Origin of the sequence: Deinococcus multiflagellatus, from assembly GCF_020166415.1 — a bacterium.
Taxonomy (GTDB): Bacteria; Deinococcota; Deinococci; order Deinococcales; family Deinococcaceae; genus Deinococcus; species Deinococcus multiflagellatus.
The window spans coordinates 224,357-418,524 of sequence record NZ_JAIQXV010000003.1 but is presented as its reverse complement, the minus strand read 5'-3'; the positions used below and the strand labels follow the sequence as shown (position 1 = coordinate 418,524).

Annotated in this window: 173 protein-coding genes and 3 pseudogenes (1 of these 176 cut by a window edge); 86 read left to right on the top strand and 90 right to left on the bottom strand. The window is 69.2% G+C overall.

What is annotated here, in order from left to right; genetic code table 11:
- The first annotated feature begins 97 nt into the window (after positions 1 to 97).
- The 5 genes from K7W41_RS07055 (at position 98) to K7W41_RS07035 (ending at position 5,030) form a co-directional block, all read left to right on the top strand.
- A complete protein-coding gene (locus K7W41_RS07055; RefSeq protein ID WP_224606166.1) occupies positions 98 to 967 on the top strand; it encodes an alpha/beta hydrolase family protein in 870 nt (289 codons plus the stop codon).
- A gap of 365 nt (positions 968 to 1,332) precedes the next feature.
- Entirely contained in the window at positions 1,333 to 2,145 is an 813-nt protein-coding gene (locus K7W41_RS07050) for a serine/threonine-protein kinase (RefSeq protein WP_224606163.1), read from the top strand.
- Positions 2,136 to 3,038, top strand: a complete 903-nt coding sequence (gene holA, locus K7W41_RS07045; RefSeq protein WP_224606159.1) for a DNA polymerase III subunit delta — start codon at positions 2,136 to 2,138, stop codon at positions 3,036 to 3,038. Before K7W41_RS07050 ends, holA begins: the two co-directional genes overlap by 10 nt.
- Positions 3,039 to 3,383: 345 nt before the next feature.
- Positions 3,384 to 3,617: a hypothetical protein gene (locus tag K7W41_RS07040; protein WP_224606157.1), complete on the top strand. Its 234-nt coding sequence runs from the start codon at positions 3,384 to 3,386 to the stop codon at positions 3,615 to 3,617.
- An 87-nt stretch (positions 3,618 to 3,704) separates the two neighbouring features.
- Positions 3,705 to 5,030, top strand: a complete 1,326-nt coding sequence (locus K7W41_RS07035) for a hypothetical protein (protein WP_224606154.1) — start codon at positions 3,705 to 3,707, stop codon at positions 5,028 to 5,030.
- Between the two features lie 47 nt (positions 5,031 to 5,077).
- Here the strand turns inward: K7W41_RS07035 and K7W41_RS07030 are convergent, their stop codons facing one another.
- The 6 genes from K7W41_RS07030 to aroE all read right to left on the bottom strand — a co-directional run bounded on the left by K7W41_RS07030 (position 5,078) and on the right by aroE (position 15,026).
- Positions 5,078 to 5,563 carry a hypothetical protein gene (locus tag K7W41_RS07030; protein WP_224606151.1) on the bottom strand — a complete coding sequence of 162 codons (486 nt, stop codon included), beginning with the start codon at positions 5,561 to 5,563 and terminating at the stop codon, positions 5,078 to 5,080.
- A 256-nt stretch (positions 5,564 to 5,819) separates the two neighbouring features.
- The gene (locus tag K7W41_RS07025; protein WP_224606149.1) at positions 5,820 to 8,786 is read right to left on the bottom strand and encodes a tetratricopeptide repeat protein; all 2,967 of its coding nucleotides are present in this window, start codon (positions 8,784 to 8,786) and stop codon (positions 5,820 to 5,822) included.
- A 371-nt stretch (positions 8,787 to 9,157) separates the two neighbouring features.
- On the bottom strand, positions 9,158 to 9,580 hold the full coding sequence (locus K7W41_RS07020; protein WP_224606147.1) for an OsmC family protein: 423 nt from the start codon (positions 9,578 to 9,580) through the stop codon (positions 9,158 to 9,160).
- Between the two features lie 3 nt (positions 9,581 to 9,583).
- A complete protein-coding gene (locus tag K7W41_RS07015; RefSeq protein ID WP_224606145.1) occupies positions 9,584 to 10,873 on the bottom strand; it encodes a hybrid sensor histidine kinase/response regulator in 1,290 nt (429 codons plus the stop codon).
- Positions 10,870 to 14,169 carry a CHASE domain-containing protein gene (locus K7W41_RS07010; RefSeq protein ID WP_224606143.1) on the bottom strand — a complete coding sequence of 1,100 codons (3,300 nt, stop codon included), beginning with the start codon at positions 14,167 to 14,169 and terminating at the stop codon, positions 10,870 to 10,872. Before K7W41_RS07010 ends, K7W41_RS07015 begins: the two co-directional genes overlap by 4 nt.
- Positions 14,166 to 15,026, bottom strand: coding sequence for a shikimate dehydrogenase (aroE, locus tag K7W41_RS07005; RefSeq protein ID WP_224606142.1), 861 nt, complete (start codon positions 15,024 to 15,026; stop codon positions 14,166 to 14,168). The genes K7W41_RS07010 and aroE overlap by 4 nt, the downstream gene beginning before the upstream one ends.
- Before the next feature lie 228 nt (positions 15,027 to 15,254).
- Here aroE and K7W41_RS07000 point away from each other — a divergent pair.
- The 7 genes and pseudogenes from K7W41_RS07000 to K7W41_RS06970 all read left to right on the top strand — a co-directional run.
- Positions 15,255 to 15,932, top strand: a pseudogene (locus K7W41_RS07000) (PhoH family protein); the annotation flags it as partial.
- Positions 15,921 to 16,748 (top strand): annotated as a pseudogene (locus tag K7W41_RS06995) (LAGLIDADG family homing endonuclease); the annotation flags it as partial. The pseudogenes K7W41_RS07000 and K7W41_RS06995, both read left to right, overlap by 12 nt.
- 279 nt (positions 16,749 to 17,027) lie before the next feature.
- Positions 17,028 to 17,384 (top strand): annotated as a pseudogene (locus K7W41_RS06990) (PhoH family protein); the annotation flags it as partial.
- A 215-nt stretch (positions 17,385 to 17,599) separates the two neighbouring features.
- A complete protein-coding gene (ybeY, locus tag K7W41_RS06985; RefSeq protein ID WP_221089886.1) occupies positions 17,600 to 18,067 on the top strand; it encodes an rRNA maturation RNase YbeY in 468 nt (155 codons plus the stop codon).
- Complete coding sequence (locus K7W41_RS06980; protein ID WP_224606140.1) at positions 18,060 to 18,485, top strand: diacylglycerol kinase; 426 nt, start codon at positions 18,060 to 18,062, stop codon at positions 18,483 to 18,485. The genes ybeY and K7W41_RS06980 overlap by 8 nt, the downstream gene beginning before the upstream one ends.
- 92 nt (positions 18,486 to 18,577) lie before the next feature.
- Complete coding sequence (locus K7W41_RS06975; protein WP_224606139.1) at positions 18,578 to 19,129, top strand: GNAT family N-acetyltransferase; 552 nt, start codon at positions 18,578 to 18,580, stop codon at positions 19,127 to 19,129.
- Positions 19,130 to 19,131: 2 nt separating this feature from the next.
- Positions 19,132 to 19,755: a hypothetical protein gene (locus tag K7W41_RS06970; RefSeq protein WP_224606136.1), complete on the top strand. Its 624-nt coding sequence runs from the start codon at positions 19,132 to 19,134 to the stop codon at positions 19,753 to 19,755.
- Positions 19,756 to 20,054: 299 nt separating this feature from the next.
- On the opposite strand, the gene K7W41_RS06965 is transcribed toward K7W41_RS06970, so the two are convergent.
- The 4 genes from K7W41_RS06965 to argJ form a co-directional block, all read right to left on the bottom strand.
- Positions 20,055 to 20,807, bottom strand: a complete 753-nt coding sequence (locus K7W41_RS06965; protein WP_224606133.1) for a tryptophan-rich sensory protein — start codon at positions 20,805 to 20,807, stop codon at positions 20,055 to 20,057.
- Positions 20,808 to 20,945: 138 nt separating this feature from the next.
- Positions 20,946 to 21,329 carry a hypothetical protein gene (locus K7W41_RS06960; protein ID WP_224606131.1) on the bottom strand — a complete coding sequence of 128 codons (384 nt, stop codon included), beginning with the start codon at positions 21,327 to 21,329 and terminating at the stop codon, positions 20,946 to 20,948.
- The gene (locus K7W41_RS06955) at positions 21,326 to 23,128 is read right to left on the bottom strand and encodes a hypothetical protein (protein WP_224606130.1); all 1,803 of its coding nucleotides are present in this window, start codon (positions 23,126 to 23,128) and stop codon (positions 21,326 to 21,328) included. The genes K7W41_RS06960 and K7W41_RS06955 overlap by 4 nt, the downstream gene beginning before the upstream one ends.
- 281 nt (positions 23,129 to 23,409) lie before the next feature.
- A complete protein-coding gene (argJ, locus tag K7W41_RS06950; RefSeq protein WP_224606128.1) occupies positions 23,410 to 24,564 on the bottom strand; it encodes a bifunctional glutamate N-acetyltransferase/amino-acid acetyltransferase ArgJ in 1,155 nt (384 codons plus the stop codon).
- A gap of 58 nt (positions 24,565 to 24,622) precedes the next feature.
- Here argJ and K7W41_RS06945 point away from each other — a divergent pair, with 58 nt between their 5' ends.
- The 3 genes from K7W41_RS06945 (at position 24,623) to K7W41_RS06935 (ending at position 27,813) form a co-directional block, all read left to right on the top strand.
- Complete coding sequence (locus tag K7W41_RS06945) at positions 24,623 to 26,203, top strand: GMC family oxidoreductase (RefSeq protein ID WP_224606126.1); 1,581 nt, start codon at positions 24,623 to 24,625, stop codon at positions 26,201 to 26,203.
- A 135-nt stretch (positions 26,204 to 26,338) separates the two neighbouring features.
- Positions 26,339 to 26,863, top strand: a complete 525-nt coding sequence (locus K7W41_RS06940; protein WP_224606124.1) for a hypothetical protein — start codon at positions 26,339 to 26,341, stop codon at positions 26,861 to 26,863.
- 209 nt (positions 26,864 to 27,072) lie between these two features.
- Positions 27,073 to 27,813, top strand: coding sequence for a class I SAM-dependent methyltransferase (locus K7W41_RS06935; protein WP_224606123.1), 741 nt, complete (start codon positions 27,073 to 27,075; stop codon positions 27,811 to 27,813).
- Here the strand turns inward: K7W41_RS06935 and K7W41_RS06930 are convergent.
- From K7W41_RS06930 to rsmA, 4 genes are all read right to left on the bottom strand, one after another.
- Positions 27,794 to 28,363, bottom strand: coding sequence for a hypothetical protein (locus tag K7W41_RS06930; RefSeq protein ID WP_224606121.1), 570 nt, complete (start codon positions 28,361 to 28,363; stop codon positions 27,794 to 27,796). The genes K7W41_RS06935 and K7W41_RS06930 overlap by 20 nt on opposite strands.
- A 54-nt stretch (positions 28,364 to 28,417) precedes the next feature.
- Complete coding sequence (locus K7W41_RS06925; RefSeq protein WP_224606208.1) at positions 28,418 to 29,965, bottom strand: gamma-glutamyltransferase family protein; 1,548 nt, start codon at positions 29,963 to 29,965, stop codon at positions 28,418 to 28,420.
- Positions 29,966 to 30,309: 344 nt separating this feature from the next.
- Entirely contained in the window at positions 30,310 to 31,305 is a 996-nt protein-coding gene (locus K7W41_RS06920; RefSeq protein WP_224606119.1) for a carbohydrate kinase family protein, read from the bottom strand.
- Positions 31,306 to 31,375: 70 nt separating this feature from the next.
- Positions 31,376 to 32,236 (bottom strand): 16S rRNA (adenine(1518)-N(6)/adenine(1519)-N(6))-dimethyltransferase RsmA, encoded by an 861-nt coding sequence (gene rsmA / locus K7W41_RS06915; RefSeq protein ID WP_224606118.1) that lies wholly within the window; start codon positions 32,234 to 32,236, stop codon positions 31,376 to 31,378.
- Between the two features lie 154 nt (positions 32,237 to 32,390).
- Between rsmA and K7W41_RS06910 the strand changes: the two genes are divergently transcribed.
- The 9 genes from K7W41_RS06910 to K7W41_RS06870 all read left to right on the top strand — a co-directional run bounded on the left by K7W41_RS06910 (position 32,391) and on the right by K7W41_RS06870 (position 41,958).
- On the top strand, positions 32,391 to 33,197 hold the full coding sequence (locus K7W41_RS06910) for a tetratricopeptide repeat protein (protein WP_224606114.1): 807 nt from the start codon (positions 32,391 to 32,393) through the stop codon (positions 33,195 to 33,197).
- A 1-nt stretch (position 33,198) separates the two neighbouring features.
- Positions 33,199 to 34,695, top strand: coding sequence for an NAD(P)H-hydrate dehydratase (locus K7W41_RS06905; RefSeq protein WP_224606111.1), 1,497 nt, complete (start codon positions 33,199 to 33,201; stop codon positions 34,693 to 34,695).
- 59 nt (positions 34,696 to 34,754) lie between these two features.
- On the top strand, positions 34,755 to 35,471 hold the full coding sequence (locus tag K7W41_RS06900; protein ID WP_224606107.1) for a DUF4388 domain-containing protein: 717 nt from the start codon (positions 34,755 to 34,757) through the stop codon (positions 35,469 to 35,471).
- 244 nt (positions 35,472 to 35,715) lie between these two features.
- Positions 35,716 to 37,389: a glycerol-3-phosphate acyltransferase gene (locus tag K7W41_RS06895; RefSeq protein ID WP_224606103.1), complete on the top strand. Its 1,674-nt coding sequence runs from the start codon at positions 35,716 to 35,718 to the stop codon at positions 37,387 to 37,389.
- 161 nt (positions 37,390 to 37,550) lie between these two features.
- Entirely contained in the window at positions 37,551 to 39,005 is a 1,455-nt protein-coding gene (locus K7W41_RS06890; protein ID WP_224606100.1) for a phospholipase D-like domain-containing protein, read from the top strand.
- 149 nt (positions 39,006 to 39,154) lie between these two features.
- Complete coding sequence (ispH, locus tag K7W41_RS06885) at positions 39,155 to 40,150, top strand: 4-hydroxy-3-methylbut-2-enyl diphosphate reductase (protein ID WP_224606098.1); 996 nt, start codon at positions 39,155 to 39,157, stop codon at positions 40,148 to 40,150.
- A 1-nt stretch (position 40,151) separates the two neighbouring features.
- Positions 40,152 to 40,460: a DUF1294 domain-containing protein gene (locus K7W41_RS23475; RefSeq protein WP_318010899.1), complete on the top strand. Its 309-nt coding sequence runs from the start codon at positions 40,152 to 40,154 to the stop codon at positions 40,458 to 40,460.
- 74 nt (positions 40,461 to 40,534) lie between these two features.
- Entirely contained in the window at positions 40,535 to 41,338 is an 804-nt protein-coding gene (locus K7W41_RS06875; RefSeq protein WP_224606096.1) for a [LysW]-aminoadipate kinase, read from the top strand.
- Between the two features lie 338 nt (positions 41,339 to 41,676).
- Complete coding sequence (locus K7W41_RS06870) at positions 41,677 to 41,958, top strand: hypothetical protein (protein WP_221089866.1); 282 nt, start codon at positions 41,677 to 41,679, stop codon at positions 41,956 to 41,958.
- Between the two features lie 52 nt (positions 41,959 to 42,010).
- Here K7W41_RS06870 and K7W41_RS06865 read toward each other — a convergent pair whose 3' ends face one another.
- Entirely contained in the window at positions 42,011 to 43,330 is a 1,320-nt protein-coding gene (locus K7W41_RS06865; RefSeq protein WP_224606095.1) for a S1C family serine protease, read from the bottom strand.
- A 112-nt stretch (positions 43,331 to 43,442) separates the two neighbouring features.
- On the opposite strand from K7W41_RS06865, the gene K7W41_RS06860 reads away from it, so the two are divergent.
- Positions 43,443 to 43,694 (top strand): hypothetical protein, encoded by a 252-nt coding sequence (locus tag K7W41_RS06860; RefSeq protein WP_224606093.1) that lies wholly within the window; start codon positions 43,443 to 43,445, stop codon positions 43,692 to 43,694.
- 455 nt (positions 43,695 to 44,149) lie between these two features.
- Here the strand turns inward: K7W41_RS06860 and K7W41_RS06855 are convergent, their stop codons facing one another.
- Positions 44,150 to 44,530, bottom strand: coding sequence for a S1 RNA-binding domain-containing protein (locus K7W41_RS06855; RefSeq protein ID WP_221089863.1), 381 nt, complete (start codon positions 44,528 to 44,530; stop codon positions 44,150 to 44,152).
- Between the two features lie 104 nt (positions 44,531 to 44,634).
- On the opposite strand from K7W41_RS06855, the gene K7W41_RS06850 reads away from it, so the two are divergent.
- A complete protein-coding gene (locus K7W41_RS06850; RefSeq protein WP_224606091.1) occupies positions 44,635 to 45,243 on the top strand; it encodes a septum site-determining protein MinC in 609 nt (202 codons plus the stop codon).
- Between the two features lie 60 nt (positions 45,244 to 45,303).
- Here the strand turns inward: K7W41_RS06850 and K7W41_RS06845 are convergent, their stop codons facing one another.
- Positions 45,304 to 46,707, bottom strand: a complete 1,404-nt coding sequence (locus K7W41_RS06845; protein WP_224606206.1) for an amidase family protein — start codon at positions 46,705 to 46,707, stop codon at positions 45,304 to 45,306.
- Between the two features lie 84 nt (positions 46,708 to 46,791).
- On the opposite strand from K7W41_RS06845, the gene K7W41_RS06840 reads away from it, so the two are divergent.
- The 3 genes from K7W41_RS06840 to K7W41_RS06830 all read left to right on the top strand — a co-directional run bounded on the left by K7W41_RS06840 (position 46,792) and on the right by K7W41_RS06830 (position 50,445).
- A complete protein-coding gene (locus K7W41_RS06840) occupies positions 46,792 to 47,628 on the top strand; it encodes a prephenate dehydratase (protein WP_221089861.1) in 837 nt (278 codons plus the stop codon).
- A 499-nt stretch (positions 47,629 to 48,127) separates the two neighbouring features.
- Positions 48,128 to 48,970, top strand: coding sequence for an SDR family NAD(P)-dependent oxidoreductase (locus tag K7W41_RS06835; RefSeq protein WP_224606089.1), 843 nt, complete (start codon positions 48,128 to 48,130; stop codon positions 48,968 to 48,970).
- The gene (locus tag K7W41_RS06830; RefSeq protein WP_224606087.1) at positions 48,967 to 50,445 is read left to right on the top strand and encodes a class I adenylate-forming enzyme family protein; all 1,479 of its coding nucleotides are present in this window, start codon (positions 48,967 to 48,969) and stop codon (positions 50,443 to 50,445) included. The genes K7W41_RS06835 and K7W41_RS06830 overlap by 4 nt, the downstream gene beginning before the upstream one ends.
- Positions 50,446 to 50,455: 10 nt before the next feature.
- On the opposite strand, the gene K7W41_RS06825 is transcribed toward K7W41_RS06830, so the two are convergent.
- Complete coding sequence (locus K7W41_RS06825; protein WP_224606085.1) at positions 50,456 to 50,701, bottom strand: hypothetical protein; 246 nt, start codon at positions 50,699 to 50,701, stop codon at positions 50,456 to 50,458.
- Between the two features lie 141 nt (positions 50,702 to 50,842).
- Here K7W41_RS06825 and K7W41_RS06820 point away from each other — a divergent pair, with 141 nt between their 5' ends.
- The 4 genes from K7W41_RS06820 to K7W41_RS06805 all read left to right on the top strand — a co-directional run bounded on the left by K7W41_RS06820 (position 50,843) and on the right by K7W41_RS06805 (position 58,793).
- Positions 50,843 to 53,545, top strand: a complete 2,703-nt coding sequence (locus K7W41_RS06820) for an ATP-binding protein (RefSeq protein WP_224606083.1) — start codon at positions 50,843 to 50,845, stop codon at positions 53,543 to 53,545.
- Positions 53,546 to 53,772: 227 nt separating this feature from the next.
- On the top strand, positions 53,773 to 53,973 hold the full coding sequence (locus K7W41_RS06815) for a hypothetical protein (protein WP_224606080.1): 201 nt from the start codon (positions 53,773 to 53,775) through the stop codon (positions 53,971 to 53,973).
- A 309-nt stretch (positions 53,974 to 54,282) separates the two neighbouring features.
- Positions 54,283 to 58,020, top strand: coding sequence for a methionine synthase (gene metH / locus K7W41_RS06810; RefSeq protein ID WP_224606077.1), 3,738 nt, complete (start codon positions 54,283 to 54,285; stop codon positions 58,018 to 58,020).
- Positions 58,017 to 58,793: a methylenetetrahydrofolate reductase gene (locus tag K7W41_RS06805; protein ID WP_224606075.1), complete on the top strand. Its 777-nt coding sequence runs from the start codon at positions 58,017 to 58,019 to the stop codon at positions 58,791 to 58,793. Before metH ends, K7W41_RS06805 begins: the two co-directional genes overlap by 4 nt.
- An 87-nt stretch (positions 58,794 to 58,880) precedes the next feature.
- Here the strand turns inward: K7W41_RS06805 and K7W41_RS06800 are convergent, their stop codons facing one another.
- The 8 genes from K7W41_RS06800 to K7W41_RS06765 form a co-directional block, all read right to left on the bottom strand.
- Positions 58,881 to 60,179, bottom strand: a complete 1,299-nt coding sequence (locus K7W41_RS06800) for a DUF4139 domain-containing protein (RefSeq protein ID WP_224606073.1) — start codon at positions 60,177 to 60,179, stop codon at positions 58,881 to 58,883.
- A 299-nt stretch (positions 60,180 to 60,478) separates the two neighbouring features.
- Complete coding sequence (locus tag K7W41_RS06795) at positions 60,479 to 61,504, bottom strand: oligopeptide/dipeptide ABC transporter ATP-binding protein (protein ID WP_318010898.1); 1,026 nt, start codon at positions 61,502 to 61,504, stop codon at positions 60,479 to 60,481.
- A complete protein-coding gene (locus K7W41_RS06790) occupies positions 61,501 to 62,529 on the bottom strand; it encodes an ABC transporter ATP-binding protein (RefSeq protein ID WP_224606071.1) in 1,029 nt (342 codons plus the stop codon). The genes K7W41_RS06795 and K7W41_RS06790 overlap by 4 nt, the downstream gene beginning before the upstream one ends.
- Before the next feature lie 110 nt (positions 62,530 to 62,639).
- Positions 62,640 to 63,776 (bottom strand): ABC transporter permease, encoded by a 1,137-nt coding sequence (locus tag K7W41_RS06785; protein ID WP_224606070.1) that lies wholly within the window; start codon positions 63,774 to 63,776, stop codon positions 62,640 to 62,642.
- Positions 63,777 to 63,781: 5 nt separating this feature from the next.
- A complete protein-coding gene (locus K7W41_RS06780; RefSeq protein ID WP_224606068.1) occupies positions 63,782 to 64,765 on the bottom strand; it encodes an ABC transporter permease in 984 nt (327 codons plus the stop codon).
- A gap of 85 nt (positions 64,766 to 64,850) precedes the next feature.
- Positions 64,851 to 66,632: an ABC transporter substrate-binding protein gene (locus tag K7W41_RS06775; protein ID WP_224606066.1), complete on the bottom strand. Its 1,782-nt coding sequence runs from the start codon at positions 66,630 to 66,632 to the stop codon at positions 64,851 to 64,853.
- Between the two features lie 404 nt (positions 66,633 to 67,036).
- Positions 67,037 to 67,261: a preprotein translocase subunit SecG gene (secG, locus tag K7W41_RS06770; protein ID WP_224606063.1), complete on the bottom strand. Its 225-nt coding sequence runs from the start codon at positions 67,259 to 67,261 to the stop codon at positions 67,037 to 67,039.
- 104 nt (positions 67,262 to 67,365) lie between these two features.
- Positions 67,366 to 67,878: a metal-binding protein gene (locus K7W41_RS06765; protein WP_224606060.1), complete on the bottom strand. Its 513-nt coding sequence runs from the start codon at positions 67,876 to 67,878 to the stop codon at positions 67,366 to 67,368.
- 123 nt (positions 67,879 to 68,001) lie between these two features.
- Here K7W41_RS06765 and K7W41_RS06760 point away from each other — a divergent pair, with 123 nt between their 5' ends.
- The gene (locus tag K7W41_RS06760) at positions 68,002 to 70,065 is read left to right on the top strand and encodes a S8 family serine peptidase (protein WP_224606057.1); all 2,064 of its coding nucleotides are present in this window, start codon (positions 68,002 to 68,004) and stop codon (positions 70,063 to 70,065) included.
- A 253-nt stretch (positions 70,066 to 70,318) separates the two neighbouring features.
- Here the strand turns inward: K7W41_RS06760 and K7W41_RS06755 are convergent, their stop codons facing one another.
- The gene (locus K7W41_RS06755) at positions 70,319 to 71,320 is read right to left on the bottom strand and encodes an MDR family oxidoreductase (protein ID WP_224606056.1); all 1,002 of its coding nucleotides are present in this window, start codon (positions 71,318 to 71,320) and stop codon (positions 70,319 to 70,321) included.
- A 321-nt stretch (positions 71,321 to 71,641) separates the two neighbouring features.
- Between K7W41_RS06755 and K7W41_RS06750 the strand changes: the two genes are divergently transcribed.
- Together K7W41_RS06750 and cdd are read left to right on the top strand one after the other, a co-directional pair.
- Positions 71,642 to 72,976: a hemolysin family protein gene (locus K7W41_RS06750; protein WP_224606055.1), complete on the top strand. Its 1,335-nt coding sequence runs from the start codon at positions 71,642 to 71,644 to the stop codon at positions 72,974 to 72,976.
- On the top strand, positions 72,969 to 73,412 hold the full coding sequence (cdd, locus tag K7W41_RS06745; protein WP_224606054.1) for a cytidine deaminase: 444 nt from the start codon (positions 72,969 to 72,971) through the stop codon (positions 73,410 to 73,412). The genes K7W41_RS06750 and cdd overlap by 8 nt, the downstream gene beginning before the upstream one ends.
- Positions 73,413 to 74,027: 615 nt before the next feature.
- Here cdd and K7W41_RS06740 read toward each other — a convergent pair.
- From K7W41_RS06740 to K7W41_RS06725, 4 genes are all read right to left on the bottom strand, one after another.
- Complete coding sequence (locus K7W41_RS06740; protein ID WP_224606052.1) at positions 74,028 to 75,092, bottom strand: right-handed parallel beta-helix repeat-containing protein; 1,065 nt, start codon at positions 75,090 to 75,092, stop codon at positions 74,028 to 74,030.
- 291 nt (positions 75,093 to 75,383) lie between these two features.
- Positions 75,384 to 76,712, bottom strand: a complete 1,329-nt coding sequence (gene aceA, locus K7W41_RS06735) for an isocitrate lyase (RefSeq protein ID WP_224606051.1) — start codon at positions 76,710 to 76,712, stop codon at positions 75,384 to 75,386.
- Positions 76,713 to 76,950: 238 nt separating this feature from the next.
- A complete protein-coding gene (locus K7W41_RS06730) occupies positions 76,951 to 77,568 on the bottom strand; it encodes an HAD family hydrolase (protein ID WP_224606048.1) in 618 nt (205 codons plus the stop codon).
- A gap of 223 nt (positions 77,569 to 77,791) precedes the next feature.
- Positions 77,792 to 78,460: a hypothetical protein gene (locus tag K7W41_RS06725; RefSeq protein WP_224606046.1), complete on the bottom strand. Its 669-nt coding sequence runs from the start codon at positions 78,458 to 78,460 to the stop codon at positions 77,792 to 77,794.
- A gap of 79 nt (positions 78,461 to 78,539) precedes the next feature.
- Between K7W41_RS06725 and K7W41_RS06720 the strand changes: the two genes are divergently transcribed.
- A complete protein-coding gene (locus tag K7W41_RS06720) occupies positions 78,540 to 79,544 on the top strand; it encodes a DHH family phosphoesterase (RefSeq protein WP_224606044.1) in 1,005 nt (334 codons plus the stop codon).
- Between the two features lie 155 nt (positions 79,545 to 79,699).
- Here the strand turns inward: K7W41_RS06720 and K7W41_RS06715 are convergent, their stop codons facing one another.
- From K7W41_RS06715 to K7W41_RS06695, 5 genes are all read right to left on the bottom strand, one after another.
- A complete protein-coding gene (locus K7W41_RS06715) occupies positions 79,700 to 80,257 on the bottom strand; it encodes a dihydrofolate reductase family protein (protein WP_224606042.1) in 558 nt (185 codons plus the stop codon).
- Between the two features lie 25 nt (positions 80,258 to 80,282).
- Positions 80,283 to 81,428, bottom strand: coding sequence for a serine hydrolase (locus K7W41_RS06710; protein ID WP_224606041.1), 1,146 nt, complete (start codon positions 81,426 to 81,428; stop codon positions 80,283 to 80,285).
- A gap of 10 nt (positions 81,429 to 81,438) precedes the next feature.
- On the bottom strand, positions 81,439 to 82,284 hold the full coding sequence (locus tag K7W41_RS06705; RefSeq protein ID WP_224606038.1) for a DegV family protein: 846 nt from the start codon (positions 82,282 to 82,284) through the stop codon (positions 81,439 to 81,441).
- Positions 82,285 to 82,376: 92 nt separating this feature from the next.
- The gene (locus tag K7W41_RS06700) at positions 82,377 to 85,472 is read right to left on the bottom strand and encodes a (Fe-S)-binding protein (protein ID WP_224606035.1); all 3,096 of its coding nucleotides are present in this window, start codon (positions 85,470 to 85,472) and stop codon (positions 82,377 to 82,379) included.
- 95 nt (positions 85,473 to 85,567) lie between these two features.
- Positions 85,568 to 86,188, bottom strand: a complete 621-nt coding sequence (locus tag K7W41_RS06695) for a helix-turn-helix domain-containing protein (protein ID WP_224606032.1) — start codon at positions 86,186 to 86,188, stop codon at positions 85,568 to 85,570.
- Positions 86,189 to 86,287: 99 nt separating this feature from the next.
- Here K7W41_RS06695 and K7W41_RS06690 point away from each other — a divergent pair, with 99 nt between their 5' ends.
- The 7 genes from K7W41_RS06690 (at position 86,288) to K7W41_RS06660 (ending at position 92,217) form a co-directional block, all read left to right on the top strand.
- Positions 86,288 to 86,425 carry a hypothetical protein gene (locus tag K7W41_RS06690; protein ID WP_224606029.1) on the top strand — a complete coding sequence of 46 codons (138 nt, stop codon included), beginning with the start codon at positions 86,288 to 86,290 and terminating at the stop codon, positions 86,423 to 86,425.
- A 182-nt stretch (positions 86,426 to 86,607) separates the two neighbouring features.
- Positions 86,608 to 87,141: a hypothetical protein gene (locus tag K7W41_RS06685; RefSeq protein WP_224606026.1), complete on the top strand. Its 534-nt coding sequence runs from the start codon at positions 86,608 to 86,610 to the stop codon at positions 87,139 to 87,141.
- A gap of 79 nt (positions 87,142 to 87,220) precedes the next feature.
- Positions 87,221 to 88,246: an ATP-binding protein gene (locus K7W41_RS06680; RefSeq protein ID WP_224606023.1), complete on the top strand. Its 1,026-nt coding sequence runs from the start codon at positions 87,221 to 87,223 to the stop codon at positions 88,244 to 88,246.
- Between the two features lie 91 nt (positions 88,247 to 88,337).
- Positions 88,338 to 89,468 (top strand): vWA domain-containing protein, encoded by a 1,131-nt coding sequence (locus K7W41_RS06675; RefSeq protein WP_224606021.1) that lies wholly within the window; start codon positions 88,338 to 88,340, stop codon positions 89,466 to 89,468.
- Positions 89,465 to 90,304 (top strand): NAD(+) diphosphatase, encoded by an 840-nt coding sequence (gene nudC / locus K7W41_RS06670; RefSeq protein WP_224606019.1) that lies wholly within the window; start codon positions 89,465 to 89,467, stop codon positions 90,302 to 90,304. The genes K7W41_RS06675 and nudC overlap by 4 nt, the downstream gene beginning before the upstream one ends.
- On the top strand, positions 90,301 to 91,704 hold the full coding sequence (locus tag K7W41_RS06665) for a hypothetical protein (protein ID WP_224606017.1): 1,404 nt from the start codon (positions 90,301 to 90,303) through the stop codon (positions 91,702 to 91,704). Before nudC ends, K7W41_RS06665 begins: the two co-directional genes overlap by 4 nt.
- Before the next feature lie 39 nt (positions 91,705 to 91,743).
- Positions 91,744 to 92,217, top strand: coding sequence for an NUDIX domain-containing protein (locus K7W41_RS06660; RefSeq protein ID WP_263489563.1), 474 nt, complete (start codon positions 91,744 to 91,746; stop codon positions 92,215 to 92,217).
- A 566-nt stretch (positions 92,218 to 92,783) separates the two neighbouring features.
- Here K7W41_RS06660 and K7W41_RS06655 read toward each other — a convergent pair.
- Positions 92,784 to 94,994: an ATP-dependent helicase gene (locus K7W41_RS06655; protein WP_224606015.1), complete on the bottom strand. Its 2,211-nt coding sequence runs from the start codon at positions 94,992 to 94,994 to the stop codon at positions 92,784 to 92,786.
- Positions 94,995 to 95,103: 109 nt separating this feature from the next.
- Between K7W41_RS06655 and K7W41_RS06650 the strand changes: the two genes are divergently transcribed.
- The 5 genes from K7W41_RS06650 to K7W41_RS06630 all read left to right on the top strand — a co-directional run bounded on the left by K7W41_RS06650 (position 95,104) and on the right by K7W41_RS06630 (position 101,042).
- Positions 95,104 to 96,018, top strand: a complete 915-nt coding sequence (locus tag K7W41_RS06650) for a cation diffusion facilitator family transporter (RefSeq protein ID WP_224606013.1) — start codon at positions 95,104 to 95,106, stop codon at positions 96,016 to 96,018.
- A gap of 190 nt (positions 96,019 to 96,208) precedes the next feature.
- Entirely contained in the window at positions 96,209 to 99,226 is a 3,018-nt protein-coding gene (gene fdhF, locus K7W41_RS06645; RefSeq protein ID WP_380058105.1) for a formate dehydrogenase subunit alpha, read from the top strand.
- Positions 99,227 to 99,286: 60 nt separating this feature from the next.
- Positions 99,287 to 99,790, top strand: a complete 504-nt coding sequence (locus K7W41_RS06640) for a DUF1641 domain-containing protein (RefSeq protein WP_224606010.1) — start codon at positions 99,287 to 99,289, stop codon at positions 99,788 to 99,790.
- Between the two features lie 62 nt (positions 99,791 to 99,852).
- Positions 99,853 to 100,578: a formate dehydrogenase accessory sulfurtransferase FdhD gene (locus K7W41_RS06635; RefSeq protein ID WP_318010897.1), complete on the top strand. Its 726-nt coding sequence runs from the start codon at positions 99,853 to 99,855 to the stop codon at positions 100,576 to 100,578.
- Positions 100,575 to 101,042, top strand: a complete 468-nt coding sequence (locus K7W41_RS06630; RefSeq protein WP_224606008.1) for a hypothetical protein — start codon at positions 100,575 to 100,577, stop codon at positions 101,040 to 101,042. The genes K7W41_RS06635 and K7W41_RS06630 overlap by 4 nt, the downstream gene beginning before the upstream one ends.
- Here the strand turns inward: K7W41_RS06630 and K7W41_RS06625 are convergent.
- A complete protein-coding gene (locus tag K7W41_RS06625) occupies positions 100,993 to 101,796 on the bottom strand; it encodes an alpha/beta hydrolase (RefSeq protein WP_224606005.1) in 804 nt (267 codons plus the stop codon). The two genes, K7W41_RS06630 and K7W41_RS06625, sit on opposite strands and share 50 nt — an antisense overlap.
- A 350-nt stretch (positions 101,797 to 102,146) precedes the next feature.
- Between K7W41_RS06625 and K7W41_RS06620 the strand changes: the two genes are divergently transcribed.
- Positions 102,147 to 102,542 carry a hypothetical protein gene (locus K7W41_RS06620; RefSeq protein WP_224606002.1) on the top strand — a complete coding sequence of 132 codons (396 nt, stop codon included), beginning with the start codon at positions 102,147 to 102,149 and terminating at the stop codon, positions 102,540 to 102,542.
- 332 nt (positions 102,543 to 102,874) lie between these two features.
- Positions 102,875 to 103,393, top strand: a complete 519-nt coding sequence (locus K7W41_RS06615) for a hypothetical protein (RefSeq protein WP_224606000.1) — start codon at positions 102,875 to 102,877, stop codon at positions 103,391 to 103,393.
- 78 nt (positions 103,394 to 103,471) lie between these two features.
- Here the strand turns inward: K7W41_RS06615 and K7W41_RS06610 are convergent, their stop codons facing one another.
- Both K7W41_RS06610 and K7W41_RS06605 read right to left on the bottom strand, forming a co-directional pair.
- Positions 103,472 to 104,932 (bottom strand): class-III pyridoxal-phosphate-dependent aminotransferase, encoded by a 1,461-nt coding sequence (locus tag K7W41_RS06610; protein ID WP_224605998.1) that lies wholly within the window; start codon positions 104,930 to 104,932, stop codon positions 103,472 to 103,474.
- A gap of 36 nt (positions 104,933 to 104,968) precedes the next feature.
- Entirely contained in the window at positions 104,969 to 105,256 is a 288-nt protein-coding gene (locus K7W41_RS06605; protein WP_224605995.1) for a rhodanese-like domain-containing protein, read from the bottom strand.
- A gap of 57 nt (positions 105,257 to 105,313) precedes the next feature.
- Here K7W41_RS06605 and K7W41_RS06600 point away from each other — a divergent pair, with 57 nt between their 5' ends.
- The 3 genes from K7W41_RS06600 to K7W41_RS06590 all read left to right on the top strand — a co-directional run bounded on the left by K7W41_RS06600 (position 105,314) and on the right by K7W41_RS06590 (position 107,863).
- Positions 105,314 to 105,628 (top strand): rhodanese-like domain-containing protein, encoded by a 315-nt coding sequence (locus K7W41_RS06600; protein WP_224605992.1) that lies wholly within the window; start codon positions 105,314 to 105,316, stop codon positions 105,626 to 105,628.
- A complete protein-coding gene (locus K7W41_RS06595) occupies positions 105,628 to 105,987 on the top strand; it encodes a metal-sulfur cluster assembly factor (RefSeq protein WP_224605989.1) in 360 nt (119 codons plus the stop codon). The genes K7W41_RS06600 and K7W41_RS06595 overlap by 1 nt, the downstream gene beginning before the upstream one ends.
- A gap of 301 nt (positions 105,988 to 106,288) precedes the next feature.
- Positions 106,289 to 107,863: an L-glutamate gamma-semialdehyde dehydrogenase gene (locus tag K7W41_RS06590; protein ID WP_224605986.1), complete on the top strand. Its 1,575-nt coding sequence runs from the start codon at positions 106,289 to 106,291 to the stop codon at positions 107,861 to 107,863.
- A 47-nt stretch (positions 107,864 to 107,910) separates the two neighbouring features.
- Here the strand turns inward: K7W41_RS06590 and K7W41_RS06585 are convergent, their stop codons facing one another.
- Positions 107,911 to 108,258: a DUF4180 domain-containing protein gene (locus K7W41_RS06585; protein ID WP_224605984.1), complete on the bottom strand. Its 348-nt coding sequence runs from the start codon at positions 108,256 to 108,258 to the stop codon at positions 107,911 to 107,913.
- A 78-nt stretch (positions 108,259 to 108,336) separates the two neighbouring features.
- Between K7W41_RS06585 and K7W41_RS06580 the strand changes: the two genes are divergently transcribed.
- The 4 genes from K7W41_RS06580 to K7W41_RS06565 are packed head-to-tail and all read left to right on the top strand — an operon-like array spanning position 108,337 to position 112,093.
- On the top strand, positions 108,337 to 108,837 hold the full coding sequence (locus K7W41_RS06580; RefSeq protein ID WP_224605982.1) for a DinB family protein: 501 nt from the start codon (positions 108,337 to 108,339) through the stop codon (positions 108,835 to 108,837).
- Entirely contained in the window at positions 108,804 to 109,706 is a 903-nt protein-coding gene (locus K7W41_RS06575) for a hypothetical protein (protein WP_224605980.1), read from the top strand. The genes K7W41_RS06580 and K7W41_RS06575 overlap by 34 nt, the downstream gene beginning before the upstream one ends.
- Entirely contained in the window at positions 109,699 to 110,754 is a 1,056-nt protein-coding gene (locus K7W41_RS06570; protein ID WP_224605978.1) for a hypothetical protein, read from the top strand. Before K7W41_RS06575 ends, K7W41_RS06570 begins: the two co-directional genes overlap by 8 nt.
- A gap of 34 nt (positions 110,755 to 110,788) precedes the next feature.
- Entirely contained in the window at positions 110,789 to 112,093 is a 1,305-nt protein-coding gene (locus K7W41_RS06565; RefSeq protein ID WP_224605976.1) for an aminotransferase family protein, read from the top strand.
- A gap of 359 nt (positions 112,094 to 112,452) precedes the next feature.
- Here the strand turns inward: K7W41_RS06565 and K7W41_RS06560 are convergent, their stop codons facing one another.
- A complete protein-coding gene (locus K7W41_RS06560) occupies positions 112,453 to 113,241 on the bottom strand; it encodes a WecB/TagA/CpsF family glycosyltransferase (RefSeq protein WP_224605973.1) in 789 nt (262 codons plus the stop codon).
- A 105-nt stretch (positions 113,242 to 113,346) separates the two neighbouring features.
- Here K7W41_RS06560 and K7W41_RS06555 point away from each other — a divergent pair, with 105 nt between their 5' ends.
- On the top strand, positions 113,347 to 114,021 hold the full coding sequence (locus K7W41_RS06555) for a Crp/Fnr family transcriptional regulator (RefSeq protein WP_224605970.1): 675 nt from the start codon (positions 113,347 to 113,349) through the stop codon (positions 114,019 to 114,021).
- A gap of 183 nt (positions 114,022 to 114,204) precedes the next feature.
- Positions 114,205 to 115,761, top strand: coding sequence for a bacillithiol biosynthesis cysteine-adding enzyme BshC (gene bshC, locus K7W41_RS06550; protein ID WP_224605968.1), 1,557 nt, complete (start codon positions 114,205 to 114,207; stop codon positions 115,759 to 115,761).
- Positions 115,762 to 115,993: 232 nt separating this feature from the next.
- Here bshC and K7W41_RS06545 read toward each other — a convergent pair whose 3' ends face one another.
- A complete protein-coding gene (locus tag K7W41_RS06545) occupies positions 115,994 to 116,275 on the bottom strand; it encodes a stage V sporulation protein S (RefSeq protein WP_224605965.1) in 282 nt (93 codons plus the stop codon).
- A 185-nt stretch (positions 116,276 to 116,460) separates the two neighbouring features.
- Between K7W41_RS06545 and K7W41_RS06540 the strand changes: the two genes are divergently transcribed.
- Entirely contained in the window at positions 116,461 to 118,158 is a 1,698-nt protein-coding gene (locus K7W41_RS06540) for a PhoX family protein (RefSeq protein WP_224605962.1), read from the top strand.
- Between the two features lie 2 nt (positions 118,159 to 118,160).
- Entirely contained in the window at positions 118,161 to 118,484 is a 324-nt protein-coding gene (locus K7W41_RS06535) for a hypothetical protein (protein WP_224605960.1), read from the top strand.
- 141 nt (positions 118,485 to 118,625) lie between these two features.
- On the opposite strand, the gene K7W41_RS06530 is transcribed toward K7W41_RS06535, so the two are convergent.
- The 4 genes from K7W41_RS06530 to K7W41_RS06515 all read right to left on the bottom strand — a co-directional run bounded on the left by K7W41_RS06530 (position 118,626) and on the right by K7W41_RS06515 (position 122,742).
- The gene (locus tag K7W41_RS06530; protein WP_224605957.1) at positions 118,626 to 119,639 is read right to left on the bottom strand and encodes a polyamine ABC transporter substrate-binding protein; all 1,014 of its coding nucleotides are present in this window, start codon (positions 119,637 to 119,639) and stop codon (positions 118,626 to 118,628) included.
- Positions 119,640 to 119,803: 164 nt separating this feature from the next.
- A complete protein-coding gene (locus tag K7W41_RS06525) occupies positions 119,804 to 120,610 on the bottom strand; it encodes an ABC transporter permease (protein ID WP_224605953.1) in 807 nt (268 codons plus the stop codon).
- Between the two features lie 97 nt (positions 120,611 to 120,707).
- Positions 120,708 to 121,532, bottom strand: a complete 825-nt coding sequence (locus K7W41_RS06520) for an ABC transporter permease (protein WP_224605949.1) — start codon at positions 121,530 to 121,532, stop codon at positions 120,708 to 120,710.
- Positions 121,533 to 121,647: 115 nt separating this feature from the next.
- On the bottom strand, positions 121,648 to 122,742 hold the full coding sequence (locus K7W41_RS06515; protein WP_224605946.1) for an ABC transporter ATP-binding protein: 1,095 nt from the start codon (positions 122,740 to 122,742) through the stop codon (positions 121,648 to 121,650).
- 223 nt (positions 122,743 to 122,965) lie between these two features.
- Between K7W41_RS06515 and K7W41_RS06510 the strand changes: the two genes are divergently transcribed.
- Together K7W41_RS06510 and K7W41_RS06505 are read left to right on the top strand one after the other, a co-directional pair.
- Positions 122,966 to 123,499: a hypothetical protein gene (locus tag K7W41_RS06510; protein WP_224605944.1), complete on the top strand. Its 534-nt coding sequence runs from the start codon at positions 122,966 to 122,968 to the stop codon at positions 123,497 to 123,499.
- Between the two features lie 96 nt (positions 123,500 to 123,595).
- On the top strand, positions 123,596 to 124,513 hold the full coding sequence (locus K7W41_RS06505) for a manganese catalase family protein (protein ID WP_224605941.1): 918 nt from the start codon (positions 123,596 to 123,598) through the stop codon (positions 124,511 to 124,513).
- 54 nt (positions 124,514 to 124,567) lie between these two features.
- Here K7W41_RS06505 and K7W41_RS06500 read toward each other — a convergent pair whose 3' ends face one another.
- Complete coding sequence (locus K7W41_RS06500; protein ID WP_224605939.1) at positions 124,568 to 125,221, bottom strand: pentapeptide repeat-containing protein; 654 nt, start codon at positions 125,219 to 125,221, stop codon at positions 124,568 to 124,570.
- Complete coding sequence (gene map, locus K7W41_RS06495) at positions 125,218 to 125,979, bottom strand: type I methionyl aminopeptidase (RefSeq protein ID WP_224605936.1); 762 nt, start codon at positions 125,977 to 125,979, stop codon at positions 125,218 to 125,220. Before map ends, K7W41_RS06500 begins: the two co-directional genes overlap by 4 nt.
- 102 nt (positions 125,980 to 126,081) lie before the next feature.
- Between map and K7W41_RS06490 the strand changes: the two genes are divergently transcribed.
- From K7W41_RS06490 to K7W41_RS06480, 3 genes are all read left to right on the top strand, one after another.
- Positions 126,082 to 126,942 (top strand): M55 family metallopeptidase, encoded by an 861-nt coding sequence (locus tag K7W41_RS06490; RefSeq protein ID WP_224605933.1) that lies wholly within the window; start codon positions 126,082 to 126,084, stop codon positions 126,940 to 126,942.
- A gap of 72 nt (positions 126,943 to 127,014) precedes the next feature.
- Positions 127,015 to 127,470, top strand: coding sequence for a hypothetical protein (locus K7W41_RS06485; protein WP_224605930.1), 456 nt, complete (start codon positions 127,015 to 127,017; stop codon positions 127,468 to 127,470).
- 83 nt (positions 127,471 to 127,553) lie between these two features.
- On the top strand, positions 127,554 to 127,988 hold the full coding sequence (locus tag K7W41_RS06480; protein ID WP_224605926.1) for a GNAT family N-acetyltransferase: 435 nt from the start codon (positions 127,554 to 127,556) through the stop codon (positions 127,986 to 127,988).
- 3 nt (positions 127,989 to 127,991) lie between these two features.
- Here the strand turns inward: K7W41_RS06480 and K7W41_RS06475 are convergent, their stop codons facing one another.
- The 4 genes from K7W41_RS06475 to K7W41_RS06460 are packed head-to-tail and all read right to left on the bottom strand — an operon-like array spanning position 127,992 to position 130,693.
- Positions 127,992 to 128,468 carry a hypothetical protein gene (locus tag K7W41_RS06475; RefSeq protein ID WP_224605924.1) on the bottom strand — a complete coding sequence of 159 codons (477 nt, stop codon included), beginning with the start codon at positions 128,466 to 128,468 and terminating at the stop codon, positions 127,992 to 127,994.
- Between the two features lie 3 nt (positions 128,469 to 128,471).
- On the bottom strand, positions 128,472 to 128,873 hold the full coding sequence (locus K7W41_RS06470; protein ID WP_224605921.1) for a DUF4259 domain-containing protein: 402 nt from the start codon (positions 128,871 to 128,873) through the stop codon (positions 128,472 to 128,474).
- The gene (gene ispG, locus K7W41_RS06465) at positions 128,870 to 130,090 is read right to left on the bottom strand and encodes a flavodoxin-dependent (E)-4-hydroxy-3-methylbut-2-enyl-diphosphate synthase (RefSeq protein WP_224605918.1); all 1,221 of its coding nucleotides are present in this window, start codon (positions 130,088 to 130,090) and stop codon (positions 128,870 to 128,872) included. The genes K7W41_RS06470 and ispG overlap by 4 nt, the downstream gene beginning before the upstream one ends.
- A gap of 9 nt (positions 130,091 to 130,099) precedes the next feature.
- Entirely contained in the window at positions 130,100 to 130,693 is a 594-nt protein-coding gene (locus K7W41_RS06460; RefSeq protein WP_224605915.1) for a TetR/AcrR family transcriptional regulator, read from the bottom strand.
- A gap of 105 nt (positions 130,694 to 130,798) precedes the next feature.
- On the opposite strand from K7W41_RS06460, the gene K7W41_RS06455 reads away from it, so the two are divergent.
- From K7W41_RS06455 to K7W41_RS06440, 4 genes are all read left to right on the top strand, one after another.
- Positions 130,799 to 131,551, top strand: a complete 753-nt coding sequence (locus tag K7W41_RS06455) for an MBL fold metallo-hydrolase (RefSeq protein WP_224605912.1) — start codon at positions 130,799 to 130,801, stop codon at positions 131,549 to 131,551.
- 45 nt (positions 131,552 to 131,596) lie between these two features.
- Complete coding sequence (locus tag K7W41_RS06450; RefSeq protein WP_224605910.1) at positions 131,597 to 132,109, top strand: ankyrin repeat domain-containing protein; 513 nt, start codon at positions 131,597 to 131,599, stop codon at positions 132,107 to 132,109.
- 173 nt (positions 132,110 to 132,282) lie between these two features.
- Positions 132,283 to 134,106, top strand: coding sequence for an alpha-amylase family glycosyl hydrolase (locus K7W41_RS06445; protein ID WP_224605909.1), 1,824 nt, complete (start codon positions 132,283 to 132,285; stop codon positions 134,104 to 134,106).
- 240 nt (positions 134,107 to 134,346) lie between these two features.
- The gene (locus K7W41_RS06440; protein ID WP_224605907.1) at positions 134,347 to 134,625 is read left to right on the top strand and encodes a barstar family protein; all 279 of its coding nucleotides are present in this window, start codon (positions 134,347 to 134,349) and stop codon (positions 134,623 to 134,625) included.
- Positions 134,626 to 134,854: 229 nt separating this feature from the next.
- On the opposite strand, the gene K7W41_RS06435 is transcribed toward K7W41_RS06440, so the two are convergent.
- From K7W41_RS06435 to K7W41_RS06415, 5 genes are all read right to left on the bottom strand, one after another.
- Positions 134,855 to 135,772, bottom strand: coding sequence for a glycoside hydrolase family 43 protein (locus K7W41_RS06435; protein ID WP_224605905.1), 918 nt, complete (start codon positions 135,770 to 135,772; stop codon positions 134,855 to 134,857).
- Positions 135,769 to 136,779, bottom strand: coding sequence for a glycoside hydrolase family 43 protein (locus K7W41_RS06430; protein WP_224605903.1), 1,011 nt, complete (start codon positions 136,777 to 136,779; stop codon positions 135,769 to 135,771). The genes K7W41_RS06435 and K7W41_RS06430 overlap by 4 nt, the downstream gene beginning before the upstream one ends.
- A gap of 51 nt (positions 136,780 to 136,830) precedes the next feature.
- Complete coding sequence (locus tag K7W41_RS06425; RefSeq protein ID WP_224605901.1) at positions 136,831 to 137,706, bottom strand: carbohydrate ABC transporter permease; 876 nt, start codon at positions 137,704 to 137,706, stop codon at positions 136,831 to 136,833.
- Entirely contained in the window at positions 137,703 to 138,644 is a 942-nt protein-coding gene (locus K7W41_RS06420; RefSeq protein WP_224605899.1) for a carbohydrate ABC transporter permease, read from the bottom strand. Before K7W41_RS06420 ends, K7W41_RS06425 begins: the two co-directional genes overlap by 4 nt.
- Before the next feature lie 249 nt (positions 138,645 to 138,893).
- Positions 138,894 to 140,189 carry an ABC transporter substrate-binding protein gene (locus K7W41_RS06415; RefSeq protein WP_224605897.1) on the bottom strand — a complete coding sequence of 432 codons (1,296 nt, stop codon included), beginning with the start codon at positions 140,187 to 140,189 and terminating at the stop codon, positions 138,894 to 138,896.
- A 400-nt stretch (positions 140,190 to 140,589) separates the two neighbouring features.
- Between K7W41_RS06415 and K7W41_RS06410 the strand changes: the two genes are divergently transcribed.
- The 4 genes from K7W41_RS06410 (at position 140,590) to K7W41_RS06395 (ending at position 146,127) form a co-directional block, all read left to right on the top strand.
- Positions 140,590 to 141,549 (top strand): ArsR/SmtB family transcription factor, encoded by a 960-nt coding sequence (locus K7W41_RS06410; protein ID WP_224605894.1) that lies wholly within the window; start codon positions 140,590 to 140,592, stop codon positions 141,547 to 141,549.
- A 903-nt stretch (positions 141,550 to 142,452) separates the two neighbouring features.
- Entirely contained in the window at positions 142,453 to 144,267 is a 1,815-nt protein-coding gene (locus tag K7W41_RS06405; RefSeq protein WP_224605891.1) for a glycoside hydrolase family 2 protein, read from the top strand.
- A 103-nt stretch (positions 144,268 to 144,370) separates the two neighbouring features.
- The gene (locus tag K7W41_RS06400; RefSeq protein ID WP_224605887.1) at positions 144,371 to 145,438 is read left to right on the top strand and encodes an aldose epimerase family protein; all 1,068 of its coding nucleotides are present in this window, start codon (positions 144,371 to 144,373) and stop codon (positions 145,436 to 145,438) included.
- Positions 145,439 to 145,743: 305 nt separating this feature from the next.
- Positions 145,744 to 146,127 carry an NADH-quinone oxidoreductase subunit 15 gene (locus K7W41_RS06395; RefSeq protein WP_224605885.1) on the top strand — a complete coding sequence of 128 codons (384 nt, stop codon included), beginning with the start codon at positions 145,744 to 145,746 and terminating at the stop codon, positions 146,125 to 146,127.
- 72 nt (positions 146,128 to 146,199) lie between these two features.
- Here the strand turns inward: K7W41_RS06395 and K7W41_RS06390 are convergent, their stop codons facing one another.
- The 5 genes from K7W41_RS06390 to ligA form a co-directional block, all read right to left on the bottom strand.
- Complete coding sequence (locus tag K7W41_RS06390; RefSeq protein ID WP_224605883.1) at positions 146,200 to 146,661, bottom strand: divergent PAP2 family protein; 462 nt, start codon at positions 146,659 to 146,661, stop codon at positions 146,200 to 146,202.
- Positions 146,645 to 147,553, bottom strand: a complete 909-nt coding sequence (gene folD, locus K7W41_RS06385; RefSeq protein WP_224605881.1) for a bifunctional methylenetetrahydrofolate dehydrogenase/methenyltetrahydrofolate cyclohydrolase FolD — start codon at positions 147,551 to 147,553, stop codon at positions 146,645 to 146,647. Before folD ends, K7W41_RS06390 begins: the two co-directional genes overlap by 17 nt.
- Positions 147,550 to 148,050 carry a transcription antitermination factor NusB gene (gene nusB / locus K7W41_RS06380; RefSeq protein WP_224605879.1) on the bottom strand — a complete coding sequence of 167 codons (501 nt, stop codon included), beginning with the start codon at positions 148,048 to 148,050 and terminating at the stop codon, positions 147,550 to 147,552. Before nusB ends, folD begins: the two co-directional genes overlap by 4 nt.
- The gene (locus K7W41_RS06375) at positions 148,047 to 148,397 is read right to left on the bottom strand and encodes an Asp23/Gls24 family envelope stress response protein (protein ID WP_221089771.1); all 351 of its coding nucleotides are present in this window, start codon (positions 148,395 to 148,397) and stop codon (positions 148,047 to 148,049) included. The genes nusB and K7W41_RS06375 overlap by 4 nt, the downstream gene beginning before the upstream one ends.
- Before the next feature lie 160 nt (positions 148,398 to 148,557).
- A complete protein-coding gene (gene ligA, locus K7W41_RS06370; RefSeq protein WP_224605877.1) occupies positions 148,558 to 150,603 on the bottom strand; it encodes an NAD-dependent DNA ligase LigA in 2,046 nt (681 codons plus the stop codon).
- 525 nt (positions 150,604 to 151,128) lie between these two features.
- On the opposite strand from ligA, the gene K7W41_RS06365 reads away from it, so the two are divergent.
- Positions 151,129 to 152,226 carry a BMP family lipoprotein gene (locus tag K7W41_RS06365; RefSeq protein ID WP_224605875.1) on the top strand — a complete coding sequence of 366 codons (1,098 nt, stop codon included), beginning with the start codon at positions 151,129 to 151,131 and terminating at the stop codon, positions 152,224 to 152,226.
- 429 nt (positions 152,227 to 152,655) lie between these two features.
- On the opposite strand, the gene K7W41_RS06360 is transcribed toward K7W41_RS06365, so the two are convergent.
- Both K7W41_RS06360 and K7W41_RS06355 read right to left on the bottom strand, forming a co-directional pair.
- The gene (locus tag K7W41_RS06360) at positions 152,656 to 153,723 is read right to left on the bottom strand and encodes a protease complex subunit PrcB family protein (RefSeq protein WP_224605873.1); all 1,068 of its coding nucleotides are present in this window, start codon (positions 153,721 to 153,723) and stop codon (positions 152,656 to 152,658) included.
- A gap of 75 nt (positions 153,724 to 153,798) precedes the next feature.
- Complete coding sequence (locus tag K7W41_RS06355; protein ID WP_224605870.1) at positions 153,799 to 155,469, bottom strand: DNA repair protein RecN; 1,671 nt, start codon at positions 155,467 to 155,469, stop codon at positions 153,799 to 153,801.
- Positions 155,470 to 155,828: 359 nt separating this feature from the next.
- On the opposite strand from K7W41_RS06355, the gene K7W41_RS06350 reads away from it, so the two are divergent.
- Positions 155,829 to 156,977, top strand: coding sequence for an alginate biosynthesis protein AlgP (locus K7W41_RS06350; protein WP_224605867.1), 1,149 nt, complete (start codon positions 155,829 to 155,831; stop codon positions 156,975 to 156,977).
- Between the two features lie 473 nt (positions 156,978 to 157,450).
- On the top strand, positions 157,451 to 159,034 hold the full coding sequence (pckA, locus tag K7W41_RS06345; RefSeq protein WP_224605864.1) for a phosphoenolpyruvate carboxykinase (ATP): 1,584 nt from the start codon (positions 157,451 to 157,453) through the stop codon (positions 159,032 to 159,034).
- Between the two features lie 325 nt (positions 159,035 to 159,359).
- Here pckA and K7W41_RS06340 read toward each other — a convergent pair whose 3' ends face one another.
- The 3 genes from K7W41_RS06340 to K7W41_RS06330 form a co-directional block, all read right to left on the bottom strand.
- Positions 159,360 to 160,751, bottom strand: coding sequence for a sugar ABC transporter permease (locus K7W41_RS06340; RefSeq protein ID WP_224605861.1), 1,392 nt, complete (start codon positions 160,749 to 160,751; stop codon positions 159,360 to 159,362).
- On the bottom strand, positions 160,748 to 162,154 hold the full coding sequence (locus tag K7W41_RS06335; protein ID WP_224605858.1) for an ABC transporter permease subunit: 1,407 nt from the start codon (positions 162,152 to 162,154) through the stop codon (positions 160,748 to 160,750). The genes K7W41_RS06340 and K7W41_RS06335 overlap by 4 nt, the downstream gene beginning before the upstream one ends.
- Before the next feature lie 217 nt (positions 162,155 to 162,371).
- Positions 162,372 to 163,553 carry a sugar ABC transporter substrate-binding protein gene (locus K7W41_RS06330; protein ID WP_224605856.1) on the bottom strand — a complete coding sequence of 394 codons (1,182 nt, stop codon included), beginning with the start codon at positions 163,551 to 163,553 and terminating at the stop codon, positions 162,372 to 162,374.
- Positions 163,554 to 163,976: 423 nt separating this feature from the next.
- Here K7W41_RS06330 and K7W41_RS06325 point away from each other — a divergent pair, with 423 nt between their 5' ends.
- Positions 163,977 to 165,251, top strand: a complete 1,275-nt coding sequence (locus tag K7W41_RS06325) for an RsmB/NOP family class I SAM-dependent RNA methyltransferase (protein WP_224605853.1) — start codon at positions 163,977 to 163,979, stop codon at positions 165,249 to 165,251.
- Positions 165,252 to 165,295: 44 nt separating this feature from the next.
- On the opposite strand, the gene K7W41_RS06320 is transcribed toward K7W41_RS06325, so the two are convergent.
- The 6 genes from K7W41_RS06320 to K7W41_RS06295 all read right to left on the bottom strand — a co-directional run bounded on the left by K7W41_RS06320 (position 165,296) and on the right by K7W41_RS06295 (position 171,786).
- Positions 165,296 to 166,138 (bottom strand): hypothetical protein, encoded by an 843-nt coding sequence (locus tag K7W41_RS06320; RefSeq protein ID WP_224605850.1) that lies wholly within the window; start codon positions 166,136 to 166,138, stop codon positions 165,296 to 165,298.
- A 62-nt stretch (positions 166,139 to 166,200) separates the two neighbouring features.
- A complete protein-coding gene (gene deoD, locus K7W41_RS06315) occupies positions 166,201 to 166,908 on the bottom strand; it encodes a purine-nucleoside phosphorylase (protein ID WP_224605847.1) in 708 nt (235 codons plus the stop codon).
- Positions 166,909 to 167,091: 183 nt separating this feature from the next.
- On the bottom strand, positions 167,092 to 168,273 hold the full coding sequence (locus tag K7W41_RS06310) for an alanyl-tRNA editing protein (RefSeq protein ID WP_224605844.1): 1,182 nt from the start codon (positions 168,271 to 168,273) through the stop codon (positions 167,092 to 167,094).
- A 36-nt stretch (positions 168,274 to 168,309) separates the two neighbouring features.
- The gene (locus tag K7W41_RS06305) at positions 168,310 to 168,777 is read right to left on the bottom strand and encodes an Rrf2 family transcriptional regulator (protein ID WP_221089755.1); all 468 of its coding nucleotides are present in this window, start codon (positions 168,775 to 168,777) and stop codon (positions 168,310 to 168,312) included.
- A gap of 10 nt (positions 168,778 to 168,787) precedes the next feature.
- On the bottom strand, positions 168,788 to 169,642 hold the full coding sequence (locus tag K7W41_RS06300) for a DUF1028 domain-containing protein (protein ID WP_224605841.1): 855 nt from the start codon (positions 169,640 to 169,642) through the stop codon (positions 168,788 to 168,790).
- On the bottom strand, positions 169,639 to 171,786 hold the full coding sequence (locus K7W41_RS06295) for a putative bifunctional diguanylate cyclase/phosphodiesterase (protein ID WP_224605840.1): 2,148 nt from the start codon (positions 171,784 to 171,786) through the stop codon (positions 169,639 to 169,641). The genes K7W41_RS06300 and K7W41_RS06295 overlap by 4 nt, the downstream gene beginning before the upstream one ends.
- Before the next feature lie 111 nt (positions 171,787 to 171,897).
- On the opposite strand from K7W41_RS06295, the gene pyrF reads away from it, so the two are divergent.
- Entirely contained in the window at positions 171,898 to 172,698 is an 801-nt protein-coding gene (gene pyrF / locus K7W41_RS06290) for an orotidine-5'-phosphate decarboxylase (RefSeq protein ID WP_224605837.1), read from the top strand.
- Positions 172,699 to 172,744: 46 nt separating this feature from the next.
- Here pyrF and K7W41_RS06285 read toward each other — a convergent pair whose 3' ends face one another.
- The 5 genes from K7W41_RS06285 to K7W41_RS23675 all read right to left on the bottom strand — a co-directional run bounded on the left by K7W41_RS06285 (position 172,745) and on the right by K7W41_RS23675 (position 177,256).
- A complete protein-coding gene (locus tag K7W41_RS06285; protein ID WP_224605835.1) occupies positions 172,745 to 173,875 on the bottom strand; it encodes an FAD-dependent monooxygenase in 1,131 nt (376 codons plus the stop codon).
- Complete coding sequence (locus tag K7W41_RS06280) at positions 173,872 to 174,516, bottom strand: TetR/AcrR family transcriptional regulator (protein ID WP_224605833.1); 645 nt, start codon at positions 174,514 to 174,516, stop codon at positions 173,872 to 173,874. Before K7W41_RS06280 ends, K7W41_RS06285 begins: the two co-directional genes overlap by 4 nt.
- A 36-nt stretch (positions 174,517 to 174,552) precedes the next feature.
- Positions 174,553 to 174,903: a DUF6463 family protein gene (locus K7W41_RS06275; RefSeq protein ID WP_224605831.1), complete on the bottom strand. Its 351-nt coding sequence runs from the start codon at positions 174,901 to 174,903 to the stop codon at positions 174,553 to 174,555.
- 390 nt (positions 174,904 to 175,293) lie between these two features.
- Positions 175,294 to 176,502 (bottom strand): cysteine desulfurase-like protein, encoded by a 1,209-nt coding sequence (locus K7W41_RS06270; RefSeq protein ID WP_224605829.1) that lies wholly within the window; start codon positions 176,500 to 176,502, stop codon positions 175,294 to 175,296.
- A 232-nt stretch (positions 176,503 to 176,734) separates the two neighbouring features.
- On the bottom strand, positions 176,735 to 177,256 hold the full coding sequence (locus tag K7W41_RS23675) for a YdeI/OmpD-associated family protein (protein WP_224605828.1): 522 nt from the start codon (positions 177,254 to 177,256) through the stop codon (positions 176,735 to 176,737).
- A 160-nt stretch (positions 177,257 to 177,416) separates the two neighbouring features.
- Here K7W41_RS23675 and K7W41_RS06260 point away from each other — a divergent pair, with 160 nt between their 5' ends.
- Genes K7W41_RS06260 through xth form a run of 5 tightly spaced genes read left to right on the top strand, consistent with a single transcriptional unit; the run spans position 177,417 to position 182,785 of the window.
- Positions 177,417 to 177,680 carry a hypothetical protein gene (locus K7W41_RS06260; protein ID WP_224605826.1) on the top strand — a complete coding sequence of 88 codons (264 nt, stop codon included), beginning with the start codon at positions 177,417 to 177,419 and terminating at the stop codon, positions 177,678 to 177,680.
- Between the two features lie 3 nt (positions 177,681 to 177,683).
- Complete coding sequence (locus tag K7W41_RS06255; protein ID WP_224605824.1) at positions 177,684 to 179,789, top strand: transglycosylase domain-containing protein; 2,106 nt, start codon at positions 177,684 to 177,686, stop codon at positions 179,787 to 179,789.
- Positions 179,790 to 179,811: 22 nt separating this feature from the next.
- On the top strand, positions 179,812 to 180,498 hold the full coding sequence (locus K7W41_RS06250; protein WP_224605822.1) for a VWA domain-containing protein: 687 nt from the start codon (positions 179,812 to 179,814) through the stop codon (positions 180,496 to 180,498).
- Positions 180,495 to 182,003 (top strand): hypothetical protein, encoded by a 1,509-nt coding sequence (locus K7W41_RS06245; protein ID WP_224605820.1) that lies wholly within the window; start codon positions 180,495 to 180,497, stop codon positions 182,001 to 182,003. The genes K7W41_RS06250 and K7W41_RS06245 overlap by 4 nt, the downstream gene beginning before the upstream one ends.
- Positions 182,000 to 182,785: an exodeoxyribonuclease III gene (gene xth / locus K7W41_RS06240; RefSeq protein WP_224605818.1), complete on the top strand. Its 786-nt coding sequence runs from the start codon at positions 182,000 to 182,002 to the stop codon at positions 182,783 to 182,785. The genes K7W41_RS06245 and xth overlap by 4 nt, the downstream gene beginning before the upstream one ends.
- A 21-nt stretch (positions 182,786 to 182,806) precedes the next feature.
- On the opposite strand, the gene K7W41_RS06235 is transcribed toward xth, so the two are convergent.
- From K7W41_RS06235 to K7W41_RS06185, 11 genes are all read right to left on the bottom strand, one after another.
- Positions 182,807 to 183,499 carry a DUF1345 domain-containing protein gene (locus K7W41_RS06235; protein ID WP_224605816.1) on the bottom strand — a complete coding sequence of 231 codons (693 nt, stop codon included), beginning with the start codon at positions 183,497 to 183,499 and terminating at the stop codon, positions 182,807 to 182,809.
- Positions 183,500 to 184,383: 884 nt separating this feature from the next.
- Complete coding sequence (locus K7W41_RS06230) at positions 184,384 to 185,724, bottom strand: MATE family efflux transporter (RefSeq protein ID WP_224605814.1); 1,341 nt, start codon at positions 185,722 to 185,724, stop codon at positions 184,384 to 184,386.
- A gap of 277 nt (positions 185,725 to 186,001) precedes the next feature.
- Positions 186,002 to 186,367 carry a hypothetical protein gene (locus tag K7W41_RS06225; RefSeq protein ID WP_224605811.1) on the bottom strand — a complete coding sequence of 122 codons (366 nt, stop codon included), beginning with the start codon at positions 186,365 to 186,367 and terminating at the stop codon, positions 186,002 to 186,004.
- Positions 186,368 to 186,545: 178 nt separating this feature from the next.
- Positions 186,546 to 187,979 (bottom strand): MocR-like pyridoxine biosynthesis transcription factor PdxR, encoded by a 1,434-nt coding sequence (pdxR, locus tag K7W41_RS06220; RefSeq protein ID WP_224605807.1) that lies wholly within the window; start codon positions 187,977 to 187,979, stop codon positions 186,546 to 186,548.
- A 203-nt stretch (positions 187,980 to 188,182) separates the two neighbouring features.
- Complete coding sequence (locus K7W41_RS06215) at positions 188,183 to 188,494, bottom strand: hypothetical protein (RefSeq protein WP_224605804.1); 312 nt, start codon at positions 188,492 to 188,494, stop codon at positions 188,183 to 188,185.
- 522 nt (positions 188,495 to 189,016) lie between these two features.
- Complete coding sequence (gene leuB, locus K7W41_RS06210; RefSeq protein ID WP_224605800.1) at positions 189,017 to 190,075, bottom strand: 3-isopropylmalate dehydrogenase; 1,059 nt, start codon at positions 190,073 to 190,075, stop codon at positions 189,017 to 189,019.
- A gap of 60 nt (positions 190,076 to 190,135) precedes the next feature.
- Positions 190,136 to 190,630 carry a 3-isopropylmalate dehydratase small subunit gene (locus K7W41_RS06205; protein WP_224605797.1) on the bottom strand — a complete coding sequence of 165 codons (495 nt, stop codon included), beginning with the start codon at positions 190,628 to 190,630 and terminating at the stop codon, positions 190,136 to 190,138.
- A 10-nt stretch (positions 190,631 to 190,640) separates the two neighbouring features.
- Complete coding sequence (locus K7W41_RS06200; protein WP_224605795.1) at positions 190,641 to 190,979, bottom strand: hypothetical protein; 339 nt, start codon at positions 190,977 to 190,979, stop codon at positions 190,641 to 190,643.
- 1 nt (position 190,980) lies between these two features.
- Positions 190,981 to 192,216, bottom strand: a complete 1,236-nt coding sequence (locus K7W41_RS06195; RefSeq protein WP_224605792.1) for a hypothetical protein — start codon at positions 192,214 to 192,216, stop codon at positions 190,981 to 190,983.
- 52 nt (positions 192,217 to 192,268) lie between these two features.
- Positions 192,269 to 192,598, bottom strand: a complete 330-nt coding sequence (locus K7W41_RS06190; RefSeq protein ID WP_224605790.1) for a hypothetical protein — start codon at positions 192,596 to 192,598, stop codon at positions 192,269 to 192,271.
- A 2-nt stretch (positions 192,599 to 192,600) separates the two neighbouring features.
- Positions 192,601 to 193,875 carry a homoaconitate hydratase family protein gene (locus K7W41_RS06185; RefSeq protein WP_224605787.1) on the bottom strand — a complete coding sequence of 425 codons (1,275 nt, stop codon included), beginning with the start codon at positions 193,873 to 193,875 and terminating at the stop codon, positions 192,601 to 192,603.
- Between the two features lie 201 nt (positions 193,876 to 194,076).
- Here K7W41_RS06185 and K7W41_RS06180 point away from each other — a divergent pair, with 201 nt between their 5' ends.
- On the top strand, positions 194,077 to 194,168 hold the start of the coding sequence (locus K7W41_RS06180) for a hypothetical protein (protein WP_224605784.1). 496 nt of this gene lie beyond the right edge of the window; only the first 92 of its 588 coding nucleotides appear in the window; its start codon is at positions 194,077 to 194,079; its stop codon lies off the right edge, out of view.

Below are 194,168 nucleotides of genomic sequence, written 5' to 3'. Positions count from 1 at the left end.
AGCCGCACACCCTGGCTGGTCGGGGCCGTCTCCGGGTGGTCCCGGTCTCCCGGGAGCCACCGCCTGCCGCCCGCTTCAGGCGCTACAGTGCAGCTCTGTGAAGCGCACTGCTGTCCTGCTGCCTGTGATCCTGGCCGGCCTGCTGCTGGGCGCCCTGGGGCCGGCCCGCGCCGCCAGCCTGCCGCATGGTGCGGGCATGCCCACGGCGCCTGCAGCGTCCGCCTGGATCACCCTGGGCCGCGCCGACGCGCCGTCACTGCTGCAGACCCCGCCCAGTTGCTCGCTGCGGCCCTGCGCGCTGGTGGTGGTGTCGCACCCGCGCGGGCAAACCGCCGAGCGCCTGCGCGACAGCCCGCAGATGACGGTGCTGACGGGCGCCCTGCTGCGCGCGGGCTTTGCTGTGCTGCTCAGCAGTGACGGCGGGCCCACCACCTGGGGCAGCCCGGCGGCGCTGGCCGAACTGGGCGCGGTGCACCACGCGGCCACACGCCTGTTCCCCTGGAACGGCCAGACCTTCGCCCTGGGCCTGAGCATGGGCGGCCTGATGGCCCTGCGCACGGCCCTGCCCGGTTCGCCGTACCCGGTGCGCGCCGTGGCCCTCATAGACGCCTGGGTGGACCTGGAGCAGGCCTACGGCACGGCCCTGAGCCGCCGCCAGGAGATTCAGGCGGCCTACGCCCTGGGCGGCCCACCCGGGCCGCGCCTGAATCCGCTGGCCGCCGCCGCTGTGGCCCCGCGTCAGGCGCTGTTTGCGGTGGCCAGCCCGGACGATCAGACGGTGCCGCAGGCCACCAATGCGGCCCGGCTGCTGGCGGTGTTTGGCCGCCCCGACAGCGTGCTGGTGCAGCTGGGCGGCGCGCATCTGGGCGCCAACCGCTTTACCCCGGAACTGGGCGCGCGCCTCGCCGCCTTTTTCGAGGCCCAGGGCCGCACCCCACTGCCGCCCACCGACCTGGGCCGCCGCTGAGGGCCGGTGGAGCATGAAGCGGAGAGGATGGCCTGGAACGTCATTGCCCCTGGGCTGGGCGAGCCGGCCCAGGACCAGCCAGACCAGGCCACAAGCCGCCCAAGCTGCTGTCTCTCCCGCCGCGCCTCACGCCTTCCCGCTGGGCCAACCAGCGCCGCTGTCGCCTTCCTCTCCCCTGCCGCCGCATGAGCCGCTGATGGCCTCCAGCACGGGTGCGCCCCGGGCGCGAGTGTGAAAGACTGGGCACCAGTGAACGTGTTCCGCTTTTCATCTGCGCCCCCAACCCGCTGGCAAGGCGCCGGTCTGCCAAGTTCTGCTCTTCCGCCTCTGCCGGCGGCTGCAGCGGCCGGGCCTGGGCCGCGCGCATGAGCGCCGACCTCTCGGCCGAATTGCAGGCCCGCGAAGCGCTGACCGAGCATGGCGGCGTGCGCGGCGAGCGGGCCCTGTGGCGCGGACAGACCGTGTTCGTCAAGACCCTGCTGAGTGACAGCCCCGACCTGCAGGCGCGCTTTTTGCATGAAGGGCAGGTGGCGAGCCGGGTGGCCTGCCCGCTGATCGTCTCGCCTCTACTGTGCACGGCCCGGCATCTGCTGTTTCCCTTCGTACCGGGCGGCACCCTGCGCGAGCGCCTGGACCTGGGCGGGCCGCTGGGCGCAGACGAGGCCACCCAGGTCACGGCCGGGGTGCTGATGGCCGCCGCGCACCTGCACGCGCGTGGGGTCACGCACCAGGACCTCAAGCCGGAAAACGTGCTGCTGGCGGGCGGCGAGCCCAGCGCCCAGAGCGTGCGCGTGATCGACTTCGGCATGAGCCACGCCCGGGACCTGCCGCTGGATATTCACAGCGGCACGCGCATGGGCACCCCGCACTTCATGGCCCCGGAACAGTTTCTGGGCCTGCGCGGCGAGCCCCGCAGCGACCTGTACTCGGCGGGCGTGCTGCTGTTCGACTGTCTGGCGGGCGCCCCCCCCTACGAGGACGCCCTGGGCTGGCTGGCCGGCATTCATGACCGCCGCGCGGCGCTGCCCGGCCCGGCGGCCTTGCATGGCCTGCTGCGCGCCGCCCTGGGCCGCGACCCGGACGACCGCCCAGCCAGCGCCCGGCAGATGCTGCGCGACCTGCAAGCGGCGCGCGCCGAACTGGGCCTGCCCCCCGTGCCGGAGGACCTGTGCCCCTGATCGTCTTTACCGGGCACCCCTTTCTGGCCGAGGAAACCCTGCAGGCCACCCTGCGCGCCCGGGGCCTGGATCCGCGCACCCTGCCCCGGCTGGGCGGCGACGACGTGACCCTGGACACGCTGGGGCCCCACCTGAGCCCCGGCCTCTTTGGCGACGGCGGCGTGATCGTGGACCTCAGCGGGGTCAAGCCGGACAAGGCGCTGCTCGAAGCCCTGGCCGGGGCGCCCGTCACGGTGGCGCTGCTGGACGAGGCCCCGCCCGCCACCCGCCAGAAGCTGTACAGCGCCCGGGGTGAGGTGGTGGCCTCGGCCGCGCCCACCAAGCCCGGCGACGTGACCGGGTGGGTGGTGGGCCGCGCCCGCGCCCAGAAACTGCCGCTGGACAAGGCCGCCAGCGCCTATCTGGCCGAGGTGTTTGGCCCGGACCTCGCCGGGATTGCGGGCGAGCTGAACAAGCTGGCCCTGCTGGACGGCCCCCTGACCCGCGAGGTCGTGGCGGGCGTGGTGGGCCGCGAGCCGCCCGGCGACAGCTTTGCCATGCTGGGGGCCGCCACCACCGGCCGCACCGGCGAGGCAGTCACGCAGCTGCGGCGCCTGCTGTCGGGCGGCGAGGACCCCTTCAAACTGCTGGGGGCGGTGGTGTGGCAATACAGCCTGGTGGCGCGCTGCGTGGCCCTGCAGCAGGAAGAGGGCCGGGTGACCGAACAGGCCGCCGCCCAGCGCCTGGGGGTCAAGCCCTACCCGGCCAAAAAGGCGCTGGAGGTGGCCCGCCGCCTGAACGAAGCGAAAATCCGCGTGCACCTGGAGCGCATTCTGGGCGCCGACCTCGCCATGAAGCGCGGCCAGGACCCCGCCACCGTGCTGGAACGTCTGATCGTGGGCCTAAGCCTGTAAGTCGGCAGCCAACCAGGGAAAGGTGCAGGGCGGCGCGGACAAAGACACGCGGCGGAATGCCCGGCATAGGGCTGGAGCAGTGCCAGAGGCAGGACCCCTCCCATTCTTGCCCAGCGGGTCCAGGGAAGGACGGCCAGTTGTCTGAAGAGGACGCAAGGGGCCAGCGCGCAGATCGCTGGCCCTTTCCTGCTGGTCTGTTCCTGCGGCGACGCCAGGAACACCCACAGCCTGTTCCTGGCTTGTTCCACCCCCCTGGCTAAGGTCGGTGCAGCTTCACCAGACCCCTGCGCCGGCCCACCTGCGCTCCAGAGCGGAGCAGCAGCGCGGCGCAGCCGGAGGATTCCCATGAAAAAAGTCGTTGTGCTCGCCGCTCTGCTGCTGTCCGGTTCCGCGTTCGCTTCCTACCAGTCCTGGGCGGGCGGCGCGCCCAAACGCACGGCGCTGCCCGTCACCGCCAGCGTGGTCGAGGCCGAACCCGAAGCGCCCGGTGTCATCACGCGCCCCGGGGGTCGCCACAGGGCCCCCAGCACCGAGGCCGGCGAGGGGGCGACCACTCAGGGCAACATCACCGCCATCTGAGCCGGGAATCGAGGGGGCGACGACCAGGAGAGTCGCCCCCTACCTCCTGCCCCCTTCCTTCTTCTCTTCAGGAGTGGTCCTTTGAACATGTGCCGTTTGTTGACTTTTGTGCTGCTGGGGGCGGGCGCCCTCGTGTCGTGCAGCCAGACCGCCCCGCTGCCGGCCATGCCGGAACTGGCGGCCAGCACCCGCCTTCAGGCCCAGGCCATCAGCAGCCGCGCCGAGATCGTGGAGCGCGCCAAGGCCTGGGTGGCCGCCCACGTGCCCTACAGCCAGACCTCGCTGTACCAGGGCTACCGCCAGGACTGCTCGGGCATGGTGAGCATGGCCTGGGGCCTGAGCACCGCCGGCACCTGGGGCGGGCCCAACACCGCCACGCTGCCGGCCTACGCCGACAAGATCGGCTATGACGACCTGCAGCCCGGCGACGCCGTGAACAACCCCCGCACGGGCAACGACGGCCATGTGGTGCTGTTCGTGGGCTGGCGCACCGCCGCCGACGCCACCAAGCCCAACGACCGCATGTTCGTGGCCTACGAGGAAAACGGTTCAGCAGGCAAGGCCATCCGCTCGGAGCGGACGCTGCGCAAGCTGGCAGGTGGCCGCTACACGATTGTGGAATACGGCGGCGAGTACGACCTGCTGCGCTCCAAAGCCGTGGCCGCGCCCCAGCCGCCGGCCCCGCTGCCCACCGTGACCCACAGCGGCAACGGCGACCTGACCGGCGGCGAGGGCCTGATGGCCACCAACGATTCGGTATATTCCCTGAACGGCCAGCACCGCCTGACCATGCAGGCCGACGGCAACCTCGTGGTGTACAGCCCCGGCGTGAGCCCGCGCGTGGTGCCCACCGGCACCTACGGCAAGCCGGTGCACCGACTGGTCATGCAGGGAGACGGCAATCTGGTAATTTACGGCACCGGGAACCAGGCCCTGTGGCACACCGGCACCCAGGGCCGCACGGGGGTGTGGCTGGCCATTGAGAACGACGGCAGCCTGCTGCTGCGCCAGGGGTCGCAGGTGCTGTGGAGTAACCGCCCGGCCGGGACACCGCCGCCCCCGCCTCCGCCACCCCCTGGCCGCCACGACGGCGACGACCTGCTGACGGGCGGCGAGGGCATGACCGCCACCGACGACTGCATCAGCTCGAGCGACGGCCGGTACCACCTGTGCTTTCAGGGGGACGGCAACCTCGTGCTGTACGGGCCGGCGGGCGCCCTGTGGACCACCAACACCGCCGGGCGCGGGCATCAGCTGCGGATGCAGAGCGACGGTAACGTGGTGATGGTCAACGCCAGCAACCAGAAGATCTGGGAAACGGGCACGGGCGGATACCCGGGCGCCGCCCTGGCCGTGCAGGTGGATGGCAATCTGGTCGTGTACCACAATGGCAACGTGATCTGGCAGCGGTAAGACAGCTGTGGGGCCGCTGCGGCTGATGCAGCGGCCCCCAGTCTCCTCTACTTCAGGCCAGAGAGCACGGTGTACAGGTTCGCCACCTGCTGCCCGGTGGCGACCAGCTGCGCCTCACCGTCCACCAGGGTGGCGCGGGCGGACAACAGGAAGGTGGTCAGCGCCGCCAAACCCTCGCGCCGGGCCGCTTCGCTCTCCGGGGCGTCCCAGGCACCCTCAGACAGGGTCTGGCGCAGGGTGGACAGCACCGATCCGGGCAGGCGGCTGAGCGTGCTGCGTGCGTTCATCGTGCCGCCATCGGGCACGATGATGACCCCGGAGTCGGGTTTGAAAGGCTGGGCGGAGTGCAGCTGGTCCAGGGCCGCGCGGTAGCTGAGCCCCTGACCGCACTGGGGTGGGCAGACGGTGATGGCACTGGCCTGCAGAGCCGGGGGCGCCGAGGCCTCAGGGCCCGGGGTCTGGGGGGCCTGATCGGCACAGGCAGAGAGGCTCAGGGCAAGGGCCAGCCACAGCGCGGGGTTCTTGATGGTCATGTTCACTCCTTTGGGGACTGCCGGGTTCGGCCGGGCTCGGGGTTACCTTGCCGCGCGGGCAGGGACAAGACAGGAACAAAGCCGCCCAGGCACACGGGCCTTCATACGGCTTCCGGATGATCCGTTCCAGCCCCTCCGCGTCGCTTCGGTGCTTCCACACCTCTCCGTCACCGTTTTTCCTCCTCTGCTGCGCAACTCTGCGAGTCCCTCTGGTCGGTTCATCAGTTCTTCCATAACTGATAAACCGGAATCCTTGTCACACCTGGGCCAGGGAAAATCCAGGCTCGTCACCCACCTCGTCGCGCAGGCGCTGGGCGTAGTGGGCGTAGGCTCGGGCGGCGGCCGCGTGTTCCCCCAGAGCCCGGTGCGCGCGCAGCAGACCGCGCTGGGCCCCCTCATGCAGCGGCTCCAGCGCGGCGGCGCGGCCGTAAGCCCACAGCGCCAGTTCCGGGTCGCTGGTCTGGGCCCACTCACCCAGCGCCAGGGCGGCGGCCAGGGTATCGCCGGCCACCTCGGCCCGCCGCGCCTGCACCCACTCGGCCTCCTGCTGGGGCAGGAAGGGCCCGCCGTAGGCCTCCAGGGCGCGGCGCAGATCGGCAGGGTCGCCGCTGCGCAGGGCCCAGCGCGCCAGCGTGCAGTCCAGCGCCACGGTCAAGCGCGCCGACAGCTGATACACCCCTTGTTCAAAGGGCAGGGGATTAAAGTCCACCGCCGGGTGGGCCGCCAGCGCGCAGCGCAGTTGCCGGGCCGCCACCCGGAAATGCTCGCCGTGGCGCCGCTCGGCCGAGCCGTCCCACAGGGCGTTCACCAGTTGCTCGCGGGTGCTGGGGCCATGCAGCGCCAGCCACACCAGAATCTCGCCGGAGCGCATGCGCGGCAGGCGCAACCGCTGGCCGCCCAGGCTGACCTGCAGGCGGCCCAGGGTCTGCACCTCCAGGGTCAGCGCGGGCTGTTCCGGGGGGCTGACCTGAGGCGCGGGGGCAGCCTCGCCCAACCAGCCGCGCGCCGCGCAGGCCTGCAGCAGGTGGGGAAGTTCGTCCACATCGGCGCGCAGCAGCCCCCCATGAGGTAACGCCTGGACGTGGCGGCGCAGCGGGGCCAATTGGGCGTCCGACAGGGTGCCAGCGCGCGCCGAGCGCTCCGCGAGGTAAGCCAGGGCCCGCTCCCGCACCCCCAGCGCCGCACGGGCCTGCGCCGCCGCCTCAAAGTGCGCCCCGGCGGCCTGGGTGTCCCCCTGCGCCCAGGCGAACAGGCCCTCGCACAGCGCCAGCTGCTGCGCCGATTCACTGGCCCCGTGTGCCGAGAGATGCCGCGCCCAGTCCAGGGCCTCCTCGGCGCGCGCGCGGTGACCGCTGCGCCGCGCCGCTTCGGCCAGCCCCGGCCACAGCAGGGGCGGCAGGGTGTCAAGTTTGAACGCGGCGCAGCCTTCCAGCGCCTCTTCGTACAGCGGCAGCGCCTCGGCAAAGCGGCCCAGGGCGCGGTAAAGGTCGGCCACCGTGCCCTGCAGCAGGGGCACGATCACGCCGCCGTCCTGCCGGGCCTGGGCCAGGGCCTCCAGCGCCAGTGCCAGTCCTTCTTCGGGTCGCCCCTGTGCCTGCAGCAGACAGGCCAGATCGTTCTGCAGGGGCAGGGCCCGGTGGGGCATTCCCAGGGCGGCGTACACTTCCAGGCCCCGGCGCAGGGTGCGTTCACTGTCCAGGGGCTGGCCCAGGGCCACGTAAGCAGTCTTCACCAAGGTCAGAGCCCCGCCCAGTTCCACGAGGTCATCCTCGGCTTCGGCCTGGGCCGCAGCCCCCTGGGCTTCGACCAACCCGGACTCAATCTGCCCGGTGCCCAGCAGCGCGCTGGCCCGCAGGCGGCGCAGGGACAGCGTGGACTCGCCGGGACCCGCCAGGGCCAGCCCTTCCTCGGCCAGGGCCAGCTGCTCGGCAAAGCGGCCCGCACGCCCCGCCAGCGTGGCCAGGGCAAACAGCAGCCGCCGGTCGCGGTGGCCTTCCGCCCGCAGGGCCCGCAGCAGGGCCTCGCCGCGTGCGGCCTCCCCTGTTTCCAGCAGGGCCTGCCCCCAGGCCCGCCGCAGCTGGGGCGACAGTCGCTCTTCGGGCAGCTGCTCGATCACCTGCCGCACCAGCCTGGCTTCCCAGCGCCGCTCGTAGCGCGCCACCAGCGCTTCGGCCAGGGCCAGCGCCCTGTCCAGGTCGTTGGCCTGCAGGTGGTGGCCTAGGGCGCGCAGAGGGTCCCCGTCGGCTTCGGCCTGCTGACCAGCGGCGCGGTGCAGCTGGGCGTGGCGTTCTGGGCGCTGGCGCAACTCCTGTTCCAACACCCGGCGCACCACCCCGTGAGGCCGCGCCGCCCCGCCCGGCAGCGGGGTCAGGGGCAGGCCCGCACGCCGGGCCTCGCGCAGCCAGCCCGGCGGCAGCGCGGCCCCCAGCTGCGCCAGCTGTTCCTCGCTCCAGACCTCGGCCACCGCGGCTTCGGGCAGGCGGGCGCGCAGCTCTGGCGGCAGGCGGCCGAGCACATCGCGCACCAGATCATCCGGGCTCAGCAGGGGCGCGGCGCCGCTGGCCACCAGCGCCAGCCCGGCGGGCCAGCCTTCCAGGGCGCGCGCCGCTTCCTCTGGGGCCTGCGCGGCCCGGCGACCGGCGAAATACTGCGCGGCTTCCTCGGGACTGAACGCCAGTTCTGCTGGCCCGATCACGCGCGCCGCGCCCGCTGCCAGCAGCCGGGGCAGGGCCACGGGCGGCGCCTCGCACCCACTCAGGAGCAGCCGGTGCCCCTCGCCCAGCGCCGCCACAAAGGCGTCCAGCCAGCGCCCGGCGTTGGCCTGCAGCACGTCTGTGCCGTCCAGAATCAGGTCGAGGTTGCCCTCGGCGCTGTCCAGGGCGCGGGCCAGCCCCTGCGCGCGGGCCGCGGCCGAGCGCTGGGACGGCCGGGCGGCGCGCCAGTGGGTCAGCGGCCCGCCCGGCAAAGCCTGTTCCAGGGCCCCGGCCACCGCCTCTTCCAGCGCGTCGGCCTCGGCTTCGTCGGCCTGCAGGGTCAGCCACGCTGCCGTGCGCGCGGTCTGCCGGGCATGCTGGGCCAGCAGGGTGGTTTTGCCGTACCCGCTGGGGGCCACCAGCGCCAGCAGTTGCACGTCCGGGTCCGCCAGTGCGCGCAGCAGGGCGGGGCGAGGCAACTCACCGCGCAGGGGGCGCGGCACAGCAGGATGGGCAGAAGCGTGCGGCATGGAGGCTTTCCCTGGTGAGGCGCACAGACACCGGCCACCGGGACCTCCAGTGTACTGTGCGGTCAGTCACAAAGTCGTACCGCGCCTGTCGCCGTGGGTGAGCCTGGTGCACAGGCAAGCCCTGGGCGAGCCCGCACAAGGTACAGCGGCGGCCAGGCTTGCCCAGGGGCCACGGCAGGGCACTGCCAATTGCTGGCGCTGGCCGGCCGCTCTCTTTCCCCACCACTTTTCGCTCATAGCGGTCCCCAGATGACCTGAAGGGCGAACCTTTCAAGTCATCTGGGGCGAGCGCAGCGAGTGACCGCCACAGACAGCGGTTGGCGTGGCGCTGAGGGGCGCTTTCCTTCCCTTGGCGGAACGGAGGACCGCTCTCAGGCGGGGGGGGCGGTCTCCTCCGTCTCCACGCGCGTTTCCACCACGATCTCGCTGTTCATGGAGGCGGCCACCGAGCAGTATTTCTCATGGCTGAGGTGCGCGGCGCGGTGCAGGGCCTCTTCTGTAATGCCGGGGCCGCTGGCGATGTGGCGCACGGTGATGTGCGTGTAGCGCTTCGGGGTGGTCTCGGCGCGCTCGCCTTCAACCTCAATGCGGTAGCGCGACAGCGGCGTGCGGCGCTTTTGCATGATCTCCACCACATCGTAGGCGGTGCAGGTGGCCAGGGCACCCAGCAGCGCCTCCATGGGCGAAACCCCCACCTTCACGGCGCTGTTGTCAATCAGGAGCTGGTGGCCGCTCTCGCTCACGCCCAGGTAGCGCTGCTCGCCCAGCCAGGTCACGTTCAGGGTCTTTTTCATGCCTTACGCTAGCGCGCTGCCGGGCCCCGCGTCCGCCAGGGTGTCCAGTTCGGGGTCCTGCAGCGCCGCGTCCTCCAGGCCGGTTTCCTCGTCCTCTTCGGGCAGGGGCAGGCGCACGCGGAAGGTGGCGCCGCCGCCCGGGGTGTCCACCACGTCAATGGTGCCGCCGTGCGCCGTGACCACCTGCTGCGCGATGGTCAGGCCCAGGCCGGCCGAGCCCGCCTCCTTGCCCCGGTAGAACTTGTCGAAGATCTTGGGCTTCACATGGTCCGGGACGCCGGGGCCCTGGTCCACCACCCGCACCTCGACTTCACCGGGGCGCGGCTCGATTTCCAGCCGCACCAGATCGGCGTTGCCCGTCACGCGGATGGCGTTGGTGACCAGATTGACGAACACCTGGGTCAGGCGCCCCGGATCGCCCACGATCTCAAAGGTGCTTTCGGGGGCGGCCACCCCGTAGTCGCGGCCCACCTGCCGCAGCAGCTGGCCCAGGTTCATGAAGTGCATCTCGATGCTCTGCACCAGTTCACCGCGCGACAGCTGCAGCAGGTCGTTGACCAGCCGGGTCATGTTTTCCGCGACACGCTGGGCGTCTTGCAGCACCTGCGAGCCGCCGGCCTCGCGCTCGGCGCGGCGCAGGTAGCCGTGCAGGGCGGTCAGGGGCGTGCGCAGTTCGTGGCTGGTTTCGGCCAGAAAGGTCTTTTGCAGGTTCAGCGCCTCTTCCAGCTGCCGGGCCTGAATTTCCAGGCGCTGGCTCTGGCGCTCGGCGGTGTTGCGCAGCCGCTCCACCTCGTCCAGGCGCGCCCTGAGGTTCTCGTTCAGCGCGCGGATCTCGCGCTCGGCGCGCTCGCGCTGCAACCGGGACTCCACCTCGGCCATAGCGCGGCGGATGCTGCTGGGCAGGCGCTCCAGGCGCTGCTTGAGGATGTAGTCGGTGACCCCCTCACGCAGCGTGTCCACAGCGGTTTCCTCGCCCATGGCGCCGGTCACGATGATAAAGGGCACGTTGGGCCAGCGGGCGTGCGCGGCGCGGTAGGCGCTCAGGCCGTCGTAGCTGGGCAGGGCAAAGTCACTGAGAATCAGGTGGGGAGGCTGGGCCTCCAGCGCGCCCAGAAAGCCGGCCTCGTCCTCCACGCGGGTGATCTGCACCGGCCAGGGCAATTCGCCCTCCACGTGCATGGTGACCAGTTCATGGTCAAGCTCGTTGTCTTCCAGATGCAAGATACACAGGACCCCGCTGGCGCCGGGCAGTTCGGTGCCGGGCAACCCGGGGCTGGGGGCGGCGTCCGTCATGCGCCCGCCCCCAGGGGCAGGGTGACGGTGAAGGTGGCCCCCTCGCCGGGCTGGGCGTCGGCGCTCACGGTGCCGCCGTGGCGCGTGACGATGCGGCGCACATTGGCCAGGCCAATGCCAATGCCCTCAAATTCTTCGGCGCGGTGCAGACGTTGGAACACGCCAAACAGTTTATCCACGTAGCGGGGATCGAAGCCCACGCCGTTGTCACGGACCGCAATGGTCACCTGGTCGCCCTGCGTCTGGGCCGAGACCCAGATGCGCGCCACGTCGCGGCCCCGGGTGTATTTCAGGGCGTTGGACAGCAGGTTGGTAAAGACCAGCTCCAGCAGCGCCTCGTCGCCGTGCACCACGGGCATCACGCCGGGCACGTCCAGGACCACCTCGCGGCCCTGGCGGTCAGGCTCCAGGGCCTTCCAGCTGCCCAGCACGAGGTCGCGCAGGTTCACCGGCACGCGGCGCAACTCCTGACGGCCCATGCGGGAGAAACTCAGCAGGTCGTCAATCAGCTGGCTCATGCGCCCGGCCGACTCGCGGATCACGCCCAGGTAGCGCCCGCCCTTGGGGCTCAGGCCCTCACCCACCTCCTTGGTGAGCAGGTCGGCAAAGCCCACGATGTGCCGCAGCGGCGTGCGCAGGTCGTGGCTGACCGAGTAACTGAAGGCTTCAAGTTCGCGGTTGGCCGCCTCCAGTTCCAGGGTGCGCTGGGCCACGCGCTCTTCAAGGGACTGGTTGAGCTGCTGCAGGTCCGCCTGCGCCGCAAGCACCCGTTCCTGCAGGCGGTCATTGCTGAGGGCCGAGCCAAAGCGCTGCGCGAGTTCCTGGGCCAGATCCGAGTCGCGGTTCGTGATGGGCTGGCGGTACAGCAGCCCCAGCACGCCTTCAAGCTGCCCGCCGCGCCCCATGAGGGGATAGAACAGCGCGCCCGTGGCGCCGGCCCGCAGCAGCGCCGGGTCGCGGTCGGTAAACAGCGGGTCTTCGGTGGCCAGCACCTGCTCGGTGGCCTGGGCCGCAAACGCCTCAAAGGCGGGCGACAGCCACATCGCCCCCGACGAGGACGCCGCCAGCAACCGGGTGGGGCGCACGGTCCACAGGGCGCCGCTGTCCACAAAGCGGCCCAGGCGCGTGAGGGCCGCGCGGTAGCGGTCGGTGGGCAGCTGCGCGCCTTCCTCGCTGCGGGCGGTGAGCTGCTCGGTCACGTCGGCCAGCAGCCGCGCGGCGTTCTCGGCATACACCGAGTCGTCCACATCGGTGCTGGTACCCACCCACTCGATCACGCGGCCCTCGGCGCCCCGCACCGGCAGGCCGCGCGTGACAAAGGTGCGGTAGGTGCCGCCCTCGCCGCGCAGGCGGTGTTCAGCTTCAAACGGCCGCGCGGCGCGCAGCGCGGTGGCCCAGCGCCGGGCGTAGTCCTCGCGGTCATCAGGGTGCAGCAACTGCACAAAGCCGGCGTCGGCCTGCGCCTCGCCCACGTAGGCGTTCCACTGGCGGTTGAAGTACAGCGCCTGCCCGGAAGGGTCGGCCAGCCACACGATCTGCGGCATGCCCTCAATCACGCCCCGGTAACGCTCCTCGTTGCGCTGCGCGAGGCGCTCGGCCTGCAGGCGGTCGTGGATGTCGGTGGCGGTGGTCACCCAGCCGGTCACCCGCCCGCCGTCATCCGAAATGGGCGCCACCTTCAGCACAAACCAGCGCTCACCGCCCGGCAGGCGCAGCCGGGCCTCGGTTTGCGCGCCCTGTTCGCTGGCCACCGCCCCGCGCCACATCTCGGTGTAGGGGGCGCGGTCCTCGGGGTGCAGGTGCTCGCCCAGGTCGCCCGCCCCCAGGGCACTGAGGTGCTGCTGGTTGACAAAACTCACCTCGCCGCTGGGTTCACTCACGCGCACGATATGCGGAATGGCGTTGAGCACGCTGCGCGAGCGCCGCTCCTCGGCCTGCAGGGCGCGCTCGGCCGCCACGCGGTCTGTCACGTCGCGGATCACTTCCAGCAGGCCCAGGCGCTCGCCGCCGGGGTCACGCACCTCAGAGCGCTGGGTTTCGCCGTAAAACTGCGTGCCGTCCCCCCGCACGTAGGGGGTGGTCAGCGCCTGAAAGGTGGCGCGGCTGTCCAGGCGCCGGTCGGCATGCAGCGCCGAGAGCCGCTGGCCCGCCAAGGTGTCGGCCGACACGCCGAACTGGGCACTGAGGGCCGGGTTCACCATGCGGATGCGGCCCTCGGTGTCGGTAAAGGCCGCCGCGTCCTGCATGGCATGAAAGATGGCCTCGAACTCGGCGCGGGCCTGCTCCTGGCGGACGCGGGCCTGGGCCAGCGAGACATTCAGGCCCTCGGCGCGGGCGCGGGCGTCCACCTGCGCCTTGACCAGCAGAAAGGAACACCCGGCAATGAGAAACCCCGTCAGCGCCACCAGGGCCGGAATAAAAGCCGCCAGATCGCGCCCGAACCCCGGCCCAGCCCCAAAGCGCATTTCCCAGTTCTGGCCCACCAGCGCCTGCGTGTTCCGGGCGCGGAAGCTCTGGCCGCGCAGGTCCGGGGGCGCGGCGCTCAGCGGCTGTCCGGCGAGGCGCACGTCCACCAGCAGGCGCCCGCCCTGCAGTGGGGTGAGGTCCTGCAAGAAGCGGTCTGCGCGCACCGCCACGTACAAAAACCCCTGCAAGTCGGCGCGCCGCTCGGGGTCGCGCCACACCGGCAGCATGATCAGAAAGCCGCGCAGCCGCCGGCCCTGCTCGTCGCGCTGCACGAGTTGCGCCACGGCCGTGGCCTGGGCGCGGCCCTGGGCCCGCGCGCCGTCAAAGCCCGCGCGGCGCACCGGCTCGCTGTACATGTCGTAGCCCAGCGCCGCGAGGTTCTGGGCATTCGACGGCCCGATCAGCGCAATCACCGCCCGGTTGGCCTGCGCCGTCTGGGCGGGGCGCACCCGGGCGTCGGGCGCCCCGGCCGCCTGCAACTGCGCCTGCAGCGCGCCGGTGGCCCCCACCGGCACCCACGCCGCGTAGCCCACCGCCTGCACCCCGGGGTAGCGCCCCGGCAGGTCCACACCCTGCACGTAGCGGGCGAACACCGCTTCGCTGACCGGCCGCCCACGGGCCTGCCAGTCGGCGCGGGTGGCTTCGAGCAGCCGCTCATAGACCAGCACGCGGTCACGCAGGGCCTGGGTGTAGACATCCGTTTCGCGCTCAAAGCGGCTGCGCTGCTGCTCGCGGGTAAACACCCACGTCACCAGCGCCATCACCATGGTCAGGATCAACACCAGCGCCATGACCATCACTGGGGCCGAGGCGCGGCGCAGGGCGTTCATGCCGGCACTCCGTCCGCGCCCAGGGCCTCCACAAAGACCGACACGGGCACCTCGGCCCCCGTCCACTGCGCAAAAGCCAGCCGCGCCTGGTGGGCCAGCATGCCCAGGCCGTTTTCGGCTTTCAGGCCCAGGGCGCGGGCGTCGCGCATCAGGCGGGTATCGCGGGGCTTGTACACCATGTCGTACACCAGGGCGTGAGCGGGCAGCCGGGCCAGAAAGGCGGCGTCCAGCGGCGTCTGGTCCGGGGCGTCCAGGCCCGCGCTGCTGGCGTTGATCACCAGCGAGATCTCGGCCCAGGGCACGTCGGCGGCGGGGGCGGCGGCCACCGGGCGGTCAGGCGCCGGAAAGCTCTGGGCCAGCGCCTGGGCCCGCGCCGGGGTGCGGTTCACCACCCAGACCTTCTGTTCGCCCAGCACCAGGGCCGCATACACCGCTGCCCGCGCCGCGCCGCCCGCCCCCAGCACCACTGCCTGCGCGCCCGGTGTCCAGTCAAAGCCCGCGTCGTCCAGTGCGGCCAGCAGCCCTGGGGCGTCGGTGTTGTCGCCGTGCAGGCGCCCGTCGCGGTGCACCACCGTGTTCACCGCGCCAATGGCCCGCGCCGCCGCGCTCAGGTCGTCCAGCAGGGGCAGCGCCGCTTCCTTGTGCGGCAGGCTGAGGTTGGCCCCCAGCACGCCCGGGGCCCGCAGCGAGGCCAAGGCCGCGCCCAACTCGGCCGCCGGGACCCGCCGGGCCTCGTAGGTGCCGCCCAGCCCCGCCGCGTGGAAGGCAGCGGCGTGCATCCGGGGCGAGAGCGAATGGGCGGCGGGGTCAGCAAACAGGTAGGCGTGCAAAGGGGCGGCGGCGTCCGGCACGTTCACGCGCCCAGTCTACTCACCTGGGGCCGGCAGCGGCCCTTTGCCCTCTGCGCCAAGCGGCGCAGAGGAATACTTCATCTGGCGCATTTGGCGGCCAATTGTGCACCCGCACACGTCAGCCCCCCGGGGGCTTTCTCAGAATGAGAGCCGACCCTTGATGCCCCACGCCCCTCTTCCCTTCCCCACGAGCACGGCGGGGAAGGGCTGTGCTTTGGCACGACTGGAGATCATTTGACGCAGCAGCCCCAAGGCGGCGCCACCGCCACCATTACCCTGGAAAGCCCCCGCGAGGCCTACGCGCTGCTGGGCCCCAACGACGCCAACCTGCGCCGCATGCGCGAACTCACCAAGGCCAAACTGGTGGCGCGCGGCGAAACCGTGACCATTACGGGCGACGACGCCGATGTGCAGCAGGGCGAACGCCTTGTGCGCGACGCGCTGGACGTGGTGCGCTCGGGGGGCGAATTGACCCCCGACAGCCTGCTGCGCGCCGCCCGCCTAAGTGGCGAGGGCCGCAGCCTCGCCCAGGAAACCCAGGTCAGCGGCCTGAGCCTGCCGCGCGGCCTGAAGCCCAAAACACCCGGGCAGAAGCTGTACCTGGAAAGCATTGACAAGAGCGACATCACCTTCGGGGTGGGCCCGGCCGGGACCGGCAAGACCTACATGGCGGTGGCCATGGCGGTGCAGGCCCTGAAGGCCAAGAAGGTCAAGCGCATTATCCTCACGCGCCCGGCGGTGGAGGCCGGCGAGAAACTGGGCTTCTTGCCCGGCGACCTGCAGGCCAAGATTGACCCCTACCTGCGCCCGCTGTACGACGCCCTGCAGGACATGCTGGACCAGGAAAAGTTCGAGTCCTACCTGACGAGCGGGGTCATTGAGATTGCGCCGCTGGCCTTTATGCGTGGCCGGGCGCAGCCGCTGACCAGCCAGGTGCTCACGCCTTTGGGCTGGCGCGAGATGGGCAGTCTGGAAGTGGGCGACCATGTCATCGGCTCAGACGGGCGCCCCACGCGCGTGGTGGGCATCTATCCCCAGGGCGACAAGGACGTGTACCGCGTGACCTTCAGCGATGGGGTCAGCGTGGAGTGCTGCGAGGAACACCTGTGGACGGTCCACACGCCCTCGGACAAGCGGCGGGGCCGCCCCGGGCGCGTGCTGGAAACGCGCGAGATGATGGGCAACCTGAAGACGGCCCACCAGCACCGCTACGAAATTCCCCTGCTGAGCGGCCCGGCCTCGTTCCCCGAACAGCCCGTGCCGCTGGAGCCTTACGCCCTGGGCCTGCTGCTGGGGGACGGCTGCACGACCTGCGCCACCACACCCGGTTTTTCCAGCGCCGACCCCGAACTGGTGCAGGCCCTGGAAGTGGCCCTGAACGACCAGGCCCCCGAACCCGTGCTGGCCCTGGCGCACAAAGACCGCTACGACTACACCGTGCGGCATACGGCCGGCGGGCGCGGTGGGCAGCGCATCGCCAACCCCGTGACCACCGCCCTGCGCACCCTGGGGCTGGACGGCAAGACCTCGGCGCAGAAATTCGTGCCCGCCGTGTACAAGCACAATGCGCCGGCCATCCGCCTGGCGGTGCTGCAGGGCCTGCTGGACACGGATGGCGGCCCGGTGACGCAGGCGGGCCGCTCCTGCCGGGTGCAGTACACCACCACCTCGGCCCAGCTGGCCGACGACGTGACCGAACTGGTGCAGTCGCTGGGTGGCGTGGTCCACCGCCGGGTGCGGGCCGCCGAAGGCCGCACCCCGGGGCTGGCGGATGGGCGCCCTGTGGCCTACCGCCACGATGCCCATGTGCTGGACATCCGCCTGCCCGCCGGCGTGGCCCCCTTCCGCCTGAAGCGCAAGGCCGACCGCTACGCCGAACACGGCGGTGGCCGCCCGATGCGCTTTATCACAGCCATAGAGAAGGTGGGGCGCGCGCCCATGCAGTGCATCCGGGTGGCCGCCGAGGACGCGCTGTACGTCACCGAGCACTTTGTCGTGACGCACAACACGCTCAACGACGCCTTTATCATTCTCGACGAAGCCCAGAACACCACGGGCGAGCAGATGAAGATGTTCCTCACCCGTATGGGCTTTTCCAGCAAGGTCGTGGTCACGGGCGACGTGACCCAGATTGACCTGCCCCGCCACATCACCAGTGGTCTGGCGGTGGCCAAGCGGGTGCTCAGCCGCATTGAGGGCATCGCGTGGCACGAATTCACCGAGGTCGACGTGGTGCGCCACCCCCTGGTGGGCCGGATCATCAAGGCCTACGAAGCCGCCGAGGACGCCGAGGAAGACAAACGCGCCGCGCGCCGGGGCGAATTTGCCAGCATTCCGGAGGCGGAAGGCGATCCAGTGCGTTAAAGGGTGACGGTTGATCGTTGATGGAGGGGCCCCGGTTGCTGCGTTGCGCCGGGGTCCTGCCTTTGTTGGGGGCCTGGACGCACCCCAATGACGCTTATGCCGGAGTGTGCCGGGAGCGTCACCAAGTTGCTGCCCTCCGGCCGAGGCACCCCAGCAGACTGAGCCTCTTTTCTGCCGCCCACCCCAGCTTTCTTCCTTGCCGTACACTGGCGCCTGTGATTGACCTGATCGTGCGCAAGACCCCGCCGGCGGGCCTGCGAACGGCCCTGCGGGCCAGCCTGGACGCCGTGATGGGCCATTTTGGGGTGCAGGAGCGCGAGGTCACGGTGGTGCTGGTGGGCGACCGCACCATCCGCGCCCTGAAACGCGAGCACTGGGGCGAGGACGCCGCCACCGACGTGCTGAGTTTTCCCACCTGGGAGCCCGGTGACCCCTTCATGCCGCCGCACCTGGGCGACATTGTGATCAGCCTGGACACCGCCGCGCGGCAGGCGGAGGCCCGCGGGCACAGCCTGACGAGAGAAGTGGCGCTGCTGGCCAGCCACGGCCTGACCCATCTGGTGGGACACGACCACCCCCACGCCGAGGGCCTGGGCTTTGAAGAAGGTGCCACGGGCGAGGACTGGGCGGTGTTTCACGGCGCCTGGGACGCGGCGCGCTCGGCCCTGCCTGCGGGTGTCTGAGCCCCGGCCACAGCGGCCCTCCCCGGAGCGGCCCCCAGAGCGCCCGGCAGGCGGCTCGGCCCTGAGTGGGCGGCGTTTTGTGCGCTCGGCGGGGTACGCCTGGGCGGGGGTAAGGCACGCCTACCGGCACCAGGCCAACTTCCGTATTGAATGCTGGGCGGCCGTGCTCGCACTGGGCCTGGGGCTGGCGCTGCGGGTGCCGCTGGCCCCGGTGGCGCTGGCCTGCGGGCTGGTGCTGGGGCTGGAACTGCTGAACACGGCCTTAGAAGCCCTGGTGGACCTGGCCAGCCCAGAGGTTCATCCGCTGGCCAGAATTGCGAAGGACACGGCGGCAGCGGCGGTGCTGCTGGCCAGCCTGAGCGCGCTGGTGGTGGGGGCTGTGACCTTTGGGCCGCCGCTGCTGCGCCTGCTGCCGTGACAGCGGTGGATGTCGGCAGAGCCAGCCACCCGGAGCACAGAGCCGGCCCCACAAGGCGCGCGTACAGTCCGGCCCCGGGGTCATATGGCAGCATGCGCGGCGTGAGTGTTCCTGCCTTGACCCTGCGGGGCCGCCGCCCGCGTGACCTGAGCGTGCTGCGCCGCTGGCTGACCGACCCAGCGGCCGAATGGCGCCAGTGGGACGCGCCGTACTTTCACGCGGCCCAGACCACAGAGGCCCTGGAGCGGTACGCCGAGCGCTTGGCCGAGACGCCCCCCAGCCCGCACGAGCGCGTGATTGACCTGGGCGGCCAGTGCATTGGCATGGTCAACCGCGCCGAGGAGGACCCGGCGGGCGGCGGCTGGTGGGACCTGGGCGTGCTGATCTACGACCCGGCCCACTGGGGCCAGGGGCTGGGCACAGCGGCGCTGCGCCAGTGGGTGCAGGCCACCCTCGACGAAACCGAGGCGCACGTGCTGACCTTCACCACCTGGAGCGGCAACACGCGCATGCTCCGCGCGGCGCAGCGGCTGGGCTTTCAGGAGGCCGGGCGGGTGCGCGAGGCGCGGCTGGTGGGCCGCGAGCGCCACGACAGCGTGCGGCTGGACCTGCTGCGCCGCGAGTGGCCGGGTGGAGGGGGGTAACGGTGGCCAGCCCGCAAAAACCCCGCGCCAAGGAGGGGCCCCCCATCAATCCCCCGGGCTTTCTGGCCACCCAGGACCTGAAGGACCGGGGCTGGACCCCCGCGCTGATTCGCCGCTTTCTGGGCGAGCACGACCAGACGCGCCCCAACGGCCTGAAGATGGGGCGCCGCCGCCTGCCGCCCGTCAAGCTGTACGAGGAAGCCCGGGTGCTGGACGTGGAGCGTCAGGACACCTTTCTGGCCGCCCAGGCCCGCGCCGCCGACGCCCGCGAACGCGCCGAACGCACCCGGGCCGCCCGCGCGCAGGCCCGCGCCGAGGCCCTGGAAGCGGCGGCGGCGTCCTTTGTGCCGGTGGTGCAGCCCCAACCGCTGCGCAGGGGCGCGGTGCGCCAAGCCCGCGCGCCGTATCTGGCACAGTTGGACGCCGTGCTGGACCATCTGGCCGTGCCCCTGGCGCCCCTCAGCGAGCGCGAGCGCGCGGCCCTGGCCGAGCTGCTGCGCCGCCGCCTGGACGAGGCGCTGGCGGCGGCCTACCCCTGGTACCCGCACCCAGACAGCGCCGCCCCCAAGGCCCGCCGTCAGCCAGAGGCCCAGCCCAGCGACTGGCGCACCTGGGACTGGGACTGATACGTCCGACCAACGGCCAGAGGGACTTGCACAGCAGCGGACTAAAGAAGGAGAAGCGGCAGCTGTCCGGGAAGTGGGCTGGAACAGCGTCGAAGAGGGGAAACCTCCTGCTCTTCCCTTGACGGTCCGGAAATGGCAGTCCGTATCAGCGCGTCCGTCCCAGCAAAGAAGGAAGCCGAAGAGGGCCGCAACCCCATCCAGGGCGGCAAAGGCAAGCGTTCTTGGACCCCGCACCTCTCTTCAGCACCCACAGGCAAAAACCCCCTCCATCACAGAGGGGGCCAGAGAAAGGACCGGAGTTACAGCGCCGCTTTCCGACCCCGCAGGCTGGCCAGCCCGGCCAGCACCACCAGCGCCGCCGCGACCAGCACGCCCAGGGCCACGGTGGCCGTATCCGTGCGGGCCACATACACCCCGTAAAAGGCCCACAGCAGCACAGCGGCAAAGGCGTAGTCGTGGAAGCGCACCAGGAAGAACACCCCGATCACGGCGGCGATCACCACCAGCAGGGCCGACCACAGCTGCGCGCTGAGGCCCAGGGCGCCCCCCGTGACCCCGATGCTGACCAGAAACGCGGTGATGTTCGTTATGGTCGCCACGCTGATCCAGGCCAGATACAGGCTGGCCGGCACCTGCAGCGCCAGGGCCTCGGCGCCCAGGGGCTTCAGGCCGCGCACCGTCAGGTACAGCCAGATCAGGCTGACCAGTAGCGCCAGCATGATGGGAACACTCAGGGCGATATTCAGGCTCTGGAAGGCCAGCAGCCAGGAAACGTTCAGGAGGTTGGCCAGCAGAAATGGCCAGAACAGCCGGTCATAGCGCGCCGTGCGCTGGGCAGGCAGCGCCTGATACACGGCGAACACCAGCAGCCCCAGGAAGATTGGCCCCCACACCGCGAAGGTCAGCCCAGCCGGCGTAAAGGCGTTGGGCAGCGAGTCACTGACCTCCTTGTTGCTGTTGCCGAACAGGGGCAGGGCGTTGCTGAGGTAGTTCATCACCAGGGTCAGCACGGTGGCCAGGACCAGGGTGATCTGCCGCGCGGTTCCAGTCATGGGGTCACGGTAAGCAGCGCCGGGGCCGGGGCGGTGTCAGATCGGCAACGTTCGCACCTTTAGGGGTTCTTGAGGGTTGATCCATACATTGCCAAGCCGACTGCGCGGAGGCAGTGCACGCGACAATTGGGGTTTACCTCAGGTGTCATAGACGGCGGCCAGTTCTGGGTGGCGCGGCAACAAGCCGGTGATGACCTGTCGGAAGAGGTGCCGCAACTCATCGCCTGATATGAAGATTGACTTGTATGGCCAATCTACGCTCACTTTCCACTCGTCCTCTGCTTGGGGTTCAGGGTCGTCAGGTGTAGGCGCATAAGTAACTCTAGATGCACCCCCAAGTTCATAAACGGAGTAGCCCTCACCCATAGGTTCGAAGGACTTCATAAAGTCTAAGACCTCGCCAGAATCTTCGCGTGTTAGATCATATATTACAGCCGAGATGAATGTATAAAGTACATTGTCGGGGTCATCTGATATGACGTACGAACCATCGCTTTTGAACTCCACTTCTCTAAAACTCATTTTAGACTCCCGATATTAAACGCATTCGCATTTAGATACCAACTCTTTATTTCTAAGGTACCAGTAGCTGGGTCTCGAACAATACGGACGTCAATAGGAAGCATAATTGTTTTATTTGACCTATTCAAGACAGGTATTTTCACAACAATAACCTGATTGCCTACAAGGCTTGGCTTAGCATCTAAAAATTTTCCCACCTGATTCGCTATAGCTGGTTCTAAAGCTTCTAGGGTTTTCGCAGAACCGCCAACTGTTTTGGGCTGCTTCACCGCACGACCACCGAAGCTATACGTGTATTGGCTGGCCGTATCAAGATTTCCAATAGGAGAGGTTTTGTAGGAGATGCTTTTGGTCGCCGCTTTATTGATATTTATCTGGTCGCCGTATGTTCTGAGAGTTTGATTCCATGCCTCCGTGGAGTGGCCTCCAGAGAAGCCACTATTCTTCATGTCACCGGGCACGAGCTGATAGCGGTAGCCCTCAGGCAACTCCGTCCCTGCCTTCCATTGGGCCGCCTCTCCATATTTGGGCCTATTTTGCGGGGTTTTGCCAATCTCGGTCAGAAACTTGATGTTGTATCCACCACTTGATGGCAGGATGGTGCCTGGGCCAGAAAGAAAACCGCTGCGGGGTCCACCAGGGGTGTTATAGAACTCAAAGCGGCCTATGGGTTTTCCCGTTGAACCTGGAATAGGCTCGACCACAACGCCACTGGGTGCCGGAATCGTCAGCTTGGCAGCACTTCCCGTTTGCAAGCTGATCTGCCCGCCTGTACCTCGTTCTGCACGCGCCAGGAAGTCATTCCCAACCACATGTGGGCGCACATCTTTGAGCAGGCCGTCCACTTGACCAATCTTGGGAAACCGCGCGCGCAGTTCAGCATTGGCGGCCTGCACCCGCGCGGCGGCTTGCTGTGGGGTTTCACCTGTTCGGACATTAGGATTCACGTCCAGAAAGAGTTGGTTGGAAGTGACCTTTTTGGCGTCGTATTTGTACGCGCTGGCCCTGGCCTGCTGCTGCGCCTGCTCGTACTCACTGCGCGTTCCCGTTTCACTGGCTGGGCGCGCTGGTGTGCCTCGCTGGGGCAGTGGCTGGGCACCACCCTGGGGCTGCGCTCGGGGTCCACCTGCGCGATTCATCGCCCGGATACCCAGGACCGCTCCAACGATACCGGCGCCCAGTGCCGGCAACTCACCCACACCGGAGCCGAGCATGTCATGGCTCAGCGTGTCACCAATGGTTTTCACCTGACGGGTCGAACCCGTCACGGCCAGATTCAGGGCCGTTTCGTTGTACGTGGCAGACCACACTTTGTAAGGCACCACGGCCTGGGGCAAGGCATAAAGCGCTCCGGCCTTCTCACGGCCCGTACTGACGGCCGCCTTTTGGGCCAGCGCATAGGCCGCCGCCAACTTGGCCTTCACCTCAGCTCTGCGGGCCGGATTGGACCCGGCATCGGTCAGATCAGCCAGGAGTTGCGTCCGGTAACGGGCCAGATCGCGGAGGTCCTCGATGTTGGCTGTTCGGCCTGCCGGCTGAAGGAAAGCCGTTGCCAACGCCTGATTGATGGCCTGAATCTGTTTGGTGCCGGAAGGCCCGAACACCTGCCCAGCCTTGACAGCGGCGCTGCCCGCCACAGCAACAGCGTAATTCTGATGCAGGAGTTCATTGGCAAGGGCCTCATTGGGACGGCTGACTTTCTTTAGGGCAACCCGGGTCTGCTCCGTGGCGGCCCGGGTCGCGGTGGTCAGGGTATTGGTGAGTTGCTGAGCCGGTTTCTGCGGCTTGGCCAGGGACACAGGGGCAGGACTGGCGGGCCTGGCCGCCGCAGTGGACGGGCTCTGGGCGGGCGTTCGGGCGCGCAGTGGGGTCGTCGTCACACGTCACCTCCTCAAGCCAAATCTGGCATACGAGGTGAGTGAATTCGAGCGATTCTGAGCTGACCGAGCCACTTCTCCTGTGCCACCCGGCAGGCGTTTTCAGGCTCTGACTCCACCGGAAGTCGAACGCTTTTTCCTGGCTTTCTGGCGTCGGGGTTCCAGATTACGCGCGTCTCAAGCTCTCCACCTCTCCCCTGCGCTCAGGTGGTGTATTCGGCGTTGATGCTCACGTATTCGGCGCTCAGGTCGCAGCCCCACGCCTCGCCCGTGGCCTCGCCCACACCCAGGTCCACGGTGAACACAACCTCTTTCGCCTTCATGCTCTCACTCACCGCCGCCGCGTCGTAGGCCAGGGGCTGGCCCGCGAACACTGGCTGGCCCTGCACGCCCACCTTCAGGCGGGCAATGTCCACCGCTGCGCCGCTGCGGCCCACGGCCATGATCACGCGGCCCCAGTTGGGGTCGTTGCCGTGTACCGCGCTTTTCAGCAGCGGGGACACGCAGCAGGTGCGCGCGGCGGCCAGGGCCTCGGCCTCGGTGCGGGCCCCCTGCACCTGCACGGTCAGCAGTTTGGTGGCCCCCTCGCCGTCGGCGGCAATCTGCCGGGCAAGGTCGCGCATCACGCCTTCCAGGGCGGCCAGGAATTCGGCCAGGGGCACCTCGCCCGCCTGCCCGTTGGCCAGCACGGCGGCCATGTCGTTCGTGCTGGTGTCGCCGTCCACGGTGACCGCGTTGAAGGTGCGGTTCACAATGGCCGGGAACGCCGCGCGCAGCGCCCCACTCTCCACGGCGGCGTCGGTAAAGGCAAAGGCGAACATGGTCGCCATGTCCGGGTGAATCATGCCGCTGCCCTTGGCGGTGCCCACGATGCGCGCGCCCGTGCTCAGGGTGGCCTGCGCGGTCTTGGGGCGCGTGTCGGTGGTCATGATGGCGTTGGCAAACAGGTCGGCGCCCGGTTGCAGGTCGTCTGACAGGTGCTCAATGCCGCTCAGGAGGCGGTCCATGGGCAACAGGTGCCCAATGATGCCGGTGCTGGCGGTCAGCACGGCCTGTTCGGGCACGTTCAGCACGCTGCCAAAGGCATCGGCCATGTCGGCGTTGTCGCGCTCGCCCCGCGCGCCCGTGGCAGCGTTGGCGTTGCCCGCATTCACCAGCAGGGCGCGCACAGGCCCGCCCGCCGCGTACAGCGCGCGGTTGCGGCCCACGCAGGCGGCGGCGGTGGTGGAGCGGGTGCCCGAAAAGGCCCAGGTGCAGTCGTGGCTGGAGACCACGCCGCTCAGGTCAGTCTTGCCGCTGGGCTTGATTCCGGCGGCCAGGGCGGCGGCCGTAAAGCCGGTGGGAAGGGTCAGGCTCATGCGGGGAAGTGTAGCGGCCAGGGCCGGGCAGCGCGCCCCCCGTCTATACTCGCCGCACATGACAACAGGCAGCAGGGGGCAGGCAGATGTGGTGGTGGTGGGCGCCGGGTCCGGCGGGTGCGTGGCGGCGCGCGCGCTGCTGGACGCCGGGCTGCGGGTGCTGCTGCTGGAAGCGGGCGGGCCCGACACCCACCCCCTGATCCGCGCGCCGGGGGCCTTTTCCAAGCTCTTTCGCACGCGGGTGGACTGGAATTTTTCCACCGTGCCCCAGCCGCACGCCGCCGGGCGCGCGTTTTACTGGCCGCGCGGCAAGGTGCTGGGCGGCAGCAGCGCCATTAACGCCACCATCTGGATTCGCGGCTCAAAGCGCGACTTTGACTCCTGGGGCGAGGGCTGGACCTGGGCCGAGGTGCTGCCCACCTTCCGCGCACTGGAAGATTACCGGGGCCCCGCCTCCCCCACCCGGGGCCAGGGCGGCCCGATGCCGGTGGGCGCGCGGACGCAGTCGCACCCCCTGAGCCACGCCTTTGTGGCCTCGGCGGCGCTGGGGCTGGGCCTGCGGGCGGCCGATACCTTCAATGGCGGCGAACTGGCGGGCGCGGGCCTGCTGGAAAGCAACCACCGGGGCGGCGAGCGCTACAGCGCCTTTCGCGCCTTCCTGAAGCCGGTGCTGCACCACCCCAACCTGACGGTGCTGACGGGCGCCCATGTGCTGGAACTGCTGTGGAACGGCACCCGCGCCGCGGGCGTGCGCCTGCGCTGGCAGGGCCGCACCCTGGACGCCCCGGCGGGCGGCGTGCTGCTGACCGCCGGGGCCCTGCAGACCCCGCAACTGCTGATGCTCTCGGGCGTGGGGCCCCGGGCAGAGCTGAGCCGCCTGAACATTCCGGTGAGGGTCGCGCTGGACGGCGTGGGGGCGGGACTGCAGGACCACCTCGCGGTGCCGGTGATCACCCGGTCCCTGGTGCCCTCGCTGGACAGCGGCCCGCCCGCCGCCGCGCTGGCCCGCTACGCCTGGAACCGCAGCGGCCCCCTGAGCAGCAACGTGGCCGAGGCCGCCGCCTTTTCCCACGCCCGCCCGGGGCTGCGCGCCGACGAGGACCCGGACATTCAGTTTCATTTTGGGCCCGCCTACTTCCGCGACCACGGGTTTCAGACCGCACCCGGCGCGCATTTCTCGGTGGGGCCGGTGCTGGTGGATGTGCACAGCCGGGGCCGCCTGACGCTGGCCTCGCGCGACCCACTGGCGCCGCCCGTGCTGGACCCGGCCTACCTGACCGACGAGCGCGACCGGCAGAGTCTGGTGGAAGGGGTGCGGCAGGCGCGCGCGATTGCGGCGGCCCCGCCCCTCAGCGGCCTGCGCGGCGCCGAGGTGCTGCCCGGCGAGGGGGTGCGCAGTGAAGCGGCGCTGCGTGCCTTCGTGGCCCAGGAATGCGCCACGCTGTACCACCCGGTGGGCACGGCTGCCCTGGGCGACGGCGACGGGGCCGTGGTGGACCGCCTTCTGGCGGTGCGCGGCACCCAGGGCCTGTGGGTGGGCGACGCCAGCGTGATGCCCCGGATCATCCACGCCAATACGAACGCCACAGCCATGATGATTGGGGCGCGGGCAGCCGGCTTTGTGGCGGCGGCGTTGTAGCCAGGACGAGCGTTTAGAAGAGCTGTCTTGGCCTCGTCCAGGCCCCAGCGCCCTCACCCGAAACTTTCAAGTGTCGCACATTCCTCATGCCCAGTTCATGAGCAGCCACCTTGCGGCGGGTAGGGTGGCACAGACATGAGGCGCTTCCTTTCTGTACCCCTGACCGCGGCCCTGAGCGCGGCCACCTTTGCCAGTGCCGTGCCCGTGAAGCTGGGCAACGTGCCAGTGACGGTTGAACCGAACGCCAAACTGCTGACCCTGAGCGCCGCCGGCATTCGCACCGCCTTTCCCTCGGCCGCTGGCCGGCCCGACGCCGTGTTCCTGACCGAGGACCGCAAGGTCAGCGTGGCCTTTGAGTGGCGCACGAGCAAGCTGGCCCAGAGCGAAGTGGCCAAGCTGGTCGAGCAGTTCCCCGGCGTCATCCGCGCCCAGGTGCCGAACATCAAGACCCTCAAAGCCAATCTGGTGCAGGTGGGCGGCGCGCCGTGGGCCCAGTTCGTGTTCACCACCCCGGGCCAGGGCGACGAACTGCGCCGCGAGCTGATGGTCACCAGCGCGGGCGGGCGCATGCTGGTGGTCACCATTGCCGGCAACCTCAAGGACTACTCGAAAAACGAGGCCGTGGTGCGCACCCTGGCCAACAGCGTGCGGGTGAACTGAGGGGCCAGAGGGTTCCTGCCGCCTTCCCGGGACTGGGGGGGCGGTGTTTTTTTGGCCATGGGCCATGAGCTTTGGGCCATGAGGTCAAGACGGGGAGCCGACAAGCCTGGGGCGGGGAGGGATGAAAGAGGGAGCGGTCCCGCCCACCTTCCCTGCTTTTTCCCCATGGCTCATGGCCCATGGCCCCAAACCCCCTTACTCTTCTCCCTGTGAACTACGACGACTTTGCCGACCTGTACGACCACCAGTACGACGTGTACCGCGACGACCTGCACTACTACGCGCGGGTGGCGGAGCAGGCGGCGGGGCCGGTGCTGGAGATCGGGTCGGGCACGGGGCGGGTGACCACCTTTCTGGCGCGGCGGGGGGTGGCGATCACCGGGCTGGAGCCCAGCGCGCGCATGATTGAGCGGGCGCAGGGGCGCGCAGCGCAGGAGGGGCTGGCGGTGCGCTACGTGCAGGGGGACGCGCGCACCTTTGGGCTGCAGGACCGCTTTGCCACGGTGATCGCCCCCTTTAACGCCCTGATGCACCTGTACACCCCGAATGAGCAGGTGCAGGCCCTGGAGAACATTCACGCGCATCTGGTCACAGGCGGCACCTTCTCGTTCGACCTGTATGTGCCGCGCTTTGGCAAGCCCAACACCGTGCGCCACGAGGGCGAAACCTTCCACGCCCCGGACGGCAGCCGCACCGACGTCTTTCTGGTGCAGCGCCACGATAGGCCCCGCCAGCACATCACCACCGAGTACCATGTGGACACCACCGCGCCCGACGGCACCTTGAGGCGCCGCCACTACACCCTCACGCAGCGGTATTACACCCGCTTTGAAATGGAGTGGCTGCTGCGCTTCGCCGGATTTGAAAGCCCGCGCGTCACGGGCTCCTTTCAGGGTGGGCCGCTGGAGGCGGGCAGCGAGGTCATGGTGTTCACCACACGGGCGCTGTAGGCACGGAAAACAGGCAGCGGCTCTGCGCGGCGGGCCAGTCGGCGGTCATGCCCGCGCGGTCCTTGTCACCAATGTTCAGGCCGTCGCCGTCGGCCCAGCCCAGTTTGAAGGGGCCAATCCACTTCTCCTGAAAGCCCACTTGTTTCTGCCAGTCCTGCCGCGCCAGGGCCTGAATCTGGGCCGCCTGCGCCGGGCTCACGCGAGCACAGACCCGCAGGTAGGTCAGCGCCACGCGCGTCACCGCCTCCTGCTGGGCCGGGCTGGGAACAGCAGCCGGCACCCAGGCCATCACTGTGTTGATGCGGTCCACCCCCAGCGCCACGGCGTCCGGGTTGGCCCCCGTGGTGAGGTAGACCTGAACCGGGGCACCCCGGACGTTCACCTGCAGTTTGGCGGTGTAGGATTCCAGCCTCGCCGGGTCAACGGCGCTCACCGAGGCCCGCACGACCCCCGGCACCCAGCGCAGCACGTCGGCGCGTGCAATGGGTTCGGTTCCGCCCGCACGGGCCCAGGTCAGGAGCAAGGGGAGGAGCAGCAAAGCGCGGCGCATGGCCGCAGTCTGCCTGTCTCCTGTCCATGCCTCAAGCGACTTTCGCCGCGCCGCTCACCACACCGCGATGTGGCCGTCGGTTCGGGTTTCGGTGCCGCCTTCCAGCACGCCGCTCACGGGGTCGCGGCGGATCATCTGGCCCCGGCCGAACGAACCGGCCTCGGGCTGCACGGTCACGCTGTGGCCCCGGGCGATCAGCTCGCGGGTCAGCCCCTCGCCCAGGCTGGGTTCGACCTCCACACGCAGCCCGTCCAGCCACTGCCAGCGCGGGGCGTCCAGGGCCTGCTGGGGGTTCATGCCGTAGCGCACGGTGTTCAGCACCACCTGCAGGTGCCCCTGAGGCTGCATGAAGCCGCCCATCACGCCAAAGGGGCCCACCGGGGTGCCGTCGGTGCGGCCCAGAAAGCCCGGGATGATCGTGTGGTACGGCCGCTTGCCCGGCGCCAGGGCATTGGGGTGGGTGGGGTCGGTGTGGAAGTTGTGGCCCCGGTTGTGCAGGGCGATGCCGGTGCCGGGCACCACCACGCCGCTGCCAAAGCCCATGTAGTTGCTCTGGATCAGGCTGACCATGCCGCCGTCCTCGTCGGCCGCCGCGAGGTACACCGTGCCGCCAGTGCTGGGCGCGCGGGTCTGGGGGTCGTGGGCGCGCCCCCCCAGGTGGGCGCGGTGGGCCTGCGCATTGCCGCTGGACAGCAGCCCCGCCACGTCCACGGGCACCTGACGCGGGTCGGCCACGTAGCTGTGGGCGTCGTGAAAGCCGCGCTTCATCGCCTCAATCTGCAGGTGCAGCCCCTGGGGATCATCGCGCCGCGCGGGCAGGTCCACGCCCGAGAGCACATTCAGGGCAATCAGGGCCGCAATGCCCTGGCCGTTGGGCGGAATCTCGTAAATGCGGTGGCCGTCAAACTCGGTGTGAATGGGCGTCACCCATTCGCTGCGGTGCGCGGCAAGGTCGGCCCCCGTCAGGAAGCCGCCCCCGGCGCGGGCGTGGGTGTCCATCTGCGCGGCCAGGTCACCCTCGTAAAAGGCCGCGCCGTTCGTTCGGGCAATCTCGCGCAGGGTCCGCGCGTGGCCGGGCGAACGCCACAGGGCGCCGGGCGCGGGCGCAAAGTCGCCGGGCAGGAAGGTGGCAAACCACTCGGCCATGTCAGGGCGGTTCAGGCGGCGGTAAATTCCTGCGGCGCGCGCCCAGTTGGCGGCCAGAACAGGGGAAAGCGGATAGCCCTCCTCGGCGTACCGGATGGCGGGGGTCAGGACCAGTTCAAAGTCCAGGCGGCCAAAGCGGGCGTGCAGGTCTGCCCAGCCGCGCACGGCGCCGGGCACCGTGACCGGGGTCCAGCCGAAGCGGGGCATCTGGCCGCCGTGCTGCGCTGCCAGCACGTCCAGACTGAGGGCAGCGGGGGCCGCGCCGCTGGCGTTCAGGCCGTGCAGTTCGCCCCCCGCCCACACCAGGGCGAACAGGTCGCCGCCGATTCCGTTGCTGGTGGGCTCGACCACGGTGAGGGCGGCGGCGGTGGCAATGGCGGCGTCCACCGCGTTGCCCCCCTGCTGCAGCGCCCAGAGTCCGGCCTGGGCGGCCAGCGGCTGCGAGGTGGCGACCATGCCCCGGCGGGCATACACCGGGCGGCGAACGGTGGGGAAGTCTGGGTTGTAGGTCACGGGAGCAGGGTACAGCGGGGGGCTGTGGGAGAGGGGCCATGAGCCCTGGGCTATGAGCCATGAGCTCTGGGCCAGCAACGGCGGCCTGTTTCACCCACGGGCCCAACCATCGCCTTCCAAGGCTGCCCGCACCCCTGGCTGCTGCGGGCACCCATTCCGTTCCCGGAAAACGCCGCTGCTGGGCCAAGAACCCATGCGCCTTTCCTCATGGCCCATGGCCCACAGCCCATAGCCAAAAAAAGCGCCGCCCAGCCAGACCGGCCAGGCGGACACCACCCTCTCTCCTCTTACCCGGCCGTGCTCTTGCGGCCACGGGTGGCCTTGGGGGCCGGGGCGGGCGCGGGCACCGCCACACCGGGCAGCACCTCGGCCAGATCGGCGGGGGTGATGGGGCGCTCCTGGGCGCCAATGCCGGTGGCGGCCAGGGCCCCGGCGGCGTTGGCGGCGCGCGCCGCTTCGGACATGCCGGCCCCGTTCAGGACCGCGTGGGCGAAGGTGGCCGTGAAGGTATCGCCGGCCCCCGTGGAATCCACGACCTGCCCCTCAGGGCGAATGGCGTCCACCAGTTCGGTTTCGGTGGGGGTCCAGGTGATCGAGCCCATCTTGCCCACCTTCACCACCACCCGCTGCGCGCCGGCCGCGCCCAGCTGGGCCAGGGCCGCGCTGATTGAGCCGGTGCCGGTCAGGGCCTGCAACTCGTGCTGGTTAAGCATCAGGTAGTCGGCGGCGATCACGTCGCCCAGCAGCGAGGTGCCCACCTTGTTCACGGCGCCGGTGCCCAGGTCAATAAACACGGGCACGGGTTTCTTGGCGCCCTGGGCGGCACGGATGGCCGCCAGGGTGTACTCGCGCTGCGGCCCCTCGGTGAGGGCGTAGGCGTTGATGATCAGGGCGTCCGAGCCTTCAATGTCCCCCACCTTCAGGCCCGCCGGGTCCAGCTGGCGGTTGGCGGCGCCGTGGCTGATCATGGCGCGCTCGCCGCTGGCGGTCTGCATCACGGTAATGGTGCTGGTCAGGCGTTCGGGGTCGCGCTGAATGGCGCCTTCCAGCACGCCGCTGCCCCGAACGTGGCTCAGGGCGTATTCGGCAAAAGGATCGGTGCCCACGCGGGCGGCCAGGGTGACGGTGTGGCCCAGCCGGGCCAGGGTCACGCTGATGGTGCCGCCCGCACCGCCGGGCTTCATGCTGGCCTGCGTGGGCGTGACTTCCTCGCCCGGCTTGGGCAGGCGGCGCAGGTGGTACAGATGGTCGACGGTCACGTCGCCGATAACGTAGAACTTCATAAACCTCCAGGGCGCACAGGGCCCTCCGTGAGCACAAACAGGGCGATCATGGCGGTAAAAACGCGTGCAACTACCGTACCACGCCCAGTTTGACGGCCATGTCACGCAGGTCACCCAGGGCCACGTCCTCGGCGCGCACGTCGGCCCGCAGGCCGCCCGATGCCAGGGCCTCGTCAATGGCCGCGCCCTCAAAGCCGCCCAGGCGCAGGTTGTTGCGCAGGGTCTTGCGGCGGTGGTGCAGCGCGGTTTCCACAAAGTGCAGGAACTCGGGCTGGGGGGCCGGGCGGGTGCGGTCAAAGTCCAGCCGCACCACGCTGCTGGTCACGTCCGGCGCGGGAAAAAAGGCGCCCTTGGGCACGTCGCGCACATGGCGCACGGTGCCGTACAGCGAGGCGATGGCGCTCAGGAAGCCGTAGTTGTCGCTGCCGGGCTTGGCCGCGAGGCGCTGCGCCACTTCCTTTTGCACCAGCACCGTGGCGCTCACGATGCCGGGTGAGCGCATAAAGCGCGACAGCAGCAGCCCCGTGATGTAGTAGGGCAGGTTGGCGATCACGCGCGTGCCGGCCGGCAGCGAGGCGTAATCGAAGTCCAGGGCGTCGCCCCAGATAATCTGCACGTCCAGCCCGTCCAGGGTCTCACTCAGGACCGGGCGCAGGCGCTCGTCCTTTTCCAGGGTGGTGACCTGGGCGCCCCGGCGGGCGATTTCCTGGGTCAGCACGCCCAGGCCGGGGCCAATTTCCAGCACGGGCACGCCGCTTTCGGCGCCGCCCGCCTCGGCAATGGCGCGCAGGATGTTGCCGTCAATCAGAAAGTTCTGGCCCAGGCTCTTGGTGGGCTTCAGGCCGTGGCGCGTCAGCAATTCGCGCACGCGCGCCGGGGAATACAGCGGCGCCAGGGCAGGGTCGCGCGGGGTGGGGTCAGGGTGGGACATGGGTCAGTGGGGCGTGACCGGGAGGGCCGCCAGCGCCGCCCATCAGGGAACGGACGTGCAGCGGCCTGCCGGAAACGCGTCAGTATACTCGGCGCGTGAGTCGCTTAGGAGCCGTGGTCGTCTGGTTGCCCGTTCGCTGCCCCCGGGGCCCGGCATGAGTGGGCCGTCAGACGCCCCGGCGCTGCCCCCAGTCCGGGACCTGGTGGCGGCAGGCGACTGGCGCCGCGCGGCCATCACGGCGCGGCTGGCGGGCGAGACGGCGGCCGTGCAGGAGGCCCTGGGCGCGCTGGACGGGGTGCAGGACGCCGTGCGCGCCCGGCGCTACCCCTCGGCCCGGCGGGCCCTGGGCGAATACCGGCGGGCCCTGGACGACGCTGAGGGCGAGCCGCTGCTGGCCGGGCTGCGCGCGCAGGTGCCGCCTGACGAGGTGCTGGCGGCGCTGAATGCGCTGGAGGGCAGCCAGAAGGAAACGGAGCCGGCGGCGCTGAAAGAGCGGCTCCTGGGGGCGCTGACCCTGCCGCTCACCCGGGCCGAGGCCCTGAACATGCAGGGCGTGCTGTACGCGGTACGCGGCGAGGCCGACGACGCCCGGCGCGTGCTGGACGAGGCCCGAGTGGCCGACCCCGGCCACTACCGCGCCCTGACCAACCTGGGCAACCTGGACATGGAAGCCGGGCGCTTTGCCCAGGCCGAAGCTGTCTACCGCGAGGTGCTGCGCCTCAACCCCGACTACGACGGCGGGCACCACAACCTGGGCGTGGCCCTGCGCCGCCAGGGCAAGGTGGCCGAGGGCGTGCGCAGCATTCGCCGGGGCCAGCGCCTCGCCATGAAACGCTCCAAGGACGACACCGACGCCGAGATGAAAGAGCGCTTCGCCGCCAGCCCGGCGCTGCGCAACCTCCGCTGGGGGCTCCTGGCGGGCCTGGGCCTGATCGTGTACCTCGCCCTGCGTGGCGGCTGAGATGACCGGAACCCTGGCGACCGGCGGCGAGGCCGTGCTGACCCCGGACGGCGTGCGGCGCCTGGACGCGCGCCTGGCGGCGGCCGGCCTGCTGGACCTCGCCATGGAAGAGGCCGGGCGCGCGGCGGCCGATGAACTGGCGCGCGCCTTTCCCGGCCGGGTGGTCCTGCTGCTGGCGGGCGGGGGCGCCAACGGCGGCGACGCCTTTGTGGCCGCGCGGCACCTGCTGGCGCTGGGGGTGCCAGCCACCGTGCTGGCCCTGCCGGCCCGCCACCCGCTAACCCGGGTCAACCGGCGGCGCTGGCGGGCGGTGGGCGGCCAGACGGCGGCCCTCACCCCAGCCGCCCTGGGCCGGCGGGCAGGCGCGGGCACGGTGGTGGTGGACGGCCTGCTGGGCACCGGCTTTCAGCCCCCGCTGCGCCCGGCGCTGGCGACGATTATTCAGGCCGTGAACGCCGCGCGGGCACGGGGCGCCGCTGTGCTGAGCCTGGACCTCCCCAGTGGCCTGCAGGCCGAGCTGGCCGGGGCCGACCAGAGCGTGCAGGCCGACGTAACGGTGACCTTCAGTGGCCCCAAGCCCGCGCTGCTGTTTGGCCCCGCCGCTGCGAGCGCCGGACGGGTGGCCGTGGCCCCGCTGCGGCTGCCGCCCGGCTGGGCCCTGGCCGAGGCGGTGGCGACGCGCCCGGGCGACGCCGACTTGGCTGCCCACCTGCCGGTGCGCACCGCCGACGCCCACAAGGGCACGGCCGGACGCGTGTGGATCGTAGGCGGGCACCCGGGCACCGCCGGCGCGCCGCTGCTGGCGGGCCTGGGCGCCCTGCGCGCCGGGGCCGGGCTGGTGACGGTGCACTCGGCGGCGGAGCTCCCGCTGCTCTTCCCCGAACTGATGATCCGCCGCCACCCGGACCTGGGCGCCTTTCTGGAGGGCGCCGGGCCGCCCGAACGGCCTGACGCCGTGGCGCTGGGGATGGGCCTGGGGCCTGGGGCGGCCGACCACGCCCGGCAGGTGCTCGCCTGGGGGCTGCCCACCGTTCTGGACGCCGACGCCCTGCAACCCGAACTGGCCGGGCAGGGCCACGCCCGCTGCGTGTGGACCCCCCACCCCGGCGAGGCCGCGCGGCTGCTGGGCGTGGGCACCCCGGACATTACCCGCGATCCGCTGGCGGCGGCCCGCGCCCTGCAGACCCGGCTGGGCGGCGTGGTGGTGCTCAAAGGCGGCCCCAGCGTGGTGGCTGGTGAAGACGGCCTCAATGTCTCGCGCGGGGGGCATCCGGGGATGGCCAGCGGCGGCATGGGCGACACCCTCTCGGGGCTGCTGGCCGCGCTGCTGGCCCAGGGGCTGGGCCCCGCCGAGGCCGCCCGGGTGGGCGTGCGCCTGCATGCCCGTGCTGGGGAGCGCGCCGCGCAGACCTTTGGCTATGGGCTGGGCGCCACGGACGTGGCCCATGAACTGGGCGGCGCCTGGGCGGACCTGCAGGGGGCCATGCAGGGCAGCTGACCCACCCTTCAGGTGCAGAGGCGCGGGGCTGACCGAAAGATGGTACCGTGCGCTCATCCATGCAAGGGCTTCTGAGCGACGTTCCGCTTCTGGGTGTACTTGAGCTCATTCACACGACCCGTCAGACCGGGGTGCTGGAGGTTCAGGCGGACGTGCCGTTCACCGTGGCTTTTGTGGGCGGCGAGATCGTGTCGGGGGGCATTCTGGACTGGCTGGGCACCGAGGCCATTCAGGCCTGCCCCCTACTGGTGGACGCCGGCATGTTCATGTTCTCGCCCCGCGCCGTCACGGGCGCGCCGCTGGGGCCCTACGGCCACTTTTCCACCGACTGGGCCCGCCTGAGCGACGAGTGGATACAGGTGTGTCAGGTGATCGGCAGCCCCAGTCAGGTCTTTGAGGGCCGCGTGCCGCTGTTTGACATTCCGGGCGGGCGCTCGGTGCGCTCGGCGGCCATCAGCGCCGAGATGCCGCTGTTTCAGGTGGCCCAGACGGTGGCCCAGAATGTGCGTGAGGGCGTGCTGGAGCCCCGGGGCCGCTTCGAGTGGCAGCGCCTGAAGCTGCAGCCCACAAAGCAGCGCGCCGCCCTGCACCCGGTGGCGCGCATGCTCGACGGCGAGCGCACCCTGGCCGACGCGGTGGAGCAGGGCACCCCCCTGGCCGACGTGCGCGACTACCTGCTGGGCGAACTGCGCCTGGGCCTGCGCTTTTCCGGCAGCGGCTGGGTGCTGCGCGATCTGGTGTGGGAAACGCAGCATCTGAAGGGCGGTGGGGGGTAAGGGGTCAGTGGGAAGTAGGGAGTGGAGAGAGAGCCTGCGCTGAGCAGGAGGACGGTTCCTTCTCCCTGCCGCGTGAAGTCCAGCGTGCCGGTGGGCCTTTCCGGCCCCGCCTGAGTGCCGGTTCTGGGGGAACGGTGCACCCCGCAGCATCTGCTGGCCCCGGCGGCGTGGGCAGGGGCCTGCCCGGCTTACCCACCACTGACCACGCCCCACCACCCACTTCCCCCTCCCCTACAATGGCGAAATGGTGTTTCTTTCGGCCCTGCTGCTGCTCGTGGCGTTTCTGGTGGGCACGTTGCCTGCCGGGCAGACGCTGCTGTCCCGCGCGGGCGTCAATGTCCGCATGACCAATGCCCATAACCTGGGGGTCGAGAATGTTCTGCACCTTGTGGGCCCCCGGCTGGCGCTGCTGAGCGCGCTGCTGGACGCCGCCAAGGGCTTCGTGGCGGTGCTGATGGCCTCCAGCCTGGGCCGCCCGGAGGTCACGGTCCTGGCGGCGCTGGCGGCGTACCTGGGGCACCTGAACCCGCCCCGCGCCCTGTACGGGCAGACCCCGCCGCGTGGCCGGGGCAACCTGCTGCTGCTGGGGGTGCTCTCGGCGCTGGCGGTCACGGGCGCCGTGCCGCTGTGGGTGGCGGCGCTGCCCGTGGTGGTGTATGCCGGGGTCGCCGGGTACTGGGGCTTTGTGAGCGCAGCGACGCTGGCCGGCCTGCTGGCCTTTGCGCTGGCGGTGGCCCTGCTGCCGCTGGGACCGGCTGCCAAACTGGGCGCCCTGGCGCTGCTGGTGGCCGCCACCTGGCGCTTCAAGGAGAACCTGGGCCGCCTGCTGGACGGCACCGAACCCCGTCTGGGCGAGCCGGTGCCACTGGCCGGGCGCCGCCCCGACGAGGTGGTGGCCGCCTTCATGATTCATCCCATGACCCTGGAAAACTTCTGGAGTGCGCGGCGCTTTGCGTGGCTGCGCCCCCTGGTGGAGCGGGGCGTCATCAGCGAAAAGGGCGTGCGCCAACTGGCCGAGAGCATGCGGCCCATGAAGGTGGGGGAACTGCACGGCATTCGCACCACTGACGGCAAGCGCATTCGCTGTTATCTGCTTTCCAGCCCCCTGCTGCCCGACGTGTTCCGTGACCAGCCAGAGCTGGCCACCCGCCGCGCCATTGAGGGCGCGCGGCTGGCCCAGGAACTGGGGGCCGAGGTCTTCGGGCTGGGCGCCTTCTGGTCGGTGGTGGGCAACAAGGGCGTGGACGTGCAGGCGGCCGTGCCGGACATCACCGTGACCAACGGCGGGGCGTACACCTCGGGCACCATCAAGGCAGCGATTCCCGGCATTCTGGAGCACTTTGCGGCGCAGGGCCGCAACCTCAAGGACGCGGCGGCCGGGGTGGTGGGGGCCAACGGCGTGGTGGCCTTTGGCATTGCGCGCACCATTGCCCCGCAGGTGGGCAAGCTGATCATGGTGGGGCGCGACCTGGAGCGCCTGGAACGCAGCGCCGCCACCCTGCGCCGCGCGGCCAAGGACACCGAGATCATCACCACCACCAGCTACGAGCCCCTGAAGGAAGCGGACCTGATCTTCAGTGCCACCAGCGATCCCAACCCCGTCATCTTTCCGCAGCACGTCAAACCCGGCGCCTGGATTTTCGATGAGGGCCGCCCCGCCGATGTGGACGACAGCGTGCTGACCCTGCCCGGCGTGCGCGTGATTCCGGGCGGCGTGGTGCGCCCCCCCGGCGGCATGACCAGCAACATTGACCTGCAGTTTGGCGAAGGGCAGGTGCCCGCCTGCCTGGCCGAAACCCTGATTATTGCCGCCACGGGCGAGCACTGGCGCAAGAGCCTGGGCCCGCAGACGCTGACCGAGAACATCAATTTCTTCGTGGATCAGGCGCAGAAGCTGGGCTTTCAGGTCGTGGACTGAAGGCCGCGAAGGACGGGCCGCCAGGGGACGACCTCTGGCGGCCTGCTCCTTTCAAGGCGGCCCCGCTCTCCCCTGTCCCCCAGGCTGTTCTGCCCCGGCTCAGGGCTCTGGTGGCAGTTGCGGCGCACGGGCGCGTGCAAATGCTCTAGGCTGCGCGGCGCATGAAGCGGTGGTGGGCAGTGATGGGGATATGGGCCTTGGCGGCCGGGGCCGGCGCCGTGGCCCCGGCCCTGGGGCCCGCCCGCCCGCCCGTGGTGGTGAACTGGCCCCAGGACGCCTGCCCGCCGCCGACCATGCCCCTGGAGCGGGCGGTGTGGAACGTTGTGCGTGCCCGGGGCGGCAGTGACGTGTCGTGCGGCAACGCGTTCGTGGGTTACCTGCGCACGCCACAGGACCTGGACACCCCGGAAGACGCCTTCAGCCAGATCGCGCGGCAGGTCGAAGGCGCGCGGCGCGAGGTGCTGCTGACCAGCATGGAGTGGCAGGGCGGCGAGGGCCGCCCCGGCTGGACGCTGGCGCAGGCGGTGGGGGCGCTGTATCGCCGCCTGCAGGCCACGCCCGGCGCCTACCCGGACGGCCTGACGGTGCGCCTGCTGCTGGGCGGCGTGCCCCAGCTGGGCCCGCCCGGTCCCCCCGAGCCGCTGCTGACCCTGGCCCGCGACCTGCGCGCCGCCGGGGTGCCGTTCGCCGACCCCGCGCGGGGCTGGACCGTGACCCTGCTGAACTACGCTTCCTTTCCGCACAGCCACGTCAAGCTGCATGTCATTGACGGCGAGGACGTCACGGCGGCCGGGTTCAACTTCACGGTGTGGCACCTGCCCGCCACGCAGCCGGGCGGGCGCAACCTGCACGACCTGGGCCTGCGGCTGCGCGGTCCGGTGGCGCAGGCGGGCGTGGCGGCCTTTGACGACCTGTGGCGCCGCAGCGAGGCCCTGCAGTGCCCGCCCCAGGTGGCGCCCGAAGAGGTGGCGGCGGCCTGCACCCTGGGCCCGGCCCCCGCGCCCAGCCACCCCCCGGCCGCCGCCCAGGCCCAGCCAGCGGGCCAGGCGCGCGCGTGGCTGCTCTACCGCCGCCCCGGGGGCGAGCAGATGGCCGACGACGTGCAGTTGGCCCTGCTGGGCGCCGCCCAGCGCAGCATTGACCTTATGCAGGCCGATTTCAGCCCGGGGCTGGCGTGCTGGTACGGCTACCTGCACCCCGAAGGCTGCGCGTTCGAGGACCTGCCCGTGTATTTCGGGGCCGTCATGTCGGCCCTGGAACGCGGCGTGCAGGTGCGGCTGCTGGCCGTGAACTACGGCGTGGGGGCCCCGGCCAACCGCACGGGCGTGGCGCTGCTGCGCCGCGAAATGCGGCGGCGCGGCATCCCCGACGAGCGCTTTGAGGCGCGCTACGTGGACTTTGCCATGCACACCAAGGCGCTGACCGTGGACCGCCAGATGGTGGTGGTGGGCAGCATGAACTACCATTTCAGCGCCTGGGGCACCCTGGGGCTGGCCGAGGCGGCCCTGGCGACCAGCGACCCGGCCGCCGTGGCCGAGCAGGAGGCGAGCTTCGAGACCGTCTGGCGCAGCAGCAGTGCCCCGGTGCCCCTGGAACGCTGGCTGCGCCGACCCTGACTCCTGGCGGCCTGACTCCTGGCACCCTGGACCGGGGCGGCCCCTGCTGAACTGGGGCGGCAGCGCACGGTGTAGGGCGCGGCCGGGCACTACACTGTGGCCCATGTTGGCTGTCCCTCCCTCCCAGTTCCGTTCCCACCGGGTCCGCCGTGGTTGAGCGGCTGCATCTGGCCAAGCCCCGGGGCTTTTGCGCGGGGGTGGTTATGGCGATTCAGGCGGTGGAAAAAGCCGCACTGACCGAAGACAAGCCGGTCACGGTCTACCACTCTATCGTGCACAACCACACCGTCGTGGAGCGGCTGCAGCAGCGCCACGGCGTGCATTTCGTGGAAGACCTGAATGACATCGAGGCCCTGCCGGCCGGCGGCGACACCGTGGTGTTCAGCGCCCACGGCATCAGCCCCGCCGTGCGCGAGCGGGCGCGCGCCCTGGGCCTGAGCACCATTGACGCCACCTGTCCCCTGGTGACCAAGGTGCACACCGAGGCCAAGAAATACGCCCGCGAGGGCTACACGATCCTGCTGATCGGCGACAGCGCCCGCCACCAGGAAGTGATCGGCACACGCGGCGAGGCGCCCGAGCAGACCATTCTGGTGGGCGTGCTGGGCAAAAGCGGCGAGGGGCTGCACGACCCCCACACCGTGCAGGTGCCCGACCCCGAGCGGCTGGTGGTGCTCACCCAGACCACCCTCAGCGTGGACGACACCCGGCGCACCGTGGAGATTCTGAAGGCGCGCTTTCCCAGGCTGGTGGTGCCTCCCAGCGAGGACCTGTGCTACGCCACCAAGAACCGCCAGGACGCGGTCAAGGCCATTGCGCCGCATGTGGACCTGTTTCTGGTGCTCACCAGCACGCATTCCAGCAACGGCATGCGGCTGCTGGAACTGGCCGCTGACACCTGTGGCCGCGCCGAGCGTCTGGAAACCGCCGCCGACCTCGCAGGGCTGAATCTGAGCGGCGTGCGCTCTATTGGGATTACCAGCGCCGCCAGCACGCCCGACGATCTGGTGCAGGCGGTGGTGGCCCACTTCCAGGCGCTGAACCCGGCGCTGCAGGTGATTGAAGAGGGCGAGTGGGAAAACATCGAGTTCCGCGAGCCGAAAAAGATCGCGCCCACCCAGGCGCTGCCGCGCACCCTGCAGTAACGTGGCCCTGCCGGACGTCCTGGCGCTGGCCTTCCGGCTGTTCGTGGTCTGGCAGCTGCTGTGGGGGCTGGCCGCCTTTGTGGCGGTGTGGCAGGACAAGAGGCGGGCCCAGGGCGGGCGCCGCCGCACCCCCGAAGCCGGGTTGCACCGCCTGGAAGCCTGGGGCGGGGCCCTGGGCTCGGGGCTGGCGCAGGTGGTGTTCCGGCACAAGACGCGCAAGGCCGCGTACCAGCGCGTGTACCGGCGCCTGCTGGCCCTGTGGCTGCTGGGCTGGGCGGGCATGACCGCGCTGCAGCTCCTGGGCCGCTGAGCCCACGCCCCCACCCTCCCTTTCAAATGAAAGAGGTTTGACCCTGCTTTCTTTCATCCGCTAACATGGCGCGCATGATTGTGGTGAAGGTGGGCGGCAGTGCGGGCATTGATTACGACGCGGTGTGTGCCGATATGGCGGCCCGCTGGAAGGCGGGCGAGCGCCTGATTCTCGTGCACGGCGGCAGCGGCGAAACCAACCGCGTGGCCGAGGCCCTGGGGCACCCGCCCCGCTTCGTGACCAGCCCCAGCGGCTATACGTCACGCTTTACCGACCGCCAGACGCTGGAAATTTTCGAGATGGTGTACTGCGGCAAGATGAACAAGGGCATCGTGGAGCGGCTGCAGCGGCTGGGCGTGAACGCCGTGGGCCTCTCGGGCCTGGACGGCCGGATTTTCGAGGGCCGCCACAAGGACAGCGTGCGCGCGGTGGAGAACGGCAAGGTGAAGGTGCTGCGCGGCGACCATACCGGCACGGTGGAGCGGGTGAACACGGCGCTGCTGGACCTGCTGCTCTCGGCGGGCTACCTGCCGGTGCTGACCCCGCCCGCCAGTTCCTATGAAGGCGTGGCGATCAACGTAGACGGCGACCGCGCCGCCGCCGCCCTGGCCGTGGCCCTGAAGGCCGACGCACTGCTGCTGCTGTCCAACGTGCCGGGCCTGCTGCGCGCCTACCCAGACGAGAGCAGCCTGATCCGCGAGATTCCGGCGGCGAATGTGGAGGCGTCTCTGGAATTTGCCCAGGACCGCATGAAGAAGAAGGTGCTGGGCGCCGCCGAGGCGGTGCAGGGGGGCGTGCGCCGGGTGATTTTCGGGGACGCGCGGGCCGGGCAACCTGTCACCGCCGCGCTGAACGGTGAGGGCACCGTCGTGGCGTAGGACGGATGCCGTCATCTAACGTCTGCAATCCTGAACAGAACCGGATGGCCCACGCCACACCCGAAAGCCCGCTTTTCTTCTTCTCTGGTCCGCAGCTCTGCTCTGCAAGCCTCTCCAGCCGGACTGAATTGTTTACAGAAACGGTTCAATCGGAGTCCATGTAAAAGGGCCGCTGAGCCCGCGCCAGCCAGAGCGGTCACTGGCCGAGTGGGCTTCGGCGCCGGAGACTGGCCTGCCGGTTCCCGGGTAGAGGCCTTAAGGGCAGCAGCTTACAGACCAGGACCCGCACCCACCGGCGCCCCTCGCCAAAAGAGCAGGTGCTATGCTGGCCCCCGCCGATGCAAAGCGCGCCCGATCTGCTGCACTTTCTGACTGTCCGGGGCGGCTGCGAGTACCGCGTGACCGCCCTGCTGCGCGCCGGGCGCGGCAAAAAGGCCACCGTGCGCGAATTGGGCACCTACCACCTGACCGCCCGGGGCGAGCAGGTGCAGGCCACCGGCCCCAGCGGCCAGACGCGCACCCTCAGCCACGACGATTTTCTGGGGGTGTTTGGCAGCTACGCCTTTGGCCCTGCCGAACCCACCGGCGTGATGACCGACCTGGGCCCCCTGTTCAGCTGAGGAAGGAAAAGGCGGCGGGGCCAGTGACCTCGCCGCCTGCATCCTTGCCTTCCTACTGCTGGGCCGTGGGGAACTGGAACACCTTCAGCGTCACCTGCACCTCGCGCGTTTTGCCGGCGCGCTGCACCTGCAGGGTCACGCGGTCACCGGGCCGCTTGCCCAGCACAGCGGCGCGCAGGTCGTTCACGGTGGTCACCTGCTGGCCGTCAATGGCGGTAATCACGTCCGCCCGCTGCAGGTCAGGGGTGGGCTCGGCCTGGGCCGACGAGGGCCTCAGGTCGGCGCAGTCCAGCGCCCCCTGTAAGCGGGCGGCCTGGGCGGGGCTGCCTTCAAACACGCAGTTGACCAGGGCGCCGCTGGCCGGCAACTGTGCACGCTGGCGCTGGGTCTCCCCCAGGTCCCCGAGCTCGGCCAGGACAATGCCCAGGCTGGGCGTCTGGATCACGGCGTCCTCGCCGCCCTTGCCAGCCTGCAGCTGCGGCAGCAACTTCTTGACTGTGTTCACCGGAATGGCAAAGCCCACGCCCGCGCTCTGTCCAATCCCGCCGGTCAGAATCTGGGTGTTCACACCGATCACCTGCCCGGCGCTGTTCAGCAGCGGCCCACCGCTGTTGCCGGGGTTGATGGCGGCGTCGGTCTGGATCACCTTCTGTTCTACCTCGCGGGTGCCGACCGCCACCTGCCGCTCCAGGCTGGAAATGATGCCCTCTGAGACGCTGAAATCCAGTCCGAAGGGCGCGCCCATCGCAATGGCCTTGAGGCCCACGTCCAGCGCGTCGCTGTCCCCCAGCGGAATGGGTTTGATCTGCGCCGCAGGCACCCCTTTGGCACGAATCAGGGCAAGGTCGAAGTCGGGGGCGCGGGCCACCACCTCGGCCTTGTAGGTTTTGGCGCTGCCGTGCAGGCGGATGGTGATGTCGCTGGCGCCCTCCACCACATGGTTGTTGGTGATGATGTCGCCGCTACTGGTGACAAAAAAGCCGCTGCCGGTGCCACTGCGGGGGCCGCTGTCCGGCAGGCCGAAGTTGAAGGGCAGCTGCTGCTGCAGGCGCTGGCGCAGCTGGGCCTGGGCGCTGCCCTCGTCGCTCTCGGTCACGCTGATGTACACCAGGCCGTCGCGCCGGGCCTTGACCACCTGCACGGTGTTGGCCTCGCTCTCGGTGCGGGCGCGGGCCTCGCTGGCGGGGGTGGTGGCCAGGGCAGGGACCATCTGCCCCGAGGTCACCGCCGCCGGGGTGGACGCGGAAGGCGACGTGGTCGTGGTGGCTGCCGGTGCGGCGCGGTCCAATGCACGGTCGCGGAGGTCGTAGCCCACCAGGGCGCCCAGGGCCAGGGTACTGGTGAGGGCCAGAATGGAGAGGGTGCGGTTCATGGGGGCAGTGTGCCGCGCGCCCGTTACACCTTGGTTAAAGGCAGCGCCGCCATCTTGGGCCCGCTTAAAGCTCTGGGCAGCGTCACCCCGGCCGGGCTGGCACAATGCAGGCATGCTGCTATCGGTGTTTCTGAAAGTGCTGGCGGGCGCGGTGATGCTGACAGGCGCGTTCCTCACCTACATGCTGGGCCTGATCGGCGTCATGGCGACCGATAGCAACCCGGGCGCGTGGTACTACCCGATGCTGGGCCTGGGCGCAGGTCTGGCGGTCGTTGGCCTGGGCGCGTGGCTCCTGGCCTTCACCATCAACCGCCTGGATGGCAAACGGTCTGCACCCCAGCAAAACCGCGAAGTCGAAGGTTAAGGCCGCTGACTCCACCGCCGCTTCAAGCGGACAGACACAGCGCGGCAGGAGCATGGGGGAAGGTTGGGCCTCCCGCTGGGCATGGCGCGAGCCAAGCCGTTCTTTTCTGATGGCAAAACGCGGCAGACAGCACGCGCTGGGGTGTCCCGCGCGCTGGCCCCTGGCTTCCCCATCCAGCAAGTGGGGCACAGAGACCCGGATAGAGGGATGGGTTGCGGAGCCGATGGAACCGCGCGGCTTGCTCATCGCTGGCGGCGCTGCTCCAGACTCATCCCTGAACAATTGGCCCGTCGCCTTTTGCCCGTTGCCTTCCCTGCCGCGCACTCACTCTGGCGCGCGCTTCAGGATGAACCGGAAGTGGTTAGCGTCACGCCCCTTCCCCACCGAACACAGCAAAACCTCGCCCAGGGTTGCCCAGGCGAGGCCGACTCTTCGTCTTGCTTACTTCTTGTTGCTTACTTCTTGCGCTTGGTCGAAGGCTTTTTGCCGCCTCCGCCGGTGGTGCGCTCCTTGGCGTCTCGCATGAACGAGCGCAGCTTGGCCTCGAACTGGGGGCTCTGGCGCCCAATGGCGCGCGGACGGGGCACCTCTTCGGGTTCTTCCAGCAGTTCCTTGATGGACAGGTCCAGGCGGCCACGCTCGTCGCGGCCCAGCACCTTGACTTCCACGTTCTCGCCCTCGCGAACATGATCGTGGATGTTCCGAACAAAGGAGTGCGCGATCTGGGAGATGTGCACGAGGCCCGTCTCACCGTTCTCGAACTGGATGAACGCGCCGAAGTCCGTCACGCGCGTTACGCGGCCCTCCACGACCGCGCCGGAATCAAGCTGCACCAAAGGAGGTCTCCTTGAAAAGCATGGAGCTCATGGTACACCATCCCCGCCACCGGGTGGGGGGCCAGAGGGGCACCACAACTTCATGAGCGCGCTAGATTAGCCTCATGAAGTTGCGTGGCACGCTGGGGGGCCTGAACCTGCTCCTGGAACCCGGAGACACGGCGCAGGCCGTACAGGACGCATTGGACGCCCGCAGGGAGCTGCTGGCCAGCCACGTCACCATCGAGATTCAGGGCGACGCCGACCCCGAAGCCCTGGAGGTGGCCTTGCAGCGCATCCGGGCGGCGGGCGGCACACCGGGCCGGGTGCGCGCGCCGCGTGTGAGCGTGCCTGCCCCCGCCAGTGCGGCCCCCGACCTGCCTGGGCCCCGCCTGCAGATCGTGCCGCACACCCTGCGCGCGGGCATGCGCGAGTCCTACCCCGGCAGCGTGATCGTGCTGGGCGACGTGAACCCCGGCGCCGAGATCCTGGCCGGGGGCGACGTGATCGTGGTGGGGGCCCTGCGCGGGCTGGCGCACGCGGGCTGCACCGGCAACAGCGAGGCGATGGTCTGGGCCCGGCCCATTGCCAGCGCCCAGATCCGCATTGCCGACGCCGTGGCCCGCGCCCCCGAAGGCAGCAGCCTGAGCACCATGCGCCACCGCGACGACCAGCCGGTCCCAGAAATGGCGCGGCTGCAAGACGGCGCGATTCGGATTGACGTGCAGAAGTAGGGGAGTGGGCAGTGGGAAGTGGCAAAAGCTCAAGACCACTCCCCACTCCCCACTGTCCACTCACCCCTTGGGAAAGCGCACCCCGCCCAGCACGCGGTTCAGATGCGCGGCGCCTGCCAGCAGCAGGGCGTCGGCGCCAGCGGGGGCCACCAGCAGGACACCACCGGGCTGGGCGCCCCCGTCGCGGGGGACCGGGACGGCCACGCTGGGGTACCCGGCCTTGGCGGCAAGGTGGTAGCCGCGAAGGCCGGGGAACAGCACGAGGTCCAGGCCCCGGGCAAACAGGGTGTCAAAGCCCCGGGCGCGGGTGAGGTTCAGGTCGCGGGTGCGGGCCAGACGGTAGGCGGCTTCTCCCCCGTCGCCCCGGGTGCCCTGCGCGGCGTGCAGCAGGGTCTGGCCGTAGCGCAGCAGGCGGTCGGGGTCGCGGTCATTGGCCTCAATGACCTCCTGCATGGTGCGCGGGCCGTGCTCCACACCGGCCAGGTACGCGTTCAGGTCTCCCTTGAACTCGTACAGCAGCACCTCCAGGCCCCAGCCGTGGGTGCCCAGGTCGGCGCGGGAGGGAAAGTCGAGGTCCTGCACCTGCGCGCCGGCCTCCTGCAGGGCCAGCCGCACCCGGGCCAGCGAGGCAGTTTCGCGCTCGTCCAGCCCGGCTTCATCCCGGATGATGCCGATGTCTGCCCCGTTCAGGGCCGCTTCTATCAGCGTCAGGTCCGGCACGGGGAGGCGGCGGCTGGCCTCGTCGTGGGCGTCGGGGCCAGCGATCACGGAGAGAATCAGGGCGGCGTCGCGGGCACTGCGGGTGATGGGCCCGGCCGTGTCCTGGCTGTGGCTGATGGGCACAATGCCGGTGCGCGGCACCAGCCCCAGCGTGGGTTTCAGGCCGATCACCCCGTTCTGGTGCGCCGGACTGACGATGCTGCCGCTGGTTTCGGTGCCAATGGCGGCCACGCACAGCCGCGCGGCCACGGCCACCCCGCTGCCCGAACTGCTGCCGCCCGTGTCCAGGCCCTCGCCCCAGGGGTTGACTGTCTGGCCGCCCGCGCTGGAATAGCCGTTGGGCATGCCCAGGGTCATGAAATTGGCCCATTCGGTCAGGTTGGCCTTGCCCAGAATCACCGCGCCCGCCGCGCGCAGCCGGGCCACCAGCGGGGCGTCGGTGGCGGGTACATGCCCGCGCAGCAGGGCGCTGCCGGCCGTGGTGGGCAGGCCCGCCACGTCAATGTTGTCCTTGATCAGCATGGGCACGCCGTGCAGCGGGCCGCGCGCCGCGCGGGGCAGGCTGTCCAGGGCGTCGGCGTCGGCCTGGGCCTGGGGACTGACCGTGATCACCGCGCGCAGCGCCGGGTTCAGGGCCCCCACGCGCCCCAGGTACAGCCGGGTCACTTCAGAGCAGGTGAGGTCGCCCCGGCGGGTGGCGGCGCCCAGCGTTACAGCGTCCAGGTCCAGAATGGGATCAGGCATGGAGGTCACGCCGCCCACGATACGCGCGCCATACGTCTATGTGCCGCCGTCTGGGCTTCAGTCCAGCGCGCTAGCCTCGCAGGCATGAGTCAGTCTTCTGCCCCCACCGTGGCCTTTCAGGGCAATCCCGGCTCGTACGGCGAGATCGCCGCGCTGAACGCCGCGCCTGGGGCCACGGCGCGCGGCTACCCCACCTTTCACGAGGTGGCGCGCGCCGTGGAGAGCGGCGAGGTGGCCTGCGGCGTGCTGCCGGTGGAAAACAGCCTGATGGGCGCCATTCACCAGAGCATTGACCTGCTCAGCGAAACCGACCTGCATGTGACCGGGGAAGTGGTGGTGCGCGTGTCGCACTGCCTGATGGCCCTGCCCGGCGTGGACTTGCAGGACATCCGGCGGGTGGCGAGCCAGCAGCCCGCGCTGGACCAGTGCACGGGCCTGATTCGGCAGCACGGCTGGCAGCCGGTGGCGGCGCACGACACGGCCGGCAGCGCCAAGAACCTGGCAGCCAGTGGCGAGCGCGATCTGGCGGCCATTGCCAGCGCGCGCGCCGCCGAACTATACGGCCTGACGATTCTGGCCCGCGAAATCGAGGACGAGCCGTTTAACTACACCCGCTTCATGATCCTGGCGCGCCAGGAACCGGCGCCCAGCCCGGTGCCGCACAAGACCAGCCTGGTTTTCGCCGTGCGCCACACCCCCGGCTTTCTGGTGGAAACGCTGGGCGAACTGCGCGGCCTGAACCTCTCGCGCATTGAAAGCCGCCCCCGCCGCGACCGCGCCTGGAGTTACCTGATCTACGTGGACATTGAGGGCCACGCCCAGGACCCCCAGGTGGCCCAGGCCCTGGCGGGCGTGCTGCGCAAAGCCAGCTACGCCAAGATCATCGGCTCGTACCCGGCGGCCCAGGGCACGGTGGGGTGAAGGGGCCTTGGGCCATGAGCCATGGGCCGGGGGGCTGTGGGGCTGTGGGACGGCCCCTGCGACAACGTTGAACCCCGCTTCCCCCTCTGCAGCGCTGCTGTCCAGGCCCTCACCTCGGCGAGTCTCCACCACGGGGAGAGGCCCGACCAACCCGCCTGCTCCCCGTGGCCTGTTCACATGAATTCCGTCAGCACCGCCCACAATCCGCAGCAGAACCGAAGGGCAACGCCACCCCCAGAAGCCCGCCTGTGCTCTGCTCTGCCGCTCTGCGAGTCCCTCCGGTCGGAGTGAATCGTCGCTCTAGAGCGGTTGACCAAAGCACCCCCTCACCCCTCGCTGCGCGAGGCCCTTTCCCACGAGGGGAGAGGGTCAAGAATCAACATCATCTTTAGGTCAACTGCTCTAAACGACTCCATCGGACTCCGTATCAAGTGGTCCGAACCCTGGCTTTGAGCCATCTGCCATAGGCCATCCGCCACCCTGCCTTTATCATGTCTTCATGTCCGCCCTGGCCCGCCTGCTGCTCTCTCCGCCGGCCTGCCGTGATTCTGGGGCGCTGCGGCGGGCGGTGGCGGGGCGCACCATTCTGGTCACGGGGGCATCTTCCGGCATTGGGGCGGCCACCGCGCGGCACCTGGGGCAGGCGGGGGCCACCGTGCTCCTGCTGGCGCGGCGTGAAGCGGCGCTGGACACTGTGGCGGGGCAGATTCGCGCGGCCGGGGGGCAGGCCCACGTCTACCCCGCCAATCTGGCCGACCCGGCCGAGGTGCAGGCGGTGGCGGCGCAGCTGCGGGCGGACCACCCCCGGCTGCATGCGGTGATCAGCAACGCGGGGCGCTCGGTGCGGCGACGGGCGCAGGACGGCGAGGCCAGGCAGGACCTGCCCCGGCTGCTGGCGGTGAATTTCAGCGGGCCGGCGGCGCTGCTGCTGGCGCTGTTGCCCGCGCTGGCGGCCGGGGGCGTGGTGGTGAACGTGTCCAGCGTGTCGGCGCGGCATGTGGGCGCCCCGCGCTGGAGCGCCTACCAGGGCAGCAAGGCGGGCTTTGACCTGTGGCTACACGCCGCCGGCACCGAGTGGCCGCGCGTGCGGGTGGCCAGCGTGTACCTGCCCCTGGTGCGCACCCCCATGAGCGCCCCCACCCGCGCCTACCGCGCTTTGCCTGCCCTGAGTGCCGAGGACGCCGCGCAGGCCGTCACCTGGCCCCTGGTGCGCCCGGTGGTGCGCGCCGCGCCGTGGTGGTTGCGGGGCGTGGAACTGGCGGGCCTGCTGGCGCCGCATGCCCTGGGCCGCGCGCTGGGGGCGCTCGAACGGCTGGAACGCCGGCGGGGGGCCCGCCCATGAGGGCCGCGTGGCGCGCCGTCACGGCCACCGGGGTGCTGGCCCCATCCTCGCCAAGGGCCTTGCTGGGGCTGGCGGCAGCCGTGCTGCGCCACGGCCCTACCCTTTATGCGTTGGTGGCGTGGCACGCGCGGCGCACCCCCCACCGTGTGGCGCTCACCGATGCGGACGGGCCGGCCACCTGGGCGCAGCTACAAGCGCGCGCCGACGAGGTGGCAGCCCGCCTGGGGCCCTTCACCCGCCCCGGCGACTGGGCCGCGCTGTGCAGCGAGGGTGGGCGGCCCTTCGTGGCCGGGCTGCTGGGGGCGCTGCGGGTGGGGGCGCGGGTGCTGCTGCTGCCCCCGGGCCCGCCCGACGAGGTGGCCCGGCGCCTGGCGGGCCACCCTATCCGCGCGCTGCTCACCGATGATCCGCGCCTGGACGCACTGAACCTGCCCACGGTGGCCCTGACGGCGGGGGCCCCGGGCAGCCAACCCCAACCCGGCGCGCCCCGCCCCGGCTGGCCCCGCGCTGGCCGCCCAGTGCTGCTGACTTCCGGCACCACAGGCGAACCCCGGGTGGTCACGCGCCGGGTCTCGCCCCGGGCGGCCAGCCGGGTGGGGCTGCGGCTGCTGCAGGCCCTGCGCCCTGCACGCGAACGCGCGGCCCTGCTGCCCCTGCCGCTGTGGCACGGCCACGGCCTCAGCACCCTGGCGCTGGCCCTCGCGCTGGGCACGCCGCTGCACCTGCGCCGGGGGGCCAGGGCGGCAGAGCTCTGGGCAGTGCTGGCCCAGGAACAGGTGGGCACGCTGGTCGTGGTGCCCACCCTGCTGCGCCGGCTGCTGCAGGAAACGGGCCACGCCCCCGCGCTGCACACGGTGATTTGCGGCTCGGCGCCGCTGGACCCCGCGCTGGCGGTGCAGACCCAGGCGCGCCTGGGCGACGTGCTGTTCAACCTCTACGGCAGCACCGAAACGGGCCTGATCGCCCTGGCCACCCCCGACGACCTGCGCGCCGAGCCGGGCAGCGTGGGCCACCCCCTGCCCGGCGTGCAGGTGCGCACGGCCCCGGACGGCCAGTTGCAGGTGCGCGGCCTGCTGTCGCGCGGTTGGCTGAACACCGGGGACCTGGGCACCCTGGACCCGGCCGGGCGCGTACACCTGCGGGGCCGCGCCGACGACCTGATGATCGTGGGCGGCGAGAACGTGTGGCCCGCGCAGCTTGAAGCGGTGCTGGGCGCGCAGCCCGGCGTGCGGGCCTGCGCGGTGTTCGGCGTGCCGTGCGCGGAGTACGGACAGGCGCCCCTGGCCTTCGTGGAGCTGGCACCAGAAGGCGGCGGCGCAGCCACGCTGCACCAGCGGCTGGCCGAGGTTCTTCCCCGCCGCCTGCGCCCCCGGCTGACGGTGCTGCCCGCCCTGCCGCGCACCGAAACCGGCAAGGTGGCCCGCGCCGAGTTGCGGGCCCGGCTGAGCGAAGCCAGCCTTCTCGTTGCTCGTTAGGCCCTGGGCGCTACCGCAGCCCGCCCGGCTCCAGCAGGGTCCACAGGTGGCGCAGCAGGGCGTCGGTGTCGGGGAACTCGCGCCACGTCACCGGTTGCAGGGGCGCGCGGCCTTCACGCAGCTGCAGGCGCAGGCCACCCGGGCGGCGTTCAATGCGCAGCACGTACTCCTCGGGGCCGCTGTCCGGGCCAGGGACGGCCCCCGCCTCGGGCGGCTGGGGCAAGGGGAGGCTGGGGTCAGGGCGAACAGGCTTCATCGTGGGCCAGGGTAGAAGAGCGGGTGTTGCGCGGGCGTTGCAGAGGCGCCCCACCCTTCTGCGGGCGCCGCTGGTCCCGGCCACCGTTTGCCCGCACCCCAGATGACCCGGCGTTCGCCCCGGCGTACACTGAAGGTCCACATGACCCCCCAGGCTGGGCTGTACCTCAAGACGCTGGGCGTGCCGCAGGTCACCCTGGACGGCGCGGCGCTGGACGTCCCCGGCAAGAGTCTGGCGCTGCTGGCGTACCTCGCCCTGGAAGGCCAGACCCCGCGCGAGGTGCTGGCCGACCTGCTGTGGACCGACCAGGACGAGGGCGCGGCGCGGCGCAACCTGCGGGTGCAGGTGCACCGCCTGCGGGCCTGCGGGGTGGGGGCGTGGCTGGAGGTGTCGGGGTCAGCGCTGGCCCTGTGCCCCAGCGTGCGCGTGGACCTGACTGAACTGCGCGCCGCGCTGGCCAGGGGCGAGCCGGGGCAGGCCGCCGCCCTGGCTGGGGGCCGCTTTCTGGACCATCTGGGCGTGCCGGGCGCCGCCACCTTCGAGGACTGGCGCGAGGCCACGGCGCAGGCCGCCTTTGAAGACCAGTTGCGCGCCCTGGACGCCGCCGCCGCCGCCCACGCCGGGGCCGGCCACTGGGCCGCCGCCCTGGAGGGCCACCGCCGCGCCCTGAGCCTGGACCCCCTGCGCGAACGCACCGTGCGCGCCGTCATGGACGCGCATCTGGCCCTGGGGCAACCCGCCGACGCCCTGGCCGCCTACGAGACCCTGGAGCGGCGGCTGCGTCAGGAGCTGGGCGCCGGGCCCCTGCCCGCCACCGCAGCCCTGAAAGCCCAGGTGGACGCGCTGCTGGCGGGTCCGGCGCCCAGCCCGCGCCCGGCGGGCGTGCCGCTGGTGGGCCGCGAGGCCGACTGCGCCGCCCTGCGCACGGGCCGCCTGACGCTGGTGCTGGGTGAGGCGGGCGTGGGCAAGACCCGGCTGGTCACCGAGGCGGCCGGGGACGCGCTGGTGGTGCGCGGCGCGGCGGAACTCACGCCGCTGCCCTACGGCGCGCTGCTGGACCTGCTGAGAAGCGCGGGGCTGCACCGCTGCCCCGAACGGCTGCGGCCGGTGCTGAGTGCTGCCCTGGCCGCCCCCGGCGCCCCGGGCCTGACTGACCGCGCCGCCCTGCTGGACGCGCTGGCCCAGGCCCTGGTGAGCCTGTGCAGCGGGCACACCCTGATCGTCGAAGACCTGCACTGGCTGGACCCCAGCACCCTGGAAGCGGCCTTCCTGGCGCTGCACCGGGGCGTGCCCCGGCTGTGGCTGACCGCCCGGCCCGGCGAACTGGCCGCCCGCGCCGACCTTCAGGCCGTGCTGGCCCGCCTGGACCCCCCGCGCCTCGCGCTGGCCGAACTGGGCGAGGCCGAGGTGGCCCGCCTGATCGAGCGCCTCTCGGGGGCCCCGGCGCCGCTGTTCAGCCGCCGCCTGTTTGAAGCCACCGCCGGGCATCCGCTGTTTTTGCTCGAAACCCTGCGCGACCTGCGCGAGCGCGGTCTGCTCACCGAGCGCGGTGGTCGCTGGCACACCCCCTTTGACGCCTCGACGGTGGATTACGCCGAGGTGCCCATTTCCAGCAGTGTGGCCGCCGCCATCGCGCAGCGGGTAGAGCGCCTGGGCCCCCAGACGCGGCAGCTGCTGCAGGCGGGGGCGCTGTGGGGCGAAATCTTTCCGGTGGCCCTGGTGGCCGCCGCCTGCGACCTGCCCGAACTGGCCGCCCTGGACGCCCTGGAGCGCGCCGAAGCCGCCCGGCTGATCGTGCCCGAGGGCCCGGCCTACCGCTTTGGACACCACCTGCACCGCCGGGTGCTGGCCGCCGGCGTGGGGGCCCCGCGCGCGCGGCTGCTGCATGGTCGGCTGGCACGGCTGGCGCCCCCCGGCACCCCCGCCGCCGCGGTGGCCCGCCACTTTGAACAGGCGGGCGAAGGCCCCCTGGCGTGGCCGCACTGGCAGCAGGCCGCGCAGGAGGCCGCCGGGCTTTACGCCCACGCCGAGGCCCTGGACCTGTACGCGCTGGCCCTGGCGGGCTCTCCCCCACCCCAGGCCGCCTTTGCCCTGCATGCCGCCCGCAGCGAACTGTGCCGCCACCTGGACGACCCGGCCACCCGCGCGCAGGCGCTGGCGGCCATGCAGGCCCTGGCCCACGACACCCAGGACCCCGCCCTGCACGCCGAGCACGCTGCGCACCACGCCAAGTTCTGCACCGAACAGGACGACTACGAGGCGGCGGTGGCCACTGTGCAGGCGGCCCTGAACACCTGGGGCCCGCTGCTCAGCGCCGACCACCACTCGGCCCTGCTGCTGGAGGGCGGCGCCGCCCTGGCCTGCCTGGAGCGCTGGCCCGAGGCCGAAGCGGCCCTGAACCGCGCCCTGGGGCACGGCCCCGCCCCGGCGCGCCGGTCCAACATCCTGTACTGGCTGGGCTACAGCCACTTTCAGAGTGGCCAGTTTGAGCGGGCCGCCGAGCAGTACCGCGCCTCGCTGGCCGCCCTGCCCGGCGAAACCCCCACCCGGGGCCGCGTGCTGAGCCTGTGGCGCTACGGCGCCAGCCTGCGCCGCCTGGGCCAGTGCCGGGACGCAGCGGCGGCGCTGACCGACGCCGACACCTGCGCCCGCACCCTGAACGCCGGTTCGATTCGCGGTCTGATTGTGGCCGAGCAGGCCGCGCTGGCCCTGGACACTGGCGACCACGACGCCGCCCGCGCCCTGGCCTTGGAGGCGCAGGCGCTGCTGTCCCCCCACGGCGACGAGGGCTGGGACGTGCTGCGGCCGGTGCTGGCGACGGTGGGACTGGTCCGGGGCAGTTGAGGGCTGCGCCCACACGGCACCGTATGGGGATGAACGTGGACCGGCTCGGCCAGCTTCTGGACGATGAGGCACTGGCCCAGACGGACTGACTCAGTAGCTATACCGGCAACCCCCAGACCAGCGGCGGCGCCTGAGCGTGCACGCCACCGAACTGGGGCCCGGAGCGCGCCGGCCTGGACGGCCAACCTTTTGCCCCGGCCCTGCCAGTCATCCGCGAGGGGCAGCCTATGGCAGAGCGCGCCTCGCGGCGCACCCACGCCGACGAACTGGACGCCCTGGCCGACGACGGCACGCCCAGCACCGCCCCTCACCATGAGCCGCTCTTTCTGGCGGCCCGGAGCTCTGCGCGAACTGCAAAGCTGCCGACCAGCCCCATGACCCTCTGGACCGTGCGTCGTGGTGCTTGCACGAGATGTCGCTCGTCGTGAACCTGCCGCACCTGTCCAGGCCAGCGCCGGGCGTGCGGCGCGCCGCTGCGCTATCCTCCCCTTTACCGCGCCCTGAACTCAGGCGTGGTCATCCAGAACCGCCCGAGGGTTTTTCCTGCCCCGTGAAGGCGTGGCAACCGGCCAACATTTCGGCACCGGTGCTCCCAGGAAGTTTCCGCACGGCGCTGACGATGGCGCGAGCGAATTCGATGGCCCGCAGGGCGGCGCATGGACGCTGCAACGACAAGGGCGGTGGCTGCCCCCCTCAGGGCTGGGGCCCACCGCCACCAGCTGGAAGGGGTAAGCACCGTGACGGACCTCCACGCCGAGGCGCACCAACGTATTCTTGTTCTGGACGGGGCCTGGGGCACGCAACTGCAGCGCGCCGGGCTCACCGAAGCCGATTTCCGCCTGCCGGACGCCGATCCGCTGCGCATGTACCGGGGCAATTTCGACCTGCTGCAGCTCACCCGCCCCGACGTGATCCGCGCTGTCCACCGCGCCTACTTTGAAGCCGGGGCGGACATCGCCAGCACGAACACTTTTAATGCCACCACCATCAGTCAGGCGGACTACGGCACGCAGGCGCACGCCCGCGCCATGAACGTGGCGGGCGCCCGGCTGGCGCGCGAGGTGGCCGACGAATTCACCGCGCGTGATGGCCGGCCCCGCTGGGTGGCCGGCTCCATTGGCCCCACCAACCGCACCGCCACCCTCTCGCCGGATGTGGAGCGCCCGGACTTTCGCAACGTCACCTTCGACGAGCTGGTCGCCGCCTACCGCGAGGCCGCCGAGGGCTTAATCGAGGGCGGCGCCGACCTGCTGCTGCTGGAAACGGTCTTTGACACCCTGAACGCCAAGGCGGCCCTGTTCGCCTGCGAAGAGGCCTTTGCCCGCGCGGGCCGCACCCTGCCGATCATGCTGTCGGGCACCATCACAGACGCCTCGGGCCGCACCCTCAGCGGACAGACGCCCGAAGCCTTTGCCATCAGCACGGCGCACGCGCGGCTGTTCAGCCTGGGCCTGAACTGCGCCCTGGGGGCCGATCTGCTGCGCCCGCACCTGCGCGAGATCGCCCGCGCCACCGAGGCGCTGGTATCGGTGCACCCCAACGCGGGCCTGCCCAACGCCTTTGGCGAGTACGACGAAACGCCGGCCCACACCGCCGCGGTGCTGGCCGACTTTGCCCGCGAGGGGCTGGTGAACATCGTGGGCGGCTGCTGCGGCACCACCCCGGAGCACATCCGCGCCATTGCCGAGGCTGTAAAGGACATCCCCCCGCGCCCCCTGCCCCGCCTCCCAGCAAGGCTGCGCCTGAGCGGCCTGGAAGCCTTCAAGGTCACCCCGGAGACCAACTTCGTGAACGTGGGCGAGCGCACCAACGTGACGGGCAGCCCCCGGTTTGCCAAGGCCATTCTGGCGGGCGATTACGACGCGGGCCTGAAAATTGCCCGCCAGCAGGTCGAGAACGGCGCGCAGCTGATCGACGTGAACTTCGACGAAGGCATGCTGGACGGCGAGGCGGCGATGGTGAAGTTCCTGAACCTGCTGGCCGGCGAACCCGACATTGCCCGGGTACCGCTGATGCTGGATTCCTCGCGCTGGGAGATTCTGGAGGCGGGCCTGAAGCGGGTGCAGGGCAAGGCGGTGGTCAATTCCATCTCGCTCAAGGACGGCGAGGCCACCTTTCTGGCCCGCGCCCGGCTGCTGCGCCGCTACGGGGCGGCGGCGGTGGTCATGGCCTTTGACGAACAGGGGCAGGCCGACACCGTGCAGCGGCGCATCCAGATCTGCTCGCGCGCCTACCACCTGCTCACCCAGCAGGCCGACTTTCCGCCCCAGGACATCATTTTCGACCCCAATGTGCTGACGGTCGCCACTGGGATTGAGGAGCACGACCGTTACGCCCTGGACTTTATCGAGGCCACGCGCTGGATCAAGGCCAACCTGCCGGGTGCGCTGGTGTCGGGCGGGATCTCGAACGTCTCGTTCTCTTTCCGGGGCAACAACCATGTGCGCGAGGCCATGCACGCGGTGTTCCTGTACCACGCCATCCGCGCGGGGCTGGACATGGGCATCGTGAACGCCGGGATGCTGGCGGTGTACGAAGACATTGAGCCCGAGCTGCGGGAGGCCGTGGAAGACGTGATTCTGGCCCGCCAGGGGGGCGCCACCGAGCGCCTGCTGGCCCTGGCCGAGCAATACAAGGGCGTCAAGCGCGAAGCGGGCGCGGTCAGCGCGTGGCGCGAGTGGGACGTGGACGAGCGCCTGAAGCACGCGCTGGTGCAGGGCATCACCGACCATGTGGCCGAAGACGCCGAGGAAGCCTACCAATTGCTGGGCTCGCCGCTGGCGGTGATTGAAGGGCCGCTGATGGCCGGCATGAACGTGGTGGGCGACCTGTTCGGGGCCGGCAAGATGTTCCTGCCCCAGGTGGTCAAGTCTGCCCGCGTCATGAAACGCGCCGTGGCCCACCTGACCCCCTACCTGGAAGCCCAGAAGCAGGCGGGCGGCGGCAAGGGCAAGGTGCTGCTCGCCACCGTAAAGGGCGACGTGCACGACATCGGCAAGAACATCGTGGGTGTGGTGCTGGCCTGCAACGGCTATCAGGTGACTGACCTGGGCGTGATGGTGCCCACCGAGAAGATTCTGGACGAGGCCACGCGTCTCGGCGCGGACGTGATCGGGCTGTCGGGCCTGATCACCCCCAGCCTGGACGAGATGGTGGGCGTGGCGCGCGAGATGACGCGCCGGGGCCTCACGCTGCCGCTGCTGATCGGCGGCGCCACCACCAGCCGGGCGCACACGGCGGTCAAGATTGCGCCCGCCTACCCGGGGCCGGTGGTGCATGTGCTGGACGCCAGCCGCGCCGTGACCACCACCGCCGAACTGCTCTCGGACGCGGCGGGGGTGCAGGCCCGCATCCGCACCGAGTACGACGCCCTGCGCGAGCGCCACGCGGGCCGGCAGGTGCGCCTGCTGCCCCTGGCCGAGGCCCGTGCCCGGGCCCCACAGCTCTCCCCCACCCCGGCCCCCGCGCCGCGCGAACCCGGCCGCCAGGTCATTGAGCCGCCCCTGGCCGACCTGCTGCCGTTCATCGACTGGACGCCCTTTTTCATTGCCTGGGAAATGAAGGGCCTCTACCCCACCATCCTGGCCGACCCCCTGCGCGGCGAGGAAGCCCGTCGCCTGTTTGCCGACGCCCAGGCCCTCCTGAACCGCATCGTGGCCGAGGAACTCTTCACGGCCCGCGGCGTCATCGGCCTGTGGCCGGCGCGGCGGAACGGGGACGACATTGTGGTTGATGGTGGACGGTTGACCGGTGATGGAGAACGATCAACCATCAACGATCAACCATCAACGGTCCTCCATACCTTGCGCCAGCAGCGCGACCAGACAGGCCCAAACATCGCCCTGGCCGACTTCGTGCAGCCGGCGGGCGACCATGTGGGCGCCTTCGCGGTGGCGATCCACGGCGCCGAAGCCCTGGCGGCGCAGTTTGAAGCGGCGCACGACGACTACAACGCCATTCTGGTCAAGGCGCTGGCCGACCGGCTGGCCGAGGCCTTTGCGGAAAAACTGCACCGCGACGTGCGGATGCGCCACTGGGGTTACGCCCCCAACGAGGCGCTGGACAACGACGCCCTCATCCGCGAACGCTACCAGGGCATCCGCCCCGCGCCCGGCTACCCCGCGCAGCCCGACCACACCGAAAAACGCACCCTCTTTGCCCTGCTGGGCGCCGAGGACGCGGGCCTGCGCCTCACGGAGTCCTGCGCCATGAGCCCGGCGGCAGCGGTCTCTGGGCTGTACTTTGCCCATCCCGAAGCCCGCTACTTCGCCGTGGGCCGCATTGGCCGCGATCAGGTCGAAGACTACGCCGCCCGCAAAGGCTGGACCGTGCCCGAAGCCGAGCGCTGGCTGGGGCCGGTCCTGGCGTATGACCCTGCGGGCGTTGATGGTCAACCGTTGATGGGGGATAGAGAGGGGCAGTTTCCATCACCCATCACCCCTCAACCATCACCCGTGGCCGGAGGCCGCCCATGACCCGCGTTTCCGTGGAGCTCGTGCCGCGCAGCCGCTCGGGGCTGCGGGCCGAACTGGCCGAGGTGGCGGCGCACCTGCGCGGGGTGGACACCATCAATGTGCCGGACCTGACGCGGTACTCGCTGCGGTCCTGGGCGGGGTGCGGCTTTGCGCGGCCGGGCTTTGCGGCCATTCCGCACCTGCGGGCGGTGGACTTTAACCCCCGCGAGCCGCTGCCGTTTCTGCCCCTGCTGGCGCAGCACGGGATTGACGAGGTGCTGGTGATCACCGGCGACGCCCCGGCCGACATGAGCGCCCGCGTGTACGACGTGGACGCCGTGGACCTGATCCGCCGCCTGAAGCGTGAAGCGCCGCATTTGCGCGTCTATGCCGGCCTGGACCCCTACCGGCAGTCATTCGTGCGCGAGCGGGATTATCTGGCCCGGAAGCTGGACGCGGGCGCCTGCGGGCTGTTCACCCAGCCCTTTTTCGATCTGCGCGTGGCCGACACCTGGGCCGATCTGGTCCCCGAGGGCCTGCCGGTGTGGTGGGGGGCCACCAGCATCCTCACCGAAGCCAGTCTCAACTACTGGCGGGCGCGCAACCACGCCGTGTTTCCCCGCTCGTTTACGCCCACGCTGGCGTGCAACCGCGCCTTCGCGGCCGACCTGCTGCACTTTGCCCGCCAGCGCGGCCAGCACGCCTACTTCATGCCGGTCAAGGTGAATGTGCTGGAGTACCTGGGCGGCCTGCTGGATGAACAGGCGGCGCCCTTGCGCCAGGACGCGGTGTAGCCCGGAGAAGAACCTGCTCCCGCAGCGCCGTTAACCCAGAACGAAAGACGCCGGGGTTGTCCGCCCCGGCGTCTCTTCTGGCCTGCTTCAGTTGGCGCTGTTGTCCACCACCACGGTAAAGCTCTTGCTGATCTTGCCCTTGGCGGGGATGTCCACCTTCAGGCTGGCGGCGCCCTGGTTGCGCACGGGCGCGGCGTTGTCAATGATGATCACGCGCCCGCCAATGCGCTCGGTCACCTCGGCGCGGATGGCGCGGTCCTTGCTGCTTTCAAAGGCGTAGGTGACGCGGTAGGTCGTCTTGGTCACATTGCCCTTGGCGTCTTTCACCTGCGCGGTGGTCTGCACCGTGCGGGTGTAGGCCACATCCGGGTCCTCGCCCAGCGTGAAGTCCACCGTGCCCCCCTCGCGCGTTTCCCCAATGCTTGTCTGGCCCACGATCCGGCCGTCCTCGCGCACCGTGATGGGCCCGGCGGGCAGGCGCTCATCGGCCTTGAAGCGGTAGAAACGGCTGAGGTTCCCCTCGCGCGTCTCCGTGCCGAAGTAGGTATTCAGCCCCACGTAGCGCTCAAAGGTGGTCAGCTTCGGCGCCAGGAAAGGCAGCGTCACCACGCTGTTGGCGGGCAGGCTGAAGGGGGTGGTCAGGGCGTAGCGGTACAGGCCGCGCAGCTCGCCCTGGCTTTCAATCTTGGGCGCGGCGCCAGTGGCCATGGGTGCGGGCGCGGCCATCGCCACGTCACGCATCATGTAGGCGGCTTCCTGCTGGTTTTGCACGTTCACGTCGCCCGCGTACAGCTCGGTGTTCTGCACGTCGTACGGCTGCTCGGTGGTGTTACGGATATCGGCCAGGGCGCTCAGCTGGGCGCCCGCGCTGCTGGCTTTCAGGGTGTAGCGCGGCTGCCACGTCACCGCGCGGGTGAGGTAGCCCAGGGTCCCCTGCCCGGGGCGGGCCAGCGTGTAGGTCACCGACTGGGTGGGCCGCTGGGCGTTCACGGGGGGCAGCACGTCAAACTGCAATTCCTCGTAGCGGGCGTTAAAAAAGCGGCCCTGGGCGTCTTTCACCAGCAGGTCACGGGCGCGCACCAGCGTCACGGGTTCGGTGGTGTCGCCGCGCTTCAGGTACACCGTCTTGCCTTCCAGGGTGGCCAGCCAGTTGGGCTCCTGCTTCTGAATGGCCTGCGTAAAGGCCAGCCCGTCCAGGTCCAGGCTGCCCGCCAGAATGCTTTCCCAGGTGTCCTGCGGCAGGTTCACGCTGAGGGTGGTGGTGGTGCTGCTCACCGGCTGGCGCACCTCCGAGAAGCTGGGGTAGATGCGCAGGTCGGCAGCCTGGGCACTGCCCAGGGCCAGAGCGGAGGCGACGGAAAGCACGGCGGGAAGCGCTGATTTCATGAAGTCATGCTGACCCGCCTCTCAATATGAGATGTGAGAGGCCCCGTCAGGAATGAAACAGAAATCACAGAAGGGTAGGGAGGCAGAGATCAAGGTTAGACCCCTGTTCTCCGCATGAGGCTGAAGGCGCCTCCTCTGGCAGACTCTCGCCTCGAAATCAAAGCGAAACAGGCGCCGTACCAGGGTCAGGAACGTGGAGGCACTGGGCCATACCCGACTCATCCTGCCCGCATCCCCCCATCCAAACAAACCACCCGCCCCCACATGCTGGGAGCGGGTGCGCCATCGGCCATCTGCGTTTACAGAATGTCGTCCCGGATGCAGGCCTTGAAATGCCCGGGGGCCACTTCGCGCAGTTCGGGAATCACGTTGGCGCAGTCGGCAATCGCGTAGCGGCAGCGGGTGCGGAACACGCAGCCACTGGGTGGGTTGATGGGGCTGGGGATGTCCCCTTCCAGAATGATGCGCTGGCGCTTCACCGTGGGGTCCGGCACCGGTGCCGCCGAGAGCAGCGCCTCGGTGTACGGGTGCTTGGGGTTGTTGTTCAATTCGCGGCTGGGCGCAATTTCCATCACGCGGCCCAGGTACATCACGATGATGCGGTCGCAGATGTACTCCACCACGGCGAGGTCGTGCGCAATGAACAGCACGGTCAGGCCCAGTTCTTCCTGCAGGTCCTGCAGCAGGTTGACCACCTGCGCCTGAATCGACACGTCCAGCGCCGAGACCGGCTCGTCGGCCACGATGAACGCGGGGTCCACCGCCAGGGCGCGCGCAATCCCGATGCGCTGGCGCTGACCGCCGGAGAACTCGTGCGGGTAGCGGCGCATGTGCTCGGGGCGCAGGCCCACCTTCTGCAGCAGTTCGGCAATGCGGTCCATGCGCTGGCGGCCCGGGTGCAGGTTATGAATCTGCATCGCCTCGCCGATGATGTCCGCCACCGTCATGCGCGGGTTCAGGGACGCGAACGGATCCTGGAAGATGATCTGCATCTCCCGGCGGTAATCGCGCATCTGCCCCTTGGAGAGCTTGGTGATGTCCGTGCCGTTAAACAGCACCTGACCGCCCGTGGGCTCAATCAGGCGCAGGATGGCGCGCCCGGCCGTGGTCTTGCCCGAGCCGGACTCGCCCACAAGGCCCACCACTTCGCCGCGGCCAATCTTGAACGACACGTCGTTGACGGCCTTGACGTTGCCCACCACGCGCGAGAGCAGCCCGCCGCGGATGGGAAAGTATTTTTGAAGATTGTTGACTTCCAGCAGGGTGGTGCCGGTGGTCGGCATGTTGCTGCGGGACTCTGTGCTGGATTTAACAGAAGCGGTCATGCGGTCACTTCCTGGGCCTGGGCGAATTCACGCCAGCGGATGCAGCGGGTGGTGTGGCCGCCGCCCGTGTCTTCCAGGGGCGGCACCGCCTTGGCGCAGTCGGGCACGGCAAACTTGCAGCGCGGCTCAAAGGCGCAGCCGGGGGGCAGGCTCAGCGGGTTGGGCACGTTGCCAGGAATGGCTTCCAGGCGGCCCTTCGGCTGGCCGGGCACGTGCGCCACCTCGCCGGGCCGGGGGATGGAATTCAGCAGGCCCATGGTGTAGGGGTGGCGCGGGGCCTTGAAGATCTCCACCACGTCGCCTTCTTCCACCACGCGGCCGCCGTACATCACCACCACGCGGTCGGCCATTTCGGCCACCACGCCCAGGTTGTGGGTGATGAACAGAATGCTCATGCCCACTTCTTTTTGCAGCTTGCGCATCAGGTCCAGAATCTGGGCCTGAATGGTCACGTCGAGCGCCGTGGTGGGCTCGTCCGCGATCAACAGGGCCGGCTTGCACGAGAGCGCCATAGCGATCATCACGCGCTGGCGCATCCCGCCGGACATCTGGTGGGGGTATTCGTTCACGCGCTTTTCGGGGGCTGGAATGCCCACGAAGCGCAGCATGTCGGTGGCCACACCCATGGCGTCTTTCTTGTTCTTGCCCTGGTGCAGCATGACGGCTTCGGCAATCTGGTCGCCGACCGTGTACACCGGGTTAAGACTGGTCATGGGCTCCTGGAAGATCATCGAGATATCGTTGCCGCGGATCTTGCGCATCTCCGCTTCGCTGAGTTTCACGATGTCGCGGCCCTTGAACAGGATCTCGCCTTCGACGATCTTGCCCGGAGGGCTGGGAATCAGGCGCATCACCGACAGACTGGTCACACTCTTGCCCGAGCCCGACTCGCCCACAACCGCCAGGGTCTCACCCTTTTTAATGTGGAACGTCACGCCGTCCACGCTCTTGACGACGCCGTCATCCGTATTGAAGTACGTCTTGAGGCCATTTACGGCCAGCAGGACTTCACCCTGGTGGGTCATTGTTCCTCCGTTTTCAGCACGCTGCACATCATACAACTGCTTTGAATTGTAAGGGGGAAAATGGTCGTGGGCGCGGCCCGCAGTTCCGGCCGCGCCCGCGCCTGGCGCCCTTAGGACCGCTTGCGGGGATCGAAGGCGTCGCGCAGACCGTCGCCCAGCAGCTGGAAGCACATCACCGTGAACACGATGAAAAAGCCGGGAATCAGCACCCAGGGGCGCTGGTTGAGGCTGCTCAGACCGCCGTCCTGCGCCAGCTTCAGCAGGCTGCCCCACGAGGCGTAGGGTTCCACGGCCCCAATCCCCAGGAAGCTCAGGCCCGATTCCAGCAGGATGTAGCTGGGAATGGCCAGCGAGGTGGTCACGATCACGTAGGTGGTCATGGTGGGCAGCATGTGCCGGATCATGATGCGGTTGTCGCTGGCACCCAGGCTCTTGGCCGCCGACACGAAGTCCTGCTCGCGCACGCTGAGCAGTTGCCCGCGCGTAATGCGCGCCAGGCCACCCCAGCCGATAAAGGCCAGGATCCCCAGAATCACGTACAGCGCCAGAATGGGGTTGATGTCCTTGGGAAAGACACTGCGCAGCATCAGCAGCAGGAACAGCGTGGGAATCGAGGCCAGCACTTCCACAAAGCGCATGATCAGCGTGTCCACGAAGCCGCCAAAGTAGGCCGCCACGGCCCCCATAAAGAGCCCGATGATCGTGGTGATCGCCACAGCCGCCAGTCCGATGGTCAGGCTGATCTGAGAAGCGTACAGCGTGCGGCTGAGCAGGTCGCGGCCCAGGTCCTCTGCACCGAACAGGTAGATGCTGCAGTCGGGGTTACCCGTGCCAAAGAGGTGCAGGTTGCCGGGAAACAGGCCCAGAATCCGGTAACTGTCACCCTTGACCCCCCAGTACAGGGGGCACTTCTCGCCCGTGGGCCCGAATTCGTTCACGAAGCTTGTCTCGTTGAATTTCTGGCCGTACTTGTACACGAAAGGCCGGCCGAAGGCGCCCGTCTCTGGATCGCGGAAATGAATGGGTGTGGGCGGATGAAAGCGGGTGATGTTGGTGGTGGAGTAGTTCGACAGGCCAGCAGGCGCCAGGAACGGCGCGAACAGCGCCATCAGGTACAGCAGAATCAGCAGGCTGCCGCCGATCTGGGCCAGACGGTTTTTGCGAAACTGACTCCAGGCCACGGAGAACTGCGACTGGCCCTGGGGGCGCGTCCGTTTGACGGTGGGGGTAGGTACTGTTGTGGTCATGCCACTCACCCGACCTTAATGCGGGGATCAACCACCGCGAGAAGAATGTCGCTCAGGGCGTTGCCCACAATCAGCAGCACCGTGCTAATGACGGTAAAGCCCGCGATCAGGTAGATATCTTGCGCGTTGAGGGCGTCAAGCAACATCGGCGTAATGCCGGGGTACCCGAAGACCACTTCCATGAAGCCCGCGCCGCTGACGGCTGCAGGCAGCAAGCCGCCGATCCCGGCCACAATGGGCAGAATCGCGTTGCGGAAGGTGTGCTTCCAGATGGCCGTGCGCTCGGTGACCCCCTTGGCCCGGGCCGTGCGCACGTAGTCGGCGCGCATGACTTCCAGCATCTGCCCGCGAATCACGCGCGTGGTCCCTGCGGCGTCACTGACAGCGAGCACCAGCGCAGGAATCAGAATGTGCTTCAGCACGTCCCACACCTTTTCCAGGGGGCTGAATGACGCAAACTCATTGCTGGTCATGCCGATAAAGGGAATGTCTATGTTGGTCTTCTGCTTGAGCACCAGCAGGCCGTAAATCACGATAAGGGCCAAGAAAAAGCTAGGAAAGCCCAGCAGGAAATACAGCACTACATTCACAGCTTTGTCGCCCAACGAATTCTGCCGCACCGCACCGAACACCCCGAGGGGAATGGCGATGGCATAGAAAAACAGCAGGTTCAGCAGCACCAGCACCATGGAATTGAAGATGCGGGGCTTCATGATGTCCCACACCGGCTGCTGGTAGGAGAACGACAGCCCGAAATCCAGGTGCAACACCATGTTGCGCATCCAGAGCAGGTACTGCTCCAGCGGGTGGCGGTCCAGCCCAAAGTTGCGCTCCAGGTTGGCAATCTGTTCGGGGCTGATGTTGGGGTTCAGTTTGGCAGGCGTCAGAAAATCGCCTGGGGCCAGTTGCAGTACAAAGAAAATCAGGACACTGGCCAGCAGTAGGGTCGGAATGGACTGCACCAGCCGGCGCAGCAGAAATGGAATCATGAACGTACTCCGTGGGTCTTCATGGGTGTGGGGGGCAGTCCGCGCGGGCGGACCACCCCCCGTGTGGGAGCAGAAACGGCAGGGCTTACTTGATGAACGTCAGGGCCGTCAGGCGCTGGCCGTAGTAGGCGTTCATCAGGGCGCTGGGGAATTCGCCGCCCAGGCGCTCGTTGAACGCCACATGGAAGTTGCCACCCACGAGGTAGATCACGGGCTGCAGCTCGGCTTCCGTCTTCATCAGCTGGGCCCCGACGGCGCGGCGGCGGGCGTCGTTCAGCTCGGCGTCGCCTTGGTAGTACAGCTTGGTCATCAGCTGTTCCTGGCTGGTCGCGCAGCGGCCGTTGGTGGGGTTGTTGTAGGAGTGCAGGTTGGTGCCGCAGGGAATCACGTTCACGCCGAAGGGCCAGATGTTGCTGCCGCCCGACAGACCCAGCAGGATGGCGTCGAAGGGCCGGTTTTCACCCTTGGCGGTCAGCTGACCCACCAGCGTGTTGAAGTCGATGGGCGTGAAGTTCACCTTGACACCGACCTTCTTGGCTTCGTCCGCGAAGATGCGGCCCAGCTGCTCCCGCACGGTGTTGCCCGCGTTGGTGCTCAGGTTGAATTCCAGCACCTTGCCGCTCTTGTCGGTCAGGTAGCCCTGGGCGTTCTTCTTGGTGTAGCCCATCTGCGCCAGCAGGCGGCTGGCTTCCGCGAGGTTGTACTTGTACTGGGGCGCACCGGCGGCCAGACCCGCGTCCACCTGCTGCTTGAAGATGGGGTAGGTGCTGAAGTAGGTGGGGGTGCCCAGGCCACCCAGGGCCAGCTGCACCATGGCTTCGCGGTTGGCGATGTGGCTCATGGCGCGGCGGAAACGCACGTCGCGGAAGAGCTTCTGCTTGGCGGGGTCGCTGGCCTTGTTCCAGTTGAAGACAATCCACTGGCTGGTGGCCTGGGGGCTCACGTTGGCCTTCAGGAACGCCTTGAGGCTGCCGTTGTCGATGGCGCGCTTGGTCTGCGCGAGGTCATCGGCGTTGCGCATGCCCACCGTGTCAATCTGACCAGCCAGGAAGGCGGCCAGCGCGGCGTTGGCGTCAGCCACAATGCGCACCGACATGTTGCTCAGGTAGGGCAGTTCCTGGCCACGGCTGTCTTTGTTCCAGTCGCCGAAGTTGGGGTTGGCCTTGAAGCTGGCGCGCTCGCCGGCGCGGTAGCCGTCCAGGGTCCACATGCCCGGGCTCACAATCTGGTTGGGCGGGGTCGCCAGGGTCCACATCTTCTTGATGGCTTCGGCGCCGCCTTCACGGTAGGCCTTGCCAAAGATGTGGTCGGGCCAGGGCACGTAGCTCATGATGCTCAGGGCCGAGGCGCTGGTCTGGGGGAAATCAAACTGCAGCGTGTAGTTGTCGAGCTTCTTGATGACGATGGGCTTGCCCGCCAGGAAGAACGAGTCGTAGCTGTTCGAGCCGACCTTGTCGTCGGTGTGGATCTTCCAGGTGGTGATCCAGTCGTCGGCCGTGATGGCCTGCCCGTCGCTGAACTTCATGCCCTGGCGAATCTTGACCACGAAGCGCTTGTTGTTGTTGCTGACCGTGGGGGCGCCGGCGGCCATGTAGGGAATGAACTCGTCGTTGCGGGGGTCCTGGGTGAAGAGGCCCACCGTGCCCGTGCCGCCCATCGCCAGACGGCCAGGAATGCTTTCGGCCTCGGCGCTGGTAAAGGGGTTGAAGGTCTTGTAGTCCGAGATGGTGGACAGACGCAGTTCGCCGCCGCGCTTGTTGGCGGTGTTCTGGTCAGCTGCCCAGGCGGCCGGATACACGAACGGCTGGCTTTGGGCAGCGGCCGTGCCAACGGTCAGGGCAAGGGCAAGGGTCAGGATCTTCTTCATGGGTTCCTCCGGGAGGGGCAGATCTGGAATATGACAACGCGCCGGCGCGAGCCGGGGGCAGCATTCAGGAACAACGGTTTTCCAGCGAGGCCAACTATATGGAATGGCCTAGGTTTGGTCAAGGTTTTTCCTAACAATTGCTCGTTTGGTCTCATTTGGCAAAATGTCGTGCAGGGCCCACTTTTTCCAAGTGGCCTCTGGGGCCCTGGCCGGGCGGGGCTGCCAGCCCGGGCCAACTCCTGTGCGGCGCACCCCTTGACAGCGCCCTGGGGCCGCCTCAACGCTGGCCCACACCGCTGCGCCCAGCAGCCTCATTTCTGCGGCCTGATGGCCCAGTGGGCCAGGGACCAACACGCACCTCCCCGGTCACCACAGGGGCAACCGGGGAGGACACGGGCGCGCGTTTAGCGCGAGATAAAGCTGATCAGCAGGGCCAGCAGCATGAAAAAGCCGCCCAGCACGCTGGTGATGCGGATCAAGCCGCCCTCGACCCCACGGCCACCCAGCAGGGAGCCGCCCGACGCCATGCTGGCCGACAGCCCGGCCTGCTTGGGCACCTGCAGCAGCACGAAGAACACCAGCGCCACACACACCAGCGCAAACAGCACGATAAACAGGTTCAGAATCATAGAGAGACCTCGGCACGCAGGAGGCCGCGTGGGCACCCAGGCCCAGTCGCGGCACGTCAGCCTGTTCGGTATAGCACGGGGCCCGCTTTCCAGCCAGCCACACCTCAGCGGCGGCGCACCCGGCGCGCGCCGTGGTCGGGCCGCACGCCGTCGGCCATCAGGTGCAGCCACTGGCTCAGGTAGTAGCCCAGCAGGGGGGGCCAGAGGGTGAACAGCTCAAAGGACGCTGGCAGCTGGGGCACCCCCAGCCCAGGCACCACATAGAGCAGCGCGCCCCACACCAGCCCCACCATCAGGGCCACGTACAGCAGCCGGGTCAGCGGGCCCACCAGCCACGTGTGGGACCAGCCCCGGTGGCTGAACAGCATGCCGTAGGGCACCCACAGCACCCCCAGCAGGCCCCAGTGCCGCTTGCTGTCCACGCGGCCTTCGGCAAGGTCCAGGTCTGGCGAAAGCAGAAAGGTGCCGGCCGCAAAGGCGAGCGTGAAGTGCAGCCCCTGGGTGGGGGTCACGCGTATCAAACCCTGCCGGGTGGCCACCAGGGTCGCGGCGGCCAACACGCTGTAGGCCGCAATATTGATCAGGTTATGCACACGTCCGCTGGGCACGGGCGCCATTGTGCCAGAAGTGCGCGGCGCCCGGCCCGGGGGGCGGCGCGGCCCGGTCTGGCCGCCTGGACGCTGGGCCCAGGGCAAACGTTCATCTACCGTCAGGGAACTTCGGGCATGCTGTACGCACCCATGCCCAAACCGATTTCCCGCCTGCCCGGCCTGCTGCTGCTGACAGTGCTGCTGGGCGCCTGCCAACCGCCCAAACCCGCCCCGCAGGCCCTGGAGACGCGCACCGTCGCGCTGGGCCAGGCCACGACCCTGCGCGTGGACGTGCCGTTCTCGGGCCGCTGGCGCGTGCAGGAGCGGCCCGATTGGCTGACGGTCACGCCGCAGGCCGGCACAGGCCCGGTGGCGTTCTCGGTGACAGTGGACCGCACGCGCGCCACCCCCCTCAAGGCCAACCAGGCCGAATTGACCGCGGCCCTCAAGCTGGCGTGGTCCTCGGGCGAGGGCAGCAGCGAGCAGAGCGGCGAGGCGGGCTGGACCGTGACCGCGCGCCAGTTTGAACTCCGGGGGCGTGTGGTGGCGCCCGCGCAGGTGCAGGGCGCCGATGCCCAGGCCGCCCCGCAGGTGAACCGGGCCCCGGCCCCCGCCCCGCGCGGCGTGATCGTGAAGTACCGCGCGGCGGGGGCCCAGAGCGCCAGCGTGCGCGCCCTGCAGGCCGCCGGGCAGAAGGTGAGCAGCGTGCAGGCCCTGGGCAGCACCCTGACCCGGCTGAACGTGGCGGATGTGGACGCCGCCCTGCGCACCCTGCGCGCCGACCCCCAGGTGGAGTACGCGGTGCCCAACGCCGTGCTGCGCGCCCAGGGCACCCTGGCCCAGCCCGTGGTGCCGGGCGACCAGTATGCGGGGCTGCAGTGGGGCTACGCCCTGGCCGGATACGGCGCCGTGTGGCGGGACATGGAAGGGGGCGGCTACTCGCGCCCCGTGACCGTGGCGGTGGTGGACAGCGGCGTGCGCTTTGACCACCCGGACCTGAAGGGTCAGATGTGGGGCCCCGGCGAAGGCGCCCTGGACGTGCTGGGCTTTGAGGCGGCCAGCACCCCCGGCGGCCCACCCAAATATGACAACGGCGATGGCGACGGCCCCGACACCAATCCCACCGATCCCAGTGTGCCGGGCCGCAGCACCGGCAGCCACGGCACCCACGTGACCGGCATCATCGCCGCGCGCTGGGGCGACAATGGCCCGGCCTGCGCCGGTTGCAGCCCCACGGGCGTGGTGGGCGCCACCTACAAGGCCAATGTGAAGGTGCTGCCCGTGCGTGTCATTGATGCCCAGGGCGACGCCACCGAAGCCGATGTGGCGCTGGCCATCCGCTACGCCGCCGGGCTGCCCGTGACCCTGGGGGGCACCACCTACCGCACCCCGCATGCGGCGCAGGTGATCAACCTGAGCCTGGGCGGCGCCCTGAAGGCGGAAGACGCCCGCCCGCTGTGCGAGGCGATTGCCGACGCCCGCGCGGCAGGCGCCCTGGTGGTGGCCGCCGCTGGCAACGGCTACGGCACTGACCCCTACTATCCGGCCGCCTGTCCGGACGCCGTGGCGGTGGGCAGCGTGACCCTTTCCGGGGCCAGCGCCCCGGTGCGCTCACCCTTCAGCAACGCCTACCCCCAGGTGCAGCTTGCAGCCCCCGGGGGCGCCGAGCCCTACAGCGCCAACGCCTTTAACGGCGGCACCCTGAACGGCAAGGCGTTCCCAGACGCCATCTTCTCCACTGACTGGGACTACGCCAAGGACCAGCCGCGCTACGCGGCCGAGGTGGGCACCAGTCAGGCCACCCCACAGGTGGCGGCGCTGGCGGCCCTGCTGCTCAGCAAGGGCATGACCACTGGGCCGGCCGATACCCTGGCCCGCCTGAACGCCACCGCCACCGACCTGGGCGCCAAGGGCCGTGACGACCTGTTCGGCTTCGGCATGATCAACGCGGCGGCGGCGCTCAGCGCCCCGGCGGTGAGCAACACCTGGGGCCTGCGGCTGCAGCACGCCCGCGGCCAGAGCTTCCAGCCGGCGCTGGACCCCCTGGGCCGCTTCCAGGCCTTCCTGGGCGACGGCAGCTACACCGTGATTGGCGGCGCAGACCGCGACGGCAACGGCGTGTACGGCGAAACCCACGAACTGCGCGACGAGCGGCAGGTCACGCTGGGCGAGGCCAATCCCAGCGCGGATGTGGGCGACCTGACGCCGCGCTAAGCCCCAACCGTGGCCGCGCCGTGGAGGATGTCCCCACGGCGCGGCCTGTTGTTGCCCTGATACGGACTGCCGTCCATTTCCGGAACATCCAGGAAAGAACCGGATGTTCCCCGCCTTTGGCGCTGTGCCAATCCAATTACCGGAGATCCGTATTTTTTCCTTCCCCTTCTGCTGCGCAGCCGGATCAGTCCGGTCGAAAAAATTCCGTCAGGTGTAACGGAATTTTTCGGAAGTCGTATGCCTCCCAAAACCCTTACTGGCGCACGTCCACCACGGTTCGCCCACGCACCTGCCCGGCCAGAATCTGGGGGGCCAGGGCCGGCACGTCACTCAGGGGACGCACCTGGGTCACCTCGGCTAGGCGGGGCGCGGGCAGATCACGCGCCAGCCGGGCCCAGGCGGCTTCGCGGCGGGGCACCGGGCAGGTCACGGAGTCCACGCCCAGCAGGTTCACGCCGCGCAGAATCAGGGGAAACACGGTGGCGCGGAGCTCGCTGCCGCCGGCCAGCCCGCACACCGCCACCGAGCCGTGCGTGCGGGTGGAGGCGTAGGCGCCGGCCAGGGTCGCGCCGCCCACGGTGTCCACCACCCCGGCCCAGCGCTCCTTTTCCAGCGGGCGCGTCAGGGCCGGCAGTTCTTCACGGTGGATCACCTGCGCGGCGCCCAGGGCCTGCAGGTACGGGGTCTCCTCCAGCCGCCCGGTGCTGGCGGTGACGGTGTGGCCGGCCGCCGCCAGCAAGGCCACCGCCACGCTGCCCACGCCGCCCGCCGCGCCCGTGACCAGCACCTCGCCGTCCCCGGGGGTCAGGCCGTGCTCTTCCAGGGCCATGACCGCCAGCATGGCTGTGAAGCCGGCCGTGCCCACGCTCATGGCCCACTGGGCACCCACGCCCGGGGGCAGGGCCACGGCCCACCCAGGCTGCACGCGGGCCAGTTCGGCGTAGCCCCCATCCTGCCGCTCGCCTATGCCCCAGCCGGTGACCACCACGCCTGTGCCCGGGGCCCAGCGGCCCGAACGGTCTTCCAGCACGGTGCCGGCCAGATCAATGCCGGGCGTCATCGGGTAGGCGCGCAGCACGCCGGGGCGGCCCAGCACCGCCAGCCCGTCTTTGTAATTGAGGCTGGAATGGCTGACCGCAATCAGCAGGTCGCCTGCCGGCAGGGCGGCCAGCGGCAGGGTCTGAACTTCGGCGCGGGTGCCCTGGTCGTCTTTCACGACGCGCAGGGCGCGGTAGTGCTCGGGCAGGGACGTCATGGGGGCAGGCTAGCGCGCTGGGACAGCGGGTGAATCCCCACGACCAGCGAACCCACTGGCCCGGCCACCTGAGCGCACGCCCCCACGCTCATCTTCCATTCAGGACAGCGGGCCCGGCGGTGGGGGTGTGTTAGACTCCCCCCTGCATATGGAGCCTCCCAGTTCCGGCTCTTTGACCGCGCCCGGTGAAGACCGCCAAGGGGCGGCGTTTTTGCCACGGCCCACCCCTCCAACCGATCACCGACGCCCCGCCGCTGTGGCCGGGGCGGGCAGCATGCGCCTTGCGGATGATCGGGACGCGACGACGGAGCGCGTCCATTCATGAATGACTACATCGGTATTGCCGCCCTGTTCGTGCTCGTGCTGCTCAACGGCTACTTCGTGGCGGTGGAATACGCCCTGGTAAGCGTGCGCCGCACCCGCATTGACCAGCTGGCGGAAGAAGGCAACGCCACGGCGCGCGTGGTGCAGCGGGTGCTGGGGCGGCTGGACCTGTACATCGCCGCCGTGCAGCTGGGCGTGTCCATGATGAGCCTGCTCATCGGTTTCGTGGCCGAGCCCGCCATCGAGCACCTCGCCGAGCCGCTGTTTGAGCGCCTGGGCCTGCCCCAGGCCTACGAAAAGCCAGCGGCCTTTGCCCTGGCCTTCATTCTGAGCACCACCTTTCACATTGTGCTGGGTGAACTGGTGCCCAAATCGGCGGCGCTGCAAAAAAGCGAACAGCTAAGCCTGGCGATGGTGCGGCCCCTGGTGCTGTTCACCACCGTGTTCCGGCCCGTGATTCTGGGCCTGAACTGGCTGGGCGGCCTGGTGCTGCGCCTGCTGGGCCTGAAGGCCGTGGCCGGGCACCACACCGCCTATTCCGAAGAAGAAATCCGCATGATCGTGAGCGCCTCCAGCCAGGAAGGCGTGCTGGAAGACGACGAAAAAGAGCTGGTGTACAACGTCTTTGACCTCTCGGACACCACCGTGCGCGAGGTGATGACGCCCCGGATCGAGATGGTCCTGATGGACAGCGCCGCGCCGCTGCGCCGCCTGCTGGATATGCGCGCCGAACACGGGTACTCGCGCATTCCGGTGTTTCAGGACACGCCCGACAACATCGTGGGGATCGTGCACACCAGCGACGTGCTGGCGCACCTGGACACGCTGGACCATACCCTGGTGGCCGACATCATGCGCCCGGTGTTCTTTGTGCCTGAAGGCATGAAAATCAAGGACCTGCTGGCCAAGATGCGCGACAAGAAAAGCCACCTGAGCATTGTGGTGGACGAGTTTGGCGGCACCTCTGGTCTGGTGACCCTGGAAGACGCCCTGGAAGAGATTGTGGGCGAAATCTATGACGAGACCGATGAGGAAGAGGTGCCCATGATCGAGGTGATTGGCGAGGGCATGTACCTGATGGACGCCAGCCTGACCGTGGGCGAAGTGGAAGAGCGCCTGGGCAGCAACATTGAAGACGGCGAGGGTGAATTTGATACCCTAAGCGGCTTCATGACCAGCCACTTTGGCGACATTCCTGAAGCGGGCCAGCACTTTAGCCACAACGGCTGGACCTTCACCGTTGAAGCCGCCGACCAGCGCCGCGTGACCCGCGTGCGGGTGGAGCGCGCCCTGAACCCCGATTTCCTGGAAACCGAACCCAACCATGACTAACCGTTTGAACCTGACCCCTGATCCCCAATTGCTGGACGGCGCCAAAGCGGCCTTCAAACAGGCCTACGCCCCCTACAGCCGCTTTCATGTGGGCGCGGCGCTGCGCACGGCCGACGGCCGGGTGTACTTTGGCGCCAACGTGGAAAACGCCAGCTACGGCCTGGGCCGCTGCGCCGAGCAGAGCGCCGTGCAGGCGATGGCCACCGCTGGCGGGCGCGACTTTACCGACATCGTGGTCTACTCCGAGGCCACGCCGCCCGCCAGCCCCTGCGGCGCCTGCCGGCAGGTGCTGTTTGAATTTGCCCCGGACGCCCGGGTGGTGTGCACCAACCAGCACGGCCACGTGGTCAGCGGCTACGTCCGCGACTTCTTACCCGACGGCTTCCGCCTGGAGCACCCGGGCGAGGGCGACGAGGTCCGCGTTCAGGAGCAGTGAGAGCAATCAGGGGCGGCGACAGGCCGCCTCTTCCTTTGGTGCCAGGGGAGAGGGCCAGTCGTACGCGCAAAGGCGAGAGGGTGTGGCGAGGGCCTTGACGTCCGGTTTGAACGCCTCGCCAGGCAGCACAGGCGCCCACACGTCGCCCGGCCGTGATAGTGGCTGCCAGCTCCACCCTGAGCCCAAACAGCGGCCCCTCAATGCCGAAGGCGCCGCTGTCCTTCCCTGGCACCCGCTTCGTTCGCCCAGAGCTGTTGAGGGTAAAGCCCGGGGTGACTCTGGGTTCCGCTCTGAACCCACGCCTTTTGGATGTCATACGGATTCCGGATCATCCGTTACAGCCCCTCCGCGTCGCTTCGGTGCTTCCACTCCTATCCGTCACCGTTTTTCCTTCTCCCTCCGGTCGGGTTGATCAGTTATGGAATAACTGATCAACCGGAACCCTTATCACGCCTGAGCATCCGGCTGCCCAGTGCTGAGGGGCAGAGCGGGCATACGGCGCGCACCCAGCCCCGCAGGTCTCAGCGCCGCACCATAGCGGGCGCCCTCCACCCCTTGCCCAAGCCTGGCCCAGAGCCCACCTCTTCTGCCGCCCCCAGCCCCAACCAAGCTGGTTTAGCGCGTGAACGGGTGCGAGGTGTCCAGGACCGGCGCCGTCGTGGTGACCACGTTGCCCGACACCGTGCCCGAGGTGCCGTTCAGAAACTGCGACACGCTGAGGCCATACAGCGTGTTGTTGGTGACCGTCATGGGCACCTTGCCTGGGTTCAGCAGGCCCAGGGCCGTGGCGCGGCGGTTGACCACCACGTTGTCGGAGATGGTCACCGTGCGGCCTTCGCGCAGCAGGCCCTCGGTGCCGTAAGTGAGGATCGCGGAGTTCTGGCTCTGGGCGCCCTGCTCAATGACATTCCCGGTGACCGTGAGATTGCCGCCGTTGGGCACGTCAATGCTGTAGCTGGCCGTGCCCTGCAGGTCGAACAGGCGGCTGTTCGTAATGGTCGTGCTGCGCGCCCGGCTCTTGAATTCGTGGCCCACGGCGGCGCTGTGGGAGTAGCTGCGGTCGAAGGTCAGCTGCCCCACCTCGCCCACATACAGGTTGTGGGTCTGGCCCGGGTCACCCAGGCCGTTGTGGTCGAATTCGGTGCGCAGGATGCGGATGCTGCCCAGCGGGGCGCTGCCGGCCAGCAGGCCGTTTTCGTTGTCGTGCAGGTAGCTGTCTTCAATGACCAGGTGCCCGCCCTGGTAGCGCACCCCCGCGCCGTTGCGGTCGGGCACCCTGGCGCCGGTCAGTTCCAGACCGCGCAGGGTTACGTCGGTGTTCGTGGTGATGATGGCCTTGCCGTTGGACGGGGAAACGGTCGCCACCAGCCGCGCCAGGCCGCTGGTGCTCTCGATGGTGATGCGGGTGCTGACCTCGAAAAAGTCGTTGGTGTAGGTGCCGGGGTCCACCCGAACCGTGTCGCCGTCGCGTGAGGCGGCCACGGCAGCGCGGAGGGTGGCGTAGGTTTTGCCGGGACCCACGGTCAGCACCCGCCCGGCCGTGGGGGCCGGCACCGTTGGCGTCTCTGCTGCGGGCGCGGCTACAGGCGGGGATGCGGGCGGCGCGGCAGTGGGGGACGTGCAGGCGCCCAGCAGAAGCGTCAGACCAAGCAGGGCAACGGAAGGGAAATGGGTCGTCATCGCAGGTCTCCTGTCCAGGGCACTGGCGCGCAGCGCAGGTGGCCCCCAGCGGCCTGGCCCCACCACCCTACAGCGGCGGCCCAGAGCATGACGGGGAAAAGGGCACACCCCAGCCGGCGTCAAACATTCGGCCAATGAAAAGTGAGGGCGGCACGCCAGGACACAGAGGGCAAGTAGACCGAGAGTCGGAAACCAACCTGCACGCCTCTTCCCTGTCCCCACTTCCCGCCCTCACCACGCCGCTGGGGTGCCCGTGACAGGCACCCCAGCAGTGGACATGGATGGGTTGTTTCAGTCGTGGGCGCCGACCAGCTCCTTTTCTTTGCCGAACTGCTGGGCCTCGGTGCTGCCGGCCAGGGCGGTGGTGCTGCTCTGGCCGCCGCCAGCCGCCTGCGCCACCAGATCAAAGTAGCCAGTCCCCACCTCACGCTGGTGCTTAACGGCCGTGAAGCCGCGCTCCTGGGCCGCGAACTCGCGCTCCTGCAGCTCCACGAAGGCGCTCATCTGGGTGCGGGCGTAGCCGTAGGCCAGATCGAACATGCTCATGTTCAGTGAGTGGAAGCCCGCCAGGGTGATGAACTGGAACTTGTACCCCAGTTTTCCCAGTTCCACCTGAAACTTGGCAATGGTCTCGTCGTCCAGGTTCTTTTTCCAGTTGAAGCTGGGCGAGCAGTTGTAGGCCAGCAGCTTGCCGGGAAACTGGGCGTGCACGGCTTCAGCGAACCTGCGGGCGTCCTCCAGGTTGGGCACGCTGGTTTCGCACCAGATCACGTCGGCGTAGGGGGCGTAGGCCAGGGCGCGGGAAATGGCCTGCTCAATGCCGGGTTTGACGTAGTAAAAGCCTTCGGGGGTGCGCTCGCCGGTGCAGAAGGGCTTGTCATTCTCGTCAATGTCGCTGGTCAGCAGGTTGGCGGCGTCGGCGTCGGTGCGGGCAATCAGCACGGTGGGCACGCCGCTCACATCGGCGGCGAGGCGCGCGGCATTCAGCGTGCGGATGAACTGGCTGGTGGGCACCAGCACCTTGCCGCCCAGGTGGCCGCACTTCTTCTCGCTGGCGAGCTGGTCCTCGAAATGCACGCCTGCGGCCCCCGCCTCGATCATGGCCTTCATCAACTCAAAGGCGTTCAGGGGGCCGCCAAAGCCCGCTTCGGCGTCGGCCACGATGGGCACGAAGAAATCAATGTCGCTCTTGCCCTCGCTGTGCTGAATCTGGTCAGCACGGCGCAGGGTATTGTTGATGCGCTTGACCACATCCGGCACGCTGGAGGCCGGGTACAGGCTCTGGTCGGGGTACATCTGCCCGGCGTTGTTGGCGTCGCCCGCCACCTGCCACCCCGACAGGTAAATGGCTTTCAGGCCCGCTTTCACCTGCTGCATGGCCTGGTTGCCGGTCAGGGCGCCCAGCGCGTTCACGAAGGGCTCTTCTTTCATGGACCGCCACAGCTTCTGGGCGCCGTGCTTGGCCAGCGTGTGTTCGATGGGCAGGCTGCCGCGCAGTTTCACCACGTCCTCGGCCGTGTAGTTGCGCTTGATGCCCTGCCAGCGCTCCTCGGTCTGCCAGGTTTTTTCCAGAATTTCAGCGGGCGTACGCGGGTTGGGAACGGGGGGGTTGGTGGTCATGGGGGGGCCTCCTCTGGGTGTGGGGGACGGTGCCACGCCTCACAGAGACGTGGACCAGGGGGATGGCGGCTTGCCCGGAAGTGGGCGGGGTGTTGCTGTAGGGGCATTGTGCCTGCCCGGCCCCGGCGGCTGGGGTGGTGTACCCACACCCGCGCGAAGTACACCACCGCGAGAGGTACACCACCCACGGCCAAAAAAGAGGGCGCCCCACCGGACGCCCTGGGCCACTGCCCCTTCCCTACTCGCCGCGCAGCCACGCCCCCAGGGCCGCTTGAAAGTCGGCGTGGTGGTCATGGTGGTACAGCAGGCCGTGAAAGCCGGCGTCCTGCGCGGCGTCAATGTTTTCCTGCACGTCGTCCACAAAGGCCACCTGTGCGGCCGGCACACCCATGGCCTGTTCCAGCGCGGCAAAGGCTTCGGGCGCGGGTTTCTTGTGGCCCAGTTCGTTGCTGAACACCAGGGCGTCAAAGCGGGCAAAGCGGGGATCGCGGCGCAGGTGGTCGCTGACCACGGGGTAGTTGTTGCTCAGCAGGCCCACGCGCACGGTCCGGGGCAGCGCGGCCAGCGTGGCGTACATGGCCGGGTTGTCGTGAATGCTGCCCAGGTACAGCGGCTCGAAGTCCTCATAGGGCAGGGTCAGGCCTGTTTCTTCCTGCAGCACCGCCCAGAACTGTGGCAGGGTCCAGGCGCCCACCTCCAGCTGCCGCACATGCCGGAAATAGCTGTCGCGCACGCGCTTCACAGGCACGCCCCCGCGCTCGGCCACGTTCTGGGTGCTGCGGCCATCGAAGGTGCCAATGGTGAACACGCCGCCCCAGTCAAAGGCGACGTGGCGGGCCGGAAGAGAAGCGGTCATCCGCCGATTGTGGCGCAGCCCTCGTGCTGGCCCCGGCGCGCTGCCTGCACAGCCGCGCGGCGTGGAAAGTGCGCAGCGCGGCTGTTCCATCGCCGCCTGCCCTTGGGTTCGCTCTCCGAGTCTGCGACGCAGCTTTCGCGGGTCCGCTCGCCTTCTGCCCACCTGCGTTGCGTCTCAGCCAGACAGCCGTCTGTGGCCCTTCGCCTTCAAGTGGGAAGCCCGGTCAGGCGCTGTCCACCAGCAGGCCCCGCTTGTTCCAGGCCGCCAGATTCAGGGCATGCAGGGCCTGCCAGGGCCGCAACCAGTCACTGTCGGGGGCCAGCTTCTGGCCCCGGCCGTGGCGGGCCACATGCTGCCGGTGACACCCCACCAGTTCCGCCACCCCCGCGCCCGGATGCTGGTGCACGTCCACCTCGGCGCCCGGCGAGGGCGACAGGGGATGCGGGGCGCTGGTGGTCAGCACGCAGGCCAGCCCACTGGCCCGGTCGCGCAGCCACGTCAGCAGCTGCACAAAGGGCCAGCCGGCCCCCGCGCTCTCAGGGGTTTCGCTCCAGCGCAGCGCCGCCGAGGTATCTGGATCCAGGGTGTAGGCGCGCAGGTGCCGCACCTCGTTGAGTGTGGGCAGGTAGAAGGTGCCGTGGGCAGTCGCCTGCGCGGCCAGCAGTTCGGCGCTCAGGGCGCCCAGGGCGCGGCTGTCTTCCGGGCTTGCGCCCCAGGGCCGCTCGGGCAGCGCCTCGGCGGTCAGCAGCGGGCTTACGGGGGGACCGGGCACCGGGCGCGCCACCAGGCGCGCGGCACTGATCTCGGGCAGCAGGGCCACCGCCCGCTCCTGACCAACCAGGGCCTGCAGTTCCTCATCGGTCAGGGCGGCGAGATTCAGGCGGGAAGGCACGGTGTTCAGCATACGGCGCGCTTGTCACAGGGTTGGCACACCTTCGGCCCGGGGCGGCAACTGCCTATAGTGAAGGCCGATGAGTGGCCTTTCTTCCTACCAGGAACAGTTGCAGGCAGTGGCGCGGGTGCTGGGCGCACACACCGGGCCCATCGTGGTGCTGGCGCACGAAAATCCGGACGGCGACGCCCTGGGCAGTGTGCTGGGCCTGAGCCGGGCGCTGCGCAGCCTGGGGCGCGAGGTGCTGGCCCCCATGCAGGTGCCGCGCTACCTCGCCTTTGTGACGCAGCCCGGCGAACTGTGCGCGCCCCTGACCGAGTGGCCAGCTGGCGCCCTGGCGGCCGTGCTGGACGTGGACAACAACGACGCGGCCCGGGTGGCGGGCGCCGACCTGGGGACCTTTACCGGCCCAGTGGTGAATGTGGACCACCACGGCACCAACGCCCGCCGGGCCACGGCTGGGGTGGTGGAGCCGGCCATTCCGGCCGCCGCCATGATGGTGGCCGATCTGCTGGCCGTGATGAATGTGCCGCTGACCCCGGAGATCGCCACGCCGCTGATGCTGGGGCTGGTGACCGACACCGGCAGCTTCCGCTTTGACAGCGTGACGCCCGCCACCTTCGACTGCGCCGCGCGCCTGCGGGCGGCGGGCGCGCGGCTGGGCTGGCTCAGCGACGAGCTGGGGCGCAACCCCCGCACCTACTACACCCTGCTGCGCGAGGTGCTGGGCACCCTGGAATTCCTGCATGACGGCCGGGTGGTGCTGGCCCGCGTGACCGAGGAGATGCTGACGCGCGCCGGGGCCGCCTGGGACGACGTGGAAAACTACGTGGGCACCCTGCGCAACGCCGAGGGCGCCCAGCTCGCCGTGATGATCAAGGACTACGGCGACCGCGTGAAGGTGTCGCTGCGCTCACGCGCGGGCCTGAGTGCCCAGAACATCGCGGTGGCGCTGGGCGGTGGCGGGCATGTGCCCGCTGCGGGCGCCACCCTGAATCTGCCCTACCAGGCCGCGCGGGCCCAGCTGGACGCCGCCGTGGCCTCTGAACTGGCCCGCGTGGATGAGAGCGCCAAAGGCGGCTGAGCGCCTGAGCATAGAAGCAGGCGGCCTGCTCTTCCTGGCGGGCCGCCGCGCTGTCTGCGTTCTGCCCTTCTGTGCTAAACCTGGCGTCGACCGTGCCCCACTGCCCGGCCTGGACTGCCAGACCTGCGCCCTGGTGTCTGGCTGTCCACCCACTGTCAAGGCTGATGAGCTTGGTTGGCCTCGGGCCGGTACGTCAGCAGCACCACGCCGGCCCCCAGGGGCCGGGCGGCCCGCAACGTCATGGCGAGCCGGTCGGTGTCTGAAAACAGCCGCTTGCCTCGCCCCAGCACTGTGGGATAGACCATCAGGCGCAGTTCGTCCACCAGACCGGCGCGCAGCAGGGTCTGAACCAGGGCCGCGCTGCCGTAGGTCAGCAGGTCGCCGCCCTGCTGCTGCTTGAGCCGCTGGACAGCGGTGATCACGTCCCCCTCCAGCGGGGCCGCATTCCAGGTCAGGGGCCCGGGCGCAGTGGTGGCGACGAATTTCGGCAGCTCGTTCATCCGCTCGCCAAACGCGCCGGTGCCGGCGGCGGCCGGCCAGTACGCCACAAATTCTTCGTAGGTGACGCGGCCCAGCAGCAGGGCCCCACACGCAAAAAGTTCATCGAACTTGAATTGGCCGATCTCCGGGCTGACGTGACCCGCCTGCCAGGGCGTGGGCTCCTCCATCACGCCGTCCAGGGTCACAAATTCGGTCACGATCAGCTGGCGCATGGGGGCTCCTTGGGAACTTTGGGGTTCAGGGCGCCCCGAGCGTGGGCTTGCCTGGGCCCTCCAGCACCGCGCGGATGCCCGCATTGATCCAGGCAAAGGCGCGGCGGGTGTTGGGCATGGTGTAGGTCTGCTGGGCCCCGTGCTGCATGAACACGTACACCAGGTGGCGGTGGTCTTTGGTCTCCACGTAGCCGCTGTAGGTCAGCAGGCGCCAGCCGTTGCCGCCCTTCCCTGCTGCGTAGGCCACCTGCCCCTGGTGGGTCAGCGTGAGGGCCGAGCGGCCGTACCCCAGCGCCATCACCTCGCGCTGCCACGCCTGGGCGCGCGGACTGAGCCCCGGGCGCAGGAATTCGTGGGCCACCAGGGTGCCGAATTCGTAGGGCGTGCTGACATTCAGGGCCTTTAAGTCGTCTTCCGGCTGGTGACGGTGGTCAAAATAGTCGTCCAGGCGCCGCTGCAGGTCGTCGGCGCGGTAGGCGCGGGCCTCGCGGTCAATCTGGGTGGCCAGCTGCAGCCGGGCCTCGCCGCGCGCCCCCGCCCAGCGCCGGGTGCCGTTGTAGGTGGCCGACAGCCCGGCCTGCGCGGCCCACCAGTCCCGGGTGGGCAGAATCAGGCGGGTGGCGCAGAGGCCCAGTTCGTCGGCGGTGTCCTGCACCGCCTGCAGGCCCACGCGGCGGTGCAGGATGTCGGTGGCGGTGTTGTCGCTGCTGCGAATCATGCGCTCGGTCAGGGTGCGCACGTTCGAGCCGTCGTAGGGGTACGCCCCCAGCGACTGGTTGTCCCGCGTCACGTCAAAGCGTTCGGTGGGGGACAGCGTGCCCCGGTCAAAGGCCCGCAGCACCGCCCACAACACCGCCTGCTTGTAGGTGCTGGCCAGTGGAAAGACGCTGTCGGGGTTGGTGCCCACTGCCCGCAGCGGCTGCAGGGTCCGGGGATCAAGTTCCGCCACCCACAGGCCCAGCCGCCCGCTGAGGGGCAGGGGCGGCGGCGGCGCCTTGGGCACCGGGGGGGCGTGGGCCAGGCAGCCGTCCGGGTCGCGGGGGGCTGGCCGGGCGTCAACCTGCAGGGTGCTGGGCGCCGGGGCGCGCTCCAGCCGCACCTGGCCCTCGGGCTGCGGCGCGCGGCAGCCCACCAGCAGGGCCAGCACGGCGGCGGCGGCCCAGGTCTGCATGGCCCTCACTTCAGGCGTGCAGGGGTTCGAGGGTCACGCCAATCGTGCCGGGCCCCGCATGGGTGGCCACCACCGCGCCGATGGGGTGGTCGCCCAGGTCGTCGAGTTGCAGGCCCTGCAGGCCCGCGCGGACCTCTTTGAGGTACCCTTCACCGCCAGGGGTGGCCATGAAGGCGGCGCGGGCCCCGCCGTGCTGCGCAGCGTACTTGCGCACGTGGTCCATGAGGTCCTGCATGGCCTTTTTGTGACCGCGCACCCGCCCGGCCGACTCCACGCGGCCATTTTTCACGGTCAAGATGGGCTTGATGTTCAGCAGGCTGCCCAGCAGCGCCTGCGCGCCACCAATGCGCCCGTTGATGCGCAGGAAATCCAGGGTGTCCACGGTAAAACGGATATCGGCCACAGACGCCACGCGCTCCAGCTCGGCCACGATCTCGCTGACGCTTCGCCCGGCCTGCACCATGTCCAGGGCGCGCAGCACGCGCATGCCCAGGCCCATGCTCACCGACTTGCTGTCCACCACCGTGACCTTCCCGGCGAATTCCTGCGCGGCCAGCCGGGCGCTGCCCACCGTGCCGGACATCTGCCCGCTGATGTGGATGCTCAGCACGTGCTCGGCGCGCTGCAGGGCCTCGGTGTACACCGCCGCGAACTCGGCCGGACTGGGCTGGCTGGTGCTGGGCGTTTTCTTGCCGGCTTTGAGGCCCGCAAAGAGGTCTGAAGGCGTGATCTCGATGCCGTCTTTGTGCATCTTGCCGTCAAACAGCACGTACAGCGGCACACTCACGATGCCGAGGTCCGAGCACAGCTGCGCGCTGAGGTCACTCGTGGAGTCCGTGACAAGGGCGGTGGTCATTCCCTGATCTTACCGTGACCTGCCTCACCAAGAGCAGGCGCCGCCCGTCACGTGAACAGGCGGCGCCGCAGGCCTTCAGCTGGGCAGGGTGGTCAGCTGCCCTTCTTGGGCGTCCATTTCTTGCGGCCAGTGGCGGCGCTGTCGCCCGGAGTGGGATCAGGGGCAGAGGACTCAGCAGCAGTCGGCTCGGGGGCAACAGCGGCTTCGGTCACCCCGGGGGCCGGGGCTTCGGGTGCAGGAGCCGCAGCGGCACTCTTCGGGGCCCACTTCTTGCGTTCGGGGCTGGGGGCCGCTTCGGCCTCGGCGGGGGCACTGGGCACGGGCGCGGCCTCCACCTCTGGGGTGGCCGGGACGGCGGGGGTGCTTGGGGCCGCACTGCCCTTGGGGGCCCACTTCTTGCGCTCGCCTGGGGCCGGCGCGGTGTCGCTACTGGGCGCCGCCTCCTGGACCGGTGGGGTGGGCTCCGTCGCCGCAGGGGCAGGCGCGGCGTCGGCCTTCGCCTTCGGCGTCCAGGCTTTGCGGGCCGGGGCCTCGGCGGCGGGGGTCGCAGGTTCGGCCGCAGCGGGCGCTGGGGTCACCGGCGCGGCGCTCACATCGTCGGCCGCCTTGGGCTTCCAGGCTTTGCGCGCGGGGGCCGCCGGCTCGGCAGGTTCAGGGGCCGCCACTGGGGCTGGATTCACGTCGTCGGCCTTGGCCTTGGGGGTCCAGACTTTGCGGGCCGGCGCCTCGGTGGTTGGGGCATCTGGGACCGGGGCGGCAGTGGCGGGAGCGGTGGCAGGAGCAGCGGCAGGCGCCACATCGTCGGCTTTTGCCTTCGGGGCCCAGGCCTTGCGGGCGGCGGGGGTGGGCGCGGCGGCCTGCAGCTCGGGCTGGGTGTCCGGGTTCTGCACCGGGCTGCCAGGCTGGGCGTTGAGGGTGTCGGCGCTGGTTTCGCCCACCACGGCCTCCGGGGCACCCGTGCCGGGCGCTTCGCCGGTGCGCTCCATCGGCAGGGCAGCGTTCGGGGTCATGGCGGCGTCGGCCTGCACCTCGGCTGGGTCACTGACCACGGCCAGGGCCACGAACTCGCCACTGGCGCGCTGCACGCTTTCCAGCATCAGCTCGGCCACGTCCTTGACCACGATGTCGTCGCGCTTCTGCTTTTCGGGCGTGGAGTTCATCATCGCCTTGCAGAAGGGGCAGCCCACGGCGACCACTTTGCCGGTCTGCTCGTAGTCGTCGCTGGCGGCCTTGGCACTGTCCAGCCGGGCCTGAATCTCGCGGAAACGGTTGTCGGACACGCGCTCGCGGCCCTCTTCCTCTTCCTTCCAGAACTGCGCGCCGCCGGCCCCGCAGCAGAACGAATTCTCGCGGCGGCGCTCCAGTTCCAGCACCTCGCCGGCCATCTTGGTGATCAGGGTACGGGGGGCGTCGTACACGCCGTTGTGGCGGCCCAGGTAGCAGGGGTCGTGGTAGGTGACGTTCTGGGCCAGCTGCTCCATAGGCAGCTTGCCGGCCGCCACCAGCGTTTCCAGGTACTCGGTGTGGTGGATGGTGCGGTAGTCGCCGCCCAGCTGCCGGTACTCGTGGCCGATGGCGTTCATGCAGTGCGGGCAGGTCGCCACGATCAGCTTCGGCGCCACCTGGTTCAGGGTCGCCACGTTTTCTTCGGCCAGTTGCTGGTACAGGAATTCGTTCCCGGCGCGGCGGGCGCTGTCACCCGTGCAGGCTTCCTTCTTGCCCAGCACCGCGTAGTTCACGCCGGCCTTGTCCAGCAGCTGCACAAAGGCGCGGGCCACCTTCTGCGCGCCGGGGTCGTAGCTGGCCGCGCAGCCCACCCAGTAAATGACGTCGGGCTCGGGGTTTTCGTCAATGGTGGGGACTTTCAGGCCCTCGGCCCACTCCATGCGCTTGTCGCGCGAGATGCCCCAGGGGTTGCTGGCGCGCTCCATGCCCCGGAAGGCGGTCTGCAGCTGGGGCGGGAACTCCCCGGCCACCATCACCTGATGGCGGCGGATATCCACAATGTCCAGCATCTGCTCGTCCTGCACCGGGCACACCTGCATGCAGGCGCCGCAGGTGGTGCAGGCCCAGACCGATTCCTCGTTGATGGCGTATTCCAGCAGCGGGTGGGCGGTGCTGGCCCCAGCTTCAAAGGGTGCCGGCTTCAGCGTGAAGGGGCTGGGGTGCGCCGCGATCACGTTCAGTTCCATGCGCTTGTTGATTTCCAGCGCGGCTGGGCTCAGGGCCTTGCCGGTGGCGTTGGCCGGGCACACGTCCTGGCAGCGGTTGCACTGAATGCAGGCGTAGGCGTCCAGCAGCCGGGGCCATTCCAGGTCTTCCAGCTTTTCCACGCCCAGCTTGGGTTCCTCGGCTTCCATCGCCTCGGCCAGCCCCTTCATCGGCGGCAGCACGCCGCTGCCTGCGGGGCGCTTGAGGGCGTAGTTCAGGGGCGCCATGAAGATGTGGATGTGCTTACTGAAGGGGAAGTACGCCAGGAACGCCAGAATGGAACCCAGCGCGCCCCAGTACCCGGCAATGCGCCAGCCCTCAATGGCCTGCTCGCTGGCCCCGCCAAACAGCACGCGCCCCAGCGCCGAGGACAGCGGCTGGAACGAATCGTAGCCGCCCAGCACGCGCGATTCCTCGGCCATCTTGGCGGCGTTGCCCAGCACGCGGCTGCCCACATGGAAGGTGATAAAGCCCGAGACGATCAGCGAGTCGCGCAGGATGTAGTTGGCGCGCAGCAGCGGGTGCAGCAGCGTTTTTTCGGTGAAGCGGAAATCGCGCTTACTGGGCAGGAACAGGCGGCGAATCACCAGACTGAGCACGCCAACGAGCACCAGGAAACTCAGAATGTCGGCCAGCAGGTTGTAGCCGGCCAGCAGCGGGCTGCTGCGGCTGTAAAGGTGAAAGGGCAGGTAGCCTTCCAGGCCGTCCACCACGTTCACCAGCAGGTAGTACACAAAGCCGTAGAAAATAAAGCTGTGCAGCACGCTGACCCACGTACGGCGGCGGAAGGTGCGCTCCTGGGTCAGGCTGACGCGCAGGGCGTACAGCAGGCGCTGCAGGGGGTGGTCAAAGCGGGCCTCACTGGCCGCTGCGCCGCGCGCCACGCGCCGGTAGAGCCGGTAAAAGCCCCATACGCCGAAGCCGCCGGCAATCAGGGCAAAGACAAAGAACAGAATCTGGTGAATGAGGGGCAGCAAGAGGAGACTCCTTCAGGCAGAGGATGGGGCAGCAGAAAAAATCTTGGACTCGGTGCAAAGTATAGCGGACGCCGGGCCCTCTGGCGCGGTCGGCCCTAGCTGTACACCGCGTCGCGGGTCAGGCCCAGGTGCAGGAAATACATCTCGCCCGGCCCGGTGTCCGGCTGCTGCTCGAAATATTCCATAACCAGCGCCGCCAACCGCTGCTTGAGTTCCCGGGCCTGCTCGCGGCTGAGCCCAATCACCGTGTATTCGTTGAGTGGCAATTCGGGCAGCGGCGCGCCCGGCGTCTGCAGTTGCCAGGGCGTAACGGGCCGGCGGATCAGGTAGCCGTCTGGGGTGATCTGCAACTGAACATACCAGTCCGGTGAGACCCGGCGGTACTCCTGGGTGTAGCCCTGAAGCAGCCGCGCCCAGATGGGCTCATTGAGCTGCCTGAGCATGTCTTCCAGGGGCATCACCCGTGAGGGGTCGATCAGGAAGTCTTGGGTGACGGCCTGGTACTGGGCGGGGCGGCCGCATCCCACCTCGGTCAGCAGGCCCAGCTTGACAAAGCGCTTGACCCAGTAGGTCAGGGCATTCTGTGCCTGCCCGGTGGCCTCGGCCACAGCCGCGATGGTGTGGGGGCCCAGCATGAACGGCGCCAGCAACCGTGTTTTTGAGGAGTCCAGCAGCACCTCTACTGCTGAGGGATCGTCCACGATAACACGCGTCATATCAAAACTCTACAGGTTTTTTTGAATTCTTCCGGCGCTAGCCTGCAGCCCACTGTGAACCTTGGTTTCCCACCCGGAAACGCTGCCCAGGAGAATGGTATGTCCCGCTTAAAAACCTCTGTTCTGCGCACTGCGCTGGTGCTGTTCATCGCCGCGCCCTTTGCTTCCGCCCTGTCGTGCGACGCGCCAGTGATTCCCACCTGTCGCCCGCCGAAGTGCATTGTGAATCTGAACTGATACGACTTCCGAAAAATTCCAGAACCCTGGGAGTTGCAGGAACATCCAGTTCTTTTCTGAATGTTCCGGAAATGGACGGAAATCCGTATGACCCCTCCCCACCTGTCGCCGTCCGCCTCTCCCGTTTTTCCGGCGGCGACGGTTTTCTTTGCCAACTTTTGCCCCCCAAGGAGCCCACCCCCATGCGCCACACCCTGCTGACCACCGCTGCCCTGTTGCCCCTGCTGCTCGCCGCCTGCACCGGCGGAGGCGGCGCGCCGGCCCCCACGCCCGGCCCGACCCCCAACCCCACGCCGGCGCCTGGCCCCGGCTCGGCCCTCACCACGCGTCTGGCCGCTTGCCCGCAGGTGATGAACAGCTCTGACCCGGCAGCCACTGCCTGCCTGGCCGGGACCTACAGCGGGAAGACGCTGGCGAATGCCGCCTGCACCGTCACCATCCGCGCCGACGGCAGCTACGACTTTGACACCCCCACGCTCAAGTACACGCATGCGCCCGCAGCGTCCGCCATTCGCATCTTCACCCACCAGGTGAGTGTGGGCCCCACCCACACCCTGATCTGGTTGATGAGTGACAGCGCCTCGGCCAACCCCGCCTACGAGATGGATTTCAAGGCCCAGTTCGGCACCTATGCCCAGCCCCCGCAAGTGACCATTGAAGGCACCCAGCGCATTGGCAACGCGCAGACCAGCGCCAGCTGCGTGCTTCCCCTGTAACGTCCCTTTCCCCTCTGCGCCCGCAGCCTTCACCGGTCTGCGGGCGCCTGCGCTTGGCGTGTGCGCTACCCTGCCCCTTGTGAGCCTGACCGCCGCCGAACTGCAAACGTACCTCAGCGCCCTGGTAACCGGCGACCTGAAACTGTCCACCATGATCTGGGGCCCGCCCGGCGTGGGCAAAAGCAGCGTGGTGGCCCAGGTGGCCGAGCGCCACAGCTTGGGATTCGTGGACGTGCGCCTCTCGCAGCTGGCCCCCACCGACCTGCGCGGCCTGCCGGTTCCCGAAGCCGACGGCGCGGGCAGTGGGGTCAGCCGCTGGTATCCGCCCGAATTTCTGCCGCGCCACGGCGCCGGGATTCTGTTTCTGGACGAGGTGAACATGGCGCCGCCCACCATGCAGGGCATGGCGCAGCAGCTCATTCTGGACCGCCGGGTGGGCAGCTACGTGTTGCCCGAGGGCTGGTTTGTGTGGGCCGCTGGCAACCGCAAGGAGGACCGCGCCAGCGTGTTCGACATGCCCGCGCCGCTCGCCAACCGCTTCCTGCACCTCACTGTGCGCCCGGACTTTGAGTCGTGGCGCGGCTACGCCCTGGGCCGGGGCCTGCATGAACACGTCATTGCCTTCCTGACCTTCCGTCCGGAACTGCTGCACCGCCTGGACCCCCAGCAGCCCGCGTGGCCCAGCCCGCGCGCCTGGGAAATGGCCTCGCGCCTGCACCGCGCGGGCCTGGACACTGCCCCGGCCATTGGCGAGGCAGCGGGCGCCGAATTCAGCGCCTTTGTGCGTCTGTACGAACAGCTGCCAGACCTGGGCATTGTGCTGGAGGGGCGCGGCACCGGCCTGCGCCTGCCCGACGAACCCAGCGTGCGCTACGCCGCCGTGGTGGGCCTCGCGGCCCGCGCGGCGGACGCTGATCAGGCCTACCACGCCTTTACCTGGCTGGCCGACAGCGCAGGCCCCGAATGGCTGCAACTGTACGTGGCGACCCTGGTGAGCAAGTTCCAGGCCATTGGTCAGCTGGGCGAACTGGCCGCCCTGATCGGCCGCGATGAGCGACTGGCCGCGCTGGTGCAGGGCACGTTGGCGCTGACGGAAGGAACGTGAGGGGAGATGGTGAATGGTTGATGGTTGATGGAAACGGCGAACTGCTTTTTCCATCAACCATCAACCGTCTCCCCTCACCGCCGGAGGCCCCGTGACGCCTCCGGCCGGCCCCGACTTCCAGCGCCTGATTTCCGGGTCGCGCCTGCGGCTGCGGGGCAAGTCGGCATTCTTTGCCACGCTGCTGCTGCACGCGGAATTCGTGCCCTCGCGCGAGGTGGCCGCCGCCGGAACGGACGGCGAGCGGGTGTATGTGAACCCCGAGGTGGCCGCCAGTCTGGCACCCGACGTGCTGGACGGCCTGCTGCTTCACGAGGTCCTGCACGCGGCGCTGTCGCACGTGGAGCGGCGCGGGCCGCGCGAGAAGAAGCGCTGGAACAAGTCGGCCGACCTGATCGTGAACGGCATGGTGGCGGCGGCCGGGTTGCCCACGCCTCCGCAGTCCCGGCGCGACGAGCACCTGGAGCGCCTCAGCGTGGAAGAGGTGTACACCGCGCTGGAAGGCGAAGCCGAGGGCGACGGCGACGAGGACGGCGACGACCTGCTGGACGCCCCGCCCGGCGACGCGCCCCCCAAGCAGGGCAAGCCCGGCCAGAGCGTGGCGCGGCAGTGGCAGCAGGCGCTGGCCCAGGCCCGCAGCGTGGACGCCATGAGCGGCGGCAAGGGCGACGATCCCCTGGGCATGCACCGCGAACTGATGCGTCTGGCCCCCGCGCGGCTGGACTGGCGCGCGCACCTGTGGCGCTTTCTGGCGCGCACGCCGGTGGATTTCGGCGGCTTTGACCGCCGCTTTGTGGGGCGGGGCCTGTACCTTGAAGCGCTGGACGACGAGTCGCTGCGCGCCCTGATTGCCGTGGACACCTCCGGCAGTGTGGACGACGACGCGGTGCGGGCCCTGGTGGGGGAGGTCCAGGGGGTCCTGGGGGCCTATCCGCATGTGAAGGCCACTCTCTACTACGCCGACACCGAGGCCTACGGGCCGCACGACCTGAGCCCCGGCGGCCCCATTCCGGCCCCCCAGGGCGGCGGCGGGACCGATTTCCGGCCCATCTTCCGCCTGCTGGATGAACACGAGCCGGACGTGCTGGTGTACCTCACCGACGGCTACGGCGATTTTCCCGAGCAGGCCCCCCGCACGCCCACGCTGTGGGTGGTGCCGCCCGGCGGCCTGGAAGACGAGGGCTTTCCCTTTGGCGAGGTGCTGCGCCTGGAAGAACACGGGTGAAGGCCACCAGCCGCCCCGAAGGCTTCCAGCCCAGCCTGACGCTGGTGCCCGGCGAGGACGCGGCGTGGGTTCTCTTTGACGGGCCCCGCCTGCTGCTGGGGGCAAACGGCACGCTGCCGCAGGGCGCCCTCCCCTTTGCCGTGGAAGACGTGATCCCCCTGGGCACGCTGGAGGGTCAGCCCTTCTTTGCCGCTGGGCTGGCTGGCGACCTGCCCACCGGCTTCGAGGCCCTGCCCCTGCGCGCAGGCTTTACCCGCCTTCCCGAAGCGCAGATGGGGCTGGCCGGGTACGCGGCGCAGCTGCTGGACTTTGCCCGCACCCACCGTTTCTGTGGACGCTGCGGGGCCCCTCTGGCCGAAGCCGGGCACGAACGCGCCCGCACCTGCCCGGCGTGCGGCCTCACGGTCTACCCGCGCGTGGCGCCCGTGGTGATGGTGCTGATCCGGCGCGGCCAGGGCCCACAGACGGAACTGCTGCTGGCGCGCGGCCCCCACTTTGCCCCGGGCGTGTACTCGGCGCTGGCGGGCTTTGTGGAACCCTCGGAAACCCTGGAGGCCGCCGCGCACCGCGAAGTGCTGGAAGAGGTGGGCGTGCGCATGGAGCACCTGCGCTATGTGGGCAGCCAGCCCTGGCCCTTTCCGCACTCGCTGATGATGGGCTTTGAAGCGGAATACGTGGGCGGCGACGTGGTGCCGCAGCCCGGCGAGATTGAGGATGCACGCTGGTTTCCGGTGGACCGCCTGCCGGGATTACCGGGGCCCTTCAGCATTGCGCGCGCCCTGATTGACCGGGCGGTGGGTCAGGCGCGGGGCAACGTGGCATCATCGGGCCCATGACCACCGAACTGGACCCGCGCACCCTGACCCTACTGGGGGTGGAGGGCGCGCTGGAGGCCGCCGCCGCCCCGCGTGCCAGCGCCGAGACCCTGGGTGGCCTCTCGGCCCACCCGGACAGCCGGGTGCGCGCCCTGGTGGCCCGGCACCCCAACACCCCCCCGGAGGTGCTGGGCACTCTGGCCGCCGCCTACCCGGCCGACGTGCTGGCCAACCCGGGGCTGCCCCTGATGCGCCTGGCCCGCCCAGGGCTGCTGGGCAACTTTCCAGCCGACGGCGTGGTGGCGCTGCTGAACACGCCGCAGGCCCCGGCCTGGGTGGTGGACGCCGCGCTGCGCCACGAGGACTACGCGGTGCGCACCGCTCTGGCAGCCCGCGCGGACCTGAACCCCGAACGGGTGGCGGCCCTGGCGCAGGACGCGGGCTGGCAGATCCGCGAGGCGGTGGCCCGGCGCGAGGTTCTGCCTGAACCCCTGGTGCGCCAGCTGGCAGCCGACGACGACTACGACGTGCGCAAAGCCGTGGCGGGTCGCCCGGACCTGCCCGGCGACGTGCTGCGCACCCTGGTAACCGACGCCCACGGCATGGTGCGCGCCGCTGTGGCCCGGCGCCTGGACCTGCCGCTGGACTGCCTGATCACCCTGGCTGCCGACGGCGACGCCGACGTGCTGGCCACCCTGGCCCGCCGCGTAGACCTGCCGCGCAACGTGCGCGCGTGGCTGGCGGGCAGCGACGACCCGGCGGTGCGCGCCGCCACGCTGCAGGCCTGGACCGTGCCGCCCGAATGGCTGACCCGCGCCGAGCAGGACGCCGACCCCGACGTGCGCGCCGCCCTGGCCCGCCGCCCCGACACCCCCGCCGGGACCCTGGTGCGCCTGGCCGCCGATGAAGCCGAAGCCGTGCGCCGCGCAGTGCTAGAGCGCCACGACCTTCCCGATGAGGCCGTGCTGGCCCTGGCCCGCGCCCCCGAAGCGGACATCCGCCTGCATGTGGCCAGCGCCGAGGGGCTCTCCGGCGCGGTGCTGGACGCCCTGCTGCAAGACACGGACGCCAATGTGCGCACCGTGCTGGCCGTGCGCCCCGATCTGGGCCCCGCGCGCCTGACCACCCTGGCCGCCGACCCCCACGCCGAGGTGCGCCGGGCTGTGGCCTACGCGCCCACCACGTCCCCGGAGACCCTGGCTGCCCTGGCGAGCGACCCCAACGCCGGGGTGCGCCGGGCCGCCGCGCGTCACCCGGCGCTGCCCGCCCCTGCCCAGGAGGCCCTGCGCAACGACCCCGACGACGGCGTGCGCCTTGCGCTGGCGGGCCGGGCCGACCTCTCCCCCGCCCTGCGCGCGGCCCTGGCCGGGGACCCTGATCCCAGCGTGCGCGCTGAACTGGAGGTTCCCTCCGCCGAATGACAGACGCGCGCGGCCAGCCCTGAGCCCCACACTGCCCCCATGACCGATCTTCGCCTGCCCCTGGGGGGCCTGAAGTTCAGCGTTCGCGTGGCCATTGTCTGCACCCGGGACGGGCACCTGCTCACCAACACTGGCCCAGGCGAATTTGGCCCTGGCTTTCACTTTCTGCCCGGCGGCGCGGTGGCCGTGAACGAGGACACCCTGAGTGCCGCGCGGCGCGAGTGGCAGGAAGAGGTGGGCGTAGCGCCGGGGCCGCTGCGGCTGGTAGGGGTGGTGGAGAACTTTTTCGGACCGCCGGAGAAGCGACAGCATGAGCTGGGGTTTTACTACCACATGGAGGCGCCGGCTGATGTTCCGGATGGGGTGTTTGCCACGCTGGACCATGCCGAGATGAGCTGCCAGTGGGTGGCGTTTGGGGCGCTGGCGGAGGTGGCGGTGTATCCGCTGGTGGTGAGGGAACTTTTGGATGTGCCGGTGGGGGTGGTGCGGCATTTTGTGAATCGGGAGGGGTAGGGGGGCTTGGTTTGTGGGGTGTTGGGTGGTGAGGGTTGCTGGCGTGGCCCCACCCCCCCAGCCCCCCATCCCCAGAGGGGACGGGGGGAGCGGCGCTGCGCTGGCAAACGTTGACTGACGATGTGGGGCGGCTTGCCTTCGCCCCGCGTTGTACGCCGTGGTCCGCCTCCGCCCATCGCCTCACGCCCGCGCGCTGCGCGCACGACGGCTTCCGTTGCTCGCCCCGCAGGGGTGAAGGGCAGGGACGTTTAAGACCCGAGGTTCTACTTTTGAAAGGCAAAAGCCGCTGTTGCCTCTGCTGCTTTCAAAGTAGAACCTTCTGGGCCGCACCAAGCCGTCTTGCCCCAGCACCGCCCAGGTCCAGACGAGGCCGTCGTGCCCGAAGGGCGCGGGCCATTACGCGTTACCAGCGGATGGCGTCGAGGCCAGACACGTCAACGAATGGAGCAACCCCAGCCAACGTCAGTAAAAACTCTTGCCCAGCGCAGCGCCGCTCCCCCTGCCCCTCCGGGGTAGGGGGGCTGGGGGGGTGGGGCAAACCCGCGACAAAACTGAAAAATCTTCCCTCAAACCGCCGTCAAATTCGCAAACTTCACCAGCAGCTTCTTCGTCCCCGCACCCGGAAAGTGAACAGTCACCTCCTGCCGGTCCCCCACCCCCGCCACCGCCAGCACCTGCCCCTCCCCAAACTTCGGGTGCCGGACCTTCTCCCCCCCCCGGTACGCCATCTCATTGGTCAGCGGACTGGTGTTCTTCACAGCGGCGGGCACGGTGGGCCGGTAGGTCTTCCACGTTTTGGCACGGTACTCGATTACCTGACCGTAAGGGTCAATGGTGTCAAAGTGCCCCTCAATCTCTTCTAAAAACCGGCTGTCCTCAGCAGCGTTCGTCTTGCCAAATTGCATGCGGTTTTGCGCGGCGGTCAGGAACAGGCGCTCCATGGCGCGGGTGATGCCCACGTAGAACAGGCGCCGCTCCTCTTCAATGCCGCCCGCCTCCACCAGCGCGCCCCGGCTGGGCAGCAGCCCTTCCTCGGCCCCCACGATAAACACCACGGGGAACTCCAGGCCCTTGGCGTTGTGCATGGTCATCAGGGTCACGGCGTCTTCGGGGGCGCCCTTGTTCTCGGCCTTGGTGCGCATATCGTCCACGCTGGAGAGCAGGGCGGCGTCGTCCAGAAAATCGGCAATCGTGCCCTCGTGTTCCTGCGCCCACTCCTGCGCGGCGTTGATCAGTTCGTCGAGGTTCTCCATGCGCACGGCGCCCTCGGGGCCTTCCTGGCGCAGCAGGTCCAGGTAGCCGCTCGTTTCGATCACGTAGCGCAGAAACTGGGCGGGCTCGTAGTTGTCGGCGGCGTCGCTCATGGCGTCCATCAGGCGGGCAAATTCCACGGGCTTGTTCGCCCCCCGGTCCAGAATGCGGTCCTCCTCGGCGCGGGCGCAGGCGGTGAGCAGGCTGGTGCCGTTCACCCGGGCCCACTCCAGCAGCTTTTCCAGCGCCGTGTCGCCAATGCCGCGCCGGGGCCGCCCGATGATCCGGCGCAGGGCCACGTCGTCGCTGGGGTTAATCGCCAGCCGGGCATAGGCCAGGATGTCCTTGATCTCGCGGCGGTCGTAAAAGCCCACACCGCCCACGATCTTGGCCGGAATCTGCACCCGGCGCAGCGACTCTTCAATCACGCGCGACTGGGCGTTCGTGCGGTACAGAATCGCCATCTCGGTGAACTTGCGGCCTTCCAGATTGTGCAGCCGGGTGATCCACTCGGCCACAAAGTCGCCTTCGGCGCGGTGATCGGTGGCGCGGTGAAAGACGACGGGGTGGCCGTCTTCTTTGATGGGCTTCAGCGTCTTGTCCAGGCGCTCGGCGTTGTTTTCAATGAGTTTGTTGGCAATAGTCAAGACGCGGGCACTGGAACGGTAATTGTGTTCCAGTAGATAGACTTTGGCATCCGGGTAATCTTTTTGAAAATCGAGGATGTTTTGAATGTCAGCACCACGAAATTTATAGATCGACTGGTCGGGGTCCCCGACGACCAATAAATTGCGGTCTCTGGATGATAATAGACGCGTTAATTCATATTGCGCCTTATTCGTATCCTGATACTCGTCAATATGAATGAACCTGGCGCGGTTCTGCACCGCGTTCAGAACGCCGGGCACCTCCTGAAAGAGGCGCACCGTTTCCGTAATCAGGTCGCCAAAATCAATGGCGTTCTGGCTTTTCTTGCGGGCTTCATAGCGGCGGTAGGCTTCGGCGGCGGCCTCACGCGGAATCCCGGAAATGAACGGCTCGCCGCTGCGGTCCAGGTCGTTCGGGGTCAGCAGATTGCTCTTAGCACGGTCCAGAATGCCGCGCACCACGCGGGGCGAGGTCTCCGGGCCGATGCCGGGAATGGACCCCATGATTTCTTTCAGCAGGTCCAGCTGGTCATCGTCGTCGTAGATGACAAAGCCGCGTCTCAAGCCGATGTGCTCGCCGTACGCCCGCAGAATGCGCACGCCCGCGCTGTGAAAGGTGCTCATCCACAGCTTGTCGGCGCCGGGCACGAGGTGGCTGGCCCGCTCGCGCATCTCGGCGGCGGCCTTGTTGGTAAAGGTCACGGCCAGAATCTCGCCGGGGTTCACGCCGTAGTGCCCGATCAGGTGGGCAATGCGGTAAATCAGGGTGCGGGTCTTGCCACTGCCCGCGCCGGCGATCACCAGGGCGGGGCCGGTGAAATGGTCGGCGGCCTGGGCCTGCGTGGGGTTGAGCTGCGAGAGAAGATCGGGCGCGGTCACCGGAGAATTGTATCAGGGCCGATTCTGTTTCCGGCGTAATGGCAGAGGAGCGCGCTGTCCCCGCTGGGGGCACGCCTTTCGCCGCGCCTAACCCTGCTACGCTCCTCCGGTGACTGGCCCGAGTGCTCCGCCGCAGACGTCCCCGGCCACCCGGCTCGCGCTGGGCAGCGTGGTGGTGGCGGTGGTGGTCCTGGGCCTGAAATTCGTGGCCTACGGCCTGACCGGCAGCGTGGCGCTGTACTCCGACGCCCTGGAAAGCATCATCAACGTGGCGGCGGCCGTGGCGGCGGTCATCGCCCTGCGGGTGGCGGCCCGCCCCGCCGACGCCGGGCATCCCTACGGCCACACCAAGGCCGAATACTTCAGCGCGGTGGCCGAGGGCGTGCTGATTGTGCTGGCCGCCGTGAGCATTGCCCGCGAGGCGTGGCCGGTGCTGCTCAACCCCCGCCCCGTGGACGCGCCGTTTGCTGGGCTGGCGGTGAACCTGGGGGCCAGCGTGCTGAATGCGCTCTGGGCGTCGGTGCTGCTGCGCCAGGGGCGGGCGCTGCGTTCCCCGGCCCTGCTGGCCGACGGGCGGCATGTGCTGAGTGACGTGGTGACCAGCGTGGGCGTCCTGATCGGCGTGCTGGCGGCCCGTTTCACGGGGCTGCCGGTGCTGGACCCGCTGCTGGCGCTGCTGGTGGCCCTGAACATCCTGTACAGCGGCTGGCATCTGGTGCGTGACAGCGTGGGCGGTCTGATGGACGCCGCAGTGGACGCGCAGACCGAGGGCCGCATTCGCGCGCTGCTCAGTGAACACGGCGAGGGCGCCCTGGAAATGCACGACCTGCGCACCCGCCACGCCGGCCGCGTGACCTTTATCGAATTCCACATGGTGGTGCCCGGCGACATGACGGTGTCGGGGGCCCACGCCATCTGCGACCGCCTGGAAGACGCCCTGCGCGCCGAAATGCCCGGCGCCAACGTGACCATTCATGTGGAACCCCAGGAACAGGCCAAGCATCACGGGGTGCTGGTGCTGTAGGCGCCCTGGGGGCGCGCCGATGGCGGATAGCAGATGGCAGATGGCCAAAAGCCGGTTTTGCCTTCTGCCATCAACCATCTGCCATCAACCATTGGCCCTCCGCCCCCACCCCCTATACTCCCCACAAGGTTCGCAAGGGGGCTTTATGGGGCAAAGAGACGTGCCAAACGACGCGCAGCTCCGTTCGGTGGTGGGGCCGGCCCGGCCGCCACGGGGCGCGGCGGTCAGCATTCAGGTGGACGGGGTGGCCTGGGCGGCGCACGAGGGCGAGCCCCTCCTGGAGGTCATCAACCGCGCGCAGATTGAACTGGCGCAGGTGTGTTACCACCCGCAGCTGGGCCCGGTGCAGACCTGCGACACCTGCGCCGTGGAGATTGACGGCGCGCTGGGCCGCGCCTGTGGCACGCCGGTGCGGGCGGGCATGGTGGTGCGCACCCAGACCCAGGCCGCCCGCACCGCGCAGCGTGACGCCTACGACCGGCTGGTGGCCAACCACGACCTGTACTGCACGGTGTGCGACAACAACAACGGCAACTGCACGGTGCACAACACCCTGACGCTGCTGGCGCCGCAGCACCAGACCCGGCCCTTTCAGCCCAAGGGGTATCCCAGGGACGACTCCAACCCCTTTTACCGCTACGACCCAGACCAGTGCATTCTGTGCGGGCGCTGCGTGGAAGCCTGCCAGAACGTGCAAGTGCAAGAAACCCTGAGCATCAACTGGGAGGCCGAGCAGCCGCGCGTGCTGTGGGACGGCGGGCGGGCCATCAACGACTCCAGCTGCGTGTCGTGCGGGCACTGCGTGACGGTCTGCCCCTGCAACGCCCTGATGGAGAACACCATGCTGGGCGAGGCCGGCCTGTTCACCGGCATTCCCCTGCCGGTGTGGAACGCCGCCGTCGATGTGGTCAAGGGCGTGGAGGCCAGCACCGGCCTGCAGGCCATCACGGCCATTTCCGAGATTGAGGCGGCGGGGCGCGAGCGCCTGATTCAGAAAACAAAGACGGTGTGCACCTACTGCGGGGTGGGGTGCGCCTTCGAGGTCTGGACCAAGGGGCGGCAGATTCTGAAGGTGGAGCCTGGACAGGGGCCCGCCAACGGGATTTCTACCTGCGTGAAGGGCAAGTTTGGCTGGGACTATGTGAACAGCCCAGAGCGCCTGACCACGCCGCTGATCCGCGAGGCCACAGGCTTCCGGGAAGCCAGCTGGGACGAAGCCCTGGACCTGATCGCCAGCCGCCTGGAAGGGCTTCGCGCCGCCCACGGCCCCGACGCCTTGGCGTTCGTGGCCAGCAGCAAGAGCACCAACGAGGACATCTTTCTGGTGCAGAAGTTTGCGCGGCAGGTGATCGGCACGAACAACGTGGACAACTGCTCGCGCTACTGCCAGTCGCCCGCCACCAGGGGGCTGTCGCAGACGGTGGGGATTGGCGGCGACAGCGGCACCATTCATGACATAGAGCAGGCCAGTCTGGTGCTGATCGTGGGCAGCAACACCGCCGAGAGCCACCCGGTGCTGGCCACCCGCGTCAAGCGCGCCCAGAAGCTGGGCCGCACCCGGGTGATCGTGGCGGACCTGCGCGAACACGAGATGGCCCGCCGCGCCGACCAGTTTCTGCGCCCCAGGCCCGGCACGGATTTCGTGTGGATCAGCGCCGTGTGCAAGTTCATTCTGGACCACGGGCTGGAGGACCGGGCGTTTCTGGCCGCCCGTGTCAGTGGGCTCGACGAATACCGCGAGTCTCTCGCCGGCTACACGCTGGCGTTTGCCGCGCAGGAGACCGGCCTCCCTGCCGCCACCCTGGAAGCGCTGGCCCGCCAGATCGCCGCCGAGGAGCGGGTGTGCATCCTATGGGCAATGGGCGTCACGCAGCAGTGCGGCGGCAGCGACACCAGCGCGGCCCTCAGCAACCTGCTGCTCCTGACCGGCAACTACGGGCGCACCGGCACCGGGGCCTACCCGCTGCGGGGGCACAACAACGTGCAGGGCGCGGGTGACATGGGCGCCATGCCCGATCAGGTCAGCGGCTACCAGAAAACCACTGACCCTCTGACGGTGCAGCGCCACGAGCGCGAATGGGGCGTGACCCTGCGTCCCGAACGTGGCCTGGACAACACACAGTTGACCGACGCCGCGCTGGAAGGCACCCTCAAGGGCCTGTGGATTACGGGTGAGGAGATGAGCCTCACCGACGCCAACGTGAACCACCTCGCGCGGGGCTTTGAGGCGCTGGACTTTCTGGTGGTGCAGGACCTGTACTTCACGAATACCGCCCGCTACGCGGATGTGGTGCTGCCCGCCGCCGCCTCGCTGGAAAAGGAAGGGACGTTTACCAGCACCGAGCGCCGCATTCAGCGCCTGTACCGCGTGATGCCGCCCCTGAAAGGCACCAGGGCCGACTGGGAGATTTATCAGGCGGTGGCGCAGCGGCTGGGGGCGGGCTGGAACTACACCCACCCCGCCGACATCATGGCCGAGATTGCGCGCCTGACGCCCTTTTATGCCGGGGTGACCTACGAGCGGCTGGCCGGGCACGGGTCGCTGTGCTGGCCGGTGGCCGAGGACGGCACCGACACGCCGCTGCTGTATACCGAGCGCTTTCACTTCCCCGACGGGCGGGCGCGGCTGCATCCCGCCACCTACAAGCCCCGCGCCTCTGCGCCAAATACCGAGTACGACCTGCACCTGAACAGCGGGCGCCTGCTGGAGCACTTTCACGAGGGCAACATGACCTTTCAGGTGCCGGGGCTGGCGGGCAAGGTGCCGGACACCTTCGTGGAGGTCAGCCCCGAACTGGCCGCCGAGCGTGGGCTGCAGAGCGGTCAGTGGGTGCGCCTGGTCAGCCCGCACGGGGCGGTGCGGGTGCGCGCGCTGGTGACCAGCCGCGTGCAGGGCCATGAGCTGTACCTGCCCATGAACGCCCGCCACGCCGAGGCCGCCGTGAACCGCCTGACTGGCAGCGGCGGCGACAGCCAGACGAACACGCCCGCCTACAAGGACACCAGCGTGCGCCTGGAGGTGCTGCCCGAGGTGGGCGACAACCCGCTGCCCCGGGGCAATCCGCGCTGGGGCCACCCCACCCCGCAGACCGGCGCCGAAGTGACGCGCAAGTGGGCCCGGCCCGACTACGTGTTTCCCGGCGGCCCGCAAGCCCTGCGCGGCGACAGCCTGAATGCCCGCGCCGACGCCCTGGGCACCGACGACTAAAGCAGCCGACTGGCCCTGTTGACGGCCAACCCACCCTTCGCCCACTCCCCGAGGTTTTTTATGGCCAAGCCGCTGGATTATGCCCCCCGCCCGCCCACGCCCCAGGCGCGCCTGCAGGGCGAGGTTGAGGATTCGACTGAAGCCCTTCTGGAAGGCCTGACCCTGCTGCGCGCCCTGCACGACCACGGCGTGCTGGACGTGCTGGGCAAGACCGTGCGCGGCGGCGAGGGCCTGAGCGCCGCGCTGCTGCACCAGTTGGGCGGTGCGGGCGGCACGACGCTGCTGCGCAACGTGGCCGAACTGGGCAAGACCCTGGGCACCCTGGACCCGCGCGAGGTGGGCCTGCTGGGCCACGCGCTGACTACCGGGCTGAACGAGGGCGCGCGCCACGTGGCCGCCGGGCGGGGGCTGGGCCTGGGCGAGCTGCTGGCCCTGCTGAAAGACCGCGACGTGCAGGTGGCCCTGGGGGCCATCTTTGCTCTGCTCAAGGGCATGGGCCGCGCCCTGCGCGAAGCAGAGGGCGACACCGCGCCTGTGCCCAACCAGACCGAGGTGAACCGCTGAAAGGCCCCAGTGTCTGGCTGCCGGTCCGGCGCTTTCCGGCCGGGCAGCCCCAGGAGGACGCTGTGGCCTGCGAGGAGCCGCTGGAACTGCGGCTGCACACCCCGGGCGGCCCACTGCCCCTGGGCGTCCTGATGCGCACCCCGGGGTTCGAGCGTGAACTGCTGCTGGGCTGGCTGGTGGCCGAAGGGCTGCTGCCGGACCATTTTGCCCTGAACCCCAACGGCGAAAACCCGAACCTCTGGCACCTGCACACCCCCGAGCACGAGCGGCTGGCGGGGGCGGCGCGGCTGGCGGTGTCGTCCAGCGCGTGCGGCGTGTGCGGCACCGGCAGCATTGAGCGGCTGCTGGCGCGGGCCACGGCGCCCGGGTGGACCGCCGGGCCCCTGAGCGCGGCGGCCCTGGCGGCCCTGCCCGAGCGGCTGCGCGCCGCCCAGCCGGGCTTTGCCCAGACGGGCGGGCTGCACGGCGCGGGGCTGTTCACGCCGGCGGGCACCCTTCTGGCGGCCTTCGAGGATGTGGGGCGCCACAACGCCGTGGACCGGGTGGTGGGCTGGGCGCAGGCCCGCCTCGCGCTGCCGCTGACGGACCATGTGTTGGTGGTCAGCAGCCGCGCGGGGTTCGAGATCGTGCAAAAGGCGGTGGTGGCGGGCGTTGCCGTGGTGGTGGCGGTGGGCGCCGCCACCAGTCTGGCGGTGGACACGGCGGCGGCCTTTGGGGTGACCCTGTGTGGGTTTGCCCGCGAAGGCCGCGTGACGGTGTACAGCGGGGCGGAACGGGTGAAGTCGTGAACCGGGCCGATCTGCGTGACGCCTTCACGTTCGACGGCGCCTTACTCGAACTGACCGTGGAGGACCTGGATGCCGCCGGCCTCTGCACGGTGCTGGCTGATTTTCCCCTGCCCTGGACCTTTCTGCTGGACGGTGAGCCCGCGCCACTGCCTGACGCCACCACGCTCCGGGCCCTAGTGGAAGAGGCCGAGCACACGCTGGAGGTGAGTGTGGACCCAGCGGGGCTGCGGCTCATCCTGATGGTGAACTTTGGGCTGCCTCCCCTCACCGCCACCCTACACCCGAACGACGTGCCCGACGAAGCGGCCTTCGACCGGCTGACGCTGGCGATGACAGCCCTGGCTGGCCCTGAACGTCGGGTCTGGATTCAGCCAGAAGGCGCGGACCTCGTGTGGAGTCACGCCTGGGCCGTGTTCACCGCTGAGCGGGGGTGGCACCCTCCAGCGCCGCCAGAAACCCCGTGATTGCCCGCAGCATGTCGCCTTCAGCCTGGGCGCGGCTAACCGTGGGCACGCCGTCGCCCCGCTGTGGGCCATAGCGGCCGAAAAAGGCGTGGACCGCGCCGGGAATCACGGTCAGGGCAGCCCCGTCTGGCAGGCGGGCCAGACCGCCACGCACCGCGTCGGGGGCCGCCACGCGGTCGTGCTCGGCCAGCAGGGAGAGGGTGGGGAGGGACTGGCCTTTCAGGCTCACGTTGCCTGCCGGGTAGGCCGCCATGAGCACCAGCCCCGCCAGCTGCCCGGCATGGCCCGCCGCGTACTGCGCGGCCATCGCGCCGCCCAGCGAGTGCCCGGCCAGCACCACCGGCCGGCCCTGGGCATAGTGCTCAATGAGCGCCCCAGCCCGGTTGGGCGCGGTCACGGCAAGGTCCAGCGGAAAGGCCGGAATCACGGTCTGGACCCCCTGCGCGGCCAGCGCCCGGCCCAGCCACTCGTACGCCTGGGGGCGCACCAGCCCGCCGGGGTAGAAGACCAGCAGCAGCCGTGCGGGCCCCTGCGCCGGTTCAATGTTCAGAACCGGCCCGCCCACCCTCTCCAGCGTGACCCGCGCCTCGCGGCTGGCGGCGTCGGTCACGGCGTCCTGGCCGGGCACCAGCGGCGGGCGAAAGAGAATGGGCTGCGCGCGGCCCAGGCCGTAGCCTGCCAGTAGCAAGGCCCCGCCCACCAGCCACGCACGCACGCGGGGCGACAGGCGAGGCCGGGAGAACCGTCTGGACATGCCGCCCAGGCTACAGCGGTGGGGCAGGCGCAGAGAGAAAGACTTCAAACGCTTCGGGCGGGCAAGTTCAACCCCTCTCGCTGGAAACCTCGATGACGCCTGCGCGCTTGCTTCACATTCCTTTGCGGGAAAATCCAGTGCGGCAGAGCGAAACCCATAACTCAGGGGGCGTCGCAGGAGACAGATTGCCAGGGTCTGCATCCCGGGCAGTGTTGGTCTGCTTCTATGAGGTGTCATCCGGTTTATCGACACCGGCATCAGTCTGCCTCAGTCGTGGCAAGGGACGACGGTGGGCGACGCGGTGCTCATCTGGTGAGTCATGGCCTTGCCTCAGGCCGTATGGTGACGGCATGAACCGTCTTTACGCTGCGCTGTCCGGTGCCCTGCTGCTGTCGCTTGCCTCCTGCGCGCCGGAACGCATCGGTGAAGCGGCCGGACAGCTTAGTGAAGCGCGCACCCGAGCGGTCAACACGGCCGCGCAGGCATACATCCATCAGTGCATGGTGGGCATTGAGGTCAAAAAAGTCGAGTCCGGCGGGAAGAACTATGCGTTTCTGCCCGAAACCAGCAGCTGTGCCGACGGCGTGCTGGGCCAGACCGCCCTGCCAGGCTCAGAGAATGTGGCCCGGTCGGAAATCGTCCCCAATGCCGACAAGACCGGTTACGTCCTGACCGTCGAAGCAGTGTCCGGGAAGACGTACCGTCACGACTCCCTGGCGGGGCCCGGTATCGAAGAGGTTCAGTAACGCGGCGCTGCACCGCAGCGAAAGAGGCAGACGTACACGTTGGCCCGACTGACGCCCGCCGTGCGTTAGGCAGCCGCCCAACGGCCAGGCCTCCCATCCACTCATGCAGACTTATGCCGGTGTCAATAGACCGTCACTGAAAGAGGGCGAAGAAGTGGACGGGCTGAGCGTTCAGGAGAGCGTCTTTCGCTCTGCCCGTTCCGACCTTTGCAAGACCCCTCCGATGCGCCGGTTGAATGCACAACCGCCGTCACCTCTCACCAGCACACCCTCACCCCCAGTCCGTAACCTTGTGCGGTGTGGGGGCCGAACGGCCGGGCTAGCATGGAGCCGTGACCCCTCCCCTTGCGGACCGGCCCACGCGGCCCCTGCCCACCAAACCGGCGGGCCATGTGGAACTGGCGCGGTATTCCAGCCTGGGCCGCTTCTGGGCCCTGCTGGGCGGCGCGGCGCGGGCCGGGCGGCATGTGACCGCCGTGCGAGGCGACGCCCCGGACGTCTGCCGGCGGCGCATCAGCGGCTACGTGCTGCCGGGGGCCGGGGTGTTTCTGGACACCGCCCGCACGGCGGCCCACCTCGAAGATGGCTTTGCGCCCCACCCCGCTCTGGTGGCCCTGCTGGCCGGCGACCCCGCGCCGCTGCGTGCCGAACTGAACGCCCACTTTGAACTGCGCGTGGATTTCACCATGGCCCTGACCACCCGGCGCGACCTGATCGCCCGCCCCGAGTTCCGTTTTGCGCCCATTGTGCCCGGTCTCAGCGACCTGCCGGCCGATCTGCCCCTGGAGGTGCGCCGCCTGGGCCGCGACGAACTGCATCTACTGGTGCAGCGGGCCTGCGGCATGGCGTAGGGAGGGTTGTAGGACGTAGGTTGTGGGTCGTAGGAAGGACGGTTTTCCCACAGACCACAACCCACAACCTACACCCCTTCACCCATCGCTCGGCGTGCGCTTCTTCGGGCTTCTTGCCGCAAAGCTCGCCAGGCGCGCGGTGACCTGCGGCGGGGTTTTCAGCAGCAGGTCGCGGGCATTGGGGTGGGTCTGGGCAAACGCTTCCACGCGGTCCAGCAGGGTGGCAAAGACGTCCTGGGGCATGTCCAGGGCGGGGGTCAGGCGCACGGTGCGCTTGCTGCTCAGGGACAGGTTGGCCATCACGCCCGCACCGTGCAGTTCGCGCAGGGCCAGAATGGCGGTGGCCTCAAAGACGATTTCCTTCAGGGCGGCGGGCAGGGGCACGCCCACCATCGGCCGGAACTGCATGGCCAGCAGCAGGCCCTGACCGCGCACGTCTTCCAGCAGCCCTGGGAAGCGGCGCTGCACCGCCTGCAGCCGGCTCAGGCCCTGGGCGCCCAGGGTGCGGCTGCGCTCTGGGAGGTTCTGCTCGATCAGGTATTCCAGGCTCTTGAGGCCCACCGCCATCGCCAGGGCGCCGCCGCCAAAGGTGTTGCTGTGGCGCTTGCTGCTCAGGCCGCCCAGCATCTTCTTGTAAATGGGCGCGCGGACGATGGTGGCCCCCACCGCCGTCATGCCCCCGCCCAGCGGCTTGGCCAGCGTGATGATGTCCGGGTCCAGCCCCTGCGCCGCCGACTCGAACCAGTGCCCGGTGCGGCCCAGGCCCGTCTGGATCTCATCGGCAATGACGGGGATGCCGTGCTTGCGGCACAGTTCGCCCAGGCCGCGCAGAAAGCCGGGCGGGGGGATGTTCACGCCGCCCTCACCCTGAATGGGTTCCACCACCACGCAGGTCACGTTGTCCGGGCCCACGCGCCGGATCAGGGCCGCCAGGGCGTCCAGGTCGCCGTAGGGGCTGGTCAGGGCGCCGGGCACCAGGGGCCGGAAGATGTCCTGGTATTCGGGGTTGGGGGTCAGGCTCAGGCTGCCCAGGGTCTTGCCGTGGTAGCCGCTGGCAAAGGAAATCTGGAACTTGCTGCGCGGGCGCCACGCCTTGGCGAACTTCAGGGCGCCTTCTATGGCCTCGGTGCCGCTGGAGCAGAAAAACACCTGGCTCTCCGCGTGGCTGGGCAGTTCCCGGGCCAGCAGCCGCACCAGGTTGGCCTGCAGGGCCGCGCGCCAGGGCCCGCTGGACTGCTGCGGCAGACCCATAGCCCGGTTTTTGTGCAGGAACTCGGCCATGAATGCGGTGATGGCTTCTGGCATCTCGCCAAAGGGCATGGCCGCGTAGCCGCTGGCATTAATGCGCCGCACGCCGCGTTCGTCTTCCAGCTCCCAGGGGGTGACCCGGTAAAAAGGGCCCGCCAGCCCCAGCACGTCCAGACCATAGAGGAGTTCCTCGTTGCCGTGGGCCAGTTCCAGGCGGCGCACCTCGGGGCCGGTCAGGCGCTCGTCCAGCACGTCACGCGTGGAAATAAAACCGGGGGGCAGGGCACACATGGGCGCCAGTCTAGAGCAGAGGGGCAGGGCCCCGGCTCAGCCCTGTCCCGACCGCAGCGCCGGCACCCCACCCGGGTACGCCTGCGCATCCAGGCCGTCGGCGCGCAGGTACTCGGCCGCCAGTGTGGAGCGCACGCCCCGTTCGCAGATCACCACCAACGGGCCCTGCGCCGGGGTCAGACGATGACTTCCCGCCTCGATCTCGTCCAGCGACACGGCCAGGACAGGCCGCTCCGTCAGACTTTCCAGCGGCTCGGCCGCCCGCAGCGCGGCGGGGCGCAGGTCAATGATGGTCACGCCGTCGGGCAGAGGCGGTGGGTTCACGCTACCCAGGATACGCACGGCACATTCCCTTTTGCCCCCTGGGCTATGCTGGGCCGCATGGAAGATGTCACCCCGCAAGAAGGGCAGCGCCGCGTGCAGGCGGGCGCGCTGCTCGTGGACGTGCGCGAGCAGAATGAATACGACGAGGTGCACGCCCAGGGCGCGCAGCTGATCCCCCTGAGCGAGTTTGAAAGCCGCCACGCCGAACTGCCGCGCGACCGCGAACTCGTCATGATCTGCCGCAGCGGCGCCCGCAGCGCCCGCGCCGGCGAGTTCCTGAAGGCCCAGGGCTACACGCAGGTGGTCAATCTCGCGGGCGGCACGATGGCCTGGGTGAACGAGGGGCTGCCGCACGTGCAGGGGCAGGGCTGATGGACGCTGAAGCCATGAACACCGAGACGCCGGCAGCCGGTACCCTGCCCAGCGAGGCCCAGGTGCTTGAAGCCCTGAAGGTCGTCAAGGACCCCGAAATTCCCGTGAACGTGGTGGACCTGGGCCTGATCTACGGCGTGGACGTGCAGGAGGGCGGTCAGGTGGACATCACCATGACCCTCACCAGCGTGGGCTGCCCTGTACAGGACCTGATCCGCGCCGACGCCGAGATGGCCGTGGGCCGCCTTGACGGCGTGAGCGGCGTGAACGTGGAATTCGTCTGGACGCCGCCGTGGGGCCCCGACAAGATGACCGAAGACGGCAAGCGCCAGATGCGGATGTTCGGGTTCAATGTATAGGTGATGGTTGAAAGTTGATGGTTGATGGAAAAGGCCAGCGCCTCCATCAACCATCGGCTTTTTGAGGAAAGGAGCGTGGAGTGACCGCGCTCCTCTCTTTTTCCATCCACCATCGACCATCAACCATTTCCCCCGCCCCCGTCCATCACCTTGCTCAGTACCTTTCAAACGCCAGATTTTGCCGGACCCCGGCCCCTGGGCAGCAGGGCGCAGTGTGCCGAATTTTGCCGCCTGACAGCGTGTTTACGCCCACTGGCACGGCGTGTTAGCCTCCGGGGACATTCGTAAGGAGGCAGCAGCCATGACGACCATGATGGAGGGATTCCTTCCCTTCGAGCACGAACCGTATTTCAACTTCCGCGACGGGGCTGTCGCGCAGGCGCAGCAAGAAGCGTTCCGGCAGGTCCGCGAGCAGTATGTGGGGCGCACCTTCCCGCTGATCGTGGGCGGGCAGGAAGCCCAGGGCAGCGGCACCTTCGAGGTGCGCAACCCCGCCGACACGCGCGAGGTGGTCTGGCGCTTTCAGAACGCCACCCCAGCGCAGCTGCAGCAGGCCGTGGAGGCCGCCCAGGCCGCCTTTGAAGAGTGGCGCTTTTCGGACCCCTTCCAGCGCGCCAGCATCTTCAAGCGCGCCGCCGAACTGCTGCGCGCCCGCCGCATGGAACTGAACGCCGTGATGACGCTGGAAAACGGCAAGAACTGGCCGGAAGCCGACGGCGAGGTGGCCGAGTCTGTGGACCACTTCGAGGTCTTTGCGCGCGAAGCCCTGCGCTGGGCCCAGGGCAAGCCGGTCTACCCCATGCCCGATGAGCACGTCACCACCGTCTACGAGCCGCTGGGCGTGGTGGCCTGCATCAGCCCCTGGAACTTCCCCAGCGCGATTCCGCTGGGCATGGCCCTGGGCGCCATTGCCGCCGGCAACACCGTGATCTGGAAGCCTGCCCGCGAAACGCCGCTGTCCTCGTACCTGATGGTGGAACTGCTGTTCGAAGCGGGGCTGCCCCGAGGCGTCATTCAGTTCCTGACCGGCACCGACGACGTGCTGGGCGACCCCCTGGTGGACCACCCCGGCGTGCGCATGATCGCCTTTACCGGCAGCAAGGAGATCGGCTGCCGCATCTACGAGCGCGCCGCAAAGGTGCAGCCCGGCCAGCGCTGGCTCAAGCGGGTAATTGCAGAGATGGGCGGCAAGGACCCCACCGTGGTCTGCGCCGACGGCGACCTGGACGCGGCGGCGGCCGGCATCGTGCAGGCGGCGTTTGGGTACGCGGGCCAGAAGTGCTCGGCGTGCTCGCGCGTGATTGCCGAGGAGAGCGTGTACGACGCCCTGCTGGAGAAGGTCACGGCACTGGCCCGGCAGCTGAAGGTGGGCCTGCCCGAAGACAACGCCGACCTGGGCCCGGTGATTCACCCCGGCAGCGCCGAGCGCATCATGGGCTTTGTGGAGAGGGGCCAGCAGAGCGCCCGGCTGGTGCTGGGCGGCGACGTGCCCGACATGGGCGAGCGCCAGGGCGGCTACGTGTCCCCCACCATCTTTGCCGACGTGCCCCCCAGCGACCCCCTGTTTCAGGAGGAAATCTTCGGGCCGGTGCTGGCCTTTACCCGGGCGCGCGACTGGCAGCACGCCATTGAGCTGGCCAACGACAGCGAATACGGCCTGACCGCCGCCTTTTACAGCCGCGATCCCCACAAGATCGAGGAAGCCAGAAAGCGCCTCCATGTGGGCAACCTGTACATCAACCGCAAGTGCACCGGGGCGCTGTCGGGCACCCACGCCTTTGGCGGCTACGGCATGAGCGGCACGAACGCCAAGGTGGGCGGCCCGGATTATCTGTTCTGGTTCCTGCAGACGAAGACGGTGGCGCAGCGGTACTAAGGGGGGAGGGTGGAGGGTGGACAGGTGATGGGTGATGGAAAAAGATCTCACCTCACCTGCCTCCCCAGCCACGCCCAGGCTTCTTCCTCGGTGTGAACAAAACGGATACATGGGTGGCGGGCGTGTTCATAGGCCAGTTCGGCAAAGCGTTCGCCGTGGGCCGTGAAGTCGGGGAGCACGAAGGCGACGGCCAGACGATAGTTCACGCACTTCTGGAACAACTCGCCCAGCAGGCCCGTGCGCAGGTTCAGGAATTCGGGCGAAAGGTCGCTTTCGCGCAGCAGCACGCCATCTAGCGCGTAGGCCGCGCCGATCAGTGCCGAACTATCCGGGGCGCCCCGCAGGGTCACGCCCAGCTCGCCCACCGCCTGCACCCGCCCCGCCTCTGACGCCATGCCCCCACCCTACCCGCCTGGGGCCCTTCACCATCAACCCTCAACCATCCCCCATCGACCTTCTGCAACACTGGCCCCATGACTGACCCTGACCGCAACGTGCGTTCCCAACTCGCCTTCGCGCGCCTGCTGCCCAAGCTGTTCCGGGGTGGGCAGGCGTTCGTGGGGGTCGAGGCGTCCTTGAGCGGCCTCTCGGACGAGCAGGCGGCGGCCCGGCCCCAGGGCCTGCCGCACTCGGTGGCCGAGCTGGTGGCGCATGTGAACTGGTGGAACCGCTGGATGCTGGACATCATCGAGATGGGGCAGGCCCAGCCCTACCCGAAGGCGGCGGCCGAGACGTGGCCCAGTGTGACGGCGGCCGACTGGCCCCGGGTGAAGAACGAGTTCTACGAGCTGCTGGCGCGCATTGATCCGCACGCCGCGCGGCCGGACCTTGCCAACCCGGTGAACCACGAGGAAACCATTGGCGAACTGCTGGCCGACATGGCCCTGCACACTGCGCACCACTTCGGGCAGATCGTGGCAGTGCGCCAGGCGCTGGGGGCGTGGCCGCCTCCCGGGGGCGGCGATACGTGGTAGAGCCCGGCACCGTCACCGAACTGAACGCCGGGGATTCCAGCCGGGCCTCGCATGTGTGGCGCGTGGAGACTGCGGCGGGCCCGGAAATCTGGCGCCGCGCGTGGTGGACTGAGCCAGAGGTCAGCGCCTTCATGCTGGGTCTGGGGCAGCTGTTCGGGGTGGACCCCCGCAACCTGCACGCCACCGCCGACACCTACCGCTTCTGGCAGCAGCTGAACGTCTGGGCGGTGCCGGAGGTTCATGGCCTGACCGAGTTTCGGGGTGGCCCCGCGTTGCGGCTCGGCTTCATTCCGGGTGAAGCGGGCGATCTGGAGGACGCCGATGCCCACACCCTGGGGCGGCAGGTGGCGGCGGTGCACGAGCAGGCGCAGGTCCACCACTTCGGGGACGTGACGGGCCGCGTCCGCTGGCCTCTGGCCGAGTTCTATCCCCGCGCGCTAGAGACCGTGCAGGCGGTGGCCCCGCGCTTCCGCTTTCTGGACTGGGCGGCGCAGGCGGCCGGGGTGGCACGGCTATTTCAGGCTGCCCCGGCGCCCACCGTGGCGGTCCCCATGCTGCTGGACTGGCACGGCAGCCAGTTCGTGTGGCGCGGCGGGCAGCCTTACGCCCTGGTGGACGTGGAAGCGTCGGTTCTGGCGCCGCCTGAACTGGACCTGTGCCTGTGGGAAGTGCTGCTCTTGCCCGCGCAGGCCCAGGTCTTCAGAACGGGTTACAGCGAGATTCGCCCTTTTCCCGATTTGGTCCCGCACCGCGCCGCCTGCCGCACCCTGCTGCTGACCCTGGAAGTGGACGGCGCCCCGCCACTGGCCGAGTGGCTGGCCCGGCCCGCTTCATTTGATCCGCCGAGCCAAAGGACGTGCCATGTCTAAGATCTCCACCTCTGCCTTCCCGCCCTTGTCCGTTCTCCGCTGCAGTGGCCGCCCTCAGGCCATGCTGGTGGGTGCAAGCCTGTGCCTGCTCAGTGGCCTTGCGCTGACGGCCTGTGGTGGCCACAACGCTCAAACGCTGACTGTAAAAGTCCAGAACCGCTTTCCAGACCGGCAATTCTGTGAGCCCGAGTCGTTCGAGGTCGCAGTGGCCGACGCAGCCTTGACCAAGGCCCTTGACCTTGGCTGCTGGCGCTACGACCGGCAGGACTTTACCTTTCTCTCTGAAAAAGACACCGACGCCCTCTACACCTTTCTTGGGGGAAAGGTCGAGAAGGCCTCTGAGCTGAACAGCGCCAGTGGGTTCACGCTGCCGATCTACAAGCGGTCCTTCCCCACCTTTTCCGCGACACGGCTGCCCGCGCTGCGCGAGGCCGGTGAAGCGTTCTACTACCTTGGGGAAACGGTCCGGGACCTTCTCCACGATCCGCAGGCCGTACCAGCCGCAAGCACCCTGACCGGGGCCGGGCCTATTACGCTTCAGACTGGACAGAAACGCGTGGTGTTTGAAGGAACGGGCGACGCCCTGGTGAGGGACGTGTATTCGGCGCCAGTGGCCACCATGTTCCGGCGCCTCGGCCCGCAGACCATCAGCCATGAAAACGTTCAGGGCGGCGCGCAGCATCCAGCGCGCCACCGTATCCAGACAGGGCTGCCGGAACACAGTGTCGTGGCCCTCGTCATTCGACTTGAAGATCTTCAGATCCTGGGTCACTTCGACCCGCATTACTTCTACGAAGTGGCCGAGGTTCAAAAAGACGGGCGCGCCAGCTTTAGCGCCAATCTCAGCAAGGAAGCTGTGGTGTCCGGGCGGCACCTTCTCCTGGTGCCGCGCTTGAAGCTTCAGCCCAGCCTGACGGCCCTGCGAGCAGCGGCCACAGCGCGCCCCAAGGAAGCCGACGCCGTCATTCTGCAGATCAGTGGCGTGCCATTCAGGGAAGTCGGCCAAAAGGCCCTCAATCCGAGTTCGCCCACATCGGTCGCCCGGTAACGCCAGCCTCTTTTCCACCCAAAGGATCCAGCCCATGTCCAATGTGTTTTACCGCTCCCGCAAGTCCTACCCCGTCGCCGTGCGTGCCGAGGGGGTGTTTATTGAGGATGCCCAGGGCCGGCGGTATCTGGACGGGTCGTCCGGGGCGCTGGTGGCGAATATTGGACACGGGCGCACCGAGGTGGCGCAGGCGATGGCGGCGCAGGCCGGGCAGCTGGCCTTTGTGCACGGCTCGCAGTTTTCCAGCGATGTGCTGGAGACGTACGCCGCGCGGCTGGCCGATTTCCTGGCCCTGCCCGACTACCGCTTCTGGGCCGTGTCGGGCGGCTCGGAGGCGAACGAGAGCGCGATCAAGCTGGCGCGGCAGTTCCATGTGGAACGCGGCGAGCCGGCGCGCTACAAGATCGTGACCCGGGTGCCCAGCTACCACGGCGCCTCGCTGGGCGCGCTGGCGGCCTCGGGGATGGGGGCCCGGCGTGAGGTCTACGCGCCTCTGATGCGCGAGGACGCGTGGCCCAAGATGCCCAAGCCGGACCCCACCCTCAGCGGCGAAGAGGACGCCGAGCGTCTGCGCGCCGTGCTGGAAGCGGCGGGCCCGGAGACGGTGGCGGCGTTCATCTGCGAGCCGGTGGTGGGGGCGTCCGACGCGGCGCTGGCGCCCAATTCTGGCTACCACGCCCGTATTGCCCAGATCTGCCAGGAGTACGGCGTGCTGTTCATTGCCGACGAGGTCATGAGCGGCATGGGCCGCTGCGGCGAGCCGCTGGCCGTGCGTCTGGGCGGCGACGTCACGCCGGACCTCGTGGTGCTGGGCAAGGGACTGGCGGCCGGCTACGCCCCCCTGGCCGGCCTGATGGCCAGCCCCGCCGTGTACGACACCGTGATGAACGGCAGCGGCGCCTTCAAACACGGCTTTACCTACGCCGGGCACCCGGTCAGCGTGGCTGCCGGCCTGAGCGTGCTGGACATCGTGGCGCGTGAAGGGCTGCCCCAGGCCGCCCAGGCGCGGGGCCAGCAACTGCTGGCGGGGCTGGAGACGCTGCGCGGGCGGCACCCACAGGTGCTCGCTGTGCGGGGCCAGGGCCTGCTGCTGGGCGTGGTGCTGGGCGACCCGGCCACGGGCGAGGCCTACGCCCAGCCGGGGCTGGCCGAGCGCGTGGCCGCCGCTGCCCGCGAGGAAGGGCTGCTGACCTACCCGGGCTCGGGCGCGGTGGACGGCATCCGGGGCGATCACCTGCTGCTGGGCCCCCCCCTGAGCATCGCCCCTGACGAGGCCGAGCTGCTGCTGAGCGCTCTGGACCGCGCCATGGAGCGGGTGGGTCAGCACATCCCCGTTTAAGGCAAAGAAGCAGGGCGGCGGCCAATCATCGGCCGTCGCCCTGCTCCGTTCTGCAGCCAGAGATGCCGTGCGGTTGGTCCTCAACAGTGGAAGGGAAGAAATGATACGGGACTCGAGTGATGCCACGCCAGTCCGGGCCACCCGGTGGCCCCCTCACCCTTCCGTCGCTCCGCTCCTCCTTCCCTCTCCCACCAGGGGAGAGGGCAACACGGCAAGCGATCAGAGGGGAAGCCAGTCATGTTCAGCGCGTATGAGTGGGCGGTGCCAGGGCCATTTCACCGATGTCTTGGCCCAGGGTGGCACCGCCCACGGTCTGCTGAAGTCGGGTAGGCCAGCGCCGCTTCAGGCAGGATTCCCGCTCACCCTGCGGCCCCACCAGCCCCGCCTCTCCCCTCCCCCTTCTTGCCCTGCCGCTTCTTCTCGGCCCGCACCAGCCGCACGAACTGGGCCAGGCGCGGAGCGCGGTTCCAGCGTTTGCGGTCCAGGCCCACGCGCCAGAGCCATTCCACACCCAGGCGACGGGTCCAGGCCGGGGCCAGATCGGCGGTGCCGGCCAGCACGTCAATCACGCCGCCGCAGCCGATCATGACTGGGGTGTTCATCACCTGCCGCCAGTACTGATTAAAGGTCTCCTGGCGCCCGGCGCCCATGCCGGTCAGCAGCAGGTCGGCGCGGCTGTCGCGCACCAGTTCGGCCACGCGCTGGTCTTCGGGCAGGTCGAAGTACCCGTGGTGAATGCCCGCCACCACAATGCCGTACTCGCGCGCGGCGTTCTGGGCGGCCACCTCGGCCACGCCGGGCTTGGCGCCCAGGAAGAACACCCGCAGCCGCTCGCCCCGGCGCTTCATCAGGCCCTGCACGATGTCGAAGCCCGGGGCGCGCGGCACCTCTATGCCGGCCAGCTGCCGCGCGGCCCAGACGATGCCCACGCCGTCGGCAGTCACCAGATCAGCCACCTGGATGGCGTTCACGAAATCGGGCTGGGTGCGCGACTGGACGATGAACTCCGGGTTCAGGGTCACCACGGTGTGCGGGGCGCGCGGCGCGTCCAGCCAGCCTTCCAGGCGGTCCAGGGTGGCTTCCAGGGAAACGATGTCCAGCGGCAGATCAAACAGGCTCAGGCGCCCGGGGGCTTGCGGGGTGGTCATGCTGGGGCCGATTGTAGATCACCCCTGGCCCTCCCGGCAGCGGCGCGGCCCCGCTTCCCGCACGGCGTGCCCCCAGAGCGCCAGCGCGGTGGCATACTGCTGCCTATGTTGCCCGGTGCGTTCGGTGCCCTGCCCGCAGATGCTCAGGCGCAGGTGATGGCGGCGGGCCGCGTGGGCCGCTGGAGCCGCGCAGAGTTGCTGTACCACCCCGAAGACCCGGCCGAGACCCTGTACCTGCTGCTGCGCGGCGCCGCACGCCTGTACCGCCTGGGCACCGGCGCGCGCGAGGTCACCCTGGACGTGCATGGCCCAGGCTCGCTGCTGGGCGTGCTGGCCCTGGTGGGCGGCGCGGGCTACGGCATGTACGCCGAGGCCATGGACGACACCGAGGCCCTGCTGCTGGGCAAGGAGGCGCTGACCCGCCTGACGGGCGCGCAGCCCGCCGTGGGTGTCGCCCTGACCGAGCAGATCACCCGGCAGACGCGCGGGGTGCAGGAGCGCCTGTCGGGGCTGGTGTTTCTGGAGGTGTCGCAGCGGCTGGCTGTGGCCCTGCTGAATCTCGCTGACCGCGAAGGCCCCTGGCCCGAGGGCGGCGCGCTGGCCCTGCGTGACCGGGTGTCGCACCAGGATTTGGCGCATGTGGTGGGCAGCACCCGCGAGACCATCACCAAGCTGCTGGGCGATTTCCGCACCCGGGGTCTGCTGGACCTGGGCTACCGCCGCATCATCCTGACCGACCGCGAAGGCCTGCAGCGGGTCACGCGCGAGCCTTTGCGGTAAAGGCGCCGCACCCCACACCAGCGCCAGCCAGACCAAGGCAAAAAGTAAAGCAGTGTAAGGGGTGTTGCAATGCGGCGCCCCGGTTCACGCGAGGCTCAGCACGCGCGGGTTCAGGAGAGAGTGCCCCTGGCCGCGCAGCCCCCAGAAGCACCCAATCCAGCAGCCGGAAGGAAACACAGCAGCATGGCAAAAAGCGCAGCGGCAGAGTTCAGACAGGGCGGTATGACCGGGTATTTCCGACTGGCGCACGGGGCCACCGCGCAGGCCCTGGCCGAAGCAAGGCCGGACCTGGACCGCGTGGCCCTGGCCCAGGCCCTGCACGACTACCACCGCGACCTGGGCACCCTGGACGGCCACACCGAGGCCGCTCTGGCGCGGCTGGCCCACCCGGCCTCGCGCGTGGTGGTCACGGGGCAACAGGCCGGCGCCCTGACCGGCCCCGCCTACGCCGTGCACAAGGGCGCCGACGCCGCGCTGCTGGCCCGGCAGCTGCACACGGAGGCGCAGCCCGTGGTGGCCGTGTACTGGGTGGCCAGCCAGGACCACGACGCCGCCGAGGTCGCCAGCACCACCCTGTTGGACCGCGCCGAGACCCTGCACCGCCTGACCCTGGACGTGCCAGCCGGGGTGCCGGTGGGCCGCGTGCCCTGGCGTCCCGAATGGACCGCGCAGGTCCATGCCCTGCTGGACGCCTTTGATGGCCCCGCCGAGCATGTGGCGGCCGTGCGGCGGCGCCTGGACGCGGCGCTGGCGGGCGGCGGCAGCTACGCCGATGTGTTTGCCCGCCTGCTGCACGGCCTGCTGGCCCCGGCAGGGCTGCTGGTGCTGGACCCCCTGCACCCGGCCCTGGCCCGCCTGATGGCCCCGGCGCTGGCGCGCGAGCTGCGTGAGCCCCTGGCCTCTTCGGCGGCCATTGAGGCGGCGGCGACGCAGCTGGAACGTGACGGGTTCACCCCGCAGCTGCGCCGCCCGCCCGGGGCCACCAACCTGTTTGTGGAAGAAGACGACGGCCAGCGCCGCCTGCTGCGTGTGGACGGCCCGCGCCTGTCCACCGAGACCCGCCACTACACCCGCGAGGACCTGCTGGCTCTGCTGGACGCCGACCCCAGCCGCCTGACCCCGGCAGCGGGCCTGCGCCCGGTGGTGCAGGACACCCTGCTGCCCACCCTGGCGTTCGTGGTGGGGCCCGGGGAAATTGCCTACGGCGCCCAGCTGCAGGCGGTGTACCCCCTGCACGGCCTGCAGCAACCCCTGCTGTGGCCACGCCTGAGCGTGACATGGCTGGAGCCCCCGGTGGCGCGGCTGCTGCGCCGCCTGGAAGCGGGCGCCGCGCAGGTGCAGGCCGACCCCGAAGGCGTGCTGGGCCGCGCCCTGGCCCGCGAGCGGGGCGCCGCCGCCGCTGCCCAGGGCCGCCTGGACGCCCTGAACACCGAACTGCAGGCCCTGAGCACCGAACTGGGCGCCCTGGACCCCACGCTGGCAGGCGCCGCCGAACGCACCCGCACCCGCACCCTGGCGCGGGTGGCCCACCTGCAGCGCCTCGCGACCCGCGCCCTGGCCCGCGCCGAGGACGAGCGCAGCGGCCAGCTGACCCGCCTGAAGCGCCACCTGCTGCCCCTTGGCGTCCCCCAGGAACGCGAACTGAACTTTCTGACGTTCCTGCTGAAGCACGGCGACACGCCCCTGCGCCAGCTGCTGGGCCTGCCGCCCGGCTGGCAGGGTGAACTGGAGATTCCTTAAATCCCGGTTTGAAGACGGCGCGTTGTCTGCCCTCTCGGGGAGGACACGCGGCGCTTTTTCGGTGGTGGCTGCGGAATTCAGCGCGGTCCCGGGGGCTCTCCTCCACCACCCTCCGAAGTGGGGCGTTGACCCGGCGAGTGGCAGGGCCCAGAAAGGCGGCCCTTCCTGCCAGCCACTCCTTCCCCAGAACGGCAAAAGCCCCCGCTCGGGGGGCTTGGCACAGGGGGACCGCTCAGGACGGGGGCTTGGGCGCCGGAATGGCCTTGACCAGAAACCGGACCGCCGTTCGTTCCTCGGCCTGAACGTCCAGCTTCACGAATTCGGGCTGGGTGTACAGATCAAGCTGGTCACCCGTCAGGTAACCACGGGCAATCGCCAGGGCCTTGACTGCCTGGTTGACGGCAGCCGGGCCGATGGACTGAATTTCCACCTCGCCCTGGGTGCGCAGCAGCGCAGCGATGGCACCGGCGATGGCGTTGGGGCGTGACGTGCCGGAGACGCGCAGGGTTTCCAAGGTGATGCTCTCCTTCCAAAAACAAAGACTTAAACCCCTCTATCTTAAACGGACACTTCGCAGACGACAATTCCCTGAACCGCACGGTGATGGGGGCCCCCGCCGGGGGCTGGACGCCGCAGCGCTGACCTGCCGCTGACAGCCCGCTGAAGGTTTGGTGACGTTGCCCCCCCAGACTACCCGGCATGACCACAGAACGAAAGGCAGAGGCCAGCCTCTGGCACCGGCTGCTTGAAACGCGCCTGACCCGCCGCACCGCGCTGGGCAGCGCCGCCATGACGGCCGCCGCGACCGCGCTGCCCCTCACCATCAGCCAGGCCGAGGCCGTGAACAACGGCGGCCCCAGCACGGTGGACCCGCAGAAGGTGGGGCCCCTGACCATGCCGCCCTTCCGCGCCATTCCCGTGACCACCGCCGACGCGATGACGCTGCCGGGCGGCTACCGCGCGCAGGTGCTGGCGCCCTGGGGCGAGACCTTTACCGAGGGTGGCCGCGAGATCGGCTTTAACCACGACTACGTGGGCTTCTTTCCTATCGACATGCTCACGGGCGGCACCAGCAGCACCGAGGCGCTGCTGACGATCAACCACGAGTACGTGAACCCCATGTTCGTGGGCGGCGACACCAAAAACCGCACCCCCGCGCAGATCAGGGCCGAGATGGAAGCCGTGGGCGTGAGCGTGGTGCGCGTGAAGAAAGAGGGCCGCGAGTGGCGCATTGTGCCCGACGCCCGCAACCGCCGCATTGACGCCCTGAGCGACATTGAGCTGACCGGCCCGGTGCGCGGCAGCAGCGCGGTGAAGGGCGCCACGATGGTGAAGGGCACCGTGGGCAACTGCTCGGGCGGGCAGACCCCCTGGGGCACGCTGCTGACCTGCGAGGAAAACGTGGACGGCTACGCCAAGGCCTGGGAAGGCAGCGGCTACGACCCCATGCACCAGGGCTGGGTGACCGAGATTGACCCCTTCACCCCCGAGTGGACCCCGAAAAAGCGCACCGCCATGGGCCGCTTCCGCCATGAGAACGTGGCCGTGACCGTCGCCAAGGACGGGCGCGTGGTGGGCTACATGGGCGACGACATGCAGGATTCGTGCGTGTACAAGTTCGTCTCGCGCGGCAAGTACGACCCCGAAGGCCGCGCCGCGAACCTGAACCTGCTGGCCGAGGGCGACCTGTACGTGGCGAACTTTGGCAACGGCAGCTGGGTACTGCTGGACTACGACAAGAACAAGAAGCTGCAAGACGCCAAGGCCAGCGACGGCAAGCCGCTGTTCACCAGCCAGGCCGACGTGCTGGCCGATGCCCGCGCCAGCGCCCTGGCGGTCGGCGGCACCCCGGTGGACCGCCCCGAGGACATCGAGATTCACCCCCGCACCGGCGAGGTGTACGTGGCGCTGACCAACAACAGCAAGCACGGCAACTTCTTCGGGCAGATCGTGAAGTTCCGCGAACAGGGCGACGACTGGACCGCCACCAAGTTCATGTGGGAAATCTTCGCGGTGGGCGGGCCCCAGAGCGGCTTTGCCAGCCCGGACAACCTCGTGTTCGACCCCTACGGCAACCTGTGGATGGTCACCGACAACTCGGACCTGAGCACCAACCCCATCAAGGCCTTCCACGGCAACAACGCCATGTTCTTCATGCCCACCGAGGGCCCCAACGCCGGCAAGGCCTTCCGCTTCGCCGTGGGCCCGGTGGACGCCGAAATGACCGGCCCCGTGTGGTCCCCCGACGGCAAGACGCTGTTCGTGTCCATTCAGCACCCCGGCGAGGACAGCGAGAGCCTGGACAAGCTGCGCTCGAACTTTGCGGCCAAGCCCGGCACCAACATTCCCCGCCCCACGCTGGTGGCCATTGAAGGCTTCCCCGGGTGGAAGGCATGACCATGACGGTGCCCCCCCAGAAAGCCCCCTGGATCGTGGGCCGCACGCCGCTGCTGGACCACGCCGCCGATGATTTTCTGAACGAGGTGACCCGCCAGAAGCCCTGGCGCCGCGCGCGCTACGAGGACCTGCTCTCGGCCCTGGATACGTTCCTGGGCGGCGGCGCGCCCCTGCTGGCCTACACCCGCGCCACTGGCGAGGCGTGGCTGCGCGCCCTGCACGAGAGCGAGCAGGAAGACGCCCGCGAACTCCTGACCGAGTTCCGCAGCTACCTGCGCGAGTGGGGCTGGCTGGACAGCGCCCGCCCGGTGAATCAGCCGGATTAACGAGAGGGGTGCAGGCGGCGGGACGCGGGGTGCGGGAAGGAAGCGCCGCCTGCGTCCCGCCGCTTGTGGTGGGGAGAGAGGGGGCGGCGGACTGCCCGGCACGCAGGTCAGCTTTTCCCGCTCCCGGCGACCCGCGCCCCGCTACCTGCTTTTCAACTCCGTCCAGATCCGGTCATACAGCCGCTGGGCCCGCCGGTCTGGCAGTTCGTCAATAAAGTTGAGCTTGCCGTTTTTCAGCCAGTCGGCCGGGGGGTTCAGGGCGGGGACGGCCTTGAGAAAGTCGTCCAGCAGCGGCCGGGCGGCGGCGTTGGGGGTGGCGTAGTAGGTGTAGTTGCTTAAGCGCGCGCCCACTTCGGCGTCCAGCAGGGTGTTGATGAAGCGGTGGGCCAGGGCCGGGTTGGGGCTGCGCTTTAAGACCACCAGGGTATCCATGCTGATGGTGGTGCCTTCGCGGGGGAGCACCACCTGCACCTGGGGGTTTTCCTCGGTGGCGATCAACAGGTCGCCCACGTAGATCTGACCCAGGTCAATCTGGCGGGCCAGCAGCTTGTTGCGGGTGCCGGGGCCGCCGTCAAAGCCCTGAAAGCCCTTTTTGGCCACCGTGCGGCGCAGCAGGTCGCGGGCGGCGCGCAGCTGGGCCACATCGGCCGTATTGGCGCTGTGGCCCAGGTACTTCAGCGCCGCGCCGATCACCTCGCGCGGGTCGTCCAGCAGCACAAACGAGCGGCGGTCCTCGGGGCCAAAGATCTCGGCCCAGCTGCTTCGGGGAACATAGCGGCTCTTGTTGTAGGCCAGCCCGGTGGCCGCGTACTGGTACGGCACGGAGTAGCGGTTGCCCGGGTCATAGGGCGGGTTCAGGAATTCGGGTGCCACGTTCTTCAGGTTGGGCAGCCTCGCGCGGTCCAGCGGCTGAAGGAGCCCGGCGCGCACCATCGTCTGCACCACGTACGAACTGGGCACCACGAGGTCGTAGGTGGCCCCGCCCCCCTGCAGCTTGGCGAGCATGGCCTCGTTGCTCTCGAAGGTGTCCAGAATGACCCGCGCGCCGGTCTGTTCCTCGAACGCCTTCACGATGTCCGGGTCCATGTATTCCGACCAGATGAACACGCGCAGGGTGCGGCCATCGCCCGGGGGCACAGGGGACGCTGTTTTCACGGCCGGCTTCTCCACCCGGTAACAGCCGCTGAGGAGGGCGCAGAGGGCCAGGAGCGGCCCTTGGCCGCGTCGAAGGGTCAAAGAGTCGAAGGGTCGAAGAAGCTGAGCGGCCCACTCGCTTAGACCCCTCGACCTGCCGGCCCCTCGACCCCGTGCGCCGCGCGTCACGCTTTCCTCCGGGGGCGCAGCAGGGCGTTCGCCACCAGCACCGCCACCACGGTGACGAGAATCAGCAGGGTGCTCAGGGCGTTGATGTCGGGGGTCACGCCGCGTTTGACGTTGGTATAGATCAGCACCGGCAGGGTCTGGAAGCCCGAGCCGCTGGTGAAGTACGTGACCACGAAGTCGTCCAGCGACAGGGTAAAGGCCAGCAGGGCGCCGGCCAGCACACCCGGCCACGCCAGCGGTAACACCACGCGCCAGAACGACTGCCACGCGCTGGCCCCCAGATCGCGCGCCGCTTCCTCCAGTTCGGGGCCGTAGCCCGATAGACGCGAGCGCACGGTCAGCGCCACATAACTGATCTGAAAGGTGACGTGCGCCAGCAGCACGGTCCAGAACCCGTTGTCAAAGGTCCAGCCGGCCCGCTCCAGGCCCGCGCGCACGGCGGCGTAGAACATCAGCAGCATCACGCCCATCACCACGTCGGGAATCACGATGGGCAGCACCAGCAGCGTGGACAGGGCCGCGCGCGCCCGGCTGGTGTAGCGCCACAGCCCCAGGCCAGTCAGCGTGCCCAGCACCGTGCTGACCAGGGTGCTCAGCAGCGCCACCTGCAGCGTGTGCCCCAGCGCCGCGCGCACGTCGGCGCGGCCCAGCAGCACGCCGTACCACTTGGTGGTAAAACCCGTCCACTCGGCCCCAAAGCGCGACTCGTTGAAGGAAAAGACGATCAGCACCAGAATCGGCAGGTACAGGAAGGCGTACACCAGCCACGCCCAGGCGGCCAGGAGGGGGTGGGTGCGGGTCATGCGGCCCCCTTGGGGCCGGGTGATGGGTGAGGGTTGAGCGTTGATGGTCTTTGTCCATCAACCATCCGCCATCGGCCATTTGCGGCGCGCAGCGCCCTCATACTAGTTCCTCCAGACCCCGGCGGCCCGCCACCCGGGCGTAGGCCCACAGGCCCAGCAGCACCAGACCCATCAGCAGGAAGCTCAGCGCGCTGCCATACGGCCAGTCGCCCGCCTGCCCGAACTGGTTCTGCACGAGGTTGCCCACCAGCGCCGTCTTGGCGCCGCCCAGCAGGTCGCTGACCACAAAGGTGCCCAGGGCCGGAATGAAGGTGAGCAGGATACCCGCCACCAGCCCCGGCCACGTCTGGGGCACCACGGCGCTCCAGAAGGCCCGCGCGGGGGGCGCGCCCAGGTCCTGCGCCGCTTCCCAGAGCGACCAGTTCACCTTCTCCACGCTGGCATACACCGGCAGCACGAAAAAGGGCAGGAAGGCGTAGACCATGCCCAGCAGGGTGGCCGTGAGGCTGGGCACCAGATCGAAGGGCCGCAGCAGGATGATCCAGGCGTACACCCGGATCAGAAAATTGGTCCAGAAGGGAATGATGAGCAGCAGCAGCAGCAGTTGGCGCCGCCGCGCGTCCTGCCGGGCAATGTAAAAGGCCAGCGGATAGCCCAGCAGCACGCAGAGGGCGGTGCTGAGCCCCGCCACCCACACACTGCGCCACAGCACCCGCAGGTTGTCGCCGGTCCATTCCTGAAACAGCGCGTCGTAGCCAATGACCCGCCCCCAGCTTTCCAGCGTCCACGGCGGGCCCACCTGCGCCAGATCCGTGCGCGTGAGGAACGAATACCCCAGCATGATCAGCGCCGGCAGCACCAGAAAAGCCAGCAGCCACAGCACCCCGGGCCCCAGGGTGGCGAGAAAGCGGCGGGGGGTCACGCGCGCCTCCGGCGCGGTCTAAGGGTCGAGAGGTCTAAGGGTCTAAGGAAATGAGGGCCCCATCTCCTTAGACCCTTAGACCCTTTGACCCTTCGACACCGAGCGCAGCGAGGTCTCACCCTTCCTCCAGCACCACAAGGTTCTCGGGGGGCAGGTACAGGGCCACCTGTTCGCCGTAATCAAAGTCCTCGTCGGCGCCGATGTCGGCGTTCAGCTGAAAGACGTGCAGGCGCTGGCCGCCCGCTTCCAGCACGTACTGGTTCTCGGCGCCCGTGTACACGATGTCGTCCACGCGGGCGCGGATCTCGTTGCCCTCGGTTTCGTCGTCGCGCTCCATGCGCAGTTTCTCGGGGCGCACCGAGAGGGTCACGCGCTGGCCTGGGCGCAGGCCCGCCCCCAGGGCGGTGCGCAGGGGGCCATGCACGGTCTGCACCGTCGCGTGGGGCCCGTCCACCGCCTGCACCGTGCCTTCAATGAGGTTGCTGCTGCCCAGAAAGGTCGCCACAAAAGCGGTGCGGGGGCGCTCGTACAGGGCCTCGGCCTGGCCCAGCTGCTCAATGCGGCCCCGGTTCATCACGGCAATGCGGTCACTCATGACCAGGGCTTCTTCCTGATCGTGGGTCACGAACACGAAGGTCATGCCCAGGGTCTGCTGCAGGTGCGCCAGTTCGACTTGCAGTTCCTTGCGCAGCTTCAGGTCCAGGGCGCTGAGGGGTTCGTCCAGCAGCAGCACCTGCGGCTCGTTCACAATGGCGCGGGCCAGGGCCACCCGCTGCCGCTGCCCGCCCGACAGCTGATCGGGGCGCCGGGCGGCAAGGTCGCCAATCTGCACCTGTTCCAGGGCGCGCCCGGCCCGCTCGCGCCGCGCGCCGGCCGGCACCCCGGCCATGTGCAGGCCGAACTCCACGTTCTCACGCACGTTCAGGTGCGGGAACAGCGCGTAATTCTGGAACACGGTGTTCACCGGGCGGCGGTGGGCGGGCACGCCGGTCATGTCCCGGCCGCCGATCATCACGCTGCCGCCGCCCGGCTGCTCAAACCCTGCCAGCAGGCGCAGCAGCGTGGTCTTGCCACACCCGGACGGCCCCAGCAGGCTGAAAAACTCGCCCTGGCGGATGTCCAACGTCACGCCGTCCAGCACCGGCTGGGCCGCGCCCCGGAAACTCTTGCGCAGGTCGCGCGCCGCCACCGCCGTCTCGGTGCCGATCACCCGTTCCCGCCGCCCCCTGGTACTCACGCCGCTGATGGCCGTGCCTCCTGCCTCGCCCTGCTGGTCATGACCGGAATTGTACGGGGCCCGCCGGGCAGGCGCGCGCCCCACCGCCCGCTTCCCCCTTAAGGCGGACGCCCCAGCCCACCCCCCGGAGCTACCGTGAGCCCCTCGCCCGCGTGCCCCCCGTCCCCTGCCCCCCCAGAGGTTCACCGTGGAAGAAGTGCTGGTTCCCCTGTTTTTTTTCGCCAGTCTGTTCGGCTTTCCCCTGCTGCGCCGCCAGATGATTCACCGCCACCAGATGGAGCGCCTGGAGCGGGAGGGCCGCCCCAGCGCGCCCCTGGCCCTGAGCGCAGGCGCCGCGCCGGACGACGCCCCGGCCCTGGCCCTGCGCCTGCCCGAACCGCACCGCCTGTATGCCCTGGCCCTGCTGTGCCGCCTGGAAGATGCCCCGCAGGCCGCCCAGGGCCGCACGCTGTTTGTGCTGCGGCAGGCGCGCGACACCTATCTGCCCGAAACCCTGCGCGCCTACCTGCACCTGACCCCGGCGGGGCGGGCGCAACTGGCCGCGCAGGGCCACAGCCCCGAGGCGCTGCTGGGCGAGCAACTGGCGCTGATTAACGGCGCCGTGACCGAGGCCCTGGCCCACGACCACGCCGCCGCCGACCGCCTGCTGACCCAGGGGCGCTTTCTGCTGGACCGCGCCCGGCGCCCAGCCGAACTCACCGCAGCCTCAGAGATGGGGGGCGCGCGTTAGGACCGGCCTCACAAGGTGGGGGCGCTGACCTTGTGCGCGCGGGCCCTGGGGTGTGCTGCCCAAGGTTCGCGCGCGGCGCGCCAAGGAGGCCCCACCATGTTCCTACGCATTGACAAACTGCAGTTTGACCTCCCCCTGCCCAAAGAAGCCAACCCCAACGGGGCGGCGGCCGTCCAGGAACTGATGGGCGGCCGTTTTGGCGAGATGTCCACCCTGATGAACTACATGACCCAGTCGTTCAACTTCCGGGGCAAGGACACGCTGCGGCCGTACTACGAACTGATTGCTAACATCGCTGCCGAGGAGCTGGGCCACATTGAACTGGTCTCGGCCACCATCAACGCGCTGCTGGCCGGCCCCGAGCCCAAGGCCCAGGAAGAGCCGGTGGACCCCAGTACCCACCCCTTCTCGTTCGCGCAGGACGTGCGCTACGCCAAGCACTTCATTGCGGCCGGGCCCGGCACCATGATCGCGGATTCGCACGGCAAAGCCTGGAGCGGCGACTACGTGTATTCCAGCGGCAATTTGATGCTGGACCTGACCCACAACTTCTTCCTGGAAGGCGCGGCGCGCCACAACAAGCTGCGCGTGTACGAGATGGTGGACGACCCCACCGCCAAGGCCCTGGTGGGCTACCTGCTGGTGCGCGGCGGGGTGCACCAGATCGCCTATGCCAAGGCCCTGGAAACCCTGAGCGGCGTGAACATGGAAAAGCTGCTGCCCATGCCCAACATTCCCACTTCCCTGATTCCCGAAGCCAAGCGCGTGATGGACCAGGGCGTGCACCAGATTCTTTACCGCTTCAGCGACACGGACTTTACCCAGCTGAGCGCCATCTGGAACGGCACCCACCCCGAAGACGGCAGCGAGGTGCGCGTGGGCGAGTACACCGAGATCCAGGGCGGCCCCACGGTGGACGGCGGCCACGACTCGGCGGCCTTCTCGCCGGAATGGGACATGGGCGAGATCATGGAAATCGCCAAGAAGCTGCACGACAAGGCCCGGTTGCGGTAGGTCGGGCAAGGGGGGCGGGGGGCCGAATCGGCCCCCCGCCTCCCTTGCTGCTGGTCAGCCCTCCAGGGTCTCAACCTTGACGCCCAGCAGGTGGGCGAGGTCCAGCAGTTGCGTGGGCTCGACGGTCACGCCCTGCAGTTCGGCAGGCCCCAGGCGGACGCCCCGCAGGTCGCAGCCGCGCAGATCGGCGCCGTCCAGCAGGGCCCCACGCAGGTCGGTGCGGGCCAGCTGACAGCCACGCAGGACCGCCCCGGGCAGCTTCGCGCCCATGAACACCGCTTCGCTCAGGTCGCAGGCGTCCAGCCGCAGGTGCGCGGCGTCGGCCTTCAGCCAGACCGACAGGGCCAGCACGGTGCGGTCCAGGCGAACATGACGCAGGCGTGCGCCCGGCGCCTGCAGCCCCAGCAGCCGGCAATCAGACACCTCCACGCGTTCCAGGGCCACGTCGTCCCACGCGGCGCCGCTCAGGTCACAGCCTTCAAAGCGCACGTCCTGAAACCGTACCCGCTGCCAGTTCACGCCGCGCAGCGTCACGCCCCGGAACACACACTTTTCAAAAGTCACGCTGCGCAGTGTCTGCCCGCCGGGCAGGTCGCCCGCCAACGCCACCTCCCGGTAGACCGCTTCATCCTCCAGTGGCCCAGGCAGGGGGCGCAGGTTGCCCAACTTCGGGGGTTTGGGGGCCACTGGGAGGGCGGGCCGCGTCACAGCGTCAGAATCTCGCAGCCCTTCTGGGTCACGGCGACCGTGTGTTCAAACTGCGCGCTGGGGCTCTTGTCGGCGGTGATCACGGTCCAGCCGTCGCCCAGCAGGCGGGTTTCGGGGCGTCCCAGGTTGATCATGGGTTCAATGGTGAACACCATGCCGGGCTGCAGCTTCAGGCCGGTGTAGCGCGCGCCGTGGTGCAGCACGGTGGGTTCCTCGTGCAGGCGCTTGCCAATGCCGTGGCCGGTGTACTCGCGCACCACGCTGTAGCCCCGGCCCTCGGCCAGCGACTGGATGGCGTGCCCAATATCGCCCAGGCGCGCGCCGGGTTTGACCAGATCCAGCGCGGCGTTCAGGCTGGCGCGGGTGGCGTCCACGAGGCCCTGCACCTCCGGGCGCACCGGCCCCACTGTGTAGGTGTAGCAGGCGTCGCCGTAGTAACCGTTCAGCAGCACGCCGATGTCCACGCCGATGATGTCGCCCTCCTGCAGCTGGCGGCTGTCGGGAATACCGTGGCAGATCACCTCGTTCACGCTGGCGCAGATGGTGCCGGGAAAGGGGTTGGTGCGCGGCCCATAGCCCAGGTAGGCGGGGGTGGCGCCCGCCTTGCGAATATGCTCCTCGGCCAGGCGGTCGAGTTCTTTGAGGGTCACACCGGGTTTGACGTGGGGTTCCAGCACCCGGAAGGTTTCGGCCACCAGCGCCCCCGCACGGCGCATGATCTCGATTTCGCGGGCGGATTTCAGGGCAACGCGGCTCATAACAGAGCAGGCTAACACGGGGCACCCAGAGCGGTGAGCGCCCCGTGTCACGAACCGCCGGCCGCTCCCTCTTGCCGGCCCACGCGCGCTACCCTCGCCCCTATGGGTGAACGCCGGGTGGTCATCAGCGTGGATATGGAAGGCGTGTGCGGGGTCTCAAGCTGGGTGCAGGTGAGCCCGCCGGAATTTGGCGGTCTGGTGAACGCCGCCGAATACGAGCGCGCCCGCCGCCAGATGACCCTGGAAGCGGCGGCAGCGGCCCAGGGCGCCCTGGACGCCGGGGCCACCGACGTACTGGTGAACGACAGCCACGACACCATGCGCAACCTGCTGCCCGAACTGCTGCCCCCAGGCGTGCGCTTTACCACCGGCAACGACAAGCCGCTGAGCATGGTGCAGGGCGTGCAGGAGGCCGGGGTGGTGGGCCTGCTGTTCGTGGGCTACCACGCCCGCGCCGGCAGCGTGCGCGGCCCGCTGGCCCACACCTGGAACGGCTTCATCCGCGACGTGCGGATCAATGGGGCCTCGACCGGCGAATATGGCCTGAACGCCCTGCTGGCCGGCCACTACGGCGTGCCGGTGCTGTTTGCCAGCGGCGACGATGTGGCCATGACCGAGATCCGGGCAGAACTGGGCGAGGAGGTGGTCACAGTGGTGGTCAAGGAGGGCCTCAGCGCCTTTGCCGCCGTCCACCTGCATCCTCACACCGCCCTGGAGCGCATTCAGGAAGGTGCGTGGCGGGCCGTGGAACAAGCTGCCCAGGCCCGTCCTCACACCACCCGCTGGCCGGCCCAGGCCCAGCTGAGCTTCAACCATCAGGCCCGCGCCGACGCTGCCGAACGGGTGCCCGGCGTGACCCGGGTGGACGCCGTGACCGTGGGCTGGGAGAGCGACAACGCCTATCACCTGTTCCAGACCTTCCGCATGCTGGCGAAGGTGGCCGAGGTGCGGCTGGACGGGTAAGGAGGGGTGTGGGCCGTGGGGTGTTGGTGGTGGGAAGGGCAACACTCATGGCTGCCCGCTAAGCTCGGCGCCATGCGTGCCCTGTTGCCTGTTGTCGCGGCCCTGACGCTCTGTTCTTCTGCCTCTGCGGCGGCCGTGTGGGCGGGGGTGAATGCCACCACCGCCGGCTACGGCGTACATGCGGGCACCGCGCTGCTGCCGGTGCCGCTGCTGGGCACCCTGGGGCTGGAAGCCAGCGCCGAACGCCCCTGGCAATCCGGCGCAGGCACCGCCAGCCGCTACGCCGCCGGGCTGACCCTGCGCGACCTGAATCTGCCCCTCAGCCGCGTGGACGCCTTTACCACGGTGGGCGGCGAACTGACTGTGCCCACGCCCGCCCCGGGCGGCAGCAGTGAGAGCCGCTTTGCCCTGTACGGCGAGGCCGGCCTGCGCGGCCCCGTGCTGGGCCCGGCCGGCTGGCGGGCCTTTGTGCGGGCCAGCAGCGCCGGGCAACTGGGGGCCGGGGTGGGGCTGGAACTGCGGTTTTAAAGCGGGGAGCAGGAGGCGGGAAGCGGGGCGCGATAGGGCAGGTGGCGGATGCGGCCTGGCCGGGGGGTCTTTAGCCTGACGGCGTGACCGAACAAGATTCTTCTGCTTACAGCCTTCAGACCACGCTGGAGGGCATCTCGCCCGCGCAGCTCACGGGGTTTTTCGTAGGGTGGCCCAACCCGCCCAGCCCAGAAACGTTTTACCGCCTGCTGGCGGGGTCGTACCGCTTTGTGCTGGCGGTGCAGGGCGGGCAGGTGATCGGGTTTGTGCAGGCGGTCAGCGACGGCGTGCTGACCGCTTTTGTTCCGCTGCTGGAAGTGCGGCCCGAGCATCAGGGGCAAGGCATTGGCCGCGCGCTGATGGAGCGGCTGCTGGCGGAACTGGCCGACTTCTACGCCGTGGACCTGGCCTGCGACGACGATCTGGTGCCCTTCTACGAGGGCCTGGGCTTGCGGTGGGCCAACCTGATGTTCCGGCGCAACTACGCCCGGCAGCAGGGACGACCAGCGACGCCTTAACGCTTACCAGTACAGCAGCAGGGCGTCCCCCCGGTTCCAGCCCAGCCGCTTCAAGTACCCGCCCTCCCGGGGGCTGAGCTGGGCCAGTTCCTCTGCCGTGGGCCGACCGTTCAGCCAGGCAGCGTCCGGCACCACCCAGCCCCGGGCCTGCCACCATGCGGCCAGCTCCGGCGGATTGATGTAGGGGTGGTGGGCGGGTTCCCAGGGCTCGCCGGGGAGGCCGGCCGGCCGGTGCTCTGGCGCGGCCACAAAAGCCAGCAGGGGCAACCAACCGTGGGCGCGCACCTCCACCCGCTGCGCACCATACGGCGCCACCAATTCACACACCCGCAACTCGGTCATGGAGGAGGTGGCCGCCCAGGGGGCAAGTGACCAGCCCGTGGCCTGGGCACAGGCATGCAAATCAGCCGTCCAGCGCTGAGCAGCCCCTGAATCGGCTGCGTCCAGCTCGGCCCGCAGCCAGTCCAGCGGCGGGGCCATCCCCTACCCCAGTTCGGCGCGCAGGCGCTGCACGTCCTCGCGCCACGCCTCGGCGTCGTCGCTCTCCTCCCACAGGTCGGGCAGCTCGCTGCCGGGGCCCAGCACCCGGTCCAGGGCCTCGCGGGCCACCTCACGCAGGGGCGCCAGCTCGGCCGGGTTCACGCCCTGCACCCACGCGCGCAGCCCGGCGTCGGTCAGGCTGGCCGTGTCACCCGTCAGCACCGCCGCCAGAATCTCGGCGGCGGCCAGGGCGCGGTGACCTTCCTCGGCGTCCAGCAGGTCGTTGTCGGGGTCCAAGGCCACATCAAAGGCCTCGGCCAGGGCGTAGGCGCCGTCCTGCACCACCTCGGCCACAAAGGCGGCGGCGTGCTCGTTCTCCAGGCTGCCCGTCCCCCAGACGGTCACACGCCCACCCCCTGCCCGTAGCGGCGCTCCACGTACTGTTCCAGCAAGTCCTGAAAATCCTCGGCAATGCGGGGGCCCCTCAGGGTGGTCAGCAGTTTGCCGTCCTGGTACACGGGGGCGCGCGGGTCTTCCCCCGTGCCGGGCAGCGAAATGCCGATGTTGGCGTGCTTGCTCTCGCCGGGGCCGTTCACGATGCAGCCCATGACCGCCACCTGCATCTCTTCCACGCCGGGGTATTTCGCCTTCCACTCGGGCATGGTGTCGCGGATGTAATCCTGAATCTTCTGGGCCAGCTCCTGGAAAAAGGTGCTGGTGGTGCGCCCGCACCCGGGGCAGGAGGTGACCTGCGGCAGAAACTGGCGCAGCCCCAGGCTCTGCAAAATCTGCTGGGCCACCTCCACTTCCAGCTTGCGGCTGGCGCCGGGCTCGGGGGTCAGGGAGACGCGGATGGTGTCGCCAATGCCGTCAATCAGAAGGGGTGCCAGGGCCGCGCTGCTAGCCACAATCCCCTTCATGCCCATGCCGGCTTCGGTCAGGCCCAGGTGCAGGGGGTAGTCGCACAGCGGGGCCAGCTGGCGGTAGACCTTCCACAGTTCGGGTGCGCTGCTCACCTTCACCGAAATCAGGATCTTGTCGTGGGGCAACCCCAGTTCCTCGGCGTAGCGGGCGCTGTCCAGGGCAGAGACCACCATCGCGTCAATCATCACGTCGGTGCCGGTTTTCGGGCTGCCGGCGCGGGTGTTCTCGTCCATCAGCTTCGCCAGCACCTGCTGGTCCAGGCTGCCCCAGTTCACGCCCACGCGCACCGGCTTGTCGAACTCCTTGGCCACCTCGATCATGGTGGCGAAGTTGGCGTCGTGGTGCTGCCCGGCGCCCACATTGCCGGGGTTGATGCGGTACTTGGCGAGCAGGCGGGCCGTCTCCGGGAATTCGCGCAGCAGGATGTGGCCGTTGTAGTGAAAGTCGCCCACGATGGGCACGTTCAGGCCTACCTCGTGCAGGCGGGCCACGATCTCGGGGAGGGCGGCGGCGGCTTCGCGGGTGTTCACAGTCACGCGCACGATCTCGCTGCCCGCGCGGGCCAGCTGGGCAATCTGAATGGCCGTGGCCTCGGCGTTGGCGGTGTCGGTGTTCGTCATGCTCTGCACGACGATGGGGTGCGCGCTGCCCACGAACACGCCTCCCACGTTCACGCTGACGGTCTGGCGGCGGGTCATGCCCCCAGTCTACGCGGGCGCCCCCGCTGCCCGCGAGGACAGGTGCCCGGCCGCCTCCATCTGGTCCAGCAGCGCCCCCAGGCCGATCTCCACGCCGCCCTGGGGCCCACTCTGGCCGTACAGCCCGGCCCGCTCCAGCGCCGCTGCGCCGTGCAGAAAGGTCCAGTAGGCCACCGCGTGCCCGGTGTCGTCGGGGTGGCCGGTCAGCGCGCCCACCCGTTCCAGCAGCGCGCCCCACAGGGCCTTGCCGGCCGGAGTCCATAGGCCCGGTGCTCCTGGCGCCACAGGGGTCAGCAGCAGGTCGTAGGCGTGGGGCCGCGTGCGGGCAAAGTGCCAGTAGGCCTGCGCCACGGCCGCCAACGCCGCGCGGGGGGGCAACCCGGCCGCCGCCGTCAATTCGGTGCGCAGGGCGCTGGCCGCCTGTTCGGCCAGGGTGGTCAGCAGGGCCTCGCGGCTGCCCACATGGCGGTACAGGCTGCTGGGACGCACGCCCAGGGCCTCGGCCAGGGGACGCATGCCCAGGGCCGCGGGCCCGCCCTGTTCCAGCAGGGCCCAGGCCGCCGCCTGAATGGCCTCGGGCGTGAGTTTGGCGGGGTAAGGCATGGCGAACAGTGTACGCCTTGACGCCACCCCGGCGCGGGTGTACGGTAATTACACAAGACGAACACCGTTCGCTTTGGTGGCCGCCCGGCCACCCGGAGGTCTCCTATGTCGGCACGCCACAGCGCCCACCCGCCCATCCGGCTGGCCCAGTTTGGGCTGGTCAACACCTACCTTGTTCCCGAAGCCGATGGCCTGACCCTGATTGACGCGGGCCTGCCCGGCCTGGAACGGCGTCTGCCCCCGCTGATTGCCCGCCTGGGCCGGCCGCTGCGCCGGGTGGCGATCACCCACGCGCATGCCGACCATGCGGGCAGCCTGGACGCCCTGGCGGCGGCGCACCCGGGGCTGGAGGTGCTGCTGGGCGAACACGACGCCCCAGGGCTGGCGGCGCTGGGGGTGCAGACCGCCCCCACCCGCCTGCTGCGCGCCGGGGACCGCGTGGGCTCCCTGGTGGTGCTGGACACCCCGGGCCACTCGCCGGGCCATGTGGCCTACCTGGATGAGCGCGACGGCACGCTGTACGGCGGCGACACCTTCGTGAACGTGCCAGGGCTGCATGCGGCCAGCGTGCTGAGCGCCGTGTTTCCGCTGCCCACCCTGGGCACCCACGACCCGGCCGGGACCACCGCCAGCGCCCGCGCGCTGCTGGCCGTGCCTGCCCACTTTCTGGCCACCGGGCACGGCCCCGTGGTGCGTGAACCGGGGCCCGCCATGGAGCGCGCCGTGGCCCAGGCCGAAGAGGGCCGCGCACCCAGTCGCCTGAGTGCGCAGGTGGCCGCCTTCGTGGGGCGCCTGACCGGCATGACCACCGGGGGCGCGGTGGCCGCCAAGGCCGGGCTGGCCGGGAGGGGCGGCTAGAACATGTGGGCGGAACTGTGGCCGAGCAGCGAGGGAGCGTAAGCCATGCCGACCAGGCTCATCCACCTTGCAGAGCATCAGCAGTGGGATCAGGTCAAACACGCCCTTGCCCTCACACGGCATTCAACGGAAGAACTGACCGGCGCCCTGGTGAAGGCGGTATTCTTCCAGAACCTTGAAATGACCCAGTTGCTTCTCGAGGCAGGAGCGAATCCGAATCGCAGCTTCGATGGCGCTGAGTTTCCACCCGTTAGTGCTGCCGTTGAGCAAGCCTGGCAACCTGGACTCCAGCTGTTACTGGCACATGGCGGAGACGTCAACGTGCGAAGATTCGGCGGCTGGACGCCCTTAATCCATGCCGTTGATGTTGAGGCAGACGGCGCCTGGCAGACTGGTGAACCCGCCACACTCGATTTGTTGCGCTTCTTGTTGGAGCAGGGGGCAGATCCGACCTTACGAGATGACAATGGCGAGTGTGCAGCGGATCTGGCTCGGCGGTACGGGTGGGATGAAGCCGTGCAACTTTTGAGTCAAGAACACCTGACCGATAAACCCTGAGGGCCTGTGCAGTCCACCCCCTGCCTTTCCCCTTGACCGCAGGGCGGCAGCAACCTCACACTGGGGCAAACAGTTCACAGGCAACGCTTGTCCGCAGCGGGCACGACCTTTCTTTGCATTCACGCAAGAGGTCGTGCCCGCTGCGCTGCTGCCGTGCCGGAGGTTAACGCCACATGTCTATTTTTCCCCTGCTGTCCACCCAACACGACCACACCCCTGCCTACACCGGGCGCCTGGGCGCGCCCCTGGGCGAGACCGTCCGCGTGCGCCTGCGCACCACCCTGCCGGTGACGTCAGTGAAGTTCAAGCTGGTGCGCGTGGGCGAAATTGAAGCGCACCCCGCGCGGGAGGTGGAGGTGGCCGGCGACCTCCCCGGCCGCTGGTTCGAGGCCGATCTGCCCGTGCACGAAGGCCGCGTGCGCTACGCGTGGCAGCTGAACTTTGGCAACGACCACCTGCACCTCACGGCGCTGGGCCTGCACCGCACCCGGCGGGGCTTTCGCTCGTGGTTCACGTACCTTGCCGGGCACACGGCCCCCGAATGGGCCTGGCAGAGCGTCTTTTACCAGATCTTTCCCGACCGCTTCCGCAACGGTGACCCCAGCAACGACGTGCAGACCGGCGAATACGTGTACAGCGGCCGGGCTGTAGAGCACGTGGCGTGGAACACCCCCATCGACGCCTGGGGCGACATTCATGGGCATTACGGCGGCGACCTGAACGGCATCACACAGGCGCTGCCCTACCTGCAGGACCTGGGCATCACGGGGCTGTGGCTGACCCCCATTTTCGTGTCGCCCAGCAACCACCGCTACGACATCACCGATTACCGCCACATTGACCCCCACCTGGGCGGCGACGCGGCCTGGGACGAACTGGTGGGCGCGGCCCAGCGGGCGGGCATCCGGCTGGTGCTGGACGGCGTGTTCAACCATGTGGGCAACGAGCACGCGCTGTTTCAGGCGGCGCTGGACGACCACGCGGCCCCCGAGCGCGAACTGTTCACCTGGCGCGACGAGCCCGGCAAGCCGCCGTACCACGCCTTTTTCGATGTGCCCACGCTGCCCAAGATTGACTACCGCAACCCGGCGGCGATTGACGAATTCTTCAGCGGCGAGGAGTCCGTGGTGCGCCACTGGCTGCGCCGGGGTGCGGCAGGCTGGCGCCTGGACGTGGCCCACATGATCGGCACGGGCGGCACCGACGAAGACAACCTGCCGCTGCACCGCACCCTCAAACGCGCCGCGCGCGAGGAGCGGGGCGACGCCTACGTGTTCGGCGAGCGCTTTTACGACCCCGAGCACGCGCTGGACGGCCAGGGCGAGGACGGCTCCATGAATTACCACGGCTTTGGCCTGCCGGTGATGCAGTGGCTGGCGCGGGGCAACCTCACCTTTGAACCCAGCAACCTGGGCGGCGAGGAACTGGCCGAGCTGCTCTGGGACGCCTACCACGCCCTGTCGCCGCAGGTGGCCCTGAGCATGTTTAACGTGCTGGAATCGCACGACGTGCCGCGTGCCCTGTACCGCCTGGGCAATGACCGCACGCTGTTCCAGGCCGCCCTGACCTTCCTGATGACCTACGCCGGGGTGCCCTGCACCTATTACGGCTCAGAGGTGGGCCTGAGCCAGTCACGCGACGGCGCCATGCCGTGGTGCCGCGAGGCCATGCCCTGGGACGAGGCCGCGTGGGACCAGCCCCTGCGCGCCCGGGTGAAGGCCCTGATTGCGGTGCGCCGCGAGCAGCTGGCCCTGCAGCGCGGCAACCTGCGCTTTCTGCACGCCGAGGACGACGCCGTGGCGTTCCTGCGCGAATACACCCATGAGGACGGCCACGTCGTGCGCGCGGCGGTGATTATCAGCCGCCGCCCCCAGGCCCACGAGGTCGCGCTGGCCCTGCCCGGCGGCGAGTGGCGCGACGCCCTGAGCGGCGAGACGGTGCACGGCGGTCAGGTGACGGTGCAGGCTGCTGGCGGCCGGATTCTGCTGCAGGGGTGAGGCGTGGAGGCACGGTAGGCTGAGCCCATTGGACAGGCCAGGGTGACTCGATCAGACAGTGGTGTGATGACAGTGGTTCGGACAGTTTTCAAGCGTGTCGAGTAGCCCGTGGAAGAAACGTCGTCTGGGACGCTTGGCTCGCTTCCCCCCCTCCCGACCCCCCCCACGAGGGGGGAGGGGAAAAACAGCGTGCTTGTCAGGTTGTCCTCTGTGGAATGTTAAAACTGTCCAAACCATTGGATGAACACTCGAACCAAAATTGTCGATTGCTCTGGCGTGCGTTCCGAACAGGACTTCTGGGCGGCCTACGTGCGCGATGTGAAGCCAGAAAGCCCGGACTCTGGTCGAAATTTCGATGCCTTTTGGGACGCCCTCTGGGGTGGTCCAGGCTGGCCTGATGCCGACAAGCTTCGCTTCATCCATACCTCGGCAGTGGCAACATTTCGTGACGGGCAATTCATCGCCATGCTCAGGGAGACGTCGCAGGGAACCGATTCAGTCCGGCTTGTCTTTGAATAGCTCTGCTTGCTCAGGGTGGTCCCTGGTCGGCCTGCAGGGTGAGGACCAGCGCGGCAGCAGAGCACTGCGCCGGCTCTCGACTCGATCTGAAGCACCAAGCGCGCCCAGCCAAAACAGGTCTGGGCGCGCTTGGTGCTGTTCAAGTGATCACGTCAGGGAAGACATCCCCGGGCGCACCGCAGCGGAGTGAGGACAAATGACGGCCCTTCCATGCCCCCTCCTCCCCTGCTCAGCCTTCTTCCTCCTGCACCCGGGGCACGCCGCCGGTCCAGTCCAGCCGGGCCACATGCAACTGGCGGTGCGTGTGCCCGGCATTCCAGGCATGAAAGACGATGTGGTCCTGCCCGTCTGGCCCGGCCACCAGCGAGTTGTGGCCCGGCCCAATCCAGCCGTTCAGCCCACTGCGCAGCACGGTGGCTGCCCCGGCCGGTTCGTGCCAGGGCCCCAGCGGATGGTCGGCCACCGCGTGCCCCACGCCGTAGGTGGCGCTGGTCCAGGCGCCGCCGGAATAAAAGCAGTGGTACTGGCCGAAGCGGAACACCACAAACGGCCCTTCAAGGGTGTGCCAGTCGTACACCTGCCCGTACATGGGCCGCTGCCGGCTGTACAGCTGCCAGTCGGCCGAGGGCCGCAGCACCGTCTGGGGCGGTCCGGCTGGGGTCAGGGGGTCGCGCAGGGGCATCACGGCCAGCATGGTCCCCACGCGCTCGCCGCCCAGTTCATCGCGGGCAAAGTACAGATACCACTGCCCGTCCTGCGCGCGGAACGGGTGGGGGTCAATGGCGAAAGGCTCGTCCGGGGTCAGGTTCAGCCCCTGGTCGGTAAAGGGCCCCAGGGGATGGGTGGCCGTCGCCACGCGCAGGTGGTGGCCCTGGTCGCCCTGCCCCACCGAGTAGTACAGGTAGAACACGCCGTTCTGCTCGGCCACCTCGGGCGCCCAGTAGTCGCGCCGCTCGGCCAGCACCGGCGTCAGGGCGCCCCCGTGCGAGGTCCAATGCTGCAGATCGGGCGAGGACAGCACCTCAAAGGCCCGCCCGTTGCCGCCCTCTTCATGGCCGTGCAGGCCAGTGCCGTAGGCGTAATAGGTCCCCTGCCACGCCAGCACGAAGGGATCGGCAAAGTAGCCGGGAAATCGGGGGCCGGTCATCGGGCGGGGCGGGGGGCGGGCTGCGGCGTCAGGGTGGGCCCACTGACCTTCAGCCGGCCCCCGCTGAAGGTCACGCGGTCCAGGCGCATGCTGCGGTACCCCAGCTGATCGCCAATCTGGCCGGTGGTCCAGGCGTGGTACACCAGCCACGTCTGCCCCGCGCCGTCGGTCACCACCGACTGGTGGCCGGGGCCTGCCACCGCGCCCCGGCTGGTCAGCACCGGGTTGTCGGCAGACTTGCTGTAGGGGCCGGTCACCTTGCTGGCGGTGGCGTAGCCCACGGCATACAGGTCGCTGTCAAAGGGCCCACCCGAGTACAGCAGGTAGTACGTGCCGCCCGCCTTGTGCAGGGTGGGCGCTTCAATGACGGCGCCCTCCCACAGCTGAAAATTCTGAATCAGGTCGGTGGGCTTGCCGGTCAGGCTCAGGCCGTCCCTGGCCAGCGGCTGCAGGTAGATGCGGGTACTGAGGTTGCAGCAGTTGCCGTCGTTTTTCCACAGCAGGTAGGCGCGGCCGTCGGTGTCCACGAAGGGGCTGGCGTCAATGCTGCCGCCTTCCTCCACCTGACAGACCAGCGGCCCGCTGCCCTGGCCCCTGAACGGCCCAGCGGGCTGCGCGGCGGTGGCCACGCCAATGCACTGGCGGCCACTCTTCAGGTCCCGGGCAGTGAAGTACAGCACGTAGCGCCCGGCCAACTGCACCACTTCGGGCGCCCAGGTCAGGCCCGGCTGTACCCAGGCGGGCAGCACGGGCATGGCGTCGCCTGCCCGCTCCCAGTGCACCAGATCGCGGCTGACCGCGTGCGGCACGTTGCCGCCGCTGCCGTTGGTGGCGTAGGCGTGGTACTGCGTGCCGGCCCGCAGAACGAAGGGGTCCGGGAAATTGGCGTCCAGCACCGGGTTGCTGAAGGTGGTGGTGGCCGCAGTGGGCGGGGGGCTTGCGGCGCCGCCCGCCTGGGCCCAGGAGCCCACCAGCAGGCCAAGGGCCAGAAACAGGGGTTTGAGCATGAAGTCTCCAGCGGGGCCCCGTCAGGTGTGGGGCGCCCAGGTGGGAAAGGGCTACTCTTTCAGGCCGGTGGTGGACAGCCCCGCTTCCAGGAAGCGCTGGGCAATCAGATAGGCCACCAGGGCCGGCACGGCGGCCAGGGTGGTGGCGGCCATCAACTTGCCGTACTCGGTGGTGTAGCGCTGGGAAAAGGTGGTGATGCCCACCGGCAGCGTCATCTTGTCCACGTCGGTCACCGTGTACAGCGGCCACAGGTAGTTGTTCCACGACCCCATAAAGGCAAACACTGCCAGCGTCACCAGCGAGGGCACGCTGAGCGGCAGGATGATGCGCCACAGAATCTGAAAATTGCCCGCGCCGTCCAGCCGGGCGGCTTCTTCCAGTTCGCGGGGAATCCCCACAAAGAACTGCCGCAGCAAGAACACCCCGAACACCCCGCTGATACCCGGCCAGATCAGCGCGTGGAACGAATTGATCCACCCGAAGTTCAGCATCATGATGTAGGTAGGCACGAGGGTCACGATGCCCGGAATCATCAGGCTGGACAGGATGAACCAGAACCACGCGTTGCGGCCCGGAAAGCGCATGCGGGCCAGCGGGTAGGCGGTCAGGGCACACAGGGCCACATGCAGCACGGTAAAGGTCAACGCCACGAACAGCGAATTCCAGGTCCAGCGCAGAATGTTACCGTCCGGCGAGGTCAGCACCGCGCGGTAGTTCTCCAGGGTGGGATGCGCGGGCCACCACTGCACCGGCGAGGCAATAGCGTCAGCCTCGGTTTTGAACGACGTGCTGATCATCCAGTACACGGGCGCCAGAAACAGCAGCGACAGCAGGCACAGCACCAGAAAACGGGGCCACTCGCGCGGCAGGCGTCGGCGGCGGGGCGGCGTCCGGACGGGCACCCCTTTGGGCGGCACCGTGGTCATTTCTCCTCCGTGCTCTGAACGTCGCGCGCCATCAGGCGGAACTGCGCGGCTGTGAGCACCAGCATCATCAGACCAAACACAAAGCCCATGGCCGCCGCGCTGGAAATCTGCGAGTTGGTAAAGCCCTCTTCGGTGATGTACTGAATCACGCTCTGGGTGGAGCGCGTGGGGCCGCCGTTGGTGATCACCAGCGACTGCCCAAACAGCTGAAAGGACGCCAGCGCCGTGGTAATCACCACGAACAGCGTGATGGGCGTGAGCATGGGCCACGTAATAAAGCGGAACTGCTGCCCGCCCGTGGCGCCGTCCAGCGCCGCCGCTTCATACAGGCTGTGGGGAATGTTGCTCATGGCCGCCAGATACAGGGTCATGTTGAAGCCCACCGTCCACCACACCGTGCCCACCACGATGGGCACCCAGGCCAACCCCTCGGTGGACAGCCACGCGATAGGCGGCGCCCCAGTCATCAGGTCGCGCGCGGCGTTCACCAGCCCAATCTGGTTATCGAACATCCAGCGCCACAGAATGCCCATCACGGAAACAGTCAGGATGCCCGGCATGAAAAACACCGCCCGGAAAAAGGTGCGCCCAAAAATGGGTCGGTGCAGCAGCGCGGCCAGCCCCAGCGCCGCAGCCACCAGCAGCGGCACGCTGACCAGGGTGAAGAAGGTGGTGTTCCACAGGGTGCGCCAGAAGAACTCGAACTGCGGGGTGCCGCTGGTGAACAGGTTGCGGAAGAACTCGGTGCCCACGAAGGTCTGGGTGTTGTTCAGCAGATCCCAGCGGTGCAGGCTGATGTACAGCCCGTACCCGATGGGATAGACGGTGAACATGAAAAACAGCGCCGCGTGGGGCAGCAGGTACAGGTACGGCTCCAGCGAGCCCCGGCGGCGGGTGCCGGTCGGCGCGTGCGTGGCGGGCGCCTGGGTGGTGGTCACGGTTCACCTCTGATAAGACTTCCGGTTAATCAGCTATTGCATAGCTGATTAATCCGACCGAAGGGAGAAGGAAAAACGGTGACGGAGAGCAGTGGAAGCACCGCAGCGAAGCGGAGGGGCTGGAACGGATCATCCGGAATCCGTATGAAAAAGGGAGAAGGGCAGGCGGCCGGGGGAAAACGGGCGGTGGGGGTGGCGGGGCCTGCCCCTGCCGGGCCGGCGCCGCTGCCCCCACCCCACGCCCCGGCTTTAGCGGAAGTTCTTGCGGGCCTGCTCAATCTGCTTGTTGGCCTCGGCCACGCCGTCGTTCAGGGCCTTGGCCACCGGCTTCTTGCCCAGGTAGGCGGCTTCCCACGCGGCGTCAAAGGGCCCCATGACCTGCCCCACCCAGGGGAAGCCACTCGTGGCGTACACATTGTTCAGACGGTCAAAAATCCCGCTGATGGCGGCCGTTTCGAAGCGGGGGTTGCCAGCCACAGCCGCCTGGGTGGGCAGGCTGCCAGTGGCGGTCCAGGCGAGGTTCTGCTCGGGCTGCGCCATCCAGGCCATGAATTCCAGCGCGGCGCGGCGTTTGGCGGCGCTGTAGCTGGCGGGCTGGCGCGGCAGCGTCAGGTGGCTCGACCCACCCCAGGCCGCGTCGCGCACCGAGCCGCCAATGCGCGGCATAAAGGTCACGCCAAAGTTCATCTTCTGGCTCTCAAAGCGGTCTAAGTACCACTGCCCGCTGGGGAACATGCACACCTTGCCCTGCGAGAAGGCGGCCAGTTCGGCTTCCTCGGTGGCGTTGGGGCGCGCCACGCCGTATTTCTGCACCAGATCCACTAGGAATTGCACGGCGCTGATCGCCTGGGGCGAGTTGAAGGCGGCGTTCTGGTTGCGGTCAGTCAGGGCGCCGCCGTTTTGCAGGATGGCGGCGTAGGCGGCGCGCGAGCCCACCCAGTTGTTGTACAGGCTCACCCCCCAGGTGTCGAGGTTCTTGGGATCAAAGCCGGCCTGCGTGGCGTTCTTGCCACTCTTGTCCACCGTGCACAGCTGCGCCGCACGCAGGAACTCGGCGCGGGTGCGCGGCGGCTTGGTGGGGTCCAGCCCAACTTTTTTCATCAGGTCCTTGTTGTAGAACATCACGTACGCCACGCTGGAAATGGGTACGCCGTAGGATTGGCCCTTGTAGTCGGCCGTTTTGAACAGAGGTCCAAAGAACTTGTTCTTGTCCAGGCCCGCCGTCTTCATCTCGGGGGCCGTCAGCGGCGTCAGGGCGCCGCGCGCAATAAAGCCGGTGATCTGGTCTTCGTTGATCACCACCACGTCCGGCGCGCGGCCAGAGGCCACCAGGGCGGGCAGCTGCTGCCAGGTGGTGCCCCAGGGCTGCGCCTGCCCCCGCACCTCAATGTTGGGGTGCGTGTCGTTGAATTTCTTGATCAGGGCTTCCATCACCGGGCGGTCCGGGCCAGTAAAGCCGTGCAGGTAGGTGAGGCTGACTTTCTGGGCGGTCGCGGTGCCCGCAAGCAGCAGGGCCAGACTCAGGGAACGGGCCAAACGGTTCATAGGTGCCTCCTGGGAAGGACAAGACGGCCGGATCGTCAACAGCGCCAGAGCAGGAGACGGGTGCGCGCTGGGCGCTCAGGCCGCCCGGACCCCCGGCCAGGGCACACCCCCGGCACGACACCCGAACCCACCCGCAGCACGCGCTGCACAGCACTCTGTCAATCTGGTGGACCGATAGTAACGGAAGAAGTTGTTACAAGTCAACAAAAAATGAGGATTTTTAAGAGGAGCCCTGACGGGTGAGCTGGAACAGGGGGCGTCCAGGACGCATGGGCAGGCCAGACAGCCCAGCCTGCGCCCCAGTCCACTCATCACAACCCGTACTTAAAACTTGTTATATTCGGGGCTGTTGTGACAGGGTGGGCGCCCCAGGCGCGGCTGTCGCCCGGAAGGAGTTTTTATGCCCGTGTCCAGACATCGCGTCCTCAGAGTGGAAGGCCAGGAGGCGCTGGTGGTGCTCAAGGCGCTGGCGAACGAGACCCGGCTCTTGCTGCTTAGCCAGCTGTCGCAGAACGTCATGAACGTCTCTGAGCTGGCCGACGCCCTCAACCTGCCGCACTCCACGGTGAACTTCAACCTGAACCACCTGCACGCCGCTGGGCTGATCTCCTTTGAGTACGAACCCGGCACGCGCGGCTCGCAGAAGCTCTGCTCCAAACGCTACGACGAGATTGTGTACAAGCTGCCCGGCGTGGATGTGGAATCCAATCCGCATCAGGTGAGTGTGTCCATGCCCATTGGCAACTACACCCACATTGAGGCGCAGCCTACGTGCGGCCTCGCCTCGGAAACCAAGATCATCGGCATGCTGGACAATCCCCGGTCCATGTACGAACCCGACCATGTGTACGCACAGATTCTGTGGTTTGGCCGCGCGGGCTCCGTGGAATACACCTTTCCCAACAACCTGCCCTACGGCGCCCTGCCCGACACCCTGGACCTGAGCATGGAACTGTGCTCCGAGGCGCCGCAGTACGACCCCGAATGGCCCTCAGACATCACGCTGTTCATCAACGGCCACGAGGTCGGCACCTACACCAGCCCCGGCGACTTTGGCGGCGCGCGCACCCACCTCACGCCGCGCTGGTGGAACGAGGATCAGACCACCCACGGCCTGCTTAAGCACTGGATCGTGACCGCGCAGGGGGCCTACATTGACGGCGAGCGGCTGTCTGACCTCACCATTGGGGACCTGAACCTGCAGGGCGCCAACCAGATCAAGGTGCGCCTGGAAGTGCGGGCCGAGGCGCGCAACTGCGGCGGCATGACGCTGTTTGGCCGCAAGTTCGGCAATTACGAGCAGGACATTGTGATGCGCACCAGCTACGTGTTCCCCGGCGAAGCCCCCCGCGTGCCCTGAGGCTGGTAGTGACAGAGTCTGGTCTTCGCTCAGCGGAGCGGGACGTCACACTTCTAAAAAAGTTGACCCAGATGTGGTGGCAGTCGCGCACACCTAGGCTGCCCGACTGTCCCTAACGGAGGCCCGAGCTTTGCGGCCAATCTCTTGAGCGGTTGACTAAAGGACCCCCTCATCCCTCGCGGCGCGAGGCCCTCTGTACGGCGCAGCTCTTCGAGTCCCACAAGGCGAGACGGTCAGGAAGCAACAACATCTTGATGGCAACCGCTCTGGGTCACGCCGATGCGTCTGGGTTACTGCCCTGGTTTGCTCGAGCGAGCGAGTGCAGATGGATGCACCCCTTGGCTTCACGGCTCTCCCCTCCGGGCACCCAGGGGCCGCTGACAAGCTTCTGACATTCCAAGGCATGAGACCCTTCCCGGAAGCTCAACATCAGGACAGCCAGCGAGGCTGAGCCCGCTGTTTGCCGATGAATGGAGCGTTTACCACGCCGCCGCTCTGACAACCATGAAGGCAGATGAAGACATCTTCAGTCTTTTTGAGGAAAGGACTCAAGGAAGGGGCACCGCGCGCCGCAGGTGGCCTCCTCAGCTTGCCAGGACAAGAAAGACTAATTTTTGCCGTATGAGAAGGCCTTCGTCCAGTTGTGTCCAGTCATCAGCCACCAGTAAGTCACAAGTTTTTTAATAACAATACCTCAGAAGGACCAACCGGGCGCTGACAGAATTCAGCAAGAAGCGGCCCTTTACCGTACTTCTACCCACCGTCTGCTGGGGCGCTTAGATTTATCGTGAAGCAACTTGACACATACCAAGTCTACTCTTAGGCTTTACCGAAGCTTTACCCAGGGTGCGCCCCCGGCGCCCTGCAGGAGACCCGATGCGAAACGTTCACCCCCGTCCGCTTATGCAGCGTCCTCTGTGGTCGTCTCTGGACGGCGCCTGGGACTTCGCCTTTGACCCGCACGCCGCGCACGGGCACCCGGCCGGCGTGGACTTTAGCCAGCAGATTGAGGTGCCTTACCCGCCCGAAAGCCGGGCCAGCGGCCTTCACCAGCAGGCGCATGGCCGCGCAGTGTGGTACCGGCGCACCGTCAGATGCCCCCACGAGTGGACGGCCGGGCGCACCCTGCTGCACTTTGGGGCCGTGGACTACCACGCGACCGTGTGGGTGAACGGGCGCAAGGTGGCCGAGCACCGGGGCGGCCACACGCCTTTCTGCGTAGACGTGACCGATGTGGCCGACGAACCCTTTGAAGTGGTCGTGCGCGCCGAGGACGATCCCCTGGCGCTGGACCAGCCGCGCGGCAAGCAGGACTGGCTGCCCGAGCCCCATTCCATCTGGTATCCGCGCACCACGGGCATCTGGCAGACGGTGTGGGTGGAACGGGTGCCGGGCACGGCCGTGGACCGCCTGGAATTTCAGCCGGACCTGGACACCTGGGGCGTGCATGTGCGCGCCCTGGTGCAGGGGTACCGCCCGGGGCTCAAGGTGCGCGTGCTGCTCAGCGTGCCCGGCGAAACGCTGGCCGACGACGTGTACAGCCTGACAGGCGCCGAACTGCACCGCGTGGTGCCGCTGCTGGACGGCGGCATTGACAGCCACCGCAGCCACCTGCTCTGGAGCCCCGAGCACCCCCAGCTGATTGACGCGCTGGTGGAGGTGCTGGACAGCGCCAGCGGCGAGGTGCTGGACCGCGTGGTGGGCTACACCGCCCTGCGCTCGGTGACCATTGAGCAGGGCCGCTTCCTGCTGAACGGCTCGCCCTACCCGCTGCGGCTGGTGCTGGACCAGGGCTACTGGCCCGAATCGCTGATGACCGCCACCAGCGACCAGTACCGCGCGGATGTGGAACTCACCAAACGCCTGGGCTTTAACGGCGTGCGCAAGCACCAGAAGCTGGAAGACCCGCAGTACCTGTACTGGGCCGACCGCCTGGGCCTGCTGGTGTGGGCCGAAATGCCCAGCGCCTACCGCCTGAGTGACCGCAGCATTCAGTCGGTGACGGCCGAGTGGATGGAAGCCGTAATGCGCGACCGGGGGCACCCCTGCGTGGTGGCCTGGGTGCCCTTCAATGAGTCCTGGGGCGTGCCAGACCTGACCCGGCGCGGGCGCTCGCGCTCGCTGGTGCGCGCCCTGTACGAACTGACCCGTTCGCTGGACCCCACCCGCCCGGTGATTGGCAATGACGGTTGGGAAAACGACACCACCGACATCCTGACCATTCACGACTACACCCCGGCGGCCGAGGTGCTGCGTGAGCGCTACGGCACCCGCGAACAGACCCGCGAAACCCTGCTGCACGCCCGGCCCGGGGGCCGCAACCTGCTGCTGGACCCTGCGCTGGCCGACCGGGGCCTGCCCGTGATGCTCACCGAATTTGGCGGCATTGCCTACATGCCGGATCACCAGGGCGGCTGGGGCTACAGCCACGCCCAGGACAGCGAGAGCTTTACCGCCCACTACGAATCGCTGCTCAGCGCAGTGCACGAAAGCCAGGGGCTGGCGGGCTTTTGCTACACCCAGCTGACCGACACCTTCCAGGAGAAAAACGGCCTGCTGGACGAGTACCGCCGCTTCAAGGGCGACCCTGCTCGCCTACGGCATGCCACCGCCGGACGGCGCGACCCGCGCACGGTCAACGCCGCCGAGGTGCCTGATCCCTTTGGCTACAGCCCGGAGTGGCAGGCCAAGCAGCTGATGCACAGCTTCGGCTCGTAAGCTGGGGACCGGGGAGCGTCACCACGGCCCCCTCCCCTGCCCGCTTCGTCCGCCAAGGCGCAGACCCCAGGGCCTGCGTCTTTTTTGCATGAAGGATGGCCCTATGACGCAGACTCCCTCCATTGAAGCCCAGCCCTGGGGCGTGACCCCAGCGGGCGACGCGGTGACGCTGTACACCTTGCACGCCGCCCCCCTGCGCGCGCAGATCATGACCTACGGCGGCGTGCTGGTGGGGCTACAGGCCCCGGACCGGCGCGGCACCCTGGCCGACGTGACCCTGGGCCACGACGCGCTGGCCCCCTACCTGAGCCGCGAGACCTCGCCGTATTTCGGGGCGCTGATCGGCCGGTATGGCAACCGCATTGCCGAAGGGCGCTTCGTGCTGGATGGGCACCCGGTGACCCTGGCGCGCAACAACGGTCCCAACGCCCTGCACGGCGGCCCGGGGGGCTTCGACCAGCAGCTCTGGCAGGCCACCCCAGAAACCGGCCCCAATGCCGTGAGCCTGCACCTGCGCCGCACCAGTCCAGAGGGCGAGGAAGGCTATCCGGGCACCGTGCAGGTGGAAGTCACGTACACGCTGAGCGTGGCCGAACTCCGGCTTCAGTACCGGGCACAGACTGACCGCCCCACCGTCCTGAACCTTACCAACCACACCTACTGGAATCTGGCTGGCGGCGGGCGCGATGTGCTGGACCACCGCCTGCAGGTGCAGGCCAGCCGCTTTACGCCGACTGGCCCTACCCTGATTCCCACCGGTGAGGTGCAGCCCGTGGCCGGCACGCCCTTCGACCTGCGCCAGCCCCAGCGCCTGGGCGACGTACTGGCGCATCCCCACGAGCAGCTGACCTTTGCGGGCGGGCTGGACCACAACTTCGTGCTGGACCAGCCCGGCACCGGGCAGGCCGTCGCCACCCTGCACGACCCGCACAGTGGCCGCCGCCTGGAGGTGCAGACCACCCAGCCGGGCCTGCAGGTGTACAGCGGCAACTTTCTGGACGGCACGATCACGGGGCGCGGCGGTCAGCGCTATGGGCACCGCTGGGCGGTGTGCCTGGAAACCCAGCATTTCCCCAACAGCCCCAACCAGCCCCACTTTCCCAGCACCCGCCTGAACCCTGGCGAGCCCTTTGCAAGCCAGACGATCTACCGCTTCTCGGTGCAGGATTGAGAGAAGGGCCAGCCACCGGACAGAGTTCGTAGATGACGTGGCGACGCGACTCTTGCTCGTATCAGATGGCGCGCCCAGGCCAGCCTTGCGGCAGAGTAAACCCATAAGCCTCGAGAACGACGCCGCTTCAATCGTATACAGAATGGATTTGAGAAGGGCTGGGCGTTCCCATTGGGCATGACAATGACCCTTGGGCCCTCAATTTGTGGGACCCCGCTCCTGCCCAGCGTCCCCACGGCCCTGTCTTGCCCACGCTCGATGCCCCACGTTCCACGCTCTACCCCACTGCGCTACACTTGTGCCACATGGCACATGCACACGACTCGGCGTTGTACGCGCAGTGGGTGGAGTTGCTCGGCTGGCTGGAGGCCGAGGCGGCTTCACGCGGCCTGGGCTTCGAGAAGGTGGCGGATTTCCCGGACTACATCTACCGCATGGAGCGTCCGTACGACCTGCCCACCACCGTCATGAGTGTGCGCGTGACTGCAGGGGGCCAACCCCTGATGATCGCGGCGGTCAGCCCCCGCCACGCCGACCTGAAGGGCGTCTCGCTGCGCCTGATGGGCGGCAGCAAGCACTGGCACCTGCACGCCGGCAGCGCGGGGCTGCTGGAAGGCAAGCGCTCCTTTACCCGCGAGCGACTGGCGACCCTGCTGGACGGCGCCCTGCAGGGCGTGCGGGCCGTCTAGTTCCCGCACAGAGCACCGACCGCAAGCGGCGATCCACACCCCGGATCGCCGCCGCTTTCTATGATTGAGGCCCTACTCCGCCCCAGCAAAGGCAATGAAGCCGGCGCCTACGCCGATCAGGGTGCCTACCAGCACCTCCAGGTAGGTGTGGCCCAGCAGCACCCGCAGCGGCAGCGGCGCAAAGCCCTCGCGCACCACGGCGCGCAGCTCTTCCACCAGTTCGTTCAGCAGGCGGGCCTGCTGGCCGCTGCTGTGGCGCACCCCCGTGGCGTCGTACATGACAATCAGGGCGAACACCGCGCAGGCCGCGAACAGGGGGCTGCCCACCCCCTCGGTGATGCCCACGCCGGTGGTCAGGGCCGCCACCATGGCGCTGTGGCTGCTGGGCATGCCCCCCGTTTCCATAAAGGCGGCGGGGCGCCAGCGGCGCTCCATCAGCAGAATCAGGAGCACCTTCAGCACCTGCGCGCCCGTGCTGGACAGCACCGCCACCCACAGCCAGCGGTTGCCGAACAGGTCAGCGAAGGAGTCCACCGCTGACCTCGGGTGTCTGGGGCTGGGGGCTCTGGGCCTGCTGGGCTTCGGCGGCCAGGACCGTGTTCATCAGCAGCTGCGCCACCGTCATGGGGCCCACGCCGCCGGGCACCGGGGTCAGGGCCCCGGCCACGCCCGCCACGCCGGGGTGCACGTCGCCGGTCAGGCGGCCCTGGCCGGTCTCATCGGGCACGCGGTTGATCCCCACGTCAATCACGGTGGCGCCGGGGCGCACCATGTCCGGGGTGATCAGGTGCGCGCGGCCAGCGGCCACGATCAGCAGGTCCGCCTCGCGGGTCACGGCGCCCAGGTCGGGGGTGCGGCTGTGGGCCAGGGTGACGGTGGCGTTGGCGTTCAGCAGCAGCGCGGCCAGCGGGCGGCCCACCAGGGCGCTGCGGCCCACGATCACCGCGCGCTGCCCCGCCACCGGCAGGCCGTAAAAGGCCAGCAGCGCCATCACCCCGGCGGGCGTGCAGGGGCGCAGGCCCGGCTGCCCGGCCCACAGGTGCCCGGTGCTCACTGGGTGCAGGCCGTCCACATCCTTGGCCGGCAGCACCGCGTCCAGCACCGGCTGGGGGTCCAGGTGAACAGGAAGGGGCAGCTGCACCAGCACGCCGTGCACCGCCGGGTCGGCGTTGAGCTGCGCAATCAGGGCCAACAACTCGGCCTGAGGGGTGGCTTCGGGCAGGGCGTGGACCGTGCTGCGCAGGCCCACCTCGGCGGCTTTTCTGGCCTTGCCGCGCACGTAGGCCACGCTGGCGGGGTCATCGCCCACCCGCACCAGCGCCAGCCCCGGGGGGGTGCCCAGGGCGGCGGCGCGCCGGGCAGCCTCGGCCAGCAGGGCCTGGGCAGCGGGCGCACCGGGCAGGGGTCGGGCGGGGCCAGCGGTCACTCCTGCGGCTCCGGCGCGGTGCGGTCCCCGCCGCGCGGTTCCTGCAGGCTGCGGCTCAGGCCGCCCAGCACGCCGTTCACAAAGCGCCCGGAATCGTCGCCGCCGAACTTGCGGGCAATACGCACCGCGCTCTCGATGACCGGGGGGTGCGGCTCGGTGGTGTGTAGCAGTTCGTAGGTGGCCAGGCGCAGCACGTTCAGGTCGGTCTGGGCCATCTGGTCGAAGCTCCAGCCGCGAATGGTGCGGCGCAGCGTGGCGTCAATGTCCGGGCGGTGGGTGCCCAGGCCCGTCACCAGTTCGCGCGCAAAGGCCAGGGCCTCCTCGTTCAGCGGCGCAAAGGTGTCGTCGCCCGCGCGCATGGCGCCCTCGGCACGGTTGAACACGCTCTGCAGCGGCAGGTCGCCCCGGTCGGCCTCGAAGAGCACCCGGAAGGCGAATTCGCGGGCAGCGCGGCGGGTGCCCACAGGGGCGGCGGCTTTCTCGCGGCGGCGGGTCACGCGGGGCTGCCTTTGGGCAGGCAGACGTTGTGCACGCTCACGTTCACGGCGCGCACCTTCAGGCCCGTCATCAGTTCGATGTTCTCGCGCACCGCCTGCTGCACCTGCTCGGAGAGGGCCACGAGGTTGCGGCCGAACTCAATGTTCAGGCCCACGTCCACCGTCACGTCCTGGCCTTCGCGGGTCACGCGCAGGGCGCGGGGGCGGCGGCCGGGGGTCTGGTTGCGCAGCACCTCGCCCATCTTCAGGGGCGCCGAGGCCACTTCGGTGCCCTCAATGCCGTCCAGGGTGGTCACGGCAATGTCCATCAGGACATTCTTGCTGATCTCGATTTCTGGTGTAGCCATGCTGCTCTTGCCTCCACACGCGCGCCCGTCTTGGCACCGGGCCTGGGCGCGCCAATAGGCTTCAGTGTATCCCGTCTGCGCACATGGGCAGGGCGGACGACCCGGACCCCAGCGGGCGCTGCTGGGCGGTGCCCGGCCCCTGGCGCACGTTCTGGCGTGCTTACCCCTGCGCCGGCACGACCCCCTTCTCGGCCAGCAGCGCGGCCAGCCCGGCTTCGTCCAGCACGGTGACCCCCAGTTCCTGGGCGCGCGTGAGTTTGCTGCCCGCCTCCTCCCCAGCAATCAGGTAGTTCGTCTTGCCCGTCACCGAGCCGGTCACGCGGCCCCCGGCGGCTTCCAGCTGGGCCTTGATGGCGTCGCGGGGGCGGCCCAGGGTGCCGGTGATCACGAAGTTCAGGCCCCGCAGCTGCGCGCCGCGCGCCTCGGTTTCGCCCTGGGGATTGATGCCCGCCGCGCGCAGCTTGGTCAGCAGACGCACGGTGCCCTCTTCTTTCAGGGTGACAGCCACCGCCGCGCCGATCACCTTGCCCAGGCCCGGCACCGCCTCAATCTGCTCGGGGGAGGCAGCCATGAGCGTGTCCAGATTGCCAAAGTGGCGGGCCAGCACCTGCGCGTTGCGCTCGCCCACATGCGGCAGGCCCAGCGCGTTGATCAGGCGCCACAGCGGCTGCGTTTTGCTGGCCTCCAGCTGGCCCAGAATGTTCTGCGCCTTTTTCTCGCCGCCGCGTTCCAGGCCCGCCAGCTGCTCAGCAGTCAGGCTGTAGAGGTCGGCGGCGTCTTTCACCAGCCCAGTTTCCAGCAGCTGGGCAATCAGTTTCTCGCCAATGCCCTGAATGTCCATCGCCCCGCGCGAGACGAAATACTGAATCATGCGGTACTGCTGCGCCGGGCAGGCCGGGTTCTCGCAGTAGGTGTTGGCGTCGTCCTCGTGGCGCACGGCGGGGTGGCCGCACTCCGGGCAGTGGGTGGGGAATTCAAAGGGCACGGCGTCCTGGGGGCGCTTTTCAAGCACCACGCGCATGATCTGCGGAATCACGCCGCCGGATTTGCGCACCACCACGGTGTCGCCAAGGCGCAGGTCCAGCCCCCGAATGTAGTCCTCGTTGTGCAGCGTGGCCTTGCTGACGGTGCTGCCCTCAATCAGCCGGGGCTGCAGGTGGGCCAGCGGCGCCAGCTTGCCGGTGCGCCCCACGTTCACGGTGATGCTCTCCAGCACCGTTTCCACCTCTTCCACCGGGAACTTGTAGGCAATGGCCCAGCGCGGCGCGCGGCTGGTAAAGCCTGCTTCCTCCTGCAGCCGCAGGGGGTCCAGTTTGATTACGGTGCCGTCGGCGTCAAATTCAAAGTCCTGGCGCCCGGCGATCATGCGGGCGTGGTAGTCGGCCGCCGCCTGGAGGCCCTGCAGGCGCTCCGTATAGCGGCTGACCGGAAAGCCCTGGGCCGAGAGCCAGTCCAGCACCTCGCCCTGGGTGGTGGCGGGCACGCCGTCGCGCTTGCCCAGCGCGTAGAAGATGGCCTTGAGGTTACGGGTGCGCGTGACCTCCGGGTCCTTCTGCCGCAGGGCGCCGGCCGCGCCGTTGCGGGGGTTTTTCAGCAGTGGGGTGCCCAGTTCTTCGGCCTGGGCGTTGAAGGCGGCGAAGTCGGCGCGGCTCATATACACCTCGCCGCGCACCTCCAGTTCGCCGCGCAGGCCCTCCAGGCGCGCCGGAATGCCAGACACGGTCTGCACCTGGGCGGTCACGATTTCGCCGGTTACGCCGTTGCCGCGCGTGGCGGCCCACTGCAGTTCGCCGTCCACGTAGTACAGGTTCACGCTCAGGCCGTCAATTTTCAGCTCGCCGGTAAAGGTGAAGTCGTCGTGCTCGGGGGGCAGGTTCAGGGCGCGGGCCAGTTTCTCGCGCCAGTCGTTCAGTTCTTCGTCACTGAACACGTTGTCCAGGCTGGTCATGGGCGTGGGGTGGTTCACCGGCACAAAGGCGCTGCTGGGCGCGCCCCCCACCGCCTGCGCCGGGCTGACCCCGCCGAGACGGGCCGCGGCACGCTCGGCCCAGTCGGGGTGCTGGGCTTCCAGGGCCCGCAGCTCGCGCACCAGGGCGTCGTATTCGGCGTCGGGGATCAGGGGGGCGTCCAGTTCGTGGTACGCGCGGTTGTGACGGGCGACCTCGGCGCTCAGGGCGAGGTAGTGGTCGAACGCGGCCTGGCTCATGGGGGCCAGGATACGGCGCGTGCAGGCGGGGGCGGGACAGCATGAAAGATGAAACAGGTCGAGGGGTCGAGGGTGTCAAGAAGTCGAGAGAGGTGGGCGGCGGCAGATGACCACTGGCCGTTCGTTTTCCCCTTTCCCCTCGCGGCGGGCCACCATCCAACCCTTCTCCTACCCCTCTGATATGGACTGTCGTCCATTTCCGTAACATTCAGAAAAGAGCTGGATGTTCCTTCAATTCCCGGAAAATCCGTCCCCTTTCCCTGTCCCTCAGGTCGGAAAAATTCCGTAATACGTCACGGAATTTTTCGGAAGCCGTATGAGGTGGACCGCTCTCCCTGCTCTGAACGCTGCGCCCTGTCAGACTCCGGTGAGAATTCAGGCGTGAAGATGATCTGAACAGTGCTCATACCTACGCCCTTATCTCCGTCAGGTCAATGTGACCCCCCACAGGGTCTAGACACCTGCCGATTTCCGTATACTCTGTTCAAGCATCCACATCCCATCCCACTCTCCGGAGGAATCTCAATGAAAAAAATGCTGACCATCGCCCTTGCCCTGACCGTCTCGGTCGCTTCTGCCCAGACTGTGCGCGTGGGCCTGGCCTACGACGCCGGCGGCAAGTTCGACAAGAGCTTTAACCAGAGCGCCTACGAAGGCAGCCAGCGCGCCGTCAAGGCCTTTGGCATCCAGACCAAGGACTTCGAGCCCAGCGACCCCAGCCAGACCGTGCAGGGCATCCGCGAGTTCGCCAACCAGGGCTTTGACCTGACCATCGGCGTGGGCTTTGCCAACAACGCCAGCATCTCGCAGGTGGCCAAGGAAAACCCCGACCTGTACTTCGGTCTGGTGGACGACGTCTCGCAGCAGAAGAACGTGGCCAGCCTCGTGTTCAACGAAGAGCAGGGCAGCTACCTCGTGGGCTACATCGCCGGCATGAACTCCTCCACGGGCGTGGTGGGCTTCGTGGGCGGCATGGACATCCCCCTGATCCACAAGTTCGAAGCCGGTTACACCGCTGGCGTGAAGGCCGCTAACCCCAAGGCCCGCGTGATCGCCCAGTACGTGGGCACCACCCCTGAAGCCTGGAACAACCCCGCCAAGGCCAAGGAAATTGCCGGCAGCATGCGCGCCAAGGGTGCAGACATCATCTTCGCTGCCGCTGGTGCGTCGGGCAACGGCGTCATTGACTACATCAAGCAGACCCAGTGCCTCAAGGCCAGCCAGCTGCCCGCCGGCGTGAAGTTCAACACCAACAACTTCGCCAGCATCAAGAAGAGCGCGGGCTACACCAAGGCCTGCTCGGGCAACACCCGTCCCATGTTCTTCATCGGCGTGGACAAGAACCAGAACCCCCAGGGCGACACCGACGGCAACCCCGCCACGATGAACCACGGCCTGACCAGCATGCTCAAGCGTGTGGACAACGCCGTGTACGCCCTGATCAAGGACGTCAAGGACGGCAAGTTCAAGGGTGGCGAGCGCCGCTTCGGCCTGCGCGAAGGCGGCGTGGGTTACGCCGTGGACCAGTACAACCGGGCCCTGATCAGCAGCGCCCAGGTGGCCAAGGTCGAAGCCGTGAAGGCCAAGATCATCAGCGGCGCCATCAAGGTCCCCACCAAGTAAGCTTCTCCTCTGTTCGCAGCGCGCTCTATGTGGGCGCGCTGTTTGCATTGGGAAAGGAGATAAGGCGACGCGGTTACTCTGGGGCTTCAGGAGGATGGGCGCAAACAGACGTCCTGTGCTGAGGTTTGGATTGAGTCATGGCCTTCACACTGAACCCTTGCGGCGAGGAAGTCCTGACCCTCTGCCCGGCCCATCAGCAGTGGCATCCCGCATCAGGTCAACCGCGCCCCACCTCGACCAAAGCTGACCGTGGGCCGGGGCGGCTCAACCTCTACAGACCAAGACGAAGGGCTGCTGTCCCTCTCCATCCCAACCGGGAAGCGCCAAATACCGCTTTGGCCAGCTCATAAACCATGCTCTCGACTCTCCACCCTTGCCCAAATAGAAGCGCCGGACCTTCTCGTCCGGCGCCTTCTTTCTCCACTCCTCTTAGCGGCTTTCGCCACCGCCTTGCAGCGGCTGGCCCTGTTCATCCACCACGGTCACGCGGGTGTAGGTGCCGGGCACGCGCACCATTGTCCAGGGGCTGGTGATGGCCTGGGTGGCAAAGCCGCTGGGGGCCGTCACCCGCACGGTCACGGTGAGGGTGCTGCCACTGGCCGCCACGCCCGTCACCTTCACGGTGTAGCCGCCCGTGGGGCGCTGGCCCAGGAACACGCCCACCAGGGTGTTGCCGCTGAGGCTGGGCGGGGTGGGCGCGCCGGTCTGGCGGCCGTAGGCCTGGGCGTACAGGTTCAGGGCCGCCGCGCTGGTGGTCGCCAGCTGGGCGCTGAAGGCGGTGGCGGTCGCATTGGTGCCGCTGGCAACTTCGGTAAAGGTCACGCGCGCGCCTCCTGTGGGGGTGCCCGGGGTGGGCGAGGTGGGGGTGCTGGCCTGGGGCACGTTGGGCAGGATGTACAGCCCCGTGCGCAGGTATTCGCTGGGCGCGGGCTCAATGGTCAGCGGGGCGTCGGGCAGGCTGCGCTCGTCCAGCACGGCCACGGCCAGCGGGCCCTGGTTCAGCAGTTCGCGGCCCAGGGCGCGGGCCTCGTCGGCGGTCAGGCGTCCGGCACCGGCCAGGCCATCCACGGGGGTGCCGGCCACGGTGCCCTGCACACCGGCCAGCTTGGTCCAGGTGCGGCCATCGGTGTAGTACACGGCGCTCAGGGCCGCGCCGGGCTGCGGGCTGACCGTAAAGAGGCCGCTGGCCGCGCGGGTCACACTCAGTTTCTGGGTCATGGGCGTGGTGGGCAGGCGGTAGGTGGCGCCGCCATTGACGCTCAGCGTCCCGCTGAGGGCCAAGTTCCCGGTCCCCTGGGCGCGCAGGTCCACCGGGGTATTGCCAATCTTGACGCTGCTCTGGCCGCCCTGGGCGGTGCCGTACACCCACACCACGCGCTCCTGGGTGCCGCCGTACAGCAGCGCCTCGTGCACCCGCAGGTTGCCGGGGCCAGTCATGGTGCAGGCGCTCAGAAGGCCTGCGGTCAGGGGCAGGACGACGGGGAGAATTCGCTTCATGCCGCCCAGCTTATGGACCCCGTCTGACCGGGGACTGAAGGGGGCCTTGACCCAATGCAGAGGAACGCGCGCCGCTCAGGCGGGGGTGCCCAGCAGTTCGCGGGCGTGCTGCAGCGCCGCTTCGCTAGTGTTGCCGCTGAGCATCCGCGCAATTTCTTGCAGGCGTTCGGCCTCGTCCAGCAGGCGCACGCGGCTCACCGTGCGGCCACCTTCCACGCTCTTTTCCACCTTGTAGTGGTGGTGGGCCTGCGCGGCAATCTGGGCCAGGTGGGTCACCACCAGCACCTGCCGTGACCCCGCCAGGGCCCGCAGCTGCGCGGCCACCGCGTGCGCGGCGCTGCCGCCAATCCCAGCGTCCACCTCGTCGAACACCACAGCGGGAGTATCGGCCCCCAGGACTGTGCTGATGGCCAGCATGACGCGCGAGAGTTCGCCGCCCGAGGCCACGTCGGCCAGAGGGGCCAGTTCCTCGCCGGGGTTGGCGGTGAAGTGCAGGGTCACGTCGCTCAGGCCGTAGCCGGCCGGCTCGGGCAGCGGCGCGAGGTGAAAGGCCAGCCGGGCGTGCGGCATCCCCAGTTGCCGAATCACGGCGAGCAGGGCCTCGGCCAGCGGGGGCGCGTGCTCGGCGCGGGCGTGGTCCAGGGCCTGTCCGGCGCGGCGCACCTCGGTGAACAGGCGCTCCACCTCGGCATCCAGGGTGCCGGCGTCCTGCTCGTCGCGCTGCAGGGCGGCCAGTTCCTCTTCCACCTGGGCGTGAAAGGCCACCACGTCGTCCAGGGTGGGGCCGTACTTGGCGCGCAGCTTGCCCAGCGCGCCCAAGCGGGCTTCCACCCGGGCCAGTTCCTCGGGGTCGGGGGCCTGATCCTCGGCCACACCGCGCAGTTCGCCCACCACCGCCTGAATGCTGTCCAAGGCTTCTTTCAATTCGCGCTGCAGCTGCGCGCTGGTGTCGTCGTAGCGGGCACTGGCGTTCAGGGCGCGCGCAGCCTCGTTCAGGAAGCCCAGCGCGTTCTCGTCGCCGTCGCTCAGCAGGTTCAGGGCGGCGGCGGCACTCTGGGCAATGGTGTCCAGGTTGGCCAGCCGGGTCAGGTCGGCCTGCAGGGGCTCTTCCTCGCCGGGCTGCGGGCCCAGGTCAGCAATCTCTTTTGCCTGAAAACCCAGCAGGTCCAGCTGCCGGGCGCGCTCGCGCTCGCTGGTGCGCAGGGCGTCCAGGCGCTCGCGGGCTTCCGTCCAGGCGCGGTGGGCGCTGGCGTAGGCGGCGGTCTCTTCTGGCAGTTGCCGGTCCAGCAGGGCGCGCTGGTTGGCCGGGGTCAGCAGGCTGACCGCGCTGTGTTGCCAGTGAATGGTGAGGCGCCGGGCGGCCCAGTCCTGCAGTTCGCGCAGGCTGACCACCTCGCCGTCCAGCCGCGCGGTGCTGCGGCCCTGGGTGGTCACGCGGCGGCTGGCCACGTCGTCGGCCCAGAAGCCCGTCACCAGCAGATCGGTTTCGCCGCTGCGAATCAGATCGGTGTTGGCGCGCGACCCCAGCAACAGCCCCAGGGCGTCCACGATGATGCTTTTGCCCGCGCCTGTTTCGCCGGTAAAGACGCTGAGGCCCGCGCCGAAATCCAGGCTCAGCGCCTCAATGGTGGCGAGGTGCCGCACCTCCAGGCGGGTGAGGGGGGGCGGGCCAGCCGGGGCCGGCGCCTGGGGCGCTGGGGCCACGGCCGATGAATCTGCTGCGCGCACGCGGGCCTTTCGGGTCACGCCCCCGAGTCTACCCCCAAGACACTTGGCCCGAATGCGACGCGGTTTCCACCCGGCGCCGGGTGAGGCGGGCGGAGCAGCAGTCCGTTTCCAGAGTGGCGCGGCATGGTCCTTCCCGGAGGAGTCGTCTTCTCTTGCCTTCTCAGCTTCCCCGCCCTGGGCGCCCCCTCACTGGCCACCCATCCGCCCCGTATAGCGAGGGTTTTCCTCTCGACTTCAAACATGAAATTGCCGTTACAGTCTCCCCACGTTCTGCAGGGCCTGGGGCGGCCACAATGACGGCCGTGGGTGGCGTTCCCCCGGGCCAGACCGGCGCGGGCCGGAAGCAGGCGCCACCAGTGAACAAAGGAGAGTCAGCCATGACCAATGAATCCACGGGCGGCGTGAGCAAGCGCAGCCTGCTGCTGCTGGGGGGCCTGGCCGCCCTGGCCCTGAACAAGGACACCCGCCGCGCCCTGGTGCACGGCAGCCGCTCAGCCTGGAGCGGCACCCAGGACACCGTCACGGGCACCCTGGCCCCTGCCCTGCTGGGCGCGGCGCACTCGGCCAAGGAAGTGGCGGTGCATACGGCGTCCACCCTGCGCGAGGAAGGTGTGCCCAAGGCCGGCGCCCTGCTGAGCCAGGTGGCGCATGTGGCGGGTGAACTGGTGGGCCAGGCCCAGGAGCGCGCCCTGCACCTTGCGGGTGAGGCCGGGCAGGCCACCGCCCACGTCGCCGCACGCGGCGGCGAGCGTGCCAAGCAGGTGCTGCATGTGGCGCAGGCGGGCGTGGGCCACACTGTGGCCGATGCTCAGGGGGCCGGGCGCGAACTGCTGGCCAGCGTGCATGACCGCGTGGGCCATGTGCTGCACGAAGCCGCCGACGGCCACGAGGCCCGCAAGCGCCGCGCCGAGCGCACGCTGCGCCAGGCCCGCCGCGAGGCCCTGCGCGACCTGCAAAGTGGTAAGAAGGCCCTGAAGGCCCGCCAGCTGGAAAAGGCCGTGGCCAAGCGCATGGCCCCGCTGGAAAAACAGCTGACGCGCGAACTGCGCCTGCTGGAAAAGCAGCGCCAGCGCGCCCGCCGCGACGACAAGCGCGGCTCGGGGCTGGGCAGCGGCGTGACGGCCCTGGTGCTGCTGGGCACGGGCGCCGTGGTGCTGGCCCGCGTGCCGGCCGCCCGTCAGGGCATCCTGAACGCCGTGGAGGGCTACAGCCCCGAAGCCGCGCAGTCGCTGCGCCAGGCCGGCCGCAACGCCCGCAACCTGATTGGCACCATGTGGCTGGAGCGCATTGAGGAAGAAAAGGCCACCCCGGCCCCCGGTGCGGCGCGCCCCACCCAGGCGGCCACCACGGGCGCCACCTGGGGCGGCGCCGTGGCCCCGGACTCGCCCGCTGCCGCCAAGACAGCCGCCGAAACGGAAAAGACCGAGGCCAAGGTCACCGACCCCAACGCCGAAGCCGCCAAGGCCAAGAGCGACGCCCCCAAGGCGGACACCAAGGGCGGCAAATCGGCGGGCGCGACCAACTGAACCCAGCGGCATAGTTGCCAGAAGTGTGGGGGCCGGAGAGGGCCCTCACACTTTTTTGGCTTGCTCCGCCCTGTTGGGCCAGAGCTGGCGAACGCTGAACCGAACGTTGACCTCGGCACTCTTCCCTCTCAGCCATCTGATTCGAATGCGCCCCGCCTTCGCAGCGTGCAAAGGGCGACAGACCCACCTCACCGGCCTGGACCATGCGTCCAGCATGAATGGCCGGGCTTTTGGCGTGTGGCAAACGAACGCCCGTTTGGCCTGCCAAACAGCTGGAAGGATTTGAGGACACTGTTCACCCGCCAAGTTGGCGGCCAAATCCAGTTTTTCTGACTGTTGTTTCCTCAGGCGTGACACCACTAAAGTTGGCATGGAACCGCTTCCCGAGCGACAATTCCAGGGTCATTCCGTACACGAACTCTGTTCGTCATTTCCACTGCAGGGCTGCAGTGTTCCCACTCCCGGAGGTTTCCATGAGCCTGACCGCCCCCAATCCCCTGGCCGATCTCGGCATCAAAACAACGGTGCATCTGAATCCTGGCGTGGACGAGCTGTATGCCCACGCCATTCGTCTGGGCGAAGGCGTGCAGGCCGCCTGCGGGCCGCTGACCGTGCGCACGAACAAAACCGGCCGCAGCCCCAAGGACCGTTTTATCGTGGAAGACGAGCAAACACGGGATACGGTGTGGTGGGGCGGCTTTAACACCCCTATTGGCGCGGACGTGTTTGACCGCCTGCTGGACAAGATGACCCGCTACGCGGCCGACAAAGAACTGTTTGTGCAGCAGGTGTACGCGGGCACTGATCCCCGCTACCGCATTGGCTGCCGCATGGTCACCGAGATGGCCTACCACTCGCTGTTTATTCGCAACATGTTTGTGCGGCCCAGCGAGGCAGAGCGGGCGAACTTCCACGAGGACTGGACGGTGCTGAATATTCCGTCGTTCAAGGCCGACCCGGCCACCGACGGCACCCGCAGCGACACCTTCATCATCGTGAATTTCACGCGCAAGATGATCATTGCGGGCGGCACCCAGTACGCGGGCGAGAACAAGAAGGGCATTTTCGGCGTGCTGAACTACCTGTTGCCGGCCCAGGGCGTGATGCCCATGCACTGCTCGGCCAATGTGGGGGCAGACGGCGATGTGGCGCTGTTCTTCGGCCTCAGCGGCACCGGCAAGACCACCCTCTCGGCCGACCCCAGCCGCAAGCTGATTGGTGACGACGAGCACGGCTGGACCGACACCGGCATCTTCAACTTTGAGGGCGGCTGCTACGCCAAGGTGATCAACCTGAACCCGGAAGCCGAGCCGGCCATCTACCAGACCACGCGCACCTACGGCACAGTGCTGGAAAACGTGGTGCTGGACGGCAGCGGCCTGCCCGACCTGAACGACGGCAGCCTGACCGAGAACACCCGCAGCGCCTACCCCATTGACCAGATTGCCAACGTGCAACCCGGCAGCATCGCCGGGCACCCCAAGAACATCGTGTTCCTGACCGCCGACGCTTACGGGGTGCTGCCGCCCATCTCGCGCCTGAGCCCGGAACAGACGATGTACCAGTTCATCAGCGGCTTTACCGCCAAGATTCCCGGCACCGAAGACGGCGTAACCGAGCCCAGCCCCACCTTCAGCACCTGCTTCGGCGCGCCCTTCATGCCCCGCCACCCCGGCGAGTACGCCCGCCTGCTGGCCCAGAAGGTGCAGGAGAGCGGCGCCCGCGTGTGGCTGGTGAACACCGGCTGGACCGGCGGCAAGTACGGCACCGGCAAACGCATGAGCATTGCCCACACCCGCGCCATGCTGAGCGCGGCGCTCTCCGGGGCACTGGACGGGGTGGCCTTCGAGAAAGAGCCTTTCTTCGGCCTGGAAATCCCCACCGAGGTGCCGGGTGTGCCTGCCGCCGTGCTGAATCCCCGCGACGCCTGGAGCGATCAGGCGGCCTACGACGAAACCGCCCGCAAGCTGGCGCGGATGTTCCGCGAGAACTTTGGACGCTTTGAAGATGGTGTGGACCCGGCGGTGACCGCCAGCATGCCCAACCCCGACGCGTAAGGACGAGAGAAGGAGGCGCCCGCATTGTGCGGGCGCCTTCAGTTTGGCTCGGGGTGAGACTGCTGTCACTTGCCCAGAATCCTCGGTGTTGGGAAGCTGTGCAGGGACCAACCCGACCGATTGCTTCTCCTCGTGCAGCTGCCTTCGCCTTGCTCCTGGCAAGCGCTCCAGCGGGCAGTTAAGGGAAAACAAAGCCCAGCTTTCGACCCTTGAACGTCCCAGAGAGAGGTGCTGGAGCGACGATCTAACGGGAAAGGGGACCTTCGCAGACCTCCAATAAAAAGCGCGCGCTGACCTGTGCCAACGCGCGCCGTCAAGTTATGCCTTACTCTTTCACACCGCCTGCCACAGCGCCGCCCACGAAGAAGTTCTGGAAGGCGTAGAACAGCGCAATGATCGGCAATGCGCCCAGGGTGGCGGCAGCCGCGAACACGCCCCACTTGGTGCTGAACTGCCCGGTGGTGAACGAGCGCAGCATCACGCCCACTGTCCACTGCTCCACGCCAGTCAGCAGCACGTTCGCCAGGATGAACTCGGCGTAGGTGCCAATGAACTGGTTCAGGAAGATGAACACCATCATCCCGCCTGAAAGGGGCAGCACCACGCGCAGGAAGGTCTGCCAGCGGGTGGCGCCGTCCACCATGGCGGCTTCCTCCAGCGATTCGGGCAGGCTTTCCACGTAGCCCTTGAAAATCCAGGTGTTAAAGGCGATGGCCCCGCCGGAATACGCCAGGATCAGGCCCGTGAAGGTGTTCGCCAGCCCCAGGTCGGTGAGCATCTTGTACACCGCCACCAGCGCCAGAAACACCGGGAACATCTGGATAAAGATGAAGAACAGCAGTGTCTGAAAGCGGCCGGCGAAGCGCAGCCGGGCCATGGCGTAGCCCGCCGTGGTGGACAGGATGATCGCCATGAGGCCGGTAATCCCCGACACCAGCAGCGTGTTCCGCACCGAGAGCACGAACTTGCTCTCGTTGGTCTGGCCTGTGAACTGCGCCGGGGTCATGAACACCACGATCAGGGCCAGGGCGCCCAGCAGCAGCCAGCCGGCCCAGCGCATGGGCGTGCGCAGACCCTCGGGGCGGCCGGAGAGCTTGCTCACGCCTTTCATCAGCAGCAGCGCGGCGCCGGCGGCCCCGCCCAGCACGGCCAGCACCAGTTGCCACAGCGGCACGGTGAAGCCTTCAAACAGCTTGCGGAAGTTCTCGTAGCTCAGGACCTGCAGGTTGGGCAGGAGGCCCGAGCGGTACAGGATGTTGGGGTTTTCGAAGTCCGGGAAGGCAAAGAGGCTGTTGCGCGGATCAAAGGCCGCGATCAGCACGTACACCAGGGGATAGATGGCCACCAGCACCACCAGCATCAGGAACAGGTGGGTCAGCTGCGTGCCCAGCACCGCCCAGTAGCTGATGCGCCGCCCGGTGCGCGCCATGCCCAGGCGCTGGCCCAGAAAACTGGTGAACGCCAGCAGGCCCGTGGCCGCCAGCAGGAACAGCAGGAAGCGCACCCAGCCGCGCTCCACGAAATAGATAGAAAAGCTTTTCTGCTTGTCCTGTAGGCTCTCTACCAGAATAGAGCCCAGGTAGCCCAGGCCCAGCAGGATGGCGGCCAGCACCAGCCAGGGCAGCGCGCGGCGCAGGGGCCCCGGCTCGCGGTGCACGTAGCCGCCCGGCGGCAGCGAGGACGACCCTGAAGAAGAGGGACCAGGCACAGAGGTCATTTGCGGGCCTCCTCGAACACCCCGGCGGCCTTGAAGTTCACCACGCTGATCGCCAGGGTCAGGAAAAAGATGATCAGGGCGATGGCGCTCGCCAGGGCGAAGTTCTGCCCGCCACTGGACACGAAGGCGGTGTTGTACCCCCACGAGAGCAGGATGTCGGTGCTCTGGGCGGTGCTTTCGCGGCCTTCCTGGGCGGGGCCGCCCGCCGTGAGCAGGTAAATAATGCCGAAGTTGTTGAAGTTAAAGGCAAAACCCGAGAGCAGAATGGGCGTGAACGAGGTGCGCAGCAGCGGCAGGGTAATGCCGGTGATCTGCTGCCAGCGGCTGGCCCCGTCAATGCTGGCGGCCTCATAGAGGTCGTCGTTGATGGTGCTCAGGGCGCTGATGGTGGCGGTCATCATGTACGGAAAGCCCAGCCACAGGTTGACCAGCAGAATGCTGATCTTGGCCCACAGCGGATCGTTCAGCCAGGGAATCGCCACGATGCCCAGGAGCCCCAGCGACTTGTTCACAATGCCGAACTGCTGGTTAAACAGCGCCACCCACATCTGCACGCTGATCACCGCTGGAATGGCCCACGGCAGGAACAGCAGCGTGCGGTAAATATTGCGGCCCTTAAGGTTCTTGTTGTACAGCAGGATGCCCAGAATCAGCCCGGCCAGCGCGTTGATCACCACCGTGCTGAAAGCGAAGATCACTGTCCACAGAAACACCGGCCACAGGGCGCGGCTGGCCTTGCTGAAGATCTCCTGAAAGTTGGCCAGCCCCACGTACCCGTAGCGGTTGATGCGGGTGGCCTGGGTCACGGCCAGGGTCTCAGGCACGGGGGCGCTGAGGGTCACGCGGCCACCCTCCACGCTGGCCACCTTCTGCCGCACGGGGGTCGAGGCTTCCTCGTCGTAGAGCACGATGGTGTCCCCGGCGCAGGTGGGGGCCTTACACCGCAGGAACTGCGCCGCCGTTTCTTCACCCAGCTCGGGGAGGGTCAGCACGCGGCGGTCGGCGCTGAGGGTGGCGGCCGTGCGCGCCGCGCTGTCGGGGCTGCCGCTGTTCTGGCCGCTGTAATTGGTAAAGGCGTAATTGATGGTCAGGATGACCGGAAACACCGTAAAGGCCAGCACGAACACCAGCGCGGGCAGCAGGTAAAACCACGAGCCGATCCAGGGAAAGGTGTTGTAGGTCAGCGGCGCGAGCACCACCAGGGCCAGCAGCGACCACACCAGAATCAGGTAGGCGGGGGCGCCGGGCACCACCTGGGCGGTCAGCAGCGAAAGAAACCAGCCAAGCAGCACGCTGGCGCCCAGCAGGGTCACCAGAATCAGCACAGCCAGAAGGAAGCCGCGCGTGCCCTGTGGGGCCGGGGCGGCGCGCCGGGCAGCGCGGGCAGACAGCGTCGTGGTCATGAACGGTAAGGACCTCCCTGGCACGTGGGCCGGCGTGAAAGGCACATCAAAGGCAAAGCCGCAAGGTCAACAGCGCAGTGGGTGGCCGTACGGTACCCCATTCCCGCCCGGCAAGGCGGCGGGACCACCCACAGAAAATCGTCCAGAACCGGCCGGGTCAGCCGCTTCTGGACGACGAGGGAAGCGCGCGCAACTGGCGGGCACGCTTCCCGGACCCTTACTTGATGTTGCCGTTGATTTCCTGCACAGCCTTATCCAGGATCTGCGCGTAGTTCTGGTTGGGCTTTTGCACGCTCTGGGCCACCGCGCCGCTCCAGGGGCCCCACACGGCGCCCATCTGGGGCACGTTGGGCATGGGGGTCCCGGCGCTGATGGCGCGGCCAAAGCCCACCACCACGGGGTCGGCCTTCAGCTTGGTGCGGGCCGAGAGGCTCACGGGAATGCGCCCGCCGGCCTTGTTAAAGGCCACCTGCGCGTCGCTGCCCGAAATCTGCTTGGCAAACTGCGCGGCCACCGCCTTCTGCTTGCTGTAGGCGTTCATCATGGTGCCCTGCACGCCCACGAAGGGGCTCCACTTGCCGGTGGCGCCGGGAGGGGTGGGGAAGTTCATGATGCCGTAGTCAATGCCGGCCTTCTTGATGTCGCCCATGTCCCAGGGGCCAGTGAGGTACATCGCCAGACGGCCGTCCACGAAGGCGCTCTTGGCGGCGCCGCCATCCACGCCCTCGGGCACGAGGTTGTACTTGTAGCGCAGGTCGTTCAGGAAGGCGCTGGCCTTGTCGGCGCCCGCGTTGGACAGACCCACATCCTTGACGTTCAGGGTGCCGCCGTTGTTCTTGAACACGTAGCCGCCGTAGGCGCTGATGATCCCGTACTGCATGTAGGCGTTGCTCAGGTCCGCCAGGTACCCGAACTTGCCGTTGCCGCTGTTCTTCTGGGCGGTGGCCAGGAACTGCGCCCAGGTGGTGGGGGCCGTGGGCACCAGCTTCTTGTTGTACAGCACGGCCACGGCTTCGGCGAACATGGGAATGCCGAACAGCTTGCCCTGGTAGGTCATGGCGTTCAGGGCGGTGCGGTCATAGTCCGTGCGGCTGGTCACGTACTTGTCCATGGGCTCAATGACGCCCGCCGCCGCCAGCTGGCCCAGGCGGTCCTGGGGCAGGGTGGTCACGAGGTCCGGGCCCTGGCCCTTGGGGGCGCTCTGAATCAGCTTGTCGGGAATCTGGTCAAAAGGCACCGACACGAGGTTGACCGTGTGGCCGGTCTTGGCCTTGAACTGGGCGGCCTGGGCACGCAGCCAGCCGAGTTCCTGGTCACCAAAGTGCGTCCAGACCGTGATGGTCGCGGCGCTGGCTTGGCCCAGCAGGGCAAGGGACAGGATGGTCAGGGCTTTTTTCATATGGCTCCTTGGATGGTGGGCGGCGCATACATGAACCGCTTCCACTCGGGGTTGTGGGTCCGCTGGCGTTCCGTCTCGGGCGCGGTCGCCCGGGAAGCCAAGGTGAGCACCTCGGCAACAGTGAATTCCGGTTGCTCATGAACAGTATAGGCCCCACACCTTCACTTGACAATGACCTGAACTCTCCTGTTTTTCACGTGTCAGTCAGTCAGGAATCACCTTCACTCAATATGAAACGGCTGCCCGTGGGGGGCAGGGGGCGCCGAGCAGGCCCGGCCGTATGGAAGCGGTTCAGCCTACTGTAGCCGATGGGCCTGGGCCCCTGCCACCGGCCGCCTAGGCACCTGCCGCGTGGTCGGTGTCCCGGTCCACACCTCTCCTGCAGGACACCTGCCCAGCCGGGCGGGCGCGTACACTGCCCGGATGACCCACACGCCCCCTGCCCTTCGTGATCGTCCCGGCCCCCATAACCCGGCCCGGGAATTGGCGGTGCGCGTACTGATCCGGGTGCTGGCTGGCGAGGCCTTTGCGGCGCCCGCACTGGACGCCGCGCTGCAGCAGGCCCGGTTGCCGGGGCGCGACGCGGGGCTGGCCACCCACATCGTGTACGGCACCCTGCGGCGGGTGCTGAGCCTGCAGGCGGCCCTGTCGCCGCTGCTGCGCGGCCCCACCCACCCCAAAACGCGCGCCCTGCTGCTGGCCGGCGCCTTTGAAAAGCTGTACCTGGGCACCCCGGTGCACGCAGTGGTCAGTGACTACGTGAATCTGGCGCGGGCGGCGCGGCTGGCGCCCCCCGGGCTGGTGAACGCTGTGCTGCGCCGCGTGACCCTGGACGGCGTGGCCGCAGGGCCCGAGGCCGAGGTGCCGGCGTGGCTGGCCGAGCTGTACCGCCGCGCCTACGGTGACGCCGCCGAGCGGGTGCTGGCCGACCTGCTGGAACCGCAGCCGCTGTGGCTGAGCCTGTCGGATGAGGGGGTGCGGGCCCTGGAAAGCGAAGGCAGCGTGGTGAAGGGTGGCCCCCAGGGCGTGGACCGGGTGAGCCTGGAGCGCCCGCTGCGCCAGACGGCCGCCTACAGCCGGGGGCAGGCCCAACCCATCAACCCCGCCAGCCTGGCGTGCGTGGACGCCCTGGGCGACGTGGCCGGCGCGCGGGTGCTGGACCTGGCGGGGGGCGCAGGCGTGAAGGCCGCCATGCTGGCGACACGCGGGGCGAAGGTGACCAGTGTGGACCTCGTGGGGGCCAAACACGAGGCTGCCCGCGCCAACCTGCGCCGCCTGGGCCTGAAGGCCGACTTTCTGACCCACGACCTGACCCGGCCGCTGGCTGTGGACCCCGCGCCCTTCGTGCTGCTGGACGCCCCCTGCACCGGCAGCGGCACCCTGCGCAGCCACCCGGAAATCAAACTGCGCCTGACGCCGGACGCCGTGGACGAGATGGCGCGCCTCCAGGGCCAGATGCTGCCCAACGCCGCCGCCCTGGTGGCGCCGGGCGGCACGCTGGTGTATTCGGTATGCAGCGTGACCCCGCAGGAGGGGCCAGAGGTGGTGGCCCGCTTTCTGGAGACCCAGCCGGGGTTTGCGGCGGAATCCGTGCCGGGGCTGGAGGTCCCCCATGTCCCCGCCGGCCCTGGCGTCCTGACTGTGCCGGAAGGAGGCATTGACGGCTTTTTTATCGCCCGGCTGCGGCGGCAGGCGTAAAGCAGCGGCCCGGCCGTCCCGGCACGGTCCTGAACGTGGCTGGACTACGCTTCCTGCCAGTGCGGTTCCGGGGCGTCTGGTTCGTGCGCCTGCCCGGCCAGGGTGTCCAGCCAGCCCCGCTCCAGGGTCACGGCCCAGGACTCGCCCCAGGGCAGGGTGAACAGCGTGGCGCTCAGGGTGACGCGGCGCCTGGGCTGGTCCAGGGTGGTCAGGGCCTGCCGCTCGCCAAACAGGGGTGGCTGCGCGCTCCAGCCCTGCGCAGAGGCTTCGGCCAGCCAGTGGGCAAAGGCGGCGCGCAGGTCACTGCCCGGGGCCAGGAGAAGCAAAAAGGAACCCGGATCGCCGGACCAGCGCTGCCCCGGTGGGGGCGAAAGCCACAGGGTGCCGGGGACCTCGCCATCTGGGTAAGGCAGCCAGCGCAGAGGCTGAGGGCCGTGTGGCCCCAGCGAGTCCACGATCAGGGCGCGGTCTGCCCCCACCCGGAAGGCCTGGGGCCAGGGCGCGAAGGCCAGACTGCCCAGCGGCAACGGCGCCAGGGCCGCCCCCAGGGCCGCCATCGCCGCGCCCCAGGCCGACTGGCGCGCGGCCCAGTCGGTGGGCAGGTCCAGCAGCACGGCCTCTTCCCCACGCCGCCCGGCGCGGTACAGCCCCAGCGGCTGCACCCCGGGCGGCCACACCACGCCTGAGAGCGCGGCTGGCACGTCGCCCAGCCGCTTCATACGCCGGGGGCTGGGGGGAAAGAACGCCGGGCGCCACAGCACCGACAGGGCAAAGCGCAGGCGGGCCAGCCACGACCAGCGCAGCGGCGTGCCCACAGCCACCTGCCCCAGTCTGCCCTGGGCCGCGTCGCCGGGATACATGAACGTCCACTGTCCCTTCTTGCCCATGCGCCCAGCATAAAACCGGGCCCCAGCGGCACGCGGGGCTCGGCTGTTCGGCTGTCTGCCCTTTACTCGCCCAGCGCGGCGTCCAGCGCAACTTCAATCATGGCGTTGAAGGTGAGCTGGCGTTCCTCGGCGGTGGTTTCCTCGTGGGTGACGAGGTGGTCGCTGATGGTGAGCACCGTCAGGGCCTTTACGCCGTGCTTGGCGGCCAGGGTGTACAGGCCCGCCGCTTCCATCTCCACGGCCAGCACGCCGAACTGCGCCCACTGCTGGTACTGCTCGAACTGGTCCTGGTAGAAGGTGTCGCTGCTCATGATGTTGCCCACATGGGTGGCGTGGCCGCGCTCGCGGGCAATCTGGTAGGCGCGCAGCAGCAGTTCAAAGTCGGCGATGGGCGCGAAGTTCTTGTGCCCAAAGCGGATGTTGTTGATGTTGCTGTCGGTGCAGGCCGCCTGCGCCAGCACGATGTCGCGCACATGCACATGCTCCTGGTAGCTGCCCGCCGTGCCCACGCGGATCAGCTGCTTGCAGCCGTAACCGGTGATCAGTTCGTGCACGTAGATCATGCTGGAAGCAATGCCCATGCCGGTGCCCTGCACAGAGACGCGCTTGCCCTTGTAGGTGCCGGTGTAACCGTGCATGCCGCGCACGGTGTTGTGCAGCACAGGGTTGTCGAAAAAGGTTTCGGCAATGTGCTTGGCGCGCAGGGGGTCGCCCGGCAGCAGGACGGTTTCGGCAATCTGGCCGGGTTCGGCGTTCAGGTGAAGACTCATGGCCCCCAGGCTACCAGGGGTCATGCGGCCCAGACGTCCCCCGGCGGCGGGGTCAGGCGGGGTGAAATTCCGAACCCCATTGGGGAGCGCGCAGGGATGCTTCGCCATCGCCGTTGCCCCGAAGTATTCATGCCTGCTCTGCGGGTCCGCTCACCCTCGGTGCCGGCCCACCTGCGTTGTGTATCAGCTGGGCAGGAGGGCGCGCGCCGCGTCCAGAAAGGCCGCTGGGTCCGGCGTGCTGCCCTGCGCCAGATCGGCCCGGCCACCGCCCTTGCCCCCGGCCACCGCCAGCGCCGCGCGCAGCAGCGCCGAGGCGTCCACCCCAGGCGCGGCGCTGCCCACGCCGCAGCGGCCCTCTGGGGTGGTTGCCAGCACCACGTGGCCGAGCGGCAGGTCGCCCAGGGCGGCCAGCAAACCCGCCGGGCTGGGCAGGCTCACCACGCGAAGGGTCAAGTCGCCACGAGGTTCCGCTGGCGCCGCGTCCCGCAGGGTATGGGCCTGGGCAGCGTGCAGGGCGGCCAGTTCAGCCTGCAGCGCCCCGGCCTGTTCACGCAGGGCCTGCACACGCTCTGGCAGGCGCTCCACCGGCACGCTGAAGCCCTGCGCCAGCGCGCGGGCCTGGGCATACACGTCCCCCAGGTGGGCGCTGGCCTCCTCACCCGCCATGAAGGTCACGCGCGTCACGCCGCCCTTGATGCGCTCGTGGCGCAGCACGGCCACGGGGGCCGCCATGCTGGCGCGGGGCACATGGGTGCCGCCGCAGGCACTCACGTCAAAGGGTTGACCCTGGGCGTCACGGAAGATCACGAGGCGCACCTCACCGCGCACCGCCGTCTCGCGGCGCAGGGGGTAACGGTTCAGGTCACCCTCGGGCACCACGGGCGTTTCCAGGGTCAGTTCGGTGCGGCCCAGGGTTTCGCGCAGCAGGGTCTCGGCGGCGCGGATGTGGCGCTCGGCCGGGTCGCCGTGCAGGTCCAGGGTGCATTCGGGGCCCGCCATGTTCACGGCCGCCACGGTAAAGGCCGGGTTCACGCGCAAGAACGCCTGGGCCAGCAGGTGCTCGCCGCTGTGGCGCTGCATATGGCGCCAGCGCCGCGCCTGGTCCACCTCGCCCTGCACGGCCGCGCCCACGGGCGGCACGTCACCGGCCAGTGGGTGCCAAATCAGCCCGGTGGCCTTGTCCTTGCGGCCCCCCAGCACCCGGGCCTCGCCCCCGGGCCAGCGCAGGGTGCCAGTATCGGCCGCCTGCCCACCGGCTTCGGGGTAGAGGGCGGTGGCGTCCAGGGCCACCTCTGATCCCTGCACCTGCGCCACCTGGGCCGCGAACGTGAACAGCGTGCTGTCGTGGTAAAGGGGGCGGGTCATGGGGGCCAGGGTAGCGCCCAGAGCAGAAGGGCGGCGCTAAGCGTTGGGCTTGAGCAGGTGACCCAGGCAGTGGCCGTAACTGACGCCCTGGCGGGCATCGGTCACGAGGTCCTGCACGCTGAATTCCTGCAACACGCCCAGCATGGCGTCGCGCATGCGGGTGTAGACGGTGTTGCGCACGTGGCAGCGGGCCTCTTCCACACAGGGTTCGTGCCAGTTGAGGCTGATACACGACAGCGGCGCCACCGGGCCGTCTATGGCGCGCACGACCTCGCACAGGCTGATCAGCTGGGGCTTGCGCGCCAGTGCGTAGCCGCCGCCAATCCCCTTTTTGCTTTTCACCACGCCCTTGGCGCTCAGGGCCGCCAGAATGCGCACCAGGTAGGGCCGGTGCACGCCCGTGGCCTCGCTGATCTCCTCGCTGGACACCCAGCGTTCGGGGAGCTGGGCGCCCAGGAATCCCAGCGCCTGAAAGGCGTAGACATCGGTGGCGGACAGCCGCATGGGGCGCAGTCTACCCCGGGTAACGGCCCTGCAGGTACGCCAGGGCCACTGGGTCCACCTGGCCGCCCGCCACCCAGCGCTCTTCAAGGTTCTCGGTGCCGTACAGGGCCCAGGCCGCCGCCTCGGTCTGCTCATCCCAGGCGCCGGCCGGCAGGGTCTGGGCGTAGCCCTGGCGCCGCAGCAGGGCGCGCAGCCAGTCCAGTTCGGCCGCCGTGAAGGGGCGCGTGTGTGCGGGGCGGGTGAACAACAGGTCGTGCAGGTCCAGCAGCCGCGCCAGTTCAGCGCAGGGGTCAGCGTGGTCGTCGGCGCGCAGGTTCACCCAGTCGTCGGTCAGGCCGCCGTAGCCGCGCCCCGGGCCCGCACACAGCAGCGCCGCCGACTGCCGCCCGCGCCGGTCCCCACCCGCCCGGTCCCCCGCCACCAGGGCCGAGAGCAGGCGCCGGGGCAGGGGCAGCCCGGTGCCCGCTTCCCAGGCCTCGCGCATGACCGTCACCACCTCTTCGCCCGTCAGGATGTTGCCCTGAATGGCCACGTCGGGCCCAGCGAAGCCACCGGCCCAGTCGTGGCACCCGGGCCCGGTAAAGGTGGCGCTGTGCCCCGAAGCCGACACCAGCCCGAACTGCCGCTGCCCGATGTCGGGGTCCTCGGCCTGAAACTGCGCCGACACCTGCTGGGGGTCCAGGCCCGCCGCAAGGCGCCGCAGCCCTTCAGGACCAAAGGTGGTGTTCACGTAACTCTGGGTGGCCACCGCGCCCACGCCGCCCTGCACAAAGGGCACCAGCGCCCCCACCGCCAGGAACTTGCTGGCCACCGCCACACCCAGGTCACCCGTGCGCGGATCGCGCCCCACGATGGAAAAGGTCATGACGGCAGTGTAGGGGGTGCGGCCAGCAGCGCGGCGGCCTGTTCGGGCGGCAGGGGCCGGCCCAGGGCGTAGCCCTGCACCGCGTCGCAACCCAGGTCGCGCACCCAGCGCACCTGCTCGGGGGTCTCGGCGCCCTCGGCCAGCACGCACAGGCCCATCACCTGCCCCAGCGCCACCACCCCCTGCACCAGCCGCCGTTCCAGCGGACTGTCCAGCGCCTGCACAAAGGCGCGGTCAATCTTCAGGGTGCTCACCGGAAACGCCTTGAGGTGACTGAGGCTGGAATAGCCAGTGCCAAAGTCGTCCAGCGCCATGCGCACCCCCAGGGCCGCAATCTGGGTGAGCACCTCGGCCGCCCGCGCGGGGTCAGTCAGCAGGGCGCTTTCGGTGAGTTCCAGTTCCAGGTGCGCGCCGGCCACGCCGCTGTCGGCCAGGGCCCGGCGCACCTCGTCCACCAGGCCGGGCGACGGCAGCTGCGCGGCGGCGAGGTTGACCGCCATGCGCAGCGGCCGGCCGGTCTGGGCCTGCCAGCGCCCCAGTTGCGCGGTGGCCCCGCGCAGCACCCACGAACCCAGCGGAACAATCAGGCCGGTACGCTCGGCCACCGGCAAAAAAGCGCCCGGCGAGATCAGGCCGCGCTCGGGGTGGCGCCAGCGCACCAGGGCTTCAAAGCCGCTGACCGTCATGGTGCGCAGGTCCACCTGCGGCTGGTAATGCAGTTCCAGTTCTCTGCCGCTGGCCAGGGCCCGGCGCAGGTCGTGCTCGTACTGCAGCGCGGGGTAACTGGGCGCAGCGGCCACCGACCACCCCAGGCCCGCGCCGGTGCGCTTGGCCTCGTACATGGCCTCGTCGGCCCGCAGCAACAGGGCGTCCACCGCCGTACCGTCACGGGGCGCGCAGCTGGCCCCCACGCTGACTGCCGGGGCCAGCTCGTGGCCGGCCACCTGCAGCGGGCCTTGCAGCGCAGCAAAGAGGCGTTCTGCGCAGGGCGCGGCCTCACTGTCGGCGCGCAGCGGCGCGGCCAGGGCAAACTCGTCGCCGCCCAGCCGGGCCGCCACCCCCCGGGCGGGCAACGCGCGCAGCAGCCGCCCGGCCATCGCCTTGAGGTACGCGTCGCCCGCCGCGTGGCCCAGCGTGTCGTTCACCCACTTCAGGCGGTCAATGTCCAGAAACAGCACCAGCACCGCCGGGTGCCCGGCGCCTAGCAGCTCGCCCAGCCGCGTCAGAAAAGCGCGGCGGTTGGGCAGGCCGGTCAGGGGGTCATGCAGCGCCAGGCGGGCCAGGTGTTCGCGCTGCGTGCGGCGCTCGGCACTCAGGGTGGCCACCACCAGGGTGGTCAGGGCCAGGGTCACCATCAGCAGCTGTACGTCCAGGCGCTGCTGGGCCGGGGCGTCACTCCACCACACCAGCACGGTGATGCCCGCACTCATCAGCAGCGTGCCCAGCGTGACCACCCCCAGGGGCTGCTGCAGGGCCAGCCACAGCAGCGGCAAAAAACACAGGTACAGCACCTGCAATCCGTGGGCCACCGCCAGCCCCAGCACCAGCGCCAGGGTCAGCGGAATGGCCAGCAGCGGCAGGGCGGCCCCCGCCACGCGCGCCCACACCGCCGGGGGCTCTGGGGCGCGCCGGGCCGCCCGGGCCCCCAGCAGCAGCGCCGGGGTCAGGGCCATGATGCCCACCAGATCGCCCACCCACCAGTTGAGAATGGCCTCGGCCCACGGCGGCGAGCTGAGGGTGCCGTTCAGGCGCAGCACCGACACCGTGCCCATCGCCGCCAGCCCAGAGGTGAGCACCGCTGCGGTGGCCAAGCGGGCCACATCCCGCAGCTGCACCGGCCCGGTGCGCCAGCCCGCGCCGCGCCGCAGCAGGGCGCCGCCCAGGGTATACACCGCCGTGGTGACCACCGCCGCGATCAGGTCCGGTGGGTGGGGCGACAGCAAGGCGCCGCCCACCACCATCGTCAGCAGCACCCACGGGGCAGACCGGGGGCCATAGGCGGTCAGGAACGCCAGCACCAGCCCGGCGGGCAGGTACCACGCCGAGAGGCCGCGCGCGCCCTGAAACAGCAGAGCAGTGGCCTGCAGCGCGAGGTACAGCGCCAGAAACAGCGCAGCGGGCAGCAAACGAACACGGACAGGCACCTTGCACCTCCCGGCAGGCGACGGTCCCAGCTGTGGGGCCAGACCACGTCCATTGTATGGACCCGGGAAGGAGCGCACCTCTGGGCAGGGGCCATGTTAGCCTCGGGCCCGATGACCTTTGCGCAGGCCGTGACCGACCGCACCCGCCGCCTTGACACCCGCCTGTGCGTGGGCCTGGACCCCCGTCTGGAGGCCTACCGGGACCTGGACCACCTGCGCGCCCACACGCTGGACGTGCTGGAGGCCACCGCGCCCTACGCCGCGTGCATCAAGCCGCAGCTGGCCTTTTACGAGGCGGCGGGGCTGCCCGGGCTGGCGGTGCTGCAGGAAGTTTGCGCCGCCGCGCGCACGCTGGGGCTGCCGGTGCTGCTGGACGGCAAACGGGGCGACATTGGCTCCACCGCCCAGGCCTATGCCCAGGGCTGGCTGGGCGGGGACCACGCGGGCTCGGCGCTGACGGTCAATCCCTTCCTGGGCTTTGAAACGCTGACGCCCTTTGTGGAGACCGCCCGCGCCCACGGCGGCGCGGTGTTCGTGCTGGTGAAAACCAGCAACCCCGGGCAGGCCGACCTGCAGGGCCACGGGGTCAGCGAGCGCGTGGCCGATGAAGTGACGCGCCTGAACGCCCAGGAGGACGGCGAATACGCCAGCGTGGGCGCGGTGGTGGGGGCCACCCATCCGCAGGATCTGGCCGCCTTCCGGGCCCGGCTGCCCCGGGCGCTGCTGCTGCTGCCCGGGTTGGGGGCGCAGGGGGCAGGCGCGGCAGGGCTGGCCCCGGCCTTCGATGCTGGCGGCACCGGGGCGCTGGCGAGTGCCAGCCGGGGGGTGCAGTACGCCCGGGGACTGGAGGTGGCCGCGAGTGTGGCAGCGGCCCAGGGCTTCCGCGACGAGCTGAACCGCGCCCTGGCCTGAATGGCCGGCGCCAGGGCTGGGGGGGCGGCCTCTCTCCCGTCTGCGCTCAGCCGTCCAGATGGACGCTGAACAATCCCTGGCTGGCGCGCTGCGCGGCGGCCGCTGGGGTGAGGCGCATGGCCAGATCCCGCAGGGCGCGCAGCGCGCCGTCTTCCAGCTGCCCAGCCTGCCCCACCCGCCGCGACTGGCGTTGCACCGCCTCCACCCGGGGCCGCCGCAGGGCCTCGGAGCGGGCCAGGGCCGCCGGCACGTCAGCGGTGGCCGCCAAGTGTTGGCCCAGCACCCAGGCGTCTTCCAGCGCCATCGCCGCCCCCTGCCCCAGATTGGGGGTCATGGCGTGCGCCGCGTCGCCCAGCAGCGTGACGCAGCCCTGGCCCCAGCGGCGGAGGTGAACTTCATGGATATCGGTGCGGATGACCGGGGCGCCGGGCACAAGGCGCGCGAGTACGGCGGGGACCGGGCCACCGAAGGGCGCCGCGTGGGCCAGCACTTCGGCCATGGTTCCGGGCGGCCTCGCGACCTGGGGGGGCTGCTCCGGGGCGTTGACGGTCAGGTAACCGTAGGTCTGGTCTGGCCCAATCGGCACCAGCCCCAGGCGGCAGCCCCGGCCCCACAGTTCGGTGGCCTGGGCCGGGCCCGGGCGGGGCACCACAAAGCGCCAGCTGGTATAACCCGCGTAGCGCGGCGCCACGGCCCCGAACAGCAGGGCCCGCACCGAGGAGTGCAGGCCGTCGGCCCCGACCACGGCGCGGCACCGCTGAACCGTGCCGTCGCTGAGGGTGACCTCCACGCCTGCCCGCTGCGGGTGCAGCGCGCGCAGGGTGGTTCCCAGGAGCAGTTGCCCCTCCAGCCCCTGGGCCAGCACCCGCTGCAGCGCCGCGCGGTGCAGCCCCACCGCCCCGCCGGACGCCGTGTAGGACAGGGTCTGCAGTGGCCGCCCCGCATCAGTGGTCAGCTGGGCGCCGCTGAGCGGGTGCCCGGCGGCGCGCACGGCATCGCCCAGTCCCAGCCGGTCCAGCACCCGCAGTGCGTTGCTGGCCAGAATCAGGCCCGCGCCCACCGGCCGCAGGACCGCTGCGTTCTCGATGACCCGCACGGGCACGCCCTGACGGGTCAGCGCCTGGGCCAGCGCCAGCCCGCCAATGCCCGCGCCTACGATGAGCACCGGGGCCGTCATGCCGGGCCCCCGGCCACCGCGCCGGCCTGCAGGGCACGCCACTGCAGGGCCAGCAGCGCCGCCAGTTGCGCGCGGGTGTTCGCCAACGTGACTCCGCCCGACAGCCACCCCACCAGACACGCCTGATACAGCGAAAAGAGGGCAAAGGCAGCGGTCTGCGGGTCCAGATCGGCGGTCACCTCGCCGGCCTGCTGGCGAGCCCGCAGCAGGGCGGCCAGCTGGGCCACGAAGGCGTGGCCCTGTTCCAGTTCGCGCACGCGCCAGGGGCTGTCATGAAACAGCACCAGCCGCAGAAAATCGCTGGCCAGTGCCGGCCGCGCCTCGTAAAAGGCGAAGAAGGGGTCGAACAGCCCGGGCAGCACCTGTGACAGCGGCCCGGTCAACCGCTCCGGGGCGAGGGCCTCCTCGATGGTATGGGCAATCACGTCATGGAAAACCATCAGCAGCAGATCGGCCTTGTCGGTGGCGTAGCGGAAGACGGTGCCGGCCGCCACATCTGCCTCGGCGGCAATCTGCCGGATGGTGGTGGCCTCGTACCCCTGCGCGGTGAACAGGGTCAGGGCGGCGGCCTGGATGCGTGAGCGCTTGTCCTGCTTGTGGCGCTCGCGGCGGCTGGGGGTGTCGGGGCGTGGGGACGTCATGACGCGGCTTCTGGGGGTGCCACACGGACCCGGGCCTCAGCGGCCATCAGCAGGAGTGCCGGCACCAGATTCAGCCAGAAGCCGCTGATGGGCGCCAGGATGAGCTGCAAGACCGTCACCCAGGCCCGTGCCGGGCACTGGCCGTCTTCCCTCGCGGGCGGCGGCCAGCACCCACAGGCCCCAGAGCGCCTGCACGCCCGCAAAGCTGCCCAGCGAACTCCAGAACGCGGCGTGGCGCTCCGGCTGCGGCGGGCCCCACGGCCCACCGATCATGCCCAGCAGACCGTCCGGCGCCAGTGTTCGCAGCCCCGGCAGCACGCTCCCCAGGGCCAGCACCATGTGGCCCAGCGCCACCACAATCAACAGCCGTCCCGCCCAACGTTGCATAGCCTCTCCTTTAGTGAACATGATCAAAAATGAACACGTTCATTTTTAAAGGGGTAGCTGAGTCGGGGCCAGGAAAAATGTCCCCTTCGACTGCAGAGGGGACATTTGAGAGCCCTGCTCCTCAGCCGGCACTTCGCTGAGAAACAGAGCGACAGAGAAGCTCGCCAGTGACTAATCCCGGCGTAAGAAGGCGGCTCTCCCTCGTGTCAGACGGACGTCGTTCATTTCAGAACCATGCCGGGCTTCATTCCCGGTACGCCAGACCAATCGCCCTACATAATGGTGCGAATCGTTTTCAAGTCCGACAAAGGGGAAGGGGTGAAACAGCGTGTTTGTCGAGCAGCTCCGCACAGAATTCCGAAACTGTTCGCACCATCGTTAGAGCCCTTCTCAATCCAGCGCAGCCAGCAGGCGCTCAATCTCGGCCTCGCTGGTGTAGTGGGCGATGCTGGCGCGCACCACGCCTTCGGGGTACAGGTCCAGATCTTTCAGCGGCTGCACGGCGTAGAAGTGCCCGGCGGCCACGTCCACGCCACGTTCGCTGAGGCGCCACGCGGTCTGTTCGGGGGTTTCACCGCTTAAGCGGAAGGCCACGGTGCCCACGCGGCCCGCCAGCCCCTGGGGGCCGTAAACCGTCACGCGGTCATGGGCCAGCAGGCCGCGCAGCAGCCGGGCCATCACCGGGGCCTCCAGGGCCTGAATCCGCGCCGAGGCACTGTCCAGGGCGGCGCGGGTCAGCTCGGCGTGGCCGCCCAGCTCGCGCAGGTAGTCCAGGGTGCCCAGCCAGCCGGCCAGCAGCTCGAACTGCGGCGTGCCGTGTTCCAGGCCCGTGATGTCGCCGGCTGGCACAAAGTCCAGGCGCGACCAGGGCAGGGCGGCCCTCAGCTCGGGGCGAATCCACAGCGCGCCCAGATGCGGCGCCCACACCTTGTAGGGGCTAAAGGTCAGGAAGTCGGCACCCAGCGTCTGCACGTCGGGGAAGGCGTGGGGGGCGGCGTGCACCGCGTCCACCATCATCCAGGCCCCGGCGGCGCGGGCCAGGGCGGTGATGGCACTCAGGTCCGGGGTCACGCCCAGGGCGTTGCTGGCGGCCGTGACCGCCACCAGCCGGGTGCGCGGCGAGAGCAGGGCCGCGAGGTCGTCCAGGTGCAGGGTCATGTCGGGCTGCCGGGCGTGCCAGACCTTGACGGTCACCCCCACCCGCTGCAGTTCGCGCCAGGGACTGGCGTTCGATTCGTGCTCCAGGCCGCTGAGAATCACCTCGTCGCCGGGGCCCCACAGCCGGGCCAGGGCCACCGCCAGCCGGAAGGTCAGGGCCGTGGCGCTCTGGGCCAGGGCCACGTCCTCGGGGGCGGCGTTCAGGAACAGGGCCGTGGCCTCGCGGGCGCGGGTTTTCAGGGCCAGAATCTCGCGCCCCGGCTGGTGCCCCGGCATGGCGTTGGTGGCCCCATAGCGGGTGAGGTGCTCGGTGACCGCGGCAATGGACCGCGCGGGCAGCAGACCGCCCGCCGCGTTGTCCAGGTAGGCGCGGCCACGCGCCAGGGGCGGAAACTGGGCGCGCAGATCGTCGCGGGTGGGCAGGGAAGCAAGGGCCGTCATGGCCCAGAGTTTAGGGCCCAGCGTTCAGGGGCGTCGGCGCGCTGGGCATGAGGAGACCAGATTGTGGTCATGGTGAGGCGCCTGACCTCCTACGGATTCCAGATCACCCGTGACCGCCCCTGCGCTTCGGTGCGTCCACGCCTCCCCGTTGTTCCTGCTCTGCTGCGCCGCTCTGCGAGCCCTTCCGGTCGGATTCACTCGTTCCTTCCTCACTGACTAATCGGAATCCTTATCACTCCATCACCCCAAACGGCTTGTTCTGCCGGGTTTTCGCCACAAAATGGCCCAGGCGCTTCTGAAACTCGGCGGGCCGACCCCGCATCTCCTCGATATAGCCAATGCGGATGCGGCGGTAGTGCTCGGAAAACGCCTGATAGTGCCGCCACACCACGGGGTCAGCTTCCAGCGCGGCCTGAAGGTCCGGGGCCAGCTCCACCGGGCGCACGGTCAGGTCGGGTAGTGCGGCCCGGCCCGCTTCGGTCATGCGGCCCTGATCAATCAGGCGGCGGGCGCGGGCCTTGTTCAGTTCGGTCCAGTGGCTGCCTTTGCGGCGTGGGGTAAAGCGCTGGGCCAGTTGCGCCTCGTCCAGGCGCTTGGCGATGCCGTCAATCCAGCCAAAGCACAGCGCCTCTTCCACGGCCTCCAGGTACGACACGGCGCGCGCCGTCCGGCCCGTGACCAGCCAGATCTCCTTCGCGCTGGCGTGGTGGGCCTCCAGCCGGCGCCGCCACTCGGCCCGGCTGGCTGGGCGCACCTGCTCGCTGGGTCTCCACGGGGGGCACCTCCTGGGCCCCAGGGTAGGCGGGGGCAGCGCAGCGGGCCGTCAGCACGAGCGCAGAGCTGGGCACTTGAACGCCCGTCCACTCCTCCCAAGGTGGGATGCAGGCCTCATGCCGTCCCTCTATGCTGCCGCCATGAGTTTCGTGCGCAAACCCCGGCCCTATTCGTCGGGTCTGCCCTCTGGCCCGCTGCCGCCCGTGCCCCGGCCACGCCCCGAACGCGCCGCCCGGCGACTAGGGACCCGCCCTGGGTCCACCTGGGCAGGCGCGGTCACGGCCCTGGCGGGGCTGGGCGCCCTGCTGGTGCTGCTGGTGGGCCTGTCGGGGCTGTGGAATCAGGTGGCGCGCGACTGGCAGTTTCGCTCGGCGGCGGCGGGCGTGCTGGACGTGGTGCGCTGAGTGATGCGCACGCTCTGGCGCCGCTGGCGCAATCCCTGGCCGCGCACGCCCTTTGTGCGGCGCCCCGAGCCCTGGACCCTGGGCCGCCTGCTGCGCGCCGGGCTGGCGGGGGTGGGCGTGCTCACCCTGGGCACGGTGGCCCTGGGCCTGGGCGGGGCCATCAGCACCGGGGCCCTGGGGCGGGTGTGGAACCTGCGCTCCGAGCTGCAGCCCATTGAGGTGCAGGACCGCCGGGGCGAGCCCCTGGGCGTCATTGACCACTGCCAGGAAGGCAACCTGACCAACGCCGTGCCGTGCCGAGAGTCCCTCAGCGTGCCCCTGAGCGGCGTCTCCCCCGCCTTCCTGCTGGCGTACGTGGCCAAGGAGGACGTGCGCTTCTTCTCGCACGCGGGCGTGGACCTGGGGCGGCTGCCGCGCGCCCTGCTGACCGGCGCGGGCGGCAGCACCATCACCATGCAGCTGCTGAAAAACAGCGTGCTGGCCGGGCACTTTGATTACGACACCGGGCGGCGCGGCCCCGGGCTGACCCTGCGGCGCAAGGCCACCGAGTTCGTGCTGGCCCCGCTGGTGACGTGGCGCTACGGGCGGCGCGAGGTGCTGGCCATGAGTGTGAACAGCCTGCCCTGGATTGGCATTGGGCAGCGCAAGGGCATCTATGACGCCTCGCAGGCGGTGTTCGGGGTGGAACCGGCAGACCTCACGCTGGCCCAGAGTGCCTTTCTGGTGGGCCTGCTGCCCGCGCCGGGCCGCTACCTGGTGGCCGAGGACACCCCGCCCGAAACGGCAGCGGCCCGCTTCCGTTGGATGCGCCGCCAGCAGCTGCTGACCCTGAACATCCTGCGCGGGCGCGGCCTGATTGGCGAGGACGCCTACCGCGCCGCCATAGGCACGCCGCTGCAGCCCCGGCTGTGGCAGGTGACCTACGCGGGGGGCGGCTCGGACCTGCGCGTGGTGTCGGCCCGGCGCAACCCCGCCTACGACCAGACCCCCGAGCCCGCCTGGGCCCTGCAGGCGCTGGTGCGGCGCGAACTGCGCTTAGGGGGTCTGGACCCGCGCCGGGTGGGCCGCGTGGTGCTCACCCTGGACGCCCGCGCCCAGGCCGCGCTGGTCTCGCGCCTGACCGGCGACGCACGCGAGGGCAGTGTGGCCGAGGGCGCCGCGATTGTGGACGTGCGCGGCGGCGGCATTGTGGCGCTGGCCAGTAGCACGGGCGGCCTGCAAAGCAGCGACCCGGGGCGGCAATGGGCGGTTTCGGCGCAGCGGCCGGTGGCCAGCACGGTCAAGCCGCTGCTGTACGCGCAGGCCTTTGGCGACGGCCTGACCCAGCTGAGCACCTTCCCGGACCGGCCCACCCGTTACGCCGGGCAGGCGGTGCGCAATAGCAGCGGCGCCTTTCTGGAGCGCGCGGTCACAGTGCGCGAGGCCAACGCCCGCTCCCTGAACACCGTGGCCGTGCAGGTGGGCACCCCGCGCGAGGACGGCCTGCGCCGGCTGCTGCTGGGCCTGGGCTACCGCCCGGACCCCGAAAACCGCTCCAGCCCGGCCCTGGGCACCTTCCGGGCCGCGCCGCTGACCGTGGCCGCCGCCTACGCCAGCTTCGCCGGGGGCGGACAGCTGTGCCCGCCGCACCTGCTGGCCGAAGCCTATGACCGCGCCGGGCGGCCCCTTCCGCTGCCCCGCGCCGAGTGCGCCCCGCTGTGGGACGAGGTGGTGGCCTACGAGACCTTTGACCTGCTGACCGGCGCCGTGAACGACCGCGCCTCGCATGTGCCGTTTCTGCGCGCCACGCTGGCCCAGCGCCTGACGGGCCGCGCCGTGCCTCTGGGCGCCAAGAGCGGCACCACCGACGACGTGAACGATACGTGGTGCGCCGCCGTGACCCCGCAGTACGCCATGGCCGTGTGGCTGGGCGATCCAGCGGGCGAGCGCAGCGTGCCCGTGGCCCTGTACCGCCAGCAGACCGCCTGCCGCGAGGTGGCCCTGCTGCGCGACCTTCCCCACGACCGCCAGTCACTGAGTCCGCCGCCCGGCATCACCCGGGTGGGCGGCGCCGCTGTGCCGCTCGCTGGCCTCAAGCCCCGCAATCCCGCGCCCCCGGGCGCGCCCTGAGCGCCCTTTTTCGAGGTTGACCATGTTGCCACTTGCCCTGCTCCCCCTGCTTCTGCCCGCGCCCGCCAGTGCTTCTAATCTGCTGGGCCTCTCCACGCCGCCGCTGCACCTGACCGTGGCGGTGGACATGACGGGCAGTTCCAAGAACCCCGCCTACAAGTACGCCGATCAGGCGCGGCTGCTCTCGCAGAGCGTGCTGCTCAACCAGCTGCGCTCGGGCGATACCCTGACCCTGCTGCGCATCTGCGACGGGGTGCAGACGGTGGCCGATTTCCAGTTCAATTCTAGAAACGGTGCCCGCATGGCCCGCGCGGACATCCTGCGGTACACGGGGGCGCTCACCAAGCCCTGCACCGGCAAGGGCAGCGCCATCACCGCCGGGCTGGCCCAGGCTGCCAAGCGCGGGAGCCAAACGGCCGGGGTGGGCGACGTGGTGGTGCTGTTCACCGACGGCGCCCTGCTGGACGATCCGAAGCGCGCCGCCTTGGGCAGCACGGTCAGCGGACTGCTGAAGCGGACCGAAACCCGCGCCCTGTTTGTGGCGGGCCTCAGCCCCGAGCCGGGCGCGGGCGGGGCTTCTATCCGCGACGCGTTCGTGAAGGCGCTGGGGAATGCGGCGCGGGACAAGCGGCTGCTGCTGGCGGGCGCCTACGACCTCTCGAACGTGTACCCCACCTTTGCCAACGTGGTGAAGGGGGCCCGGCGATGAGCCGCCACCCGGATGACCACCCCCTGCCCCCAGAGATGCGCCCCCTGTCGCGCGTGACCCTCAGCGGGCCCGACCTGGGCGACGTGAATCTGGAATTTGCCGAGGAGGCCCCGGCGCCGCCCCCGGCCGAAGCGGCGGCCCCACCCCCGCCGGCCCCCAGTGACCCGGGCGAGTTCGACCCCCGCACCTACGAACCTGCCCTGCCCCGCCCCGAGCCCCTGGCCGCCGAGGGCTTCATGCCGGTGCTGACGCCTTCGCACTTCAGCGACCTGCTGGCAGACCTGCGCGGCGAACTGCAACTGGTGCCCGATGACGCCTCGCGCGCCGCGCTGAATTCGCGGGCGCGGCTGCTGGCCCTGAACGTGGAGCAGTACCGGGTGAACTTCGAGTTGGCCCGCACCACCCTCAACCGGGTGCTGGCCGAAACCGGGGTGGGCGTGCGCACCAGCTGGGCGCGGCAACAGGAGCACCTCGCGTTCATGAATGCCGCCAGCAGCGGCGTGGAGCGCGCCTACGAGCAGGCCACCGCCGCCATTGAGCAGGCGCGCGCCGAACGCTTCGAGGCCCTCAGCCGCGCCGGGGTCCGGCCCGACACCGCCACCGCCGAGGACTTTTACACCCAGCAGGCGGTGACCGGGCTGGCCGCCGAGGGCCACGCTGTGCGGCCCCCGGAACAGAAGAGTGCCTCCAAGCGCGTGTTCAACGGCTTTGCGGTGTTCAGTAAGTTCTTCGTGGGTCTGATCAGCGGCGTGTCCATCAACCTGCTGTTCAACCCCGAGTCGCGCCTGTACCTGACCGTGATCGCCCTGACCGCCGGGGTGATGTTCAGCGTGCTGCTGCTGTGGCTGGTGGACGAACTGGCCTACCGCGCCAAGCTGGCCGCCAGCACGCCCGGCATGGCGCGGCCCGGGGCGTACATCGGCGGGATCGTGCTCGTCACGGCGCTGTACCTGGGCGTAGAAGGCTACCTGAACTGGGACGGCATTCTGCGCACCACCCAGGAAATCGCCGCCAACGCCGCGCAGCAGGGCCAGCTGACCGACCTGAGCGCCGCGCCCGAGGGCCCCCAGACCCCACAGCACTGGTCGCTGCTGGTGTTCACCCTGGCGCTGGTGGGTATGGCCGCCGGGGCCGCGCTGATTCAGGGCCGCGAGCGGGCCAGAACCGTGCTGGAACGCGAACGGCTGGCCGCCCGCGTGGCGGCCCTGAAGGCCCAGGGCGGCTGGCACGAGGCCGCCCGCGCCGCCGACCGGGTGGCCTACCTGGAAGCGGCCCGCGACCGCCTGAGCCCCCCACGCGACGTGACCAGCCCCGATCACGCCCGCCTGAACGAGCGCGTGCTGAGCCACTGGGAACAGGAACGTGACGGTCAGGTGCAGGGCGTGGCCGCCGCCCTGCTGCGCGAGGCCCGCGCCCTGCAGGACACCCTGGAAGAGTTCGCCGCCCAGGTGCAGGCCGCCCGCTTTCCCGCCCCCCGCCGGGGACTGCGCCGGCTGCTGGGATGAGCGGCCACCTGAAGCTGGCCACCTGGAATGTCAACTCGCTGCGGGTCCGCTTGCCGCAGGTGCTGGCGTGGCTGGAGGCGCAGGCGCCCGACGTGCTGGCGCTGCAGGAAACGAAGCTGGAAGACCCACTTTTTCCGCTGGCTGAGCTGGAGGCACTGGGCTACCACGCCGCCTTTTCCGGCCAGAAAACCTACAACGGCGTGGCGCTGCTCTCGCGGCAGCCGCTGGAAGATGTGCAGGTGGACGTGCCGGGCCTAGCGGACGACCAGCGGCGGGTGCTGGCCGCCACCACGGGCGGGGTGCGGGTGGTGTGCCTGTACGTGCCCAACGGGCAGGCCCTGGATTCGCCCAAATACACCTACAAGCTGGACTGGCTGGCCGCCGTGCGCGACTGGCTGGCGGCCGAGGTGGCGAAGCATGACCGCGTGGCCGTGATGGGCGATTTCAACGTGGCCCCCGAAGACCGCGACGTGCACAGCCCGGCGCGCTGGGCCGGACAGGTGCTGGTGAGCGAGCCCGAACGGGCGGCCTTCCGCGCCCTGCTGGCGGTGGGCCTGCACGACGCCTTCCGGCTGCACGACCAGCCGGGGCGGGTGTTCAGCTGGTGGAACTACGGCCGCCTGGCCCTGGCGCGCAACTGGGGCCTGCGCATTGACCACATTCTGGTGTCGGCCGCCCTGGCCGCCGAGTGCCAGCGCTGCGTGGTGGACACGGCCCCCCGCCACCACGAGCGCCCCTCTGACCACGCGCCGGTGGTGGCAACCTTCCGCAGCCCGGGTTAAGACAGGCGCCGCCGGGCCCACCTACTTCAGGATGTTCACGGCGCGCGCCGCGACCAGCGTGATGGTCAGCAGGGCGATAAAGGACTGAAGCAGCATCAGCAGCTTGGCGCGGCCGGTCAGGGGCAGGGTATCGGTGGGGCTGAAGGCCGTGGCGTTCGTGAACGACAGATACAGGTAGTCCCAGAAGTCAGGCGTCCAGTTCTTCTGCGCGAACTCGGGGTTTGACAGCTGCGGAAAGAGAAAATCCCCGTGGCGGCGGAGGTTCAGGCGCCGCTTGGCCGGCCCCCCCCGGTCCATTTCCCAGTACCACATGCCAAACCCGATCACGTTGGTGATCCACAGCTTCAGCGCGTTCTCCAGCAGCACAATGCCGTCGGCGGCCTTGCCATGAAGCAGCGCGCTGATCAGCAGCAGCAACGAGAGCAGGTTAAAGAAGTTCACGGTGGCGATCAGCAGAATGTTGAAGGTGCGCACCGGCAGCGTTTCCTGGTCGTGCCGGGTAAATGCGGCCACGGTGAACGGCACCAGCAGCAGCAGTTCCAGGGCCGGCACCAACCCGTTGGGGCCCACGGTGAAGCGCTCGGCCAGCGTCAGTTGCAGCGCCAGAATGCCCAGCACGGCCAGCACCGGGGGCCAGCGCTGCTCTGGACCGTGGTCCACCCGACCAAAAAACGCGTAGCACCTGACCACAAACCGGGGAATTCTTGTCATCATGTTTCACTTCCTGCGCTGTGGGTGTGTGGCGTGAGCCCGGCATCAACACAATCAGGTGGGCCGCGCTGACCCGCCCGATTCCTGTGGCGCAGCGCCAGGTTCAGGAGGGTGGACGCCGCAGTCATCGGGTCAAAGCCCCTCGCCCGGCAGGGCCAGCAGTCCAGGCCCGCGCCCCCGTGCAAAGCCTCGCCCCGCCGAACCCACCAGGGCCAGCCACCCCGTGCCCTTCACGTCCACCGCGAACAGGGCGGAGGACCTGCCCATGAGCCGCAGTTGCGCGGGCATGGCCTGACCGCCGCCAACCTGGGCACCCCCAGGCGAGGACGTGGCAACGCCCCGCATCCGGATTCTGTCTGTTGCTGGAAAGCCGTCTCTCTTACCTTCGCCTCGGGTCGAAAAAACTCCGTAACACGTCACGGGCTTTTTCGGAAGCCGGATCAGGCCATCGTCGCGGGCGCCCGTCATCACGCCCGGCCCCAGCGGCGACTTGGCCCGGATGTGTTCTGGCAAAAGGTCAGAGGTGGCCGTCATCACATTCCCTTTCTGGAACTGGACCACAGCCACTTCAGGCGCAGATGAAGTGCCCCTGCCGCCTCTGCCGGTCGGACGCCACCCCGGGCTTGCCTTCCCGGGTGGGAATGAGGTTTGCGGCCCTCAGCCCTGAAAACAGCGGGCCTTCTCACCCCGGGGATTCCCCTCATGGCTCTGGGGCGAGCGCCGGGAGTGTCAGCGACTTGGGGGCCGTGGAGAGGTCCCCCGTGAGCTTCAGAGACTGGCCGCCGCTGTCAGCAGGAACACGGCGACGTGGAGTTCCCCTTGACACGGTAGGGGCCTGCTGGTGACCCCGAACGCCAAACTGTCTCGACGCGCTCGGCGTCTTCCGGTCAGAGCGTGACCCGGCGCCAGCGGCCCGAGGCGAAGCGCCAGCCATACGCCCCGGCGGCAAAGACCAGAAACAGCAGTGCCGAGCCCCACGCGCCCGCCACGCCGTAGCGTGGGGCCAGCCACCACGCGCCCAGCACCATCACCAGCCACGCGCCCGCCAGGGTCACCAGCAGGCGAAATCGGGTGTCGCCCGCGCCGCCCAGCGCCCCGCCCAGCACAATCGCCACGCCGTCCAGCACCTGATAGGCCGCCATGATCGCCAGCACGGTGGTCCCCAGGGCCAGCACCTCGGGGCTGCGGTTAAACAGGCCGATCAGGGGCCCGGGAATCAGCAGGAACAGGGCGCCCAGCACGCCCATCAGGGCGGCTGCCACCCCGGCCCCGCGCCAGCCGATGCGGGTGGCAATGTCCGGGCGGCCCGCCCCCATCGCCCGCGACAGCAAGCTCCCCGTGGCCGAGGCCAGCGCGAACGCGGGCAAAAAGCCCAGGCTGGCCAGTTGGTTGGCAATCTGCGAGGCCGCCAGTTCGGTGGGCCCCAGCCGCGAGATCACGCCCTGAAAGACCGTAAAGGCGCTGACCTCGGCCAGTTCGGTCAGCCCGGCTGGCAGGCTGACCCGGCCCAGGCGGCGCCACTCGTCCCGCGTGGGGCGCACCAGCCGGAAGGGGCCGTAGGCCGGGCCATGCAGGCGGCGCAGCAGCACCAGTGCCAGCGCGTTTTGCAGGCCCACCGCCAGCACGGCGGCCCAGGCCGCCCCCGCCACCCCCCAGCCAAAGCCAAAGACAAACAGCACCGCCAGCGCGGCGTTCACGGCCACCACCAGCCACGCCAGCAGCATGGGCGTGCGGGTGTTGCCCAGCCCCACCATCACCGACAGGGCGGCGCTGCCCAGCATCACCAGCGGAATCTCCCAGGCGCGGATGTGAGCGTAGGTGCGCGCCACAGCGGCGATTTCCGCATCTGGGCGCAGCAGGGCGAACAGGGTGTCCAGCAGCCACGGCGCCAGCAGCGCCAGCGGCACCCCCAGCAGGCCACACGACAGAAACACGCTGGCCCAGCGGCGCACCCCGGCCGGGTCGCCCGCGCCCAGCGCCCGCGCCACAAAGGTGGCGGCGGTGTTCAGGCTGCCGCGCAGCAGCAGCACCAGCGTCAGCAGGCACAGGCTGGCAAACCCCACGGCGCCCACCTCGACCACGCCCAGGCGGCCCATCAGCAGCGTGTCGGTAAAGCCCACGGCCGTGTAGGCGAGGTTCGAAAGCATCAGCGGCCCCGCCAGGCGCAGCAATTCGCGAGTGCTGCCCTGGGGCGCAGTAGGAAGAGCAGACGGGGCAGGCACAGACACGCCCGGTACGGTAGTGCATTCGGGGGGTACGGGAGGACGGAGGGACCCCGCGCCTGTCCAGCGATGAGGGCTGCGGCAGGGGGTTGGCAGGAAGGCAGGAGTCCAGGGCGTTCTGCCCAGTTCTCTGCCACAAGACCCGGTGACGAGACCCTGTTTTGATTCAAAGGGACACGTTCAGCGCAGCGTCATTCTGGTCCTATGCAGCCGCCGCCCCTCTCCCCCGCCCGACCAACTTCGGCTGAACTCTTCTTCAGCCCCGCCGCATCAAGCCCGCCTTTTACTGCCGGGCCTCTTTGATGTCCAGCTTGCCGCTGAATTTGCTGTATTCCACGACCAGTTCGTACTTGCCCTGCGCGCCGTTGGCGAGCACATTCAGGCCCCAGTCGCCCTTGGGACACAGCTGTCCGGCCACCTGCACGCCCCGGGGGTCCAGCAGGCGCAGCGTCACGGTGCCCCGGTCCACATGGCACGCGCCGCGCACGCCCAGGGTCTGCTTTTCATCGAAGGCGTTAAAGCCGTAGCGGCTTTCGCCCGTGGCGTTCAGCATGTAGGTGGGCGTCAGCGTCACGTAGCCAAAGCGCAGGCCGAACGTGAAGTACATCAGCGTCAGGACCAGGGCCAGAGCAGCAATCAGCAACCGCATTCCCCTGAGTGTACCCCGTCTGAAGGCCGCGTGAAGATGCTCCCCCCAACAGGCTAAGTAGATCGCTGTTGATCTTTAGATCAACCGAGCGGAGCGAGAGGCGAAAAAAGGACCTCGCACCGAGAATGGAAACGTTTCGGCGCTCTTCTGAAACGTTGGAATGGGAGGGGCGAGGTCCTTAGCCGCGCCCCGGCCCACCCCCCAGGGCCGCCGCGAGCCGCGCGGCGCCGTCGCGCAGGGCGCCCTCCGGCAAATGCGCAAAGCCCAGCAGCAGCGCGGGTGGATGAGGCCCCTGGGCCAGCGGCCCCACCGGGCTGAGGCCCACCCCGTTGCGGGCCGCGCGGGCCAGCACCTCGGCCTCGGTCCAGCCGGGGGGCAGCGGCAGGTACAGGTGCAGGCCCGCTGTGGCGGGTGCCGGGTGCCAGCCGGGCAGCGCAGCAGCCAGGGCCGCGCGCAGCACCCCGTGGCGCCGGGCGATCACCTCGTGGGCGCGGCGCAGGTGACGGCTGTAGGCGCCGCTGCCCAGCACGTCGGCCAGGGCCAGGGCGTCCAGGCGCCCCGGAAAGCGGTCGGTGAGGGGGCGGGTGGCGGCCAGCACGCGCAGCACCTCGGGCGGGGCCACCAGAAAGCCGCTGCGGGTGACCGGCGCCAGACTCTTGCTGAAGCTGCCCAGCAAGATCACCTGTTCGGGGGCCAGCCCCTGCAGCGCGGCGGGCGGGCGCCCGGTGTGGTGCAGGTCGGCAGCGTAGTCGTCTTCGAGAATAAAGGCCCCGGCGCCGCGCGCCCAGGCAATCAGGGCCTGGCGCCGCGCGGCTCCCAGGGGCGCGGCCGTGGGGTACTGGCACCCGGGCGTCACGTAGGCCAGGGTGGCGCGCGCCGGCAGGCCCCCAGGTTGCAGCCCGTGGGGGTCCACCGGCACCGGCACCACCTCTGCCCCGGTGGCGGCCAGCGCCGCGCGCGCGCCCGGATAGGTGGGATCTTCCACGGCGGCGACCCGTCCTGGCTCCAGGAACACGCGGGCCAGTGCGTCCAGCGCGCTCTGGGTGCCGCCGGTGAGCATCACCATGTCCGGCGTGACCTGCGCGCCGCGTTCGGCGTTCAGGTGGGCGGCCAGGGCGCGGCGGGTGGCCAGCGGCCCCAGGCTGCCGGCGTCCTCGTGGGCGGGCAGGTCGGCGGCGCGCCGGGCCAGGGCCTGGGTCCAGGCGCGTTCGGGGTACAGCTCGGGAACCGGCTGGCCCACGCGGAAATCCACGGCGAAGGGGCCGCCGGCTTCCTCGACCTGCCCGCTCAGGGCCCGCTGCGCCCAGCGGCTCAGGGGCAGGGTGGCCGGGCGCGGCGCGGCGGCCCCCAGGGGCGGCGCGGCAATCACTGTGCCGCTGCGGCCCTGGGCACGCACGTAGCCCTCGGCCTGCAACTGCTCCAGGGCGTCCACCAGCGTATTGCGCGACACCCCCAGGGCCTCGGCCAGCCGGCGGTGGCCGGGCAGGCGCGTGCCCTCGGGCACCAGGCCGCGCGCCGCCGCTTCGCGCAGGGTGCGGGCCACCAGCGCGCGCCGGGTCTCGCCGGGCTGCGGGATCAGCGGCGGCAGGCGCTCCAGCCACGCGTCACTCATGCTGGCCCCGGGGAGCGCTTCGAGCAGTTGACATCAAGAGGATGTGGGGTCTCGACCCTTTCCCCTCGTGGGACTCGAAGAGCTGCGCCGCAGAAAGGGCCTCGCGCAGCGAGGGGCGAGGGGGTTCTTTGGTCAACTGCTCGAGAGGGAGCAAGGCCAGTGGGCATCGCCATGCCCGTTCGTTCCAGGGGGTGCCGTCCAATTCAAGCGCCTCGCAATTCGCGCGCCAGCCACTCGGTGCGGCCACCTTCGGCTTCCAGGGCGGGCCCGGCCAGCGCCAGAAAGCGGTCCCGCGCGGCCTCGGCGTCGGCCCGGGTGATGCCGTGGGCCGCCGGGTCCCGCAGGAGGGCCTGCAGCAGTGGGGCCACGGGGGTCTGGGGGTAGACGCGGTCCCCCACCGTCACGTCGGCTGACCAGCGCAGCAGCCAGTCCAGTGCGTAGGGGGCCGGTTCCAGCACGCAGCCACCGGGGTAGGGAATGCGGCCGGGGGCGGGGAAGGTGACAGGGCCAGTCATGGGCTCAGGATGGGGGAGTGGGTGGGTTGGGGAACAGGAGGGGCGTTACGTGGGACGCAGGAAAAGGGGCCGGGCTGGGCGACGTGGTCCGGTGGTGGGGGGGGTTTGGTAAAGCTGCGGACGTTGCCCCACCCCCCAGCCCCCTACCCCAGAGGGGCAGGGGGAGCGACGCTGCGCTGGGCAAGAGTTTCTACTGCTGTTGGCAGTCTTGCTCCATTCGGTGACGTGTCTGGCCTCGACGCCATCCGCTGATGACGCGCAATGGCCCGCGCGCTGCGCGCCCAAGAGCGAGTGAGCCTACGTCACCGAATCAAGATGAGCGAGGGGCCGCCCCCGAGCGGGTGGGGCCACATTCGACGGCCTCGTCTGGACCTGGGCGGGAATGGGGCAAGAAGACTTGGTGCGGCCCAGAAAGTTCTACTTTCAAAAGCACCACAACGCGCGCCGTCTTCTCCTGCGCTGTTCCCACTTCTTACTTTCCACTCACCACTCCCCTCCCCCGCGCACCGCTTCCCGCCTCCCTCACCCCACCGCTGGCGAGGTCTCCAGCGCGCGCAGGACCGCGCGGGTGAACGTCTGCGTGTCGGCCTGCCCGCCCAGGTCGCGGGTGGGGTGCTGGCGCAGGGCCAGGGCCACGGCGCGGTCCACCTGATTGGCGGCGTCTGGGCGTTTGAGGCTGTGGCGCAGCAGCATGGCGGCGCTCTGAATGGCGGCGGCTGGGTTGGCGACGCCCCGACCCGCAATATCCGGCGCGCTGCCGTGGATGGGCTCAAACAGCCCGGCGCCGTCGCCCAGCGAGGCACTGGGCATCAGGCCCAGGCTGCCGGGAATCACGGCGGCCAGGTCCGAGAGAATGTCTCCGAACAGGTTCTCCGTGACGATCACGTCATACCGGCTGGGGTTGGCCACGATCAGCATGGCCACCGAATCCACGTATTCGTGGTTCAGGTGAATGGAGCGGTGCTCGCGGTCCCGCAGGGCCTGCACGTCGCGGCGCCACAGCTCGGAGACCTCCAGCACGTTCGCCTTGTCCACGCTGGTCACGCGGCCCTTGCGCTGCTCGGCGGCCCAGAAGGCCACCTTGGCCACCCGCTCCACTTCCGGGGTGGTGTAGCGCATGGTGTTGTAGGCCGTCTCCCCCTCGATCCGGCGGTCGCCGTCAAAGTAGATGCCGCCCAGCAGCTCGCGCACAATCAGGATGTCCACGCCCCGCGCCAGTTCGGGTTTGAGGGGCGAGAGGTGTTCCAGACCCGGCTGCACCCGCACCGGGCGCAGGTTGGCGTAGCACCCCAGTGCCTTGCGCAGCGCCAGCAGGCCGGATTCCGGGCGCAGGTGCCGGGGCAGGCGGTTCCAGGGGCTGTCATGCGCGCCGCCCACGGTGCCCAGCAGTACGGCGTCGGCGTCCTGCAGGGCGTCGCGGGTGCGCTGGGGAAAGGGGTCGCCGTGGGCCTCAAAGGCGCCGCCGCCGATGGCGTGTTCCTCAAGGGTCACGTCGGGCGCCACTTCGCGCAGCACCTGGGCGGCCGCTGCGGTCACTTCGGGGCCAATGCCGTCGCCGGGCAGGGTGATGATCTTGGGCATGGAAAGCTCCTTTTGGGGGATGTGGGGAGTAGGGAGTGGGAAGTGGGAAGGGATGAAGACCTAGACCTGCCGGGCCACGCCCTCTTTCATGTATTCCAGCCAGCCGCCGGCCCTTTGCACGTCGAGGGCAAACTGGGGGACCGGCACAAAGCGCAGCGTCTGCCCGGTGCGGGTGTTCGTGACGGTGCCGCCCGTCAGGTCCAGTTCGGCCGGGTCGCCGTCCTGAAAGGCCTCGACAATCCCCTCGCATTCCAGGGCCAGGAAGCCGTTATTGATGGCGTTGCGGTAAAAGATGCGCGCGAAGTTGGGGGCGATCACGGCCCCCACCCCCGCGCCGCGCAGGGCCCACACCGCATGCTCGCGGCTGGAGCCGCAGCCGAAATCCGCCCCCGCCACGATGATGTCGCCCGGCTGCAACCGCTTCACAAAGTCCTTGTCGTAGTCCTCCATCGCGTACTTGGCCAGTTCGGCCTCCACGTCGGTGGTGAGGTGGCGGGCGGGAATGATCTCGTCGGTGTTGATGTGGTTGCGGCCAAAGACGTGAACCGTGGGCATAGGGGGCTCCTTAAACAGAGGCGAAAGAGGCCAGGAGGGCGGTGGGCAGCCCCGTGGCGGGCAGGCCCAGCACCGGCCACATGGCCGGGCGCTCGCGGCGCAGCACCATGGCCGCGATCAGGCACAGCAGCCACAGCAGCGGCCAGAGAAGCAGCGTGTAGGGAACCGGCAGGTGGGACCACATGCCCGATTCCGCCAGGGTGTGCCGGATCAGCAGGGCGGCCGGAACGCCCACCAGCACGCTGCTCAGCAGGGCCTGATCCCGGGCGGCCCGCCAGCGCCACAGGCCGTAGCCCACCCAGGCGGCCCACAGGGCGGCGCCCAGGGTGAACAGGCCGCCCAGGGTCATCTCAGGCGTCTCCGGGGGCGAAGGCGCGTAGTTCTTCGGGCAGTTCTTCGTCGTACAGGTCGCGCCACGCCGCGCCGTCAAAACTCACCTCGGACTCCATGAAGGTCTGGGCCAGGGGATCGGGGTCGCGTAGGGCGTCGGTGGGAATGTCCAGGCGCACGGCCACGGGCACAGGGAGGGCCTGGCCCTCGGAGAGACGCAGCTCTTCGGCAAAAGTGGAGGTGAGGAGTTCGGTGGTCCAGGCCGCCCAGGCGGCGGGATCGCCCGCGCCCGTGGCCTCGCGCAGTTCGGTGCGCAGACGCTCGTGATCTTCTTCCGGCACTTCGCCGTCATCCCATTCGATGCGGCCGTCGGCGTGCACGGTCACCGCCACCGTCTCCAGGTCGAATATCTGCGCCAGTTCGGGTGGCAGGCCGTCTTCTACCGCCTCGCCGTCCTCGTAGGACACCCACGTTTCGCCGTCCAGCGTGTAGCCCGCGCCGCCGTCCTGCGGGGTCACCTCCACATTGCCCAGGGTGGCAAACGCCATGTTCATGAGGGAATGCAGCGGTGCGGGGCGGCGCAGGTCGAAGGTCACGCGCTTGGCCTGGGGGCTCGGGGCGCCGTCATCGTCCACCGCGTCGCGGTGCAGCTCCAGCCATTCGGTGTCGGTGTCGCCGCACCACTCGCGCGCCAGGGTCTCCAGGGGCTCCAGCAGGTCAGTGGGCGGCTCGGGCTCCAGGTCCACGCGGCCCTCGCGCCACACCTCGGCGCGCACCGTGGCCACCACCTCACCCTGCAGACTGGCCGCCGGGTGCTGCATCAGATACTGCACGGACCGGCGCGGGTCAGCGTTGGCCGGAAACGACTGCCACTTCTGCCCGTCAAAGGAGTGCTGCTCCTCGCGCACGCGCACCCGGCCGCCCTGGATGCGCAGGTCGCGGTCCTCGGGCTGAGCGCCCAGGGCCAGTTCGCCCACAAAGCGGCGGTAGGCCGGCACCGGAATGGTCTCGACGTCCTCGGCAGTGTCCAGAAAGCGGTCCACGCCCCCATGCAGCACCAGCCGAGTGCGGTACGCGGTGTTCCAGGCTTCGCCGTACGGGTGGGCCAGTTTCAGGGCGGCGGTCAGCTGCTCGCGCAGCCGCGCGTCTTCAGGCGCCCGGGTGAAGGTCAGCGTGCCCTCGGCGTCCATGTGCGCTTCAAAGGGATGCACGGCGGGCATCAGGCCCAGTTGTTTGCGGCGTTTGGCTTCTCCCATAGCGGTTAGCTTAGACCGTGGGCCGCCCGGTTCGCGGCGCGCCGCTGCGGGCCTAGCCCCGGCGCACGGACAGCGCCCATACCACCAGCGCCAGCGCGATGGGCAGCACGGGGTGAATGCCCAGGGCCACCAACCCGGCCAACACCAGAGCGGCGCTGGCGGCCAGCCCGGCCTTGCCCGCCACAGACCAGAACGGCACCCCGGGCCGCCACCAGACCATAAAAAGCAGCAGTGTGGGCATCAGGACGAGGCCGCCGGGCAGGGCCTGGGCCGCCCGCCTGGACAGCGGGAGGGCCTTTTCGAAGCCCAGCAGGCGAAAGGCCAGCAGCACGCAGCCGATGAAGTACAGGCCCACGGGCCCCAGGGGGAGTGGCGAGTCCACGGTTAATCGGCTGCATTATACTCACGCGGATCGCTGATAAAGCCCGCAATGGCGCTGGCAGCCACCGTGGCGGGGCTGGCGAGGTAGATCTGCGCCGAGGGGTCCCCCATGCGGCCCACGAAGTTGCGGTTGGAACTGGAAATACATACGTCGTCCGGGCCTAATACCCCGGAGTGCATCCCCAGGCAGGCGCCGCAGCTGGGGTAGCTCACACTGGCGCCCGCGTCCACGAAGACCTCCAGCAGTCCTTCCTGCGCCGCCTGCTTCCAGATGGCCTGGGTGGCGGGCACCACGATCATCTGCACGCCGTCGGCAATGCGCCGCCCCCGCAGAATGCGCGCCACGTCCCGCAGGTCGCTGATGCGGCCGTTGGTGCAACTGCCCACGTAGGCGTGCGTCACCGCAATGCGGTCGCTGCCGGCCACGCGCCCGTTGCTGGGAATGTGCGGGTAGGCCACCGTGGGCTCCACGGCACTGGCGTCCACCTCCACCACCACCTTGTAGCTGGCGTCCGGGTCAGAGTGGTACTCGGTGTACTGATCCGGCGTGACGCCGCGCGCCGCCATGTAGGCCCGCGTGGTGTCATCCACCGCCACGATGCCGGTCTTGCCACCCGCCTCAATCGCCATGTTGGTGAGGGTGAAGCGGCCTTCCATGTCCAGGGCGTCAATGTAGTCGCCCACCCACTCCATCGCCATGTAGTTCGCGCCGTCAGCCCCAATGCGCTTGATCACCTCCAGGACGATGTCCTTGGGGGTCACCCCCGGCTGCGTCTGGCCGGTCACACGAATCAGCATGGTTTCGGGCACCTTGAACCACACTTTGCCTGCGTAGATGGCCCCGGCGAGGTCGGTGGAACCCACCCCGGTGGCAAACGCGCCCAGCGCCCCGGCGTTGCAGGTGTGGCTGTCGCCACTGACCAGGGTCTGCCCGGGTTTCATCAGCCCCGTGTTTTCCAGCACCACATGGGCAATGCCGCCGCGCCCCACGTCGAAGAAGTGCTTGATGCCTTTTTCCTGCACCCAGCTCTTCAGTTTCTGGTACATCTTGGCGGCCTTGATGTTCATCGCGGGCACGGAGTGGTCCGGCACCGCCACGATCTGGTCGGGGTTGAACACCTGATCCATGCCGCGTTCTTCCAGCATGCGCAGGGCGGCGGGCGTGGTGATCTCGTGGCACAGTACCCAGTCGGTGCGGCACTCAATGAGCTGGCCGGGCACCACATGGTCGTGTCCGCTGTGGGCGGCCAGAATCTTCTCGGCAATCGTCATTCCCATATTTCCCCCCTGAACAAGAACACCCCCGGCACCTGTGTCTGGGCCGGGGGCGACGTACGCGAACGCTGGGCTGCGCTCAACGCCCCCAACAAAGAAGAAGGGTGGTGTGGGCGCTCAACATGGCGGCAGTGTACGGGGTGGGGGGAAGGGGAGCAGGAATTGGTGTAGATAGGCCGCCCCTAGGCACAGGAGGCAGCAGCTGTGACCCCCGCGCTTTACCCTGAACGGCCTGCCGGGTGCCCTGCCTGGCCGTGCCCATTGATGACTCTCCTGACGAAATCCATCCTTCCTCT

Bases quoted from the DNA above. Each gene is read 5' to 3' on its own strand.
- K7W41_RS06765 (WP_224606060.1), bottom strand. From the start codon at position 67,878: ATGGCGCCCGTGCCCAGCGGACGTGTGCATAACCTGATCAATATTGCG.
- K7W41_RS06720 (WP_224606044.1), top strand. From the start codon at position 78,540: ATGAGTGGCCTTTCTTCCTACCAGGAACAGTTGCAGGCAGTGGCGCGG.
- K7W41_RS06525 (WP_224605953.1), bottom strand. From the start codon at position 120,610: ATGACCCGCACCCACCCCCTCCTGGCCGCCTGGGCGTGGCTGGTGTAC.
- pyrF (WP_224605837.1), top strand. From the start codon at position 171,898: ATGACCTTTGCGCAGGCCGTGACCGACCGCACCCGCCGCCTTGACACC.
- ispG (WP_224605918.1), bottom strand. From the start codon at position 130,090: ATGACCCGCCGCCAGACCGTCAGCGTGAACGTGGGAGGCGTGTTCGTG.
- K7W41_RS06435 (WP_224605905.1), bottom strand. From the start codon at position 135,772: ATGACCGGCCCCCGATTTCCCGGCTACTTTGCCGATCCCTTCGTGCTG.
- K7W41_RS06505 (WP_224605941.1), top strand. From the start codon at position 123,596: ATGTTCCTACGCATTGACAAACTGCAGTTTGACCTCCCCCTGCCCAAA.
- K7W41_RS06325 (WP_224605853.1), top strand. From the start codon at position 163,977: ATGACCCACACGCCCCCTGCCCTTCGTGATCGTCCCGGCCCCCATAAC.
- K7W41_RS06275 (WP_224605831.1), bottom strand. From the start codon at position 174,903: ATGCAACGTTGGGCGGGACGGCTGTTGATTGTGGTGGCGCTGGGCCAC.
- K7W41_RS06490 (WP_224605933.1), top strand. From the start codon at position 126,082: ATGGGTGAACGCCGGGTGGTCATCAGCGTGGATATGGAAGGCGTGTGC.
- K7W41_RS06710 (WP_224606041.1), bottom strand. From the start codon at position 81,428: ATGCAGACCTGGGCCGCCGCCGCCGTGCTGGCCCTGCTGGTGGGCTGC.
- K7W41_RS06715 (WP_224606042.1), bottom strand. From the start codon at position 80,257: ATGCGCCAGCTGATCGTGACCGAATTTGTGACCCTGGACGGCGTGATG.
- K7W41_RS06365 (WP_224605875.1), top strand. From the start codon at position 151,129: ATGAAAAAAATGCTGACCATCGCCCTTGCCCTGACCGTCTCGGTCGCT.
- K7W41_RS06320 (WP_224605850.1), bottom strand. From the start codon at position 166,138: ATGGGCAAGAAGGGACAGTGGACGTTCATGTATCCCGGCGACGCGGCC.
- K7W41_RS07030 (WP_224606151.1), bottom strand. From the start codon at position 5,563: ATGACCATCAAGAACCCCGCGCTGTGGCTGGCCCTTGCCCTGAGCCTC.
- K7W41_RS06535 (WP_224605960.1), top strand. From the start codon at position 118,161: ATGACGGTGCCCCCCCAGAAAGCCCCCTGGATCGTGGGCCGCACGCCG.
- K7W41_RS06205 (WP_224605797.1), bottom strand. From the start codon at position 190,630: ATGCCCACGGTTCACGTCTTTGGCCGCAACCACATCAACACCGACGAG.
- K7W41_RS06600 (WP_224605992.1), top strand. From the start codon at position 105,314: ATGGAAGATGTCACCCCGCAAGAAGGGCAGCGCCGCGTGCAGGCGGGC.
- K7W41_RS06565 (WP_224605976.1), top strand. From the start codon at position 110,789: ATGTCCAATGTGTTTTACCGCTCCCGCAAGTCCTACCCCGTCGCCGTG.
- K7W41_RS06405 (WP_224605891.1), top strand. From the start codon at position 142,453: ATGCAGCGTCCTCTGTGGTCGTCTCTGGACGGCGCCTGGGACTTCGCC.
- K7W41_RS06825 (WP_224606085.1), bottom strand. From the start codon at position 50,701: ATGAAGCCTGTTCGCCCTGACCCCAGCCTCCCCTTGCCCCAGCCGCCC.
- bshC (WP_224605968.1), top strand. From the start codon at position 114,205: ATGGCAAAAAGCGCAGCGGCAGAGTTCAGACAGGGCGGTATGACCGGG.
- K7W41_RS06620 (WP_224606002.1), top strand. From the start codon at position 102,147: ATGAACCGTCTTTACGCTGCGCTGTCCGGTGCCCTGCTGCTGTCGCTT.
- K7W41_RS06660 (WP_263489563.1), top strand. From the start codon at position 91,744: ATGACCGATCTTCGCCTGCCCCTGGGGGGCCTGAAGTTCAGCGTTCGC.
- K7W41_RS06310 (WP_224605844.1), bottom strand. From the start codon at position 168,273: ATGACCCGCCCCCTTTACCACGACAGCACGCTGTTCACGTTCGCGGCC.
- K7W41_RS06750 (WP_224606055.1), top strand. From the start codon at position 71,642: ATGAATGACTACATCGGTATTGCCGCCCTGTTCGTGCTCGTGCTGCTC.
- K7W41_RS06270 (WP_224605829.1), bottom strand. From the start codon at position 176,502: ATGACGGCCCTTGCTTCCCTGCCCACCCGCGACGATCTGCGCGCCCAG.
- K7W41_RS06780 (WP_224606068.1), bottom strand. From the start codon at position 64,765: ATGATTCCATTTCTGCTGCGCCGGCTGGTGCAGTCCATTCCGACCCTA.
- K7W41_RS06200 (WP_224605795.1), bottom strand. From the start codon at position 190,979: ATGACCCTGGGCGGCCTGTTCACCCTGGGCGCCGCCCTGTGGGCCGCC.
- K7W41_RS06820 (WP_224606083.1), top strand. From the start codon at position 50,843: ATGACCCCCCAGGCTGGGCTGTACCTCAAGACGCTGGGCGTGCCGCAG.
- K7W41_RS06225 (WP_224605811.1), bottom strand. From the start codon at position 186,367: ATGCGGTTGCTGATTGCTGCTCTGGCCCTGGTCCTGACGCTGATGTAC.
- K7W41_RS06860 (WP_224606093.1), top strand. From the start codon at position 43,443: ATGCTGCTATCGGTGTTTCTGAAAGTGCTGGCGGGCGCGGTGATGCTG.
- K7W41_RS06555 (WP_224605970.1), top strand. From the start codon at position 113,347: ATGTTGCCCGGTGCGTTCGGTGCCCTGCCCGCAGATGCTCAGGCGCAG.
- K7W41_RS06685 (WP_224606026.1), top strand. From the start codon at position 86,608: ATGCGCCACACCCTGCTGACCACCGCTGCCCTGTTGCCCCTGCTGCTC.
- aceA (WP_224606051.1), bottom strand. From the start codon at position 76,712: ATGACCACCAACCCCCCCGTTCCCAACCCGCGTACGCCCGCTGAAATT.
- K7W41_RS06485 (WP_224605930.1), top strand. From the start codon at position 127,015: ATGCGTGCCCTGTTGCCTGTTGTCGCGGCCCTGACGCTCTGTTCTTCT.
- K7W41_RS06410 (WP_224605894.1), top strand. From the start codon at position 140,590: ATGCCCGTGTCCAGACATCGCGTCCTCAGAGTGGAAGGCCAGGAGGCG.
- K7W41_RS06640 (WP_224606010.1), top strand. From the start codon at position 99,287: ATGGCCAAGCCGCTGGATTATGCCCCCCGCCCGCCCACGCCCCAGGCG.
- K7W41_RS06585 (WP_224605984.1), bottom strand. From the start codon at position 108,258: ATGGCGTCAGAGGCGGGGCGGGTGCAGGCGGTGGGCGAGCTGGGCGTG.
- K7W41_RS06330 (WP_224605856.1), bottom strand. From the start codon at position 163,553: ATGAAAAAAGCCCTGACCATCCTGTCCCTTGCCCTGCTGGGCCAAGCC.
- K7W41_RS06830 (WP_224606087.1), top strand. From the start codon at position 48,967: ATGAGGGCCGCGTGGCGCGCCGTCACGGCCACCGGGGTGCTGGCCCCA.
- pdxR (WP_224605807.1), bottom strand. From the start codon at position 187,979: ATGAGTGACGCGTGGCTGGAGCGCCTGCCGCCGCTGATCCCGCAGCCC.
- K7W41_RS06570 (WP_224605978.1), top strand. From the start codon at position 109,699: ATGTCTAAGATCTCCACCTCTGCCTTCCCGCCCTTGTCCGTTCTCCGC.
- K7W41_RS06475 (WP_224605924.1), bottom strand. From the start codon at position 128,468: ATGGCCCCGCCGCTGGACTGGCTGCGGGCCGAGCTGGACGCAGCCGAT.
- K7W41_RS06790 (WP_224606071.1), bottom strand. From the start codon at position 62,529: ATGACCCACCAGGGTGAAGTCCTGCTGGCCGTAAATGGCCTCAAGACG.
- K7W41_RS06300 (WP_224605841.1), bottom strand. From the start codon at position 169,642: ATGACCTTTTCCATCGTGGGGCGCGATCCGCGCACGGGTGACCTGGGT.
- xth (WP_224605818.1), top strand. From the start codon at position 182,000: ATGAGCGGCCACCTGAAGCTGGCCACCTGGAATGTCAACTCGCTGCGG.
- K7W41_RS06945 (WP_224606126.1), top strand. From the start codon at position 24,623: ATGACAACAGGCAGCAGGGGGCAGGCAGATGTGGTGGTGGTGGGCGCC.
- K7W41_RS06560 (WP_224605973.1), bottom strand. From the start codon at position 113,241: ATGACCACCCCGCAAGCCCCCGGGCGCCTGAGCCTGTTTGATCTGCCG.
- K7W41_RS06450 (WP_224605910.1), top strand. From the start codon at position 131,597: ATGCCGACCAGGCTCATCCACCTTGCAGAGCATCAGCAGTGGGATCAG.
- K7W41_RS06255 (WP_224605824.1), top strand. From the start codon at position 177,684: ATGCGCACGCTCTGGCGCCGCTGGCGCAATCCCTGGCCGCGCACGCCC.
- K7W41_RS06965 (WP_224606133.1), bottom strand. From the start codon at position 20,807: ATGACTGGAACCGCGCGGCAGATCACCCTGGTCCTGGCCACCGTGCTG.
- K7W41_RS06430 (WP_224605903.1), bottom strand. From the start codon at position 136,779: ATGCTCAAACCCCTGTTTCTGGCCCTTGGCCTGCTGGTGGGCTCCTGG.
- K7W41_RS06690 (WP_224606029.1), top strand. From the start codon at position 86,288: ATGTCCCGCTTAAAAACCTCTGTTCTGCGCACTGCGCTGGTGCTGTTC.
- K7W41_RS06375 (WP_221089771.1), bottom strand. From the start codon at position 148,397: ATGGCTACACCAGAAATCGAGATCAGCAAGAATGTCCTGATGGACATT.
- K7W41_RS06975 (WP_224606139.1), top strand. From the start codon at position 18,578: ATGCGCGGCGTGAGTGTTCCTGCCTTGACCCTGCGGGGCCGCCGCCCG.
- K7W41_RS06460 (WP_224605915.1), bottom strand. From the start codon at position 130,693: ATGCCTTACCCCGCCAAACTCACGCCCGAGGCCATTCAGGCGGCGGCC.
- K7W41_RS07010 (WP_224606143.1), bottom strand. From the start codon at position 14,169: ATGAACGCCCTGCGCCGCGCCTCGGCCCCAGTGATGGTCATGGCGCTG.
- K7W41_RS06425 (WP_224605901.1), bottom strand. From the start codon at position 137,706: ATGACCACGGTGCCGCCCAAAGGGGTGCCCGTCCGGACGCCGCCCCGC.
- K7W41_RS06245 (WP_224605820.1), top strand. From the start codon at position 180,495: ATGAGCCGCCACCCGGATGACCACCCCCTGCCCCCAGAGATGCGCCCC.
- K7W41_RS06215 (WP_224605804.1), bottom strand. From the start codon at position 188,494: ATGACTGGCCCTGTCACCTTCCCCGCCCCCGGCCGCATTCCCTACCCC.
- K7W41_RS06360 (WP_224605873.1), bottom strand. From the start codon at position 153,723: ATGAAGCGAATTCTCCCCGTCGTCCTGCCCCTGACCGCAGGCCTTCTG.
- K7W41_RS06415 (WP_224605897.1), bottom strand. From the start codon at position 140,189: ATGAACCGTTTGGCCCGTTCCCTGAGTCTGGCCCTGCTGCTTGCGGGC.
- K7W41_RS06845 (WP_224606206.1), bottom strand. From the start codon at position 46,707: ATGCCTGATCCCATTCTGGACCTGGACGCTGTAACGCTGGGCGCCGCC.
- K7W41_RS06185 (WP_224605787.1), bottom strand. From the start codon at position 193,875: ATGGGAATGACGATTGCCGAGAAGATTCTGGCCGCCCACAGCGGACAC.
- K7W41_RS06920 (WP_224606119.1), bottom strand. From the start codon at position 31,305: ATGAAGTTCTACGTTATCGGCGACGTGACCGTCGACCATCTGTACCAC.
- K7W41_RS06305 (WP_221089755.1), bottom strand. From the start codon at position 168,777: ATGCGGCTGTCCGCCACCGATGTCTACGCCTTTCAGGCGCTGGGATTC.
- K7W41_RS06930 (WP_224606121.1), bottom strand. From the start codon at position 28,363: ATGCGCCGCGCTTTGCTGCTCCTCCCCTTGCTCCTGACCTGGGCCCGT.
- map (WP_224605936.1), bottom strand. From the start codon at position 125,979: ATGAGCCGCGTTGCCCTGAAATCCGCCCGCGAAATCGAGATCATGCGC.
- K7W41_RS06795 (WP_318010898.1), bottom strand. From the start codon at position 61,504: ATGACCGCTTCTGTTAAATCCAGCACAGAGTCCCGCAGCAACATGCCG.
- K7W41_RS06740 (WP_224606052.1), bottom strand. From the start codon at position 75,092: ATGACGACCCATTTCCCTTCCGTTGCCCTGCTTGGTCTGACGCTTCTG.
- K7W41_RS06960 (WP_224606131.1), bottom strand. From the start codon at position 21,329: ATGAGTTTTAGAGAAGTGGAGTTCAAAAGCGATGGTTCGTACGTCATA.
- K7W41_RS06870 (WP_221089866.1), top strand. From the start codon at position 41,677: ATGCAAAGCGCGCCCGATCTGCTGCACTTTCTGACTGTCCGGGGCGGC.
- K7W41_RS06610 (WP_224605998.1), bottom strand. From the start codon at position 104,932: ATGTGTGCCCTGCCCCCCGGTTTTATTTCCACGCGTGACGTGCTGGAC.
- cdd (WP_224606054.1), top strand. From the start codon at position 72,969: ATGACTAACCGTTTGAACCTGACCCCTGATCCCCAATTGCTGGACGGC.
- K7W41_RS06625 (WP_224606005.1), bottom strand. From the start codon at position 101,796: ATGTCCAGACGGTTCTCCCGGCCTCGCCTGTCGCCCCGCGTGCGTGCG.
- leuB (WP_224605800.1), bottom strand. From the start codon at position 190,075: ATGCCCAAGATCATCACCCTGCCCGGCGACGGCATTGGCCCCGAAGTG.
- K7W41_RS07015 (WP_224606145.1), bottom strand. From the start codon at position 10,873: ATGACGGACGCCGCCCCCAGCCCCGGGTTGCCCGGCACCGAACTGCCC.
- K7W41_RS06865 (WP_224606095.1), bottom strand. From the start codon at position 43,330: ATGAACCGCACCCTCTCCATTCTGGCCCTCACCAGTACCCTGGCCCTG.
- K7W41_RS06900 (WP_224606107.1), top strand. From the start codon at position 34,755: ATGCAAGGGCTTCTGAGCGACGTTCCGCTTCTGGGTGTACTTGAGCTC.
- K7W41_RS06340 (WP_224605861.1), bottom strand. From the start codon at position 160,751: ATGACCTCTGTGCCTGGTCCCTCTTCTTCAGGGTCGTCCTCGCTGCCG.
- K7W41_RS07040 (WP_224606157.1), top strand. From the start codon at position 3,384: ATGAAAAAAGTCGTTGTGCTCGCCGCTCTGCTGCTGTCCGGTTCCGCG.
- K7W41_RS06755 (WP_224606056.1), bottom strand. From the start codon at position 71,320: ATGACGTCCCTGCCCGAGCACTACCGCGCCCTGCGCGTCGTGAAAGAC.
- K7W41_RS06800 (WP_224606073.1), bottom strand. From the start codon at position 60,179: ATGAAATCAGCGCTTCCCGCCGTGCTTTCCGTCGCCTCCGCTCTGGCC.
- pckA (WP_224605864.1), top strand. From the start codon at position 157,451: ATGAGCCTGACCGCCCCCAATCCCCTGGCCGATCTCGGCATCAAAACA.
- K7W41_RS06235 (WP_224605816.1), bottom strand. From the start codon at position 183,499: ATGATGACAAGAATTCCCCGGTTTGTGGTCAGGTGCTACGCGTTTTTT.
- K7W41_RS06905 (WP_224606111.1), top strand. From the start codon at position 33,199: ATGACCGGAACCCTGGCGACCGGCGGCGAGGCCGTGCTGACCCCGGAC.
- deoD (WP_224605847.1), bottom strand. From the start codon at position 166,908: ATGAGTCTTCACCTGAACGCCGAACCCGGCCAGATTGCCGAAACCGTC.
- K7W41_RS06895 (WP_224606103.1), top strand. From the start codon at position 35,716: ATGGTGTTTCTTTCGGCCCTGCTGCTGCTCGTGGCGTTTCTGGTGGGC.
- K7W41_RS06695 (WP_224606032.1), bottom strand. From the start codon at position 86,188: ATGACGCGTGTTATCGTGGACGATCCCTCAGCAGTAGAGGTGCTGCTG.
- K7W41_RS07050 (WP_224606163.1), top strand. From the start codon at position 1,333: ATGAGCGCCGACCTCTCGGCCGAATTGCAGGCCCGCGAAGCGCTGACC.
- K7W41_RS06455 (WP_224605912.1), top strand. From the start codon at position 130,799: ATGTCGGCACGCCACAGCGCCCACCCGCCCATCCGGCTGGCCCAGTTT.
- K7W41_RS06445 (WP_224605909.1), top strand. From the start codon at position 132,283: ATGTCTATTTTTCCCCTGCTGTCCACCCAACACGACCACACCCCTGCC.
- K7W41_RS06335 (WP_224605858.1), bottom strand. From the start codon at position 162,154: ATGACCACGACGCTGTCTGCCCGCGCTGCCCGGCGCGCCGCCCCGGCC.
- K7W41_RS06815 (WP_224606080.1), top strand. From the start codon at position 53,773: ATGGCAGAGCGCGCCTCGCGGCGCACCCACGCCGACGAACTGGACGCC.
- K7W41_RS07025 (WP_224606149.1), bottom strand. From the start codon at position 8,786: ATGCCGCACGCTTCTGCCCATCCTGCTGTGCCGCGCCCCCTGCGCGGT.
- K7W41_RS06580 (WP_224605982.1), top strand. From the start codon at position 108,337: ATGACTGACCCTGACCGCAACGTGCGTTCCCAACTCGCCTTCGCGCGC.
- K7W41_RS06395 (WP_224605885.1), top strand. From the start codon at position 145,744: ATGGCACATGCACACGACTCGGCGTTGTACGCGCAGTGGGTGGAGTTG.
- K7W41_RS06195 (WP_224605792.1), bottom strand. From the start codon at position 192,216: ATGGGAGAAGCCAAACGCCGCAAACAACTGGGCCTGATGCCCGCCGTG.
- K7W41_RS06705 (WP_224606038.1), bottom strand. From the start codon at position 82,284: ATGACCACCGCCCTTGTCACGGACTCCACGAGTGACCTCAGCGCGCAG.
- K7W41_RS06940 (WP_224606124.1), top strand. From the start codon at position 26,339: ATGAGGCGCTTCCTTTCTGTACCCCTGACCGCGGCCCTGAGCGCGGCC.
- K7W41_RS06805 (WP_224606075.1), top strand. From the start codon at position 58,017: ATGACCCGCGTTTCCGTGGAGCTCGTGCCGCGCAGCCGCTCGGGGCTG.
- K7W41_RS06540 (WP_224605962.1), top strand. From the start codon at position 116,461: ATGACCACAGAACGAAAGGCAGAGGCCAGCCTCTGGCACCGGCTGCTT.
- K7W41_RS06850 (WP_224606091.1), top strand. From the start codon at position 44,635: ATGAAGTTGCGTGGCACGCTGGGGGGCCTGAACCTGCTCCTGGAACCC.
- K7W41_RS06910 (WP_224606114.1), top strand. From the start codon at position 32,391: ATGAGTGGGCCGTCAGACGCCCCGGCGCTGCCCCCAGTCCGGGACCTG.
- K7W41_RS06760 (WP_224606057.1), top strand. From the start codon at position 68,002: ATGCCCAAACCGATTTCCCGCCTGCCCGGCCTGCTGCTGCTGACAGTG.
- K7W41_RS06890 (WP_224606100.1), top strand. From the start codon at position 37,551: ATGAAGCGGTGGTGGGCAGTGATGGGGATATGGGCCTTGGCGGCCGGG.
- K7W41_RS06250 (WP_224605822.1), top strand. From the start codon at position 179,812: ATGTTGCCACTTGCCCTGCTCCCCCTGCTTCTGCCCGCGCCCGCCAGT.
- argJ (WP_224606128.1), bottom strand. From the start codon at position 24,564: ATGAGCCTGACCCTTCCCACCGGCTTTACGGCCGCCGCCCTGGCCGCC.
- K7W41_RS06835 (WP_224606089.1), top strand. From the start codon at position 48,128: ATGTCCGCCCTGGCCCGCCTGCTGCTCTCTCCGCCGGCCTGCCGTGAT.
- K7W41_RS07020 (WP_224606147.1), bottom strand. From the start codon at position 9,580: ATGAAAAAGACCCTGAACGTGACCTGGCTGGGCGAGCAGCGCTACCTG.
- K7W41_RS06590 (WP_224605986.1), top strand. From the start codon at position 106,289: ATGACGACCATGATGGAGGGATTCCTTCCCTTCGAGCACGAACCGTAT.
- K7W41_RS06775 (WP_224606066.1), bottom strand. From the start codon at position 66,632: ATGAAGAAGATCCTGACCCTTGCCCTTGCCCTGACCGTTGGCACGGCC.
- ligA (WP_224605877.1), bottom strand. From the start codon at position 150,603: ATGAGCCAGGCCGCGTTCGACCACTACCTCGCCCTGAGCGCCGAGGTC.
- K7W41_RS07035 (WP_224606154.1), top strand. From the start codon at position 3,705: ATGTGCCGTTTGTTGACTTTTGTGCTGCTGGGGGCGGGCGCCCTCGTG.
- K7W41_RS06840 (WP_221089861.1), top strand. From the start codon at position 46,792: ATGAGTCAGTCTTCTGCCCCCACCGTGGCCTTTCAGGGCAATCCCGGC.
- K7W41_RS06730 (WP_224606048.1), bottom strand. From the start codon at position 77,568: ATGACCGCTTCTCTTCCGGCCCGCCACGTCGCCTTTGACTGGGGCGGC.
- K7W41_RS06595 (WP_224605989.1), top strand. From the start codon at position 105,628: ATGGACGCTGAAGCCATGAACACCGAGACGCCGGCAGCCGGTACCCTG.
- K7W41_RS06875 (WP_224606096.1), top strand. From the start codon at position 40,535: ATGATTGTGGTGAAGGTGGGCGGCAGTGCGGGCATTGATTACGACGCG.
- K7W41_RS06665 (WP_224606017.1), top strand. From the start codon at position 90,301: ATGACCACCGAACTGGACCCGCGCACCCTGACCCTACTGGGGGTGGAG.
- K7W41_RS06280 (WP_224605833.1), bottom strand. From the start codon at position 174,516: ATGACGTCCCCACGCCCCGACACCCCCAGCCGCCGCGAGCGCCACAAG.
- K7W41_RS06785 (WP_224606070.1), bottom strand. From the start codon at position 63,776: ATGACCACAACAGTACCTACCCCCACCGTCAAACGGACGCGCCCCCAG.
- K7W41_RS06440 (WP_224605907.1), top strand. From the start codon at position 134,347: ATGAACACTCGAACCAAAATTGTCGATTGCTCTGGCGTGCGTTCCGAA.
- rsmA (WP_224606118.1), bottom strand. From the start codon at position 32,236: ATGTCCCACCCTGACCCCACCCCGCGCGACCCTGCCCTGGCGCCGCTG.
- K7W41_RS06350 (WP_224605867.1), top strand. From the start codon at position 155,829: ATGACCAATGAATCCACGGGCGGCGTGAGCAAGCGCAGCCTGCTGCTG.
- K7W41_RS06400 (WP_224605887.1), top strand. From the start codon at position 144,371: ATGACGCAGACTCCCTCCATTGAAGCCCAGCCCTGGGGCGTGACCCCA.
- secG (WP_224606063.1), bottom strand. From the start codon at position 67,261: ATGATTCTGAACCTGTTTATCGTGCTGTTTGCGCTGGTGTGTGTGGCG.
- K7W41_RS06925 (WP_224606208.1), bottom strand. From the start codon at position 29,965: ATGGTCGCCACCTCGCAGCCGCTGGCCGCCCAGGCCGGACTCTGGGCG.
- K7W41_RS06260 (WP_224605826.1), top strand. From the start codon at position 177,417: ATGAGTTTCGTGCGCAAACCCCGGCCCTATTCGTCGGGTCTGCCCTCT.
- K7W41_RS06285 (WP_224605835.1), bottom strand. From the start codon at position 173,875: ATGACGGCCCCGGTGCTCATCGTAGGCGCGGGCATTGGCGGGCTGGCG.